The organism is Nonomuraea sp. 3N208 (assembly GCF_052245935.1).
Classification (GTDB): Bacteria; Actinomycetota; Actinomycetes; order Streptosporangiales; family Streptosporangiaceae; genus Nonomuraea.
In genome coordinates, this window is sequence record NZ_JBQQBR010000001.1 from 1 (window position 1) to 227,992 (window position 227,992).

The window sequence follows — 227,992 nt, forward strand, 5'->3', positions numbered from 1 at the left end:
CTCAAGGGCCACCGCGACAAGCCTGCCAAGGCCGCCGCGATCCAGGCCGAGCTGCGCACCGAGCACCTTGGGCAAAGCGACCTGGTGGCTTCGGCCTACGCGGCCACCGTCTCGGCCACCGTCTCGGTCCTGCAGACCCTCAACGCCCAGATCAACACCCTCGAACGGCAGGTCGAGGCATATTTTGGCCGGCACCCGGACGCTGAGATCCTGCTCAGCCAGCCCGGCCTCGGCGTCATCCTCGGCGCCCGGGTGCTCGCAGAGTTCGGCGACGCGCGCAACCGCTACGCCTCGGCCAAGGCCCGCAAGAACTGTGATGATCGACGGGTGCTGTCCCGGGCCGTGGCCTGACCCGCGCAAGAACTGGCCGTGGTGCCTTGGCGTAGATCTGTCGGTCACGGGTCCGGGGCAGTGCTTGCTGGCGCCGGTCCGGCGGGTGTGTCTCGATAGGGGCCTTGCCGCGTTGAGCATCGTCACAGTTCTGACCACCCTGTCGGCCCGGCGACGGCCAAGATCGTTCCCGAGCCGATCAGGAGACCGCAGCCCGTGTCCCACACCCCTCAGCCCGCGTCCCCCACCCAAACTGCCGACAGCGAGGAGGTGATTCTGGGGGTCGATACCCACAAGGACTTCCACGTCGCAGTGGTCATCACCGTCTTGGGGGTACTGCTGGGAAGCAAGACCTTCCCCACCACCGCGGCCGGCTACCGGGCGATGCTGAAGTGGGCGCACACCTTCGGGCCGGTGCGGCGAGCCGGGGTGGAGTGCACCGGATCCTACGGTGCCGCGGTCGCCCGTCACCTGGGCAGCGCGGGCGTCACAGTGCTGGAGGTCAATCAGCCCGACAAGGCCGCACGCCGCCGCCGCGGCAAGACCGACGCGCTGGATGCCGAAGCGGCCGCCCGGGCTGTGCTGGCCGGCCACGCGACCGCCGTGGCCAAGAGCAGCGATGGGCCGGTCGAGATGCTGCGCATGTTCAAGCTCGCCAAGGCATCGGCCATGAAGTCCCGGTCCCAGGCCATCAACCAACTCAAGGCCGTCCTGGTGTCGGCCGACCCACGACTGCGGGACGAGCTGAAGGGACTCAGCACCTCCAAGCTCATCCGCCACTGCGCAGCACTGCAGGTCACGCAGGTGGCCGACACCGCCGATGCCGCTGCTTACACACTGCGGCTCCTGGCCCGCCGCATCGACCAGCTCACCCAGGAGATCACGGACCTGGAGGCCCAGCTCACTGCTGTCCTTGCCGCCCATCACCCGGCCCTGCTCGACACCTATGGAGTCGGCCCGGACACCGCCGCGGCCTTGCTCATCACCGCAGGTGACAACCCCGAGCGGCTCCACAGCGAGGCGTCGTTCGCTGCCCTGTGCGGGGCGAGTCCCGTCGAGGCATCCTCCGGCAAGAACCAACGCCACCGGCTCAACCGCGGCGGTGACCGGCAGGGCAACTGCGCCCTGCACCGGATCGTGCTCTCGCGCCTGCGCTGGGACCAGCGAACCCGCGACTACCTGGACCGTCGCATCGCAGGAGGCAAAACCCGCCGCGAGGCGATCCGCTGCCTCAAACGCTACGTCGCCCGGGAGATCTACTCCATCATCAAGAACCCGCCGCCAGCCACAGCGGCGGCTGCCTGATTGACAATCCATAGGGGCATCTACGCCGGAACCTCACCGATCACCCGTCAATCCGGCAAGTCCAAGACCGTCCACGCCCGGTTCATCCACAACGACCGGCTCATCGACGCCCTCCACCTGCAAGCTGGCGCCGCCATCCTGCACGACCCGGCCGTACGTGCCTACTACGACCAGCTCAAAGCCCGCGACGTCAGCCACAACGCCGCCCTCCGCCAAGTGGGCAACCGGCTCGTCGGCATCCTCCACGGATGCCTCAAAACCCACACCCACTACGACCAAGCAACCGCATGGTCACACCGGCAACACGACCTCGCCGCTTGACATTCCGGCTCCAGGGATGTCTGTCCTGGTGGTGCGGACACCAATCGGGGGCGGGGACCGGGCGCCAGTCAGGCACCCGGCTGTGACTGAACATCACCGTCCGATTACCTTCAGTGGCAACCGATCGGCCCAGAGAAGCCCGCGGTTCTACGGGCAAGCACGGGTTCGCATAGCGAGCGCCAGCTACAGTTCATATCCTGATCGCCGTGCTGCCGGAAGGCGGGGCCGAGGTGATCGCGTCACGCGGGAAGAGCCCCGACCACGACGAGCTGCTCGACCACGCCGCCATGGAGTTTGGGACGGACTGACGATGAGCGCGGAAGAGGATTTCAAGCAGGTCGGCGCCGAGCTGGCCGACCTGGGTGTACGGATCTCCAGGATGATGGGGAGTCCCGCGCTCAAAGATCAGGCGGGGAAGGTGTTCGCGAGCCTGCAGCGCGACGGCGCGATGGTGTTCCGGCTGGTCAGGGACACCCCCGAACACACAGCCGCGCTCCAGCTGGCCGGGGCGTCCCTGTTCGACCCCTCGGGGCAGGGCAGGGCGATAAAGGACTGGGTGGTCGTGCCGCACTCCTCGGCCGAGAAATGGACGGATCTGGCCGAGGCCGCCCTCAGCCGCCCACGCTGATCAGTAGGCCACGACGACGGTGTGGCGGTGGGTGCCCGAGTCGGGCAGGACGCGGAGCACGGCGTAGCACGCCTGATTGCGGTGCGTGCGTTCTGCGACGTCTCGCCGCTGGGCAAACGTGGCCTGACGCGGCACTAGGTCCAGTTGGTGATGCGGCGCAGGACGTGCTCCACAGGCCCGTAACGGTGGTTCCGCAACCAGAGCGCGCTAAGCCACAGCAGGACCGTGTAGATCACGAGGGCCACGCCCATCACGGCGATCGGCGACAGCTTGCCCGCCAGCGCCAGGCCGTACCCGGTGAAGACCAGGCACGCCAGCACGGATTGCCCCACGTAGTTGGACGCCGCCACTCGCCCCGCAGGCGCCAGCGCGCGGCCTGCGGCGGGGAAGCGCCTGATCACCCGAAGCAGGGTCGCCACGTAGGCGGCGGCCAGCAGGATCGAGGTGAGGGTGTTCACCGAAACACCCGCCACCTCCTCCGGGCCCGAGGCACCGGACGTCCAGGCGAACAGGATTCCGCCCGGAATGCCGACTCCGAATCCCACCCACTGAATTCGGGGCAGCAGCCGCGACCACCGCTCGGGTTCCTCCAGCAGCCTGGACTTGCCCGCCGCCAGCCCGAACAGGAACATGGCCAGCGCCGTCGGCCCCTGGAAGAGCCAGATCATCGTCACGAGCGGCGGATAGAGTTCCAGTTGCAGGGACAGGAAGTCGAGCGGCCCGCCGGTGGCCAGGTCCAGCGCCCTCGCCGCCACGGCGGGATCCGCCGCCGGCTGCCCCGCGGTGGGGTCCAGCGTGGTCAGCCACGCCAGCGCCGACCACAGCAGAGTCAGCACGCCGATGATGACCGATCCGATGACGACGGCGGTCTTGGGCCTGAGGTTGCGCAGCGAGAGCAGGATCAGGCCCAGCACGGCGTACAGGGTGAGAATGTCGCCGACCCACAGCAGGATCCCGTGGAGCAGGCCGATCACGAATAGGCCCAGGCACCTGCGCAGGGTCCTGGCCTTCACGCTCGCCCCTGCCCGCTCCGCCGAGCGCATCTGCAGCGTGAACGAGTAGCCGAACAGGAACGAGAAGATGATGTAGAACTTCGTCAGGACGAAGGCGGTGATGGCCATGGCCACGGGCCCCTCGGGCATGGGCATGTTGCCCGCCATGGCGTAGCCGGGGTCGGCGAAGAAGCCGATGTTCGCGACGAGGATGCCCGCCAGCGCGAACCCGCGGAGCACGTCGACCTCGTGGACACGGCTGGCGGGTGGTGTGCGGAGTTCCGTCATGTACCGAAGCTACGAACGACGTGCCCGCCCCCGCATCGAACCTTGGTCTCGAAAGAGCCCGACCAAAGCAGGGCATCTCTCTGGCGGAAGGCGTGCCTGCGGGCGAGGACGACGGCGGAGCTGCTGGCCCACAGCCAGAACGAGTTCGCGCCGGTGATCGGCGGCCCGCTGCTGCCGCGCGACCCGGCGAACGCCTTCGCCGAAGGACGGTTCAACCGGGTGCCGGTGATGCACGGCATCACGCGCGACGAGCATGTCAGCTTCAGCCAGGAGGTGGCGGGCGCGCCACCGCTCACCGACGAGGGGTTCGTCAGGGAGATCAACGCCTTCTACGGAAGACAAGGCGGCCGAGGTGCTGGCCCGCTACCCTCTGAAGAAGGACGGCGAGGCCGGTACGAGCCGCGCGGGTGCCGCCATGAAGTCCGTCATGACCGACCACCTCTGGGCGAGTCCGGCGACGCGACGAACCGCCTGCTCGCTGCTCACGTGCCGACCTATGCCTACGAGTTCGCGGACCGGCGGGCCCCGTGGGTGAGCAGCACTCCCGTCGCGCCGAGCTTCCCCACCGGCGCGTTCCACGCCTCCGAGCTGCAGTATCTCTTCGAAGCCGACTACTTCGCCAGCCGGAAGTTGTCGGCGGCCCAGTCGCGGCTGTCCGACGCGATGGTCGGCTACTGGAGCCGGTTCGCGCGCAACGGCGATCCCAACGGGCGCGGGATGCCTTCCTGGCCGGCCGCTCGGGGCGGACGGGACGACATCCAGTCGCTCGCCCCGGGAGCGTCCGGCATTCGTGCGGTGGACTGGACTGGCTGCAGAACGATGATGTCGCGGTCGCTGAGCTCGCCACCAGCCTGGGCTACGAATCCGAAGCGGCGTTCAGTCGTGCATTCAAGCGCGTCGTCGGCGTCACTCCCGGCACGGTCCGTCGGATTCCGCGCTCATTCGACGACGGAGCAGTCGTCTGGCGACAGAGTGAGGCGGCCGTCTCGGGGCGAGAAGGGGGCCGATCCGCGTGACCTATGTCTGGCGCGGCTGCGTCGAGCGGCTACGACTCGGCATTGTGGACATCGATCTTGCGTTCAGTCCCCTTCACCGACACCCTTCCGATACGTCGGCTGAACCTCGCGATCGGTGATGCCGCCGAGGTCGTCACCGCCTATGTTGGCGCTTCGTCGCTACAGGTTTCATCGGACCCGCAGCGCCACGCTGATGGTTGTGGGAACGGTGGCCTGGCGTTCACCTTGCTGGTGGCCGTCATCTTGCCGCGGGCCCTACGTGCCCATATTCACCTCCCGACCAAGCCGGCGCTGGAAGGCACGCAGGCCGAGGACTGATCCGGCGCCCGGGCCCGGGGGGCGCGACCGCAACCGCCGGCCTGGACGGATGCCACATAAAACTAGCCCAGGTCTAAATATAGACTTGGACTGAACTTGGTCTTAGTCTAGGTACGGGAGGCAGAATGTCACTGCGCGAGATGAAGAAGGAGCAGACCAGGCAGCTCATCGCCGACACGGCGTGGCGCCTGTTCGCCGAGCAGGGATTCGATGGCGTCACCGTCGCCGAGGTCGCCCGTGAGGCACGGGTCGCCAAGGCGACCGTCTTCAACTACTTCCCGACCAAGGAGGATCTGTTCTACGCGCCGTTCGACGCCTTCGGCACACGGTTGATCGAAGCGATCGCCGGGCGGCCTCCCGGAGAGCCTGTGCTCGTGGCCTTCCAACGCTTTCTGCTCAACGCCAACGGCCTGCTCGACCAGGTGGAAGCCGGAGACGAGGCCGCTGTGGAGGCGGCGCGGACGGTCGCCCGCGTGATCGCCGGCAGCGCCGCGCTGCAGGCGCGCGAGCAGCAGGCGATCAAACAGCACACCGACTCCCTGGCGCGGCTCCTGGCGACGGAGACCGGGGCGACGGAAGACGATCCCGGTCCTCAGGTAGCGGCGAACGCGCTGATGGGAGTGCACCGCACCCTGACCGACCACGCGCGCCGCCGCATCGCCGACGACCGGACCGCCCGGCTCGGCACCGACATCCGGACCCTCTGCACGCGGGCCTGCGCCCTCCTGGAACGCGGCCTGGCCGAATACGCCCCGGCCCAGGTCCCGCCCCAGAACTGAACGTTCGGCCCCGCACACGAACAAGCACCCCTTACCTGTCCGTAGTTACCTGTCCCTGGAAATGGAGACGCCACCATGAATCCGCACGCCTTACCCAGATTCCTGGCAGCAACGACCACGGCATTGCTCATCGCGGTATTGGGCACACCCATCCCTGCCGTCGCCGTCTCCGCGCCCGGTCCGATGATCGAACCGGTACGTGAGTGCGGCGACGAACTGGAGCAGCGTTTCGATCTGCCCGGCGCGACGACCCATGTCACGAGCGCCGAGGAGGTCAAGGTGAACGACCAGAGCGAGCCGGCCTACTGCGACGTGCAGGGCCACATCGAACCCGCGGTGACCTTCCGGCTCAGGCTACCGCTGGAGACGTTCACGGGCCGTTACTTGCAGCATGGCTGCGGCGGATTCTGCGGGCGGATCTCGGAGCTGCCGTTTCCCGACTGCGGGGGCGATCTCGGCGGGGACGTCGCCATCGGAGCCACTAACGACGGTCATGTGTCGCGCGGGCTGGAGGAACAGTGGGCGGCGAACAACCAGGCGGCCCGGAACGACTACTTCTATCGCGCGCCGCATGTGCTGTCGGTGGCGGCCAAGCGCATCATCACCGAGTTCTACGGGGTGCCGCCGACGCGGTCCTACTTCAGCAGTTGTTCCAACGGCGGGCGGGAGGGACTGCTGCTGGCCCAGCGCTATCCTCATGACTTCGACGGCATCATCGCCGGCGCGCCGGCCCACGCCATGGGCCCGCTGTTCGGCATCTACGCGCCCTGGCTGGCCCGGACGAACACCGCCGCCAACGGTGAGCCGATCATCACAAGCGACAAGCTGCCCGCCTTGCACAAGGCCGTGGTGGCGGCCTGCGATCGGCGTGATGGACTGGCCGATGGACAGATCGATGATCCACGCGCCTGCCGGTTCGACCCGGTGAAGGTACAGTGCCCGGCCGGCACCGATCAGCCGCACTGCCTGACGCCGCGTCAGGTCGCGGTCGCCCGCGCCTTGTACGCAGGGCCGAGGGACCCGAACGGGCGCCGGCTGTACCCCGGCTGGCAAACTCACGGCTCCGAACTCGGCTGGGACGGGATAATCACGCCTTCTGCCGGTCTGGGCAACCGCTCGTTCGCGGCGTGGCTGGGGGACAACTACCTCAAGTATGTCGGATTCCCGATCGGCACCCCGCACTCCTCGCTGGCCGAAGCCTCCTTCACCGCGGCCGAGTTCCACCGGCTGACCGCCGAAGGCGTCAAGGGCAACGCCATGAGCCTCGATCTCCGCGCGTTCCGCCGGGCCGGAGGCAAGCTCATCTTGTGGCACGGCTGGGCCGATCCTCAGCTGCCGGCCACCGCGACGGTGGACTACTACCAGCGGCTGTCCGAACGCAACGGTGGCCTGCGCGAAACTCAGCGGTGGGCGCGGTTGTTCATGGTGCCCACGATGTCGCACTGCGGCGGCGGCTACCGGCTGAGCGAGTTCGACCCGCTCCGTGAGCTGGTCGCCTGGGTCGAACGCGGCGCGGCGCCCGACCGGGTTATCGCCGTGGGCAGGGACGCGCAGGGCGCAGTCTCCCGGTCACGACCGGTTTTCCCCTATCCGCTGGTGACCTCCTACGACGGCACCGGCAGCATCGACCATGCGGCCAACTTCGTGCCCGCACCACCGCGGCGTCCGTCGCCGGACGCCATCCGCTGGATCGGCAGCCACCTGCACGAGCTGCCCGGACCCGTGGCGCCCTAGTCTGGGCGTCTCCGTCTTGGTGTGGCCCGGTGCAATCTCCCATGCCGGCGGGCACTTCCCTCGGAGGCAGCCCAGCTGAAGTCCATCTGCCTTGCGTTGCCCGCCCGGACCCTACACGGTGAGTGCCGCAATCGCTGGACCATCCGCTCGGTGTTGGTCCCTGCCACGGGACCGTTGCCACATGGTCGACTACCACGGCAGCCCGTGGCGGGACCCGTACATTTCAAGGTCGCAGAGTCACGCCGCGATCGCACTTTGCACAGCGCCTCTAAGCCGAGGAGAACGAGACCATGTCAGTCTCCGACGGAAGCACGGATACCGAACCAAGAAGGGCGAGCGGGTTACAGTTGCTACGCCACAGCGCGGGATTCCGCTCGCTGTGGTCGGCACGAGTCGTCTCGGTGGGCGGTGACGCGCTCAGCCTGGTCGCGCTGATGCTGCACGTCGCCGGCACCACGGGGCAAGCGATCGCGGTCTCACTGCTGCTGCTCGTCGGCGATTTTGTTCCCTCGCTTCTCAGTCCGATCGCCGGCGCGATCAGTGACCGTTTCGATCTCAAGCGGGTGATGATCGCATGTGAGCTGGCGCAGGGGATGGTGCTCCTGCTCATCGCTCTCTGGTTGCCGCCGCTCCCCCTGCTGCTGGTGCTGGTCGGGCTGCGCGCGATTGCGGGACAGGTGTTTCTGCCGGCCTCACGCGCGGCGATACCGGGACTGGTCCGGGACAAGGACCTGGCGACCGCCAACGCCACGCTGGGGTTCGGCACCAACTCGGCCGAGGCTCTCGGGCCGCTGGCCGCGGCCGCCCTGTTTCCCTTCGTCGGAATACGGGGCGTGCTCCTGGTCGACGCAGTCTCCTTCCTGCTTGCGGGCGCGGTACTGATCAGGCTGCGGTCACTTCCCCCGGCACCCTCCCCGGCAGGAGCGAAAGCCTCGCTCCTGGGGGAGGCGAAGTCCGGGCTCGGCTACATCAGGTCAGCCAAGGTGGTCCGGGTCATCGCCCTGGGTTTCTGCGCCATCGTGGCCTTCAACGGTGTGGACGACGTCGCCTTGGTGCTTCTGGCCACCGAATCATTCGCGGCCGGCGAGTCGGCGGTCGGCCTGCTCCTGGGCGCCGTGGGCATCGGACTGCTCTTCGGGTACGCGCTGACGGCCCGTTACAGCGCTCGAATGTCGCTGGTGACTCTGCTGGTCGCCGGCTTCGCGGTGAACAGCGCCGGCAACCTCCTCACCGGGCTGGCCTGGGCCGTCGCCGCCGCGTTCATGACCCAGTTCATCCGCGGGTTCGGTATCGCGGCGATGGACGTGGCCACCAACACCATGCTGCAGCGCCTGGTCCCTCAAGGGATGCTCGGCAGGGTCTTCGGGAACCTCTATGGAGCAATCGGAGTAGCCGCCGCGCTGTCATATATAGCGGGCGGGTTCCTGCTGGACGCCACCTCCGCACCGACAACGCTTCTCATCGCGGGTGGCGGTGGCCTGCTGACCACCATGCTTGTCGCATTGGCGTTGCCAGGAGTGCTGCGCAAGCACACTGCCGGCTCGGATCCGGACGACACCGAAACCCGGAGCGTCACGCAGGACGATCTGCCGCACCCCGATCGGTGAACGCCGCCTCGCCCTGCGCGGCGGTGGAACCTCACCTCCGAACGATCGGCTGACCATAGACCGTCCTTGATCTGCGCACGAGCCTGGACGCGCTGCACTCCCGGTCCATACACCCACACCGGCTCTGGCGGGCCGAAAGGAGGCCACGATGGCCGGCGACACCACCTGCAAACCCCGCCAACGGACACCGAGGATGAAAGGACCGAAACGCGGGCTTCGAGCTGGGCACGGCCGTGCTCGCTATGGGGATGTCCGCGGGCCTCCTGTGCGCCTTCACGATCGCCGTCATGCCGGGTCTGACCGCGGCCGACAACCGGACCCTCGTCGATGCGATGCAACAGACGATCGTCAAGATCGAGAATCCGGCCTTCTTCCTCATCTTCCTGGTGCTCCGGTGCTCGCCGCGGTCGCTTTGGTGCAGGCGCGCCGTGCCCGCTCGACCAAGGTCACCGGCTGGATCGTCGCCGGACTCGTTTTCTATGCGTTGACGCTCCTGATCACCATCACAGTTCACGTCCCCCTCAACTACGAGCTGAGGGATGCGGGTGACCCCTCCCATATCCAGAACCTGGCCGCTGTACGCGACGACTTCGTGACCCCCTGGGTTGCCTGGGACATCGTCAGGACTCTTGCCGCGACAGCGGCCTTCGGCTCCCTCATCTGGGCGCTCGTCCTGCGCGGATCCACAGGGCGAGCCGAGCGATAACGGACCGAAGGTCATCAGCGCGGCCGACGGCTCGGGCATTGCCGTCGGGATCCTCCGCTTGAGCCGGGCGTGCACCCGCGCCGATCTCAATCGCATCCCACGAAGCACAGGTGACATGGAGCCGTCTCGCCGCTCGAGGCTCAGATGGAAGCTCGATCATGGTCCACAACTGGCGAGCGCCAACGAGAACGGGCGGGACTCCGTGAGGTTGGAGGCCCGCCCGTTCCTGCGATATTTGCCCTGGTCAGCGGCCAGAACCACTGCTCAAGATCGAGTGCCCCCTGTAGGATTCGAACCTACGCACCCGGCTCCGGAGGCCGGTGCTCTATCCCCTGAGCTAAGGGGGCTCAACGAGTGCTAAGGCTACCAGCATCTACGCACTACTCTGCACCGGATAACGCTCGTCGAACACATCCCGTGAAAACCCCACGTGACGGGTCCGCTACCGGTTAACTTTGCGCCCGTGGGTGAGGTTCTTGGCAAAGTACTGGTCGTGGACGATGACGAGGTCATCCGTCAGCTCATCGCAGTCAACCTGAACCTGGAGGGGTTCGAGGTGGTCACCGCCACGGATGGGCAGGATTGCCTTGATCGCGTGCGGGACGTCATGCCCGACGTCATCACGCTGGATGTGATGATGCCGTACCTGGATGGGTGGGCTACGGCGGAGAAGCTGCGTACGGACGAGGACACCAGTCATATCAAGGTCGTGTTGATCACGGCGCGGGCGCAGGATGACGACAAGCGCCGGGGATGGGGTATCGGGGTTGACGCCTATCTGACGAAACCCTTTGATCCGGCGGAGTTGATTCAAGTTGTGCGGGATCTCGCGGCGGACGCTCAAGGGTGAAGGGGGCGGGGTGGCTGGGGATGAGTGGGTTGAGCGGGCTCGGTGGTTCTATGAGCAGGCGGTCTTTGCCGGCGATCTTGGTGGGTTGGAGGTTGCCGAGCGGGAGTTGAACGCCGTTGAGGCCGATCTCTCGTTGGCCCGTGGGCGGGTCGCACACGCGCGGTTCCTCGGTGGTCAAGGGGAGGATGCCGAGGAGCTGGTGTTGTTCGAGCGGGCGGCGGAGCTCTACCAGGCGGTCGGGGATGTGCGGGGTGAGGGGGAGGCGCGCTTCTGGGTGGCGATCTTTCATCAAGTCGTTCGGGGCGATCATGGGGCTGCGGTGCCGGTTCTGGAGCGGGCACTGGAGCTTGCGGGGCGGGCCGGGGATCGGTTGACGGTCTCGTACGTGCTTCGCCATCTCGGCATCGCCGAGCACGTCGCGGGGCGGCTGGAGGCGGCTCGGGAGAAGCTTGAGGAGTCCGTTCGGCTGCGGCGGGAGGTGGGGTTCCTGCCGGGGGTGGCGGCCAATCTTGTGGGGTTGGCGTACGTCGCCATGGACGGTGGCCTGCGGGATGAGGCGGTGCGGCTGCTCGACGAGGCCTATACGGTTGCCGAGGCCAGTGGTGCCACAGTGGTTCTGCGCTTGGTCGAAGAGGCGCGTGCGCGGGTGTAGGGCTCTTCCGTACGCTGGCGGCAACATTCCCGTTCGAAGGGTTGAATCGTGCGTAGCTCGATTTTCGGCAATCTCGACGGCCAGCCGCTGCCCGGCGGGTTCGCGCTGGAGAACAAGAAGATGTTGCGGGTCCAGTTGCCTCATGAGGTGCTCGCCAAACAAGGCTCGATGGTCGCCTTTCAGGGGCAGATGGACTTCGATTACGAGGGCGCCGGAGGGCTTGGCAAGCTGTTCAAGAAGGCCGTCACCGGTGAGGGCGCCTCACTCATGCGGGTCCGCGGTGAGGGGCTGCTCTACCTGGCCGACAATGCCGACGACATTCACCTGTTCTACCTGGAGAACGAAGGGCTGACCGTCAACGGGCGGAATCTGCTGGCGTTTCAGCCGCAGCTCACTTGGGACATCCAGCGGGTGCAAGGGGCTGGGGTGGCTGCGGGTGGGCTGTTCAACACGACGGTCACGGGGACCGGGTGGGTGGCGGTGACCACGCACGGGACACCGGTGCTGCTCGACGTCGCCCGCATGCCGACGTTCGCCGATGGGCAGTCGGCGGTTTGCTGGAGCACGGGGCTTCAGGTCGGGGTCAACCGGACGATGAAGGTGGGAGCGTTGATCGGGCGGGGGAGCGGGGAGGCCATGCAGCTGGCGTTCAGGGGGCAGGGCTTCGTGCTGGTGCAGGCCAGCGAAGGTGCCCCCATAGTGACCACTTCTTGATGCTGCCGGTCGGCTGGTGGCGGCTTCTAGGCGCAGGTCGGGGTGGGGGCGGTGTTGGTGCCGTTCCAGGAGGCCAGGAAGCCGAACGTGGCCGTGGCCCCGGGTGCCAGGGAGCCGTTCCAGCTCACGTTACGCACCGTCACCTCCGCGCCGCCCGCGCTCAGCGTGCCGTTCCAGATCTGGCTGATCTGCTGCCCGTTGGCGAACGTCCACCGCACCGTCCACCCGCTCATCGGCGTGGTGCCGGTGTTCTTGACGGTGACCTCGCCCTGGAAGCCGCCCTGCCACTGACCGGCGTTCTTGTACGTGGCCGTGCATCCGCCACCACCGGTGGGGGTGACGGTGGGCGTCACGGTGGGGGTGACGGAGGGCGATGGGGTAACGCCGGACAGAGCGTTCACCAGGGCCGGGTACCACTTGTCGGAGATCTTCTGGTCGCCCGCCGCGTTCGGGTGCACCCCGTCGTACGTGTCCGTGCTGGTGCTGAACCCCGTCCATTGGTCCACGACCGTGATAGGCGACTGCTGGGTGGAGGTGGTGGCGGCCCAGCCGGGGATGGCGTTGTTCAGGTTCACGGCGCGCTGGGCGCATTCGGCGCAGGTCGACGGGTTCATTGGGATGATCTTTGCCACGAGGATCTTCATGGTGGGGTTGCTGGCCCGCATCTGGTTCACCAGCGTGGTGTAGGCGCTGAGGATCGTCGCGGGCGGGATGTTGCTCCACACGTCGTTGGTGCCGAAGTGCATCATGACGATGTCGGGCCTGGTCGCGGCGAGCCAGCCGGGTAGCTGGTTCTGGTTGGCGACATTCGTGGCCAGGAATCCGCCGTGGCCCTCGTTGTCGCCGTCGTACGGGACCGAGCAGCCCTGCGCCGGGAGGGTGCCGACGAAGTCGATGTCCGTGTAGCCGGTGCTCTGGAGCTTGTTCCAGAGCAGGGCCCGCCAGCAGCCGGGGGAGCCGGTGATCGAGTCGCCCAGGGGCATGACCCTGATGGCGGCGGCGCTCGCCGGAGTGGTCGTCAAGAACATCACCGCGCCGGCCATCGCCAGTAACGCCGCCAGTAACGCCCAGGTCTTCCGCATCGCCCGTACTCCCGTCGTCGCCTGGCGCAGATCGTAGGAGCGCGGCTCGGAGACGGGAAGGCGGCGGCCCGGGCAGAGGGGCGCGACCTGCGGCGATGCGTGATCGGGGATGTAACTTTCAGCTCAGGGGCGGACGATGGCGAGCGGGCACGGCGCGTGGTGGAGCAGGGCCAGGCTGATCGATCCCATGATCATCCCAGCCAGTTGCCCGTGCCCGCGCGACCCCACCACCAGCAGGTCGGCCTGGGCCGCCGCTTCCTTGAGCACCTCGACGGGGTGCCCGTGGACGACCTCGGCCACTACCTCCACCCCTGGATGCCGCGACCGGCCGTGGGCTGTCAGCTCCTGCAGCGCCCGGAGGGCGTCCTGCTCGCCGTTGGGGTCGGCCGGTTCGAAGCCGCTCGGGTGCGGCCAGGCCCACGCCTGTACGGCACGCAGTCGCGCACTGTGCAACTCGGCCTCGGCGAGGGCGAAGTCGAGCGCCCGCAGCCCGCCTGGCGAGCCGTCCACCCCGGCCACGATCTCCCGGCGTGGCGGCCGGGGCGGCTCGCGGACGAGGACCACATTCGTGCCAGCGTGCGCGGCCACTCCGTGCGCGACGGACCCGACCAGCAGCCCGCGTACGCCGCCGATGCCCCGGCTGCCCACGACCAGCAGCTCGGCGCCTTCGCAAGCATGGATCAACGCGGTACGTGGATCGCCGGGCAGCAGCTCGGTGGCCACCTCCACCGACGGATGCTCGCGACGGACCCGGTCCTCGGCTGCCGCGAGCACCGTGGTGGCGCCCTCGCGCATCCACCGCCTGACCTCGGCGTAGTGGCCGCCGGGTGTCTCCTCGCACACCCACTTCGGCACGGCGTGGGCCACGACGAGCGACGTGCGGCGAAGTGCGGCCTCGGCGGCGGCCCACGCGGCGGCCTCCAGGCCGGTGCGTGAGCCGTCCACCCCAACGATGATCACAACGACCGCCTTTCAGGTAAGCGCGTAGCACTCCACCTCTGCCCGGCGGAACGGCAGCCCTTGGTCCGTGGAGTCCTTGGTGCACTGGCGCTCGGCCCTGCTGAGCTTCAGCGTGCCGCAGACGGACACGCCGGAGTACGTGCGGCAGTCGAGCGTGGGGTCGGTTTCTCCGACTCGGTACATGGCCTTGACGTCCGCGCGGCACTGCGTCCGCGCCCGCGCCGTATTGGCGTAGCGGCATTGGCCCATCAAGGTGTCGTACTGCTCCTGGCTGACTTCGTGCTGCTCCATGCCGTCCCCAGCGGCGGTGGTCCCTCCCAACGCGGCCACCACCACGAGTCCTGCGACAGCGGCTATCTTCATCATGGTTTCCCCTGATGGGGACGTACCGCCCAGGGCGCTCATCAAACCTCGCGGCGGCGCGCCAGCACGTTGAGCCAGGTGCGGTGGGTGGTGCTCATACCGTGTTCGAAGACCTCGAACCCGGTCGATTCCAGCATCGCGAGCAGCGTGTCGGGGTCGCGGTGCACGAACCACCGGGAGACCGCGGTGTCGTACGGGATCGGCTCCCATTCCTGCCTGTCGCCGGCCGATGTGCTCATACCGAGCACACCGTCCGCCCGCAGCGCCGCCGACCAGGCGCGCAAGGTCGGCTCGGTCTCGTCGGCGGGCACGTGGAGCAGCGCGGCGCAGCACCACAGACCCGCGAGCGAGCCGGGGGCGAGCGGCGGCCTGCGCAGGTCGCCCAGCACGGCGGGCACTCCGCGGGCAGCGGCCAGCCTGGCCATCTCGGTCGAGCGGTCGACCCCGACGACCGGTAGGCCCTGCTCCAGGAACCAGGCCGCGTCATGCCCAGGACCACACCCCAGGTCGGCCACCGGTCCCCGAACCACCTCGGCGAACCGCTGCCGGAAGGCCAGAAAGCCGTCGCTGCGATTGGCGCTGCGCTCGTCGAAAATCCGTGCGATGCGGTTGTAGGTGGCGGTCGTCCGGGAGGTGGGATCGTCCATGTTCCCGATCATGCCAGGTTTGGCGCGGCGCACAGGGTGGGTACGACCATCGCCGACCAACGCGGGAGCCCGGTGCGGACCGGGCTGAGAGGACGGCTGACAGCCGCCGACCGCCAGAACCTGCTCCGGATAATGCCGGCGAAGGGAGTTTGCGCGATGCATGACGCGCGTTTTACCAAGGTTTACACCAGTGACCTCCGTGTGCCGATGCGCCAGGTGCGCCTGTCGAACGGATCGGCGGTGACGTTGTACGACACGTCAGGCCCGTACACCGACCCCGCCGTCGAGACCGACGTCAGGCAGGGGCTGCCGCGCCTGCGCGAGGAGTGGGTACGCGACCGCCGCGCCGCCGGTCAGCCCGTCACCCAGGTCGGCTGCGCCAGGAAGGGGCTGATCACCAGGGAGATGGAGTTCGTGGCCGTCCGCGAGGGTCTCGACGCCGAGTTCGTACGCCAGGAGGTCGCGGCCGGCCGGGCCATCATCCCCGCCAACGTCAACCACCCCGAGTCCGAGCCGATGATCATCGGCCGCAACTTCCTCGTGAAGATCAACGCCAACATCGGCAACTCGGCCGTGACGTCCTCCATTGAGGAGGAGGTCGAGAAGATGACGTGGGCCACGCGGTGGGGCGCGGACACGATCATGGACTTGTCCACCGGCCCGGACATCCACGAGACCCGCGAGTGGATCATCCGCAACTCGCCGGTCCCGGTCGGCACCGTGCCCATCTACCAGGCGTTGGAGAAGGTCAAGGGCCGTCCGGAAGACCTGTCGTGGGAGGTCTACCGCGACACCCTCGTCGAGCAGTGCGAGCAGGGCGTGGACTACGTGACCGTGCATGCGGGGGTGCGGCTGGCGTACGTGCCGCTCACCGCCGGCCGCAAGACCGGCATCGTCTCGCGCGGCGGCTCGATCATGGCCGCCTGGTGCCTGGCGCACCACCGCGAGAGCTTCCTGTACGAGCACTTCGCCGACATGTGCGAGATCCTGGCCCGCTACGACGTGTCGTTCTCGCTGGGCGACGGGTTGCGGCCCGGCTCGATCGCGGACGCCAACGACGAAGCCCAGTTCGCCGAGCTGCGCACGCTCGGCGAGCTGACGCGGATCGCGCGTGAGCACGACGTCCAGGTCATGATCGAGGGCCCGGGACACGTGCCCATGCACAAGATCAAGGAGAACGTCGACCTGCAGCGCGAGCTCTGCGACGACGCCCCCTTCTACACGCTCGGGCCGCTGGTCACCGACATCGCCCCGGGCTACGACCACATCACCTCCGGCATCGGGGCCGCCATGATCGGCTGGTACGGCACCGCCATGCTCTGCTACGTCACCCCCAAGGAACACCTCGGCCTGCCGGACAAGGACGACGTCAAGACCGGCGTGATCACGTACAAGATCGCCGCCCACGCCGCGGACCTGGCAAAGGGACACCCGCGGGCGCAGGAATGGGACGACGCGCTGTCGGACGCGCGGTTCGAGTTCCGCTGGGAGGACCAGTTCGACCTGTCGCTCGACCCCGAGACCGCCCGCGCGTTCCACGACGAGACCCTGCCTGCCGCGCCTGCCAAGACCGCGCACTTCTGCTCGATGTGCGGGCCGAAGTTCTGCTCCATGCGGATCAGCCACGACATTCGCGAGGCGGGCTACGCGGACAAGGCGGCGGAGTTCCGGCAGCGTGGCGGCACCGTCTACGTCGATCAGCCCGGCTCCCCGGCCGACAGGGTCTCGCCGCCGACCGGGGCCAGCACCTCGCCCGTGTAGTACGACGACAGCCGCTCGGCGGCGAAGAACACGTACGACGGGGCGATCTCGTCCGGATCGGCGGGCCGCCCCATCGGCACGTGCTGCCCGAACTTCTCCACCTTCTCCTCCGGCATCGTGGCCGGGATCAGCGGTGTCCACACCGGCCCCGGCGCCACGGCGTTGACCCTGATGCCCCGCTCGACCAGGTTCTGCGCCATGGAGTAGGTGAAGGCGTTGATCGCGCCCTTGGTGGCCGCGTAGTCGATGAGCGACTTGTTGCCGCGCAGGCCGTTGATCGAGGAGGTGTTGATGATCGCGCTCCCCTCCCGCAGGTGGGGAAGCGCGGCCTTCGTCACGCGGTAGTAGCTGTGGATGTTGACCGCGAACGTACGCTCCCACTGCTCGTCGGACAGTTCCTCCAGCGTGTTCACCGGCGCTTGGTAGGCCACGTTGTTGACGAGGACGTCCAGCCCGCCCAGCTCGGACACCGCCTGCTCGACGACCGCGCCGCAGTGGGCGCGGTCGCCCAGGTCGCCGGGCAGCAGCGCGCAGTGCCGCCCTGCCTCCCCGACCAGCTTGCGGGTGTGCGCGGCGTCCTCGTGCTCGGTCAGGTACGCGATCGCGACGTCGGCCCCTTCCTTGGCGAAGGCCACCGCGACCGCCCTGCCGATTCCCGAGTCGCCTCCGGTGATGAGCGCCTTCTTGTCCTTGAGGAGGTTCCTGCCCTCGTAGCCCCGCATCTCGTCACGTGGCTCGGGGACCATCCCGCCCGTGCGCCCTGGGTACGGCTGGCTCTGCGGTGGTGTCGTTTCCGGCATGCCCAGCGGTCTGCCCTGGTCAGGGCATGCATAACGCGCGACCTCCCGCAGCTTGCGGACGCGCAGACCGAGGACGATCAGCCAGAACCGGCGCTGCTGCCGGACGAGCAGGCGGCCGGCGCGTTGTCAGCCGAGGCGGAGCAGGCCCGCTTCGACGACGCGGCGGCCGAAGGGGCGGGCGAGTTCGGCCAAGCGCTCGCAGCCGTCCTCGCCAAGCGCCCCGTACGCGGCCATGGCCAGGGCGTCCGTATGGTCCTCGATGTGGCGGCGCAGCGCCTGGCCCGCCGCGCTCAGAGCGCCCCCTTCCAGGAGCCCGCGATCGTGAAGGCCGGCTTCCGCGGCCGTCCACGCCTCCTCCGGCCAGGCGCGGCTGATCTTGAGGAACGCGGTGGGGACCTCGCCGCTGGCGGCGTGCAGGACCAGGGCGTCGAGGCCGCTGAGGCCTTCGGTGAGCAGGGCGGCCACGTGGCCGTCGCCGCGGAACTCGCGGAGCAGGGTCTGAGCGTGCCAGAGCTGCTGGAGCGGGTCGTCCGGCCAGGGTAACGCGGCGTGAGCGGCGAAGAGCGGGCGGCCCTGCGGATGGTCGCAGGCCGCCGTGGCGGCGCGGTGGGCCAGGTCAAGGGTCTCGGTCACGTGGGGGAGTTCGTGGATGCCCGCCCGGCGCAGGGCTTCGGTGGCGGCTTCGAGGCGGGCCTCGAGCATCTGCTCCGGCGTCACCATGTCCCAGGCGGCAGGGAGGGACCGGCGTACGAGGCCGGGGTAGAAGTTGTAGAACGTGGCGATGACCAGGTCGGCGGAGGCACGGCCGAAGGGGGCGCTGCGCGAGGCGAAATATCCGGACATGCCGGTGAGGCCGAGCTTGGCGTAGCGATCGGCGGCCTCGGGAACGAAGTAGATCATGCCGTGCACCGGCTCCAGGCGACGCCAGGCCCGGCGGGCCGCGACCGTGTCGCCCTTCATGCCTGCGCCAGGGAGTCGACGAAGCGCGACATGCCGGCCAGCCAGCGGTCCGGATCCTCCGCCTTGCGGCGGACGAACTCCGCCACCTCCGGGTGCGGGAAGATGTGGAAGCGCTCGGCCACCAGGCCCTCGACGACGGCGGTGGCCACATCGGCGGGGTCGAGGATCGCGCCCGAGGCGCCTACCGCGCGGGCGGTCAGGTGGTCCTCCTCCTGGCCTCGCTCGTACATGGCCGTCCGCACCCCCTGCGGGCACAACACGCTGACCTTGATGCCCTGGGAGCCGTAGTGCATGGCGACCCACTCGGCGAACGCGATCGCCGCCGCCTTCGTGACCGCGTACGGGGCGTCACCGGGGCAGCTGACCAGGCCGGCCGCGGAGCAGGTGTTCAGGAGGTAGCCGCCGCCGCGGGCGATCATGGAGGGTACGGCGGCGCGGGCGGCGTACACGTGGGCCAGGACGTTGACCGCGTACAGACTGCTCCACTCCTGGTCGGGAGCGTCCAGGCCGTGGCCGCCGATGATGCCGGCGTTGGAGCAGAACAGGTCGACGGGGCCGAACGGGGTGTCCACCAGGGCGGCGACGTCCGGCTCCGACGTCACGTCCGCCCGCACGGGCACCGCGCGATCGCCGATCTCCTTGGCCACCGCGGCCGCCCCGGCCTCGTCGAGGTCGGCGACCACCACCCCGGCCGCGCCCTCAGCGGCGAACCGCAGGGCCAGCGCCCGGCCGATCCCGCCCGCCGCGCCCGTGACCACCACGACCTTGTCCCGCACCTGCATGGCTGCTCCTCTTGAACCGACCGGTCGGTATGCAGAACATGATTCTAACCCGAATGGGGCGCCGATACCGGCGCGGGAGGCTGCGCGCGAATGGGGCGCCGGTACCGGCGCGGGAGGCAACGTGCGGACAGGCGTGATCAGATGAGAGGTTTCTCATCTGGGCTTCAGCGTGGTCTCCTCGTAGGGTGTCAAGGTCGATGGCATGAAACAGCGGGCAATGGTGATCCTGCTCGGGCTGGGTGCGGTGGCCGGGTTCCTGTCGGTGGGGCTGGTCAGCGCAGCCGATCGGGGTTCTGATCTGGGCGAGCCCGTCGTGGTCTCGGCGTCCCCTTCGGCTTCGGGCTCGCCCTCGCCTGATCGAGGTCAGTCCCCGTCGCCTGGCCGGAGCCAGTCGGGCGATGCAGCCGGCACGCCCGAGAAGACCGAGAGCAAACGGCCTGCCCCGCGCAAGACCAAGGCCGAGCCGGTCACACCGCCGTCCCCCAGGCCCGGCGGCGATGGTGATGACGACGACGACGATGATGGCGGGGACGATGACGATGACGACTGATGGGGAGGCCGCATGCGCGTGAGCGCCCGTGCCCGGATCGTGGGCTGGATGCTCGCCGTCGTCGGCCTCGCACTGTCGGTCTCGATCTTCGCGACCTGGACCTTCCTGCAGACCAGCCTCGACAATCGGGTGCAGGCCGAGCTTGAGAACGAGGTCGACAAGCTGCGGAAGTACGCGGACAACAACCGTGGCTTCACGAACGTGGGGACACTGCTCATTGAGTACCTCAAGATCAACTCGCCGGACCGGCATGAGACCTTCTTCACCATCGTCGACGGCCAGCCCCACAGGGTCACCGCGATCCCGCCACTCGTGCGCCTCGACACCGACGACGACCTGGTGGCGCGGCTGGCCACGGCCACCAGGACGGTCAGCGGAGACGTCGAGACCGCCGGGGGACAGGTCCGGTACGCGGTCATCCCGGTCAAAGTGACCGCCGATCCCCGCCCCGCCCATTTCGTGGTGGCGATCTTCTATGACGCGCACCGTGATGAGATCGTGGAGGCGGTACGCGTGCTCGGGCTGTCCGCCTTGGCCGCGATGGCGCTGGCCGGGGCGGCCGGGTGGTTCGTGGCCGGGCGGGTGCTGGCGCCGGTCCGGCTGGTCAGCCAGACGGCCGAGCAGATCAGCGACTCCTCCGACCTGACCCGCCGGCTGGACGTGCCGGGGGACGACGACGTGGCCGCGCTCGCCGGCACGTTCAACCACATGCTCGACCGGCTGGAACGTGCCTTCTTAGTGCAGCGGACCTTTCTGGACGACGCCGGGCACGAGCTGCGTACGCCGATCACCGTCATCCGCGGCCACCTGGAGCTCATGGGCGACGACCCGGCCGACCGCGCCGAGACGCTCGCCCTGGTCACCGACGAGCTGGAGCGTATGAACCGCATCGTCGACGACCTCCTCACGCTCGCCAAGGCCGAGCAACCGGGGTTCCTGGCCGTGGACACCGTCGAGCTGGCCGACCTCACGGTCAGCGTGGTCGCCAAGGCGCGGGCGCTCGGCGAGCGGAAGTGGCGGGTGGACGAGGTGGCCGAGGCCCGCGTGCCGGCCGACCGCCAGCGGCTCACGCAGGCGCTCATGCAGCTGGTCGCCAACGCCGTACGGCACACGAAGGACGGCGACCTGATCGCCGTCGGGTCGGCCGTCCGGGACGGCCGGGTCGAATTGTGGGTACGCGACAGTGGTCCCGGGGTGGCGCCGGCGGACCGGGAGCGGATCTTCAGCCGGTTCACCCGCGGGGCCGGCGCCCACGACGGAGCCGGGCTCGGCCTGGCCATCGTCACATCCATTGCCGAGGCCCATGGGGGCCGGGTGCAGGTGACCGAGGCCCCGGGCGGCGGCGCCTGCTTTGTCATGTCCATCCCACTGTGGGAGGTGCGGTGAACCGCATTCTGATCGCCGAGGACGAGGCCAGGATCGCTTCCTTCGTGGAGAAGGGGTTGCGGACCAACGGGTTCGTGACCGCCGTGGTGGCGGACGGGCTCGCGGCGTACGACCTGGGGTGCGCGGGCGGGTTCGACCTGCTCATCCTGGACATCGGGTTGCCGTTGAGCGATGGCTTCACGGTGTTGCGGCGGTTGCGGGAGGCCAAGGTGACCATCCCCGTGATCATCCTGACCGCCCGCGACAGTGTGACGGACACCGTGGCGGGGCTGGAGGGCGGCGCGGACGACTACATCCCCAAGCCCTTCGCCTTCGAGGAGCTGCTGGCCCGCGTACGGCTGCGGCTGCGGGCCGACCGTGCGCCCGAGGTGACCGTGCTCCGCGTGTCGGATTTGTCGCTGGATCTGCGGACCAGGCGGGCTTATGTGGGCGATCGGGCAGTGGACCTGTCCACCAGGGAGTTCGCGCTGGCAGAGATCTTCTGCCGGCACCCGGACCAGGTGCTGACCCGCGAGCAGCTGCTCAGCCACGTGTGGGGGTTCGACTTCGACCCCGGCTCGAATGTCGTCGACGTCTACGTCCGGTACCTGCGGCGCAAGATCGGCGCCGACCGGATCGAAACCGTACGCGGCACCGGATACCGGATGAGAGTCGCCTAATCATCGCCTCACGGCCGCTTCACCGCCCTCCTCCAGGCTGTTCATCAACAGGACAAAAGGAGGAACGATTGTGTTCACCGGACTGGCGATGAACCTCGTGGCGATCGTCTTGCTCGCCTACGGCATCTACTATCGGCGCCACCATCGGCGCGATCTGCTGTTCGCCTACGTCGCGCTGAACGTGGGCATCTTCGCGGTGGTGTCGCTGCTGTTGGTCCAGCGGGTCGACATCGCCGTCGGATTCGGGTTGTTCGGGTTGTTGTCGATCATTCGCCTGCGGTCCAGCGAGATCACCCAGCAGGAGATCGCCTACTATTTCGTCGCGATCGTGCTGGGGCTGGTCAACGGGATCGCGGCGGCGTTTCCGCTGACGGCGCTCGCCCTGAACGGGGTGCTGCTCACAGTGATGTACGTCGCCGACCATCGCGGGCTGCTCGGCCGCACCCGCCACCAGCTCGTGACGCTGGACGTCGTGCATGCGGACCCGGAGCTGCTGAAGGTTGACCTGGAGAGCCGGTTGCGGGCCCGGGTGCTGGAGGCCGTGGTCACCCAGGTGGACTACGTACGAGACGTGACCGTTGTGGAGGTGCGCTACGTGGTGCCGGGCGTGAAGGCGAGGGTGCGGTGAACGCGGACGTGGTGCTCGCCGGGGTCGCCGTGGGGGCGGCGCCGATCGAGCTCGAGGACGTGCCGGAGCTGATGAGCCGGGTGGACTCCAAGTACATCGTCTCCGCTTCGACCATGGTCAGGCTCGCCGCCGAGCTGGGTGACCGGTTCGCGGTGTTGCGGATCGGCCGGCGGCGGCAGTTCCGCTACACCTCGACGTACTTCGACACGCCGGACCTGCTCACGTTCCGGCAGCATCGCCAGGACCGGCGCCGCAGGTTCAAGCTACGGACGCGGACGTACCTGGACGGGGGCGGCCGTTGGCTGGAGCTCAAGCTCAACGGGGTACGCGGCAGCACCGACAAACACCGCATCCCGTACGACGACGCGCCGGCGCACGCGCTCACCGCGGAAGCGCTGGACTTCGTGAGCGACACACTGGTGCGTGAGCTCCACCTGACCATGCCCCGCCCTCTGGGCCCGGTCCTGTCCACCGACTACAAGAGGGTGACCCTGGTCGACCGGGTGGGAAAGGCCCGGCTCACCTGCGACACCGGCCTGGTCTGCCACGGTGCGGGGCGTGCCGTGCCCGCTCACCGGGATCTGGTCCTGCTGGAGTCGAAGTCCGTGGACGGAAGGGCGTTGGTCGATCGGGTGCTGAGGGGGATGGGAGTGCGGCCGGTGAGCGTGAGCAAATACTGCCTCGCCGTCGCCGCCCTCCGCGATCGCCCGGCCAACCGGTGGCGACCGGTGTTGCACCGGTATCTCGGGCTCAGACGGCGATGACGACTTTGCCCTTCGCGTGTCCCGCTTCGAGGTAGCGGATCGCCTCCGCTGCTTCGCTCAGCGGGTAGGTCCGGTCGATGACAGGGGCGATCTTCTCCTCCTGGAGGAGGTCGTGCAGGGTGGCGAGAGTGTCCTTACCCGGTCGTGCCACGTAGTTCACGAGCCTCTGACGGAGGAACAGGAACAGCAGCTTGCCCCCGATGATCCGGTTCATGGGGCCCACCCAGCGGCCGCCGCTGCCGGAGTTGGGGATGAAGTTTCCGCGGGCGGTGAGCGCGCGCCTGCAGGCCGACAAGGGGTGGTTGCCGACGTTGTCCAGGATGAGGTCGTAGCGCCGTGTGCCGCGGGTGAAGTCTTCTTTGGTGTAGTCGAGGACGTGGTCGGCGCCGATGGAGCGGACCATGTCGGTGTTGCCGGTGCTGCACACGCCGGTCACCTCGGCGCCGAGGGTTTTGGCGATCTGCACGGCGAAGGTGCCCACGCCGCCCGCGGCGCCGTTGACCAGCACGCGCTGCCCGGGCTGGACGTCGCGGAGGCCGAGCAGGGCGGTGACCGCCGCCGTCGGTACGGCCGCCGCCTGCTCGAACGTCAGGTTGGCGGGCTTTTTCAGCACCGCCGCGTCCTGGCGGACGGAGACGTACTCGGCCAGCGTTCCCTCGCCGCAGCCGAACACCTCGTCGCCCGGTTGTAACTCCGTGACGTTCGCCCCCACCGCCTCGACCTGCTCCGCGAAGTCGGAGCCCAGCCCGTTGGCCTTGGGCCGGGACAGCCCGGCCACCGCGCGGAAGATGTACGGCGCACCCCGCATCAGGTGCCAGTCGCCCGCGTTGACGGCGGCCGCTCGTACGCGGACCAGCACGTCGTCGTCCCCGACCGGCGGCGGGCCGACGTCCTGGAGTGTGAGCACGGTGGGCGGACCGTAGGTGTAGTAGCGGATCGCTTTCACGACTCTCCTGTCGATGTCACATGTAATAATTCTCTGACATGTGAAACCGTAACATTCACCATGGAGGTCGGCAATGGAGGATTTAGAGTGGCAGGTTGCCGGTGGCGGAGCTCGTGGAGCCGGTCGCCCGGTAGGCGGCGATCGTGCGTTCGGCGATGCGCATCTGGTGGATCTCGTCGGCCCCGTCGGCGAAGCGGGCCCAGCGCGCGTGCTGGAACATGCTCGCCAGCGGCGTGTCCGTCGAATACCCCAGCGCCCCGTGCACCTGGATCGCCCGGTCCACGATGCGGTTGAGGCTATTGGCCACGAAATGTTTGGCCATCGACACCTCGGTGCGGAAGTCCTCACCCTTGTCGATCTTGGAGGCGGCGTGCAGCACCATCAGCTTGCACTGGTAGAGCTCCATGGTCGAGTCGGCGATCATCCACTGGATGCCCTGCTTCTCGGCCAGCAGCGAGCCGTGGCTGTAGCGGTTGAGCGCGCGGTCCACCATCATGTCCAGCGCGCTCTCCGCCTGCGAGATCCACCGCATGCAATGCGCGAGTCTCGCCGGGCCCAGGCGGTATTGGCCCAGGCGGTGGCCGTTGCCCCGCCCGCCGAGGATCTGTTCGTCCGGCACGCGCAGGTCCTCGATGAGGATCTCGCTGTGGCCGGTCGAGCCGTGCATGGTCTCGACCTCGCGTACGTCGTTCCAGCCCGGGCTGGGCAGGTCCACGAGGAACGCGGTGGTGGCGCCGCGCGACCCCTCGGGAACGTCGGGCTCGGTCCTCGCGATGAGGATGGCGAAGTTGGCGCGCCGGGCGTTGGAGATGAACCATTTGTGGCCGTTGATCACCCACTCGTCGCCGTCGCGTACGGCCTCGGTGCGGATCAGCGTGGGGTCGGAGCCCGCCACTTCGGGCTCGGTCATCGCGAAGCAGGACATCTGCGTGCCTTCGAGCAGCGGGCGGAGATACTTCTCCTTCTGCTCGTCCGTCGCCCAGTGCAGCAGCGTGTGCATGTTGCCCTCGTCGGGGGCCATGCAGTTCAGCACCCACGGGCCGACCCGCGTCTTGGCCGCCTCCGACTGCACCATGGCCAGCTCCACGTGGCCCAGCCCCATACCGCCCCACTCCTTCGGCATGTGCGGCAGCCACAGGCCCTCGGCCTTCGCCTGTGAGCGCAGCCGGACGAGGATCCGCAGGTACGAGTCGCGGTCGCTCTCCTTCACCTCCTCCATCGCGGGGATGACCGTGCCCTGGATGAAGGTGCGGACTCGCTTGCGGATCTCCTCGTGCTCGGGAGCGAGGGTGAAATCGATGGCCATTTCACCGAAATTACTCTCTCAGCTGGGTTTGCGCAGCGGGGTGAAGGCCCAGGACATGCGGGGCTCGACCGCCCAGTGGAAGAGCTTGCGCACCGGCGGCGTGCAGAGCACGGTGGCCGCGACCAGGCCGAGCCCGATCGACAGCGGCAGGCCCAGGTCGAACCGCTCGGCGACCTTGACGACGAAACCGTGCAGCAGGTACGCGTACATGGTGGCCGCGCCCAGCCCGCTGAACCACGTGTGCCGCGCCGGCGTCACCGCCAGGAACGCCGCCACCAGCACCGCCCCCGCCACCAGCAGCCCCAGCCTGATCGCCGTCCCGGTGAGGTCGTCCACGCCGATCTGCGTGTTCGACAACCGCCACCTGATCCACTCCGTCGGCACGGCGTCGTGCACGAGCAGCGCCGTCGCCAGCCCAAGGCCGAGCACGCAGGCCCCGACCAGCCTCATGTACGGCCTGCGCAGCCATTGGAAGTGCTCTGGCTTCAGCATCAGCCCCAGCACGTAGAAGGGCAGGAGCCCGAACGTGCGGTTCATGGACAACTCGTCCGGCAGCTTGCTCATGCCGGTCAGCAGCGACAGTACGAGGGCCACCAACAGCGGCCACCTGAGCTGCTGCCACACCGGCGTGGACAGCCGCCACAGGAACAACGACATCAGAAACCAGGTCAGGTAGTACGGCTCCAGCAGGCTCAGCTCGAACTTCCCGTAGAGGATCAGCCGGGGCAGCGAGTACGCCAGCTCGAAGATCACGTACGGCACCGCCAGCGTGGAGATCAGCTTGCGTGCCTTGCCCGCCCCGAACGTGAACTTCCGCGACAGGTAGCCGGTGAGCACGATGAACAGCGGCATGTGGAAGACGTACACGTAGAAGTAGAGCGCGTGCGCGATGGGCGCGTCCCGCTGGTTCTCGATGAGGTGACCGCACACGACGAGGAGGATGGCGAGGTATTTGGCGTTGTCGAAGAACGGGTCCCTGGCGGTGACCGGCTCGGCGGTGACGGTGGTGCTGCCGCTGTGTCTAATGGTTCGCTCGCTTCGCTCCCTCACGAGCACCGCACCCTAGCCACCGCCCGCCGAACCGCCAGGAAACCGCAGGTTAAACCTGGGCGGCCAGTTCGGCAGCCTCCTCATGGCTCAGCCGCCCGTCCGCGACGATCGTGACGACCCGCCTGGTCAGCGTGTCCTCGACGACCAGCGGCCGGTCCCACGCCAGCGCCTGCCCGACGCCCGGATACTCCTCGACCCGCACGAACCAGGCGTCGCCGGCGTCCTGGACGAACACCAGCGTCCAGTCCCGCCCGTCCGGATCCGTCCCGGACATGGCGATCCACCGGTCACGGCTGCCGTGCACGGCCTGCTCGCCCCCAGGCAGGGTCGTCCGGGCGGTGGAGGTCCCGGGCGCGCGCCAGAAGAAGCCGCCGTAGCCCGCGCCCACCCGGCCCTTGGTGGCCGAGCTGTTGATCTCGACCGGTGCGCCGGTGAGGTTGGTGAGCGTGAACGTCAAGTCCAGCGCCCACGCCTCGCCGACCGGCCGCGCGAGCACCGTCCGCTCCTCGCGCGCCATGAGCCGCTGGTCGGGGCCGATCCACTCCACCTGCTCCACGAAGCCGTCGTCGTCGAGCCGCGAGAGCGCCCGGTGCCGCTGGCTGCCGTGATCGCCGAGCCAGGCCGGTCCCTGGTCCTTGACGTAGGTGCGGCCGCCCCAGAAGTTGGCCCCGCCCAGGTCGGAGATCGCCACGCCGACCCCGAGATGGTGCACGTGGTCCTCGGGCCGGACCTGGGTGACCTCGACGCCGCCCAGCGTCCGCACCCCGTGCAGGTACGGGCGTGGCGAGTCCGTGGCGGGGAGGTCGGGCCGCAGCTCATAGGCGGCCACTGGCGTGCCGGAGACCATGAGCCGCACCCGCGTCCAGGGAGCGTCCAGCTCCGAATACAGCGCCAGCCCGTCCGCGCTGCGCGCCGTCAGGTCCGCGACGCCGGGCAGGAACCGGTACGTGACCTCGTCCGAGCCGGGGTCCCGTTCGACGATCTGGTGCCGCTCGGGGATCGGCAGCGGCTCGGGCGCCAGCCGCACCGCGTCGAGCACCCGCGTGAATGTCTCGGTCCGCGCGAGCGGCACCAGCAGGTCCGCGCCCGTGCGGACGTGGTCGACGAGGTTCTCCAGCAGGTCGGTGCGCTCGTACACGGTCGTCGTGACCCACCCGTCCGAATGCTCGATCTTGAGCTGGTCCTGGGTGTAGACGAGCGTGGCGCGGCCCTGGTCGCCGTGCACGACCAGGTACGGCTCGTGCCGCTCGGGCGCGCACAACGTCACCGCGACCGTGATCACGAGACCGTCGTCCATCCGGATCCGCACGCACGACGTGTCGTCCGACTCGATCGGGTGGGCGTGGTAGAGCTCGGTCTCGATCTCCGCGATCGGGCCGTCGACCAGCGCCAGGGCGGTCGCCACGGCGTGCGCGAACGGGTTGGTCAACGCGCCGTCCACCACGTCCACGCCGTTCAGGCGGCGTTTCCCCGACCAGGCCGAGCGGGTGAAGTACGCCGAAGGGCGCTCCCAGGCGCCGGCCCCGCCGATGCCGCGCACCCGCCCGATCGCGCCGCTCGCGATCAGCTCACGCACCGCGGGAACGGCCGCCGACCCGAGCGACTGGAACCCGACCTGGCAGGCCAGCCCGGTCTCCGCCACGGCCGCCGCGATCCGCCGGTGTTCGGCAGGACTGGCCGCGGGCGGCTTCTCCAGCAGCACGTGCGAGCCCGCGTGCAGGGCGGTCACCGCGAGGTCGGCGTGCGTGTGGATGGGCGTGGAGATGATCGTGATCTCCGCGCCGGTCTTCTCGAGCAGCGCGCCGAGATCGGCCGCCTGCAGCGGCGCGGCGAAGTCGACCTCCACGGGCCGTACGTCACAGATCCCGGCCAGCTCGATCAGCCCCTGGTGGGCGAGCCTGCGCAGGTTGCGCAGATGGTGCTGCCCGTGCCCGTGGGCCCCCGCGAGAACGACCTTCATCATGCCCACCTCAGTCCCAGCCCCGCGTGCTCGCCCACCCGCAGCACACCGTCCGACACGACCACCGGGTACGGCTCCGCCAGCAGCCCGAGTGTGGCGAACGACGCGTCCTCGACGTCCTCCGCCATGACCGGCAGCGGCAGCGCCAGCGCCAGTTGCCCGGAAACGTCGGGCAGCAGGTGCGGGTAGACCGGCACGTCGTACGTCCTGGCCAGCTCCACGATCCGCAGGAACGGCGTGATGCCGCCGACCCGCACCACGTTCGGCTGCACGACGTCGCACGCGCCGGCCGCCAGCAGATCGCGGAAGCCGTACGTCGTGTAGACGTTCTCGCCCACCGCGACCGGCACGTCGATGGAGCGGCGCAGCTCCACGTGGGCGGCCACATCGTCGGCGGGCAACGGCTCCTCGATCCAGTGCAGGTCGAACTCCCGCAGCGCGGCCAGAGCCCGCCGGGCCCGGTGCAGGTCCCACCGCTGGTTGGCGTCGATCATCAGCAGCCGGTCAGGCCCGAGCACCTCGCGTACCGCGGCCACCCGCGCCACGTCCTCCGCCAGGTCGGGACGCCCCACCTTGATCTTGACACCCTTGTACCCGGCGGCCATCCACCGCCTGACCTGCTCGACCAGCTCTTCCAGCGAGTAGTGCAGGTTGACGCCGCTGCCGTACACCGGGACCTCGTCGCGCCGCCGCCCCAGCACGTCGGCCAGGCCGGCCTCGCCGCAGCGCAGATCCCACAGCGCCAGGTCGATCCCGGCCAGCGCGATCGTGGTGATCCCGCCCGGTCCCGCCTCGCGCAGGTGTCGCCAGAGCCGGTCCCACACGACCTCGGGGTGCGCGGGCAGCCCGATCAGCGCCTCCCGCAGGTCGTGGTCGAGCAGCGCTCGTACGGCGTGCGCGCCGATCTGCGGCGTCCACGAGAACCCCGTCCCGGTGCGCCCGTCCTTCAGCGTGACGTGCGTGACGATCACGTGGTTGGCGGGCACGTCCGCGCCCCACGGCCGGGGCAGCAGGGCGGTACGCAGCTCGGTACGCAGGTCGGCGATGGTCATGACTTCGCCAGCTCCAGCCCCGTCTTGATCAGCGTCTCCAGCTCCTCCAGATGCTCGGCGGTCACGTCCACCAGCGGCGGGCGGACCGCGCCCACGTCCAGGCCGCGCAGCCGTACCCCGGCCTTGACCAGGGAGACCGGGTAGCCGGGGACCTTGCCGCGCAACCGCACGAGCGGGGCGTAGAACTCCGTCAGCAGCCGCTCGTCACCGTTGAGGTACGCCAGCGCGATCTCCGGCGCGAACGCGAACACCGCGCTGGAGTAAAGCTCCACGCCGATGCCCCGATAGGCGGGCATGGTCAGCTCGGCCGTCGGCAGCCCGTTGAAGAACAGGAAGTCCGGGTGCGTCTCTCGGATCGCCAGCACGGTCCGCTGCATCCTGTCGATGTCGCCGAGGCCGTCCTTGAGCCCGATCACCCCGGGGATTCCGGCCAGCTCCACGGCCGCGTCCGGCTCCAGCACCACCGTGCCGCGCTGGTAGACGATCACCGGCAGCTCCGCGGCCACCGCCTCCACGTACGCCTTGAACCCGTGCCCAGGCCCCTGCGCCAGGTAAGGGGGCATGAGGAGCAACCCGTCTGCCCCCGCCTCCCGCGCGGCCCGCGCGTGGTTCAGCGCCGCGCCGAGCGACCCGCCCGCCCCGGCGAACAGTGGCACGCGCCCGCCCACGACCTCGGCCGCCACCCGCACCGCACACCCGTGCTCGGCCTCCGACAACGCCGAGAACTCACCGGTGCCGCAGGCCACGAACACCCCGCCGGGACCGTGCTCCATGCCCTGCCCGATGTGCTCGGCTAGCACCTGCTCGGCGAGTGTGCCGTCGGCGGCGAACGGGGTCACGGGGAAGAACAGCACACCACTGAGATTCATAGAGATTCCTTGAGTTCCTGGTCCTGGAGTTCGGTCCGCCAACTACGCTTCGCCTGCCAGCCCAGCAGCCGCTCCGCCTTGGCGGTGGAGAAGGCCGGGGAGGTCCCGGTGAGTCCCGCAGCGAACGGCTCCGTGCCCGGGATGACCTGGGGAAGCAGCTCGGCCAGCGGCTTCCTGGCCAGCGCGTCCGCGGCGCCGACGAAGAACACCTCGCCGTTCGGCAGCTCAGGCAGCGCCTCGATCAGCACGCCCAGCATCTCCGAGGCGTCGCGCGCGTCGACGTAGTTGAACAGCGACACCCCGCCCAGGTCCGGCCGGTCCAGCCGCTCGTTGACGGTGTGCCCCGACTGCGTGGGCGCGCCGGCCCACTCCTCCGGAGGGATGACGAAACACGGCCTGACCGCGGCCAGCTTCGTCGTCCCGGCCTCGGCGAACGCCTTCATGGTCTGCTCGGCCGCCACCTTGGACAGGTTGTACGCGTTCCACGGCCGCACCGGGTGATCCTCGTCGATCGGCAGGTACGCCGGTGCCCAACCGCCAGGGGCGCCGTACCCCATCACGGTCGGGCTGCTGGCCACGACGACGTTTCGGACCCCCAGGGTCACCGACGCCTCGCAGACGTTGAACGCCAGCTGGGTGTTGACTCGATAGATCACCGACTCCGGTCGGCTGAACGGGGTGGCGATGGCGGCAAGATGGATCACCGACTCCGGCCGGAATCTGGCGATCACCTCGAACGCCTCTCCCGTGTCCGTGAGGTCGGCAGGTAGGGTGGCCGCGGCCTCCGCCGGCGTGCCCGGCGCGCTGTCCACGCCGATGACCTCGTGCCCGGCCGCCGCGAGCGTGCTGACCACGCTGCGGCCGAGGCGTCCTGCACTTCCGGTGATGAGGACTCTGCTCACCGTGAGGGGCTCCTTCAAGACTGCAAACAGTTGCACTAAACCTTTGTGTCCCCGGACCCGGGCCGTCAAGAGGTGATTTCATTCCCCTAGTGTCACCTGGGGATTCCGGGTGAGGTTCGGTATGCCGTAGACCGGCAAGCGCTTTCAGCCTACTCATGGGTACTGCAAGCGGTTGCGTTAGGGTGAGCGACTGTGACAGTGACGATTCGTGATGTGGCCCGAGCGTCCGGCGTGCACGTGTCCACCGTGTCGCGGACGTTCTCCGCGCCGCACATGGTGAACGCCGCCACCCGTACGAGGGTGCTGACGGTGGCCGAGGAGCTGGGATACCGCCCCAACCGGGCGGCACGGGCGCTCACGACCGGCCGCACGCACAACCTCGGGTTGATCGTGGCCGACATCGCCAACCCGTTCTTCCCTCCCTTGATCAAAGCCGCTCACGCCGCAGCCCGGCAGCGCGACTACCACCTGTTCGTGGCCGACACCGACGAGGAGCCGGCCGCCGAGGAGGAGCTGGTGCAGGCCTTCTCCAAACAGGTGGACGGGCTGGTGTTGTGCAGTCCCCGCTCCTCCAACAAGGTGCTCGAGCGGCTGGCCGAGCGGGTGCCGTTCGTGGTGATCAACCGGCGGCTGCGTGGCGCCGCGACGGTGCTGATGGATGTCGGCCATGGGGCCAGGCTGGCGATGGAGCACCTGGCCGGGCTCGGGCACCGCCGCGTGGCGCTGGTGTCGGGGCCGACCGGCTCGTGGACGAGCGCGGAGATCCGGACGGCCGCCGAGGCGGTGGGCGGCATCGAGCTCGTGGTGATCGGTCCCAACCCGCCGACCGAGCGGGGCGGGTTCGCCATCGCCAAGCGGGTGCGGGACGCGGGGGTGACCGGCGTGCTCGCCTACAACGACCTGGTGGCGATCGGGCTCATCGAGGGGCTCGCCGAGCTCGGACTGAGCGTGCCCGAAGACGTCAGCGTCGTAGGGATCGACGACATCGTGCCAGGGCGGCTCAACCGCCCCAAGCTCACCACGGTGGCCATGCCCACCGCGGCCGCCGGGCGGCTGGCGGTGGACCTGCTCATCCAGGAGGTGAGCGCGACCACGTCGCTGGAGACACGCTTGGTCATCAGGGACTCCACCGCAGCGCCACGATAGCTCGACTGCTGCAACCGGTTGTACTATCCGGCAGCAAAATTCGTCTGACTTCTTCGGCGGCCGAGCCTGCTACCTGCGGAAACGCTGTGGCGATATATCGGTAACGGGTATGTAACGTCTGCAAAGGGTTGACGAAACTTTCCTGACGGCTATAGGAAAGCGCTATCCATTCACATTTCGCCGGAAGGTCCGTGTGATGACTGACGTTTCGGTGGCGGTGAAGCCCCGGGGAGCGGCGACCCAACCCGCACGGGGCGGTCACCGCTCCACAAAACGTTCCCGCCGAGAGGCGCGGGCCGCCTATCTGTTCCTGGCGCCCTGGTTCGTCGGCCTGCTCGTCATCACGATCGGCCCGATCTTCGCCTCGCTGTACCTCTCCTTCACCGACTACAGCCTCCTGGAGGAGGCCAAGTGGGTCGGATTCGATAACTACATCACGATGTTCACCGAGGACCCGAGGTTCCTGAACTCGCTGAAGGTGACCACGATTTACGTGGTCGTCTCGGTCCCGCTGCAACTGGCCTTCGCGCTCGGGCTGGCCCTGGTGCTCGACCGGGGGCTGCGCGGCCTGTCGATCTACCGCTCGATCTTCTACCTGCCCTCGCTGCTGGGCGGCAGCGTCGCGATCGCGATTCTGTGGCGGAAGGTGTTCGGCGCGGACGGCCTGGTCAACGCGGTGCTCGCGATCTTCGGCATCCAGGGCCCGGGCTGGGTGGGCGACCCGGACACCGCGCTCGGGACGCTGATCCTGCTCCACGTGTGGACCTTCGGCGCACCGATGATCATTTTCCTGGCCGGCTTGAGGCAGATCCCCAGCAGCTACTACGAGGCTGCCGCGGTGGACGGCGCGGGCATGTTGCGCCAGTTCAGATCGATCACGATGCCGCTGCTGACGCCGATCATCTTCTTCAACCTGGTGCTGGAGGTCATCAAGTCCTTCCAGTCGTTCACGCAGGCCTTCATCGTGAGCGGCGGCAAGGGCGGTCCGGCCGACTCGACGCTCTTCTACACGCTCTACCTCTACCTCAAGGGGTTCAAGAGCTACGACATGGGTTACGCGGCAGCGATGGCCTGGGTTCTGCTGCTCATCATCGCCGGGCTCACCGCGGTGAACTTCCTCGCTTCCAAGTATTGGGTCTTCTATGGCGACACCAAGTAGGCCGATCCCGGTCCTGTTCCGTCCGCTCAAGGGCGGGCCTCTGGTCAAGCACATCCTGCTGATCGGCTTCGGCCTGGTCATGCTCTATCCGCTGCTCTGGATGATCTCCAGCTCGCTCAAGCCGGAAGAGCTGATCTTCCGGGAGCCCGGGCTGTGGCCGAGCCAGGTCACGCTCGAGAACTATTCCGAAGGCTGGTACGCGCTGAAGCACCCCTTCGGCTACTACCTGTGGAACTCCGCGGTGGTGACGGCTCTGTCGGTGGTGGCGAACCTGGTGGCCTGCTCGCTGGCCGCCTACGCCTTCGCCCGGCTGAACTTCCCGCTGAAGAAGTTCTGGTTCGCGATCATGCTGGGCACGATCATGCTGCCGCACCACGTGGTGCTCGTGCCGCAGTACATCATGTTCTCCGAGCTCGGTCTGATCAACACCATCTGGCCGCTGGTCATGCCCAAGGTGCTGGCGACGGACGCGTTCTTCGTCTTCCTGATGGTGCAGTTCATCCGTACCCTGCCGAGGGAATTGGACGAGGCGGCCGAGATCGATGGAGCGGGCTACTGGCGCATCTTCATCAGAGTCGTCATGCCGCTCTGTATGCCGGCCCTGGCCACGACCGCGATCTTCACGTTCATCTGGACGTGGAACGACTTCCTCAGCCAGCTTCTTTACCTCAACAACCCGGACAACTTCACCGTTCCGGTCGCACTGCGCACGTTCCTCGACGCCAGCAGCGACTCCTCGTGGGGACCCATGTTCGCCATGTCGATCATCGCGCTGGGGCCGATTTTCGGCTTCTTCCTGGCCGGTCAGAAGTACCTGATCCGTGGTGTCGCTACCACGGGCCTGAAGTAGCACCACCTCCAACTCGACACCCCCCAACTCGAATAACCCCCTAGGAGGTAGAGCCGTGAGCTCTGGCAAGAAGATGTGGTCGGCGGCGCTGCTGGCCACCGCTGTGCTGGCGGTCACCGCGGCCTGTGGCAGCGGCAGCGGCGGCGGCGGCGAAAGCGCTGGAGGCAAGACTGTGCTGCGCTTCTCCTACTGGGGCAGCGACGCGCGGCAGAAGATGACCGAAGAGGCCATCAAGAAGTTCGAGGCCAAGAACCCGAACATCGACGTCCAGGGCGAGTTCTCCGACTGGGCGAGCTACTACGAGACGCTGTCCACGAAGGTCGCCGGCAACGACGCGCCCGACGTCATCACCATTGAGATCCGCGGCCTGCGCGAGTACGCAGACCGTGGCACGCTCGCCGACCTGGCCAGCAAGGTCAACACCGCCGACATCGACGCCAAGGTGCTGGGCACCGGCGCCATCGACGGCAAGCAGTTCGCCATCCCCACCGGCATCAACGCCTTCTCCCTGATGGTCAACCCGGGCCTGGTCCAGAGCAGCAAGGCGGAGCTGCCCGACGACAGCAAGTGGACCTGGGAGGAGTACGTCGACCTGGCTTCCAAGATCTCCTCCGGCTCCGGCGGCAAGGTCACCGGAACGCAGCTGAGCTGGAACCCGGCGTACCTCCAGATCTACGCCGCGCAGAAGGGCGAGCCCTTCTACAACGGCAACAAGATCGGCATGTCCCCCCAGACAATCAAGGACTGGTGGGCCATCATGCAGAACCTGATCAAGACCAAGGGCGCCCCTGACGCCGCCAAGAGCACCGAGATCGGTGCGACCAGCATCGACCAGTCGCTGCTCGGCACCAACACCGGCGCGATGGGCATGTGGTGGAGCAACCAGCTCGGCGCGGCCTCCAAGGCGTCGGGTCAGCAACTGGACCTGCTGCGGATGCCGAAGGCGGAGGGCGCCACGACTGGCGGCATGTTCCTGCAGCCGGCGATGTTCTACTCCGCCTCCTCCAAGTCGGAGCACGCTGCTGAGGCGGCGAAGTTCATCGACTACATGATCAACGACCCGGAGGCGGGCCAGATCATCCTCAGTGACCGCGGCCTGCCGGCCAGCTCCAAGGTGCTGGCGGCGGTCAAGGACAAGCTGCCGGACGCGGACAAGAAGACGCTCGAGTTCATCGACAAGGTCAGGAGCGAGCTGTCCGACCCGCCCGCCGCGCCGCCGAAGGGCTCAAGCGCCATGGAGGACATCCTCACGCGCTACTCGGAGGAGGTCATGTTCGGCCGGATGACCCCTGACGACGCCGTTCAGAAGTTCATCACCGAGGCCAACGCCTCGATCGCAGGCTAAAAGGAGAGTCATGAAGTACGCGTTCGTCGGGCTCGGGCACCGCGCGCAGATGTACGTCGACGCGCTGCTCGGGGAGTGGCGTGACGCCGGCACCATCGTCGCCCTGTGCGACACCAACCGGACCCGCATGGACTATTACGTCGAGCGGATCGGCCAGGAGGTGCCGTGCTTCGCGCCCGCGGAGTTCGACAAGGTGCTCGAGCTCGCCGACGCGGTCATCGTCACGACCGTTGACGCCACGCACGCTCGCTACGTGTGCGCGGCACTCGACGCCGGTCGCGACGTCATTGTGGAAAAGCCGCTCACCGTGGACGCCGAGAGCTGCGCGGCCATCGCCGAGGCGGCCGAGCGCAGCACCGGCAAGCTGATCGTCACCTTCAACTACCGGTACTCGCCGCGTAACTCGGCCGTGCGCCGACTGCTGATGGAGGGCGCGATCGGCGAGGTGACGTCCGTGCACTTCGAGTGGACGCTCGACACCATCCACGGCGCCGACTACTTCCGCCGCTGGCACCGCGACCGGGCCAACTCCGGCGGGCTGCTCGTGCACAAGTCCACCCATCACTTCGACCTGGTCAACTGGTGGCTCGGGGCGGCCCCCGAGCTCGTCTTCGCCCAGACCGACCTGCGCTTCTACGGCGCCGAGAACGCCAGGAAGCGCGGCCTGGAGGAGCGCCCCGAGCGAGGGCAGGGCGCTCCCGGGCTGGGCACAGACCCGTTCATCCTGGACATCTCCGCCGACCCCCGGCTCAAGCGGCTCTACCTGGACGCCGAGCACGAGGACGGCTACATCCGGGACCAGGACGTCTTCGGTGAAGGCGTGAACATCGACGACAACATGTCGGTGCTGGTGCGTTACGACAACCGGGCGACCCTGACCTACTCCCTGCACGCCCACGCCCCCTGGGAGGGTTACCGGGTGGCCTTCAACGGCACGGCCGGGCGGCTGGAGCTGGACGTGGTCGAGCGGGAGTGGACGCCGCCGCACGCCGCCATCGACCCGAGCGCGGCGGGCAAGAAGCACGCGGCCGGATCGTGGGAGCGGCTCACGCTGCACCGGCACTGGAGCAAGCCGGAAGAGGTGCCCATCGAGACCGGGGCCGGCGGGCACGGCGGCGGCGACCGCCTGCTACTCAACGACGTCTTCCGCGGTCCCGACAACGACCCGCTGGCCCGGCAGGCCGGCTACCGCGACGGCATCCGCAGCGTCCTGACGGGGCACGCGGCCAACGTCTCGGCCGCGACCGGCGCGCCAGTGCACCTGGTGGACGACGGAACTCGTGTCGGCTGAGAGGACCGGGTCTGTGTTCGCGAACCGGCCCGGGCTCGCCGACCCGACCGGGCTCGTGTTCGGTGAGCTGGCCGGGATCGCTGAGGCGCAGCTCGGGACTTATCCGGATCTTCCGGGGCCTGAGCTGCGGGCGGCGGCACGCGACGCCCTCGGGGTGCTCGACCTGCGCGCTGATGACGTGCGGGTCGAACGGACCTGGGTCGATGGCGATCTTGTCGGCGAGGAGCTCTCTTGGTCCGTCGGGTTCGGGCCGCGGACGCGGGCGTTCCTGCTGCGTCCCCGGGATGCGGTGGGGCCGCTGCCCGGGGTGGTGGCGCTGCACTGCCACGGCGGCATGAAATGGGTCGGCAAGGAGAAGATCGCCGACGGTCCCGAAGAACCGTCGCCTGAGGTGGTCAGGGCCAGGGCGGCCATTTACGGCGGTCGCGCCTTCGCCAACGAGCTGGCCAGGCGCGGGTTCGTCGTGCTCGCGCACGACGTGTTCGTCTGGGGCAGCCGCCGCTTCCCCCTCGACCCGGAAGCGGCCCCCGCGCCGGCCCCCGCCACGGCCGAGGCGCCGCTCAGCGAGGCCGACCGTTACGACCGGCTCGCCGGGCCGCATGAGCACATCGTGGCCAAGCACTGTGCCGTGCTCGGCACCTCCTTCGCGGGCGTGGTGGCGGGCGAGGACCTCGCGGCGGCGGCCTACCTTCGCTCACGCCCCGACGTCGGCCCGGTCGGATGCGCCGGGCTGTCCGGCGGCGGGCTGCGGGCAGCGCTCCTGGGCGCCTTCGACCCCCAGATGAGCGCCGTCGTGGTTGCGGCGATGGTCTCGTCCTACCGGGACATGCTGGACGGGCACGTGGCCAAGCACACCTGGATGTTCTACCCGCCGGGCCTGCCGCGCCTCGGCGACTGGCCCGACCTGGTGGCCGCCCGCGCGCCCCAGCCGCTCATGGTCCAGTACGCCATGCGCGACCGGCTGTTCCCAGAGCCGGGCATGCGCCGCGCCCACGCCATGATCAGCGAGCGGTACGGGGACGCCGGCGCGTACGAGGCGGTGTTCGCCGAGGTGCCGCACAGCTTCGACGTGCCCAGGCAGGAGCGGGCCTTCGACTGGCTGGCCCGCCACCTCACCTGACCAGCCGCCGCCCGGCCTGCCACGGGCGGCGGCACCCCATTCCTCCCTAGTCGCCCGCCTTCCACTGTGCAATGAGCTTGTCGTAGTCCAGCGTGGCCGGCTTGCCGCGCTCGTCGGCCAGCTTGGGTGCGGGCGCGCCCGGCTGGTCGAGCCAGTACTGGGCCGGTTGCTCCTGGTTCAGCTTGGGCGCGCAGTTCCCGCCGTAGCCACGCCGCTCCAGCCGGGACAGGATGTCGTCCTGCTGCTTGGCCAGGTTGTCCATCGACTGCTGCGGCGTGGTCTCGCCGGTCACGGCGGTGGCCACGTTCTGCCACCAGAGCTGGGCGAGCTTGGGGTAGTCCGGCACGTTCGTCCCGGTCGGCGTCCACTGCTTGCGCGCCGGGGAGTTGTAGAACTCGATCAGGCCGCCGTACTTCTTGGAGTTCTCGGCGAAGTACTCGCTCTTGACATCGGAGTCCCTGATGAATGTCAGGCCGACGATCGACTTCTTCAACGACACGGTCTTCGACGTGACGAACTGCGCGTACAGCCAGGCCGCCGCCCTGCGGTCCTGCGGAGTGTTCTTCAACAGCGTCCACGAGCCGGCGTCCTGGTAGCCGAGCTTGTTGCCGTCCTTCCAGTACGCCCCGTGCGGGCTCGGTGCGATGCGCCACTTGGGCGTGCCGTCGCTGTTGACCACCGGCAGCCCTTCCTTGGTCATGTCGGCCGTGAACGACGTGTACCAGAAGATCTGCTGGGCGATGTTGCCCTGCGCGGGCACGGGGCCGGCCTCGCTGAAGTTCATCCCGGCGGCTTCCTTGGGGGCGTACTTCTTCAGCCAGTCCACGTACTTGGTGAGCGCGTACACCGAGGCGGGGCCGTTGGTGTCGCCGCCGCGGGTGACCGACGAGCCGACCGGGCGGCAGTTCTCCACCCTGATGCCCCAGTCGTCCACCGGCAGGCCGTTGGGGATGCCTGGGTCGCCGTTGCCGGCCATGGACAGCCAGGCGTCGGTGAAGCGCCAGCCCAGCGAAGGGTCCTTCCTGCCGTAGTCCATGTGGCCGTAGACCTTCTTGCCGTCGACGGTCCCGTTGCCGTTGACCTTGTTGGTGAAGAAGTCGGCGATGTCCTCATAAGCCGCCCAGTTGACCGGGACGCCGAGGTCGTACCCGTAGGCGTCCCTGAACTGCTTCTTGATCTCCGGGTCGGTGAACCAGTCGTAGCGGAACCAGTAGAGGTTCGCGAACTGCTGGTCGGGCAGCTGGTAGATCTTCTTGTCCGGGCCGGTGGTGAAGCTGATGCCGATGAAGTCGTTCAGGTCGAGCGTGGGCAAGGTGACGTTCTTGCCCTCGCCGGCCATGTAGTCGGACAGCGGGATGACGTAGTCGCCGCGCGAGTGGGTGCCGATGAGGTCGGAGTCATTGACGTAGGCGTCGTAGATGTTCTGGTCGCCCTGGATCTGGGTCTGGAGTTTCTCGACGACGTCGCCTTCCTGGATCAGGTCGTGTTTGATCTTGATCCCGGTGATCTCGGTGAACGCCTTGGCGAGCTGCTGGGACTCGTACTCGTGGGTGGTGATCGTCTCGGAGACCACGTTGATCTGCATGCCCCGGTACGGCGCCGCAGCCTTCATGAACCAGTCCATCTCGGCGAGTTGCTGGTCCTTGGACAGCGTGCTGGGTGTGAACTCCTCCGACACCCAGCGTTGCGCCGCCGCCTTACCCTCGGCCTCCTTGAAGTCGCTGGACGGCCGCTGTGCGCCCTGCGCGCAGCCGGCGATCACCAGAATGAGCGCGGCCAGACCAACGGCCGCGGACCTGCCTGCCCGATGCCTCATTGCATGGCTTCCCTTCTGTCAACCCCATATCCCGATCACGACCACCACGAGTGCCGCGCAGCCCAGTGCGAGCCACATGGACAGGTCGGTGACGGCCATCCAGGCGGCCAGGACGACCGCGGCGCTGATCAAGCCGATGTACAGCCGGTCGCCCCGGTCGGTCTCGATGCGCAGGAACCCTCGCCTGGCCACGGGCGGGGAGATGCGGGCCCAGACCGCCATGACGGCGAGCAAGAGGGCCAGCCCGATGAAGACCAGAGCCGTGGGGAGGGTCCACACCATCCACTCGAGCATTCGCTAGACCCTTCCCAGGGCGAAGCCCCTGGCAATGTAATTGCGTACGAACCAGATGACGATCGCGCCGGGGACGATCGTGAGCACCCCCGCCGTGGCCAGCAGCGCCCAGTCCACGCCGGCCGCGCTGACCGTCCGCGTCATCGTCGCAGCGATGGGTTTCGCGTCGACCGACGTGATCGTCCTGGCGATCAGCAGCTCGACCCAGCTGAACATGAAGCAGAAGAACAACGTCACGCCGATCGCGGAGCGGATCATCGGCAGGAATATGCGAATGAAGAAACGAGGCAGCGAATAGCCGTCGATCGCCGCGGTCTCATCGATTTCCCGGGGAATTCCCGACATGAATCCCTCGAGAATCCACACGGCGAGTGGCACGTTGAAGAGCATGTGCGCGATGGCCACCCCGAGATGGGTGTCGAAAAGTCCTACGCTCTGATAAATCTGAAAAAATGGCAGCAGGAAGACGGCGGGCGGTGCCATTCGATTCGTCAGCAGCCAGAAGAACAGGTGTTTGTCGCCGGCGAACCGGAAACGGGAGAACGCGTACGCCGCCGGCAGCGCCACGATGAGCGACATCACCGCGTTCATCGACGTGTAGATGATGGAGTTCAGATAGCTCGAATACCACGACACGTCCGTGAAGAACGTGACGTAGTTGTCGAAGGTCACCCGCTGCGGGATGAGCGAGAAGCTGCCGAGGATGTCCTCGTTCGGCCGGATCGACATGCCGAACATCCATAGCAGCGGCAACATGAGCGTGGCCACGTACAGCCAGAAGACCGTGCGTGCCCACGGGAGCCGGCGTCCGGTGGTCCTGGCCATCGCCCTCACCTCCCCGACCTGGTCAGCACGGTGAAGAAGACGTAGCAGAGGACCTGCACGATCAAGAAGTAGATCAGCGAGAACGCGCCCGCGGGCCCCACGTCGAACTGCCCGACAGCCATCTTCGACAGCAGGATGCTGAGGAACGAGGTCGCGTTGCCGGGCCCGCCGCCCGTCACCACGAACGGCTCGGTGTAGATCATGAAGCTGTCCATGAACCTGAGCAGGATCGCGATCGTGAGCACCCCGCGCAGCCGGGGCAGCTGGATGTGCCGGAACGTCGCCCACCCCGACGCGCCGTCGATCTGTGCGGCCTGGAAGTACGGCTCGGGAATCGACCGCAGCCCCGCGTACGCCAGCAGCGCCACGAGCGGCGTCCAGTGCCACACGTCCATGACGAGGATCGTGATCCAGGCGTCGGTGGAGTCGAGGGTGTAGTTGAAGCCGATGCCGAGGACGTTGTTGATCGTCCAGCCGCCGAGCCCGATGTCGGCGCGGGCGAAGATCTGCCAGATCGTGCCCACCACGTTCCAGGGGATGAGCAGCGGCAACGCGACCAGCACCAGCGCCGCCGACACCCAGAATCCGCGGCGCGGCATCGCCACCGCGATCGCCACCCCGAGCGGGATCTCCACCAGCAGCACCTGCGCCGAGAACAGCAGCGTCCTGACGAACGCCTCCCGGTTCTCCGGCCGCCGCACGGCCTCGTAGAACCAGTCCAGGCCGACGAACACCCGGTCGCTGGGGCTGAAGACGTCCTGGACCGAGAAGTTGACCACGGTCATCAGCGGGATGATCGCCGTGAACGCCACCGACACGACCACCGGCAGCACGAGCCACCAGGCCCGGTTGTCCTTGCGCTTCAGGTCCGTGCGCGTCTCCTGGGGCTCGGCGGGCGCGGCCGTGACGACCTCGCCGCTCACCTGGCTGCCCGCGGTCACGTGGCGCTCCTTCCGTCGAGCGGTGCGAGGAAGCCGCACCTGACCTGGTCGCGGAACAGGAACGTACGATCCGACGGGAAATGCAGGAACGCCTGCGCGTCCGGTTGGTAGTCGGAGCCCGCCTCGGTCCTGGCGATGACGGGGTGCTCGCCCACCCGGGTGTGCACCAGGTCGTACGCGCCCATGCGGTCGATCCCGGTCACGTGGACGGCCACCCCGGGGGATGCACGCGAAATGCGCACGAACTCGGGCCGCACCCCGATGCGTACCGGCCCCGGGGGGAGGCCGTTCGCCACCGACCCCACGGCCGCCTGCCCGACATGGACGACGTCGCCGACGATCTCGGCGGGCACCATGTTCATGCCCGGCGAGCCGATGAAGTGCCCGACGAACTCGTGCGCCGGCGACAGGAACAGCTCCGTCGGCTCGCCGGCCTGCACGATCGCCCCGTCGTTGAGCACCACCACCTCGTCGGCGAAGGTCAGCGCCTCGGTCTGGTCGTGCGTGACGTAGATCAGCGTGTGCCCGGTGTCGCGGTGGATCTCCTTGAGCTTGCTACGCAGCGTCCACTTCAGCGCCGGGTCCACCACCGTGAGCGGCTCGTCCAGCAGCACGGCCGCCACCTGGGAACGCACGAGCCCGCGGCCCAGGCTGACGATCTGCTGCCGGCCCGGGTCCAGCCGGCGCGACCTGCGGCGCAGGAGGTGGTCCAGGCCCAGCAGCTGGGAGACCTGGCGGACCCGCTGGTCGATCTCGTTCTTGGGATATTTCCGGTTGCGGAGCGGGAAGGCGAGGTTGTCGTAAACGGACATCTCCTCGTACAGGACCGGGAACTGGAAGACCTGCGCGATGTTCCTGCCGGCCGTCGGCACGTCGGTGACGTCGCGGTCGTCGAAGAAGATCCGCCCCACCGTCGGCGTGATCAGGCCGGAGATGATGTTCAGCAGCGTCGTCTTGCCGCACCCGCTGGGACCCAGCAACGCGTACGCCCGCGCGGTGCGCCACGTCCACGTCATCGGCTTCAGCGCCCACGTCGTGCCGCCGTCGTAACTGTGCCCCACGCCTTCCAGGCGAATGTCAGCCATGCACGCCTCCGAGGTCCGCGGCGCTGGTGGCCAGCAACCGCCCGCCGGCCTCGTCGAAGACGAAGATGTGCGCGGGGTCCACGTACGCGACCGTGGTCTCCCCGGGGGTGAACAGCTGGGTGCCCGGCAGGTGGGCGACCAGGTGCCGGTCGCCCTGCAGCAGCAGGTGCAGGAACGTCGCGCTGCCGGTCACCTCGGCGAGCCTGATCTCGGCGGGCAGCTCCAGCGCACCGGGCCCGCCGCGGACGATCCGCACCTGGTGGGGGCGGATGCCGAGCATGACGTCGTGGCCGGTGGCCTGTGCGCGGGGCGCCGGGAACGACGCGCCGAGCACCTCGATCCGGCCGTCGCGGACCGCACCGGGGAGCAGGTTGAGCGGGGGATCGCTGAGCGTCGCGGCCACGGCCAGCGTGGGCGGGTGGGCGTACATGTCCGCGACGTCCCCGACGTGCTGCACCCTGCCCTCGCCCAGCACCACGGTCCGCGCGGCGAACATCAGTGCCTCGTTGGGGTCGGCTGTGGAGTAGATGACCACGCCTGAGGTGTCGGCGAACATGGTCCTGAGGTCGGCGCGTAGCTGCTCGCGGAGCTTGAAGTCCAGGTTGGCGAGGGGCTCGTCGAGGAGCAGCACGTCCACGGGGCGGGCCAGCGCGCGGGCGATGGCGGTGCGCTGCTGCTGGCCGCCCGAGAGCTCCGCGGGCCGGCGGCGGAGCAGGCCGGCGATGCCCATGAGCTCGGCCACCTCGCGAACGCGCCGGTCGATCCCGTTCTTGCGGAATCCGGAGTCCAGGCGGAGCGGTGAGGCGATGTTCTCGTAGACCGTCAGCGACGGATAGTTAATGAATTGCTGATAGACGAAGGCGACCGACCTTTTCCGCACGGAAATGCCGGTGACGTCTTTCCCGTGCACCACGATCCGGCCGGAATCCGGGGTCAGCAATCCGGCGGCGACGCGCATCAATGTCGTCTTTCCCGCGGTCAGGGGACCGACGAGGGTGGTCATTCCGTTGGGTAATTCCAGATGAATGTCGTCGAGCCAGGTCTCCCCGCGTTGCCGTACGGAGACGCCATCGAGAATCAGCGTCACGTTCCCCGGTCCTCTCTCCCTGACTTCCATCTAACATCATCTGAAACTTTGTGCAAATCACGGTTTGACGTCGAGATAACGGTGAATGGCCGGGCCTATCGCCGTGCCGACGTCCTCCCTGCTCATGGCAACCAAGGGCGGAGAGATCAGGACATAAGGCCATAGGGCCCTTCTGCGCATGCGTATGCCAACAAGCGTAGGCCAACAGACGTTGACATTCCAGGTGTGCCGGCCTAACGTCAACAAGTGTTGGCAGAAGGAGGAGACATGAACACCACCGATGTGCTCGTCGTCGGCGCCGGCCCCGCGGGGCTCACCGCCGGCATCGTCCTGGCCCAGTCAGGCCACGACGTCGTCATCGTGGACGGGCAGGCCGAGGGGGCCTACACGCTGATGATCTCTCAGGCCGACACGGAGGCGTACCTGCTGGCCCGGCTGGCGGGACTGGGCGTCAAGGTCGTGCGGCCGGCCCGGGTGACCGCCATCGCCCAGGACGATTCCGGCGTCACGGCCACCCTCGGCGACGGGCGCGCGATCCGCGCGTCCTACCTGGTGGGGGCTGACGGCATGCACAGCACCGTCCGCGAGCAGGCCGGGATCGGCTTCGGCGGCGGCACGTACGACGAGTCGTTCACCCTGGCCGACGTGCGGCTCCGCGGCAGGGTCCCGCGCGACGAGGTCATCCTGTACTTCTCGCCCGACGGGCTAGTGGTGGTCGCGCCGCTGCCCGGCGGGACGTACCGGATCGTGGCCACCGTGGGGGAGGCGCCTCAGCACCCCGACGTGGCGTTCGTCCAGCGGCTGCTCGACACGCGTGGCCCGAAGGCCGTGCCCGCGGTGGTGGACGAGGTGATCTGGGGCTCGCGCTTCCGGGTGCACCACCGCATCGCCGACACCTATCGGCATGGCCGGATCCTGCTCGTCGGGGACGCGGCGCATGTGCACTCGCCGGCCGGCGGGCAGGGTATGAACCTCGGCATCGAGGACGCGGTCAAAGCGGGCGAGGCACTGTCGGAGGTGCTGCGCGGCGGATCGCCTGACCTGCTGGACGCGTACGCCGCCGCCCGGCGCCCGGTCGCCGAGAAGGTCGTCGGCCTGGCGAGCCGGCTCACTTCCCTGGCGACCATGAGCGCGGCCCGCCGCCCGCTGCGGAACCTGGTGCTCGGCCTGGTGGGCCGGCTCCCCGTGGTGCGCCGCCGCCTGGCCTGGCAGCTGTCAGGACTGGACCGCCGCGGCTAAGGAAGGCGGCTAAGGAAGGATGGCGTCGACGTACCCGCCGTCCACCCGCACCGCGCCCCCCGTGGTGGCCGAGGCGAACGGCGAGCTGAGATAGACCACCATGTTCGCGATCTCCTCGGGCTCGATCAGCCGCTGGAGCAGCGACTGGGGCCGGTGCTTGCGCATGAACGCCCGCTGCGCCTCCTCCCACGGCAGGTCCCTGCCGACGAGCTGGTAGACGAAGTCCTCTACGCCGCCTGTGTGCGTTGGCCCGGCGATCAGGGAGTTGACCGTCACCCCGCTGCCCGCCGCCTCCTTCGCGAACCCCCTGGACACGGCCAGCAACGCCGTCTTCGACATGCCGTAGTGGATCATCTCGGCCGGGATGACGACAGCCGAGTCACTGGCGATGTACTGGATCCGTCCCCAGCCCCGTTCCTTCATGCCCGGCAGGTACGCGCGGGTCAGCCGGACCGCGGCCAGCACGTTCACCTCGAAATAGCGCCGCCACTCGTCGTCGGTGATCTCCAGCGGCGGCTTGGCGCCGAAGATGCCGAGGTTGTTGACCAGGATGTCGACCTGCGGCAGCGCGTGCAGGACCTGCTCGCACCCTTCGTCGGTGGACACGTCCCCAGGCGCCGCCACCAGGTCGCCGTCCATGAGTTCGATGGCCATATCCACGGTTGCCTCGGTCCGGCCGTTGATGCCGACGCGGGCCCCGGCCTCGGCAAGCCCGGTGGCGATGGCCGCCCCGATTCCTTGAGTCGATCCGGTGACGAGTGCGGTCTTGCCGCTGAGATCTATGCGCACGATGTGTTCCCCCTGACCGCCATTGTCCGCGATCAGCGTGCGCGGGCTCACAGCGGGGGTCCGACTGCGTAGGCTGGAGGCCGGCGCGGAAGGGGCGTGGGTGCACCGGATCCTGTGGGTGGTCGTGGCGGTCGCCTTCGTGGTGGGTTTCGTCGTGCCGTCCGATTCGGCCGAGGAACCGCCGGGGGAGTGCCCGCCGCGGGACACACGGGTGGTGGCGCCGTACGCGGTCACCGGCTACTGGGTCATTCCGCGGGCCGATCCATGCGTGACGCGGCGGATGGTCGAGGCGATCCACGCGATCGGCGGGGACACGCTCGTCACGTTCGGGCCGCGGTTCAGCGTGGGCGCCGAGCCCGGCTGCGTCGTGGACGGGCGGCCGTGCGCCGACGTGCCCGGAGTGCGGCACGTCTACACGTACGTCACCAGCGAGGAGTTCGGGCCGGGCCTGTTGCGCTGCCCCGGCCTGGACCGGCGGATCGAGAGCGACGGCCGGATCTTCTACCGGGTGTCGCTGGCGACGTCCTGCGACGCTCGTGTCCATGACCTGGTGCTCGTCTCCACGGACGGCGACGGTCTCGGCAATCTGATGACGGAGGCGGCGGAGTACGGGATGGCGGTCTACCCCGGGCTGCCGGCCGCGCCGCAGCAGACGGACAAGCCGTGGGAGCCCGACCTCGCCCACCTGGGTGCGCTGAACGCCTTCACCTCGCGGGTGCTCGCGGACTACCGGACGCGGTTCGGGGCGGCCTTCGCCGGTGTCTATCAGTCGTTCGAGCTGGCGATGCGGACGCGTTCCACCAAGGACCCGATCATCGCGCTGTACGCCGCCCAGCATGCCGTCGTCGCCTCCGCGCTGCCCGGTAAGAAGGTCCTCGTCAGCCCGTACATCGACGCGCGTCGCGGCCGCGGATTCCCGCCGGACCAGGTGGAGTCGGGGATGGCCGACATCGCCGGCACGCGGGCGGGCCTGCCGATGGCCATCGCCGTACAGGACGGGCGGGGTACCGGGAAGGTGCCTGTGTACGGGGTCAATGAGCGGGACGCGCGGGTCGAGGCGCGGCTGGTGCCCGTGGTCGGTGATGTGACCTACGCGCAGGCGTACTACGGCTCCACGCGCGACTACATCGAGGCGGCGGCGCGACGGGTGCCGCCGGGGGTGGAGCTGTGGGTGAACGTGGAGGGCTTCGAGCCCACGCAAGTGGACGGCGAGTGCGGGCGGGTCGAACCACTGCCGCTGCGCGGACGTCCTTCCAAAGCCCGGCTGGACCGGCAGGTCATGGCGACCGGGACCGGCGCACAGAAGATCATCTCCTATGGCTGGGAGCCCTTCTTCACCTGCCAGGCCCGCTACGACACGCCGTCGTTGGCCGACGACATCGTGCGCGAGTGGCAGCAGCCGATCATCGTGAACGTGACCCCGAAGGAGATGAACGGGCGGCCAGGGGTTCTCGTGGAGGGCTTCAACCTGCGCGGCGGCACGCTCCGTTTCGGCTCGCAGGTCATCGAGCAGGAGTGGCACGGCCGGCAGGGCCGGCTCGAGTCCGCCTGGGCGCCGTACCTGCCGACGAGCCCGTCGACGCCGGTCACCGCCACGAACGAGGCCGGCGAGACCAGCACGACCCCCTACGTGATGCCCTAGGCCGCCAGGGCCGCTACCAGAATGTCCGCCAGCAACGCGGCCTGGCTGCCGTCCTCGTCCAGGTCCGGGTCGAGGATGGTCACCTCCAGTCCCGCGGCTCCCGGAAGGGTGACCAGGCCGCGCAGCAGGTCGGTGAGCTGAGCGGCGTCGAGTCCGCCCGGGGTGGGGGAGTCCACGGCGGGCAACACGGAGGGATCGAGCACGTCGGCGTCCACATGAATCCAGAATCCGTCGACCTCCTCCCGGACCAGCACCTCCTTGGCCCTACCGAGGTCGATGTCGCTGCCGGGAAGGTAGGCGATGGTTCCGCTGCCGGCGATGTCCCGCACATCCCCCTTGTCCCGCACCCCGAGCACGATCACATCCTCGTCCCGGACGTACGGCCGCAAGCCGTCGATGTCGGTGAGGTAGTCGTCACCGCGGCCGGTCACCAGGGCGAGGTCCTCCCCGGCCGCCGCGCCGACGTGCGGGGAGTTGCCCAGGTGCCGGAAGTCGGCGTGCGCGTCCACGTACGCCAGCCCGTAGCGGCCGCGTCTGCGCAGCGCGAGGGCGGGGCCGAGGAGGATCGAGCAGTCCCCGCCCAGCAGTACGGGAAACCCGTTGATCTCGGCCAGCCGATCGGAGAGCGTGCGCGCATAGGCGGCGATGGCGGGCCCGTTACGCACGCCGTCGCCGCGTTTCCACGTGGCCACGTAACGGGGCGGCACGACCGCGCCCGCGTCGGCCGCGCCGAGCCGCCGGACCAGGCCGGCGTTCCGCAGTGCCCAGGGGGCCTTGTAGCAGCCGGGGACGGCGCCGCGGGCGGGCGGGCACAGACCGAGGTTGGAGGGCGCGTCGAGGACGATCAGATCTCTGTCAGTGGTTATTATGGTCATACTCGTGACGGTAGCAAGGGGAGGGCGGATGCGCCAGTTCGCGGAGACGGGGATCGTGGCGATCGATCTGGCGAACACGTGGGACGAATACCTGGACGATCCCGAACGGTTGCCGGACGTGCCCGAGCTGCGCCGCTTCTGTCGTGAGCTGGGCGTGGAACTCCGGCCCGGTGCGGCGGACCTGGACTCGGCTCCAGGGGGGCTGGAGGCGGTCCCGGCGGACCTGGACGCGGCCGTGGCGGTCATGAAGGCGGTCCCGCCGGCCCTGGTCGCGGTCCGGGCCGTGCGGGAGCGGCTGCGCGCCGTCCTCTTGGCGGGCGACCCTCCCGTACGGACGCGAGCCCTGGCCCGGTGGACCGCTGAGCTGCCGGTCCGGGCGGCTGTGGAGGATGCGGACGGCCTGCCCCGCCTCCGTCTCACCGCGCCTGCCGACGCCCCACTGGCCGAACGCCTCGCCGTCCGCTCCGTCGCCGACCTGCTCGACCTCGCCGCGTCAGGCGACTGGGAACGCCTGCGCCTGTGCGCGGCCCGACCGTGCCAGGACGCCTTCGTCGACCGCAGCCGCCCGGGCCGCCGCCAATTCTGCTCCACCCGCTGCGCGAACCGCGCCCACGCCTCCGCCTCCCGCGCCCGACACCGGTAGGTGGGCGCGGCGACTGTTCCCCACGCCCGGCGGCCCGGCCAGGACCACACTGCCTCCTGCTGCCAGGACCCGCCGGATCCGCTCCAGTTCGGCGATGCGGCTGATGAACGGCCAGTGCAGGCGCATGCCCGGATTGTAGGCGAACAGCGAACGCATCATTCGCAGACAGCAGCCTGGAAGGCAGTCACGGGAGGATTTTCCATACCGTTCCCGGGCAGATTGGCGTACTTAGAGAGCGGACCTTGCCATTAGCGGTTTTGGCGTCAAAAACCACATTCTTCTCGGGAGTTGTGCACCAATTGCCATATCCACCAAAATTCGCTCTTGTGTGCGGAGCGATTGTCGCCCTCGGTCGACCGTCTTCTCTCCACGTCACGACGACGACGCCATCTGTCTCGTTGCTGACGAAAAGCTGTTGATCGGGGCGCGGCTGGCAACCAAGCAGACCACATGATCCTAAAACTAGGATCACAGTCATACGCGCGAGCCCGAGACGATTATTTGCCAATGACATCTCTACCTCGGTGGGTGCCGATCTCGGTGAGGCGGCTGGTCCTGCGTGACGTCTGGGGCCATGCCAGCCCGCTCCCTCAGCCAGTGGGTGGATGGTGGAACCGGGCTGTCTAGCTGTGCCAGGGGTGGCGGCAATGACCGGCTTTCAATTTAACGCCGTATACCGTTCAGGCCCAGATGCGCGGCGATAAGTTTGGTGCCGTGACTCCCTTTGACGCTCGAAAGCTGGCTACGGTGGCTCAGTGCAGCAGTCCTTTCGCGGAGGAGTGGCTGCCGTTCGATCGGTCGCTGGGCTCGTGGCGATCGGCGATCCAGGGCCGTGGACGCCTCAGCGATGCCTCGGATCAGACCTTTTCCGCCACTACCCGCGGATGCTCGGTGATGAGCAGGCCGATGTCCTCGACATCGGAGGTCAGGATCGTCACCCGGCCTGGATGCTGTAGGGCGGTCGCGCAGAGCATCGCATCGATGGCGTACTTGTGACCGTGCAACCCTGCATATCGCAGCAGCGCAGCAGCGGACTGAGCCAGGGTCTGTGTGACCGGCTCCACTCGCAGGCGTGACAGCGTCCACTTCAAGGCGGCATCATTGATCTTCGGGTGAATCACCTCGACCAGCACTGCAGCCGATGTGACGACGGGGAGGTCCGCGTCACGGGATGCCGTCAGCCACTCGTGCACCTCACGGTCCCTCTGCACGGCTTTTGCCAAACCCTCGCTGTCCAGGACTAGGGCACCACTCACGCAGCTGCCCCCGCTGCGGGCGCGTCCCCGGTGAGTCGAGCACGCTTGGCCGCCACGGCGTCCGAATCGGCCGGGCCGTGGACCTTCTCAAAGTCTGCGATCAGCTCGTTCAGGTTGTCCCGCTCGAGCTGGCGCTGGGCCGCCCTCTCCAGGTATGCGGACACGCCACGCTTGCCAACCCGCTCACGGATCGCCTGCAGCGTGCCAGCGGTGAGAGAGACGGAGATCCCGCTGCTGGGGCCGTCACCGGGAGGGAAATCAGCGTCGTCGACCATGAACTCACTATAGCATTGAGAATGCTATAAGCCCTTGGTCAAAGAGCGTACGACCCCAATAATCTCCCGCGTCCCGAACGCCAGGTGGGACCGCGAACAGTCCGCTAGAAACGTGCTTGATGTACTCGTTCAGCGGGTCGATCTTGGCCAGCTTCATCTGCACCGGCACGAACTGCTTACGCGGATCGCGCTGGTAGGCGATGAAGAACAATCCGGCGTCCAGGCGTCCGAGCCCGTCGGAGCCGTCCACGAAGTTGTAGCCGCGCCGCAGCAGGTGGGCGTTGCCGTGGAAGCTCGGATGGGCCAGACGGACGTGGGCGTCGGCCGCGATGACCGGCTGGCCGTCCGGGCCCTTGGCGGCGAAATCCAGGGTGTCGAACAACGCATCCACGACCTGGTGAACGCCGCCTGGCTGCTGGCAATGGTGGCCGGGCTCGACTTGGCCGCCCCGCTCGATCCCCACCGTGGCCGGGCGCTGGCCGCCCGGGGACTCGCCGTACTCCAGGACGACAGGTACGTTGCCGCCCCCGGGCTGACCGAGTTGCTTGCAGACCCCGACCAGGCCAGATTCCTCAACCTGACCGGCAACCTACGGCAGGCGGCCACGGCCGCGACCGGTGCGGCCGGCTGGCACAACAACGACGATGACACCCTGCTGGAGCAGGGCAAGGCGTCGGTGTCGGGGATCCGGCTGGGCACGCGGCACACGCTCTCGCTGCTGGGCGGGCTGACCGAGCGGCTGGCCGAGCCAGGTGCGGAGCTCCTGGACGTGGGCGTCGGCACCGGCGGCATGATCTCGGCCCTGTGCGCCGACCTCCCTGCCCTCCGCGGAACCGGCATCGATGTGCTCCCTCGCGCGCTGGACCTGGCCAAGCGGATGGTGGCGGACTTCGGTGTCGCCGAGCGGGTGGAGCTGCGACTGCAGATCGTGGCCGATTTGGACGATCGGGACCGCTACGACATGGCGTGGGTGCCGACTATATTCATCCCGTCGGCCGCGGTGTTCGCCGCCCTGCCGAGGCTGCTGGCGGCGCTGCGCCGGGGCGGCTGGCTCGTCCTGGGGGGCGTCCGCTATGAGGGCGACGAGTTCTCCGACGCCATCACCGGGTGGCGGGTGATCCGCGACGGGGGCACTGCCGCACCGGCGGACGATCTGATCGAACGACTGCGCGAGGCCGGTTTCGACGACGTCCGCCGGCTCCCCGTTCCGCCCGGGGCGCCCGCCGTGATCGGCGCTCGCCTGGTATGGCCACGAAGAGCTTCCCGTACAGCACGTTTCTCAGAGGCCCTTCGGAGGTCCTTCCCACACTGGATCACGCCGACGTCATCCTCGAGCGTCGCGATGACGAGAACATCATCCTGATGCGCGCCGAGCGATTTGAAGCAGGTGCGGCCAGCTTGCGCATCGCCGCCCGAGCACTGGCCATAGTGGCTCGCCGGAACAGCGAACTCGCCGAGGAGGTCCTCGCCGAGGAGCTCCCTTGGCTCACGTGGCTTCCCGACACCGAGCGTCATGAGTGTGTACGCGACCTGCTCAGCCATCTGATCGCAGGCGCGGACACCGGAGAGCTGCTGCCGTTCGCGCGGTCGCTGACCTCCTGGCGCTCCACCGCGGTGATCTGGAGCGATCCTGAGCTCGCTCGCGAATTGCAGGGGCCCTTCCCCGGTGATGGTCTGGAGGTGGCCCGTCCGAAAGGGGGTTCCTGATGGCAGGCCGGGGCGACGATGTTCCCCGGCCTCATCCATGGCGCGTTCGATTCGCTGATCGGCGAGCCGCCGAGGGCTGGAAAGAGTCGCTCACGCAGGCGCCCGAGAATCTTGATAGGGCGTGGGTGGCCATTACAGGAAATCCGCGGCATGTGGACTGTCGCCAGCACCCACTCAAGGGTGCACTCGGCGTAGTCAAGGTTGGCGGGGCATCGTTGGAACAGTGGCAGTACGAAGCCACCTCAGGCGGTCGGCTGTGGTACGCGATCGACGATGAAGAACGCACTCCATGGATTACGCGGGCCGGGACCGGACACCCTAGTACGGCAGCCGCCATTCGCCAGCTGAGCTGGGGTGATACGTCGCTGGTCGATACGATCTTGTGATGGCGATCCTGCACAACAAGAGCAGCCGCCCATGATCATGTCTGTGTGAAGAGTACAAGATCGAGAGCGGCTGCTGCCCTCATCGTAGAGGCGGCGCGCGTGCAGCGGAACCTTGAGGAGCTGATGGGCGCGCTGGCGCCGATGTTCGTCAGAGTCGAGCCGCGGCTGCAGGCCGCCAAGTACGTCCGCGCGGTGATGTCCGACCTCCCCAAGCGCAACGGCTGGACGATCGCCGAGCAGGTGGGCGACTCCAACCCTGACGCCACCCAGCGGCTGTTGAACCGTGCCAGCTGGGACACCCTGGGCACGATGAGCGCCATCCGCCGCTTCGCCGTCACCCGCCTGGACGCCGCCGCCAGGCCGGGCAGCCTGACCGTGGGAGCGCTGGACGAGTCCGGCCAGGAGAAAAAGGGCACCGCCACGGCCGGCGTCAAGCGTCAGCACATGGGCTGCGCGGGCGGCATCGACAACGGCATCAACCTCGTCCACCTGGCCTACGTCCGCGCCGGTGCCGGGCACACGCTGATCGGCTCGCGGCAGTGGATCCCCGCCGAGCAGATCAGCGACCCGGTCAAGGCGATCACCACCGGCCTGCCCCTGGAACTGACCTTCGCCACCAAGGGCGAGCTGGCCATCGACCTGCTCACCGACGCCTACGCCGACGGCGTGCGCCTGGACTTCGTCGCCGGCGATGAGGTCTACGGCGAATGCACGACACTGCGTACCTTCCTGGAAGAGCACGGCCAGGCCTACGTGCTGCGCGTCCGCGCCACCTTCACTCTCACTCTCGGCGGTGGCACCTGCCTGACCTGCGAGCAAGCAGTGGCCAAGCACTGCAAGCAGAAACGCACATGGACCATCCGCTCAGCCGGGGACGGCTCCAAGGGAGAGCGCACCTACGCCTGGGCCTGGATCGCTACCACCAGCCCGACCCACTATCTGCTGGTCCGCAAGCACCGCACGACCGGTGAGCTGGCCTTCCACTACTGCTTCGTGCCCGAAGACCGGCCCGTCACCCTGCCACGCCTGATAACCGCCGCCGGGCTGCGGTGGCCGGTGGAGGAAACCTTCGAGTTCAGCAAGGACCTGTTCGGCCTGGACCAAGCTCAGGTCCGCCTCTATGAGGCGATACTGCGCCACACCGTGCTCGTGATGGCGGCCTTGGCCATCTGCGCGGTGAGCGCCGCAGCGGCCAGGCGCCGCACCGACACCCAGGCCCCGCCACCCACCAGAACCGACCAACTGCCACCCGAGGACCCCGGCATGATCCCGCTGACGGTCGCCGAGATCAAGCGCCTGTTCAACGCCGCCGCCACCCGCACACCATCGCTGGAACACATCGCCCACTGGTCAGCCTGGCGCCGCCGCCACCAAGCACGCGCCCGATGGTTCCACCGCCGCGCCCGCCTCGCTACTGCATACACCCAGCTCAGCTAACGAATGGCGGCTGCCGTACTAGGCAGACCGATCAACGACGCCGCCGGTAGGGATATGCCGATCGATCACCGTGCGACGGGAGACCTGGCCACGCAGGAATTGTCGGTCGCGGTCGATAACTTTCGATCATCCCCCCGACGATGGAGGTTGGTCGATGTATCGACAGGGCGACATCCTGATCATGCCGATTCCGGAGGAGTCCGCGCCGCACACCATGCGGCCCGAGCCGCGGGACGCCCGCGGGCGGCTCGTGCTGGCCCATGGCGAGGCCACCGGGCACTGTCACGCGATCCCCGGTCCCGGCACGCTCTCCGGTGGATTCCTGCACCTCCCTGAGGGAGGAAGGCTGGTGCACGAGGAGCATGACGCGATCTCGCTGCCCAAGGGCTGGTATCGGGTGATCAGGCAGCGCGAATACGTGCCGGGGTCCTTCCGGGTGGTGGCCGACTGATGGAGACGCTGACGTGGGAGCGGGTCGCTCGGGCGACCGGCGCGGGAGGCGACCCGGAGGCGGCCGTCCGGCAGGCGTACCGCGATGCCGGGCTGGTGGAGCCTGAGCACGTTGTCGTGCTCAGCTCGCCCGCGGCCGGGGCTGTGGCGGCGGCATGGCTGACCGGCGACGACGCCCAGCGCCAGGCCCTTGAGGAGGCGATGCCGGCGGTGCGGGGGCCCGGCGGAGCCGACCGTGCTCAGGCGCTGTTCGGTGCACTGCGGCCGGTCGGTGAGCCGGGGCGGTCGGTGCGGGACGTCGTCCGTACGCAGCCGTGGGAGCGCGCGAGGGCAGCGCTCTACGCCGAGCTCGGGCCGACCGGTTGGGCGGCGCTCTGGGACCAGACGGGCGGACGGCTGTGGCCGCAGGTCGACCAATTGGTCACCGCCGTCCGCCGAGGGCTGGCCGACCTCGGTGGCGAGGCGCTGCGGCAGGTCACGTTGGACGCCGTGCTCGGGCAGCACGACGCCCCGTGGTTGTCGGCGTTCGACGGCCTGGACGGGCTGAAGCGGGTGGCCGAGTGCGCGGGCTGGTGGTGGCCGTACGAGCGGGTGGCGATCATCACGGAGCGGCCTGTCGAGCTGCACCTCGACGAGCTCGCACGGCTGCATCGCGCGGACGGGCCTGCCATGTCCTACTCCGATGGCTTCGCCCTGCACGCCTGGCACGGCATGCCCGTCCCCGCCGAGTTCGGGTCGTCGATGCGCGATCTCACGCCCGAGCGGATCCGCAACGAGGACAACGCCGAGCTGCGCCGCGTGATGCTGGAGCACTTCGGTTACGACCGCTATCTTGCCGAGTCCGGCGCCAGGCCCTTACATCGCGACGAGACCGGTGTCCTGTGGTGCATCGACCTGCCCGGCGACGAGTCGATCACCATGGTGGAGGTCGTCAACTCCACGCCCGAGCCCGACGGCACCAGCCGCACCTACTTCCTGCGGGTGCCGCCGTGGGTGCAGCGGGCGCGAGAGGGGGTCGCGTGGACGTTCGGCATCGCGGAGGAGGACTACCGACCCGAGCGCGAGACCTGACCGGGGAGAACTCCGCGGCGCCGACTCGGCCGGACGGCAGGGTCGCACACGCCAATGGAAAATCTCTGTAACTGCCATCCAATGCGGTGTCCCAATGCGGTGTCGAGGTGGAAAGCCGCAAAGCCGGCGGACACCCCGTGGAGCCACGGCCCTCCGGGCTGGTCCAGGTGTGGGAGGGGAGGTGGCGGCCTCCCTCGGGACGGCTGGACTGCAGACAATGCGGCAGTCCTCGGGGCCTAAGCCGCAGTCGACGCCGGGCGGGTGATGTGTGCCGAGCGGGTGATGGATGTGGTCCGCGCCAGGGCGGCGGTCTCTACGGGCAGGATGCGGGCAAAGACGTTCAAGCAGGTTTGAACCGAGTTTGGAGAAGCCCGGCGCAGGCTTCGCACCATGAAACCTCCCAAGAAACGCACCGCGTTCTTATCCCGCATCCTCCGTTCGATGCTGGCGGTGCCCGTCGTCGCCCTGAGTGTGGTCGCGGTCTCCGCGACGCAGGCGTCGGCGGTGTCCCGCCCGGCCATCGTCTCCGTGGCGCAGGACCAGCTCGGCAACTCCACGCGCAATCACGAATCCCCGATGGGCAGCGGCTGCAACTACTACACCGGGTACTTCCGCAGCTGGAAGCCCGCCGACGGCTGCCCGAGCAGTGACGGCGTCCGGTGGCGCAACAGCGACTGGTGCGCCGACTTCGCCAAGTACGTCTGGCAACGGGCCGGCGTTCCGTATGCCGATGTGCCCGAGGGCAGCGGAGGCGTCCTCACGGGATGGGCGTCGTCGTTCAAGGACTACGGCGTCAAGCACGGAACGTGGCACGCCTTCGGCAACGGCTACTCACCCCAGCCCGGTGACGCCATCGTCTTCGACTGGGACCAGAGCGGCGACATCGATCACGTCGGCATCGTGACCTCGGCGAACGCGAGCACCGTCTACACGATCGAGGGCAACAGCGGCGACCGCACCCGGAGCAACTCCTACTCCCGCTCCAACACCGACATTGTTGGCTACAGCGCTCCCGTCGGAGGGACCGTTGACGAGCCAAGGGTCGGCAACAGTGTGACGGGTGACTCGTACACTGACCTGCTGGCTGTGGACGCCGCGGGCAAGATGCTGCTCTACAGCAACAACTTCGTGCGTGATGATGGTCAGCCGTTTACGGGCGGCGCGCCGCGTGAGGTCGGGCATGGCTGGAGTAGTTCGACGAGGATCATTCCGGCTGATGTGACCGGTGATGGGTTCACCGACCTGCTGGCTGTGGACGCCGCGGGCAAGATGCTGCTCTACAGCAACAACTTCGTGCGTGATGATGGTCAGCCGTTTACGGGCGGCGCGCCGCGTGAGGTCGGGCATGGCTGGAGTAGTTCGACGAGGATCATTCCGGCTGATGTGACCGGTGATGGGTTCACCGACCTGCTGGCTGTGGACGCCGCGGGCAAGATGCTGCTCTACAGCAACAACTTCGTGCGTGATGATGGTCAGCCGTTTACGGGCGGCGCGCCGCGTGAGGTCGGGCATGGCTGGAGTAGTTCGACGAGGATCATTCCGGCTGATGTGACCGGTGATGGGTTCACCGACCTGCTGGCTGTGGACGCCGCGGGCAAGATGCTGCTCTACAGCAACAACTTCGTGCGTGATGACGGTCAGCCGTATACGGGCAGCGTGCCACGCGAAGTCGGGCACGGCTGGGCCGGCAGCACCCGCATCCTGACCTGACCCCATCCCCGCCGGTGTCGGCCGCCCACCACCCCAGGCGGCCGACACCGGGCGGGAGCGGCCAACTTCGGCAAGGCACTCCGAGGAGTTCGGGCCACAAAGCTTGGACGAATTACTTCCAGCGCAGAGCCCTTCGTCCGGTGAGCAGAAGGGTGAGCGGGCGCGGAGCTGTCGATCCCGGCGGCTGGACTCAGACGTTGCTGTCCGCCCAACCCGCCACCGTCAACTAGCCGCAAGGAGGACCCGAGGACAGCCCGGGGTCCTTTGCGTTGTACGGCACCGCCTCTGGTAAGCCGCATCGCTGTGCCCATAGGGTTTGGCCAAGGTCCGCCGAACCTTGTGGGGAGAAACCGATGGAGTTACGGCTCCTGGGTCCGGTCGAGGTGTGGAACGGTGGGCGGCAGGTTCCTCTCGGGGGACCCAAGCCGCGGGCCCTGCTCGCCGCCCTGCTCCTCGACGCCGGCCGCGCGGTCAGCGTCGAGCGGCTGATGGAGGCGATCTGGCGGGAGGACCAGCCGCCGACCGCGCGTGGTGTGCTGCAGACCTATGTCGCCTCGTTGCGCAGGGCCTTCGACAGCGCGGGTCTGCCGAGGATCATCGTCTCGCATCGGGTGGGCTACACGGCGGAGATCCCACCGGACGCCCTCGACAAGGACGTTTTCGAGCGGCTGGTGGACCATGGACGGCAGGCGGCGCGTACGGGCGGTCACCAAGAGGCGGCGGGTTTCTTCCGCACGGCGCTGGCCCTGTGGCGGGGCCCCGCCCTGGGCGGGATCGGCGACACCTTCCTGCGCCCGGAGGCCATCAGGCTGGAAGAGCTGCGACTCGCGGTGCTCGAGGAGCGGATCGCGGCCGACCTGGCGGCCGGCGGGGTCGAAGGTCTGATCGACGAGCTCACCGAGCTGGTCGCGGTGCATCCCATCCGCGAGCGGCTGCGCCGGGATCTCATGGTGGCGCTCTATCGGGCCGGTCGCCAGGCGGACGCGCTCGCGGTCTACCAGCAGGGCAGGCGGGCGCTGATCGAGGAGCTGGGGATCGAGCCGGGCCCGGACTTGCAGCGTACGCACGAGGCGATCCTGCACTCCGACCCCGCGCTGCTGGGCGCGGCCAGAACCGTCGCGCCCCGGCAACTGCCCTCCGCGCCCCCCGACTTCACCGCGCGCGAGGAGGAGCTCACCGCGTTACGCGACCGGCTCACCAGGCCGAACACCACGCCGGTCTGCGTGATCTGCGGACAGGGCGGCATCGGCAAGTCCGCTCTGGCACTGCGTGCCGCACACGAGCTCGCGCACTTCTACCCTGACGGCCAACTCCACGTGCAACTGCGCGGTACGACGCACACACCGGCCACCCCGGCGGAGACCCTGGGCCGCCTCCTGCGCGAACTCCAGCCGCCCGGCACGCAGCTCCCCCTCACCCTGGACGAACGCGCCAACCACTACCGAACCCTGCTGGCCGGCCAGCGCAAGCTGATCGTGCTGGACGACGCCAGTTCCGAGGCGCAGGTACGGCCCCTGCTGCCCAGCGGCCCCGGCTGCGGCGTGATCATCACCTCCCGCAACCGCCTAGCCGGACTGGACGGCGCCGCCCTCATCGACCTGGGCATACTGCCCGTCGAGGCGAGTATCGAACTGCTCGCCCAGATCGCCGGCCATGAGCGGATCACCATCGACCTCGACGCGGCACGGCACATCGTCGCGCAGTGCGGCGGCCTGCCACTCGCACTGCGCATCGCCGGGGCCAAGCTGGCCTCACGACGTCAATGGTCAGCGCGACGCCTGGCCGACCGGCTGGCCGACGAACAACACCGGCTCGACGAACTGGCCGCCGGAGACCAGGAAGTGCGGGCCAGCATCGCCTTCAGCTACGCCATGCTGCCCTCCGCGGAGAAGACGGCGCTGCGCCGGCTCGGACTGCTCGGCCTGCCGAGCTTCCCCGTCTGGGTGGCCGCAACGGCGCTGGAGACCGGCCTCCGCCAGGCCGAGCAACTGCTGGAGCATCTCGTGGACGCTTCGCTCCTCGAAGAGGCGGACGTGGACGCGACCGGCCAGGCCCGCTACCGGTTGCACGACCTGATCCGGCTGTTCGCCGCGGAACGCGCGCACGCCGAAGAGCCGGCGCAGGAGTTGACGGCCACGGTCAGCAGAGTCCTGGGCGGCTGGTTGTGGCTGATCGAGTGGTTGAGCCAGGCCGCCCCGACCGGGGCGATCCCCATGCGCGCCGCACCCGGGCTGGCTCGTCCGGTGGACGACGAAGCGGCGGGACCGGCGCTGGCCGACCCGCACGCATGGTTCCGCAGCGAGGACGAGGCCCTGATCGTCAGCGTGGAACTGGCGGCGGCCATGGACCTCGACGAACTGGCCATCGAGCTCGCCTGTGCCGTCTCGGCGGCGGCGTTCGAAGGCACCCAGTACATCTTCGACGACCCGTTCGCGGCCTGGCGCCGGATGCACGACGCGGCGCTCATGGTCGCGCAGCGGATGGACAACGTCCCCGGAGAGGCGGCCCTACTGGCCGGTCTGGGCCACCTCTACTACGCGAGGGACGCCTTCGCGGAGTCCCGCCAGTATCTCGGCCAGGCGCTGTCGCTGTTCCGTACGGCCAAGGACACTCGCGGGGAGGCGGCCACCCTCGCCGGGCTCGGCGCCGCCTGCCGCGAGCAGGGATACCTGGCCGAGTCCCTGCACTTCCTCGGTCAGGCCGAGACGCTACTGAACGACCTCGCCGACACGGCGGCCCTGGCGCACGTCAAACGGCTGTCGGGCACAGTACGCCTCGAACGCGGGGACTACCCGGCGACATGGGCGGATCTGACCGCCGCGCTGGCGCTCTACCAGCAGATGGGCAACCGCCGTGGCGCCGGGCTGACCCTCCGCAGCATGTCCTTGCACCACCGCGCCCGAGGCGAGCACGACAAGGCCGCGGAGCTGTGCGAGCAGGCGTTGGAGATCTTCCGTCCGCTCGGCGACCGGCTGATGGTGGCCTACTGCACACGTTCGCTGGCCAAGGCGTGGATCCGGCTCGGCGAGCACGACCAGGCGCGGCAACCGCTGGAAGAGGTGCTCGCCACCATGCGCGCCCTGCAGGATCGCTGGGGCGAGGCCTGCACCCTGCGGACGCTCGGCGAGCTCGACCTGGCCGAGGGGCGTCTCTACCAGGCCAAGAGCCGTCTGGAGGAATCGCTGCGGCTGTGGGAGGCGCTGCGGATCCGCCCCTTCCACGCTCGTACCCAACGTGACCTGGCACTGGTGCACCGGGCGTTCGGCGACGATGTCACCGCCGACGCCATCTGGGCGGAGGCGCTGGAGACGTTCCGATTACACGGCTGCCGTGAATATGACGAGCTGTTGATGGAAAAGCCCTCCTGATCCGTTTGCAGGGTTTTTGGAGCAGGCCGCTGCACCATGGCGTTGACGTCTCAGGCCGGAGCGTCCATGGCTGGCAACGGAGGGCTCCATGCAGGAGATCGTGTTCCTGTCCGATTCGCGGATCGCTGAGGTCCCGGTCAAGGAATGCGCGGAACCATTGGTGGATCTGCGCACTTTGGAGGCCATCCGGGTCGACCCGCGACTCGCCGACGAGGCGGGTGCGTACGCGCACGTCCGGCAGAGTGTGTCCGACCGCCTGGTCGTCGCGCAGACGCGACTGCCTCGCGAGCTGCGGTTCCTGATCGTCGAGGGATTCCGCCCGCCCGGCTTGCAGCGGCAGTACTTCGCCTCGGCCGTCACCCGTCAGCGGGCCGCGCATCCCGGCTGGGACGACGCACGTGCCCGGATCGAGGCGAGCAGGTACGTCTCCCCACCCGAAGTCGCCCCCCACATCACCGGCGGCGCGGTCGATCTGACCCTGTGCACCTCCGGCGGCGTCGAACTGGACATGGGTACGGAGGTCAACGCCACGCCGCCGGAGAGCGACGAGAGCTGCTACACCGACTCGACCGCGATCTCCGCCGAAGCCAGGAGCAACCGCCGCATCCTGGGTAACGCCCTGGCCTCGGCCGGCTTCGTCAACTACCCCACGGAGTGGTGGCACTGGTCCTTCGGAGAGCGCTACTGGGCGTACATCACCCAGGCCCGCTACGCCCGCTACGGCATCGCGGAGGACCTGACGCTCGCGGCGTCACGGTGACTCGGGTGGGGGATGCGCTCCAGGATGCCGCCGGCGAAGACGTCGTAGAGCCCGAGCGGCTCTAGGTGGACATATCCGATATGGCAGTCGCAAGCTGCAGCCGGGCAGGGCGGCCGGGGCCGCAACGCCGCGCGGTACGAGCCGTCGTACAGGTTGCCCAGCACCCCCGGGATGAAATGGCAGCGCCGGACCGTGCCGTCGCCGCTGACCGAGATCACGTCGTCCCCGGTGCGGCACGGCAGGCCCGCACTGGGGTGCGCGAACCGGCTGTAGTGGAAGAGGGGGTCGATCTCCGACCAGTCGGCCGCCTCGGCGTCGGTGTAGAGACGGCCCTCCTCGGCGTTGACCCAGAGGTAGGTCTCCGCGGGCAGGTCGGCCCTGAGCCGCCGCGCGTGCGTCAGGTGCGCGGGGTCGCCGACGATGCCCACGCTGTGGCGTACCGGCAGCGAGCGGATCTTGCCGAGGAACCGGTCGTAGGCGACCTGCGTCGGATGGTACGTCACCCACAGGGCCGCCCGGTCCGACGCCTCGGACAACCATGCGGTACGGCAGCTGAGATTCGTCTGAATGGCGACTCTCGTGACGTTCGGCAACCAGGAGAGCTCGACGAGCGCCCGCCTGTACCACGACCTGACCAGCCCTTCGCCCCACGGCGTGAACAGCACCGACACCTCGAACGGCTGCGCGGTCACCCACCCCGCGAACCGCTCCAGCGCCGCCTGGTCGGCCCGCAACTGCTCGGGGGCGTCGCGCCGTTTGGCGAACGGGCAGTAAGCACAGTCGTAGTCGCAGCTGGACAGGGGGCCGCGGTAGAGGATGGTCAGCATGGGGCGTACTCGTCCATGAGCCGCCTCACCTGCGGCGAGAAGAGCGCGGGCCCGATCGCGTCCGAGAAGGCCAGCCCCTCCGCCGTCAGCCGCACCGCGCCCGGATCCACCCGCAGCCACTCCGCGAACCCTTCCAGCGGGAAGTCGGCCAGGACGTCGGTGCAGAACCGGTCCAGGTAGAGCTCCCGTGACAGGCCCTCTGCCTGCAACAACGACTGGATGAGGTGCCGTCGTTTGCGCTCGTCGAGCGACAGCTCGAAGCCCACGTTGGCCACGCCGAACTCCGTCCGTCCCACGTAGTCGTCGATGATCGACCGCACGTGCCGCGCCTCCACGGCGTACTCGAACGAGTAGTGCAGCCGGCTCGTGTACGACCTTGCGCCGCACCCGAGCCCCACCATGCCGTCGGTCTGGCAGCAGTATTCCGTGGCCGTCCCGGCGCCGCCGGGCAAGCGGAACATGCGCATCGAGACCTGCTCGTATCCGGCCGCCGCCAGCCGGTCGCGCCCCGCCCGGTAGAGCTCGAGCCGCTGGTCGTCCCAGGCCCGCCCCTGTTTGCTCAGCCCAGTGAGCGGGCGGACGTAGAGGGGGTAGAGGTAGAGCTCCTCGGGCCGCCACGTCAGCGCCGCCTCGATCGAGGCGAGCCACGAGTCCACCGTCTGCCCGTCGATGCCGTAGATCAGGTCGATGTTGAGCACCGGCACACCCGCCGCCCGGATGGTGTCCAGCGCCGTCTCCACCTCGGCCCGCTTCTGCGGGCGTACGGCGGCGCGGGCCTCGGCGTCGATGAAGCTCTGCACACCGATGGACACGCGCATGGTCCCGCGCTCGACCAGTACGGTCAGGCGGTCCGGGGTGGCGGTGGCGGGGGAGGTCTCCACCGACAAGGGGATCCGGGCGAGATCGACGCCCATCGTCCGCTCGGTCAGGTCGAACAGCCGGACCAGCTCGCCCGCGCTGAGGTAGGTCGGCGTTCCGCCGCCGAACGCGGCCGTGGCGAAACCGGTCTCCTCCAGAGCGTCCCGCACCTGCACCGCCTGGCGTTCCAGCGTGTCGAGGTAGGCCGTGACCAGCTCCTCCGGGGCGCCCGTCCGCGTGAACAGGTTGCAGAAGCCGCACCGCATCTCGCAGAACGGGATGTGCACGTAGAGCGCACCCGGCCGTTCGCCCGCCCACACCTCCTTCAGCGGCGGCCGCGGGTCGAGTGGCCGGTAGGCGGTCTTGTGCGGATAGGCGTAGACATAGCCCTCATACGGCCGCATGATCCTCCAGTACGAACTGCGCATATGGAACCGTCCAGACCACCTCGTGGCCGACCCGGTGGCCGGTGTGCCCGCCCTCGCCGTACGCCGTGCCGTGGTCCGAGCAGACGATCACCAGGCAAGGGCGGCGCATCAGCCCGTAGAGCCGCCCGATGTGCCGGTCCACGTAGCGCAGGGCCGCGGCGTGGCTCTCCAGCGAGTCGCCGGTCGCGCCGGGCAGGTAGAAATGGTTGGGCTGGTGCAGGGCCGACACGTTGACGAACAGGAAGACCTGCTCGCGTACGCGGCGCAGCACCTCGGCGGCCCGGTCGATCTGGTGCTCCAGAGATGCCGGATTCGTCACGCCGAACTCCGGCTCCCAATGGCTCTCGGCGAACAGGCTCGGAAGCGCGGACCCGAGCGGCGTCAGCTTGTTGAAGAAGCCCACGCCGCCCACGCACACCGTGTGGTAACCGGCCCGGGCCAGGCCCGTGGGTAGGTCGGGCGCGTCGAACACCCACGTGCCCGCGGCCGTGGTCTCGCTCCCGGGGAAGGTGGCCGCGAACAACCGCGGATGCGGCCCCGGCGTCACCGGCGTCGGCAGGAAACCGGCGAACATGGCGGCGTGCGCGGCGTAGGTGAAGCTTCCCGGGCTGTGCCTGCGCTCCCACGACACGCCCGGCGGCAGGAGGCCGGTCAGCTGACCGGCGGCCGCGAGCTCGGCGGCGACGTCGTAGCGCAGCGTGTCGAGCGTCACCAACAGGATGTCGTGGCTGCCCACAATGGCGTTCATGTCGAGCGCGCCTGTCCGGGAGGACACTGTCGTCCTGTCGAGCGGGCCCGCCTCTTGCCGCGTGCCGGTCATGAGACCCCCGCCGCCGCGGTCGTCGCGTCGGGGGTTATCGCCCCCGGCAGGATCGCCCGGACCTGCTCGGCATAGGTGTCCCGCCCATTTCCTGAAATATCCCCCAAACCGGGCAGCAGGTCCCCGAACGCGTTCACCTCCGCCACCATGACCGAGCGCCAATCCGCCCCCACCATGACATCCACTCCCGTGGCGAGGCTGCCGGGAAAACACGCGGCCACCCGCGAACAGACCTCCAGCACCCGCTCCCACAACGCCGGCCGCGACCGCACCATTTCGAGGTCGCCGCGCTGCCCGCCGAGGTGCAGGTTCGTCATGGGAGTGCGGCTCATCCGCACCACCGCGTGGGTCGGAACCCCGGCGACGGTCACCACCCGCAGGTCGAACACCTTCCCGCCGAACGACGCCTTCGGGAACCACCGCTCCACGTGCAGCCCGTCCCCGGCCAGGAGGTTCACGATCTGCCGCACCTCGTCATGGGAGGTGTAAGTGCGCACGCGCAGCGAGTTGAACAGCCCGCCCTCTGCCCCCCAGGCCGCCGACGTGACGGCCTGGACGCGGTCACCACGCGCATGAAGCGCGATCACGCCCGACGCCGACGACCCGTGCGCGGGCTTGACGAACACCCGCGCCCACCCCCTCCGTGCCATCTCCGCACGCAGCTCGGCGTACGAGGAGATCGCGAAGGCCGGCGGGACCGGCACTCCCGCGGCCGACAACACGGCGTGGCAGCGCCGTTTGTCGAACATCACGGCGATCTCCCGGACGTCGCCGAGCAGGCGCACGCCCCCGATCGCGGCGACCCGTTCCAGCCCGGCGGTGAAGGCGGCGTACCAGGACGCGCCTCCGCCGACCCGCGCAGGATCCCCGGGCCCGCGCAGCAGCGCGTCGGTCTCGGCGTCCTCGCCCGGCGAGTCCAGCCGCAGCAGCGACCCCTCGGGCACGTGGAGCTCCCGCCTGGTCAGCACGTCCCGCCAGGAGACCACGTATGGCTCAGCCAGCCCCGCGGCCAGCACGGCGTCGCGGAACATCGTCACGCGCCGATGCCCGGGGATCCCTACCACGGCGAGGCGCACACCGCTCAGCACGTCACTCGCTCACCGCGACGAACCGCCACGCACGATCGAAGCTCTCGTTTCCGGAGAGCACGACGTCGACTCCCGGAAGGGCCTTGGCCATGCGCTCGATCATGGTGGCCGACAGGTAGTTGTGGTCGAGGTTGAGCCACCGCAGGTGGGTGAGCGGCTGGCCGCTCAGCAGCGACTCGGCCCCAGCGTCGGTGAGCGAGCCCATCGACAGGCTCAGCGACTCCAGCCTGGCCACGATGGGCGCGGCGCCCACGGCGGCGGCGATCTCGTCCTGGAACTCGGCGTTCTGCAGCCGCAGGTGGCGCAGCGCGGGCAGCCGTTCGCCGCTCATGATCGGTGCGAGATCGCCGACGGTCGCATCCCCGCCGTACTGGTCAGAACCGAACCACAGCTCCAACAGCTCCAGCGCGGGCAGGTCGCTTCCGGCCACCGCCCGGACGACGTCGCCGCCGAGCCCGCCGGTCTCCATCCGCAACATCCGCAGCGATCCGTGCCGCACCGGATGGAGCCTGAGATCGCTCCCGCCCCGCACTTCCAGACGTTCCAGCTTCGGGAACGCCTCCAGAAGCGGCGTGATGTCTGCCTGCTGGATCCACGAGATCTCGGACTCCTCCGGAGAGATCGCACCCAGGAAGATCGAGCGCAGCGCGGGCAACCGTGCCGCCTCGGCGGCCAGCCGGGCCACGATGTGGTCGGCGGGGGTCTCGTAGCAATCTTCCCACTGGCCGATGACGAGGGCGGTGACCTGTGTGGTGTCGACGTGGTCGAAGAGCCAGTCGAGAGTCTCGCCGATCTCGTCGGGGGCGTCGTCGTCCCATTCGTTGCCGGTGAGCCGCCACGCCGCGGAGCCGCCCGCCGGCTGAGGGCCGTCTTCCTCCTGCCAGGGCGCGTGGGCGATGGGTAACCCGCCGTATTCCTCGTAGTAGCGCTCGTAGTGGCTGGGCAGCTCAGTAAAGTGGATCATGGTCGTCGGTCCGTCGTGCGTCACTCGTCCACCGCCACGTAGCGCCATATCTCGTCGTCGTCCTCGCTTTCGTCGGGCTCCTCCTGATCGGACAAGTCGACCTGCACGCCGGGCAGGGCCTCGGTCACCCGCCGCATCATCTCGTCGCCGAGGTAGTGGTGGTGCAGGTCGAGCCGGCGCAGGTGGGTGAGGGGCTGGCCGGTGAGTAGCGCTTCGGCACCCTGGTCGGTGAGCACGCCCATCGACAGGGCGAGCGTCTCCAGCCTGGCCACGACCGGCGCCGACGCCACGGCGGCGGCGATGTCGTCCTGGATCTCGCTGTCCTGCAGCCCCAGGTGGCGCAGCGCGGGCAGGCGCTCGCCCCGGAGGATCGGGTCGAGGTCGGCGACCGTCGTGGTGCCGCCGTATTCCTCGACGCCGAGCCACAACTCCAGGTGATCGAGCGCGGGCAGGTCACTGCCGGCCACGGCCCGCACGACCGAGCCGTCGAGCCCGCCGGTCTCGACCCGCAACATCCGCAGCGCCGCATGCCGGACGGGGCTCAGGCGCAGCCCTGTGCCGCCGCGCATCTCGAAGCGCTCCAGCAGCGGGTATGCCTCCAGGACCGGCGTGACGTCGCTCTGCTGGATCCACGAGATCTCGGAGTAGTCGCTGCTGATCGCGCCGAGGAAGAGTGCGCGCAGCGCCAGCAACCGGGGAGCCTCCCGGACCAGCCGCTCGACGATGGGGGCGGAGGTCTCCGTGTAGCAGTCCGGCCATTCGCCGATGACGACGGTGGTGACACGGGAGGCGTCGGCCCGCTCGAAGAAGGCGTCGAAGGCGTCGCCGACGTTGTCGTAGCTGTCGTCGGGCCACGAGCTCGCGCTGATCCGCCATGCGACCGCGCCGCTGTCGGGCGGCGGCTCACCGGGGGACAAGATGATCTGAACCACCGGCAGCCCGGCGTAGCGTTCGGCATAGCGGTGCTGATAGCCGAAATATTGGTCGTACTCGATCATGGGTACGTCCTCGGTCGGGGGGTTGACTGTCCTGTCCTACCAGACCCCGCCGACACCTTCGTTCACTCGAAGAGCGCTCTTCCCCAATAGTCTCCCGCGTCGCGGACGCCGGGCGGGACTGCGAACAATCCGCTCGAAACATGCTTGATGTATTCGTTCAGCGGGTCGTTCTTGGCCAGCTTCAGCTGCACCGGCACGAACTGCTTTCGCGGATCGCGCTGGTAGGCGATGAAGAACAATCCGGCGTCCAGCCGGCCGAGCCCGTCGGAGCCGTCCACGAAGTTGTAGCCGCGCCGCAGCAGGTGAGCGTTGCCGTGGAAGCTCGGATGGGCCAGACGGACGTGGGCGTCGGCCGCGATGACCGGCTGGCCGTCCGGGGCCTTGGCGGCGAAATCCAGGGTGTCGAACTCGGCCTTCTTGCCCAGCGGCGCGCCCTCACCCTTGTCTCTGCCGATGATCTGTTCCTGCTCCAGGAGCGACGTACGGTCCCAGGTCTCGATCATCATGCGGATCTTCCTGGTGACCATGTACGTGCCGCCCGCCATCCAGGAGCTGCCGTCCTGCGCGCCCGCCCACAGCTGGTCGCGCAGCAGATCGGCGTCCTCGAGCTTCATGTTGTTCGTGCCGTCCTTGAAGCCCATCAGGTTGCGGGGCGTGGTCTGGGCCCGCGAGGTCGACGACGTACGGCCGAAGCCGAGTTGCGACCAGCGGACGGAGACCCGGCCGAAGCCGATTCTGGCCAGGTTGCGGATGGCGTGCACGGCGACCTGAGGGTCGTGGGCGCACGCCTGCACGCAGATGTCGCCGCCGGATATTTCCGGAATGAGCTGCTCTCCCGGAAGTTTCGGCAGGTCGGCCAACGCCGCGGGCCGCTTGGCCGCCAGGCCGAAGCGGTCGTCGAAGAGCGACGGTCCGAAACCGATCGTCAGGGTCAGCCCCGACGCCGGCAGCCCGAGGGCTTCGCCCGTGTCGTCGGGCGCGGCCTCCGGCGCGCCGCCCACCGCGCCGAACGACCCCGCCTCCTTGCCCTGCGTCAGCCGCGCCGCCGCGGCCGTCCACTCCTGCAGCAGGTCGACCAGCTCGGCCCGCTTCTGGGTGGTGACGTCGAACGCGACGAAGTGCAGCCGGTCCTGGGCGGGTGTGACGATGCCCGCCTGGTGTTGCCCGTAGAAGGGGTACGGGTCGGAGGTGGAGGATGCATGCGCGACCGGTTGCTCGTCGAACAGCGAACCCGCCGCCACCGCCCCGGCCCCCACGACCGCGGCACCCGCCGCGCCCAGCCCGAACAGCCCTCTGCGACTCATCCGCCGCTTGTCGACCCCGTCGTCCGAGGCCGCTGACGGGGAGCGCTCGTCTTCTGGGGGCGCTGACGGGGAGCGCCCGGGTTCTGTGGGTTCCGACATCGCGTCCTGCCTCCCGCTACTTCGCGACCACCGGGGCGATCTTGCTGATCGGCTCGCCCAGCGCGTTGATCGCGTCCGACAGCGTCTTCAGCTCGGCCTTGGACAGCTCGTTGTGCAGCTGCCACCCGTCGCCCTTCCGGTGCACCTCCAGCGCCGCCTCCGCCGCCGCGAACTGCTCATCCAGCGTCTTGACCAGGTCAGGAGCCCGCTCCTCGAGCACCGGCCGCAACGACTGCACGGCAGCCTTGGACCCTTGGAGGTTGGCCGCGAAGTCCCAGAGGTCGGTGTGCGACCAGATGTCCTCCTCGCCGGTGATCTTCCCGGTGGCGACCTCGTCCAGCAGCTCCTTGGCGCCGTTGGCCAGGTTGAGCGGGGTCAGCTCGGCGGCGTTCGCCTTCTCGACGATGGTCTTGACGTCGGCCATCAGCTTGTCGGCCATCGGCCCGGACTTGCTGACGTCCTTGTGGATCCACAGGTCCTTCTCGATCTTGTGGAAGCCGGTCCACTCCTCGCCCTCGGCCAGGTCCGCCTCGCGGCCGTCGATGGCGGGGTCGAGGTCGCCGAAGATCTCCGCGACCGGCTCGATGCGCTCCCAGTACGTCCGCGACACCGGGAACAGCGCCTTGGCTTCGTCGATCTTGCCGGCCTTGACCGCGTCCACGAACTCCTGCGTCTTGACCAGCAGCGTGTCACTCTGCGACTTGACGTAGCGCTTGTAGCTGGCCACGGCGTCGGCCAGCTTGGCGTCCGCGGTGAGCTTCTTGTGCTCGCCGGTCACCTTGAGCGGGTTGCGGATGCCCTTGCCGACCATGCCCGGCTTGCACGCGGTCTCGTACGCCCCCGCGGGCAGCTCGGCGATCAGCTCGCGAGTCAGCCCCGGCACGATGTTCTCGACCTCCGCCATGACGCGGTCGCCAGGAGCGTACACGTAGAACTCGGTCACCTTGGAGCCGCCGTTGGTGATCGCGAACGTCGTGGTGCCGGCCGCGACCTCGGCCGCGGCGACCTTGCACTCGGTGTCGTTCGCGGCCACGGCGATCTTCCCGGGCTTGGCGGCTCCCGACGAGGCGGGGGCGGCGGTGGTGCCCCCGGACCCGCAGGCGGTGAGGCCGGCGAGGGCGAGCGCGCCGAAGGACAGACGAATTGCGGTACGCATGATGCTCCTGTTCACGCCGCGGACGACGCGGGCGTCGGGGTGGTCTTGGCCCGCTGCGGGCGGAGGAAGAGGATGAGGGTGGGAATGAGGTACGCGGCCCAGGCCACGACCTCCAGGACGCTCGGCTGCGGCGTGATGTTCAGCATCCCCGCCAGCAGGGCGCCGTACCAGGAGTCGGGGGGAAGCGCGGCGCTGATGTCGAACGCGTATGTGCTCAGCCCCGGCAGCACGCCGGCCTCCTGCAGGTCATGCACCCCGTACTTGAGGATCCCCGCCGCCACCACGATCAACAGCAGGCCCGTCCAGGTGAAGAACTTGGTGAGGTTGATCCTGAGGGCGCTGCGGTAGATCCCCCACCCGATGAGCACGGCGGTGACCACTCCCAGCGTGACGCCGATCAGCGGATCCATGGTCGTGGTCACGCTCTGGGCGTAGGCGAAGAACAGCAGGGCCGTCTCCAGTCCCTCGCGGGCGACGGCCAGGAACGCCATGATGATCACGGCGGTCGAGCCCACCTTGAGCGCTTCGGAGAGCTTGCCCCGCAACTCCCCGGAGAGCGCGCGGGCCGCCCGCCGCATCCAGAAGATCATCCAGGTGACGAACACGACGGCCAGCAGCGAGGCGATCGCCTCGAACAGCTCCTGACTCGTGTACTCCAGGCGCGCCGCCGTGAACGTCAGCAGCGCCCCGAACCCGATGGACAACGCGACGGCCACGCCGACGCCCGTCCATACCTGCGGCAGCTTGTCCTTGCGGTCGCTCTTGACGAGGAAAGCGACGAGGACCGAGACGACGAGCGTCGCCTCGAGTCCTTCGCGCAGTCCTATGAGGTAACTGGCGAACACCGTCACTCCCAGATCGCTGAGGTAAGGCTTGCCTTAATTAGGGCAGGCGAAGCTTACTCTCGGGGAGCGCCCTAAAGCGATAGGCGCGACGGTGTGGGCCTCGTCACCGTGCCAGGTTGTCGGCCAGCAGTTCGAGAAGGGGCCCGCGGCGTTCGCACTGCTCCAGCAGGAACGAGTCGGCCAGCGCGATCACCTCGTCGTCGCCGAGGCCCCGGAAAAGCTCGGCGTACTCGGGCAGCAGCGCCTGCGCGATCAGGATGTGCCTGATCAGGTCGTCGCTCTGATAGCGGGCGCCCCACGGGTACGGATCCCAGGCGGGGAACTCGGTCTCGATCAACTGGTGCAGCGGGGCGAGCACGTCCGCGGACTCCTCCATCGTGGAGCCCCAGCGGTCCGCGCCGAGCCGCTGCTTCTTGGCGATGAAGCCGCCGAACCGGTGCAGGTACGGCCCCGAGGCGTGCACCAGCCCCTGCAACCCCACGTCCTTGTACGTCCACAGCGACCAGCCCACGCCCTCGCCGTCGTAGATCTCCAACTGGTCGCGCAGGATCTGGAACCGCTGCGCGTCCACCGCCGGGTCTCCCGTGTAGACGGGCCCGAACTCGCCCACCCAGAGCGGCGTGCCGGTCTCGCGCTGGAACCGGGACCGCTTGGCGAAGGTCTTCTCCAGCTCAGCCCTGTCGCACCACTCGCCGCGCGTGTAGCCGGGGTAGGGGCCACCGTGGGCGAAACCGGCCAGCGCATAGTCGTGCATGACGAACACCGCGTTCTCGTACATCTCCCGAAATATCGAGAAATCGGTGGCGTACGTGTTGCCGTCCAGGAACAGGATGTGACGCGGGTCGGCGGCCCGGATGGCCTTCACCAGGCGATCATAGAAAGGCCCGATCACCTTGCCGGACACGTCGCCGGGCTCGTTGACCGGGTTGTAGCCGGCCACCCAGTGATTGTCGCGGTAGTGGTCGGCGAGCGCCTCCCACAGGTGCACCGCCCGGTCCTGGAAGTGGCGGTGCTGCCAGAACGCCGCCACGTGCGTCGGGTTGTCGGAGTGCCAGTGCTGGTTCTGCGAGCCGGGCAGCGCGTGCAGGTCGATCACGCTGTAGATGCCGTGCGCGCCGAGCAGGGCGATCACCCGGTCCAGGTGGCGGAAGCCGCGCGGGTCGATCTCGAGGGGCCGGTCGTCGGCCTCCCAGTGGTGGTAGTTGACCGGGATGCGCACGCAGTTCATGCCCAGCCCGGCCAGCAGCGCCGCGTCCTGCTCGGTGAAGAAGGAGGTCAGCAGCCGGTCGAAGAACAACTCCGCCCGATCGTCACCGAGGACGGAGCGTACGGCCTGCCGCATCGAGCTCTCGTTGGCCGGGTAGCCGGTGATGAAGTTCTCCATGTTCATCCAGCCCCCGAGGCCCACCCCGCGAAGCCGTACCGGCGTGTTGTCGTCCGTGACGAGATGGGATCCGGATACGTGAAGCATGTAAAGAGGTCATCCCTTCGTGGCGCCGGCGGTGAGCCCGCCGACCAGGTGGCGTTCCGCGAGGGCGTAGAACCCGAGCGCCGGAACCATGGCCAGGACGAGGTAGGCGAGGATGCGGGCGGTGTCGGAGGCGTACTGGCCCTGGAACTGCTGGATCCCGAGCGGGAGCGTCCAACTGGCCTCTTCGCTGAAGACCACCAGCGGCAGCATGAAGTTGTTCCAGCTGCCCACGATGGCCAGCACGGAGACGGTGGCGATGGCGGGCCGGGCCATCGGCAGCAGGATCCGCCAGAAGAACCCGAACGGGGTGCAGCCGTCGATGATGGCCGCCTCCTCGATCTCGCCCGGGATGCTCCTGAAGAAGCCGCGCAGGATGATGATGGTCAGCGGCAGGCCGAACGCCGCCTGCGTCAGGATGACGCCGAGCGGGTTGTCCAGCAGGCCGAACGTGCGCAGCAGCACGAAGATCGGCAGGATGGCCACCGCGAACGGGAACATCAGCCCCGCCGTGAACACGGTGAACAGCAGCTCCCTGCCGCGGAAGGCGTACCTGGCGAAGATGAATCCCGCCAGCGCCGCCAGCGCGACCGTCAGGACGGTCGTCGCGACCGCGATGAACGTGCTGTTCCACATCTGCAGCCAGAATGAGCCGGAGCCGAGCACGTCGGTGTAGTTGGCGGTCACCCACGTCTCCGGCAGCCCGAACGGGTTGCCCGACAACTCGCTGTTGGCCTTGAATCCGCCGAGGAACGCGTAGATCACTGGGATGAGGATGAACGCGCCCACGACCCACGCGATCGCGTGCATGGGCAGCGTGCTGGTCCTGGCGGGGGCCTTCTTCCGATGGATCATCGGCGGCCTCCGATGTTGGTGGTGGCGCCCTCGAGGTCGCGGCGCATCACGAAACGCTGGTAAATGAGGGCGAAGACGAGGCTGAGCACGAACATCACGACGCTGATCGCGCTGGCGTAGCCGACCTGGGAGCGTTTGAAGCCGTACTCCATCATGGTCACGGCCATCGTCTCGGACGAGTGCGAAGGACCGCCCCCGGTGAGGATCCAGACGAGGTCGAACAGCTGGATGGTGTAGATGACCGACAGGAAGATGCTGATCCTGATCGTCGGCCCGAGCAGCGGCAGCGTGATGTGCCTGAACGTCTTCCAGCTGCTCGCGCCGTCGATCTGGGCGGCCTCGATGAGCTCGTTCGGGATGTTCTGCCGGCCCGCCAGATAGATCATCATGTGGAAGCCGAAATATTTCCACGTCATGACCAGGAACAGCGAAGGCATCACGGTGTTGGGATCGGCCAGCCACTCCGACTCGATCCCGAACACCGACAGCAGCCGGTTCGCCATGCCGGTCCCGGGCGAGAGGATCAGCGAGAACAGCACGCCGGTGATCACTTCGGAGAGCACGTACGGCGCGAAGAACACCACCCGGTACAACGCCCGCCCGCGAATGCGCTGGTTCAGCAGCATCGCGATGGCCAGCGAGAACGGCAGCTGGACGCACACCGAGAACAGCACCAGCACCAGCAGGTGCCACAGGTCCTGCGCGAAAATTTCGGTGCCGAACAACCGGGTGAAGTTGTCGAAGCCGATGAAGTTGGTCGGCAGCCCGCCGAACCCGTTCCACCGGAACGCGCTGGAGTAGCCGGCCACCAGGATCGGGGCCACCACCAGCAGGAGGAACAACACGAGCGCGGGCAGCAGGAACAGGGTGATCGTCAGCCACCTGCCGCGTTTCTTGACGGCAGGGGCGGGGACCGGAAGCTTGACCGCTTCCGGCCCTCGGGTGAGTATCGTCATTCTTCGCTCTTGGCCACTTCGGTGATGTCGGCGCCCACTTCCTCCGGCGTCTTGGTGCCGCCGATGAGTTCGGCCACGCTGTCATTGACCTGCTGGCCGACGGCCGGGGGGTACGCCTGGTCGAGGTAGAGCTGGTAGCCGCCGGCGCTGGCCAGCATGGTCGCCACCTGCTTGAGGTTCGGGTCCTTGACCGCGCTCTCCTCGCCCTTGAGCACCGGCAGCACGCCGCCGGCCTCCACGGCCTTGGAGTGGTTGCCCATCTCGGTCATGAACTTCACGAAGTCCAGGGCCTCCTTGGGGGCGTCCGTCCCCACGGCCAGGCCGCCGCCTCCGCCGAACGCGTCCGTGGCCGAGCCCTTGCCGCCCTCGACGGCGGGGAAGGGGAAGAAGCCGAGGTCGTCGCCGAGGCCCTTGCCGGAGTCCTTCTGAACGGCCGGCGCCCACTGACCCATCAGCTCCATGGCGGCCTTGCCGTTGCTCACGGTGGCCGACTGGCCGTCAGGGGTCGAGTAGGCCGCGCCGAGGAAGCCCTTCTGGAACGGCTGCAGGTCGGCCAGCGCCTTCACCTGCTGCCCCGCGGCGATGAAGTCGGGCTTGGTGAAGTCCTTGTCCACCGCGGCCTGCTTGAGCGCGTCGAGGCCGGCGATGCGCATGGCGAGGTAGGCCCAGTAGTAGTGCCCGGGCCACTTCTCCTTGCCGGCCAGGGCGATCGGGGTGACGCCCGCCGCCTTGAGCTTCTTGACGTCCTCGAGGAACGCTGACCAGGTGGTCGGGGGCTCGGTGATGCCGGCCTTCTCGAAAAGTTTCTTGTTGTACCAGAAACCCACCATGCCGATGTCGGTGGGCAGTCCGTACGTCTTACCGTCGATCTGGTACGCGCTCAGTGCCGCGGGCGTGAAGTTCGGCAGGACGTCGGCGACATCGCCGGTGATGTCCTTGACGAGCCCCGCGTCGACCTGCTGCTTCAACACGCCGCCGCCCCACGAGGCGAAGATGTCCGGCGCCTTGCCCGACTGGGTGATCGTGGTGAGCTTGGCCTTGTAGGCGTCGTTCTCCAGGACGGTGGCCTTGATGGTGACGTTCGGGTTCTTGGCCTCGAATTCCTTGGCCCGCTGCGCCCACAGCGACTTGAGGGGCTCGGCGGTCGAGAGGTGCCACCATTCGAGCGTGACCTTCGCCGGCGATCCGCCGCCCTGGCTCGGGGAGGTCGCGGTTCCCCCACCGCCACCACCACAGCCGGCTACGAGCACGGCGGTCGCGATCAACACCACACTGCGTTTCATAGGGGTCCTTTCCTCAAGTGACCGGCGAAAGTTTCGTGAACCCCCCGATAATTTCTTTGACCGGAGCTTAGGTAAACGCCACGTAAAGCGTCAACACCTCGGCCCCGAGCGACGCCAAACCGAAACTTTCGGCTACACTCCCGATCGTGTCAGCGAAGAGGCGGGTCACGATCGCACTGATCGCGGAAGAGGCCGGGGTGTCCATCCCCACGGTCTCCAAGGTCATCAACGGGCGCCCGGAGGTCGCTCCGGCGACCCGCCATAGGGTCGAACGACTACTCCAGGAACACGGCTACCAACGCCGGGTCAGCCAGGACGACACCCCTGCCGGGCTGGTCGACCTGGTATTCGCCGAGATCGAGTCACCCTGGGCCATGGAGATCGTGCGCGGTGCGGAGAGCGCCGCCCACGAGGCCGGCGCCAGCGTGGTCATCTCGGTCCTGCACACCCACGCCGGCCCGGGACGGGACTGGCTGGAACGGCTGGCCGCCCGCAGGACGGACGGCGTGGTGATCGTCGCCTCCCGCCTGTCCACCGGCATCCAGTCCCAGCTGAGCGCCCGCTCCCTGCCGTTCGCGGTAGTGGACCCGGAAGGCGAGCCGGCCCCGGGCGTGGTCTCGGTGGGGGCGACGAACTGGAACGGCGGTCTGGCCGCGACTCGGCACCTCCTGGAGCTGGGCCACCGCAGAATCGGCATGATCAGCGGCCCCGCCGACATGCTCTGCAGCCAGGCCCGCATCGACGGCTACCGCGCGGCGTTGGAAACGGCCGGCGTGCCCGTCGTCCCCGAGTTGATAAGACGCGGAACGTTCCTGGTGGACTCGGGCCACGACGAGGGCCACGCCCTGCTGTCCCTGCCCTCCCCTCCGACGGCCATCTTCGCCGGCAGCGACCTGATGGCGTTCGGCGTCTTCGAGGCGGCCAGGCAGCGAGGTCTGCGCGTGCCGGAGGACCTGAGCGTGGTCGGCTTCGACGACCTGCCCTTGGCCAAGTCGGCCTGGCCACCCCTGACCACGGTGCGCCAACCGCTGCAGGAGATGGCGGCGCTGGCCACCCGTACGGTGCTGGCGATGGGGCGGGGCGAGGTCCCGGAGACCAAGCGGGTGGAACTGGCCACCGAACTGATCGTCCGCGAAAGCACCGCCAGGTACGAGTAGGTCCCCCGCCCGCACCCACCCGTTGCCCAATTACCAGGTGGGCTGGCGGGACCCCGCCCCGAAAGGACTTCGCGGGGAGGCGCTGCGCGCAACGGGAGCTCAGACGCTTTTGATCAGGCGCAGGCTTCGCCTGCGCAGGCTGAGCGCTCTACTTGAACTCAAGATCGAGTAGAGCCGACGAAATTCGTTGGCGCCCACCGCTCCTCGTGGAGGTACGACGGGTGCGCGATGAGGCCCTGATGCTGTTGGAAGGGCATCAGTCTCCGCGTCACCGCCGGGACCAGTACCTGGTCGCCGGATGGGCGATGGCCTTCCTAGCGTGGGCCGGCACAGATCTCGGGCGAGTGGACGCGACCGCCGAGCATGCCCGGGCAGCCTGGCATTTTGCGCAGGAGGCAGGACACAACGGGCTGCGCGCCTGGGTGTGTAAGGCGCGGCAGGTCGCCGCGTACTGGGAGAACAAGCGGCAGGTCCTTCCGCACTCGACGAGAATCAGCCTCCGATCTTCCAAATTGCTCCGTAGCAGATCGGCGGGCCGTAACTGTAGATCCTGCCCTTGCTCGAACGAGCAATCAGCGTGTCTCCGGGCGCGCCGAACAGCGATGAACGCGCGCAGCGATTCTGCGACAGCCCCATGGAGCAATGAAGACCCCTGGGTTCAACCTGCGGCTGCTGTCGGTCATCGGCACACAGCGCATGGACGTAGCCCGCTGACCCACGCCAGGCCGCATTTCAGACGAAAGGTGTCAATCGCGGGACTTGAGGTCGAATACCGCCTTTCCCGCCACGCGCCGGCCGCGCAGCGCGTCGGCCGCCTCGGCGAAGCTTTCCCAGGAGTCGCGCCAGCCGATCTCGGGCACCAGGACGCCTTCAGCCGCGAGTCGTACCAGCTCGGCCAGGTCGGCGGCGGCTCCGAACTCGTTGACATAGGAAGCGAGCGTCCTGGTCGGGCCGACAGTGGCATATGGCGAGAAGACAGCAGGCTCTCCCGAGGTCCACCCGACGGACTGGAGGTTCCCGCCGGGAGCAAGGAGTCCCCAGGCTGCGACCAGATGGGGTCCGCCGACCGTCTCCACGACGATGTCGACGGGCTCTTTGACGTCGTCCAGGCCCACGACCACCTCATCCGCGCCCGCCTTGGCAAGGCCGTCCCCTCGCGCGAGGGAGCCGACCGAGGCGATGACGTACGCCCCGGCGTGGGACGCGAGACGCACGGCGTACCGTCCCACACCGCCCGAGGCGCCGGTCACCAGCACGCGCTTGCCGGATCCGGCCGCGGCGGCCCGCAGCGAGCGGAGCGCGGCCAGGCCCGCCGTCGGCAGTGCGGCCGCCTCGGCCAGCCCAATACCGTCCGGGACTTGGGCCACCGCCGACACATCGACGGCCACCCGCTCCGCGAACGCCCCCTGCGCGAAGAGCACGACACGGGTTCCGACGGCAGGGCCGGAGCCGTCCGTCGCCGCCTGCAGGACGGCCCCGGCCGCGTCGAGGCCCAGCGCTGCGCCGACGGGAACGCGTCCGGAGGTTGCGTCATTGATGTCGGCGTAGTTGAGCGAGGCGTACTGCACGTCGATGAGCACCTGTCCGGGACCGGCGACGGGGTCGGCGATCTCCCCGAAGCCGATGCCTGCGGGGGCGGACGGATCGACGATGAGGGCACGCGTGGACATCGAGATCTCCTCTGGTGGAAGGCGTGACAACAAGAAGGACACTAGCAGATAGTTCCGCAATAGACTATCTGCTTATCGACTACTTTACCTGGGTGGACTGGACGCAACCACGGTCAGCCGGCCGCGCGGCCTTCCGCCGCTCCTGTGAACGCTGAGGCGCGGGAGTGGCCCACCGCTCGGGTAGATGTCACCAGAGGAAAAGTAACTCTCCGTAATCTCGTGACGCCCAACCGTTGGGGAAAACGGGTGCCCGACGCCTCGTCAGGATGTCCGGGTGGCCGTGCGATCCGGTCTGCATACACGCGGTACGCCTTGCGCCCGGCCGATGTGGAGCCATCCCCTGTGAGAGCGGCGCACTGTTCCAGCACGGTCTGGTGGAGTGTCAGCGGGGCGGTGATACGCAGGGAGTAGCCCTGCCCGCGGCGGATGGCCCAGTCCTGCGCCTGGACGAGGCCGAACGCACTCACCTGTATTCGCGGGCCCGGCCTAAGCCGGGGACCCGCCGCCGGGCAGCCAGGCCCGAGCAAGTGCGGCCGGGTGTACGGATCATGATCGAATCGTTCGAGTCGGTCGGCGCGTCCCAATGCGGGTTTACGCGGATTCCGTTCCACCCCACCGCGGGTGCAGCGCTGTGCCCTCGCCGAAGACTTGGATCATGATTCCTGCTCTTTCCTCGCGCAGGCACGGCCATGGGCGCCAGTCGAACGCCTGCCCGCCGCCGACCGTAGCGTGGAAGCGGTGGTGTCCGCGCTATACCCCTTGCCATGCGCGGAACAGCCTGATGCTCTCGGCGAGCTGCGAGTGCATCGGCGACGGCAGCGAGTCCAGAGAGAACCAGCCCAGTTCGTCGAACTTGTGAGGCTCGCCGATAGCGGCTTCGGTGGGATCGACCCTGACCGCGAAGATCACCGCGACCCAGTGAGAGGGCGGCTCCTCCCGCAGGACGTTGCGAACGCCGATGGTCTCGATCGTCAGCGGACGGGTCGTGTATTCCTCGCCGACCTCCCGGGCGACAGCCGTCTCGAACGACTCCCCGTACTCCAGCGCTCCGGCGCCACAGTCCCAGGCTCCAGGCTCGTCACGCGCACCGGCGCCGCGCCGGGCCAGCAGCACCCGGCCGTCGCCGTCGTGGCAGATGAACACGCACGCGACACTGGGCGTCCTGCGCACCTGTTCGGCGCCCGGCTGGGACGGCCCGGCGAGAACGTTCGCAGTCGGATCGTTGCTCAACAGCAGGTTCCTTTCGCTTTCAGAAGTGATGCAGTAGCTCGGAGAACGTCCGCAGCCGCAGCACTCCTTCATCGTCGTCATCGAGCTCACTGTGCTCCAGCACCCAGGTGTTGTCGTTCGGGATGAAGACAGCGTTCATGCCTGCCTGCCGGGCGGGAAGGATGTCCGACTTCGGCGAGTTGCCGATCATCCAGGTCGCGGCCGGCGCCAGGTCGAGGTCGCGAGTGAGCCGCCGGTAGGTGTCGGCGTCCTTCTCGGCCACGATATGGATGCCGCGAAAGTGGTGCGCGAGCCCCGAGAGATCCAGTTTGCGCTGCTGCTCTTCGGTATCGCCCTTGGTGAGCAGGAGCAACTCATGCCGGCCGCCGAGAACTGTGAGTGTCTCGGCGACACCCGGGACCAGCTCCACGCGTCCTTCCAGGACGGCCGCCGCCAATCCATCGACATGGCGCAGTTCCGCTGCGCTCGCCGGCCGCTCGCGGAGTCGCTCCAGGCACTCTTTCAGGCTGCGCAAGAACATCTTGCCGCCGTATCCGTGGGCGACCGCGTTCGCCGCCTGGATGCTGTTGAGGATGGTGCGGATCTCGGCCCCGTCGAGGGTCGGATGGTCCAGCCAGAGCAGGAAGTCGTCGACGGCGCGTTCGAAGAGGACGTTGTTCTCCCACAGCGTGTCATCGGCGTCGAAGATCAGTACCTGTCCCGTGAGAGAGCTGCCGTGTGGCTCAGCCGGGCCCGATGCCGTCACGTCCGCGTGTCTGCGACGAGGGCGGTCCGCGGGTATCCGGCCAGGGCGTCCTTGTCGCGCAACGCCTGCAGCTCACTGCGCGACAACGCCATGGTGAACACACCCGGGTCGGTCCTGGCCCGGCTCAGCCGCGTGCCGTCCGGGTGCCAGGTGCCGCTGCCGCCGCACGATTCCCACCTCGGTCCCCGGCCGGCGAGGTTCGCGACGACCGCGTACATGCGGTGGTCCATGGCCCGGGCCGCGGAGTGGACGTCAATGCGCCGCACCTCCTCCTGCGTGTACAGGGCGGACACAGCGTATACCTCGGCGCCCAGGCCGGCCGCTTCCGCTGCGTGCTCCGGCACCGCGGCGTCGTAGCAGATGGCGAGGGCGACACGCCAGCCGTCGATGTCCAGGATCTGGATCTTGTCGCCGGGCTGGAACAGGTCGCGCTCCACGCCGTGCAGGTTCTGCTTGCCGTAAACCTGGATCTCGCCGTCGGGGCGGATCGCCAGCGAGGCGATCCAGGCCGTGTTGTCCGGCCCGCGGTACGCGGCGCCGACCACAGCGGTCACGCCGCACTCCGCGCTGGCCTGGCGGACGACGTCGAGCCGCGGGTCGTCCTCGGTCACCCAAGCCGACGGGTCGGTGAAGAGCTCCAGGTCGTAGCCCACAAGTGACATCTCGGGGAACACGAGCAGTTTCGCACCGGCATCCGCGGCGCCGATCATCAGAGCCGCCGCTGAACGGGCATTCGCCCTCACATCCCCTGGTTCGGGGGAAATCTGGGCGACCGTCACGATCAATGTTTCTGAGGGCACCGCGGCATTTTATCGACTGGCGTTCGGAATCTTCCGACAGGCCATCACCAGGTGCTCGATCCACCGTGGGAGATGCCCTGGGCGCGGGTACGCATGCGAGAGGATTACTTGGTGCGAGCGTTGATTTTGACCGGACCTCCAGCGGTGGGCAAGAGCACGATGCCGAGCCGCGTGCGGGGTCGCGTACGGCGCATCCACCCGATTCGGATCCAGCCCGCCCTCTGGCCGACGGAGTCAGCACCCGGGCACAGTGCTGGTTGGCCAGCCGGAACACGCCGTTCCAGGAGTGCGGGCGCATCGGCAGCCCCTGCTCGTTCACCCACAACCACAACGGCTCCGGCCCGCCGGGGCCTTCGGTGAACAGCAATATGCGCTCCTGCCAGGTCAGCCGATCCAGCGCCCTGACACCCAGAACACGCGCCAATGCACCCCGTTAGCCTCTCGCCAACAGCATCAACACGCTCATCCAATAGGGGAACAGCCTTTCTATTGCACCTCAAGATTGAGTAGCTCCGGCGAGCTTCGTTGGCTCAGATCGCCAGAGCGTGCCGCAGTCCCTGTCCGATGCGCATCGTTGTCTGGAGACTCAAGCCGCCAAGTTCGCGTCGGAGATCTTCAGGAAAAAGGATCACGATGTCATCGCACAGGGCGCGTCCGACTACGGGGTCCTCTGCGGTGAGTTCGATGATGCTGGGCAATGGTGGCTTGGCCGACGTCGTGATCCGTACGGCGAGATAGCTGGGGAGGGCACGGTTGCGGGCGTTGTTGCTGACGATGACGTATGGCTTCTCGCCGTACTCCTCGCCGAGGTCGGCCATATAGACGTGGCCGCGAAGGGGATGACCGCTGCCGGAGGCCATCAGTCGGTGGACACCTCGGCCGTGCGCCGGCGCGCGGCCCGCCTGAAGGCGCGGTCCTCGTCGTCCTGTGCGGCAGCGAGAGCGCCTCAGGGCAAATCCGGAGCCTGAAATGGCGGGCTCTATGCGCGATGGTTAGCTCAGGGCCGCTCCAGGCCTGTATTCACCATTCGGCAGATTTCCATGGTCTCTCCACCGGCAGCGATTCCTTGTCCGCCCTTCGACGGTCTGCATGGTCGAAGGGCCGGCCTGGACCGACAACGTCCAGGCCGGCCACAACAGACCGGAACACCAGCAGAGGGGACATGGCGATGCCGAGCAAGCAGGCCGAAGCGGTCAAGAGGTACTGGGCGGCGGTCCGTCTGGCCAGTGAGCAGCCGGATGCCGAGCATCCTGACACCGAGTCCTGGGGCGACCTTACGGCCGAACCGCACGACGTCGACTACATCGAGACCGTCGCGGGCGGCCTGCCCGCGATGTGGGCGGTGCCGAAACGCAGCGCCGAGGATCGGGTCTTGTTGTGCATCCATGGCGGAGGGTTCGTCGGCGGCTCGATCTATTCGCACCGCAAGATGTTCGGCCATCTGGCCAAGGCGACCGGGGCGCGAGCGCTGATCTTCGACTACCGCCTCGCCCCCGAGCACACTCACCCAACGCAGGTGGACGACGCGACGGCCGTCTATCAGTGGCTGCTCGACCAGGGCGTCAGCGCTGATCACATCGTGTTCGCGGGCGATTCCTGCGGTGGCGGGCTGGCGATCACCACCCAGCTTCGGGCCCGGGAACGGGGCCTGGCCCTCCCGGCCGCGGCGCTGCCGTTCTCGCCATGGGTGGACATGGAGGCCATCGGCGAGTCGTACGAAACCAACCGGGACCGCGACGCCTTCTTCACGGTGAAAGTCGTGCGTGAGCTCGCGGGCACCTTCCTGGGGGAGGACAGTGACCCTCGCGATCCGCTGGCCGGCCCGCTGTATGCCGACCTGACCGGCCTCGGACCGATCTACCTTCAGGTGGGCGAAGACGAAGTGCTGCTGGACGACGCTCGGCGGCTGGAGGAGCACGCCCGCAAGGCCGGTGTCGACGTGCGGCTCGACGTCTTCCCCGGCATGCAGCACACCTTCCAGATGGCCGCCGGCCGCGCTCCTGAGGCCGACGAGGCGATCCGGAGGATGGCCGAGTGGGTACGGCCCAAGCTCGGCCTGTGACCCAGGGGCGCACGGATGCCGGGGTGTGAATAACGGGGAGTGGTGATGACGCAGAAGGCAGGCGTGGTGCCCAACGCAGGCGAGTTCGCCCGCTGTACCGAACCGTACCGGCGTGAGCTGCTGGCGCACTGCTACCGGATGCTCGGTTCGGTGGATGAAGCGGAGGACCTCGTACAGGAGACCTACCTGCGGGCTTGGCGGTCCTACGGCACCTTCCAGGGTCGGTCGTCGCTGCGGGTGTGGCTGTATCGCATCGCCACCAACGCCTGCCTGACCGCGCTCGAGCACCGCGCTCGGCGAGCGTTGCCGTCCGGCCTGGGCGGCCCCGGCTACGACCCCGACGCACCGCCTACTCCTGCCGACCCGGGCCAGGCGTGGCTGCAGCCGATCCCGGATGCTCTGGTGACCCCGGAGTCAGCGGACCCCGCGGCAATCGTCGCCGCTCGGGAGGGGCTGCGGCTCGCACTCGTCGCCAGCCTGCAATACCTCCCCGGGAGGCAGCGAGCCGTGCTCATCCTGCGCGAGGTGCTCGGTTTCCCGGCCACTGAGGTAGCGGTCATGCTCGACACCACCACCGCGGCGGTCAAGAGCGCACTGCAGCGGGCCCGCGCCCGCCTCGGCCAATTGGCCCCGGAACGGGACCGGATCATCGAGCCCACTGAGCCGCACGCCCGGGCGCTGCTCGACCAGTACATCGCGGGGTTCCAGAACGCCGACACGGCTGCGCTGGAACGGGCGCTGCGCACCGACGCCGCGATCGAATTGGTCGGGACCGGCACCTGGTTCTCCGGTCGCGTGACGTGCCTGCGCTTCCTGGCCCACGTCATCGGGTCCCCAGGGGACTGGCGGATGATCCCTACCCTCGCTAACGGACAGCCCGCCGCAGCCGCCTACCACCGGGATGGCGACGGCACCTACCACGCCTTCGGACTCGGCGTGCTCACCGTGACGGACACGGGCCTTGCCCGCATTGTCGTCTTTGGCGGGGGCCCGGACCTGGTGGCCAGGTTCGGCCTCCCACCCGTCCACCGGGGCGAAGAAGCTCCTTTCGGCGGCGTAGTCATGCGGGAATGAGCCGGATACCGCGACCTCACCGTCGAGTGGCCCGAGCGATTGTCGCCTTTCGTCACGAAGCGGCGTGGGACCTGCACCTGGCCTGGTCGGAGGCGGAGTTCCACATCAGCGAGGACGCGGGGCGCGCGGCGATCGAACCGGCCACGCTGTACCGGCTCATCGACGCCACCGAACGATTCCGCGGCCGAGCTTGACCATGGTTCGGACTTCGACGTACGTTGGCCCGCTGCCCACAGGAAGGCTGTGAAGATGCCCGATGCGCTTGATGACTCCACGCTGTCCGCCGTGCTGGTCCACGGACTGCGTCCCACGAAGGTGACCCTCGCCGACTACGACCCCGGATGGCCGGCCCGCTTCGAACGCCGTGCCGCCGAGCTGCGGGCGATCCTGGGGGATCGCGCGCGGCTGATCGAGCACATCGGCTCCACCTCGGTGCCCGGCCTCGCCGCGAAGCCGATCATCGACATCGTCGTCGGAATCGACGACCCGGATGACGAGCCGGCGTACCTGCCTGATCTTCAGGCGGCGGGCTATGACCTGCGTGTTCGTGAGCCGGAGCACCGTTGCCTGCGCACCGGCGAGCCCGATGAGCAGGTGAACCTGCACTGTTATCCGCCTGGTCATGTCGAGGTGCGGCGGTACCTCGCTTTCCGGGACCGGCTTCGGGCGAGCGAGACGGATCGGGAGCTCTACGCCGCGACGAAGCGGGAGCTGGCGCAGCGGGAGTGGCGTGACATCAACTATTACGCGGAGGCCAAAGGGCCGGTGATCGACGAGATCCTCGGCCGGGCAGGGTGGCGGGGATAGCTCCGCCCCGGTCGCGTCATGGCCGCGCTGCCATCACCGCAGCACAGCCGCCGCGGAGACGGTTGAGTCATCTCCGTCAGTGGAAGGTCAGTGGAAGAGGGACCTGCGGGGTTCCTGGCCGTTCACGCTGCCGACGCAACGATAGAAACGGACCCCGTCCTCGAACTGAGCCTGAGACGGTGGCATGACGTCGGACGACCACCTGGTGGTGGCGATGGTCTTTGCCGTGCCGACCCTGCTGGCGAGCAGCACAGCCCGGCTGCAGACGCGCTTCACCGTCGGATGTTTGGCGAGGTCCTGCTGCACGTAGGTCTCGGCGTCCTTGGGGATGGGGGCGACAGCGAAGGTCTCCCATGAGTGGGTCTCCTCGCAGCCGAGCCGCCTGGCCTTCGTGTCGCCCACGATGATGACCATGCCGCCCCAGCACTCCGACTCCCGTACGCAAGCCGCGCCGGCGCCGCGCACCTTGGCGGCCGGGCAGTTCTCCGTGTACGTGTCCAGGCCGGTGAAGACGCTGGCCGGCTCTTGCGCGGGCTTCTTGGTCTTTTGCGTGGTCGCCGTGCTGCTGGGCTGGGCCTGTGGGGTCCCGTCCGGCTGCTCGAAGATCTGCGTGTAGATGACTGCTCCGCCGCCTACCACGATGACCAGGGTCAGGGCGGCGATGATCGCGACCAGGGCCTTGTTGATGCCATGGGGCGCGGGTGGCCGGGTGTCCGGCTGGCTGCCCAGAGGCGGGTTGGTGTGCTGGTGCGCGATCAGCGGCGTCTGCGCGACCAGTGGAGCCTGTGCGACCCCCGGCTCCCGCGCGCCCCCCGGCCCCTGCACGACCTTTGGTTCCTGAGGGGGCATCGGCCGGTCGACGGGCGATGGTACGGAGGGCATGAACGGTACGGCGGCGTGGGAGCCCGGCGGAGAGGCGGCGTGGCGGCCCGACAAGGGACCCAGCGGGACGGCGGCCAGCGCGTCGCGGAAGGCGGCGGCGCTGGGGGTACGTTGGCGGGGGTCGCTCGCCAGGGCCTGACGCAGCACGGCGGTCAGTTCGAGTGGTATGCCGGGGATGTCGGGGACCGGGAGGCGGTGCAGGGCCAGGATCATGGCCAGGTTCGGCACACCGCTCTCCGGGAAGCGCGGCGGGCGGCCGGACAGCAGGGCGTAGATGGTGGCGGCCAGGGCGTACACGTCGCCGGCCGGGCTCGGCTCGGCCAGTTCGAAAGCCTCGGGCGGCGCATAGGACGGGGTCAGCGACTCGCGGGTCACGGACGCTTCGGGGCCGGAGGCGGGCATGGTGGCCAGGCCGAAGTCCGACAGGGCCACCTGGCCGTACCGATTGATGAGGATGTTGCCAGGCTTGACGTCGCGGTGCAGGACGCCTTGCGCGTGTGCGGCGGCCAGGGCGTCGGCGATGCGTACGCCGACGTCGCGGGCCTCGGCAGGACTGAGGCGGCGGCCGGCCAGTGAGCCGCCGGGGCACAGCTCCAGCACCATGTACGGCCGGCCGTCGGGCAGCAGTCCGGCGTCGTAGACGGGGACGACGTGGGGGTGGCCGGACAGGGCGCCGGCTGCCGTGACCTCGCGGAGGAAACGGCGCCGGTCGCGGTCGGACAGCAGGACCCGGTTGTCGACCTTGAGCGCGACTTCACGGCCCACGGCCGACTGCAGGGCGAGGTACACGACGCCGAAGCCGCCCTGCCCGACTACGCCCTTGATTTCGTAGCCAGGCACCGATAATTCCGACACGCGCGGAAGCGTACACGCTGCGACTTCCATCGATCTTGTGTTTGAACCGCCCGAGCCGGGAGTGCCCGGGCGGTCGATGTAGGCGGGTCTGGGTAAGGTCGTGCGTCGTGACGACGGAGTTGGAGCACCTTGCCGTACGGTTGCGCGAGTTCGCCCGGGTCAGGGACTGGGAGCAGTTCCACACACCCAAGAACCTCGTGATGGCGCTGGCGGGTGAGGTGGGGGAGCTGGTGGCGGAGTTCCAGTGGCTCACCGCCGACGAGTCGCGGAGTCCGGATCCCGATGCGCTTGCCAGGATGCGTACCGAACTGGGCGATGTGACGCTTTACCTGGTACGTCTGGCCGACGTGCTGGGCGTGGACCTGGTGGAGGCGGCGAAGGCGAAACTCGACGACAACGACCGTCGCTACGATGCCGAGCTCTTCCGGGGGTCGGCCAGGAAGGCGCCGCCCTCGGCGCGCGGTGACTGAGTCCGGCCATGGGCTCAGCGGTGACTGAGTCCGGCCATGGGCTCAAGGGTCACGCGGCGGTGTCGTGCCGGCGCAGGACCGCGATCGTGGCGACGGCCAGGGCGGCGAAGATGATCGTGCCGACCGCGGCCACCGTGTTGAGTCCGGTGGTGAAGGTGGCGCGGGCCAGCACGGACGCGGCGCCGAACGCCGCCGCGCCGATCATCAGAAGCGTCTTCGGCTCTCTGTGTTTACATGAGTAAAACGGACATCAGCGTAGCCTCGTCGCATGCCGGCCGAGGCCGGGGAAGCGATTGGGTGGAAGCCGATGCCGCGTCCGTCCGGCGAGCCGGGCGGACCGTGGCTGAGAACCGCGTTGTCGGGGCCTGACTCCGCATTCCTGGAGGGAGTGCGGCTCTTGGGCCACCGCCCCGCCGGACGCTGTCCTGGTGGTGCGGACACCAATCGGGGGCGGGGACCGGGCGCCAGTCAGGCACCCGGCTGTGACTGAACATCACCGTCCGATTACCTTCAGTCGCAACCGATCGACCCAGAGAAACCCACAGTTCTACGGGTAGCCATAGGTTCGCACTGCGAGGCGGTGGCGCCGAGGCTTCCGATGTTCTTTTCGTGGACTTAAGGCCGCGCATAGGGTGACGAGCATGCGTTTTGGGGTGCTGGGACCGCTGGGTGTGTGGACCGACGCCGGGGAGGTCGTCACGATCCCCGGACTCAAGGTCCGGGCACTGCTCGTGGACCTGCTCGTCCACGAAGGTCACCCGGTGTCCGTGGACCGGCTGGTCGACGACCTGTGGGGCGAGGAGCCGCCGGGCAACCCGGCGGGCGCGCTGCAGGTACGCGTCTCGCAGCTGCGCAAGGCGCTCGAGGACGCCGAGTCCGGGGCCAAGAACCTCGTGGTCTCCCGCGCTCCCGGCTATCTGCTGCGCCCCGACCCCGGCGCCCTGGACGCCGAGCGCTTCGCGCATCTGCTGACCCAGGCCGAGGCCGCCGACAGTCCGCGGACGAGGGCCAAGCTGCTGGGCGAGGCGCTGGCACTGTGGCGGGGGCCCGCGTACGCCGATTTCGCCGACGAGGAATACACCAGGTCGGCCATCGTCCGGCTGGAGGAGCAGCGGCTGTCGGCGCTGGAGCAGCACGCCGAGGCGCGACTGGAGCTGGGCGAGCACGGGTTGCTGGTGGGAGAGCTGGGCGACCTGGTGGCCCGCCATCCGCTCAGGGAGCGGCTGCGTGCCGTGCACATGCGGGCGCTCTACCGGGCGGGACGCCAGAGCGAGGCGTTGGCAAGCTACGGCGAGCTGCGCGAGCGGCTGGCCGACGAGCTCGGCCTCGACCCCGGGCCTGACCTGGTCGCGCTCCACCAGGCGATACTCGGGCAGGATCCGTCGCTCAGCGTGCCCGCCGACCGGCCGCTGACAAACCTGCCCGCCGCGCTCAGCAAGCTCATCGGCAGGGACGAGGCCCTGGCCGAGGTGTGCGCGCTGGTCGGGGAGGAGCGGCTGGTGACGCTCACCGGCAGCGGCGGGGTCGGCAAGACCCGGCTCGCGCTGGAGTCGGCGAACCAACTGCTGGACGCCTTCGCGGACGGCGCCTGGCTGGTCGAGCTCGACCAGGGGGTTCAGGCAGGGCTGGAGCAGGCGTCGCGCACCCCGGCGGAGGCGGTCATGACGGCGCTGGACATCAGGGAAGGAGCCGACGCCGCCGACGTGGCGGGGCAGCTCGTCGGCGCGCTCAGGCAGCGCCGCATGCTGCTCGTCCTCGACAACTGCGAGCACGTGGTCGAGGAGGTCGCCGAGCTGGCCGAGCTGCTCCTTCGGGCCTGCCCCGGGCTCCGGATCCTGGCCACCAGCAGGGAGCCGCTGGCCGTGGACGGCGAGGTGTTGTGGAGCGTGCCGCCGCTCGACGTGCCCGCAAGCGCCGACCTGACGGTCATGGCGCGTTCGGAGGCCGTCAGGCTGTTCGTGACCCGCGCCGCGGCCTCCGCCCGCGGCTTCGCGCTCGACGCCGGCAACGCCCAGGCCGTCGCCCAGCTGTGCCGGCGGCTGGACGGCATCCCGCTGGCGCTGGAGCTGGCCGCGACCCGGGTGCGGGCGCTCGGCGTGCACGGCGTGGTGGCCAGGCTTGACGACAGGTTCCGTCTGCTGGCCTCCGGGCAGCGCGGCGCCCCGGCCCGCCAGCAGACGCTGACCGCGGTGATCGACTGGAGCTGGGACCTGCTATCGGACGAGGAGCGCCGCGTCCTGCGCCGGCTGGCCGCGCATGCCGAGGGCTGCACGCTGGAGTCCGCCGAGTCCGTCTGCGGGGAGCCCGGGCTCGACGTGCTCGACCTGCTGGCCAGGCTCGTCGACCGGTCCCTCGTGGTCGTGGCGGACTCGCCGGCGGGCGTCAGATACCGGCTGTTGGAGTCGGTGTCGGCGTACAGTCTCGCCCGGTTGTCCGACGTGGGGGAGCTCGACCGGGTACGCCTCGCGCACCTGCGCCACTACCTGGCGCACGCAGAACAGGCCGAGCCGAAGTTGTACGGGCACGAGCAGCGTGACTGGCTGCTGCGCCTGGACGCCGAGGCCGCCAACATGCGCACCGCGCTCGACACGGCGATCGCCCACGCGGACGGCGACGGCGCGGCCAGGCTGGCGAACGCGCTGACCTGGTACTGGTTCCTGCGCGGCAGGCTGGCCGAGGGCAGACGATCGCTGGCCGCGGCCCTGTCCGTCGCGGGTGACCCCACCCCGGCCAGGGCCAGGGCGGCGGCCTGGCACGCCGGGTTCGCGCTCACCCTCGGTGAGCAGGTCGCGTGGGGGCCCGCGCTGGAAGCCATCGCGGACCCCGGCCAGCGGGCCAGGGCCGAGCTGTTCCTCGCCATGCACGTCCCCGACATGCCGACGGGGCAGGAGCTGACAAGCCGGGCGCTGGCCACGTTCCGGGCCGTCGGCGACACGTGGGGTGTGGCCGCCGCGCTGGCCAGGCAGGCGATGGATGCGTTCACGCGGCGGGACGTCGAGGCGCTGGAGCGGCTCGCGGGGGAGAGCGCCCGGCTGTTCACCGAGCTCGGCGACCATTGGGGGCTGCTGCGGGCGACGGAGTGGCTGGCATCGGTGGCCGAGATGGCCTACGACGCCGAGCGGGCGAACCGGCTGTTCGGCGAGGGCCTGCGGATGGCGGAGGACCTCGGCCTCTGGCCGCAGGTCGCCACGCACACCGCCTGGCTCGGCTGGGTCGCGATGGAGAGCGGCGAGTACAACCGCGCCGTCGAGCTCTGCGAACGGGCCAGGAAGCTGGCCGCCGACCAGGGCTACAAGGACGGGGAGATCCAGGCGGAGATGGGCCTGGCCATCGCCCTGCGCCGGACGGGCCGGCTGGACGAGGCCGAGACGTTGTGGCTGCGCCTGCTGGAAGGCGCACGGCGCGGCTCGGCCATGTACCTGTCGGACGCGCTCACCGAGCTCGGCCACATCGCGGAGATGCGCGGCGACAACACGAAGGCCCTGGCGCTGCAGGCGGAAGCGCTGGAGGCCGCGCAGCGAATCGGCGACCCAAGGGGCGCCGCGTCCGTCGTGGAAGGCGCGGCCTCCGCCTCGGGGGCGACCGAGAAGGCCGCCATGTTGCTGGGGCTGGCGGCCTCGGCCAGGGAACATCACGAGACCCCTGCGGGGCCCTGGGAGCTGTCGGAGATCGAGCGGATCGCCGCCCAGGCACGTGACGTGCTCGGCGAGGAGGCCTTCGCGGCCGCGTATGCCGAAGGCGCCGCGCTCAAGCTGGAGGACGCTCCGAAGCTGTTGTGAGGTGCTCGGCCAGGCGGTCGAAGAACTCCATCCAGCCCGTCTGCTCGACGTTCACCCCGTGCTGGTGGAAGCGCATCTCGGTCTTACCGTCCACGTCCGTGAGGTCGATCGTCACCACTGACGCGGGCCCGTCGCCCGGGTCGTCCGGGTCGCCGGTCGTGAACACCAGCCGCACGGGCTTGCGAACCTCGCGGTACGTGCCGTCGAACGTCACCTCGAACCTTTCCTCGCCCACCAGCGTGGCCCGCCAGACCCCGCCGGGCCAGGCGTCCAGGGTCAGCCGGCCGACCGGCGTGGCCATCATCCGGGGCCCGAACCACTGGGAGAAGTGCTCCGGCTCGGTCCACGCGGCCCACACCAGGCCGAGCGGTGCGTCGAACACGCGCGTGATGGCGTAGTCGGCGGTCTGGCTCATCGCTGCCGTCCCTCGTAGAACTGGAATGTCGACGCTCCCAAGGTGCCGGGCGGCCCTTACGATCGCCTTCCCACGGCCTTAAGACCCGGAGCGGCGGGGGCCGAGGGCCGGAGCCCGTGTGGCAGGCTGGGATGCATGCGGATCATTCGCGCCGACGTGGTGCTCACCGGACGTTCCGGTGAGGTGATCCAAGACGGCGAGGTCGCCTTAGACGGCGCCACGATCGTCTCCGTAGGGCCGCGCGGCAGCGCCGGCGACGCCGCAGAGGCCCTCGAGCTGCCCGGCCACACGGTCCTTCCCGGCCTGATCGACGCGCACGTGCACCTCGGGTTCGACGCCACTGTCGACCCGGTGACGCGGCGCAGCGCCGAGAGCGACCATCACCTGCTGCTGCGCATGGCCGAGAACGCGCGCAAGCTCGTCTCCGCGGGCGTCACCACGGCTCGCGACCTCGGCGGGCGCGGCTTCCTCGACCTGGCGTTACGTGACGCGATCGAGGAGGGTCTGACCGTCGGCCCGCACATCCTGGCCGCGACCAGGCCGATCACGATCACCGGCGGCCACTGCTGGTACATGGGCGGCGAGGCCGACGACGAGCCCGCCATCCGCCGCGTCGCCAGGGAGAACCTGCGCGCCGGCGCCGACTGCCTGAAGGTGATGGCTTCGGGCGGCCAGATGACGCCGGGCGCGCCGCCCAGCTGGGTGCGGCAATACGGCACCGAGCAGATCCGCGCCGTCGTGGAGGAGGCTGCCACCCGCGGCAAGGGCGTCGCCGCGCACGCCCACGCGCACGCCGCGATCCGCAGCGCGGTCGAGGCCGGCGCGGCCACCATCGAGCACTGCTCGTTCTTCACCGCCTCCGGCCACCGCTACGACGCCGAACTGGCCGACCTGGTCGCGGCCAGCGGCACGTACGTCTGCCCCACCGTGCACGGCGTGGTCTGGCGGCTGCGCGACAAATTCGGCTCCGAGATGCTCGACGCCTGGCTGGACGGGGTCGTGGCCATGCGGGCGGCCGGGGTGCGGCTCGTCGCGGGCACCGACTCCGGATTCGCCGCGGTGGACGTGGCCAACGACACCGATGCGTACGTCGCCGGACTGGAGGTGTTCGAGCAGGCCGGGTTCGGCAACGCGGAGATCGTCGAGATGGCCACCGCGCGGGCCGCCGACGCCTGCGGCGTGGGAGCGGTGACCGGCACCCTGGAGGCCGGAAAGCGGGCCGACCTCATCGCCGTTCGCGGCGACCCGCTCGAGCGCATCGCCGACCTGCGTAACCTCACACTCGTCCTCGTTTCAGGACGCGCCGTCACCCAGACCGGGGTGGACACGGTGACCTCGTCCGTCGGCTGAGCTCTGGAGGGAATTTCATGCTGCCCTGGTCCGCCGATCTGGCCGGCCGCCTGGACCACCACGTGATCGACAGTGCCCTGCTGCGTGACAATCCGCTGGGAGACCCGCACGAGCGGCCGCTGCTGGTGTACGTGCCGCCGGGGTACGACGACGTGCCCGGCCGCCGCTACCCCTCCGTCTACGTGCTGCTCGGCTACACCGGCCACGTCACGATGTGGCTGAACCGGGCACCGTTCCGCCAGCCGTACCCGGAACTGGCCGACGCCGTCTTCGCGAACGGCGAGGCGCCGCCCGCGATCGTCGTGTACGTGGACGCGTGGACCGCGCTCGGCGGCAGCCAGTACCTGGACTCGCCCGCCACCGGCCGCTACCACTCCTACCTGCGTGACGAGGTCGTGCCGTGGGTGGACGCGCACTATCGCACGATCGCCGATCGCGATCATCGCGCGGTCACCGGCAAGTCGAGCGGCGGGTACGGCGCCATGGTGACGGCCATGCTGGCGCCGGACGTGTTCGGCGCGCTGGCCACCCACGCCGGTGACGCGTTGTTCGAGGTGAGCGCGCAGCCGTCGTTCCCGGCGCTGGCCCGCAGGCTGCGTGACATGTACGACGGCTCCTACGTCAAGTTCCTCGCCGACTTCCGCGGCCGGCTCGCCGGCACCAAGGAGGGCGACCTGGAGCTGCTGGAGATATACGCCTATGCGGCCGCGTACTCGGCCGACGAGGACGGGGCCGTGCACCTGCCGTTCGACGACACCGGCGCGATCGTGCCGGGCGTCTGGCGGCGCTGGCTGGACCATGATCCCGTCGTGATGGCCCGCGAGCCGAAGTACGCCGAGGCGTTGCGGTCGATGCGGGCCATCTGGGTGGACGCCGGCAACAAGGACGAATACTTCCTGGACTTCGGCGCGGTGGCGTTCCGCCGGGCACTCGAGGCGGCCGGCGTACCGGACGAGCGGGTGTATTTCGAGCTGTTCGACGCCGGACACGGCGCCATCGAATACCGATACCCGCTCGCCCTGGCCTGGCTCGCGCGCCGCCTGTCCGAGTGAAGGCCGGTGGTGGAGCGCCGCCTGCCGCCGTTAGGCTGCCCCGGTGGACACAGCGGAATTGAAGAACCAGGTACGCGAGCTGCGCGCCCAGGGCAAGTCCCCCAAGGAGATCGCCCGCGCGCTCAAGATGCCGCCGTCCGTCGTGGCGCCGCTGGTACGGGAGATCGCCGCGGAGACGGCGGAAACCGGCGAGCCCGAGGTGGTCGGCTGCTGGATCAACGTCGGCTGGAGCGCCGGGCTCGGCATGGACCAGGCACGCGGGTGGGCCGACGAGGCGCCGGAGGCGGGCACGGAAGGCATGGTGAGCGTGCTGGTTGCCCGGCGGCACACCTGGGACAGGATGACGGTCTGCGGCTATCTGGCCGACGTCTTCTGCCTGGGCGTGAAGAACGCCATCGGCCCCGACGTGATGGACGACCGCGAGCTGCGGCGCTTCCGCGAATTCTTCTTCGGCGAATACACCGGCTGGCAGGAGGCGCCGATCGAGCTGGCCAGGCACCTGGTGTACGGGTCGGTGGACTACGCCCGCTCGCTCGGGTTCGAGCCGCACGACGACTTCGCGCCGGCGGCCGACGCGTTGGGCAAGTGGGAGGGCGGCTCGGCGATCACGTTCGGGCGCGACGGCAAACCCTTCTACATGGAGGGGCCGTACGACGATGCCGCCAAGGTGCTGCGGACCCTGCGGCGCAACCTCTCCGACGACGACTTCGACTACGTCACCGGAGGCCGGTGACCCGCATCGTGATGTTGAGCCGGCCGGAGGCGAGACCGGTGGCCGGGTCGCCCGTCCCCGGATAGACCTTGGGCACGCCGTGGTAGGCCAGGCGCGACGGGCCGCCGAACACGAACAGGTCCCCTGAGGCCAGCTCCACGTCCGTGTACGGCTTGCCGCGCGTCTCGGTGTTGCCGAAGCGGAACAGGCAGGTGTCGCCGATGCTCAGCGACACCACCGGCGCGTCGGACTTCTCGTCCTTGTCCTGGTGCATGCCCATCCTGGCCTGGCCGTCGTAGAAGTTGATCAACGCGGTGTCGGGCGTGTAGTCGTCGCTGGGCCTGCCGTACGCGTCGGCCAGGGCCCGCCGGCCGAGCTCGCCGAGCCAATCGGGGAAGTCGGCCACCTTGCGGCCGTTCACGTCGTGGGCCAGGCGCGTATACCGATACGGCTGCCAGTGCCAGCCCACGCACACCGTCTGCACGGACATGACGCCGCCCCCGGGCAGGGCCGTGTGCCGGATCGGCACCGGGCCCCTGGCCCATTCGCGGCAGGCCCGGACCAGGCGTTGCTGCTCGTCCAGCGTGAGCCAGCCGGGCAGGTGCACCGCTCCGGGCGCGATCTCCCTCATCGGCAACGGGATCATCACAGCTCCCAGCGTATGCCGGTTGTCGGGTGGTGAGGAGGCGGCGTACGCTCACCGAAATCTCGATGGAGGAGTGGGCATGGCCGAGTCGCGAGAGCACACCTTTACCGGCGTCCGAGGACTCAACACGGTCCGTGAATGGCCCAACGGCCGGCCGCGCTATGTGGTCATCCTGATCCACGGCTACGGCGAGCACATCGGCCGCTACGAGCACGTGGCCGACCGGCTCGTCCGGCACGGCGCCGCCGTCTACGGCCTCGACCACGTCGGCCACGGCAAGTCGGCGGGCGACCGGGTGCTGATCGAGGACTTCGAGGACGTGGTGACCGACGTGCACGCGGTCGAGGAACGCGCGCGGGCGGACCACCCCGGCGTGCCCGTGGTGGCGATCGGCCACTCGATGGGCGGCATGATCGCCGCCCGCTACGCCCAGCGTTACGGCGCGGGACTGTCCGCGCTCGTGTTGTCCGGTCCCGTGATCGGCGAGTGGGAGGTTCTCCCCGCGCTGCTGGCCCTGGACGAGATCCCTGAGATCCCCATCGACCCGGCCACGCTCTCCCGCGATCCGGCCGTGGGCGCCGCGTACGCCGCCGACCCGTTGGTGTGGCACGGGCCGTTCAAGCGGGCCACGCTGGAGGCGTTCGCCACCGCGCTGACCACGATCGCCAAGGGCGGCACGTTCGGGGCGCTGCCGACGTTGTGGGTGCACGGGGAAGACGACCAGCTGGTGCCGCTCGGGCCCAGCCGGGGCGGGATCGAGGCCGTGCGGGGGACCGACCTGACCGAGCGGATCTACCCGGAGGCCAGGCACGAGGTGTTCAACGAGACCAACAAGGACGACGTCCTGGACGACGTCACCGGCTTCGTCGACCGCGCCCTCGCAGGCCGCTAACGGACGGGAAGCCAGACGTGTCCTGAGCCGCGCGTGCGGGTCAGCTCGATCTTCCAGCAGCCGCGTTTCGGGAAGACGAACCCGGTGCCCCACTCCTCGCCGGGCCGCTGCCAGGTCGACCCGCCATGCTCCTCGGGCCCCCACGCGAGCCTGGCCCGCGTGCCGTCCGGAAGCTCGGCCTTGATCTGCAGCGGCCCTTGGCCGGTCATGCGCCACACGATCTTGACCTCCTGGCCGCGGGGGAGCGGCGGTCCCTTGGCGAACAGCAGCCCCCACAACTCGGCGTCCCTGGCCGTCCCCTGCACCTCGGGGAAACCTTGCCCCAGGAACACCGCAGTCCCGTTGCACCCGGCACCTGCGACGACGGGCCCAGCGCTCGGACTCTGAGCCGGAGCGCACCCGGCCACCGCCACCCCGACCAGGAGCGCCACCATCACCATCCGGCTCATAAAACCTCCTCGCCCGTACTTACTCCGCTCACCTCCACGAGGTTCCGCCCGCCCTCGAGCCGAAGAAGTCGCCACCCAGGCGATGATTTTCCACCCGCGTCGGGGTCTCCACCTTCAAGGAGGCGATATGAACAGCGAGTCGAGAATGGCGCTGACGGCGGGCGTGGCATTGCTGGAGCGGGCGATCGACTACGCGCTCGGCAGCCTCCGCGTTGTGACCCCCGCCACCCTCTGCCGCCCCACCCCGTGCGCCGGCTGGACCCTGGAAAGGCTCCTTGACCACGTGACCGACTCCCTCAGCACCCTGAACGAGGCCGCCACCGGCCACATCGGTCCTGACACCAGGAGAACCGGCTTCCGCCGTGCCGGGGGCGGCAACCCCGCCCTCGTCCTCAGAGACGACGCCACCGAGGTCCTCGGCACCTGGGCGGGCACGCTCACCAGCGACCTGATCTCCCTGCACGACCGCCACCTGACGAGCCCGATGGTGGCCGCCGTCGGCGCGATCGAGATCGTCGTGCATGGCTGGGACGTGGCCAGAACGTGCGGAGAACACCGCCCGATCCCGCCCCTCATGGCCGAGGAACTGCTCGACCTCGTCCCGCTGTTCGTCACCCAGGCCGACCGCCCGGACCGTTTCGCCATGCGGGTGCACGTCCCCGCGTACGCACCCGCCCAGGACCACTTGCTCGCCTACCTCGGCCGCGACCCGAACTGGCCATCCTGCACCTAACCCAACCGGTCAGTACGCCTTACCCGGCCCGGCACTTCCGCCGCGGACACCGTACGATCATCATGTACCTGGTGCACGTCAGGCCGGTCTATCGGCGGAGCGGGGCATGGGACCGCCGCGACCAGGCCGACCAACGTGGTGGCGACGACCGTTCTTCGTGCGGCCGTCGCCACCACCACGCCCGGCGACTGCGGTCACACGACGCTCGCATGGCGCTCAGCCGGCGGCCAGCGTCTCGAGGACCTGCTCTCCGTATTTCGCCAGCTTGTTGTCCCCGACCCCGTTCACCGTGCTCAGCTCCGCCAGCGTCGACGGCGACCGGGTGGCGATCTCGCGCAGCGTGGCGTCGTGGAAGATGACGTACGCCGGAACCCCCTGCTCCTTCGCGACGCCGGCGCGCCACGCGCGGAGGCGGTCGAAGACGGGGGCGGCCTCCGCAGGAAGCTCCGCGGCGGCAGCTCGCTCCTTGGGGGAAGCGGCCACCTTGGCGCGGGCCGGGCGCAGGGTGTCGCGGCGCAGCAGGACCGCGCGCTCCCCGCGCAGCACCGCCGCGCTGTCGTCCGTCAGCACCAGCGCCCCATGGTTCGGCTCCACTGCCAGCAGTCCCTGCGCCAGCAGCTGCCGCACCACCCCGTGCCACTCCGCGTTGCCCAGGTCGGCCCCCACCCCGAACACGGTCAGCGTGTCGTGCCCGTGCTGCAGCACCTTGGCAGTCTTCTTGCCGAGCAGGATGTCCACCACCTGCCCCACCCCGAACTTCTGCCGCCGCTCACGAGCCAGCCGCAGCACCGCCGAGAGCACCTTCTGGGCGGGGACCGTGCCGTCCCACGACTCGGGCGCCGTCTGGCAGGTGTCGCAATTGCCGCACGGCTCGGAGCCCTTCTGCCCGAAGTAGTCGAGCAACATCACGCGGCGGCACCCCACGGTCTCGCACAGCGCCAGCATGGCATCCAGGTGGAGGACCTGGCGGCGGCGGTGCGCGTCGTCGCCCTCCATGGCCATCCGCCGGTGCTGGACGACGTCGTGCAGCCCGTAGGCCATCCATGCGGTCGCCGGCAACCCGTCGCGTCCCGCCCGCCCGGTCTCCTGGTAGTAACCCTCCACCGACTTGGGCAGGTCGAGGTGGGCCACGAAGCGCACGTCCGGCTTGTCGATGCCCATGCCGAACGCGATCGTGGCCACCACGATCAGCCCGTCCTCCCGCAGGAAGCGGGCCTGGTGCGCGGCCCGGGTGCGGGCGTCGAGCCCCGCGTGGTACGGCACCGCCGCGATGCCGTTGTCCACCAGGAACTCGGCGATCTTCTCGACCGAGGAGCGCGACAGGCAGTAGACGATGCCGGCCTCGTCCGGATGCTCGGTGCGCAGGAACTCCAGCAACTGCCGTTTGGGCTCGCTCTTGGACGTGATGCGGTAGTGGATGTTGGGCCGGTCGAAGCCGGCCACGAAGTGGCGGGCCTGGTCGAGGCCGAGCCTGGAAGAGATCTCCGCGTGGGTGGCCGGGGTGGCGGTCGCGGTCAGCGCGATACGCGGCACCTCCGGCCAGCGCTCGTGCAGCTCGGAGAGCGCGAGGTAGTCGGGGCGGAAGTCGTGCCCCCACTGCGACACGCAGTGTGCCTCGTCAATGGCGAACACCGAGATGTCGCCCTTGGCCAGCAGCCGCATCGTGGCCTCCACGCGCAGCCGCTCGGGGGCGAGGTAGAGCAGGTCGAGCTCGCCGGCCAGGAACTCGGCCTCCACCAGCTGCCGCTCACCGAAGTCCTGCGTCGAGTTGAGGAACCCGGCCCGCACGCCGAGCGCCCGCAGTGCGTCGACCTGGTCCTGCATCAGCGCGATGAGGGGCGAGACGACCACCCCCACGCCGGGGCGCACCAGGGCAGGGATCTGATAGCAGAGCGATTTGCCGCCGCCGGTCGGCATGAGGACGAGCGCGTCGCCGCCGGCCACGACATGATCGATGATCTCCTGCTGTCCCGGCCGGAACGAGTCGTAGCCGAACACGCGGTGCAGAGCCTCGGTGGGGGTATCCATGCGGCTACCTTACGTGTTCACGAGAGAGCGGATTGTAAGTTCGCGGAGGGCGATCGAGAGCGGACAAGCGCCTGCGTGGGATGGGCCGCATTCAGAGCACGCTACCTGCGGCAGGTCGCTGGACGCGACATGGCCCGGTCACCTGCCTTCGGGATCGAGCCCGAGCACCGTACGGCCACCGTCCACGGGAACCGTGGCGCCGTTGACGAACGCGGCGTCGTCCGACAGCAGGTACGCCACGACGGCGGCCACCTCGGCCGGAGTGGCCACGCGGCCCAGGGGGTGCAGCGTGGCCAGCTGCTCTTCGACGGCCGCGGCCTCCTGCGGGGTACGAGAGGCCAGGAAGGCCTCGAAGCGCTCGGTGGCCACCGAGCCAGGGGCGACGGCGTTGACCCGGATGCCGCTCCTGCCGTACTCGACGGCCAGCGCCCTGGTCAGGCCCTCGGTGGCGGCCTTGGCGGTCGCGTAAGGGAGGCTGCCCGGCACCGCTCTGGTGGCCTGGTGGGAGGTGATGTTGACGATGGCGCCCGGGGTGCCGGCGGCGAGGAAGTGGCGTACGGCGGTGGCGCAGCCCACCACCGCCAGGTCCAGATTGGCCGCGATCAGAGCTCTCACCTCGGCGATCGGTGACGCGTGGATGGAGGCGTCCAGGAAAACGGCGGCGTTGTTGACCCAGCCCCGCAGCGTGCCGGACTCCTGAGCCAGGTCGGCGGCCCAGGCGGCGATCTCCTCGTCGGCCGCGTCGCCGATCACGGGCACCACCCTGGAGCCGGCCCACGCGAGCGCGTCCGGGTCGCGTTCGATGGCGACCACGGTGCTCTTCTCGCCGAGGAGCCTTTCGACCACGGCCTTGCCGATGCCGCGCCCGCCGCCGGTGACCACATAGGAAGAACTCATACGTCGATGGTCGCGCTCGGCCGGCGGTGGCGTGACCTTTCTCACCGTATTTCAGGCTGGTGAACGGGAACGATCCGTACCGTGATCGCCGATTCCGGTCCGAAGTCGCCCGCGCGCATGATCGGCGCACTCGCGATCACCCAGACCGCCGGATACGGCGTGCTCTATTACGCGTTCTCGGTGTTCATTCCGCCGATGTCCCGTGACCTCGGAGCCGGGATCGCGCAGCTCACCGGGGCGATCACCCTGGCCGTCCTGGTGTCGGGCGTGGTGGCGCCGGTCATCGGACGCTGGCTGGACCGGCACGGCGGGCGCGGACTGATGACGGTGGGCTCCGCGCTGGGCGCGGGCGCGCTGCTGGCGTGGTCGCAGGTTCAGTCGGTGGCGCAGTTGTACCTCGTCTGCGGGGTACTGGGCGTGGCGTCGGCGATGGTCCTGTACGAGGCCGCGTTCGCGGTGATCGTGGCGTGGTTCGACGCGGCGCGGCGGGCTGGGGCGCTGCTGGCGGTCACCGTGGTCGCGGGGTTCGCCTCCACCATCTTCCTGCCGCTGACCGGGATCCTCGTCGACTGGTACGGGTGGCGGCAGGCGCTGGTCATCCTCGCCGTCGGGTATGCGGTGACCGCCGTGCCCCTGCACGGGCTGGCGGTGCGCAGCCACCGGGCGCCACCCCACGTGAACCGAAGCGAGATCGTCGGCGCCGCGCTACGGGAGCGGCCCTTCTGGCTGCTGGCCGCCGGGTTCCTGACCCATACCGGGGCGGTGGGGGTCATGGGGGTGCTGCTGGTCACGTACTTGATCGCGCTGGGGCATCCGCCGGTGTTCGCGGCGAGCGTGGCGGGACTGCTGGGCGTTTTGTCGGTGACGGGCCGGCTGGTCACCACGGGGCTGCAGGCACGCTGGCCGGTGGCGCTGATCACGGCGGTGATGTTCGGGCTGCAGGGGCTGGCGGCGGTGCTGCTGCCGCTGATCGGGCGGAGCGTGGCGGGGGCCGTGTCGGCGGTCGTGCTGTTCGGGCTGGGGTTCGGGGTGGCGACGATCGCCCGGCCCGCGTTGATCGCCGATCGGTACGGCACCGCGGCGTACGCGTCGCTGAGCGGGGCGCTCACGTTGCCGATCACCGTGGCCAAGGCGGTCGCGCCGTTGATTGCGGCCGGGATCGCACAGGTCGCCGGATACCCGGCGGTCATGGCTGCGGTGGCAGCCGCGTGTGTGCTCGGCGCCCTGGCCCTGGTGGCCTACGACAGGTCGCCGTCAGTGGCCTGAGGTAGGCGGCCTTCCTGTCAGGGAATGAAAACCGTTGTCGTCTGGTTGAGCGGGGCATGAAGAAGAACCTGCACCCCGCGTACGGTCCCGTGGTCTTCCGCGACCCCAGCGCCGGCTTCGTCTTCCTCACCCGCTCGACCCTGACCAGCGACAGGACGATCGAGTGGGAGGACGGCAAGACCTACCCGGTCGTCGACGTGGACGTGTCGTCGGCGAGCCATCCCTTCTACACCGGCAAGGGCCGCATCCTCGACTCGGCCGGCCGCGTCGAACGCTTCAAGCAGCGTTACGGCAAAATCTGACGCATGCTCGACTCGCCCCTGTCCGCCCGCCTCGAGGCGTCCGAAAGGATCCTCCTCGCGGGAGCGGGCGGGGGCTTCGACGTCTACGCCGGGTTACCACTCGCCCTCGCACTGCGCGAGCAGGGCAAGGAGGTCCACCTGGCGAACCTGTCGTTCAGCCGCCTGGAGTCGCTGGACCTCGACGCCTGGCTGGAAGAGGACGTCGCGGCCGTCGGCCCGGAGACGGCCTCCCGCGACTGGTATTTCCCCGAGCGTGCCCTCGCCCGTTGGCTGGACGCGCAGGGCATGCCCGCGACCGTCTACGCCTTCCCCAAGGTCGGCGTGAGACCGCTGCGCGCCGCCTACGCAAGGCTGATCGGCCATCTCGGCGTCGACTCGATCGTCCTGGTGGACGGCGGCACCGACATCCTCATGCGCGGTGACGAGGCCGGCTTGGGCACGCCGGTCGAAGACATGGCGAGCCTCGCCGCCGTGCACGGGCTGGACCTGCCGGAGAAGATCGTCGCCTGCCTCGGCTTCGGCGTCGACGCCTATCACGGTGTCAACCACGCGCAGGTCCTGGAGAACCTCGCGGCGCTGGAGCGCGACGGCGCCTACCTGGGCGCCTTCTCCTTGTCCAGGGCCACGAAGCCGGGCGCGCTCTACCTCGACGCGGTGGCCCACGCCCAGTCTGAGATGCCGGACTACCTCAGCATCGTCAACGGCTCGATCGCGGCCGCCGTCCGCGGCGAGTTCGGCGACGTGCGCTTCACTGCGCGGACGCGTGGAAGCGAGTTGTTCATCAATCCACTCATGGCCATCTATTTCGCGGTAGATCTCGACGGGCTGGCCCGGCGGTCGCTCTATCTGGATCGCATCGAGGACACCGTGGCGGCGACGCAGATCGCCGCGGTCGTAGAGGCGTTCCGGGCCGAGATCAGCCCCCGCCCGCCCCAGGTGTTCCCCCACTAGAGAGCCGGTGGGCATGCTGGCCCTACTCATGGGTACATGGCTTTCACCGGCGTGAGAGCAGCAGTGGTGGTGTGATGGGTCTCTCTGGAAGGGAACGCCGTATTCTCGCTCAGATCGAGCAGGCGCTCGAGCGAGAAGATCCCGAGCTGGCCAAGCGCGTTGAGGCCATCAACCGGATCGAAGCGGGTGGGGACTTCTTCCCACAGGCGTACGGTGACCGGCTGCGCATGTGGGCGCTGGCCCACGTCTGGGTGATCTTCGCGGTCGGCGCTCTGGTGATCCTGCTGCTAATCGTTGCGGTGCTGACCACCTGAACGACGGCGCCGCAGCACCGCCAGGTCCACGGCGGCGATGACGGCCACCGCGGCCGCGATCGCGGCCTCCCAGCGCCAGACCTGCTCTCCCGTGCTCATGGCGCGAGTCACGAAGAACACCGCCGCCACGACACCGAACACCAGTGCCACCCAGGACAGGATCCGCCGGACGCGCAACGGGCTGCGCGCGCTCAGTGGCTCCGTGCCCTCGCGGTTACGTAGCCACATGACCAAACTCCTCTCAGGCCAGGCACCTCAGGGCCGCGGCGATGCGCGGGTCGAGCCCGTGCGAGTCCGGCAGCCGCCCGACCGTGGCCTCCACGAACTCCGGGCACGACAGCGTCGCGGTGATGCCGTTCAGTGCCACCCACATGTACTCGGCCGTCTGTTCGACCTGCACCTTGGCGTCCTGCTCCGCCAGCACGAACCGCCCCACCGCCACCCGCCAGAACGTTCTGTCGTCGGCCTCGTCCTTGGACACGGGCGCGCCGACGTCGTCGGCGTGGGTGGCGTACTCGGAGTCGTAGTGGAAGGCCTGCAGCCCGTTGGGGTACGGCCCGGCCATCGTGTCGAGCAGGGCGTCGCGGCCGAGGTCCCGCATGCGCCGCCGCGTCTCGCCGTTCTTGGTCCGCCACTCCTCCAGCACCTCGTCGACGGGCAGGCCGCGGCGCTCCCGGACGGACCACTCGTTGAAGTCGTTGAACCCGGCCACGCCCTCGTCGGCCAGCCGGTCCATCAGCCCTTGCACGGTCCCGTCCAGGCACGCGTGGTTGTACTCCTCCTCGCCCGCCAGGTGCGCCAGCACGTCGCGCACCGACCAGCCCGCGCAGCGGGAGGGCCGCAGCCACCCGCTCTCGTCGAGCCCGCCGAAGAACCGGTCCAGCCTGGCCGCCTCGGCGTCGAAGATATCGAACGGGTCGAAGTCTCTGAGCAGGTCCTCAGCCATACTTCGCACGCTACCCCCGATGTGCCGGCTTATCCGATGGCCGACTTGACCCGGTTGTACTCATCGGCGCAGGTGGGGGCCCGCTCGGCGGGGACCCAGCCGCCCTGGGCGATGCGGGCGTACTTGACGGGGTCGGCGCCGTACAGCAGGCAGGCGAACGTGGCGGATTCCTCCGGCCCAGAAAGGTGATCCAGGCCGGTGTGCCCGGCGAGCAGGTGGCGGGCCTCGGCGGCGGACACCACGCGCTTCGGCGCGTCGGAGAGGAGCGTCAGCGCGGCGAACCGGTCGGCCTGGCCCGCACCGTCCGGCAGGCCGTTCATGGTGCCCAGGGCGCGCCCGAGCTGATGGTGGAAGAGCGCGGTCAGCGCGCCGTCGACGCGGCGGTTCGTGGTGCGGGCGTCGGCCTCCTCGGTCTGGGAGATCCCGGTCAGCGTGCGGCGGATCTTGCTGACCAGGGAGTAGCAGATCGTGATCCGGCGGTCCTCTCCGTCCCAGGTGGCCGATGGCTCGTCGCAGTCGCGGGCGACGACCTCGACCGGCTTGGGCAGCTTGATCCCGGTCTTCAGCGCGCCGCTGTCCTTCAGCACCTCCCTGGCCTGCTCGGCGCGGGGCGAGCCGGCGGGCTCGTACCGCACGGTCAGCTCGGGTGAAGGGGCCGCTCCCAGCGTGCTCGTCAGGACGAGGGCGAGGAGGGAATGCGGCATGCGGGGGCTCCTTCCAGGTCGATCACGGCAATGGGACTGTCCATGCGGCGATCGGATGATCGATAAACCTGGGAGAAGGTAAAGAATCCGAGCAAAGCCGAAGGCCCGGCCCCCGAGAGGGGACCGGGCCTCAGCGTGCTGAAATTAGCGACGCCACCAGGGGCCGTAGACCTTCACGTAGTCCGTGCGGCTCTTGGCGGGCTCGAGCTCGTCGTCGCCCGCGTACACGGCACGGAACGTGCCGCTGCGGTACGCCTTGGCCTGGGCGTAGAACTTGCCGCCTCGACCGGTCCAGTCGGAGGCGACCCACTTCCAGGCGCTGGAGCCGTTGGCGCGGTGGTAGATGTTCACCTTCTCGCCGCGGACGCCCTCCCAGCCGTCGTCGTTAACCACGAGACGACCGGAGAAGTAGATCGACTTGCCCTTGCGGACCTTGTACGGGTCGGCACGGAAGTTCCAGATGGCCGTGTCGGCCTTGCCCTTGTGGATCTCGACTGCGAAGAACGCCTCGTCCTTGGCGAGCTCCTTACCGGCGCTGTCGAAGGCCACAGCCGTGGCCTTCCACTTGCCGTCAGGGTCGTTCTCGTTGAAGCCGATCGCGAAGCGCCAGCCCTCGAGGTCCTTGACGTCCTTGGTCCGCATGGTGCGGAACCCGTTGTCGGCGGGAGCAACGCTCAGCTCGACCTTCTGGACGTCGGAGCTGGCCCCGATGTCGAAGTAAGCAGTCGTCTCCGCGCCGGCCTTCACCACGACCGGGTTCGGCGTGATGTCGCGGATCTTGAGCTGCGTGTCTGTCTTGGTGGCGGAGGCGGCCCCCGCCCCCGACACCAGCATGGCCCCGCCCACCAGGGCGGAGACGATACCTAGTGCGATCTTTCTCATGAGGGTGCTGATTCCTCTCCCCGTATCGCGTTGAAGCCGGCCCGGGGTGGCCGGCCCTCTACTACTTTGAGGCACGGAATGGGGAAAAGGTTGGCTAAAGTTACAGAAAAAATTTGATCACGGCCGCAACCAGGACTTATGCGGAAAAATCCGATTTAGGTTGACTTGACCTACTACAGTCTGGCCCATGACCGACGTGTACACGCTCGGCGAGCCACTCGGCGTCGTCTCCAGCGGCCGGGTCCGCCACGAGAGCGAGGCCAGGCTGGATGTGTGCGGGCCGGAGTTCACGCTGGCCGTGGCGCTGGCCAGGCTCGGTCACCGGTGCGCGTACTTGGGCAAGGTCGGCGACGACGAGCTCGGCGCCAGAGCGCTCACCGTGCTCAAGGGTGAGGGTGTGGACGTGGCGGACATGCGGGTGTCCGAGGGGCTGCGCACGGGGCTCCTGCTCAGGGAGAGCCGCGTGGCCCGCGACCTCAAGGTCACGCACTACCGCACCGGCTCGGCCGGATCGCGGCTCGCGCCCGGCAACGTGCCCATCGACCGGATAGGCGCGTCGAAGATGCTGCACGTCACCGGCCTCACAGCCGGCCTCGGCATAGACGCGCTTGACGCCGTGCGCACCGCCGTCAGCGCCGCCAGGAACGCCGACGTGATGATCTCCTTCTCCGTCGAGTACGTCCCCGAGCTCTGGCCATCGGTACGGGAAGCCGAGGAGGTGCTCGGCGAGCTGGCCTGCACCGCGCACCTGCTCTTCCTCCGCCAGGACGAGCTCGACCTGGTCAAGCCCGCCCTCACGCCCGAGCGGGAGGTCGTCGTGGATCGCGGCGCGAAGGGGGCCAGCGTGCGGGCGGACCGGATGCGGTACGACGTACAGGGCTGGCAGGTGCCGATCGTGGACACGGCGGGCGCGGGGGAGGCGTTCGCGGCGGGCTACATCAGCGCCGCCCTGGACGGCCTCACCCCGCAGGAGCGCCTGCACCGCGGGGCGCTGCTGAGCGCCGCCGCGGTGACCAGCGTGAGTGACTGGCAGGGGCTGCCCACCAGGGCCGAGCTCTAAGCCGGCCATCAGGTTCACCGAGGGTTCGCACGGGTTCCGAGATCGGCGGCCGTTGCCGCGTGGACGCGATCGCGGGCCAGGGGAAGCGTTCCGAAGCGGATACCGGTGGCGTCCCGGACCGCGTTGGCGAGCGCGGGAGCCACCGGGTTGAACGGACTCTCGCTCATCGACTTGGCGCCCAGAGGGCCGAGGACGTCGGACGTCTCGGCGAAGTACACCTCGGTTCGCGGCACGTCGCCGAAGGACGGGATGTGGTAGTTGCGGAAGGTCGCCGTGGTGACGTGGCCGGCCCCGTCGACGACGAACGACTCGTACAGCGCGGCGCCCAGGGCCTGTGCGACACCGCCCTCGATCTGCCCACGGCATTGCATCGGATTGATGACGCGCCCGGCGTCCGCCCCGTGGACGCTCTGCAGAATCCTGATCTCACCGGTCCCGGCACACACCGCGACCCGGAAGCCGTGGACGTTGAACGCCACCGAACATGGTGCGCCGTCGGATGTGCCGACCGCTTGCAGCTCCTTGCCGGCGGCCTGCGCCGCCCGCTGCCCGCCGACGGCGGCGATGCGGTCACGCAGCGCCTCTGCCGCGCGCGTGACGGCCAGGCCCGTGACCGTTGTCCCGGTCGAGCCGAAGGCGCCGGTGTCGTGGCCGACGTGATCCGTGTCCGCCTGCTCGATCCGGATCCGGTCGACAGTCGTGCCGAGCACGGCGGCAGCGAGCTGCTGGTGCACGGTCGTCGTGCCGTTCCCGAACTCGGCCATGCCGACCGCGAGCTGGTATCCGCCGTCGGTCAAGAGCCGGATCCGTGCCTCGGCCCGGTGTCCGCGCGGTGGAATCGTGTCGATCATCGACAGCGCGACGCCCTTGCCCACGGACCACCCCTCCTCCGCGGGCGGTTGTGCCCCATTGCCGCGGTTCAGTGCCTCGTCGACCAGGGTCAGGCACTGGTCCAGGCCGTAGCTGCCGATCCTGGCCTCGTCCGCCGACGGGGTGTGGAAGCTCACCATGTCGTCGCCGGGCCGGATGATGTTGCGTTCCCGGAAGGCGACCGGGTCCATGCCGATCTCATGGGCGAGTTCGTCGATCGCCGACTCGACGGCGAAGACCCCCTGGCTCAGCCCGTAGCCGCGGAAGGCGCCGGCGGGGACGGTGTTGGTGTAGACGGCGTATCCGTCCACCTTCTTGTTCGCGCAACGGTAGACACCGATCGACTCGTTGCAGGCGTGGAACACGATGCACGCGTGGTTGCCGTACGCGCCGGTGTTGGCCACGACCCGCAGTCGCAGCGCTGTGAGTGTGCCGTCGCTCCGCGCGCCGGCCTTGACGTCCACGGTGACCGGATGCCGGGTCACGGTGGCCTCGAACTCCTCCTGGCGCGTGAACTCCAGCTGCACCGGCCGTCCGGTCCGCAGGGCCGCGAGAGCGACGACATCCTCGGTCAGCATTTCCTGTTTGGCCCCGAACCCGCCGCCCACTCGGCCGCACATCACGCGCACCTTCTCTTCTGGAAGATCGAAGAGGCTGCACAGCGCGCGCTTGGTGAGGAACGGCACCTGGCTGCTCGTGCGTACCACCAGCCGACCGGCCTCGTCGACCCAGGCGATCGAGGCGTGCGTCTCGAGGTGCGCGTGCTGGACCCGATGGCTGACGTAGGTGTGCTCGTGAATGGCGTCGGCCTGCTCGAACGCCGCCTCCACGTCGCCGACGTCACCGTGCACTTCGGCCGCGATGTTGCGCTCTGGGCGGGCGATGTGCCGGCCGGCGCTCTTGTCGCCATGCAGGAGGGGGGAGCCGGGCGCCATCGCCTCTTCGGGGTCGAAGACACTCGGCATCACGTCGTAGTCAACGACGAGCCGGCGACAGCCCTCCTCGGCGGCCGCCACACTGTCGGCCACCACGGCTGCGACCCGCTGCCCGGTGAAGCGAACGACGTCGTCGAACAGCAGCGTGTCGGAGGGATCGTCGTCGGGGTTCTCGTGCCGCCCGCTCGAGTAGAGCCGCTTCGGCGCGTCCTCGTGCGTGAACACTGCCCGCACGCCGGGAACCGCGCGGGCGGCGCTCGTGTCGATCGCGACGATCCGGGCGTGCGCATGCGGCGAGCGCAGCAGTTTGAGGTGCAGCAGGCCCTCCATGGCGACGTCCAAGGTGTAGCGGGCCGCGCCCGTCACGATGTCGGGACCGGCCGGCGCCGGCAGATTCCGTCCGCAGGATTCACCCGGGTCCGTTGCGTCCTCGGCATGAGCGATCCCATGGATGGCGTCGTCGATCGCGCGGTAGCCGCTGCACCGGCACAGATTCCCCTTGAGCGACCGCGGGAGATCCTGCTGCTGGCCCGGATCGAGAGCGGCAACCGTCATGATCATTCCCGCGGTGCAGAAGCCGCACTGGAATCCCTGCGCCGCCAGGAAGTCGCGCTGCAGTGGATGCAGTTGCGCGCCGGAAGAGAGCCCCTCGATCGTCGTCACCTGGTGCCCGGCCGCGCGGAACGCGGGGAACAGGCAACTGTGCACCGGCCGGCCGTCGATGTGCACGGTGCACGCACCGCAGTCGCCCGCGTCGCAGCCCTTCTTCACGCCGAAGAGGCCCAATTCCCTCAGCAGGGTGCGCAGGCACTGCCCAGGACGAGGCTGAGCGGTGAAGACCTGACCGTTGACCTCGATCCGCATCCGGGTCACCTCCCGGCGTCCGCCGACAGTTCCTGCCGGATCTCCTCGGCGAAACGGAGCGTCATGTGCCGGCGCCATTCCGGCGTTCCGTGCACGTCGTCGTAGTAGGAGTCCGGCGGGATTTCGTGTTCGAGGGCGCCGAGGAGCTCCGCGGAACCGGGTGTCCGCGGAAACGACAGCTGGACCGGCCGGACGGTCGAGGCCGTCACCGTCACCACGAAGGAGCCGTCGTCAGGTGACCTCCTGCCGATGAGCAGTGCCGCGGAGCGGCCCAGCGGGGCCAGCGAGATCCAGCGGAACGCGGTACGGCAGCGCAGCGCGGACTCCGGCAGGGTGATCGAGCGCAGCACTTCACCCGGGCCCAGGACGTTGCGGCCGGGTCCGGTGACGAAGTCGACCGCCGCGACCCGCCGTTCGCCCCCGTCGGCCGTCCAGATCGTGCAGCTCGCGTCGAGGGCCGCGGTCAGTGAGATCATGGGGCCCGCGGGCAGCGACATGCAGAGATTGCCGCCCACGGTGGCCTCGTTCCACACCTTGAAGGAGCCCAGCAGGGCCTGGCGACATTGGTCGATCAGCGGTCTCGCGGTCCACGCCGCGGGCATGCCTGCGCCGGACAGTTCCGCGAAGGTGCACGTGGCACCGATCTCCAGGCCGTCCGCCGTGACCCGCAGCGACTCCCAGCCGAAGCCCTTGAGATCGATGAGCCGGTTGAGCTGCGGCTGAGGCTCGGAGAACAGCCAGGTCCCGCCGCCGAGCCACGCGTCGCCCGGCTGCCATGCCGCCTGCAACGCACGGCTGGGTGTGTCGACTACCGAGGTGATCCCGTTGAGGTCCATGGTGGGTACGTTCACGGCTAGTAGGCGATTTGCCGGTTATATCCGTTTTGTCAGCTTACATGGCTCAGGTGATCAGGCCGAAGAGCACGATGAGCAGCACGTAACACGCAGGCACCAGGACTGTGCCCGCCGCGCTGACGCGGCGCGAGCCATCCACCAGCGCACACGGCTTCCTGGGCTGGGTGGCTCCGGCTGAGGGGCGTGGTGCCGGCGCAGGAACGCCTGCACCGCGGGGCGCAGTTGAGCGCCGCCGCGGTGCCCGGCGTCAGTGACTGGCGGGGGTTTGCCCACCAGGTCAGAGCTCTAGTTCGTGGTCAGGGTGAAGGTCGTCGTCGTGTTCTTGATGTTCTGGTAGTTGCCGGCGAACCTCAGGTTGTTGATCGTGGCCGATCCGACGGCCGGGCCCTGTCCCGGCTCGGGCATCTCGTTCACCCAAATGCCGAACCCGGACTTCGCGTCGAAGGCGTCGCCGCTCTTCTGCGCCCCGCTGATCGACACGTTCGTCAGGATCGTGTCCTTGATCGGGTTCAGCGGCGCGCCGCCGGAGTAGCCGGTCTGGAACATGATCCCGCTGTACGTCGGATCCACGATGTCCAGGTTGTTGACGCGGATGCCCTGGAACACCTTGGACGAGGAGAACAGCCACAGCGCAGGGAACGTCTGCTGCCCCCAGAAGTGCCCGCCGGCCCGGACCAGCGAGATGTTCTCGAACGTCGTCGGCGGGCTGGCGCCGAACCCGTGCATGGGGATCCCGAAGTCCAGCGAGCTGATCGTGACACCCGGGTATGTCAGCGTGTCCGCGACGTAGATGTTCCTGAACATGTTGTCGTAGCCGCCGTACACGGCCACGCCCGCGGCCCGCCAGGTGAGCAGCGAGGTCAGGTTCTCGTAGACGTTGCCGGTCTGCTCGCCGGGGTTGTTGTCGGTGGCCGAGAACAGCGCGAAGCTGTCGTCGCCCGTGGACCTGGTCTCGATGTTGGTGACATGGTTGCCGGTGCTGCCGTTGGTCATGTTCAGGCCGTCGGCGAACACGTTCCGGATCCGGGAGTTCTTGATCGTGATGTTGTCCGTGTTCGAGCCCCAGTACAGGCAGATCTGGTGCTCGGCCCAGACGTTGTCAATCGTCATGTTCGCCACGTTCGAAAAGTCGAAGACCTTGCCGGGGCCATCGATGCGTGAGGTGTAGTTGCCGAAGTAGGCGAAGTTCGCGAACGTCGAGCCGTTGGCCGAGGCCTCCGTGCGGAAGCCCACGTCGGTGTTCTCCTGCCCGGCCGGGGAGTGGAATCTGGTGAACCAAGGCCCGGCGCCGACGATCTTGACGGCCTTGCCGTAGACCTGGAACTTGCTCGAGGTCTGGTAGTCACCCTGCGGCAGGTAGACGCCGACCAGGTTGGCGTCCATGCGGGCCCGGTCGAGCGCGTTCTGCACGTCCTGGTGCGTGAAACCGGTCGGTACGGCGTACGTCGCGGGGTCGGGATTCGCGATCGGGGTCACCTGCTCGAAGTCCACGAAGTCGATCGCGTACGTCTGGCCGTTGGCCGCGTCCTTCTGGAGCCTGATCTTGCTGCCGGCCCGCACGGTGGTGCCGAGCAGCAGGTTCGCCTCGTCGTAGATGTGCCTGGGCGGCCCCGAACTGGGCGAGTTGTTCGGGCTGGCCTCGGCGCCGTAGAGCCAGGCGTAGCGGGAAGTCAGGTCGACGGCCTTGAGGAAGGTGCCGTCGACGTAGACGTTCAAGGTCGAGTTGAGACCGCCGCCACCCGCGGCATCGGGCATCGAGAAACGGGTGACCAGGGTGTTCGTGTCGGCCCGGGTCGTGAACTCGACGTACGCGCCGGTCTGGTTGAGCGTCACCGCGCGCCGCCCCGAGGCCTCGCCGGCGATCGTGCCGATATCCCTGCTCGGGCCCACGCGCGTGGCACCGCCGCCGATGACGGCGTCCTCGGCCTCGTAGGTGTCGTACGGCATGTTGGCGCCGCGCCCCACGAACAGTGGCAGCTCGCTGGTGTTGTTGGCGTGCTTGACCGGCAGCTCGTTGGCGTCGTCGGCGAGCACCGTCTTCACCGTGTACTCGCCGTTGGCCGCGGTCCACGTGCCCAGGCTCACCGCGCTCGTGGTGGCGCCGGGCGCGATGGCGCCGCTGACCGAACCGGTCAGGGTCCTGACGACGGTGCCGGAATCGTTCGTGACGGTGAGCGTGATGCCGTGGGAGCCGCTGCTGGACGCGACAGTGCCCTGGTTCTTGATCGCCACCGAGAACGTCACCGTGGTGCCGGCGGCGGGGTTGCCCGGCGCCCAGGCGACGGGGGAGGCGATCAGGTCGGCCGTGTCGACGGGCCTGACGGTCAGCGTGCCGGTGGCGGTGTTGTTCGCCTCGTTCAGCTCGACGACCTGGTTGTCCTCGTCCACCTTGGCGGAGAGCTGGTAGGTCCCGGCGTCCCTGGCGCCGATGTTCGCGGACACGGTGGCCGACGCCCCTGCGGCCAGCGCTCCCACACTGGCGTTGCCGACCTTGGTGGTGCCCGCGTAGAAGTTCACGGAGGTCGCGGTGGAGGCCGCGGTGCCGGCGTTCCTGACCGTGGCCGAGAGCGTGACCGCGTCGGTCTCGACCGGCGCGGCCGGGGACGACGCGAGGTTGCTCACGGTGAGGTCGGGATTGGCCGACGAGGTGCCGAAGATCTGGAACTCGGCCACCTGGCCGCCCGGCGCGCCGGAGTTGGCGGTGATCTGCAGCCGAACGTCCGCCACCTTGGCGGTCACGGGGATCGTCACGGAGTTCCCGGTGGCCGGGTCGAACGTGTACGTGGCCGAGGAGACGAGGTTGCTGAAGCCGGTGGCGCTCTGCTCACGGCCGAGGACCTGGATGGCCTGGGTACGCCTGGCCCAGACGGGGTCCGGGTTGAGCTTGAGCGTGATCGAGGTCAGGTCGGCGTTGCTGCCGAGCTGCACGGTCAGCGTGTTGGGATACGCGGCGCCCTCCCAGTAGGTCTGGAGGTTGTCGTCGTTGGCGTTGGTGGCCACGTAGGTGTGGGTGTGCGAGGACTCGGTGATGGGCTTGCCGAGGGCCAGATTGCCGCCGCCGCCCGGCGGCGGGTCGTCCGGCGCGCTGCCCCACACCTCGAACTCGGAGACCTGGCCGGCAGGCCAGCCGGTGTTCGCGGTGATCTGCAGCCGGACGTAGCGGGCGGTCGCGGCGGCGAAGGTGATCGTGCCGGTCGGGTTGAACGTGTACGTCGCCGATGCGACGATCGTGCTGAAGGCGGAGCCGTTTGTGCTGCCCTGGACGGTCAACGTCTGGGTCCGGCTCGGCCACCCGGACGGGAGCTTGAGCACGAGTTTGTTGACGCTCGCGCTGACGCCGAGATCGACCTGGATCCACTGCGGGAAGGCGTTGTTGGCCGACTCCCAGTAGGTGGCCTGGTTGCCGTCGGTGGCGTTGGCGGCGGGGTAGACGTCGTTGAAGCTGCTCGCGGTGGCCGTCTTGCCGGCTGCGAGATTCGTGTCGGCCGCGGCCTGTGCAGGCGCGGCCCAGGGCGCGGTCATGAGTCCGATGGCTAACGAAAGGGCGGCGAACAGAGCTCTCATGGGGGATGGCCCTTCGGACGAGGCGGATGGCCGAACCATAGGATGTCGAGCAGATGGCCGCAATATTTCGACGACATTTCGCAAGATTTGGACTGACTGTCGCTGGCTTCATCTGTCCATGTCCGCTGGTCAAGAAGGCAGGAGGAGGCAAGAAGACTGCTGTGGACGGGCGCAACGCGTGACGTTCGCTCCACGCAAGCCGTTGCAAGCGCTTGCGTTCCAGGCCGTATAGTTTGCGCATGACACGACGACTCGCAGAGGTGGCGAAGAAGGTCGGGGTGAGTGAGGCGACCGTGAGTCGCGTGCTCAACGGCAAGCCCGGGGTCTCCGACGCGACCCGCGAGGCCGTGCTGACCGCGCTCGACGTGCTCGGCTACGAACGACCCACCCAGCTGCGCGGCGATCGTGCCAGGCTGGTCGGCCTGGTGCTCCCCGAGCTGCAGAATCCGATCTTCCCTGCCTTCGCGGAAGTGGTCGGCGGCGCCCTGGCGCAGCAGGGATTCACCTCGGTGCTCTGCACGCGCACGGTCGGCGGTGTCTCCGAGGCCGACTACGTGGACCTGCTGCTCGGGCAGCAGGTCAGCGGCGTGGTCTTCGCCGGCGGGCTATATGCGCAGGCCGACGCCGCGCACGGGCACTACGAGCTGCTGCACGAGCGCAAGCTGCCCACGGTCCTGGTCAACGCGGCCGTCCAGCACCTCGACTTCCCGCAAGTGTCGTGCGACGATGCGGTCGCCGCCGAGATGGCCGTCGCGCATCTGCGTGCGCTCGGCCACGAGCGGATCGGCATGGTGCTCGGGCCGAAGGACCACATGCCGTCACGGCGCAAGCTGGAGACGTTCCTTGCCGAGGGTGGCGACCCGGGGCAGGTCGAGCACACGATGTTCTCGCTGGAAGGCGGGCACGCGGCCGCGGCCAGACTCGTCAAGCGGGGGGTAACCGGTGTGGTGTGCGCCAGTGACCTGCTCGCGCTCGGCACCGTGCGTGCGGCCCGGCGCGCCGGGCTGACCGTGCCCGGCGACATCTCGGTCATCGGCTTCGACGACTCGGCGCTGATGAACTGCACCGAGCCGCCGCTGACCACGGTCCGCCAGCCGATCGACGCCATGGGCAGAGCCGTGGTGGACCTGCTGATCGCGCAGATCGACAAGGCGGCGGTGCCGGCCGACGAGCTGCTGTTCGAGCCCGAGCTGGTGGTCCGCGCCTCCACCGCCCGAGCTCGCGCGTAATCCAGTCGTTATCTTGCAATAGTCCGTCGAAATATTGCGCACTTCGGTCGCCGATCCTATGGTGTGGGCACCTCGCATCAGAAGGGTCAGACCAATGCGGAGATCCACCGGCCTCTTACTTGTTTCCGTGATCGGCGTCTCGGCCACAGCCTGCGGCTCCAGCGAAGCGCCTTCGTCATCGGCCTCGAACTCCGTGACGATCACGGTGGCCTGCCAGCCCGCCAAATCCGCGCCCAAGGAGCGGCAGGCTTGGGACGCCGACGTGGCCGAGTTCATGAAGGCGCACCCCGGCGTGACGGTCAAGAGCACGGATCAGCAGCCGTGCTTCGACCCCAAGACATTCGGTCCCAAGCTGGCGGGCGGCCAGATGGAGACCGTCTTCGTGATCCCCGTCACCAACTACAACGACGTCATCGCCCAAGGCCAGGCACTGGACATCACCCCGTACACCAGCACGATCAAGAACTGGAACGACCTGCGCCCCGACGTACGCGAACTGGTCACCAAGGGCGGCAAGATCTACGGCGTCCCCAACGTGCACTACAGCGTCGGCCTGGTCTACAACCGTGCCCTGTTCACCAAGGCCGGCCTCGACCCGAACACCCCGCCCAAGACGTGGGCCGAAGTTCGCGAGGCGGCCAAGAAGATCGCCGCGCTCGGCCCCGGCCACGTGGGCTACGGCGAGTACTCCGGCGGCAACACCGGCGGCTGGCACTTCACCCAGGCCATCTACGGCCGCGGCGGAAGCATCCTCACGCCGGACGACAAGAAGGCCGCCTTCAACTCTCCCGAGGGCAAGGCCGTGCTGCAGAACCTGCACGACATGCGCTGGGTCGACAACAGCATGGGCAGCAAGCTCCTGGTCGGCTGGGAGTCGCTGATGATGGCGATGGGCAGCGGCAAGGTCGGCATGATGCTGGGTGCCCCCGACGTGGTCACCGACGTGGTCAACAAGTTCAAGGGCAACGTCGCCGACTACGGCATCACCGGTTTCCCCGAGGCCAAGGCTTCGCTGAGCGGCGGCGAGGCGTACATGATCAACCCGAAGGCCACGCCCGAGCAGGCCAAGGCGGGCATGGCGTGGATCGACTTCCGTTTCAACACCGTCGGCAAGGGCCGCTTCGACTTCGCCCGTGGCAAGGCCAACGGCAACCCGGTCGGCGTGCCCGACAACGACGTATATGGCGACTCGGCCACCGGCAAGGCCATCCAGGCAGAGCGGGCCAAGAACGCCTCGCTGCCGGTCGCGAACTACGAGCCGTACGTGCAGGCCGCGGCCGCCATCCCGCCGAAGGCCGAGCCCGTGCACGCCCAGGAGCTGTACGCCATCCTCGACGTGGTCATGTCCGGCGTGCTCAGTCGCAAGGACGCGAACATCGACCAGTTGCTGGCCGACGCCGAGACCAAGGCCAACACGATGCTGGCGGCCAAGGGCTGACCTTGATGGGAATCGTGAGGCGCAACCTGACGGCCTACGGGTTCCTCTGCGCGGCACTGCTCTGCTTCACGGTGTTCGCCTGGTATCCGATGGTCAGGGAGTTCATTCTGAGCTTCCAGAAGACCGACCTGATCAACCCGCCGACCTGGGTCGGACTGGACAACTTCAAGGCCGCAGTCCAGGACCCGGCCTTCGGCGAGGCCTGGCTGAACACCGTGGAGTTCACGGTGCTCGCGCTGCTGTGCGGCTACGCCGTGCCGTTCGTCGTCGCGCTCGTGCTCAACGAGCTGCGCCACGCCCGGGCCTACCTCAGGTTCGTGGTCTACCTGCCGGTCATGCTGCCGCCGATCGTGGCGGTGCTGTTGTTCCAGTGGTTCTACGATCCAGGGCCCGGGCTGTTCAATCAGATACTCGGCTTCCTCCACCTGCCGCCGCTGGCCTGGCTGGACAGTTCCTCGACCGCGCTGATCTCGCTCGTCCTCGTCTCGACCTGGATGAACATGGGCAGCGCAACGCTGATCTATCTCGCCGCGCTGCAGAACATCCCGTCCGAGCTGTACGAGGCCGCCGAGCTCGACGGGGCCGGGATACTCAAGCGCGTCAGGCATGTCACGATCCCGCAGACGCGGCTGATTCTGCTGCTCATGCTCATGCTGCAGATCGTGGCGACCATGCAGGTGTTCATCGAGCCGTACATGCTCACCGGCGGCGGCCCGGAGAACGCGACCGTGAGCGTGGCGTACCTGATGTACCAGTTCGCCTTCTCGCAGATGAACTACGGCCAGGCCGGGGCGCTCGGCATGCTCCTCATGCTCGCGCTGCTCGTCTTCGCCGCCGTCCAGCTTCGTACGACACGGGAGGACAAGGCGTGATCGCCATCGATACCCGCGTGGCGGCCGGGCGGCGCCGCAAGAGGGCGCCTAAGCCCATCCACGTCCAGTTCCGCACGATCGTCTCACCGCACCAGCTCAACAGCCGGTGGGGACGGCGGATCTACTGGCTCGTCCTGGTCGCGGTCGTGGTCCTGTGCACCCTGGCCTTCGTCTTCCCGCTCTACTGGATGGTCTCCGGCGCCATGAAGACGCCGGAGGAGATCGCCCAGATGCCGCCGACGCTCTTCCCCGAGGATCCGGCGTTCGGCAACTTCTTCGAGGCGTGGGAGCTGTTCGACATCGGCACGCTGCTGGCGAACACCGCCTACTACTCGCTGGGAGCCTGGCTGTTCTGCATGGCGGTGGACGTCACGGCCGCGTACGCGTTGTCGAAGCTGCGGCCCATGTTCGGCAACGTCATCCTCGGCGCGATGCTGGCCACGCTGATGATCCCGCCGATGGTGATCCTCATCCCGCTCTACGTCACGATCGTGGACCTGGGATTGCTCAACAATCCGTGGGGATTGTGGTTCCCCGCGGCGGCCAACGGCTTCAACATCTTCCTGCTCAAGCGTTTCTTCGACTCCATACCGCGGGAGCTGATCGAGGCAGCGCAGATCGACGGCGCGGGGCCCTTGAGGGTCCTGTGGTCGGTGGTGCTGCCGGTCTCCCGGCCGATTCTCGGTGTGGTGTCCATCTTCACGATCGTCACCGCGTTCAAGGACTTCGTCCTGCCGCTGCTGGTCATGACCGACAGCGAGAAGATGACGATCAGCGTGGGCCTGTCGCAGACGGCCGGGGCGGTAACCCAGAACCAGGTCATGGGCGGTCTGGTCATCGCCAGTATCCCCATGATCATCGTTTTCTTCGTCTTCCAACGGCACATCATGGCGGGCCTGACCGCCGGAAGCATCAAGGGATGAGCGCATGTCGCAAACGTGGTGGCGGGAGGCCGCGATCTACCAGGTCTACCTGCGGAGCTTCGCAGACGGGAACGGAGACGGCGTGGGCGACCTCGCCGGCCTGCGCTCCCGTCTGCCCTATCTGAAGGACCTCGGGATCGACGCGATCTGGCTCAACCCGTGGTATCCGTCGCCGATGGCCGACGGCGGCTACGACGTGGCCGACTACCGGGACATCGAGCCGGTCTTCGGCACGCTGGCCGAGGCCGAGCGGTTCATCGAGGAGGCCCACGAGCTCGACATCAAGGTCATCATCGACGTGGTGCCGAATCACAGCTCGACGCGGAGCGCCTGGTTCCAAGAGGCGCTGGCGAACCCGGCGGCCAGAGACCGGTTCTGGTTCGCCGACGAGCCGCTGAACGACTGGCAGTCGATCTTCGGCGGCTCGGCCTGGACGCGGGTGCCCAACGGGCAGTGGTACCTGCACCTGTTCGCCCCCGAGCAGCCGGACTTCAACTGGGCCAACCCCGACGTGCATCGGGAGTTCGAGGACGTGCTGCGGTTCTGGTTCGACCGCGGTGTGGACGGATTCCGCATCGACTCGGCGGCCCTGCTGTTCAAGTCCGACAGCGCGTACGAAGACCTCGACGAGGTTCACGACGTCTACCGCCGGTGGCGCGAGGTGGCCGACGAGTACGGCGAGCGGGTCCTGATCGGCGAGGTCTGGCTCCCCGACCAGGAGCGTTTCGCCCGCTATCTTCGCCCTGACGAGCTGCACACGGCGTTCAACTTCGACTTCCTGTCCTGCCCGTGGGAGGCGGCCGAGCTACGCCGCGTGATCGACCTGACCCTGGCTACCCACACCCCCATCGGCGCCCCGCCGACCTGGGTGTTGTCCAACCACGACGTGACCAGGCCGGTCACCCGCTACGGCCGCGCCGACACCGCGTTCCAGCACGGCGGCCGCCTCCACGGCACCCCGTCCGACCTGGAGCTCGGCTACCGGCGTGCCCGCGCGGCCGCGTTGTTGTCGATGGCGCTGCCCGGCTCGGTCTACGTCTACCAGGGGGAGGAGCTGGGGCTGCCGGAGGTGGAGGACCTTCCGGACGAGCTGCGCCAGGACCCGATGTACGCCAGGTCCGGCGGGACCAACCCCGGCCGGGACGGCTGCCGGGTCCCGCTGCCCTGGTCGGGGGAGGAGCCGCCGTTCGGCTTCGGCGCCGGCACGCCGTGGCTCCCTCAACCCGAGAGCTGGCGCAAGCTGACGGCCGAGGCCCAGCGTACGGACCTGGGTTCGATGCTCAACCTGTACCGCACGGCGTTGCGCATCCGCCGGGAGTCGGCGGGGGACGGGACCATGAGCTGGCTCCCGATGGGCGAGCAGGTCCTGGCCTTCCGCCGCGACTCGGACCTGACCTGCGTCGTCAACCTGGGTCCAGACCCGGTGCGCCTGCCGCCGGGCCAGGTCGTCCTGGCCAGCGGCCCGCTGGAGGACGGTGCCCTCCCCAGCGACACCACGGTCTGGCTCGCCGACGATGACGGGTGCTAAGGCGACACGCACATGCAGCTGACGAATTTCTCCACCAACGCCCGCACTGCCCGCCGCCGATCGTCGCGCCGCCAGACAACGGCCAACGTGCTCGGCGGCAGCCCGGCGACCGGCCGGCAGACCACGTCGTCCCGGCGGTACAGCTCCGCGTTCCCTGCCGACACCAGCGCCACGGCCCGCCCCGAAGCGACGAGCTCGAACGCCTCCTCGGCCGTCTCCGCCTCCGCCCCCACCACGGCCGGCGCGGAGCGCTGATCGTTGGCCAGCCAGAAGTCCCTCATTGGCCCGGCCGAGACCGGCAGCGCCACGAAAGGCTCCCCGGTGAGCTCGGCGAACCCGACCACGGCATGGGAGGTGAGCCGATGCCCGGCCGGCAGCGCCACCCACCGGTCCTCGGTGCTCACGACCGTCCAGGAATAGTCTCCGTCGCCGGGCATGGGCAGCCAGGCGACGGCCACGTCGACCTGCCCGTCACCCAGGCCCACGGTGGGGTCGCGCCACGGCACCTGACGGAAACGCAGATCCCACTCGGGCAGGGCGGCCGTGATGGACGGCACGAGCCCGCGCCCGATCCGCGTCTGGAACCCCACGACCAGGATCCGGTCCTCGCGCGCCACCGCCACGGCCCGCTGCGCGCCCTCCCACTGCTCGATGATCTGCCGGGCCATCGGCAGCAGCGCCGCTCCTGCGGCGGTCAGCGCCACCGTACGCCGGTCACGCTCGAACAACTTCGCCCGCATGGACAGCTCCAGTTGCCTGATCTGCCTGCTCAACGAGGGTTGCGAGATGAACAGCCGCTCGGTGGCCGCCCGCGTGAAGCTCAGCTCCTCCGCCACCGCCACGAAATACCGCAGATCCCGGATATGGGCATCCATAGCAAGAAGCTATAACAGCCGGTCTTGGACGGGTACGGGAGTCGCGCCCCACGATGAAGCCATGAATGATCTGTCAGGAAAGACCGCACTGGTGACCGGGGCCTCGCGCGGCATCGGACGCGCCATCGCCCTACGCCTCGCCGCCGACGGCGCCCGCGTGATCGCCCATTACGCACGCAACGACGACCTCGCCAAGGAGACGGTGGCGGCGATCGAGCGGGCGGGCGGGGAGGCGTACGCGGTGCGGGCCGCCTTCGAGGACGGCGTCGACGCCTTGTTCGAGGGGATCAGGGAAGAGCGCCTGGACATCGTGGTGAACAACGCGGCCATCCTGGCCGGGACCCTGGGCACGGTGACGGAGGAGCGTTTTGACCAGGTCTTCGCCGTGAACGTGCGGGCGCCGTACTTCATCATCGAACGCTCCCTGCCGCTGCTGAACGACGGCGGCCGGATCATCAACATCTCCTCGGCCGTCGTCCGCATCGCCCTGCCCGACCTCGTCTACTCCATGACCAAGGGCGCACTCGACACCCTCGGCTTCAGCCTGGCTCCCATCCTCGGCGCCAGGAACATCACCGTGAACACCGTCTCGCCGGGCGTCACGGAGACCGACATGAACGCCTGGCTCCGTGAAGACCACGACGGCGTGGCCGAGCAGCAGGTCACCGACGTCACCGCCCTGGGCCGCATCGGCCGCCCTGAGGACATCGCCGACGCGGTGGCCCTGCTCGCCGGGGAGGACTCCCGCTGGATCACCGGCCATGTCCTGGACGTCACCGGCGGCTACTTCCTCGGCCCCCACGGTGGCGTGGTGCCCGTCTGATCAACGGGTGGCGCCGCTCGGGTCGCGGAGCCATGCCTCGAGCGCCGCCCGCGCCGTGCCCGCCTCCGAAGGGAAACGCAACGCCCTGACCAGCATCCACAGCGTGCCCTGCAGCCCGCGCGCCGCCAGGAAGGCCCGCAACCCCGGATCGTCGGGATCGGCGCCGTAGGCCCGCACGGCCGCCCGCCCGTCGAGCCTGGTCGTGCGGAGCAGGCAGGCCAGATCCCACTCGACGGGCGCGGCCATGGTCTCCTCGAAGTCGTTCCACAGCAGCCCGGACGACGTGGCGAGCAGGTTACCCGGGTGCGCGTCCCCATGAACGGCCTGGCCGGCCGCGCCCTCCACCCGGTCGGCCAGCTCGCCGCAGGCGTCGCGCAGCCGCCCCAGCGCGCCTGCCTCGACCTGGCCGTCGACGAGCAGGTCCAGCAGCCGGGCGGGCTCGTCCAGCACCGGCCAGAGGTACGGCAAGCGGCCGGGAAACCCTCGCAGGGCCTGATGCAGTGCCGCGAGCCCCCGCCCGGCCTGCTCCGGCGTGACCGCGTAGTCCTCATCGTGCTCGACATGGGTCCAGAAGGACACCACGACCCCGTCCCGCAGATGCGGCCCCGCGGGCAGCAGGTCGCTCGGCGGCACCACCGGCGCACCCACCCCGCACAGGTAGGAGACGACCTCCAGCTCCCGCCGCAGCACGTCCGCGGGACGCGGCCGGCCGAGCGCCGTGACCGTCGGCACCCGCGCCACGACCGGCGCGGGCCGCAGGTGGATCCGCAGGTTGAACGAGTCCTTGAGCACCACGGGCTCCCGCACCCGCACACCGTGCTCCTCGGCCACGGCGACGGCGGCCGCCACGGCCGAGCCGCTGGAGATCACGTCTGGCAGGCCGATCGGAGACCGTAGAACCACGACAGATACTGGCTGTGGATGCCGCGCCCCGAGATCCGCACGAAGGAGTCGTCAGAGTTCTCCATGTACGTGAAGTTAGCGCTTCCCGTGTAGACCCGGGGTGTGATGTCGTCGTCGTAGAAGCCGTCGATCATCATGACCTTGTTGTGCGTCACCACGTCCCGCGTCCCCACCCGGAACCGGCACGGGGTGACCTGGATGGTCCTGCCGTTGACGGTCTTCGCGAGCGTCTGCCGGATCGTGTCGTCGACGTTCTTGGACGTGGCGCCGGTGGCGTTCTCGTAGTAAACGATGTCGATCCAGCAGTTCTCGCCGCGCAGCCGGACCAGCTCGTTCGCGATCGCCACGCGGTTCTTGTTGAACGCGGTCAGCGCCATGCGGATGTCGGTCTGCCGGGTGACGCCGTCCGTGTCGCGGTAGCTGCACTCGATCAGCTTCAGGATGGAGACGATGGGGTCGGGATCCGTGACCAGCCTGGGCATGAACGTGGCCCGGTTGGTGGTCCCCGTGGGCGTGGTCCAGTAGTAGCCGGGGTTCACGGCCTTGCGCCGGCCGGACTGGAGATCCGCGAAGTACGTGCGGTAGGCGTTGTAGACGGTGGCGTCCGTGAACGTGTACGCGTCGTTGAAGGAGTTGTACAGGTACCAGTCGGACAGGTTCGAGGAGGTTTGGAAGACCACGTTGGCCTGCGAAGTGCCGTTCACCACGATGCTGGAGAACAGCGCGAACTTGCTGTGCATGTAGTTCCTGGCGATGCAGCCGCGGTCCACGGCGGACTCGTCGGGATATTCGCAGCGGATCACCCACGACCCGGCCGACTCCGAGCTGCCGAGCGCGGCACGCAACGTGGTGGTCACCGCGTCGTTGACGCCGTTCTCCAGGCTGTCGAGGATCACCTTCACCTGCACGCCCCGCCCGTGGGCGGCGATCAGCGCGTCGGCCACTTCGCTGGAGCGGTGACCTGGGGCGAACTCGTGCATCACGAAGCGGATCTCCCCGCCGGCCGGCACCGCCTTGATCAGCCTGATCAGCTGGTCCATGACGGCCGACTGCCGCTCGCTCGGGACGCCGGCCACGCCCGAGTCCGCGGTCGGGTCGTTGAACACCGGTGCGTTGAGCACGGGCGGCCCCGTGACGTCGGCCGACGCGGGCCGCGTGCCGATCAACAGGCCGCCCGCGAGCAGGCATAACGCGAGAACGATCCGGCGCATGGGTGTCCCTTCGGGCAGGCAGCGCTCACGACAAGATCGCGTCAACGGCCGGATTTGTCAATGAGTCAAGCCGACTCGCGAATCACGAGCTCCGTCGGCAGGATCACCGGGTCCGCCGGGCCGTCCTCGAACAGGCCGAGCAGCAGCCGGACCATGGCGGCCGCCTGCTCGATCACCGGGTGCCTGAGCGTCGTCAGCGGCGGCTCGGTGTATTTCGCGGCCTCGATGTCGTCGAAGCCCACCACGGCCACGTCGTCGGGCACCCGGCGGCCGGCCTGGCGCAACGACTGCAGGGCGCCGACCGCCATCAGGTCGTTGGCCACGAAGACGGCGTCCAGCGACGGGTCGTCGCCGAGCAACTGGCGCATCGCGACCGCACCCGACTCGCGGGTGAAGTCGCCGACCGCGACGATGGAGCGGAGGTCGGAGTCGCGCAGCACGTTACGGTAGCCGGCCAGCCGGTCCTGGCCGGCGATCATGTCCTGGGGTCCCGCGATCGTCGCGATCCGGCGCCGTCCCTGCTCCACCAGGTGCCTGACCCCGGCCTCCGCGCCGCCCTGATTGTCGTTGTCGACGTAAGGGATGTTCACGGGGACGGCGGGTCGCCCGTACGAGACGACGGGGACGCGCAGGCGCGACAGTGCCGACGGCAGCGGGTCGGCGCCGTGCATGGAGATCAGCATGACCCCGTCCACGTGCCCGCCCGCGATGTAGCGCTCCACCCGGGCGTGGCTCTTGGCGTTGGACGCCAGCATCAGCACGACCTGCTTGTTGGCCTCCTCCAGCTCCACCGACGCCGACCTGATCGCCATGGAGAACCACGGGTCGTCGGAGAAGACCCTGGTGCCGGGCTCGCTGATGACCAGCGCGATGGAGTCGGTGCGCTGGGTCACCAGGCTGCGCGCGGCCGAGTTGGGGACGTAGCCCAGCTCGTCGATCGCGCGCAGCACGGCGTCGCGGATGTCCGGTGCCACCGTCGTCTGCCCGTTGACCACGCGGGAGGCGGTGGCACGCGAGACCCCCGCCCGGGCGGCGACCGCCTCCAGGGTCGGGCGTCTCATGAGGGGATTCACATGAAAAATCTACAGGCCGTTCCTGGCGATGACGTCGCGGTACCAGAGAGCGCTGTCCTTGAGCACCCTGGTCTGCGTCGCGTAGTCCACGTGCACTATGCCGAACCGCCGCCGGTAGCCCTCGGCCCACTCGAAGTTGTCCAGCAGCGACCAGACCAGGTAGCCGCGCAGGTCCGCGCCCGCCTGGGCGGCCCGCCACACCTCGCGCAGGTGCCCGTCCAGGTACGCCAGCCGGTCCGCGTCGTGCACCCGGCCGTTCTCCACGACATCGTCGAAGGCCGCGCCGTTCTCCGTGACCATGAGGCCGACCTGGGGATAGTCCCTGGAGAGCCGGACCAGCAGCCGGGACAGGCCGTCGGGGACGATCGGCCAGCCCATGGCGGTCGTCGGCGCGTCCGCCGCGGCGAAGCGCACGTCCTCAGAGCCCGGCCAGGCCGCGTCGGCAGGCAGGCCGGGGCCTGACTCGACGACGCACGGGTTGTAGTAGTTGACGCCGATCAGGTCGATCGGCGCGTTGATCAGCACGAGGTCGCCGTCCTGGATGTGGCCGGTCCCGCCGTTCCGCGCCGCCGCCTCCAGGACTTCAGGCGGGTACGTGCCGTGCACGGCCGGGTCCAGGAACTGCCTGGTCAGCAGCGCGTGGATGCGGTGGACCGCGGCCGCGTCCGCTTCGCTCGGCACCGCGGAAGGGTCGTTGACCTGGGCGGGCGTCAGCACCGGCGCGGAATTGACCACCAGCATGACGCTGCCGGGGCGCAGCCGGCGCGCGGCGAGCCCGTGGCCGAGCAACAGGTGGTGCGCCGCGCGCAGGGCGTCGGCCGGGTCGCGGCGGCCCGGCGCGTGCACGCCGTTGCCGTAGCCGAGGTACGCCGCGACCCACGGCTCGTTCAGCGTGGCCCAGTTGCGGACGCGGTCGCCGAGCCGGTCGTGCACGGCCGCGGCGTAGTCGGCGAACCGATAGGCCGTATCCCGATTTGTCCAACCACCGCGGTCCTCGAGGGCTTGAGGAAGATCCCAGTGATAAAGCGTGACATAGGGCGAAATTTGGGCGGCAAGCAGCTCATCCACGAGCTTGTCGTAGAACGCCAGCCCACGCGGGTTGACCGGCCCCGCACCGTCGGGCTGGACGCGCGGCCACGCGATCGAGAACCGGTAGGCCCCCAGCCGCAACTCGCGCATCAGTCCGATGTCGTCCTTGTAGCGGTGGTAGTGGTCGCACGCCACGTCGCCGGTGTCGCCGTCCACAACCTTCCCGGGGGTGTGGGAGAAGGTGTCCCAGATCGACTGGCCCCGCCCGTCCTCCTTGACCGCCCCCTCGATCTGATAGGAGGCCGTCGCGGCTCCCCAGACGAAGTCCTCGGGAAAGATCATCCCTTTACCGCTCCTTGCATGATTCCGCCGATGATGTGCTTGCCGAACAGGGCGAAGACGGCCACGAGCGGCAGAGTGCCGATCGCGGTGCCGGCCAGCCCCAGCACGTAGTCGTTGACGTACCCGCTGGCCAGCGTCGACAAGGCCACCTGGACGGTCGGGTTGTCCGGGTTCAGTACGACGAGCGGCCAGAAGTAGTCGTTCCAGGCCGACATGAACGTCAGCATGCCGAGCACCGCCGCCGCCGGCCGCGCGGCCGGTGCCACGACGTGCCAGAACAGCCCCCATGTCGAGCACCCGTCCACTCGCCCGGCCTCCAGCAGCTCGGTGGGCAGCGCGCGCGACAGGTACTGGGTCATGAAGAACACCCCGAACGCGTTGACCAGCGCGGGCACGATCAACGCGTAGTTGGTGCCGGTCCACTCCAGCTTCACCATCAACATGTAGAGCGGGATGATGCCGAGCTGCGCCGGGACCATCATGGTGGCGATCGTGATCACGAGCATGATGTTCCTGCCCCTGAACTTCAGCTTGGCGAAGGCGAACCCCGCCAGCGTCGAGAAGAACATCACGGCGATCGAGATCGACCCCGCCACGATGACGGAGTTGGCCAGCGCGAGCCCGAACGGGACGGTGTCGAAGACGCGGGAGACGTTGGCGAAGAAGTTCCCACCGGGGATCAGCGGCGGCGGCACCTGGGCCAGCGCCGAGTTGTGCCGGGAGGCCACCACCACGCTGTAGTAGAGCGGGAAGGCGGAGAAGAACGCCACCGCGGTCAGGGTCAGATAACGCAGCCTCATACCAGCCCGCCCTTCACCCTGCGGGTGATCAGGAAGTTGATCCCGGCGACGACCACCACGGCCAGGAACATCAGCCACGAGGCGGCCGAGGCGTAGCCGAAGTCGAACGTCGAGTTCGCGAAGCCCTGCTCGTAGACGAACAACGCGAGCGTCTGGAACTGCCGGTCGGGGCCGCCGGTGGCGATGCCGCCCCCGCCGCCGCTGCTCTGCCCGAACAGCATGGGCTCGGCGATGATCTGCATGGCGCCGATCGTGGAGACGATGACGACGAAGACGATCGTCGGCCGGATCATCGGGATCGTGATGCTGCGCAGCTGCTTGAAATTGCTCGCGCCGTCCAGCGTGGCGGCCTCGTACAGCTCGCGCGGGACGGCCTGCATGGCGGCCAGGAAGATCAGCGCGTTGTAGCCGGTCCAGCGCCACATGATCATCACGGACAGGGCGATGTGCGAGGTCGCGGTGCCCGCCGCCCAGTCGATGTTCCCGACGCCGAACCACGACAGCACCCAGTTGATCATTCCGAAGTCCCGGCCGAACAGCTGGCTGAAGATCACCACGACGGCCACGACGCTCGTGACGTTCGGCAGCAGCAACGACACCCGGAACAGGGTCTGGAACCGCAGCCGCCGGTTGAGCAGGTGCGCCAGCCAGATGGCCAGCGCCAGCTGCGGCACGGTCGAGAGCACGCCGATGGACAGTGTGTTGAAGGTGGCGTTCCAGAAATACTCGTCGGCCAGCAGCGTCGAGAAGTTGCCCAGCCCGACGAACTCCTGCGTCTCCGACAGCAGCGTCCACTCGTGCAGGCTCACCCAGGCCGTGTAGACCAGCGGGAACAGCCCGAAGGCGCAGAACAGCAGGAAGAACGGCGCCACGTAGGCGTACGGCGACACCCTCACGTCGAGGGTGTGCCGCACGCTGCGCCTACGCCGTCGCGTGATCGCGAGGGGAAGGGTGCTCATTTGATCTTCTTGACGTCCTCGAGCACCTGCGCCCACGCCTCATCCGGGGTCTGCTTGCCCTGCTCGACGCGGCCGAGCCCGTTGCCGATGGCCACGCGCACGTCGCCTTCCTTGGGGCCGAGGTGCTGCGGCTTGAGCGCCTTGGCGGCCTCGGAGTAGATCTTGCCGATGGGGGCGTCGCCGAAGAACGGCTTGGTGAAGTTCTGGATCGATGGGTCGTCGTACAGGGCCGGGATGGACGGGAACGTTCCCTCCTCCTTGAACACCTTGGCCTGGTTGTCCTTCGAGGTCAGGAAGTTGATCAGCTCGGCCGCCTCCTTCGGGTGCTTGCTCTGCTGGGGCACCATCAGATGCGAGCCGCCGCTGTTGCCAGAGCCGCCGGGCACGGTCGCGATGTCCCACTTGCCGGAGGCGTCCTTGGCCTGCTCCTGGATGAAGCCGGTCATCCAGGCCGGGCAGATGATCGTGGCGAACGAGCCCTTGGCGAAGCCGGTGTTCCATGGCGGTGAGAAGGCCGCGAGCTTGGCGGTCAGGCCCTCCTGAGTGAGCTGGTTGGACAGGTCCCAGGCCCTCTTCACGTCAGGGTTGGAGGCCACGATGATGTTGTCCTGGGCGTCGTACAGGCCGATCGGCGCCTGGTTGACCATGGCGCGGAAGATCTCACCGGGGGAGTCCACGAATTTGGCGCCGGCCACGTTCGCTGCCGCGAACTTCTTGCCGGTCTCGATGTACTGCTCCCACGTCGGCCAGAGGGCCGCCACCTCCGTTCGGTCCGTCGGCAGCCCGGCCTTGTCGAACAGGTCCTTGCGGTAGCACATGGCCAGCCCGCCCACGTCGGTGCCGAGCCCGAGCACCTGCGTGCCGTCCTTGCTCAGGCCCTGCTGCCACTTCCAGTCCAGGTAGTCGGCCTTGCGCTGGTCGAGCCCGTACTGCTTGAGGTCGGCGAACTTGCCGGGCTGCGCCGTGAACGTGCTGATGTAGCCGACCTCGACCGCCTCGACGTCCCCTGCGCCCGCGTTCGTGGCCAGCCGCTTGACCAGGTTGTTGTGGTGGTCGTTGAACTGGGTGACGTTCTCGACGATCTCGATGTCGGGATGGGTCTTCTTGTACTCCTCATAGAGCGGCTTGAAGCCGAAGTCGCCGAAGAGGCTGACGGTCAGCTTGATCTTCTCTCCTGGTTTGGAGCTCGTCTGGGTGGCGGTGTTCCCTTCGCCGCCGCACGCGGCCGTGAGCAGGGCCGCGGCGAGCAGAGGTACGGCGAGCCGGATTCGAGGGGTCATGGAACCCTCCTGTGCAGAGTCTGGGGAATCGGGGTGAGAGAGCGCTCTCTCAAGAGATTCCAGGGACTAACATGGCTCTGTCAACGGGGAGTTAGATAACGATCGTTGTTACGCGAGAGAGCGCGTTCATAGCTGACGCGAGGCGTGCGGCGAGGAACTGGTGGCAGGCTCGGGGTGGTTCAGCCGCTGAGGGCGCGGCCCGCCATGCGGGCGTACATGCGGCCGGGGCTCGGCGCCTTGGTCAGGAAGCCGGGCAGCATGGGCAGCTCGACGGCGAACGGGTCGAGCCGCTGGTACAGCTCGTTCGCGTCCGCGGGCCGGTCGCCCGGCTGCTTCTCCAGCAGCTGCGCCAGCAGCGTGCTCAGCTCGGCGGGAATGCCGGGAACGGCCGGCGGGCGCTCCTTGACCTGCTGCTCGAAGACCACGTAGTCGGTCGGGCCGGTGAACAGCTGGCGCCCCGTCAGCATCTCGTGCAGCACGCAGCCGAGCGAGTAGAGGTCGCTGCGCGGCTCGGCGATGCCGTGCTGGATCTGCTCGGGCGCCATGTACGCGGGTGTCCCCAAGATCTGCCCGATCCTGGTGAACGTGGTGAGGTCCGCGTCACGCAGCATGGCCAGGCCGAAGTCCAGCACCTTCACGCTGCCGTCCGGGCAGAGCATCAGGTTCGTCGGCTTGAGGTCGCGATGGCAGATCGCCAGGGCGTGCGCCGCCGAGAGCACCGCGCACGCCTGGGCAGCGATGGCGGCCGCCCACGGCACGGGCAGCGGGCCGTGCTCGCTGACCACGTCGGCCACCGTCACGCCTTCAATGAACTGCATCACCTGGTAGAGCCGCTGCTCATGGGTGCCGAAGTCGTAGAGGACCGGCGCGCCGGGATGCTCCAGCCTGGCCAGGATGCGGGCCTCGCGGATGAAACGGCGCTCCAGCTCGTGGTCCGGGCCGCTGGGCAGCCTGAGCAGCTTCACCGCGACCCGCCGATCCAGGTGACGGTCGTGGCCCGCATAGACCGCGCCCATGCCGCCCTGACCTAGAGGGAGGTCGTCGAGCTCATAGCGGTCACCGATGACCATTCGCCCCTCCCCGCAGCCTTTCGGGAAAAAACTACACCGTTAAGACTGCGGGTGCAGGTGGCCGTCGGCGAGGCCGTCGAGGCCTAGCCTGATCAGCGTCTGCCCCAGCGTCGAGGTCTCACGAATGGCGTCTTCGAGCACGGCGAGCTGGCGGAACGCCTCGCCGTACGCCTTCTGCTCCTTGAGCGGTAGCCGCGGCAGGCGAGTGCGGCGCACGTCGAACCTGCTGGAGCCGGTCGTGGCCCGGCCGCCGGCGGCCCGCAGGTAGCCGGCCAGGAAGTCCGGGTCCAGCCGGCGGGTGTCCACCCGGTAGAGCGTCAGGTGCGGGCCCAGCGCCGCGCCGCCGTCGGCCATCACGCGCACGCTGGAGTACGAGGCCACCACGTCGCCGGGGCGGATCGTGACCAGGCCCTGCTGCATGGTCGTGGAGCCGGACGGCGGCGTGCCGTTGAGCACGTCGTCCGCGGTGAGGACCGGGACGTCGCCGCCGTCCGCGGTCATCTTGGGCGGGGCCTGCGACGTGGCCACCAGACCCTCCTTGATCAGGTCGCCCAGCGTCGTGGCGGGCTGGTCGAGCGGCTGCTCCAGGACCTTCAGGTCGGGCGGCACGGCGGCGGCCGCCAGGAAGCGGTCGCGGGCCTCGGCGAAGGCCCGGCCGACGTCGTCGCGGCGCTGGTGACGGGCCGGGGTCATGTCGACCTCGTCGGCCAGCAGGTCGATGATGCGCACGGTCTGGTCGGAACGGTCCTCCAGGTACGCCTGCCAGGCCGGCTCCACGCTCCCCAGATCGGCGGTGGCATCGAGGATGAGCACCTCGGACGGCGGCCGCTCGCCCGGGGCAGGCCGGCGCAGCAGCCACAGGTCCGAGCCCGGCACCGCCACGACGGCACGCAACGCGCCGGCCCGCAGCAGGTTGGCGCGGATGCGGCGGCCCGCCTTGCGGCTCGCGGCGGCCGGGGGCATGAGGATGGCGACCAAGCCGCCGGGCTTGACATGCGTGAGGCAGTGTTGCACCCAGGCCAGCTCCGGCTCGCCACGCGGCGGCAGGCCGTACTCCCAGCGCGGGTCGCCGGTCAGCTCCTCGTAGCCCCAGGCACGCTCGTTGAACGGCGGATCGCACACCACCGCGTCGGCCCGCTCCCCGGCGAAGCCGTCGTGGCGCATCGTGTCGCCGGCCACGATCTCGGCGTCGACGCCGCGCAGCCGGAGCCTGGAGGCGGTGATGGCGGCCGAGGTCTCGCTGAGCTCCTGACCCAGCACGCGTGCCCTGCCGGCGGTGGTCAGCAGCAGCGTGCCGACTCCGCAGGCGGGGTCGAGGACCGTCGAGCCCTCCACGCGTACGAGCCGGACCATCAGCTCGGCCACGTCCTCACGGGTGACCGAGAGCTGCCGGGAGTGGGCCTCGAGGTAACGCTCGCACAGGAACTCGTACGCGGTCAGCGGGTCGTGCTGCCCGGCCAGCTCCATCACGAGCCCGGCCAGCTCCGGATCCAGCCCATCCGCCGGGCCGACCTCGCCGCCGGCCTGCGCTCGGCCGTCGCCGAGCGCGCTTCGATGGCCGGTCAGCAGGGCTCCGGCCTGGGCCACCAACTCGCCCAGCCGCAAATCGCCGGCGGCTTTCAGGCGTTGCCACACCCGATCTCCCAGCGAGACCTGGTAGGACTTCCCATAGCGGCGTAGCCAGGACTCGACCTGGCGCAGTGAGAACAGCGGCTGGTTGGCGGTGCCGCCGATGGGCTGGGGAAAGTCGTCGTGGCGGCGGCGCCAATTGCTCACCGCGGCCCGCCCGACACCGGCGAGCCGGGCGATATCCCCGGCGTTGACGGTCGGGTCGTGGCTCATGGAGCCCACAGTAGTTCACAAGAGTCTTCAGCGCATCTGCTTGTGAAGTCTTTCAACCAATGATTTACTGCAGGGTATGAAGCACAACATCCGCTATGCCGCCGGATCAGACGTGGGCCGCCGCAGGGAGCAGAACGAGGATTCCGGCTATGCGAGCGGCCGGTTGCTCGTGGTGGCCGACGGAATGGGCGGGCACGCGGCCGGCGAGCTGGCGAGCTCGGCCGCCATCTCCGTCATGCGCGAGTTGGATGCCACGCTTCCCGAGACCGGTGCCGACCTGGAGGCAGCGCTGGAGGGCGCCGTGCACGAGGCGGGGCGCAGGCTGGTCGAACTGGCCGACATCGACCCCGCGCGCCGGGGGATGGGGACCACGGTGACCGCCATGTTGTGGGACGGCTACCGGTTCGCCCTGGCTCATCTTGGTGACTCCCGTGGATACCTGCTGCGCGATGGTGCGCTTTACCAGATGACCAAGGATCACACACTGGTGCAGTCGATGGTGGACGAAGGGCGGATCACGGAGGACCAGGCCGCCGTGCATCCCCGGCGTTCGATGGTGTTGCGGGTGCTGGGCAGCGAGGGCAGGGCTGAGCCCGACATGGCGCTGCGCGAGGCCGAGCCTGATGATCGCTACCTCCTCTGCTCCGACGGGCTGACGACGGTACTCGGGCCCGAGGTCCTGCACGAGGTGCTGACCACGGTGGCAGACCCGGCGGCGGCCGTCCAGCGGCTCATCGATCTGGCCAACGAAGGCGGGTCGCCCGACAACGTCACCGTGATCGTGGCCGACGTGGTCGCTCCGGGCGCGGGGGACGTGTCCGCCTATCGCGTTGGTGCCGGCTCCTAACATGAGTCGTCGATAGTCCCAACTGTCTCCACAGTCACATAGCCGATATTTCGGCTCACTTCAAGACACTTTCCCGGTCATCCGCGCAATTTCTCGACGGCGCTATTACAGTCCATCGTGATTTGCCGGTTTTCTGGGAGGAGTCACGCTGGACCCGATCGCTGACGAGCTGCTGGAAACGGTGCAGCAGGAACTCGGCTATAAGGAGAAGGGCGGCCAGTTCACCAAGTTCGGCCAGTGGTACGCGGATCGCGTCCAAGACACCCAGTACCGCAATGCGCCGTGGTGCGACATGTTTCTGGCCTGGGCGGCCGACAAGGCGGGCCTCACTCAATATGTCGGCGAGTTCGCCTGGACACCGTCACACGCCGCCTGGTTCATCAAGCAGGGCGCCTGGACCCAGCAGCCCGAGCCCGGCGCCTTGGTCTTCTTCGATTGGCGCGGCGGCAAGAGCTACAAAGGCATCGACCACGTCGGTGTCGTGGAGCGCGTCGACGGCAAGAAGATCCACACGATCGAGGCGAACGTCGACCGCGTCTGGCTCAAGCGCAAGACCCGGGAGACCGACAAGGTGGTCGGGTACGGCGTGCCGCGGCTGGTCAAGGCCGGTGCCGCGGAGAAGCCCGACGAGATCCGCTCCACGGAGCGGCCCTTCATCTCGACGCCGCGGGCCGAACCCGTGCCGGGATCGCCGCTGGACGTGTTAGGCACGCCGCCCGCGTTGCTGGCCGCCATGGTTCTCATGACCATCGTGCTCTCCTTACGCGTCACCGGCCGCCGCCGCGGCACCCACCGCCGCCTCGCCTGGCCCCGGCCATGGAACGCGCCAACCGGCCGGCGCACCGAGAAGTCTCACGAGGTGCTTCCGACGCCGGAAAAGCGCCAGCCCCGCGAAAAAGCAACGGTCGGCGCGACGAAGGCGTCCGCGGCCCGGGTCCCGGCCGGCTCGGGGCAGGCGGCCACCCGGCACCCCACCCTCACCCGCCGCAAACCCTACGAACCCACCTGACCCTCGGTGGCCTCCACCAGCGCCTCGGGCACGGTGGCCACAACCGCCGTCTGTCATGAGTACAGCTGATCGATGGTGACCAGGCGCACGTCCCTGTCTCCCGCGGCGATGAGTTCCTGGGCGAACTCGGTGCCCGAATAGCAGGTGAGTGCCGTGTCGCGTGTGTCGAATCCCTTGACGGCGAGCAGGTCACGGGCGCGCCGCAGCCGAGCCACATCCCCCACTCCCATGGCCTTGTCCCACTTGGCCTCGCCGAGCGAGACGATCCGTCGCGGTCGTGTGGTTGACCGAAGTGCAGTTGACTCAACTACGCTTCGAGTCATTGCCGGTGAGGTCGATGACGACCTTGACGTCGTCGCCGGGTTCGAAGGCGTCCAGGGCACGGTCCAGCGGAACCCGCCGGGTGATGAGCCGCTCGAGCCACCCTGGATCCGCCTTGCCCAGCGCCGCGGCCGCATCCCTGTAGTGCTGCTGATTGGCGTTGACGGTGCCGAAGGCCACGTCGTTCTCCAGCACGATGTCCCGATTGATCACTCCCGCGTCCACCCGGTGCATACGGCCGCCGGGTGCGAGGCCGCACAGGCACACGATGCCCGCCGCGGCCGTGGTCATCATGGCGTCGATGACGAGCTGTCCCACACCGGTGCACTCGATGATGATGTCCGGCTTGGCCGTGGCGAACCCCGCCAGCGACGACGCCGAGTGGTACGTCCCCCCCAGATCGCTCACCAGCTGCGACTTCAGCCCTTCCGGAGCCCGGTCGAGCACATGCACCTCCAGCCCCCGCTGCCGCCCCAGCAGCGCGGCCAGGAGCCCGATCGGCCCCGCTCCGGTGACGAGCAGCGTGCGCGGCTCGAACCAGGCCCGTGAGCCGATCCGCTCGATCTGCTCCCACGCCTTGGCCACGATCGACGCCGGCTCCATCAGCACGCCGACGCTCTCCAGCGACGGGTCCAGGCGCACCGCGTACCCGGCCTCGACGGTCCAGCGCTCGCTGGCGTACCCGTCGATCTCCTTGATGCCACGCTCGGTGTAGCGGCCGTTGCGGCACATGTCGAACTCGCCGCGCCGGCACGCCCCGCACGGCACGGGATCGGGCCGGCGTACGACGCCGACCACCAGGTCGCCGGGGGAGAACGCGGAGCCGTCCGGCGCCTCCAGCACCCGGCCGAGCGACTCGTGCCCGATGACCATCCGCTCCTTGCCCGGCGGTGGCCAGCCGTACTCGGCCGCGGCGAGCTCCCGGTCCGTCCCGCAGATGCCCAGCGCGAGCCCTTGGACGAGCAGCTCTCCCTTGCCGGGCTCGGGATCGGGCACGTCTCGTACGTCGAGCGTTCCCTTGTGGCCTGGCGCAAACGTCAGCGCACGCATCCGGCGTCACCCCCTCATTGCCGGGTTCCCTACCCCGCATGCCCTTGGGAAATAGTAGGACGTCCTAGTATCTTCGAAGAGAGAGCCCTCACGAAGGAGTGATCAGGCGTGCACGTCCCGGTACACCCAGTCCGTTTTGTGACCGCTGCGGCCCTGTTCGACGGCCATGACGCGGCGATCAACATCATGCGGCGCATTCTCCAGTCGCAGGGCGCCGAGGTGGTCCACCTCGGGCACAACCGCTCGGTCGAGGAGATCGTCACCGCCGCCATTCAGGAGGACGTCCAGGGCGTGGCGATCAGCTCCTACCAGGGCGGGCACGTCGAGTTCTTCACCTACCTGGTGGAGTTGCTGCGCGAGCGCGGCGCGGGGCACGTGAAGGTGTACGGCGGCGGCGGGGGCGTGATCGTGCCCGAGGAGATCGAGCTGCTGCACTCGCGCGGCGTCACCCGCATCTTCTCGCCCGAGGACGGCCAGCGGTACGGGCTGCCCGGGATGATCAACAAGCTGATCGAGGACTGCGACGTCGAGCTGGGCGACCCGCCTTCGGTGGAGGCCGTGGTCGCGGGCGACCAGGCGGCGCTGGCCAGGGCCATCACGCTCGTCGAGGGCGGCCGTGGGATCGAGGGGCTGACCGCGGAGAAGCGCGTGCCGGTGCTGGGCATCACGGGCACCGGCGGCTCGGGGAAGTCCTCGCTCACCGACGAGCTGGTACGCAGGTTCCGCGTCGACAACGACGACAAGCTGCGCATCGCCGTCATCGCCATCGACCCCACCCGCAGGCGCGGCGGCGGGGCGCTGCTCGGCGACCGCATCCGCATGAACAGCCTGGGCCCCCAGGTCTACTTCCGTTCCCTCGCCACCAGGGGCGCCGCCAACGAGGTGCCCGGCTGCCTCGACGAGGCGATCAACGCCTGCCGGGCGGCCGGCTACGACCTGGTGATCGTCGAGACGCCGGGCATCGGCCAGGGCGACGCCGGCATCGTGCCCCACGTGGACGTGCCCATTTACGTGATGACCCCAGAGTTCGGCGCGGCCTCCCAGCTCGAGAAGATCGACATGCTGGACTTCGCCGAGGCCGTTGTGATCAACAAGTACGAGCGCCGCGGCGCGGAGGACGCCCTGCGCGACGTGCGCCGCCAGCTCGTACGCAACCGCGAGGCGTTCGGCTCCAGGCCCGAGGACATGCCGGTCTTCGGCACCATCGCCGCCCGCTACAACGACGCCGGCGTCACGGCCCTCTACCACCACCTCAAGGGCCTCCTGCTGGAGGACGCGGGCCCCGGCCTGCTGCCGCAGGTGTCCGGGCGCACCTCGCAGGTCTCGGCGGCGATCGTGCCGCCCGCCAGGTCCCGCTACCTGGCCGAGATCGCCGATACCGTCCGCGCGTACCATGCCGAGACCCTGGCCCAGGCCAAGGTGGCGCGCCGCCGCCAGCAACTGGCCGCCGTGCAGGAGCTCCTGGGCGACGACGACCGGCTGAAGGAGCTGCACGCCGCCGCCGATCGAGAGCTCGCCGACGAGAGCCGCGCGCTGATCGACACCTGGCCGGCCGTCAAGGAGCGCTACACCGCCGACGAGCTGGTCGTGAAGGTACGCGACCGCGAGATCCACACCCCGCTCTGGCGGGAGACGCTCTCGGGTAACCGCGTGCCCCGCGTGGCCCTGCCCCGCCACACCGACCACGGCGACCTGCTGCGTTTCCTGCGGAGCGAGAACCTTCCAGGAACGTTCCCGTTCACCGCTGGCGTGTTCCCGTTCAAGCGTGACGACGAGGACCCGACCAGGATGTTCGCGGGCGAGGGCGACCCGTTCCGCACCAACCGCCGCTTCAAGTTGCTGTCGCAGGGCCAGCCCGCGACCCGGCTGTCGACGGCGTTCGACTCGGTGACGTTGTACGGCCATGACCCCGACCTCCGTCCCGACATTTACGGAAAAGTCGGCACCTCTGGGGTCTCGATCGCGACCCTCGACGACATGAAGGTGCTCTACGACGGGTTCGACCTGTCGGCGCCCAACACGTCGGTGTCCATGACGATCAACGGCCCCGCCCCCACGATCCTGGCCTTCTACCTCAACACCGCCATCGACCAGGCACTCGATCGGTTCCGCGGCGAGCAGGGCCGCGAGCCCTCCGAGGAGGAGGCCGCGGAGCTGCGGGCCCGCACGCTGGCCACCGTCAGGGGCACCGTCCAGGCCGACATACTCAAAGAGGACCAGGGCCAGAACACCTGCATCTTCTCCACCGAGTTCAGCTTGCGGATGATGGCCGACATCCAGGAGTGGTTCACCAGGAACGCCGTCCGCAACTTCTACTCGGTCTCGATCTCCGGCTACCACATCGCCGAGGCCGGCGCGAACCCGATCAGCCAGCTGGCCTTCACCCTGGCCAACGGGTTCACGTACGTGGAGGCGTACCTGGCCCGCGGCATGAAGATCGACGACTTCGCCCCGAACCTGTCGTTCTTCTTCTCCAACGGCATGGACCCCGAGTACAGCGTGCTGGGGCGGGTGGCCCGCCGCATCTGGGCGGTGGCCATGCGGGAGCGGTACGCCGCCGCCGAGCGCTCGCAGAAGCTGAAGTACCACATCCAGACCTCGGGCCGGTCCCTGCACGCCCAGGAGATGAACTTCAACGACATCCGCACCACCCTGCAAGCGCTGACCGCCATCTACGACAACTGCAACAGCCTGCACACCAACGCCTTCGACGAGGCCGTCACCACCCCGTCGGCCGACTCGGTCCGCCGCGCCATGGCGATCCAGCTCATCATCAACCGCGAATGGGGCCTGGCCAGGAACGAGAACCCGCTGCAGGGCTCGTTCATCATCGACGAGCTGACGGACCTGGTGGAGGAGGCGGTGCTCGCCGAGTTCGAGCGCCTGTCGGACCGGGGCGGCGTGCTGGGCGCGATGGAGACCGGCTACCAGCGCGGCAAGATCCAGGACGAGTCCATGCTGTACGAGATGCGCAAGCACGACGGCTCGCTGCCGATCATCGGCGTCAACACGTTCACGAAGGAGCTCGACGAACCGGAGCCGCACACGCTTGAGCTGGCCAGAGGGACCGAGGAAGAGAAACGCTCGCAGCTCGACCGGCTCCAGGCCTTCCACGAGCGCAACCGCTCGGAGGCGCCCGCACAACTGGCGCGGCTGCGTGAGGTGGCGATGTCGGACGGCAACGCGTTCGAGGTGCTGATGGAGGCGGCGCGCTTCTGCTCGCTCGGCCAGATCACCGAGGCGCTCTTCGAGGCGGGCGGGGAGTACCGCCGCAACGTCTGACGGGCTTCCGCCAGGGCGGGTTCCCGCCACCCGAATGACCTTCCCCAGGGCATGGCGGGAGGAGTGGAATCCACCTCATTCCCCTCAACTTACCCGCCAGAACGCTGGCCGCCGCAGCGCTCGCGGCGACGGCGTTAGCCGTACCGACGGCCGCGCACGCAGGCTCCCGGGACCCCGCGCCCCGGGGAGCCCGCGCTCCAAGAGACCGAGATCACCCTCATCACCGGCGACCGGGTCCATTACGTGGACGGTCCGGGCGAACAGGACACCGTCACCGTGGATCGGCCGGACGGCGCGCAGGGCGGCGTCCAGGTCCTCCAGGCCGACGGGAAGGTCTACCGCTTCCTCATCGACGGCCCCCGCGCCCTGGCCGACCTCGCCGCTGCGCTCGACCGGCCGCCCGCCTCCGTGGAGGAGGACCTCGCCGTGCTGATCGGCCGCGGCCTGGTCTCGCGGGTACCGGACCCGTCCCTCCGGTACGTCGCCGCACCACCCGCGGTCGCGCTCGGCGGCCTGCTGACGGCGCGCAGGGAGGAGCTCCGGACGGCGGAGCTGGCCATCGCCGCGCTGGCCGAGCAGCACCGGATGGCCGCCACCGACCGCGCCGCCGGCGACCTCATCGAGGTGGTGACGGGCGTGGAGGCGGTACGGCAGCGCTTCCTGCAGATCCAGGCGGCGGCGCGCAAGCGAGTGCGCTCGTTTTCCATGGCTCCCTTCGTGGCGGTGCCCCCGGGGGCCAACCCGGCCGAGAACCAGGCCGTGGATCGCGGGGTGCAGTATTTCGTCGTGGTGGAGCGCGAGCTCCTGGCCGGTCCAGGGGCGGTGGCCGAGACGATCGACTCCCTGCGCAGGGGCGTGCAGGTCAGGGTGACGGACAAGCTGCCCATCAAGCTGATGATGGCCGACAGCGAGCTCGCCCTGGTGCCCCTGACCACCGAGCCCGGCGGGGAGCCCGCCGCCGTGCTCCTGCACCGCAGTGGGCTGCTGACCGCCGTTGAGGCCCTGTTCGACGCGGTGTGGCAGCAGGCGTACCCGTTGCGCCTGGATGCCGTGGGGGCGCTCGACGAGCAGCCCGAGTCCTCGGTGACGGAGCTGGACAGGAAGATCCTCGGGCTGCTGCTGTCGGGACTGACCGACGAGGCGGTGGCAGGGCAGCTCGACCTGTCGCTGCGCACGCTGCAGCGGCGGCTGCGGGCGCTGATGGACCTGGCGGGGGTTCGTACCCGAGCCCAGCTCGGCTGGCACGCCGCCCGCAACGACTGGGCCTGATCCCGACGCGGATAAGATCCGGGATCGGGACCATCGCTATCAGGAGGCATTCATGTCAGACGTCACTCTCAAGGGCAACCCCATCAGCGTGGGCGGCACCTTCCCGCAGCCTGGCGACAGCGCGCCCGCCTTCCGCCTGGTGGGCAACGATCTGGCGGACCGTTCGCTGGACGACTTCGGCCAGGCGACCAAGGTGCTCAACATCTTCCCGAGCGTCGACACCGGCGTCTGCGCGGCCTCGGTGCGGCGCTTCAACCAGGTGGCCGGGGAGCACCCCGGCGTCGAGGTGCTCTGCGTGTCCGCCGACCTGCCTTTCGCACAGAAGCGGTTCTGCGGCGCCGAGGGGATCGACAACGTGACCATGTTGTCGCTCATGCGCGGCCGCGAGTTCCTGGCCGACTACGGCGTGGCACAGGAGTCCGGTCCGCTGGCGGGGCTGGCCGCGCGTGCGGTGGTGGTGCTCGACGGCGACAACAACGTGGTCTACTCCGAGCTGGTGCCGGAGATCTCGCAGGAGCCGGACTACGAGAGCGCGCTCAAGGCACTCAAGTAGGCCTCAAGGCAGGATCACAGGCGTGATCTGATGTCCGCGGCCAGCTCAAGCAGGTGCTGATCGCTCGTGGCGGTGAGCTGAAGGTCCAGGATCAGCTCGTGGACCCCGGCCTCCGCCGCGGTGGCCAGATACGCCGCGATCTCGGCCACCGTACCGCTCCTGGGCGGGCTGCCCTGGTCGGTGATGACGGGGTTGCAGCGCATGACCATGCGCAGCGCCCCGGGGTCGCGGCCGGCCTGCTCGGCGGTCTCGCACACCGTCCGCCACATCGCCGTGAGCACGGGGATGGGCAGCGAGGCGGTCAACCATCCGTCGGCCCGGCGCCCGATGCGGCGCAGCGCGGGCTCGGAGAAACCGGCCAGGTAGAGCGGCACGTGGCGGGCCGGCTTGGGCTCGATGTGGCTCGGCGCGATCGTCCACAGCTCGTGCTCGAACGAGACCGGGTCCGTGCCCCAGATCGCCTCCAGTGCGTCCAGGGTGGCCTCGTACCGCTTCGCCCGGTCCTTCCACGGCACGCCGTTGGCGGCGTACTCGTCGGAGGACCAGCCGAGCCCCAGGCCCGCGGCGAGCCGGCCGCCGCTGAGATGGTCGATCGTGGCGAGGGAGCGGGCCAGGACGGGCGGCGGATACCAGCAGGCGTTGAGCGCGCTCGTGCCCAGCCGTACGGCGGACGTCGCCGAGGCGGCCACCGACAACACCGCGAACGGGTCCAGGAACACCCGATGCGCCTCCGGGATGCCGCCCCCGCCCGGATAGCGATCCTTCGGCCGCAGCGGCGTCATCAGCCGGTCGCCGGCCCACAAGCCGGCGAAGCCCATCTCCTCGGCCGCCCGCGCCACGTCGAGCACGCTGCGCAGCGCGGCGAACCTGCCGTACTGCGGCACCGCCAGCCCGACGTCCACGCCTCAGCCCTTCCTGCCCACGCCGCACAGGATCAGCGACGCCTGCGGACCGTCGATGAAGTCGACGGTGTCGCCCGGCTCGGGATGCCACTCGGGCAACCAGACCAGTCCGGGGTCGACCAGCTCGAACCCATCGAAGAGCTCCCTTATCCGCGCCCGGCCGCGCAGGGTGAGCGGCGCGCTGGCCCTCCTGTAGACCTCGGTGGCCGCGTCCACGGCCGCGGCGCGGGCGTCGCTGGTGCCGTGGGACATGACCAGATAGCTTCCGGGTGCCATGGCCTCGCGCAGGGTCGCGATGATCTCCTGCGGCCGCTCGGACTCGGTGACGAAGTGCATGACCGCCGCCAGCAGCACGCCCACGGGGCGGCCGAAGTCGATCGCCCGCGTGACCTCGGGATCGTTCAGTATGTCCCTGGGTTTGCGAAGGTCGCCCTGGACCACCGTCGTGCCGCCCTGACCGGCCAGCATTGCCCGCGCGTGCACCATGACCACCGGATCCACGTCGGCGTAGATGACCTGAGAGCCGTCGCCGGCGATCTGGTGCACGTTCTCCCGCCGCGGCAGCCCCGTGCCGATGTCGAGGAACTGCCGCACACCGGCTCCGGCGAGGTGACGCACGGCACGCGTGAGGAACGCCCGGTTCGCGCGGGCGGCGGCCCGCACCTCGGGCGCCACTCTCAAGATCTGCTCCGCCGCCTCCCTGTCCACAGGGAAGTGATCCTTGCCCCCGAGAAAGTAGTCGTAGAGCCGGGCAACGTTAGGCGTGTCCGGATCGAACCCGCGTGACTCTCGCTGCACCGCATCCCCCCGATCACATGGTAATGATCTTTCGGGTGATTCTACGGATCTATACCGACATCAGGCGGCTCTTATCCGTAGATCTAGGGTATGAACCGTTCTGGCGCCCACTATGCGAACCGGTCCCCGCCCCCAGTGGTGTCCGCACCACCGGGACAGCGTCCGGCGGGGCGGTGGCCCAAGAGCCGCACTCCCTCCAGGGATGCGGAGTCAGGCCCCGACAACGCGGTTCTCAGCCACGGTCCGCCCGGCTCGCCGGACGGACGCGGCGTCGGCTTCCACCGGATCGCTTCCCGGCCTCGGCCGGCATGCGACGAGGCTACGCTGATGTCCGTTTTACTCATGTAAACACAGAGAGCCGAAGACGCTGTGGATATGGATGACCTCGGCATGCCCGTGGCGGTCCCGGATACCGTGCGGCGGATCGTGTCCCTGGTGCCGTCGCTGACCGAGTCCGTGGCGGTGACCGTGCCGGAGGCGTTGGTGGGGGCGACCGACTGGTGCTCGCACCCGGCCGACCTCGACGTGACCAGGGTCAAAGGCACCAAGAACCCCGACCTGGAGGCCATCAGGAAGCTCCGGCCCGACGTGGTCCTCGCCAACGCCGAGGAGAACCGCCCGGCCGACCTCGATGCCCTGCGCGCGGCGGGGATCGCGGTCTGGGTCACCAAGATCGAGACCCTGGAGGAGGCGTTCGTCTCGCTGGACCGGATGTTCACGTACGCGTGCCGTACCGGTCGCCCGACCTGGTTGGACGCCGCGGAGGCGGCGTGGCGGTCGGCCGCGACGGAGGGTCCGAGGAGGACGGCGATCATCCCGATCTGGCGCCGGCCGTGGATGGTCGTCGGCCGTGACACCTTCACCGGGGACGTGCTCAAGCACCTCGGCGTCGACAACCTGTATGTCGGCCACTCCGAGCGTTATCCCAAGATCCCGCTTTCCGAGCTGGTGGAGCGCCGGCCCGACCTGGTGGTCCTGCCCGACGAGCCCTATGCGTTCTCCGGGACGGACGGCCCCGAGTGTTTCCCCGGCAGCACGTGCGCCCTGGTCAGCGGGCGGCTGCTGACCTGGTACGGCCCCTCGCTGGTCGAGGCGCCCGAGCGGTTGCGCCGCGACCTCGGCGGCTCAGGGGTCAGTTGACCGGTTCGGCCAGCGCGGCGTCCACGGAGGCGGGGGAGAGCACGTGCTCCATGACGATGACCGCCATGCCCACGATGCCCGCCCGGTCGCCCAGCGACGAGGTGACGATCTCCAGGTTCCTGGTCGTGTACGGCAGGCTGCGGCGATAGACGATCTCTCTGATCCCGGTCAGGTAGTGCTCCCTGGTCTCGGCCATGTCCCCGGCCAGCACCAGCACGCCGGGGTTGAGCAGACTGACCGCGGTGGCCAGCACGACTCCCAAGGTCCGCCCCGCCTCCTGGGTGCGGGCGATGGCCGTGGGATCGCCGGCCTGCACGAGCCGGACCACGTCCCGGCTGAACTCCTGGCCCAGGTCGGTGGCCAGGGCGTGGCCGCTGGCCAGCGAGGCGACGCAGCCGCGCGAGCCGCAGGTGCAGACGCGGTCGTCGCTCTCGCGAATGCGTACGTGCCCGATGTTTCCCGCGGCTTCCTCGACGCCGCGATAGATCTGGCCATCGAGGATGATGCCGGTGCCAATCCCGGTCGAGACCTTGATGAGGATCAGCGAGTCGGTCTCCCGCCAGGACGACCACCACTCGCCCAGGGCCATCGCGTTGGCGTCGTTCTCCACCAGGATCGGCACGTCGTATGCCGCCCCGATGGCCGCGCCCACCGGATGGTCGTCCCATCCCGGCATGAGGAACGACCTGATCACCCGCCCGTTGGTGTGGTCCACCGAGCCTGGCAGGTCCAGCCCGACGCCGCACACCTCGGCGGCGGGCCGCCCGTGCCGGTCCAGCATGCGCTCGAACGCCTGCCGCACCCACGACAGCACGGCCTCGGGCCCGCGGTCGATGCGCATCTCGGTGCTCTCCTCGGCCAGCGGCCGGGCGGCCAGGTCGGTCAGCGCCGCCCGGACGTGCGTGGCTCCCAGGTCGGCGACCAGCATCAGCCGCTTGGTCGCGTCCACGTCGAGCACCGAGGGCGGTCGCCCGCCCCCGGAGGTGCCGACACCGGACTCATGGATGTATCCGGCCTCGATGAGCCGGTCGACCCGGTCGGTGATCGTCGACCGGGACAGACCGGTGTACTCGATGAGTTCCTTGCGCGTACGGCAGGAGCCATTGCGGATGAGCTGGAGGATCTGCCCTGCCGTCAGCATGGTTCATCCCTTCTCGGCTCCCGCCGTGAGCCCCTCCGTCAGCAGCCGTTCGCTGGCGAAGAACACGATCACAATCGGCAGCGTGAGCACCACCGACCCGGCCATCAGGACCGTCGTCGGGATCTCTATGCTTCCCGCGAGCTGTGAAAGCCCCAGCGAAACGGTCCAGCTGTCCCGCCGCTCCACCAGGAAGAGCAGGGCGAACAGGAACTCGTTCCAGGCGATCATGAAGGCGTAGAGGCCGGTGGCCATCAGCGCGGGCTTGGAGAGTGGCAGCACCACCCGCCAGATGGTCGACAGTCTCGTGCACCCGTCGATCGCGGCCGCTTCCTCCACACTCTGCGGGACGGTCTCGAAGTAGTTGCGGAGCATGTATACCGTGACGGGCACCGTTTGCGCGATATACACGAGGATCAGTCCGATCAGGGATCCCCGGAGCCCGAGCATCGTGAAGAGCACGAACAGCGGGATGGCCAGCACGATCGCCGGAAACAGGTACACCGCCAGAAACAGGAAGTGCACCTGCCGCCGCCCGAAGAAGCGCAGCCGCGCCACCGCGTACGCGCCTGGGATCGAGATCAGCAGCGTGAACGCCACCGACGCGACCGCGATGATCGCGCTGTTCCCCATGAACGTCAGGAAGCCCTGCCTGGTCAGGACGTTCACGTAGGTGTCGAGCGTGAAGCTGCGAGGCCAGAGCGAGCCCGGCTCCAGGATGAGCTCCTGGATGTCACGCACCGACAACATCACCATGTAGAAGAACGGGAACGCGGTGATCACGAAGAGCACCAGGATCACCAGCGGCTTCAGATACCTGAAGAGAGCCCGTTCGAAACTATCCCTGCTCACGTTCACTCCCGCCGAAGAACCGCAGGTAGAGGATGAGGAACACGACGAGCACGACCGCCAGCACGATCGCCTGCGCGGCCGAGGCCCCGATGTCGTCGCGGGCGGTCAGGAAGTTGTAGACCCGCACGCTGACGACCTCGGTGCCGGCCCCGCCGCCGGTCAGCAGGTAGACGTCGTCGAACTTGGTGAACGTGAACACGAACCGCAGCACCGACAGCAAGGCGATGATGCGCCACAGCTGCGGCAGGATCACGTACCGGAAACGTTGGGTGGGCGTGGCCCCGTCCACCACCGCGGCCTCGTCCAGCTCCTTGGGCAGCGCCTGCAGCCTGGCCAGGATGAAGAGGAACGCGAACGGGAAATACCGCCATGCCTCGAATGCGATCACCGTCAGCAGTGCCACCGGCACCTGGATGCCCAGGAACTCGCCATTGGCCTGGGTGAGGAACGCGATCGGCTCGCGCAGCCAGGTGTTGACGATGCCGTACTGCGGATTGAGCATCGTCTCCCACAGGAACGCCACGGCCACGACCGGCGCCACGTACGGGATCAGGATCGACGCCCTGACCAGCGTGCGCCCCGCGAACCTGTCCCGCAACGCCAGCGCCGCCACCAGCCCGATCACGATCGACAACGCCGTTCCCGCGATCGTGTAGACGAGGGTGTTGACCAGGGACGACCAGAAGCCGGGCTCGGAGATCACGTACGTGAAGTTCTCCAGCGTGTAGTTGCCGAAGATCCCCACCCGCCGGATATTGATCAGTCGCGCATCCTGGAACGCCAGCATGATCGCCCACAGCAGCGGCACCACCACCACGACCAGCGTGATGATCAGCGTCGGCGAGATCAGGACGAGCCCGGCGCGGCCCTCCTGCTGCCGAAGCGTGTGACCCTTAGGTCTGCCCGGCGGCGCCGCCGGCCTTGCGTGCGTCGTCGTCACTGCCGGATCCCGCGCTTGATCGACTCCACGTCGGCCTTGGCCTGCGTGGCGGCGGCCTGCGGGGTGAGTGAGCCGTCCACGACTCCGCTCAGCGCCTTGGGCACCGGCAGCTCGCCCATGGTGGCGCCGACCAGCTTGCCCTGCCCCTGCGGGATGCCCCAGCGCGCGAACGTGTCAGGGCTCTTGCGCAGGGCCTCCAGTATGTCGGCCGGGTAGATGTCGGCCAGCGGCTTCTTGGAGTCCACCCCGGCGGGGAGCTTGTTCCACTGCTCGGCGAAGTTGGTGCGGGTGGGGAACTTGCCCTCGGGGGCCATGCCGATCCAGCGCTCGTAACCCTCGTTCATCATGTAAGCGACGAACTTGGCGGTCGGGTCCTTGGCCGCGTCACGGGTGATCGCCCATGAGACGATCTCGCCGTACTGCGCGGGCGCGCTCGCGTCCGGTCCCTTCAGCGCCGTCACCACGCCGGTGTTCTTGGCCAGCCACTCGGGGTCCTCGCGGCACTCCTGGCAGCTCGGCAGCGCGTCCTTACGCAGCCCCGCCATCTCGTCCAGGATGAACGACGACCAGATCATCATGGCCGCCTTGCCCGAGAAGTACGTGGCCCTGGTGGTGTCGACGTCCTGCTTGCCCTTGACCGAGTAGTTCTTGGCCAGGTTGGAGTAGAACTCGAAGGCCCGCACGCACGCCGGCGAGTCCAGGGCGACATTTCCGGAATTGTCCACCAGCTGGCAGCCGTTCGCCTGCGCGATGTGCTCGAAGCTCTGCGCGGTGAACGAGTCCTTCGGCGCGATCGCCAGCGTGATGCCCGCGACGCCGCCCGTGTTGAGCTTCTGGGCCGCCGCCTGCAGCGCCTCGTACGTGTCCGGCGGCTGCAGCCCGGCGTTGTCGAACAGGTCCTTGCGGTAAAGGATCAGCTGCGCCCACCCGTCGCTGGGCACCGCGAGCAGCCGGCCTCCCGAGGTGTTGAGCTCCAGGGCCCGCGGGGAGAACGAGTCCCTGCCGAGCTGGTCCACGACCTTGCCCGGCGTCTCGGTGTCGAGCAGCTCGTTGGCCTCCAGCTCGCGGACCGCGGCCAGGGGCAGGGCGCCGATCACGTCCGGCAGGTCGTCCGCCGCGGCGGCGGCCGTGATCGCCTGGCTGAACTGGTCTTCGGCCATGGCGACCAGATCCACTTGGATTCCGGTCTTCTGGGTGAACTCGGTGACGATCTGCTTCTGCACGGCCATCCGGTCCTCGAGGTTCTCCTCGGTCCAGACCGTGATCTTGTTGGCTGCGGTCGGCTGCTCGCCGCCGTCGTCACCGCAGGCCGTCAGCGTGGCGGCCGTCAGCAGTGCGACGGAGAGGACGGCGGTTACCTTCTTCGGCATGGCACGCTCCTCTGGTTGGGGATACGCCGCCCTTACCCCGGATCAGATGGCGCAACGTGCGGTAGGCGATACCGAGACCGGTCTGTACTCTCTCCGTGCTTCCGCTCCACACGGGGTCCTCATGCTCCACGGAGACCACACCGTCGTATCCGCCCTCGTAGCGAAGCCGTACGCGATGTCGGGAAATGTACGGCCCCAGCCATCGGGGTGCCAGCCCTTCATCACGCAGTTCTCAATGACGATCTCCGCGTTTCGCTGTCTGGCGTACTTCACCAGGGGTCGAAGACGTCAACGGCGCGTTCGATGTTGTCGCGGACCGTCCGCCCGAGGCCCGTCCTATGAACGTGCCGACGGCGGGGCAGCCGAGTGCGGCGGCGACGTCAATACGGCGCTGGACGTGCGGATTCACGCTCTGACCTGGCATGAGGATGCCGGTTGTTCTCGTAGTATGCGATCGAGGAAAGCGTTAGTCCGGTTTAGCGGAAGATGCCCCGGATTCGTGCGCATTCGGGCTCGTCAAAACGATCTACCTGAATGTGACTTCGGCCATCCGAAGTCGGCCGACCTGCCACTTCCAGGGCCTCGAGGCCCTGCTGAGAGGCTCGGCGGGCGACGTCGGTAAGGTCACTTTCCACAAGACACGCGGTCAGAAACCCCAATTGCATCAGCAGCCTCCCGCAGAAGACGTAGACTTAAGAGTGTTACGGGCGCAACTATCGTGTGCAAACAAGCAATAAAGCTTTGTCTTTTGATTGATCATTAAGCGTAAGTGTTGGGGAATGCGCGTCATCACCTTTGAAGAGCCAGGCCATGTCCGCGTCGGCTTGGAGTCGCCCGCCGAACTCGTTCCGGGCTCCGTGCGTGTTAGAACGCTCTACTCCGGAGTCTCGGCAGGCACGGAACTCACCGCCTATCGCGGCACCAACCCCTATCTCAGCCGAAAGTGGGACACCGAGCGTCGGCTGTTCACCGAGGGTCAGACGCATGCCTACCCGCTGAGCGGCTGGGGATACCAGGAGGTCGGCGAGGTGGTGGAGGCGGCGCCCGATGTCGCGGATCCCCCCGTCGGCGCGCTCGTGTGGGGCATCTGGGGCCACCGCGCCGAGGCCGTCGTGCCGGCGGAGAAGCTGGTCGGCCATGTGCTGCCGCCCGGCGCCGACCCGCTGAGCGGCGTGTTCGCCCGCGTGGGCGCCATCGCGCTCAACGCGGTGCACGCCGCCGACGTGCACCTCGGCGACCAGATCGCGATCTTCGGCCAAGGCGTCATCGGGCTGCTCGCGACGCGCCTCGCCGTGCTCAGCGGCGCCCGGGTGGTCGCCGCCGACTCCATTCCCGACCGGCTCGAGCTGGCCAGGAAGTTCGGCGCCGCCGAGACGTTCGACATCGCCTCGGGCTCGGTCGCCGAGTTCATGCGCAAGCGCATCGAGGGCGCCGACACCGTCATCGAGCTGAGCGGCAGCCACCTCGGCCTGCACGAGGCCATCAGGACCGTGCGCAAGGGCGGCCGGGTCGTGGCCGCCGGGTTCTACCAGGGTGACGGCATCGGGCTGCGGCTGGGCGAGGAGTTCCACCACAACCAGGTCCAGCTCGTCGCCTCCCAGATCGGCGGTGTCGCCTCGTGGCTGGCACACCGGTGGGACGTCGAGCGCCTGCAGCTCACGTTCATGGAGCTCGTGCACCGGGGCGAGGTCGACGCCGCCGAGCTCATCAGCCACGTCGTCCCCGTGGACCGGGCCGCCGAGGCCTTCGACCTCATCGACAAGCATCAGTCCGAAGTGCTTCAGCTCGTCTTCCAATTCGAGGAGTAAACAGTGAAGCTCGCCGTACAGGAGCAGCTTCTGCCCGGCCGCACGCTGCAGGAGAAGTTCGCGTTCGCGGTCGATGCCGGGTTCGACGCCATCGAGCTGCGTGGGAAGGGGGATTTCCACTTCGCCGGACGGCTCACCGAGCTCAAGCGGGCCCTGGCTGACGGCGTGGTCATGCCGACCGTCTGTGTCGACATGCCGCACTTCATCGGCGACTTCGACCCTGCCAAGCGCAAGGACGCGATCCAGCAGCTCCGCTCCCAGCTCACGGTGATCGCTGAGCTCGGCGGCATCGGCGTCATGACCCCGGCCTCGTGGGGGCAGTTCTCCTTGCGGCTGCCGCCGTTCGAGCCGCCACGCAGTCCCGAGGAGGACCGCGAGGTGCTGGCCGAGGCGCTGGGCATCCTGGGCGAGCACGCACAGCGCAACGGCGTGCTGATCATGCTGGAGCCGCTCAACCGGTACGAGAACCACATGGTCAACACGCTGGCCGACGCGGTCTCCTACTGCGCCATGGACTCGATCAGGGTCGTCGGCGACACGTACCACATGAACATCGAGGAGGACGACCCCTGCCGCGCGCTGGCCGAGGCCGCCCCCTACATCGCGCACATGCAGATCAGCGAGTCCAACAGGAACCAGCCGGGCACCGGTCACCTCGACTGGGGCGCGCAGCTGGCCACGCTCGACGCTTTCGGCTACGACGGCTACCTGGCGCTCGAATGCCGCCTGCGTGGCGAGCCGGAGATCGTCCTGCCTCAGACCGCTGCCTTCGTCAGGAAGTTCCTCTGATGCTGCGTGATGCCATCCGCGTCCTGGTGACGAACTGGGACGGCAGCTACACGGTTCCCTCCCGCCGGCTCTACCCCCATCAGTGGAGCTGGGACTCGGCCTTCATCGCGATCGGCCACGCCCGCTGGGCCCCGAGAAGGGCCAGGTCGGAGCTGCTGAGCCTGGTCGGTGCCCAGTGGCGCGACGGGCGGGTGCCGCACATCGTGTTCAACCCGAAGGTGCCCGACGGCGCGTACTTCCCAGGCCCCGACTTCTGGCAGACCCGCGCGCCGTCCGGGAGCGCGACCTCCGGCATCATCCAGCCGCCCGTCCACGCCCTGGCCGCGTGGAAGACCCACCTGGCCGAGCCGGACCCGGCGTTCCTGCGCCGGATCTACCCGCGGCTGGTGGCCCAGCAGGAGTTCCTGCGGACGGCCAGGCGTTCGCCCGAAGGGCTGATCTCGATCGTGCACCCCTGGGAGTCGGGCATGGACAACAGCCCGGCCTGGGACCTGTCGCTTCAGGGCGTGCAGGAACGCCCCACCGGGTTCGTCCGCAGGGACATCGACGCGGTCAGCGCCGACGAGCGGCCTACCGACCGCGACTACGAGTGCTATGTGGCGCTCGCCCGGGCCTACCGCGACTCCGGCTACCGCCGGGCCGGCGCATTCCACATCGAGGACCCGCTGTTCAACACCGCGTACGGCGTGGCCGAGCAGGCGCTCGCCCAGATCGCCGAAGTGTGCGGCCTCGACCCCGAGCCGCACGAGCGGGAGGCGGCCGCCATCACCGCGGCCATGGTCGAGCACCTCTACGACGGCGAGCTCTTCCAGGCCCGCGATGTGAACACCGGACACCTGCTCCATTCCGCCAGCGCCGCAGGGCTGACGCCGCTCATGCTGTCCGGGCTGCCAGGCGAGGTCGCCGACACGTTGATCGCGACCGCGCTGGACCGGTTCGCGTTGAAGGACGGCGTCCTGCCCAGCTTCTCGCCGTCGGCGCCGGAGTTCGACTCGGTGCGCTACTGGCGGGGGCCGAGCTGGATCAACCTCTGCTGGCTGGTCTGGCAGGGGCTCAAGGACCGCCGGCCCGACCTGGCCGGCCCGCTCGCCGACGGCATGATCACCATGGCGGCGCGCTCCGGCTTCCGCGAGTACTTCGACCCGTTCACGCTGAACGGCCACGGCTGCTGGGACTTCAGCTGGTCAGCCGCCCTCCTCCTCGACGTCGTCGCAGAGCACGGCCTGGAGGGTCTGGCGGCGGCCGGCGGCGAGATCGGTGAGGAACCGGGGGGCCTCGTGAAAGCCCACCACGTCAGTGATCAGGTGCTGGCGTAGCGCTCCGCCGTACTGCCTGAGCAGCGTGATCGTCTCGTGTGAGAGCCGCTCCCTGTCCCAGGCGTGCGCCAGCCCGCGCGGCACCCTGCCGATCTGGGCGCAGCGCACCGTCAGCCCGTTGTGGTGGAACTCCTCGCCGAGCCGCACCTCCTGCGCGCCCTGCGTGTAGAAGGCCAGGTCGATCAGCGTGCCCTGCGGCCGCAGCAGTCGCAGGGCGAGCGCCAGGGCCCGGGGCTGGCCGCGGCACTGGAACACCACGTCGGCGCCTCGGTCGCCCGGACCGTGCCGCCAGCGGCGCTTCAGCGTCACCGCCGGGTCGTCGTCGGCGGCCATCACGTGTGAGCCGAGCGTATCGGCGACCGCGAGCCTGGCCGGGGTCTCGTCCACGACCACGACGTCGGCAGCGCCGCAGGACCTGGCGAAGCAGGCGGTCAGCAGGCCGACCACGCCCGCGCCCACGACCACCACCCGGCGGCCGCGTACGCCGTCGCCCAGTTGCTGCACGGCGGGGCCGTGCAGGTCGTGTGCCGCGTGCAGCAGGCCGTTGGCGCAGATGGGGCCCATGTGGGCGACGTAGATGCCGAGCAGCGGGTCGAGGTCGTCGGGCAGCTCGACGAACCTGTCCTCCATCGGGTCCGCCACGTACGCCGTCCGGTGCCCGTAGCACATCGCCACCAGCGCGCCCTCGCGCACGGCCCGCGTACGGGTCTCCACCACCAGACCGACCTGCATGTAGCCGATGCCGCGCACCGGATACTCGACCGAGGGCGTGCCTTCGGTGAACAACCCGAGTGCGTGGTCCCAGGTGGAGGTCAGAGCGGGGTTCGTGCCTTTGACGTAGGTCAGCTCGGTCCCGGCCGAGACGCCGCTGTGCGTGGTCGCCACCATGAACCCGCCCTCGGGGATGCCGGGTAGCTTCTCCTCGACCAGCGTCACCTGCCCCGGCCCCTCGATGCTCAGGATTGTGCTCATCGCCTCACTCATCCAGCATCACCGGCCTTCGTTCCGCAGCGGACCGGGCGAGCGCCAGCGCCAGGCGGTGGGTCCGCAGAGCCTCACGGTACGGCACACGCACGTCCGCGTCCTTGCCTTGGACGGCGTCGATGAACTCCCGGTCCACCCGGGTCTTGGCCTGGCCGTCGTCCTCGATGACGCGTTGCCCGTCGACCAGCAGCCGCGTCTCGCTCAGCTCGAGCGCGATGCCGTCGGCGCAGATCTCCAGCCCCACCCGGTGCTTCTGGGTGAGCAGGCAGGAGGTGGCCAGCAGGCCGGCCGCACCGCCGGCGAAGCGCATCACCGCGGCCGTGGCCCGGTCCACCTCGCCGTCATGGGTGTTGTCCTCGGGGACGGCATGCACCATCGCGACCTCGCCCACCAGCACCCGGGCCAGGTCCAGCACGTGGACGGCCTGCTCGATGATCTGGCCGCCGGACATGCTCCGGTTCAGCCACCAGGCGACCGGGGGGATCTTGTCGAGCCAGTGGCCGAGCGCGAGGCGTACCGGGCGGCCGTCGAGCAGGTCGCGGGCCTGCTCGACGATGCCGAGGTAGCGCCAGTGGTGGCCGACCGCCGACGGCAGGGATTTCCGCGCTATTTCGGACGCGATAAATTCTGCGGTTTCGAGATCTAGTGATAGCGGTTTTTCTACAAAGAGAGGGAGATCACACGACAAGACATCACGTTCCGGGTTACCGTGCGCGAAAGGAGGGACACAGACGTAGACCGCATCCAGACCGCCGGCACTGAGCAGGTCTGCATGGCCGCCATAGGCGGGGGAGCCATGCTTGGAGGCCAGGGCCTCCGCCCTGTGGGGATCCGTGTCGGCGATTCCAGCGATCGTGACATCGGGGAATCCGGACAGGACGTCTGCATGGCGAGCGGCGACATTTCCGGCACCTACGATGCCGACGCGGGTCATTGGGGACACAACCTCGCATATGCCACATCCGGTCGCGACCAAACAAACATGTTCAAGGACGTATAGATCGGGCAGAGGTCGTGACCGCATGAGAACGGGGCTGAGTGCATGGAGACAGATGTGCGAGCCTTGTCCAGGGTTCAGGAGTGGTACGGCCCACACTCGAGCACCGCGGCCGAGTGGCCCGTCGACGCCTTAATGCTGGCCAAGGGAACCACCACGGTGAGCGTCGTCCTGCCTGCTCGCGACGAGGAGAGCACGGTCGGCGACATCGTCAGCGTCATCCGCCGCGACCTCGTCGAGCGCACGCCGCTCGTGGACGAGATCCTGGTGGTCGACTCGAACTCCACCGACGCGACCGCCCAACGGGCCCGCGAGGCGGGTGCCAGCGTGGTCGCGCAGAACGAGGTGCTCACGCAGCTGCCCAAGCTGACGGGCAAAGGTGAAGCACTGTGGAAGGGACTGGCCGCCTCGAGCGGCGACATCGTCGTGTTCGTGGACGCCGACCTGCGCAACTTCGGTTCGCACTACATATCCGGCCTGCTGGGACCACTGTTGGTGGACGCCGACATCCATTTCGTCAAGGCCACGTACGAGCGGCCGTACGTCGGTGCCGACGGCATCGCCCAGCGGGGCGCCGGCGGGCGCGTCACCGAGCTGGTGGCCAGGCCACTGATCAACATGTTCTGGCCGGAGCTGGCCGGATTCGCCCAGCCGCTCGGCGGTGAGTACGCCGCCCGGCGGGCGGTGCTCGAACAAGTGCCGTTCGTCACCGAGTACGGCGTGGAGTTCGGGCTCCTCGTCGACCTGCTCGAACTCATCGGACTGGACGCGATGGCCCAGGTGGATCTGGGCCAGCGTAGGCACACCCACCAGTCGATGGCCGCGCTCGGCCGGATGGCCGGGCAGATCATGCTCACCGCCTGGTCCCGGCTGGAACGCCAGGGCCGCGTGATGTCGTCGGAGCCCCCGGCGCACACGCTGCTGCAGTTCGGGCTGGACGGCGACGCCGACCTGGTGGACGTGGCCGTGGCGGAGCGACCTCCGCTCGCCTCCCTCGTACTGGAGGAGGATGTGGCATGAAAGTCCTGATCAACGCGGGGCCGTGGCTCACGGTTCCGCCCCCTGGCTACGGCGGGATCGAGAACGTGGTGGCGACGCTGGTGCCCGCGCTGCGCGAGCGGGGCGTTCACGTGGTGCTGGCCTCCGTGGGGACGAGCACGCTGGACGTGGACGAGCTGATCGGCGTCTACGACGAGGGTCAGTTCACGGAGTTGCAGAAGCCGTACAACCAGGTCATGGGCATCGCGCACGCGCACCAGGCGCGGCTGATCGCCGAGCTGCGCGCCCGAGACGACATCGACCTCGTCCACGACCACCTGGAAGTGGTCGGGCCGGCGATCCTGGCGGCCCTCGGCGGGCCCCCTGTCCTCCACACCCTCCACTGGGACCTGCGTAAACATCCGGACTTCTACGGCGCGTTCCCGTCGTCGATCGCGGTCAACGGCGTCTCTGAGTCACAACTGGCCCGTGCCCCCGATGCCTTGCGCGCGGCCTCGCTCGGCGCGATCTACCTGGCCACCCCGCTCACCGACGGTGACCTGCGGGCCGCGCGCGGGGATCATTTCGTGGTGATGGGCCGGATCTGTCAGCTCAAGGGCCAGCACGTGGCGGCCAGGCTCTGCCAGAAGCTGGGGCTGCCGCTGGTGCTGGCCGGACCCGTCAGCGGCCGCAACACCCCGGCCGAGCTGGACGTCGTGGCGCAGAACCCGTACCACCCGCTGTACGGCCACCCGGACGTGCGGTACTACCTCGACCAGGTGTCCCGCTACCTCGACGGCGAGCTGGTCAGGTGGGTCGGCGCGGTGGGCGGCCCGGCCAGGGACTTCCTGTACGCCTCGGCCCGGGCCGCGCTCTTCCCCATCCAGTGGGACGAGCCCGGCGGCACCGCCGTCGTCGAGGCGCTGGCGCTCGGGGTGCCGCCCATCGGGCTGCGCCGCGGCTGCCTTCCCGAGATCATCGACCACGGCCGCACCGGCTTCCTGGCCGACAGCGAGGAGGAGCTGGCCGAGTGGGTGCTGCGGGTGGACGAGCTGGATCCCGAGGAGTGCCGCGCCGAGGCCCGCCGCCGCTTCTCGCCGTCGGTCATGGCCGATCGTTACCTGGAGCTGTACGAGAGGGTCATGCGAGCCGGATGAGATCGCCGGGACCGGGGCGAGGCCGGGCAGGCAGCTGCCGCTACGCGAAGCCTCGAGGAAGGACGGTGACCGGGCAGCAGGACGCCCGCAACATCTTCATGGCCAGCTCGCCGAGAAACACCCGGTGCGGCTGCGCGTCCTCGCTCGCCGCGCAGACCAGCAACTCGCCGGGCAGCCACTCGACGTCGGCCATCGCGGCGGCCACGTCGTGCCCCTCGGCGACCTCCGACTCCGCCTCGATCCCCGTGCTCTCCCAGGCCAGCCGCACGGCCAAGGCGAGATCATCCCTGAGCTTCCCCTGATCCTCGGTACGCAGGTCGAAGGTGATCAGCCGGAGCGGCACGCCCAGCCGCAGCGCGGCCTGCGCCATCCGCTCGACCGCCGCGTCACACTGCGGCCGGTGCACGTAGGCCAGCGTGAGGCGGCTGGGCACGTCGGACGGCACGTACTGGTCAGGTGCCACCATGACCGCCTCCGACGACCGGTGGAGCAGATGGTCGGAGGTGGCGCCGATGGCGATGCGACCGTGCTGCCCGCCGTCCGTCGAGCCGACCACGATCAGGTCGGCCCTGATCCGGCTGGCCAGCACTGACAACCCACGTCCCGTGCCTCTGCTCTCGTACGTGATGTACTCGGCCGGCGTCGGCCCCAGCTCCTCGGCCGCGTGCGCCAGATTGGCCTGCGCCTCGACCGCCAGCCCAGGGCTGCCCGGCGGGTAGATCGTCGCCACCGTGAGCTCGCCACCCGTGACCCGTGCGATCGCGGCGCCAAGGGTCAGGGCCTCCCGCCCTCCCGCGTCGCTGGTATAGCCGACGATCACGTGCTCACCGATCACGACTGCCCTCTTACCCGCTCTGACCTGGGAATACGCCACCTTGATCCGAACGTTGTAAACCTTCGGAGGCGCAAAACAGTGAAGATCACTCTTGACGTTCGCTTCAACGGGGCCCGGGGCCCGATCACCCTTCGTGAAGCGGTTCAGCAGCTTCGAGTGCACGATCTGGCGTGCACGGTGGCTGCGGATGTCGTCGACAAGGAGGTCACCATTTTCGCTGACTGCGTGGCGCGCGGCTTCACGCCGCTCCGCAGCGAGATCATGGCCGCGTACTACGTGGCCGAGCGCGATGCCACCGCGGAAGCGTTCGATCGCGGGCTGATCACCCAGGCCGAGTTGGAGAGCAAGCACGCCGCCCTGGCGTGCCAGCTGCTCGCCTGACCTTCGTCATATCGAGGGGATCGGCCGTCTGGCCGAGGTGCGACCCGACATTCCACCCTTGGGTCGAAGTCCTCGGCGGCCGGAGTTCATAAGGTCGTGTCCACTGCCCGTTCACGGATTGGACACGTGTGTACAGCGACATCGTCGGCTTCGCCCTGGCCACGCCCTACTGGCTCCACACGCTCGCCGAAGCGGGCACGGATGCCGGTTTATTCGTGTTCGCGGCGCTGTTCGCGGTGGCCGCGCTGCGCGCGTGGCGGGCTCCGGCCCGCGACCTGGCACTGGTGATCGCGGGTCCGGCCGGGGTGGTCTTCGCCTATGTGGTGAGCGAGGTCATCAAGACCTTCGTCAGGGAGGACCGGCCGTGCCGGGGTGGGATCGCGACCATCGCCGACTGCCCGCCGCCGGACGACTGGTCCTTCCCCAGCAACCACACCGTGATCGCGGCCGGCGCAGCTGCCACGCTCGTGCTGGCCTGGCGTTCCCTGGCCTGGGTGGTGTTCCCGCTGGCGGCCGCCATGGCGTTCTCGCGGGTGTTCGTGGGCGTGCACTATCCACATGACGTGGCCGCGGGTTTCCTGCTCGGGCTCGCGCTCGCGCCGCTGTTCGCGCTGCTGGTGGTGGGCGCCGTCACCCCCGCCGTACGCCTTGCCCGAAGCCGTCTGTCGCTGCGATGAGCCGGTCCAGGATGCCGGGCTCGGAGAAGGCATGCCCGGCATCGTGCACCACATGGAACTCAGCCTCCGGCCACGCCTTGTGCAGATCCCACGCGGTCGCCGCGGGCGTGCAGGCGTCGTATCGCCCCTGCACGATCACGGCGGGAATGTGCCGGATCTTGTCGACCTCCCTGATGAGCTGATCGGGTGTGAACCAGCCGTCGTGGTGGAAGTAATGGTTCTCGATCCTGGCGAAGCAGACGGCGATCTTGTCCTCCCCGAACTCGGCGACCAGCTCGGGATCCGGCAGCAACGTGATCGTGCCCGCCTCCCACTGCGCCCACGCCTTGGCCGCCGCCAGCCTGGCGTCCGCGTCGTCCCCTTCCAGCCGCTTGCGGAACGCCGCCATCAGATCGCCTCGCTCGGCCTCCGGGATCGGCGCGACATACTGCTCCCACAGGTCCGGAAACAGATAGCAGGCCCCCTCCTGGTAGAACCACCGCAACTCCTGCGGCCGCAGCGTGAAGATCCCGCGCAACACGAGCTCGGTCGTCCGGTCGGGATGTGTTTGCGCGTACGCCAGCGCCAGCGCGCTGCCCCACGACCCCCCGAACACCTGCCACCGTTCTATGCCCAGGTGCTCGCGCAGCCGCTCCATGTCCGCCACCAGGCTCCACGTGGTGTTGGCCGTGAGATCGGTGGTCGGGTCACTGGCGTGCGGCAGACTCCGCCCACAGTTGCGCTGGTCGAACAGCACGATGCGGTAGAGCTCCGGATTCCACTGGCGGCGGTGATTGGCGGTGCACCCGCCACCCGGCCCTCCGTGGAGCATGACGGCGGGCTTGCCGTCGGGGTTGCCGCAGACCTCCCAGTAGATCTGGTTGCCATCGCCTACATCGAGCAGGCCAGAGTCGTACGGGTCGATGGGCGGGTACAAGGTCCTCATGCCTCCCGATCCTGCCGCATGTGCGTGGGCGGGGCGCCGTCGCTCCGCATTTCCGCTGAGCTCTTCTACGCCGCCAGGACCTGTGCCGGGTCCGGGGTGTGGCAGTCGATGGAAGTCAGGGTGGCATGGCGGGTGGCCTGGGTGGCGCAGAGCCAGTCGTTGAGTGAGCCGGTGAAGCCGGACGGTGGGCCGACCTTGAGGCAGGTGATCTGGCCTGTGCCGGGCACGGGGCCGACCTTCAGGCGGCGGATGCTTCCCGTGCGGCCCAGCTCGCCCATGTCGGCGTCGTAGGGCGTCAGCTGCACGCCGAAGGGCGGGCCGGTGCCGTCTGGCTGGTCCGATGGCTGGATGCGGAGGAAGTCGTCTATCTGGCGCTCGGTGGCGTGCGGGTGGGTCGCGACGTAGGCCAGGTGGTCCGTGACCAGGCGGTGGGCGACCGTGCGGAGCAGGTTGGTCGCGCACAGGTTGTGGGCGCAGGCCGCGCCGTCGAGGGTGATCTCGGGCAGCGCGAAGCGGCGCAGGCCGCGCGAGGTGACGCGCAGGCAGTCGCACACGGCCGTGTCGGCAGGGTCCCAGGGCGGGCACGTGGCGTCGTCGTGGACCTGGACGTCCCAGGCCAGCCAGTCGTCGCCGAGGCTGAAGTCGGCAGGCTCGGTCGCGCATCTGCCGCAGGTGAGAATGGTGGAGCCGGTCAAAGGGTCGATCAGGATGCCGTCGCATTCGCGGGCCAGGGATCGGGCGACTGCGCGTGCCGCCTGCACGTTGACCGGAAGCTTGTGCGGCGGCGCCGTTGCCGACACCACGATGTGCTGCTTCGTGCGGCGGAGGCGGCGTCTGTCGTCGCCGGTGAGTGCGGCTCCGAACGGTTTCCATGGGGTCGCATGGTGGGTCGCGGTCAGGGATCGGCTGCCCATCGCGCTGACCACGGTCTTCTTGTGCGGTCCGCCAACGCGCCAGGGCACGAACGAGCCGAGATCGAGCAGCAGATGCTCCATGGCGATGACGAACAGGGATGTCAGCGTGCGAGGCAACGGGAGAATGATCTTCATGAGTGGCCTCCGTGATCGTGATTGGATCCCGTCGGGTTGGTGAGGCACTCAGGATCGGAGATGGCGGGTTGGGCCGGTGGAGGCGAACAGGATTCTGTGGACAACGGTGACAAGAAGTGCGGTCCCTGTGGACGAGGTGACCGTATGGCTGGACATAGCAGGCGGGCTTCGGCCTCGTTGACGTTCAGCGGTCCGGGCGGCAGATCGTCAGCGACTGGCCGGGCAGTCGTAGCCCGTCCTCACTCGCTGAGACAGGCTCGTCCGAAGCCAGCAGCACCGTCCCGGCGGGCACCGGCACCGTCACCGACTCCTGAGCGAAGTTCACGCACACCGCCAGTGCCCCCCGCCACATGATCAGCCACTTCCCGAGCGGATCCACCTCCACTCGCACCCGCTCCAGCCGCGGATCCGACAGTTCGGGCAGCGCCTTGCGCAGCGCGATCAGGTCGCGGTACCAGCACAGCAGCGACCAGTGCGCCTCCTCCTTCACCTCGCTCCAGTCCAGCTTCGAGCGCAGGAACGTCTCCTCCTCCGACGGGTCCGGCGCCTCCCACACGTACCCGAACCCGTCGAACTCCCGCTCCCGCCGTGCCGCCTCGCTCTCCCGCAGCGCAGGCTCCACGTGGTCGGAGAAGAACAGGAAGGGCGTGCGCGCCCCCCACTCTTCCCCCATGAACAACATGGGCGTGAACGGCGATGTGAGCAGCAGCCCGGCCCCGAGCTTGAGTGCCGGGATCGGCAGCCGGTCGCCGGCCGGCCGGTTGCCGATCTGGTCGTGGTTCTGCAGGCAGGCCACCAGCCGGTGCCCGGGCACGCCCGCGAAGGAACGACCGTGCGAGCGCCCTCGGAAGCTCGAGTGCGACCCGTCGTGCAGCACACCACCCATCAGCACCTTGGCCAGCGCCTCCAGGCCGGCGAAGTCCGCGTAGTAGCCGTGGCTCTCGCCGCTCACCGCGCAGTGGAGTGCATGGTGCACGTCGTCGTCCCACTGTGCGGTCATGCCCAGCCCGCCGGCCTCCAGAGGTCGCACCATGCGCGGGTCGTTGAGGTCGGATTCGGCGATCAGGGTCAGCGGCCGGCCGATCGCGCAGGCAAGCGCGTCGGCTTCGGCCGCGAGTTCGGCCAGCAGGTGAGTGGCGCGGCGGTCGTGCAGCGCGTGCACGGCGTCCAGTCGCAGGCCGTCGACGTGGTAGTCACGCAGCCACTGCACCGCGTTGCCGATGAGGTACCGCCGCACCTCGTCAGAGTGAGGCCCGTCCAGATTGACGGCATCGCCCCAGTAGCTCCCCTTGAAGCCGGCGAAGTACGGCCCGAACGGGTGCAGGAAGTTCCCTGACGGCCCTAGGTGGTTGTAGACGACGTCCAGGATCACGCCGATCCCGGCCCGGTGGCAGGCGTCCACGAACGACTTGAGCCCGTCGGGTCCCCCGTAGGTCTCGTTGACGGCGTACAGATCCACCCCGTCGTACCCCCAGTTCCGCCCGCCGGGGACGGGTGCGACCGGCATGATCTCCACGAAGTCCACGCAGAGCTCGACGAGGTGCTCGAGCCGCTCGACTGCGGCCTGGAACGTCCCCTCGGTCGTGAAGGTCCCGATGTGCAGCTCGTAGATCACGGCCCCGCGCAGGTCCCGGCCCTTCCATTCGTGGTCGGACCAGGTGAAACGGGCATGGTCGTACACGGCGCTCGGCCCGAAGACACCGTCCGGCTGCCACCGCGTGCGCGGATCGGGGTACGGGCCCTCGCCGTCCACGATGAAGGCGTACCTGGCGCCGTGCCCGGCCCCTTCCACCACGGCCGACCACCATCCTTCGGCCCCGCGGGACATCGGGCGGCGCCCGCCCAGGACGATCACCTCGACTGACGTGGCGTTCGGCGCCCAGACCTCAAATATCATGTCTCTCCAGGAGTGCGACCGGGTACTGACCGAGCAGATGCGCCAGCGGGATCCGGCCCGTATGGAGGCCGCCGGTGAGCAGATCCCGCCACGTGCCCGCGGCCAACGTCAACATCGTGCCGCCCCAGCCGGTCCTGGCCAGGCGCACCGGGAGCCGGGTGGCCACGGCGACGGCCTGCGGATGGTGATCGCCCCCGCGGGCGAACGCGATCACGTGCTCCGCCGCCTCCCCCTCCGCCCGCATCGGCAGGTACGGCGCCGCGCCCCCGAGCCGCCGGCGCAGCCGCAGCGCCTGGGTGGTGACCAGCAGCTTGGCCGCGTCCCACGACGTCTCGGGCTTGCGCGGGTACGTCACCGGCCGCCGGTTGTCCGGATCGACCAGCGAGAAGTCGGTCGTCTCGTTGCCCTGGTACACGTCGGGCACCCCCGGCATCATGAGCTGCACCAGCTTGGCGCCCAGCGAGTTCGACATCGCGAAGGGCTCGATCCGCTCGGTGAACTCGCCGATCGGCAGCCGCACGGCGGCCTCGGCGAACTCCCGCAACCCCCGCTCATAAGACGGATCCGGATTTATCCAGGAAATGGCGGTCTTCGCCTCGCGGGCCGCCTTGAGCAGGTAGTCCGTGAACCGCTCGGCCGAGATCGGCCAGGCCGCCATGAGGTTCTGCCAGGCCAGATAGTCCAGGTGGGGATCGAAGCGCACGGCCGCCGACCACCGCGACACGGCCGCCGCCCACTCCTCCGGCAGCTCCGACAACACCGACAGCCGGGCCCGTACGTCCTCCGACCGCTTGGTGTCGTGGGTGGACAGCGTGGTCATCGTGTACGGCCGCAGCTCGGCGCAGAAGTCGTGGAAGTCCTCGGCCGAAACCCCGAACGCGTCCGGCTCCCCGCCGACCTCGTTGAGGCAGGCCAGCGGATACCAGCGGTAGAGCGCCGTGTCCTCGACACCCTTGGCCATGACCGGCCCGCACGCCTGCTGGAAGCGCACGATGGACTCGGCGGAGCCGTACAGGACCTTGCGGACGAGTGGTTGCACGGCGGGAGAGCAGGCCTCGGCGGCCAGCTCGACGATCTCGACGGACTCGGGCGGAGCCGGCTCGCCCGGCACCACGTACGCGCGGTAGACCGGCATCGCCGCGAGCAGCTCCCGCACCGCGTCAGGAGCGCAGGAGGCGGCCCTGGCCAGCCGGTTGACCTCGGCGCCGAAGAACAGCTCCAGGACCTCCCGCTTGGCCTGGGCCATCACCGGCCGGTATTCGGCGGGCTGCCCGGTCACCTCGGTGAAGAGCCGGACGAGCGGCTCTTTGCCCGCCGGGTCGACGAAGAGGCCGTTGATCCGGTTGAGCACGTCGTAGCCGGTGGTGCCGTCGCAGGCCCAGTCGCCGGGAAGCCGCTCGGGGCCGATGAGGATCTTCTCGACGATCGTCCAGGTCTCGCCCGCCCGGGCCCGCAGCCGGTCCAGGTAGCCGCGCGGGTCGGCCAGGCCGTCCGGGTGGTCCACCCGCAGCCCGTCCACCAGCCCCTCGTCGAGCAGCCAGAAGATCACCTCGTGCGTGGCGAACAACACGGCCGGGTCCTCCACCCGCAGCCCGATCAGCGTCGACACGTCGAAGAAGCGCCGGTAGCCCGGCCCTTCGCGCCAGTCGGCCAACCGGTAGTGACCGGGGTAGGGGAAGGCGTGCTCGTGGTAACGCAGCACGTCGCCATCGACCACAGGAGGCGTGTCGTCCCCGAGGACCGGCAGCGCCACCTTCTCGTCCACCCACTCGATGTCGAACCAGCTCGCGTACGGCGAGTCCGGCCCGTCCTTTAAGACCGACCAGAACTGGGCGTTCACCGTGTTCATGTGGTTCGGCACGATGTCCACCACCACGCCCAGGTCGTGGGCGGCCAGCTGCTGCGCCATCTCCCTGAACCCGCTCGCCCCGCCGAACTCCTCCCTGATCCTGGAGTGGTCGGTGACGTCGTAGCCGTGCCGCGACTCGGGTGTCGCCTGCAGGATCGGCGACAGGTAGACGTGGCTCACGCCGAGGTCGCGCAGGTAGCCGGCGATCTCGGCCACCTGGGCGAAGCCGAAGTCCGGGGTCAACTGCACCCGGTAGGTGGAAACCGGCTTAGACACGGCGCAGCACCCGTACGCTGCGGCCGGGCACCGCGATCGCCTCGCCGCCGCGGCACATCCGCGCGTCGAGCATGATCGGCATGGCGGTGTCGATCTCCGTGTGCCACATCTCGCCATAGTCCTCGGGGATCGTGAACTTGATCGTGTCGTAGTGGGCGTTGAACAGCAGCAGGAACGAGTCGTCCCGGATCGGCCGGCCGCGCCGGTCCGGCTCGGTGATGGCCTCGCCGTTGAGGAAGACGGCCAGCGACTTGGCATAGCCGACGGTCCAGTCGCTGTCGGTCATCTCCTCCCCGGAGGGGGTGAGCCAGGCGATGTCGTTCTGGCCGCGGACCGGCTTGCCGTAGAAGAACCTCCTGCGCCGGAACACCGGATGTTTCTTCCGCAGCGCCGCCAGGCTCTGCGTGAATTCCAGCAGCAGCCAGTTCTCCCGCACGTCCGACCAGTCGACCCAGGTCAGCTCGTTGTTCTGGCAGTAGCCGTTGTTGTTGCCCCGCTGCGTGCGGCCCAGCTCGTCGCCGTGGGAGAGCATCGGCACGCCCTGGGACAGGAACAACGTGGTGAGGAAGTTACGTTTCTGCTGCTCGCGCAGCGATTCGACGGCGATGCCCGCCGGGCCTTCCTCGCCGCAGTTCCACGACCTGTTGTCGTCGGTGCCGTCGCGGTTGCCCTCCTTGTTCGCCTCGTTGTGCTTGTTGTTGTACGAGACGAGGTCCTGCAGGGTGAAGCCGTCGTGGCAGGTGACGAAGTTGATCGAGGCGGCGGGCCGGCGGCTGTCGTCCTGGTAGAGGTCGCTCGAGCCGGTGAAGCGCGACCCGAACTCGGGCAGCGTGGCCGCCTGCCCGCGCCACAGGTCGCGGATGGTGTCGCGGTAGCGCCCGTTCCACTCGGTCCACCGCGACGGGAAGTTGCCCACCTGGTAGCCGCCGGGGCCCACGTCCCACGGCTCGGCGATGAGCTTGACCTGCGACAACACGGGGTCCTGCTGCACCAGGTCGAAGAACGCGCTCAGCCGGTCCACCTCGTGCAGCTCCCTGGCCAGCGTCGAGGCGAGATCGAAGCGGAACCCGTCCACGTGCATCTCGATGACCCAGTACCGGAGCGAGTCCATGATCATCTGCAGGACGTGCGGCGAGCGCATGAGCAGGCTGTTGCCCGTGCCCGTGGTGTCCACGTAGTACCGCTTGTCGTTGTCGACCAGCCGGTAGTAGTTGATGTTGTCGATCCCCCGGAAGCCCAGCGTCGGCCCCAGATGGGTGCCCTCGGCCGTGTGGTTGTAGACGACATCCAGGATCACCTCGATGCCCGCCTCGTGCAGGCCCCTGACCATGGCCTTGAACTCCAGCACCTGCCCGCCGCGCTGCCCCTGGCTGGAGTAGCGGTTGTGCGGCGCGAAGAACCCGATCGAGTTGTAACCCCAATAGTTGGACAGCCCGCGTTGCTCAAGGATGTGGTCGGTGACGAACTGGTGCACCGGCATGAGCTCCAGTGCCGTCACGCCCAGCTTGGTGAGGTGGTCGAGGATCTCGGGGTGGTGCAGGGCCGCGTACGTGCCGCGCAGATGCTTGGGGATCTTGGGATGGCTGATCGACAGCCCGCGCACGTGGGCCTCGTAGATCACGGTGTCGTGGTACGGCGTGGCGGGCGGCCGGTCGTGGCCCCAGCCGAAGAACGGGTTGATCACGACCGAACGCGGCACGTACGGGGCCGAGTCCAGGTCGTTGCGCGTGTCAGGGTGGCCGAATCGGTAGCCGTACACGGCCTCGTTCCACGTCACCCCGCCCTCGATGGCCATGGCGTACGGGTCGAGCAGCAGCTTGGCCGGGTTGCACCGCATCCCGCGCGCCGGATCGTAGGGCCCGTGGACCCGGTAGCCGTAGCGCTGGCCAGGTCCGATGCCCGGCAGGTAGCCATGCCAGATGAACCCGTCCACCTCGCTGAGCGGCACCCTCGACTCGACGTTGTCCTCGTCGAACAGGCACAGCTCGACATTGTCCGCGACCTCGGTGTAGAGCGAGAAATTGGTGCCGGCCCCGTCATAGGTGGCTCCGAGCGGATAGGGGTCTCCCGGCCAGATCTCGATCATCGAGGCTCCCTTGCGGTCTCTCCCCATGTTCTGTCCCCCCGCTCAGCCGGACAACCCGGGCGTTGCCGAACCTCCTTCTTCCTTCCCCCGCTCACCACGTCGTTACCGAAGATCCGCAGAAAGCCACGGCGCGTAGCGCGGACCCGGAACCTTTGCTCGTGACCAGCTGAACGCGGGTGGTCGGTGCCCGGCGTCGTGGCATGCGTTTGCGGCGCCGTTTCCCGGCAACGTGGCGCGTCATGAGCGGTTTCAAGCAGTTCTTATTGCGCGGCAACATCGTCGAGCTCGCGGTGGCCGTGATCATCGGCGCCACGTTCAGCGGTCTGGTGCAGGCGTTCGTCAGCGACCTGGTCACCCCGCTGATCGGCGCGGTCACCGGCGGCAGGCAGCCGAACTTCGCCGACTACTCCTTCACGATCAACGGCAGCCGGTTCAAGTACGGCGACTTCCTCAACCACCTGATCAGCTTCCTGCTCATCTCGGCGATCGTCTACTGGCTGATCGTGGCCCCGATGGCCAAGGTGATCCGCTTGTTCGACCGGGACAAGGCGGGCGCGACCAAGCAGTGTCCCGAGTGCCTCAGCGACATCCCCACCGAGGCCCGGCGCTGCGCCCACTGCACGTCCGAGCTGGTGCCGGAGTCGGAAAAACCTAGATAGTCACCTGCTTACCTGGCCCCGTGTCGCGCGCTCGCGGTGCGGGTTCGACAAGATGGACCGATGAGCGTTGAGTTGATGGTCTGGGACGAGCCGGTGCCGATCAGCAGGGACCATGCCCGTGCCGCCTACCTGGCGGTCAAGCGGACCGAGCCGGTGGCGGGGGACGTGCCCGGCGTCGCCAAGGAGTTGCCCGGGGAGGTCACCGTCTATCCGGGGCACGTGCTGGTGACGATGGATCTGGACACGATGGACGAGACGTCCGCGCAGGTGTTCACGATCGCGCGGGCGCACGGGCTGGTCTGCTACGACCCTCAACGCGACCTCGTGCACAACGTGGCGCCGCTGGGCGTCTACGAGGGCATGCAACTGCACACCGGAGACGGGATGATCGTGCACGATCCCGACCTCGGCTTGGTACACGACGTGCTGGGCACGTTGTCCCCGCAGAACCCGTTCGTGGCCCTGGTGAACTTCGGCCGCCACTTCCTGCAGGTCTCGCCGGGCTACGAGCTGGAGTACAAGGAGGGCACGCTCATCCGCACGATGGTGCCGGAGCTGGAGGAGGTGCGGCAGGCCTTCCACGAGTACGCCACCGGCGAGCGCGGGTTCCTGACCCGCCACGCGTGGTCGTCCTGAGCTGGCCTCTTGGCAACGGCGACACGACTACGATCGTCGCCATGAGTGATGAACCGAAGTTCCTGCGCCTCACGGTCGAGCTGACCGTCGAGGTGCTCGACATCGACGCGCTGCAGGCGGCGGCGCTGGCCGAGATTCGGCATCCCGACGCGGACCTCACCGAGGAGGAGCGTACGGAGCAGGCCGAGCTCGTCAACGCCGACGACACCGGTGCCTCGGCATTGCAGTGGCTGATCGAGCCGGACCATGTGCTGGCCTTGGTCGACCACATCACCGAGATCGAGCCGCGCGAGGCCGTACTCGGGGTGGAACCGTCTGAGGGGCCCAGCGAGGAAGAGGACGAAGAGCACGACCACGTGTGACCGACACAGCGGTGGCCACGGCGTTCGGAGGCGTCGTGGCTTTTCGCGTGTCGCTCGCTAAGATCGAAACCTTTCCAGCCGCACCCCTAGCCGCAAGGGACACCCAGTGATCGTCGCATTCTCCATCACCCCGCTGGGCGTCGGCGAGGGCGTCGCCGAGCCCGTTGCCCGCGCGGTCAAGGTGGTCCGCTCCAGTGGCCTGCCGAACCGGACGGACGCGATGTTCACCACGATCGAGGGCGAGTGGGACGAGGTCATGGACGTCGTCAAACGGGCCGTGGAAGCGGTGGCGGAGGTCGCTCCCCGGGTGAGCCTGGTGCTCAAGGCCGACGTGCGACCGGGGATCACGGACGGCATGACGTCCAAGGTCGAGGCCCTGGAACGCCATTTGTCGGAGTAACTCCAATAGGCCCCACCCAAAGGGGCTACCAGCACGTAACTCGAGATATATCTTGACTCTCTCCATCGACGCGACATATCGTGTCCACGATCGACAAACGCGATAGTACGCGTTACCGGAGGTGGAGAGCAATGGAGCAAGAGCGAGTGCCGGTCCTAGTGGTCGGCGGCGGGTACGCAGGGCTGAGCGCGGCGCTGCTCCTGGCCTGGCGCGACGTGCCCGTCATGCTGGTCGAACGGCACCCCAGCACCTCGATCCAGCCCAAGGCGTTCGGCGTCGGCCCGCGAGCCGTCGAGTTGCTGCGTCCCGTGCCCGGCGTCGAAGAGGCCTTGAGCGACATCTGGACCGGCATCGGCGACAACATGCGCATCGCGATCGGCAAGAGCCTGGCCGACCCGGACCCGCACATGATCATGAGCGACGAGCGCGAGGAACTGGCCTTCCTGACCGGCATCACCCCCGCCGCGATGATCGGCGCGCCCCAGGCCGAGATCGAGCGAGTGCTTCGCCACCGGGCCGAGGAGCTCGGCGCCGACCTGCGGTTCTCCACAGAGCTGCGCTCTCTGGAGCAGGACGCGGCCGGGGTGACGGCGCTGATCCGCACCGCCGGCGAGGAGCGTCTGGTGCGGGCCGACTACGTCGTGGCCGCCGACGGCTACCGGAGCCCGCTGCGGCGACTTCTGGGCGTGCCGGCCTCGGGCAAGGGCGAGCTGGGCCAGATGTGCTCGATCATGTTCGACGCCGACCTGTCCGGCCTGGTCCGCGACCGCGAGGTCACCCTCTGGTACCTGCAGAACGACGTCTTCACGGGCGTGATCGTGACCGGCACCGGCGTGGGTGCGCACGTGCTCGGCGTCAACCTCAAGGAGGGCGAGAGCGAGGCCGACTTCCCGGAGGAGCGCTGCGTCGAGCTGATCCGCATCGCCGCCGACCGTCCTGGCCTCGACGTGCGGGTCCTGGACAAGACGACCTTCCCCATGGCGCACGTGCTGGCCGACACCTACCGGGCCGGCCGGGTGTTCTTCGCCGGGGACGCGGCGCACACCATGCCGCCCACTGGTGGGCAGGGCGGCAGCACGGCGCTCCAGGACGGCTGCGACATCGCCTGGCGGCTCTGGCTGGTGCTCACGGGGCAGGCCGGGCCCGGCTTCCTCGACACCTACGACGCCGAACGCCGCCCCATCGGCACGCTGACGGCCGACGCCCAGCTCGCCAACCTCGGCGTACGCATGCCTCCCGCGGCCCGCGTCGGCTACCCGGAGCCCTTGGAGGACCCGATCGGCGCCCTCATCGGATACCGCTACCACTCCACGGCAATTCTGGACGAACCCGGCGACGACGGCTCGATCCTGGAGGATCCCCGCGTGCCTAACGGGCGTCCAGGCAGCCGCGCCCCGCACGTGGTGCTCGACTGGGAGGGCCAGCGCATCTCCACCATCGACCTGTTCGGCTCCGGCTTCGTCCTGCTGGCCGACAAAGAAGGGGGCCAGGCGTGGATGGACGCCGGGCGCCTGATCAAGGAACGGCTCGGGATGCAGCTCACGCGCCTGCTGATCGGCGAGGAGCTGATGGACGCAGAGGGCTGCTGGCGGGAAAGGTACGGCGTCAGCGGGGGCGGCGCCGTCCTGGTCCGGCCTGACGGTTACGTGGCCTGGCGCTCCTCGGACGCCGACCCGGACCCGCTCGCCACACTGGAGCGGGTCCTGCGACGCGTACTCAGCCGCTGACCTAAGGCAGCTTCCACTCCACAGGCGCCGCGCCCTGCTGGGCGAGCAGCTCATTGGCCCGGCTGAACGGGCGCGAGCCGAAGAAACCGCTGCGTGCCGACAGCGGGGAGGGATGGGCGGACTCGATGCGCGGCACGCTGCCGAGCATCGGCGCGAGGTTACGCGCGTCGCGGCCCCACAAGATGGCGACCATCGGCTGGTCCCGCGTCACCAGAGCGCGGATCGCCTGCTCGGTGACCTGCTCCCAACCCTTGCCCCGGTGCGAGGCCGGCTTGCCCGGCATCACGGTGAGCACCCTGTTGAGCAGCAGCACGCCCTGCTCCGCCCACGGCGTCAGGTCGCCGTTGGCGGGGCGCGGCAGGCCGAGGTCGGTCTCCATCTCTTTGTAGATGTTGACCAGGCTGCCCGGCAGCGGCCGCACGTCGGGGGCCACCGAGAACGACAGCCCGACCGGGTGGCCGGGCGTCGGATACGGATCCTGGCCCACGATCAGCACCTTGACCTCGTCGAAGGGCTGGTTGAACGCACGCAGGACGTTGCCGCCCGCGGGGAGGTATTGCCTGCCTTCGGCGATCTCCTTGCGTAGGAACTCGCCCATCAGGGAGATCTGCTCGGCGACGGGCTCAAGTGCTGTGGCCCATCCGGCTTCGACGACTTCGTTCAGTGGACGACCGGCCATGGCCGATGAGCTTATCTAGGTCTGGTACGGCTTGAGGCCGAAACGTCGGTCTCAAGCCGTACCAGAATGATCACAGCGCCGGCTTGCCCGGCTTGAACAGCCACGCCTCGAAGAGCGCGTCGAGCTGCTTGCCCGACACACGCTCGGACAGGGCGATGAAGGCGGCCGTGTCGGCGTTGCCGTACTTGTAGTCGCTCGCCCACGCACGCAGGATCGCGAAGAACGCCGCGTCACCGACCTCGCGCCGCAGCGCGTGCAGGGTCATCGCGCCGCGGTCGTAGACGGGGTCGTGGAAGAGGTTCTCCGGGCCGCCCGGGTCGGCAGGCGGGCTCTGCCAGAACTCGTCCTCGGCCGCCGGTGCGTAGGCCGCATCGAACGACGCCTGCACGGTACGGGTGCCGAGCTTGTCCAGCCAGAGCCACTCGGCGTAGACCGCGAAGCCCTCGTTGAGCCAGATGTCGCGCCACAACGTCGGCGTCACCGAGTTGCCGAACCACTGGTGCGCCAGCTCGTGCGCGAGCAGCGACTCGCTGGGGACCCGCGGGTAGATGGGCCGCGTCTGGGTCTCCAGCGCGTAGCCCACCTCGGGAGCGTGGTCGACGATCCCGCCGGTCGAGGAGAACGGATACGGGCCGAAGATCGAGCTGAAGTAGTCGAGCACCGGCGGGTGCCGCTCGGGGAAGCCCTTCGCGTCGCCGGCCAGCTTGGGGTCCACGGCGGTGGTGACGCGGTAACCGCCGATGTTGGCGTCCGCGAACTCGAACTTGCCGATCGACACCGTGGCCAGGTAGCTGGCCATCGGCTCACGGGAGTCCCACACGGACGTGGTGCGGTCGCCCTTCGACCACTTCGCCACCAGGTCGCCGTTGGCCACCGCCACCCGGGTGCTCGGCACGGTCACGGTGAATCGGTAGGTGGCCTTGTCGGTCATGTGGTGGTTGCCCGGGTACCAGGTCATGGCGCCCTGGGGCTCGTTGGCGTTGTAGACGCCGTCGCTCGTCTTGATCCACCCGTCCAGCGAGCCGTCGGGGTCGATGACGTGCGTGGCTCTGCCGTCGTACCGGACGACGACGGAGAAGTCGCGGCCTGAGTGGAGGCTCCTGGCGGGCGTGACCACCAGCTCGGAGCCGCTCTGCGTGAACGCTGCGGGCCGGCCGTCCACCGTCACCGACCGCACCGACAGGGTGCTGACGAGATCCAGATTGAAGCGGCTCAGTGCCTGAGTGGCCCGGGCGGTGATCCCCGTCACGCCGATGAGGCGTCCGGACGACGGGTCGTAGTCCAGCGAGAGGTTGTAATGACCGGCGTCGTAGCCGCCGTTCCCCTGGCCGGGGAAGTACGGGTCGCCCGCGCCCGGCGCACCCGGGGTGCCGTCGTGCGCCAGCGCAGGGCTGAGAGGGAGTGAGATGAAGGCTGCTGCGGTGAGAGCGAAAAGACGCTTCATGGAAAGGCATCGGAGCGACGAAAACCGACGTTACGGGCGCCCGCAGTGCAGACGCCCGTAAGCCGTCACTTCACCGAGCCGGCCATCATGCCCTGGACGAAGTACCGCTGGAATGCGAAGAACATGATCAGCGGGATGATCAGCGACAGGAATGCGCCGGACGAGAGGATGTCCACGTTCGACCCGAACTGCCGCATCTGAGACTGCAGATACTTGGTCATCGGCTGGTTGTCGGTGTTGGCGAAGACCAGCGCGATGAGCATGTCGTTCCAGACCCACAGGAACTGGAAGATGCCCAGCGAGGCGATCGCCGGCTTGCCCAGCGGGAACACCACCGAGGCGAAGATCTTCCACTCCGAGGCCCCGTCCATGCGCGCCGCCTCCAGCAGTGAGGCCGGGATGCCGACGAAGAAGTTGCGCAGCAGGAAGATCGCGAACGGGAGCCCGAACGCCACGTGGAACAGCACCACCCCCGGGATCGAGCCGAAGATGCCGGCGTTTCCGTAGAGGGAGGCGACGGGGATCAGCGCGATCTGGATGGGCACGATGAGCAGGCCGACCACGACGAGGAACGCCGCGTCCCGCCCGGGGAAGTCCATCCACGCGAACGCGTATCCGGCCATCGCCGCGATGCCGATCACCAGGACCGTGGTCGGCACCGTGATCAGCACGGTGTTCCAGAAGGACGCCGTGAAGCCGCTGCCGAGCAGGTTCTGGTAGTTCTGGATGGTCAGCTCGGCCGGCTTGGTGAAGACCGTCCACCAGCCCTCGGCGTTGTTGACCTGCGTGGTGCGCATGGAGACGACCAGCAGGCCCAGCGTCGGCACCAGCCAGAACAGGCCCAGCAGCACCATGATGATCTGGACGGTGCCGCTGCCGAGACGGTCCACGATCTTGCCCAGCACGCCCCTGCGCGGCGCGCCCGTCTCCAGCCCCTGCGGCGCGGTGGCGGTCGCCGTTGTCATGTGTTCTCCCTCCTGAACCGACGGATGTTCATGATCATGAAGGGAAGGACCAGAACCAGCAGGAGGATGGCGAGCGCGCTGCCCAGGCCCTGGTTGTTCCCGCCGCCGAACGACACGCGCCACATCTCCAGCGCGACCACGTTCGCCTGCGGCTGGACCGAGGCCGGCGCGATGATGAACACCAGGTCGAACACCTTCAGGGTATTGATGATCATCGTGACGAAGACGACGAGGAGCACCGGCGAGAGCAGGGGCACCGTGATCTTGCGGAACACCTGCCACTCCGTGGCACCGTCGATGCGGGCCGCTTCCAGCGCGTCCCGCGGGATCGCCGCCAGTCCGGCGGCGAGCAGGACCATGGCGAACCCGGCCCACACCCACACGAACGCGCCGATGATCGCCGGGGTGATCAGCGCCGGGCCGAGCCAGGTCAGCCCGCCGTAGGAGGCCTCGAAGTTCGACTGCGGCAGTCGCACGGTGTAGGAGCCCGCGGGCAGGCCGTCGAAGCGGAAGGAGCCGTCGTCGGTGGTCGTCGCGGTAGCGGCGACCTGGCCGTTCTGGACCGCCTCGACGGTCATGCCGGGCAGCCCTCTCTCGGAGGGGTCCACCGCGCCGCTCTGGCCGCCGCCGCCGCGCGTGAAGTCGAGCCAGACGGTCCCCGACAGCCCGTCGCCTGCCGCGGGGGCCTTGGCCGGCTGCGCGCCGGCCGGGACGAGTTGCGGGTTGACGCCCACGATCGGGATCAGCACCGGTTGGCCGGCCTGGACCGGCTGCTTGGTGACGACCGCCCCGTTCTGGTCGGCGACCTGGGACTGGTCGCCTTCCCGCGGACGGGCCTCCGGGTAGCCCTGCGAGGAGGAGAACGTGTCGTGCACGGTCGTCAGCACCGCGTTGGCCAGGCCCTTGTCCGGGTTCTCCTCGTACACCAGGCGGAAGATCACGCCGGCGGCCATCAGCGAGACCGCCATCGGCATGAACACGATCAGCTTGAACGCCGTCGCCCACTTGATGCGCTCGGTCAGCACCGCGAAGATCAGGCCCAGCGTGGTGACCACGATCGGGGCGATGACGACCCAGATGAGGTTGTTGCGGATCGTGGTGAGCGTGGCGGAGTCGGTGAAGATCGTTGTGTAGTTGCCCAGTCCGACGAATCCGGTCCCGTTCGCGTCGAACAGGCTGCGGAAGAGCGAGTAGACGATCGGGTAGACCACCCAGATTCCCAGCAGCAGCGCCGCCGGGAGGAGGAAGGCGATCGCGACCGTCGGCGAGGGGCCGAGGCGTTGTTTCGTTTGGGGGGTTTCAGCCGGTCCGGTGGCGGTCCCGCCCGCGGTTTCCGCGGGCGGGACCTTCGGGCCGTTCAACCGTTCGGTCACGGCCTTACCTCTTTACTTCCAGGCCTTCTTGGCCTCGGCTTCGAGCGCTTCCTGGGCGCCCTTGATGTCGGTCGGCTTGCGGACGAAGTCCTGCAGGACCTTCCACTCGCCCTTGCCGTCGGTGCCGCCGAACGCGCTGGGTGCCAGGTCGGACATGTCGTAGCGAACGGCGTCGCCGGCCGAGACGATGGTCTGCCCGAGCTGCTTGGTCAGCTCGTCCGGGTAGTTGTCGGGAGAGACGTTCTTGTTGGGCGACAGGTACCCGGGGAGCTTGGCCCAAATCTCGCCGCCCTCCTTGGAGGCCAGGAACTGCAGCAGCGCCATGGCGCCGGGCGAGTCCTTCATCGCCACCGCGACGTCGCCGCCGAGCACGACCGGAGGGGTGTCACCGGCCTTCGGGAACGGGAAGTACTTCGCCTCGTCGCCGACCTTGGCACCCGACTGCACCGCCTCGACGGCCACGAAGTCGGCCTCGATCACCATGGCGGCCTTCTTGTTGCTGTAGACCTTGCTCACGCAGGTGGGGAAGTCGGTCTGCATCGTGCCGGAGGTGCCGTCGACCAGGAACTCCTGCTTGCCGACGATCTGCTGGATCTTCTCCAGCGCGGTCGTCACGGTCGGGTCGGTCCACGGGATCTCGTGCTTGGAGAGCTTGTCGTAGTTCTCCGGGCCCGCGGTGGACAGGTAGACGTTCTCGAACAGGTCGGTCAGCGTCCAGCCGGAGGCGCCGCACAGCGAGAACGGCGGCGTGCCCGAGTCGGCGATGGCCTGGGAGTTCTTGACGAGCTCGTCCCAGGTCGTCGCCGGTTGCACGCCGGCGTCGTCGAACGCCTGCGACCGGTACCAGACCAGCGACTTGTGGGCGGCCTTGATCAGCACACCGTAGACCTGGCCGCCGACCGAGCCGAGCTCCTTCCAGTACGGCGTGTAGTTGGTGTCGATCTCGGTGGTGACCGCGTCGGTGAGCGGCTTGAGCGCCTTCTGGTCGACGTACTGCTGCACCAGACCCGGCTGCGGCAGGATGGCCACGTCCGGCGGGCTGCCGGCCTGGATGCGCGGCCCGAGGAAGGCGCCGGTGTCCTCGCCGGTGGAGGCGTAGGTGACCTCGGCGCCGGTCTTGTCGGAGAACGCCTTGAGCACCTGCTCGAAGTTCTTCTGCTCGGCGCCGGTCCACTTGGCGGCGACCTCGAGCTTCACGCCCTGGAGAGTCTTGGCACCGGCGGTCGCGGGCGCGGACTCCGACGCGGTGGGCTGAGTCGTCGTCGGCGCGTTGCCGCAGGCGGCGACGGCTAGCGCGAGCCCGGCCAGGATTGCTGCTGCTCTGGCTTTTCGCATGGTTGCCTCACTGGGTTCTGATGATCTCTTCGAGTTCGGACTTTATGGAGACCGCGACGTCGTCGGCGGACTCGGGGGTGGGGGTGCTGAGGGCCTTGGCGACCGAGCTCGCGATCACCAGGCTCAACTGGTTGTAGTTGGCGCTGACCGGACGTGCCTTGGCGGCGAGGATGCTCTCCTTGAGCACCGGCAGGTACGGGAAGCGTTTGATCAGGTCGGGATCGTCGTAGAGCTCGGTCCACACGGGAGGGAAGGACCCCTCGGTGAGGACGCGGCGCTCGTTCTCCAGGCTCGTGAAGTAACGGATGAACTCCTGGGCGGTCTGCTGGTGCTTGGAGAAGGCGCTGATAGCCAGGTTGGCGCCGCCCAGCGTGCTGGAGCCCGGGCCGTTGAGCCCAGGCAGCCGGGTCACGCCCAGCTTGTCGCCCAGCTTCGCCTTGGCGGGGCCGTAGGCGTGTGGCCAGTTGCGGGCGAAGGCCAGCTCGCCCTCCTGGAAGGCCAGGCGCGACTCCTCTTCCTTGTAGTTCAGCGACGCCTTGGGTATCCATCCTTCGCGCAGACCCTGGAGCAGGAAGTCCAGCGCGATCTCGCCCTTGGCCGCGTCGAAAGTCACCTCGGTGCCGTCGCGGCTGAGAATCTGCCCGCCGGCTGACTGCACGGCCTCGGAGAAGTTCACGGTCAGCCCCTCGTAGGCCAGGAACTGCCCGGCGTAGCCTTCGATGTCGTGCTTCTTTCTAATTTCTCGTGACTGGTCGCGGAGCTCCGCCCATGTCCGTGGCGGCTTCTTGACCAGGTCGGTTCGGTAGTAGAGCAGTCCCGCGTTGCTGGTGTACGGGACGGCCCAGAGCTTGTCCTTGTAGATCGCCGTCTCCACGACTGGCGGCAGGAACCTGTCGAGCGGGAACAACCCGCGCTCCAGGGGGATGATCCAGCCGTTCTCCGCGAACTCGGCAGTCCACACCACGTCGAGCCCCAGCACGTCGTAGCGGTTGCTCTGGGCCTGGAGGTTGGCCACCATCTGAGCACGTTGCTCGTCGGCGGCCTCGGGCAGCTCCAGCAGCGTCACCTTCTCGGCCGGATGGGCCTGGTTCCAGCGGTCCAGCAGGGGTTGCAGGTACGCCGTGGTGTCGCGGCCGGTGGCGAAGGTGATGGGGCCGGTTCCGCCCGTATCCGTCTCGCCGCCGCCCTCCTCGCCCGCCGTCGCGCAGCCGCCGGCCGTCAGGAGCACGGCCAGCATGAGCGAAAGCGAGCGCTGCACTCTGTTTCCTCCGTGTTCAGAGTGGTTACATACGTGTTAGGTAGATGCATTCATGTTATGCACACCTGTAATGTGAAGGTCAACGGATAACCGCGTAACGCATTCGTAACACAGCGGGAGGTGAGGCGTGCGGCTTCACCTGCTCGCGCTCCTGGCCAAAGAGCCGGCCCACGGATATGAGCTCAAGCAGGCCCTTGAGCAGACCTTCGGCAGTGCCTACCCATCGCCGAACATCGGGCAGATCTACGTGACGCTCGGCAGGCTGGAGAAGGACGGTCTGGTCAGGGCCGTGGACGTGGAGCAGTCCAACCGGCCCAACAAGAAGGTCTACTACCTGACCGCCAAGGGCCGCGACCTGCTCACCACCTGGGTGGACGAGCCCACCGAGGGACCCAGGGTGCGTGACGAGTTCTTCATGAAGCTCGTGCTCGCCCCGCTCACCGGCATCGCCGACCGGATGGCGCTGATCAACCGGCAGCGCCGCCACTATCTGGGCCTCATGAGCGACCTCAACGACCTGCTGTCCCGCACGGCACCGACGGACCGGGTGGCCCTGCTGCTCATCGAGGGCGCCATGCTGCACCTGCAGGCCGACCTTGACTGGCTGGAGCGGTGTCAGGAGGATCTGGCATGAGTGAGCGTAGCGAACGACCAATCAAACACTGCTCCGTGGCATTTATGCGGCCTCCGAAGGAGGTCGCATGAATGCCGTCTTGAAAGCGGTCAATCTGGTCAAGATCTACCAGGACGGCGCGGTGCCCGTGCCTGCCGTGCGCGGGGTGAACCTGCAGGTGGAGCCGGGCGAGTTCGTCGCGATCATGGGACCTTCCGGGTCGGGCAAGTCCACGCTCGTCCACATGCTGGGCGGGCTCGACACCAGGACCAGCGGCGAGATCTGGCTCGACGGCAAGCGCGCCGACACTCTCTCGGAGAGTGCCTGGGCGTTGCTGCGGCGCAAGAAGATCGGGTTCGTCTTCCAGTTCTTCAACCTCGTCGCCAACATGACCGTCGGCGACAACGTCGAGCTGCCCGCGCTGCTGGCCGGGGCCTCACCCAAGGTCGCCCGCGAGCGCAGGGAGAGCCTGCTCGCCGCGCTCAACCTCACCGACCGCGCCGACGCCGCGCCCGCCCAGCTGTCCGGCGGCGAGCAGCAGCGGGTGGCGCTGGCCAGGGCGCTGGCCAACCAGCCCAGCCTGTTGCTGGCCGACGAGCCGACCGGCAACCTCGACAGCCGCAACACGCGCGACGTGCTGCGCCTGCTCAGCGAGGTGCACAAGGAGGGCCAGACGATCGTCATGGTCACGCACGACGCCCGGGTGGCGAGCCTGGCCGACCGGCTGGTGTCGCTGTTCGACGGGGAGATCGTCGACGACGGCCGCATCGCCCGCCGCCGCACCGGCACGGCCGGCGAGGTGATCGACCTCCGGTGAGCGAGCGACCAATGGACACGTGGTGCGCGAACGCGCACTGCCGGCCGCCAGGGCGGCGGCTGTGAGCGCCGCGCTGGCCGGGAGCCGGTGGATCAAGGCCGACCTGCGGGCCAGGAAGGGCCAGGCGGTGCTGACCGTGCTGGCCGTGGCCGGGATCGTGGCTGCGCTGATCACCGCGGCGACCCTGCTCGAGGACGGCACGAACCCGTGGCGGAGCCTGTTCGCCCAGACCGACGGGGCCCACGTCTGGCTCTACACCAAGGACAGCCCGCGGGTGGCGCTGAACGGCATCGACGGTGTGTCGCAGACCGCGGGCCCGTACCGGTCGGCGCCGGTGACCGTGGCACAGGACGGCAAGAAGGAGCCGGCCGCGCTGCGCGGGATGCCCGCCACGCCGCCGCAGGTGGCGCACCCGCTGGTGGCCGAGGGCAAGTGGCTCGACGCCGCCCAGCCCGACGGGGTGGTCGTCGAGCGGTCGTTCGCGACCTCGCTGCGGCTCAGGGTCGGCGCGCCCTTCACGGTCATCGCGCTCGACGGCAAGCGTCACACCCTCTACGTCCGCGGCATCGCCGACTCCGCCGAGCAAGGCTTCTACCCGCAGTGGACGCCCGGCCTGGCCTACGTTCTCCCCACCATGCTCGACAGGGTCGAGCCCATGCTCGGCCGCAGCGAGTGGGTGACCGGGCTGCGCCTGGCCGACCCCGACGCTACCCAGGTCGTCTCCCAGCGGGTGGTCGTCATGCTGGAGGACGAGCTGCAGCGGGTCTACACCTGGCGCGAGGTCAGAGCCGCCATGGAGCTGGACAACCGGCTGCTCGGCACGCTGCTGGCGCTGTTCGGCGTGGTCGGGCTGGTGGCGGCCGCGCTCGCGCTGGCCAACGCGGCCGGCGGGCGGGTGCTCGGCCAGCTACGCGACCTGGCCACGCTCAAGTCCATGGGCTTCACCAGGGGGCAGGTCGCGCTGCTGCTGCTGGTCGAGCACGGTGCGCTCGGCCTGCTCGGCCTCGCGCTCGGCGCCGTGGCCGGCTGGGGCGTGATGGCGCTCGTTCTGGGCGCGACCTCAGTGGCCCCGGTGCCCGTGCTGGCCATCATCGGTGGCACGGCGCTGGTGGTGCTGGCCGCCGTGGGCCTGCCCGCCTGGCGCGGCGGTCGCACGCCGCCGATCCCCGCCGCGCCGGCCGCGCCGCCCCGCGGCCACCTGTCCAGGCTGGCCAGGATCGCCCTCCTCGTACGCCTGCCGCCCGCCCTCGTCCTCGGCACCAGGGACGCCTTCACCCGGCGGACGCCGGCGTTCCTGACGGCCTTCGGGCTGGCTGTGCCGATGATGATGACCACGATCGGACTGGGCGTTTGGGCCACGCTGGACGACTTCGCCGACCATCCCGAGCAGGTGGGCCAGCACGCCTCCCTGTACGTCAGAGCGGGCAAGCTGGAGCCGGCCGACGCCGAACGCCTCGCCGAGCAGGACAGGGACGTGGCCGCGGTCTACCCGGGCGCCGACGTCAACGCCTTGGCCCCTGGCGAGGCCCGCTCGGTCAGGGTGCGGGCCATCGGCAGCTCCACGACGCCGTACCCGTTCCCCGTGGTCGAGGGCCGCATGTACGGCCGCCAGGGGGAGGCCGTGGCCGGGCAGGGCCTGCTCGACCTGCTGGGTGTCAAGATCGGCGACCGGGTGCGGCTGACCGTGGGCGGCACGCCGCTGATCGTCAGGATCGTCGGCAGGACCGTCGAGCCCGACCTGGACGGCGAGGTGCTCTCCGTGGGGCTCGACAGCCTGGCGGCCAAGGACGCGCTGCCGCCCGAGTTCTACGCGCTCGCCCTGAAGCCCGGCGCCGACCGGACCGAGGTACGCGGCAGGTTGCTGGCCGAGTCGGCCGAGAGCCTGGACGTGCAGGCCGCGGTCAACCCGGCCGACCGGCTGGCGATCATCAGGGTGGTGATCGTGGCGCTGATCGCGGTGCTGACCTTGATCGGCCTGGCCAACCTGCTCACCGCCAGCGCGCTCGGCCTGCGCGACCACGCCTTCGACCTGGCCGTGCTCAAGGCCATGGGGCTGACGCCGCGCCAGGTCATGGCCACGCTGGTGATGGGCACGGGCCTGCTGGTCGTGCTCGGCGTCGGCGCGGGCGCCGCGGCGGGCATGTCCGTGGTGAAGGGGCTGATCGACCTGCAGGGCCACACGAGCGGTGTGGGAGCGGGCATCGGCCGCGCGCCCTCGGCCCTGACGCTGGCCGTCGCTGTCGTGGCGGCCGTGGGCACGGCCCTCGCGGTCGCGCTCATTCCGGCGCGCCGCGCGGCCCGTGCCCAGGTGCCGGTCACCTCGCGCTGACGGCCCCCACAGCGGCCCCCATGATGGACTCTGAGCGCTTGAGCGCGAACCAGTAGAAGCCGTGGCCGGGCAGCGTCAGCAGGTAGGGCAGCTCGCCGATCGGCGGGAACGGCACCCCGCCGCACGCCTCCACCGGGACCAGGCCCTCGAACCTGCGCAGGTCCAGCTCCACGGGCTGCGGGAACTTCGACAGGTTGTTCACGCACAACATCACGTCGTCGCGGTCCTCGCGGACATACGTGAGCACGGACGGGTTGGACGACCACATTTCCGTGTACGCCCCGACCCCGAACACCGAGTGCCTGCGCCGGATCTCGAGCATCTTGCGGGTGAACTGGAGCAAGGAGCCCTCGTGCCGCTGCTGGGCCTCCACGTTGACCGCCTGGTAGCCGTAGATCGGGTCCATGACGGCCGGCAGGTAGAGGCGCCCGGGGTCGGCCGTGGAGAAGCCCGCGTTGCGGTCGGGGCTCCACTGCATCGGCGTGCGGACCGCGTCCCGGTCCTCCAGCCAGATGTTGTCGCCCATGCCGATCTCGTCGCCGTAGTAGATGATCGGCGAGCCCGGCAGCGACAGCAGCAGCGCGGTGAACAGCTCGATCCGGTCCCTGTCGTTGTCGAGCAGCGGGGCCAGGCGCCGGCGGATGCCCAGGTAGGCCCGCATGCGCGGGTCCTTGGCGTACTCGTTGTGCATGTAGTCGCGCTCTTCCTCGGTCACCGTCTCGAGCGTGAGCTCGTCGTGGTTGCGCAGGAAGATGCCCCACTGGGCGTGCTCCGGCAGCTTCGGCGTCCGCGACATGATCTCGGAGATCGGCTCGCGGGTCTCCTTCTTGACCGCCATGTAGATGCGCGGCATGAGCGGGAAGTGGAAGGCCATGTGGCACTCGTCGCCGCCCGTGGTGGGGTCGCCGAAGTACTCCACGACGTCCTCGGGCCAGCCGTTGGCCTCGGCCAGCAGCACCCGGTCCGGGTAGAGCCGGTCCACCTCGGCGCGGATCTTCTTCAGGTACGAGTGCGTCTCCGGCAGCCCGGAGCACGCGGTGCCCTCCCGCTCGAACAGGTAGGGAACCGCGTCCAGCCGGAACCCGTCGATGCCCAGGTCCAGCCAGAACCGCAGCACCTCGAGCATGGCCTCCTGCACCGCCGGGTTGTCGTAGTTCAGGTCCGGCTGGTGGTGGAAGAAACGGTGCCAGTAGTACTGCTTGCGCACCGGGTCGTAGGTCCAGTTGGACTCCTCGGCGCCGATGAAGATGATCGGCGCGTCGGGATAGCCGCCTGGGTGGTCCGACCACACGTAGAAGTCGCCGTACGGCCCATCGGGGTCGTGCCGGGACGCCTGGAACCAGGGGTGTCTGTCGCTGGTGTGGTTCATCACGAGGTCGGTGATGATCCGCAGGCCGCGCTCGTGGGCTTTCTCGATCAGCTGGACGAAATCACCAAGATCCCCGAAGTCCGGAAGGATCTTCATGTAGTCCGAGATGTCGTAGCCGCCGTCACGCAGCGGTGACTCGTACAGCGGCAGCAACCACAGGCAGTCGACACCCAGCCACTCCAGGTAGCCGAGCTTTTCGATCAGCCCGCGCAAATCTCCGGTGCCGTCGCCGTTGGAGTCCTTGAACCCCCGGACGAGAACCTCGTAGAACACCGCCCGCTTGTACCAGGCCGGGTCTTCCGAGACGAACGCCTCGGAGATCGGCTCCGGCATTGGGGATGCGTTGATCATATGTCGCTCACAGGAAGAGATGTGGGCAGGACGAAGTCACCGGTTGCCCCGGCGTTCTTATCTGGTGACCGCGCCGCCTGGAGTCGTCATCCCTGCGAACTCCATGCCCTAGAACGGGACCGGATTTGTGATCCGGTGCCCCGTTTGTGCGGCGCTTACGGGCCGAACACTACCAGCCCGTTGGCTTTCCGGAACCCGCTTCTGCTGTGCGACGTTTAATACCCGCGAGATCCGTACGTAATCGCCCTGTTACCCACGGTTCATTCAGAACGGTGTCGTCAGATCTGTGAGGTCGTTCTCGAAGTCGCTCAGCCAGAGTCCGAAGAGTACCAATCCCCGCACCCAGAAGCGGTCATTCCAACCATTGAACCTGGTCAGCGCGTCGGGACCACCCGCGATCAACTCGTGCAGCTCCTCCGACACCAGCCCGGGAACCCGGTTGACCACGGTCTCGAGCATGCTGTGCGCATAATTTCGGGCCGGCGCCGCAGTGGACCGCAACGGCACCCGCTGGAGCGGCTGCTTGACGACATTCGTGGACGGCAGTGCGGCCACCCGCGGATTGGCCGCGTGCAGCACCTCACGGTAGAAACGGCCTTTGTCCTTGCGCGCCACCCCGACTGACAGCGCGGCGTCGAAGAAGTCCGGATGGATGAACGGTGCCGCGAACGACGCCTCGGGCCCGACCAGATTGACCGCCGAGCGGGCGATGCCCCGCACGGTTCTGGTGTGCAGCACCGACAGCGGCAGCTCGGCCCGGTGGCCGTGCAGCATGGAGGTGGCGGCCGCGAACTGCTCGCGTACGGTCTCCTCCATCCACTCCGCGGCCGCCTTGGACAGGAACGGCTGCGAGGGCGCGCCGAGCGACAGCGAGCCCAGCACCGCCGCCGAGCGCTCCGCCTGGGTCCTGGCCTCCAGCGCGGCCCCGCTGACCATGAAGTTCTTCAGCAGCGGGCCGCCGGCCAGGCCGTCGACCAGGATCCGGCCCGCGCCGTGCACCTCCTTGGCGAAGGGCGCGTACCAGGCGTGGTGCGGCGTCAGGTATTCGAGCCTGCGGGCCACCTCCATCGCGTCCTGCGGGTAGTCGGCGGCTTCCTGGGTGATCACCCGGTGCGGGATGCCGAGCTCCTTGGTGATCGCCCTGGCGAAGGCGATGTCGGTGTCGGTGCCGTCGTCCGGGCTCGTCGTCCACGACTCGACGTCCGCGCCCCTGGCCTTGGCCACGCTCGCCAGCAGCCGGGAGTCGTAGCCGCCGCTGACCGGCACGAGCAGCTTGCGCCCGTCGTACTCCGCGTAGACGCGGTCCAGCAGCTCGACGATCTCGCGCGGGCTGATCCACGACTCGTACGGCTCCGTGCGCAGCCAGCGCGGCAGCCGCCGCTCGGTGGCCACCCGGCCGTGCTGCCACACCAGCGCGCTCGCCCCGGGCAGCCGCTTGACCTCGGCGTACGGGGTGGCCTCGCCCAGCGGGAACGTCACCTGGATGATCGAGGCCCAGGCGGCCCAGTCGATCGCGATCGGCACCAGGCTGAGCAGCGGCTGGATCAGCGACGAGAAGTAGACCGCGTCGCCCTGGAGGACGTAGTAGACGTCCACCAGCCCGAGCGCGCCCGTGTGCAGCGTGACCTTGTCGGCGTCGCCGATCAGGCCGGGGGTCTCGTACGTCTCCGCGACCGCGATCCACTCCTCGACCGCGGCCGGCCTGCGCTCGCCCCACGCGAACGCGTACGAGTCGCCGGCCCGATGGTAGGGCGGCAGCGGCGTGGAGCTGAACAACGCCGCATCGGCCGTCTGGAGCGCCGGGCGCACGCGCGGGCCCGCGGCGGTCAGCTTGCCGAGTATGGCGGTGTCGATCCGGCCGAGAGCGCCGCAGACATAGGGTCGCACGTTGAACTGCACCGGATCTCATCCCTTCGAGACGCTTCGCCAAAAGAGTATCCTTTGCCGGGCTGAGGGAGCGGAGGCATGGTTTGCGAGCGGAGCGAGCGCACAATCAGACGCAGCGAGCTGTCGCCGGGCCGACGAAGGAGGACCGGTGAGCACGGAGCTTGAGAGCACGCGTCGGGCGCTGCGGGATGCCATCGCCCAGGCCGAGCGTGCGGCCGAGCTGGTCAGGCTGCTGGATGCCGCCCAGGGCCGGCTGGCCGCGGCCGAGCGGAGCGTCGAGGAGTCCAAGGCGCTGGCCGAGCGGCTGAGCGCGACCGAGGAGCGGCTCGAGGTCGAGCAGGCCGCCGCGGACAGGCTGCGTAAGGAGCTGGCCGAGCAGCGTTTCCAGGCCGAGGTGGCCAACTGGAAACTGTCCTCGATCAAGGTCGCCCGCTGGAACCGCCTCGGCGACGCCATCAAGAGCGGCAAGAGCAACCCGGTGCGGCTCGCCAGGGGCCTGAGGGGCGCCGCCAAGCCGGTCAAGCGCCCCATTGCGCCCAAGCGCAAGCCGCCCGCGGCCGTCAAACAGGCCGACGAGCGCCCCGGGGCCGCGTTCCAGGCCACGACCTCGACCAGGACGCTCGGGGGCGCCTCGTTCAAGCTCAAGCCGTTCCGGGTGCCGACCGGCCCCAACACGCGGCCGCACCTGACGGCCGCGGTGATCGCCGACCCGCACGCCGAGGCGCTCCTGCGCTACGAGTGGCGCCAGACCACCGGCTTCACGCCGCGCGACTTCGCCCGGGTGCTCCCGCTCGAGGTGCCCCACCTGCTCGTCGTCGAGTCGGTCACGCAGGGGCCGTGGGCGGAGGAGATCATCGGCGAGCCGGGCGAGGGCATCAAGGCGCTGCTCGCCTGGTGCGCCGAGCGCGGCATCCGCACCGTCTTCTGGCACACGCAGGGCGAGGTGAGCGAGTACGCCGCGACCGCCCAGCTGTTCGAGCACCGGTTCACGAACGACCTGGCGGTGGCCTGGCCGCGGCTGCAGTTCGGGATCCAGCCCAGGATCCACAACCCGTTGCCGCTCGCCGGCGGGCGGATCGACCGGGTGCTCACGCTCGACCAGCTGCTGCCCGGCCACCTGAGCTACCCCGACGTGCTGACCTCCTACCGCTGGCCGTCCGCGGCGGACTGCCCGCCGGGCACTCCGCAGTGGCGGCTGGCCGAGATCGCCGCCTGCGGCACGCCCATCGGCACCGAGCCGGACTCGCGGCGGGCGCACGTGGCGTTGCGGCGGGCGTACCAGATGGGGACGATGACCGAGCGGATCGACGAGATGCTGGAGGCGGTCGGCCTGCCCAGCGCCCGCGCCACGCTCAACACCTCCGTGCTGTTGCCGATCATGGACCCGTACCTGATGGAGCACGGTCTGGCGCAGGTCGCCAGGCAGACGGGCGTGGCCCAGGTGATCGTCATCGGTCCGCCCGAGGCCGAGCTGCGCGCCCGCGACGTGCTGCCGGACCTGGATGTGATCTACCGGCGCCCGCATCCGGCCATGAGCGAGGGCGCGATGCTCAATGCCGGGCTCGACCTGTGCGAGGCCGACCTGGTGGCGGTCATGGACCCGCGCGACGTGTACGGCCCGCACTACCTGTCCGACCTGCGCCGGGCCTTCCTTTTCAGCACCGCGGACATCGTCGGCAAGGGCGCGTTCTACGCCCACCTGCGCAAGCCGCAGGCCACGCTGCTCAAGCAGCCCGACGCCGAATACACCTACCTCCCCGAGATCGCCGGCGCGACTCTCCTGGCCCGCCGCAACGCGCTGCGGGAACTCGGGTTCGCCGATCTGACGGACGGCTGGGACGAGGTCCTCATGCGGCAGTGCCGTACGGACGGGATCAAGGTGTTCTCCGCGGACAGGTTCGGCTACGTCCGGGTACGCGACGAGGACCGCTGGCTCCTGGGCGCCGCCCACCTGGTCGAATACGGCTCCGCCGAGCCGCACGCGCTCATCTAGAGTCGTCGGTGTGACCGCACGGGAGCTCGCCGCCGCGCTGGGGGAGCCGCCCGTGCCCGAAGGCTCGTGGGAGCGGGAGGCGGTGTACGTCTCCGCCGCGGCCCTGCGGCAGCGGGCGCCCGCGGACGCGCTCGCCGAACGGGTGCGAGCGGTGGCCGGGGTCGCGGGCGTTGAGGTGCGGGGCGACGGGTTCCTGCGGATCACCGTGGCGGTGCCCGGCGAGCTGCTGGAGTCGATGGAGCCTGTCGAGATCCCCGAGCCGGCGTGGCCGGATTTTCCTCGCACCTGGGACAACCCGGGATTCGTGGTGCGGTACGGGCATGCGCGGGCCCGCGCCGTGCGGCGCTGGGCCAGGGAGCTGGGGGTGCGGGAGGCCGGGTTCCGGCCCGAGGTGCTCGACGACCCCTACGATCGGCGGGTGCTGCGGGTGCTGGCCGAGCTGCCTGGGCGGGTGCTCAGCAGGGAACCGGGGTGGGAGACGTACCTGCTGCGGCTGGCGCTGGCCTTCCACGACGCCCACGAGCACGCTCCCGCCGTGCCTCGTGGGGACGAGCCGGTCACGCCGGTGCACACGGCTCGGGTACGGCTGGCGGAGGCCGTCGGGGGAGTGTTGATGGGCCCGGACCGGTTGTGATGGATTGCAAAATATTCGGCCAAATGGCGAAAAATCGTAAAAATCTCTCTTCTGGGGCTTGATCGCGTCTCGATACGTGGGCAGCGGGTCATGGCGCGGTTGCGGTTCCGATAGCCTCGATCGGGTGAGCCGATTCGTCCATCCCGCCGGGGACCGGCATGCCGAGATGCTGCCCCACGAGCGCCCGCCGCAGGCGCCCGCCGACCTCAACCGGATCGATCCCGCGATCTGGCCGCGAACGTCGACCCGGACCGATGGCACGCTCACGGTCGGCGGTGTGGACGTCCGCGATCTGGCCCGCGACTACGGCACGCCGCTCTACGTCCTCGACGAGGACGACGTGCGCTCGCGCATGCGCGACTACGCCACGGCGTTCGCCGGCTCGGACGTGCATTACGCCGGCAAGGCGTTCCTGTGCAAGGAGCTCGTGCGCTGGCTGGATGACGAGGGCCTCGGGCTCGACGTGGCCAGCGGTGGCGAGCTGGCGGTGGCCCTCAGCGTCGGCTTCCCGCCCGAGCGGATCACCATGCACGGCAACAACAAGTCCGTCGCCGAGCTGGCCAGGGCGCTGGAGGCCGGGGTCGGGCACATCGTGGTCGACTCCTTCGACGAGATCGCCAGGCTCGGCTACCTCGCCGAGCAGCAGGGCAAGCGGCCCAAGGTGATGATCCGGGTGACCACCGGAGTCGAGGCACACACGCACGAGTTCATCGCCACGGCGCACGACGACCAGAAGTTCGGCCTGTCGCTCAACGCCGGGACCGCGGCGGAGGCCGTGCACCGCGTCCTCGCCCTGCCGCAGCTCGAGCTCGTCGGCCTGCACTCGCACATCGGGTCCCAGATCGTCGACACGGGCGGGTTCGAGGTGGCCGCGCGGCGGCTGGCCGCGCTGCTCGTGCAGATCAAGGACGAGCACGGCGTGGTCCTGCCCGAGCTGGACCTCGGCGGCGGCTACGGCATCGCGTACGTCGACGGCGACGAGGCTCCCAACATCAAGGAGCTCGCCGACGGGCTGCGCGAGATCGTCACCAAGGTGTGCGTGGACGCCGGTCTGCCCGTGCCCCGGCTGACGGTCGAGCCAGGCCGCGGCATCGTCGGCCCAGGCGGCATCACGCTCTACGAGGTCGGCACGGTCAAGGACGTCGAAGGGCTGCGCACCTACGTCAGCGTTGACGGCGGCATGAGCGACAACATCCGCACCGCGCTCTACGGCGCCGAATACACCGCCATGCTGGCCAGCCGTGAGAGCACCGCCGAGCCCATGCTCAGCCGCCTCGTCGGCAAGCACTGCGAGAGCGGCGACATCATCGTGCGCGACTGCCACTTCCCCGCCGACCTCGCGCCGGGCGACCTGATCGCCGTGGCCGCGACCGGCGCCTACTGCCGATCGCTGGCCAGCAACTACAACTACCTGCTCAAGCCCGCCGTGGTGGCCGTCTCCGGCGGAGCCGCACGGGTGATCGTGCAGGGTGAGACCGAGGACGACCTTCTGAGGGGGCAGCTGTGAAACCGCTGAAAGTGGCTCTGCTGGGCTGCGGCGTCGTCGGCTCGCAGGTGATCAGGCTCATGCACGAGCAGGCCGACGACCTGGCGGCGCGCGTCGGGGCCCCGCTGGAGCTTGCCGGGGTCGCCGTACGCCGCCTCGGTCGCAAACGCGACGTGGACGTGGACCCGGCGCTGTTCACCACCGACGCCGAGGCGCTGGTCATGCGAGGCGACGTCGACATCGTGGTCGAGGTCATCGGCGGCATCGAGCCCGCCCGCACGCTGATCGTCTCCGCCCTGTCCAAGGGCAAGTCGGTGGTCACCGCCAACAAGGCGCTGCTGGCCGAGGACGGCGCCACCCTGCACGAGGCCGCCAGGAACGGCAACGGCGACCTCTACTTCGAGGCCAGCGTCGCCGGGGCCATCCCGCTGCTGCGGCCGCTGCGCGAGTCGCTCGCCGGCGACCACGTCAAGCGGGTGCTGGGCATCGTCAACGGCACCACCAACTACATCCTCGACAAGATGGACTCCACGGGCGCCTCGTTCACCGACGCCCTGGAGGAGGCGCAGACCCTCGGCTACGCCGAGGCCGACCCGACGGCCGACGTCGAGGGCTTCGACGCCGCGGCCAAGGCCGCCATCCTCGCGAGCCTCGCCTTCCACAGCCGCGTGCCCGCCGCCGCCGTGCACCGGGAGGGCATCACCGAGATCACCGCCACCGACGTGGCCTCGGCCAAGGCCATGGGCTACGTGATCAAGCTGCTGGCCATCTGCGCCCGCTCCGACGACGGCCGCTCCTTCGGGGTGCGGGTGCACCCGGCCATGATCCCGCGGACGCATCCGCTGGCCGGGGTGCGGGAGGCGTACAACGCGGTCTTCGTGGAGGCGGAGTCGGCGGGGCAGCTGATGTTCTACGGCAAGGGAGCCGGCGGCGCGCCCACGGCCTCGGCCGTGCTCGGCGACATCGTGGCCGTCGGCCGCAACCGCCTGGCCGGCACGCACGGGCCCGAGGAGTCCACCTACGCGGACCTGGCCGTGCACCCCATGGGCGAGACCGTCACGCGCTGCCACGTGGCGCTGGACGTGGCCGACAAGCCTGGTGTGCTGGCGCGCGTGGCGGAGTTGTTCGCCAAGCACGACGTGTCGATCCAGACCGTGCGCCAGGAGGGGCACGGTGACGACGCCCAGCTGGTCATCGTCACCCACCGAGCCACGGACGCGGCGCTGTCGGCGACGATGGAAGGGCTGCGGGAGCTGGACATCGTCCGCGCGGTGGCCAGCGTGATGCGCGTGGAGGGCGACGACTAGGGCGTCAGGAGTCCGGGAAGGCCAGGTTGCGGACGCGGCGGACGGCTCGTTTCAGCACCGTGCGGTTCTGCTCGCGGGTCAGGCGGACCGCCTCGCGGCGCCAGGCCTCGGCCTTCTCGCGCCAGCGGGCCGCGTCCCTGCTGTTCTTGCCCGCTTCCCGCTTCAGCTGGCCGAGCTCGGCGCGGAGGGCGGCCACGCGCTTGCGGTAGAGGGCGATCTCCTTCTCGTGCGCGGCCGTGATCCTGGCCACCTCCGAGATCCGTTTCTTGCGCGGCGGGTAGACGGCCGGCCGGCGTGTGAATCCCCACGTCTCGCCGTCCACCCATTCCACGCCGAACAGGGCGTCGATCAGGTCTTCCTCGTCATCGTCCGGGGCCGCCACCAGGGCGGCTCTTGACAGGGCGGCCGTGCGGTCCAGGCGGGCCACGGCCACACCCTGCCCGGTCTCCTCCAGAGCGATGCGGAGTGCGCCCGAGTCGTGCTCCTCCATGTGCTCGATCAGGCGCTCCAGCGTGTCCGTGGACACGACCCAGCCCGGAGGCACCTGGAGGCGGAACGGGGCGCCGTTGGTGACGGGGCCGGATTCCAGCCGGACCCGAGGATCATGCTCGAACGTGGCGTGGATGAGGCGTAGATCGAGGTCCGGGTCGCGGAGCGGGGAACGGCGGTCGCCGGTCAGTGACTGCCATGGGCCCGTGATGGTGACGCCGGCGTCGGGGATCGAGGACGCCAGCAGGGCGTCGACGGTGGCCCGGACGTCCTCGTACGAGCCCGGCGGCACCACCGCGTCCACGTACGGGACCAGCCACTGGCGGCCCGGGTCGGTGCGCAGGTAGCGGCGGTAGGGGACGCGGTCGGCGACGTACGGGTCGTTGTAGCGCTTCAGCGCCGCGAAGTCGCGCATCGCCGTCGGCAGGCCGACGTGCCACGCGCGGGACTCCGGATCCGGGACGAACACCGCGCCGGCCTGGGTCAGCCGGTAGCCCAGCTCCGTGTCCTCCGCCAGCACGAGCGAGGTGTCCATGCCGCCGATCGACCGCAGCAGCGCGGCCGGGTACGACACCGTGGCCCCCACGTGGATGCGGGTCGCCAGTGAGCTGGGGGCGCCGCGCAGGCCGTCGTGGTCCAGGATGATCTTCTCGGCCCAGTCGTGCCGCTCGAGGGCGAGCGGGAAGAGAGCGTGCTCCGCGCCCGACTCCACGGCCTCGCGCACCTGCTCGGGCGAGGGGAGCGCGTCGGACGCGGTGAAGTCGATCCAGCCCAGCGCCACCACGTACGGCGCCAGGTGGTGCCAGCGCAGCTGGGCCTCCACGTGACGCCGATGCGGCACCATGTCGGCGTCCAGCACGAACACGACCTGGCCAGCGGCGGCGTCCAGTCCCGCCTGCACCGCCCACGCCCGGCCCCAGCCGCCCGGCGGGCTGGAGATCAGCTTGGTCTTGGCCGGGGCGAGGGCGGGGACGCGCAGCGGGGTGGAGCTGCCGTCGTCCACCACGATCACGTCGAGGAGGTGCTCCGGGTAGCTCTGGGCCGAGAGGGCGGCCAGGGTCAGGTCCAACGTCTCCTGGCGGTCGTGGGCCGGGATGACGACCGTGACCGTCAACGTGGGCTGCCACGCGCCCAGCGCGGGCGGGGTGAGCACGCCGAAGTCGTTGTGCGGAATCCGAGGGATCACGGGCGCAGGCTCCCGTCCAGCTCCATGAGGGCGTTCGGGCGGAAGCCGCGCCACTGCTGCCTGTTGCGCTGCAGGAACGTGCCGATCGGCTCCTGCCACGTGTGATTGGCCGCCGGGCCCCTGCGCAGGATGTAGCCCAGACCGTGGGTCCGGTAGATCTGGCCGCCGGCCGCCTGCAGGGCCTCCTGGAACTGGGTGTCCACCGAGCGCCGCAACGGCCGGAACCCGCCCACCGCCTGGAACGCCGAGCGCTCCACCAGGATCGTGCCGCCGGCGATGAAGCTGGTGATCTGCTCGGTGATCTGCTTGCGGTGCACGGTGACGTCGATGGAGGACAGGTAGACGAACTCCGGCACCGTGCCGACCACTTGAGCACCGGAGTACGAATGCGCCAGCAGCAGATCGGACAGGAAGTCGGGGCCGTACCAGTCGTCGTCGTCCATCTTCAGCAGGAACGAGCCCGACGCCCTGGCGGCCGCCTCGTTCAGCACCTTTCCGAAGACCGCCTGGTGGTCGGCCTCGTACACGGTGAGCGGGCCGTCATATGCCGCGATCGCGGACGCCACGTCCGGATGGCCCTTCGGCACCCCGTGCAGGGCCAGGATCACCTCGAGCCGCACGTCACGCTGGCGGGCGATCTGGTCGAGGGCGAAGGCGACCATTTCGGTACGGCGGGTCGCCAGCAGCACCGACGTGAGCGGGGGAGCGGGGGCGGGCGCGCCGAGCTGCTCCCACCTGGCGGCCACGCCGTGGGTACGCAGGGCCGCGCGGCGCAGGCGAATGCTGTGCTCCTCCCGCCGGAGCTCGTCGGTGAGGTCCGGGCAGTGCTCGATGAGCCCGATGACGTCCTCGCCGAGCGCGCCGGCCCAGCGCGGCGCCGCTTCCGCCACCAGGGGCACGCCGGCTGCGGACAGTCCGGCCAGGACGCGTACGGCGGTCAGCGGGCCGCTGTGCGCGTGCCGCCAGTCCACCTCGACGCCGCGGATCTGGCGCAGCCTGGCCACGTCCGCGTCGGTGACGCCGCCGGACTCCGCGAACGACATCACGACCTTTCCGTCCAGCACCACGGACCAGCGGCCGTCCCGCTCGGCCAGGGACGCCATGCCCCGGGAGGGGGTCGTCACGAAACCCATGGGGTTGACCAGGCGCTCGTCCACCGGGGGGATCATCGAGGGCTCGCCGAGCACGTCGGGATCGGCCAGCGGCGAATCGGCCATCCCCGGCCGGCCGAGGCGCTCCCAGCTGGCCGCCTGAATCGTCGGCCGCTCGATGGGCGTCTCATCCCCGGCCCACTCGACCAGCCCGGTCTCCTCGCCCCACCTGTCCGGGGCCGCGTCTCCGGCCGGGTCGCCGTGCTGGGCTGAGGCAACGTCCTCAGGCGATTCACCCGATTCCACCTGCTCGTCCCGCCCAGCCGGACGGCCCTCCTCGTCGCGTCCGGCCATGACCGTGCCCTCGGCCGATGTAGCCGCTCGTTCGGGTTGGACGGCGGCGATCGTTGCCTCGGCGGCGGAACGGCGGTCGGAGCGGCCGATCGTGCGCAGGACCATGTCGCTGCCCGGCGCGCCGACCCGCTCGGGGACGGGCCCCGTGATCTCGGTAGGCGTCGCGTTCGGGTCGCCCGGCCGCCAGTCGGCCGCCCCGACGCCGGCGATCGCGGCCGCGGGCGCGGTGATCACGTCCAGCCGGTGCCCGGCGAACGCCCGCGCCGTGGCCGCCACCGTACGACCGGAGGGCGTGGGCGCGGAGAAACGGGCGTCCACCACCCAGACCCGGTTCTTGGGCTGGTACACCCGCAGATCGGTCAGCGACCGCCACCGCTGCGCGGGCGTCGGCGTGGGCACGGGCGCCGGATGGGCGGCAGGCGTATCCAGCACCGCCACCACCACCCGCTCCGCCTGCGGCAGCAGCTTGTGCAGTGTGGCGATGCGCCGCAGGTCGGCCGGCGTCTTGGCCAGCACGAGAACCTCCCGCACCGGCTCGGGCTCGGCGGCCGGCTCCAGCAGATCCCGGTCGAGATCGACGACCGCACCCCGCTCGCCCACACCGGACCCGGCCGACGCGCCAGACCCGCAGGCCGAGGCGTCCGCCGCGGTGTAGACCGGGTCGACGTCGTCGATCCCGGCGAAGAACACACGAGCCCCGCGCAACTCCGCCAGCAACTCCCGGATCATCCGGCGCTCCGCAGATGCCTGATCAGCGAGCTCAACGGCCCTCGCCCAGCGGCTTCGGCAGGCTGGGGGGTGGTGGCCGCGGACAGCCGCTCGACCTCGGCCTTCAGCCGCTCCACCTCGCCCCGCAGCGCCTTGATCTCGCGCTGTCGCTGGCCCGCCAGCGTCCGCCACTTGGCCGCGTCTCCGGTCAACGGCTCGGCCTCCTCCGCGATCGCGAAGTCGTACTCGCTCCCGCTGACCCACTCGGACCCGTACATCTCGTCCACCAGGTCATCGGGCCGGCCGTCGAAAAAGGCGGCGCGGGAGAAGGCGGCCGTGCGCTCCAGGCGGGCGGCGACGACCCCGTCCTGACCCTCCGTCAGCGCCACGCTCACGAGCCCGAGGAGGACCTTGTCGGCGTGCCGTACCAGCTTGGCCAGCGTGTCGGCGCCCAGCACCCACCCGGTCGGGAGATGCAGCAGGAAGGGGGAGGGGGCGGCGGAGGCGGGTACGCTTTCCGCGAACACGACGCGCGGCTCGTGCGCATACAAATTGTGCAGAAGACGCAGGTCGAGCAGGGGGTCGTCGAGGTTGGCCCGGCGTTCGCCGGTCAGCTTGCCCCAAGGACCGACGAGCGTGACGGCGGCGTCCGTCAGGGTCCCGGCGAGCGCCGAGTCCACGCTCGCCCGTGTCTGCTCGTACGTCGTGGCCGTCACGACCGCCCGCAGGTACGGCACGAGCCAGTGGCGGCGCGGGTGGTTACGCAGCCAGCGCAGGTCGGGGATCAGATCGCCCAGGTACGACCAGTTGTGTCGGTGCACCTCCTTCTCCCGCACCATCACGGTGGACGGCCCGACGTGCCAGGCCCGTGCCTCGGCATCGGGGATGAACACGGCCCCGGCCTGCGCCAGCCGGTAGCCCAGCTCGGTGTCCTCGGCCATGTTCAGCCCGGTGTCCACGCCGCCGGCCGCGCGCAACAGGTCGGCCCGTACGGAGGTGGAGGCGCCCGTGTGCAGCAGGTACGCGCTGGACCCGGCGTCCTTGAGCCGCCGCGTCGACTCCAGCGTCTTTCTCGTGTACTTGGACTGGACGCCCTCCTCGCCCGGAGCCTCCACGAACCGCGTCTCGCCGATCACCACCGCGTAGTCGACAAGGTGGTGCCAGCGCATGTGCGCCTCGAGATGGTCCTCGGCCAGCAGCATGTCCGAGTCCAGCCAGTGGATCACCGTCCCTGAGGCCGCGAGCTGCCCGGTCTGCCTGGCCGCGCCACGCCCCCACCCCTCGCTCACGCGTACGACCCGGGCGCCCGGCACGTCCTCCAGCGGCGGCCGGCTCCCATCGTCCGCGACGACCACCTCGATGAGCTCGGCAGGGTACGTCTGCCGCGCCAGCGCCGCGACCGTGCGGCCCAGCGCGTCCGCGCAGTTGTAGGCGGGGATGACCACGGAGACGGTCAGCGAGGGCTCCCAGGCCCCGATCGCGGGCGGCCGCAGCACGCCGTAGTCGTTGTGCCTGACCTGGCTCGTCATACCGCGACATCCTTTGCCAGCGCACGGACTTCTTCGCGCAGGTCTTCCAGCTCACGCGCCCGCGCCATGGCGTTGACCCGGTCCTCGCCGAGCGAGGCCAGGATCGCGCCGAGGTCGTCGGCACGCCGCGCCGCCGACTCCTCCACGGCCCGCACCAGCAGGTCCAGCCTGGTGTCGAGGTTCTTGAGCGCGGTGGTGGTACGGGCCAGCTCGGCTTCGTACTTCTTGATCCGCAGGTCGATACGGTGCGCCTTGCCGTCGACACGGCGCACGATGAGCACGAGGAACGCCAGGGCCGCCAGCGCCACTAGGAACGCCGCCGTGGCCGCCGCCGCGCCCATAGTGATCAGGCCGGCGAGGACGAGGACAACGAGCACAACGGCGACCAGGACCGAGAGGAGTGCGCCGGTCGCTGCCAATCGGCGGGGCGAAAGCATCCGCGCATACCTTTCATTGATCACGCCTTGTCGGCGCGCACCTCAGGAACAACCGAGGCGTCAGGGACATGTCGGGATTATTGACACCTTAATAAACATCGGCCACTACCGTGCCATAAGTTCCTGGAGGAAGACTGAGAATCACAGCCCCAGGACCTGCGATACCTGTCCTGCCGAAAGTGTGCCCCGCGTCTACTGGTCAGTAAAACCGGCGTAAGGTAGGCGCCGACCGATCCCACGGAGGAGCACCCATCGATGTCCGTCACCCCCTGCGGCTTCGCGCGTACGCCGGAGAAGGGGCTGGCCCGCCTGCACTGGGCGGACGGCGGCTGGGCGGTCGACGGCAGGCCGCCGGACGTGCCGGCGCTGCGTGCGCTGCGTGGGCTGGAGATCGAGTGGCCCGAGGCCGAAGTGCCGGAGGTCGCGCTGGACGGCCTGCTGCGCCTGGCCGCCGCAGGGATCCCGCTGACGGCCGACCGGGCCGCCCCCTGGGTGCCCGCAGATCTCGCGGCCCTGCTCACCGACCGGGCCTGGCTCGACCACGCACCCGACGGCAGCACGCGGTGCCTGGCCGACCTGCGGCGGGAGGAGCACAGCGTACTCCTGCGCCGCTTAGCCCACCCCACTCCGGTGCCCGAGATCAGCATCGTCATGTCGAGCAAACGACCGAGCCTGGTCGGCGCGGCACTGGCGCAGATGGAGCGGCAGCGCGGCGTCGCGGCCGAGGTGCTGCTGGGGTTGCACGGGGTGGCGTTCGAGCAGGTACACGCGGCGGTCGAGAGTTGTCCGCTGCCGGTGAAATGGGTCGAGGCCGAAGCCTCCGTGCCGTTCGGCGAGGTGCTCAACCGGGCCGCGGCCCTGGCTAGCGGCGAGCACCTGGTCAAATGGGACGACGACGACTGGTACGGCCCTCGGCACCTCGCCGACCTGTTCATGGCCCTGACCTACGCGGGGGCCGACGTGGTGGGCACGACGGCCGAGTTCTTCTACCTGGAGCCGCTGCGGGCCACGATCAGGCGGACGACGTTCGCCAGCGGAGCGAGCTATCCGAGCGAGGTATGGTCCGATCATGTGGCCGGAGGCACGATCATGCTGCCTTCGGTAAAATTTCGGGAAATTGGCGGGTTTCCGGGGATTTCTCGGGCTGTCGATCTCGAGTTCCTGAAGGCGGCTCAACGGGTGGGAATGCGTATTTATCGCACCCACGGGCTGGGTTACGTCCTGCGACGAGGGCCCAGCGACGAGCACACGTGGCGGTTACCGCTGGCCCACTTCCTCAAGGTGGCCGCCAACCAGTGGCGGGGCTTCCGCCCGAGCCTGCTGATGGAAGCCGCGTGACCCCGCTCATGGAGGGTCGATGAGCGCGCGCGGCAACCTCGAGGCCCAGGCCGCAGGCAGTCGCTCGGGGCCACAGGGCGAACGCATCGCCCGGGTGCGCGGCAACGACTACCGCGTGCTCCAGCCCTCGGACCGGTTCACCCCAGAGCTGATGGTCAGCGTGATCATCCCGGCCTACGGCGGGCAGGACAAGCTGGACCTGGTGCTGGCCGGGCTGGCCAGGCAGACCTACCCGGCCGAGCTCACCGAGGTCATCGTCGTCGACAACGGCAGCACGCCGCCGCTGCGCCTGCCGGCCGCCCGTCCCGCCCGTACCCGGCTGATCGTCTGCGTGGAGCCGGGCCGGGCCTCCGCCCGCAACGCCGGCCTGGCGGAGGCGACGGGTGACGTGATCCACTGGCTCGACTCCGACGTGGTGCTCACGCCCGGCGCGATCGAGGCGCATATGCGCTGGCACCACGCGGCGCCATACATGGTCGTCACCGGCTACATCAGGTTCACCTCCGCGGAGGTGCCCGCCCGGCTGCCCGACGATCTGGAAAAGCACTTCGAGCCCGCCGAGCCGCACGCCTGGATCGTGGACCTCGTCGAGCGCACGAACGGGCTCACCGACAACCCGCAGCGTCCGTTCAGCCTGCATGTGGGCGGCGCGACCTCGGTCAACGCCCGGCTGGTCGCGGCGGCGGGGCCGATGGACGAGGAGCTGATCCTGGGCCAGGACACCGAGATGGGCTACCGGCTGAGCCAGGCGGGCGCGGTCTTCGTCCCGGAGCCTGCGGCCCGCGCGTACCACCTCGGGCCGACGATGCGGATGCGCGACAAGCAGCCGATCGACCGGGTGAGCCACGCGTTGGTGGCCGACCGCATCCCGGCCTACCGCTGGCTGCGGGGGCATCCCGGGCGGCAGTGGAAGGTCCCGTACGTCATGGTCGTGGTGGACGGCACGGCAGGCTATGACTCGGTACGGGCGACGGTGGACGCTCTGCTCGCCGGCACCACTCCCGACATTTCCGTACTCCTCCTCGGCCCTTGGGACACCCTCCAGCACGAGCGCCGCGCCCCGCTCCGCGACCCCGACCTCGACCTGGTGCTGGTCCGCGGCCACTACCGGCACGAGGGCCGGGTACGCCTGTCCGCCGTCGAGGACGTCGACCCCGCCGTGCCGTTCGTGCTGCGGTTGCCGGCCGGCTGGATCCCCGGCGAGGACAGCCTGGCCCGCCTGCTCGACCTCGCCCGCGACGAAGGCCTCGGCCTCGTGAACGTGCTGCTCGACGAGTCGTCCCAAGGCGTCGTCGCGGGCCGCCTGGAACGTCTGTCCGCCTTCGCCAGGGCTCGCATCGTGGCCGAGCCTGGCGAGGAGCTAGACGACGTGGTGGACGCGGTGTCGGGCGTGTCCTGGGTCGAGGCCGAGACGTACGGGTTCACCACCGAGGCGGCGTCGCCGCTCGGGCGGCGGAGCGCGTACCGGGCCAGGGTGGAGGCCCAGGCCGACGCCGCCCGGCTGGCCAGGGAGGTCGCCAGGCTGGCCAAGGAGGCCGAGCGGCTGCGCGAGCAGGTGGCCAAGTGGAAGGAGGAGGCGGGGCGCTGGCGCAGGACGGCCGTGGATCTCCGCCGCGAGGTCGGCGCACTGCGCCGCCGGATCTCCGCCGCCACCCGCAGCCAGAAGAACCTGCGTGCCCTGGTCTCCACCACGATGAAACGCGCCTTCGGCAAACGCCTCCGCAACTGACCCACCAACCGGCCCGTCGGGCGGGCGAGGCGGGTGTGGGGGTCAGTTGGGGCGGAGGGCTGACTTCAGGCGGCGCAGGAGGGTCTTTTCCGCCGGTTCCACGGACACCGCCATCGGGCTCGGGATGGTGACCGGGTCTGGCTGCTTGGGTGCGGGCCAGTAGCGGTCCGGGGGCTCATGGCGTACCCCATGGGTGGTGTCGATGACGGCGTCCAGGTCGGCGCCGGGGCCGGCGAGCAACAGGGCGCGGCCCAACGCCGACGTGCGCTCCAGACGCGCTGTGCGCCCGTCAGGCAGGTCCACGATCAGGACGCCCGCAAGATCCTTCTGGACCGACTCGATCATGCGCTCCAGCGTCGCCTTGTGCAGGGGCACGTCCACCGGCCCGCGATAGCGGAACGGCGTCGGCGCAGGTGTGGGTGCGGCCTCGTCGATCAGGCGGATGCGTTCGTCGTGCGCGAACAGGTCACGCATCAGCCGCAGCTCGAAGCACGGATCCGACAACACCGACCGCCGCCCGGCCTCCAGCCGCGACCACGGCCCCACCAGCGTCACCACCACGTCCTGGAGCTTGCCGTCCAGCGCCGCCGTCACCGCCTGCCGCACCACGGACTCGGAGGTGTCGGTGACGTCGAGCACGATCTCCACGTACGGCACCAGCCACCGCCGCCCCCGATCCTTGCGCAGGTCCCTGCGCAGCGGGATCCGGTGCGCCAGATACGGCTCCACGGCCCGCACGGCCCGCTCCCGGTCACGGTGCTGCGCGGGCAGCCCCAGATGGACGGCCTGCGCGTCCATGTCGGGTATGAACACGACGCCGTGCATGGCCAGCCGGTAGGCGAACTCGGTGTCCCCGCCCCGCATAACGGTCGGGTCGAGCCCGCCCACGGCGTGGAAGACCTCCCTGGGAAGGGCCACGGTGGGCCCCGTGCACACGTGGTACGGATTGCGGCTCTTGCGCAGCCCGTCGGTCTTGGCGATCGTCGCCTCGGTGGAGCTGGGCGCGGCCTCGTTCAGGTTGAACAGCTCTCCCAGGTGTCCCGCCTGGAAGACCTGGCCCGGCGTGACGGGCGGCACCTCCACGAACTTCTTCATGCCGATCGAGACCAGGTAGTCCGTCATGTGGTGCCAGCGGGCCAGGGCCTCGATGTGCTCGCGGCAGGCCACCATGTCGGAGTCGAGCCGCTGGATGATCTCGCCGTCGGCGGCGTTGGCGCCGGTGTTGACGGCGCTGGAGATGCCCCAGCCGTCCCGTACGGGAACGACGCGAGTGTTGACCGGCCGGATTTCGGGCAGCCGAATAGGTGGCCGGCTGCCGTCATCGACGACGAGGACCTCCATCAGGTGGTCCGGGTACGTCTGCGCCGCCAGCGCGGCCAGCGACAGGTCGAGCTTGTCCTGCCCGCCGTGCGCGGGTATGACCACGCTCACGGAAAGGGCGGGCGACCAGGCGCCGAGCGGCGGCGTTGCCAGCGGTGAATAGTCGTTCTGCCTCAAAGCAGGACGCGCGTTCATGATGGTGACCCCCTGGGCTAGACCTTATCGGGAGATGGCGACAATGTCCTGAATAGTGGCCCTGTCCAACCGGTACGTCCGACCGGTGGACGCGAATCTGAGCCGGTCGCCCGCACCCCGTACACTCGGTGCCCAACACCGCAGGTAGGGAGTCATCAATGAGCAGGTCGTGGCGTGGCCTCATCGAGGAATACCGCGAGCGTCTTCCCGTCACGCCGAAGACGCCTGTCATCACGCTGCTTGAGGGCGGCACACCGCTGGTGCCCGCGCATCGCGTGTCGGCGCTGACGGGGTGCGACGTCTACCTGAAGGTCGAGGGGGCCAACCCGACCGGCAGCTTCAAAGACCGCGGCATGACCATGGCCATCAGCAAAGCGGTCGAGGAGGGGGCCAAGGCGGTCATCTGCGCCTCGACCGGCAACACCTCGGCCTCGGCTGCGGCCTACGCCGTTCGCGCAGGGCTGACATGCGCCGTTCTGGTCCCCCGCGGGAAGATCGCCATGGGCAAGCTGGCCCAGGCGCTCGTGCACGGTGCCACGCTGCTGCAGGTCGAGGGGTCGTTCGACGACTGCCTGGAGATGACCCGCAAGTTGTCGTCCAGCTATCCGATCGCGCTGGTCAACTCGGTCAACCCGTTCCGGCTGCAGGGACAGAAGACGGCCGCTTTCGAGATCGTGGACACGCTGGGCGACGCCCCTGACATCCACTGCATCCCAGTGGGCAACGCGGGCAACATCTCCGCCTACTGGATGGGCTACCAGGAATATTTCGCCGACGGCGTGGCGACCAAGCGGCCTCGCATGTTCGGATTCCAGGCCAGCGGCGCGGCGCCGATCGTCGAGGGCGCGCCGGTGTCCCACCCGCACACGATCGCCACCGCCATCCGCATCGGCAACCCGGCGTCCTGGGGGCTGGCCACGGCGGCCCGCGACGAGTCCGGCGGGGCCATCCAGTCGGTGACCGACCGGCAGATCGCGGCCGCGTACAAGCTGCTCGCGCAGGAGGAAGGCGTGTTCGTGGAGCTGGCCTCGGCGGCCAGCGTCGCGGGCCTCCTGCAGGCGCACGCGCAGGGGCTGGTCGAGCCGGGGCAGCGCATCGTCTGCACGGTGACGGGCAACGGGCTCAAGGACCCGGACTGGGCCATCTCGGGGGCGCCGGCGCCGGTGGTCATCCCCATCGACGTCCACGCCGCCGCGGCGGCGCTCAACCTCGCCTGACGGGACTGACAGGGAGATGCGTGAATGAGGACCGTTGACATCCGCGTGCCCGCGACCTCGGCGAACCTGGGCCCGGGATTCGACGCGCTCGGCCTGGCGCTGAGCCTGTACGACGAGATCGAGGCGGCACTCACCGACGAGCCCGGCGTGCGCATCACCGTGGAAGGCGAGGGTGCGGGGGAGGTCGATCTCGGCGAGGGGCACCTGATCGTCAAGACGATGCGCGAGACGTTCGGCCGCATGGGGGTCCCGCAGCCGGACGGCATCCGCCTGCGCTGCCGCAACAGGATCCCGCACGCCCGCGGACTGGGCTCGTCCTCCGCGGCCGTCTGCGCCGGCATCCTCGCCGCCCGCGCGCTGTCGGGGGCCGAGTTCCCCGACGACGAGGTGTTCGCGCTGGCCACCGAGATCGAGGGCCACCCGGACAACGTGGCGCCGTGCCTGGCCGGCGGGCTGACCGTGGCATGGTCCGACCACACCGGGTCACCACGTATGGTGAAACTGGCTCCCGACGAACGGGTCCGCCCTGTCGCCCTGATTCCGTCGGCGCGGCTGGCCACGGAGACCGCGCGGGGGCTGTTGCCGAAGGACGTGCCCCACAAGGACGCCTCCTTCAACGCCGGCCGGGCCGCGTTGCTGATCGCCGCGCTGACCCAGCGGCCGGAGCGAGGGCTCCTGCTCGCCGCCACAGAAGATCGACTCCATCAGCATTACCGCGCGCCTGCAATGCCGGCGAGCTCGGATCTGATAGAACGTCTCCGTGCAGTGGGCGTGCCCGCCGTCGTTTCGGGAGCGGGTCCCACGGTTCTTGCGTTTTCGACATCGGATACGCAGGATTTGATCGCGCCAGAAGTGGGTAATGACTGGCACATCCAGCTAATGGACGTCGACCCGGTTGGTGCGAACGTTCAGTTCCCCGAGACACGCTGATGCCTCTTTAGACCTTCAGGGAATAGTCGTGTGCGCTGGTGATGTTAGGCTGGTAGCCGCACCAGATGCCCCCTTGGTGGGTGCGTGCTTGTCAGCCACACATCGCTGCATCATGCTTCACGTCGCGAGGCGTGGGCGGCGCGGCTGTCTCCCCGGAATCAATCGCCTCCGGTTGGCCCACACCCGGTTGGCTTTGAACGAGGCGGCGACGACGGGGACTGCGCGTTCGATTCACATCGACATCTGGTTGGCGACAGCAATCTGGGGGGTGTCAGTCGCGCGCCACGGCCCATTGGCGGCGTGGACCAGCCCCTCCCCAAGAGTGGCGGCCGTCTCCAGCGACAGCCGAAGATCGCAAAGTGCACCCCGACCCGGTCTGTCCCGCCGGATCGCAAGCACCTCCGGGACGCCCGGTAGAACAAAACCGGCGCCCGACCCCTGGGAAGGACCTTTTAGTTGAGCGACACCACCGAACTCCTCTCCGACGCATCAGGCGCAGAGCCGGCGTCCGGCGACACCCCCACCCGCGCTCCGGCCAAGCCGCGTGCGCGTCGCTCCGGCACCGGCCTGTCCGCCAAGGTGCTGCCCGAGCTGCAGAAAATAGCGGCGGAGCTGGGCATCAGCGGGACCGGGCGCATGCGGAAGAGCCAGCTCATCGCGGCCATCCAGGAGAAGCAGGGTGGCGGCGCCGGAGAAGGCACGCCGGCTCCCGCGGCCGCCGCTGAGGCGCCCGCCGCCACGCCGGAGGCGGCCCCGGCCGCCGAGCGGCCCACCCGGACGCGCAGGGAACGTTCCCGCGCCAAGACCGCCGAAGAGCCCGCGCCGCAGCCTGCCCCGCAGCCCGTTGCGGCCGCACCGGAGCCCGTTGCCGCGGCGCCCGAGCCCGTCGTCACCCCGCCAGAGCCGGTCGTGGAGCAGCAGCCTCAGGCCGTCGAGGCCGCGCAGGGCGAGGGCCGCGGCGAGCGTGGCGAGAGCCGCAGGGAGCGCCGCACCCGCGGCGAGCGCCGCGAGCGCGGCGAGCGCTCCGGCGGCGACCGCGTAGAGGGCGGTCGTGCGGAGACCGTCGGCCGCGGCGACCAGCGCGCCGCCGACGCGGGTAACCGGGGCGACCAGCAACGCACTGACCAGCGCGACCAGCAACGCAGTGACCAGCGTGACCAGCGCGGGGACCAGCGTGACCAGCGCGGGGACCAGCGTGACCAGCGCGGGGACCAGCGTGACCAGCGCGGCGGCGGCGACGAGGACGATCGCGGCGGGCGCGGCCGCAGGGGCCGTTTCAGGGAGCGCAACCGCGGCCGCGGCCGTGACCGCTTCGAGGGCAGCGAGCCCGTCATCGGCGACGACGACGTGCTCATCCCGATCGCCGGCATCCTCGACATCCTCGACAACTACGCGTTCGTCAGGACCAGCGGCTACCTGCCGGGCAGCAACGACGTTTACGTCTCGCTCGCCCAGATCCGCCGCAACGGCCTCCGCAAGGGTGACGTCATCACCGGCGCCGTCAAGCAGCCCCGTGATGGCGAGCGGCGCGAGAAGTTCAACGCCCTGGTCCGCCTCGACACCGTCAACGGCATGGACCCGGAGCAGGCCCGCAACCGGCCGGACTTCAACAAGCTGACGCCGCTCTACCCGCAGGACCGCCTGCGCCTGGAGACTGAGCCCAACATCCTGACCACGCGGATCATCGACCTCGTGTCGCCGATCGGCAAGGGCCAGCGCGGTCTCATCGTCTCCCCGCCCAAGGCCGGTAAGACGATGGTGCTGCAGGCCATCGCCAACGCGATCACCCGCAACAACCCCGAGTGCCACCTGATGGTCGTGCTCGTGGACGAGCGGCCTGAAGAGGTCACCGACATGCAGCGGTCGGTCAAGGGCGAGGTCATCCACTCGACCTTCGACCGTCCCGCCGAAGACCACACCACGGTCGCCGAGCTCGCCATCGAGCGGGCCAAGCGCCTGGTGGAGCTGGGCCACGACGTGGTCGTCCTGCTCGACTCGATCACCCGCCTCGGCCGCGCCTACAACCTGGCGGCCCCGGCGTCCGGCCGTATCCTGTCGGGTGGTGTCGACTCCACGGCGCTCTACCCGCCCAAGCGCTTCTTCGGCGCCGCCCGCAACATCGAAAACGGCGGCTCGCTGACGATCCTCGCCACGGCCCTGGTCGAGACCGGGTCCAAGATGGACGAGGTCATCTTCGAGGAGTTCAAGGGCACCGGCAACATGGAGCTCAAGCTCAACCGGTCCCTGGCGGACAAGCGGATCTTCCCGGCGGTGGACGTTGACGCGTCCGGCACCCGTAAGGAAGAGATCCTCATGGCCAGGGACGAGCTCCAGATCGTCTGGAAGCTGCGGCGCGTGCTGCACGCGCTGGACATGCAGCAGGCTCTTGAGCTGCTCCTGGAGAGGATGAAGGACACCAAGTCCAACGCGGAGTTCCTCCTCCAGGTCCAGAAGACCACGGTGGGCAACGACCGCGACTAGCGGCTCCTGTAGGGAAGGGGCGGCAGGGGTTCTTCCCCGGCCGCCCCTTTCCGTCTTTTCGCGGTACGGTCGGCCCTTCCTGCCGTCCGAGTGGGGCGGGCGGGAGTTGCGGGAGTAGGGCTAGCCCTACCCCGGGCCGGACGGCAGCCGCATTCACTCGCGCCGCTCCGCAGGGCACGCTTGGGGCATGCGATCAGTGGCGTTGAAAGACCGCGTGCCGTTGGGGCCGAAGGGACCGCTGGGTGTCCTGGTCGATCCGATGACGTGGCGTGCGGCGCCGTACTTGCTGGTCAGCGTGGCGTTCGGGTTCGGCTGGTTCATCGTGTTGTCGTTCGCGGTGCCGACCTCGCTCACGCTCACGGTCGTCTGGGTCGGCGTGCCCCTGGCGATGGCGACCATGCTGATGTGGCGCGGCGGGGCGATGCTGGAGCGCAGGATGCTCGGGGCGGCGTTCGGGGTCAGGATCCCCGACCCGTACCGGAGCCGTCCCGAGCGCGGCCTGGGCGCGCACATCCACTGGCTGGTGACGGATCCGGCCACTTGGAAGGACCTGGGCTATCTGCTGATGCTGCTGCCGCTCGGGCTGGTGGAGGCGGTGGCGTCGGCCGCGTTGTGGATAGCCACGGGCGGGTTGTTGCTCGCACCCCTCATTCTGGCGGTCGACGAGACGCTGGGGGCGGGCGAGTACTTCTTGGAGGAATGGACGGCCGCCTGGGTGGCCGCGTTCTTCGGCGTCGTACTGCTCGTGCTGACCGCGTACCTCGTGCGGGGGATGGCCTGGCTGCACGGGACGCTCGCCGTGGTGCTGCTCGGCGGCAGTGAGGAAGAGCGGCTGCGGGCCAGCCGCGCCCGCGGCATCGACGCGGCCGAGACGGAGCGGCGCAGGATCGAGCGGGACCTGCACGACGGTGCGCAGCAGCGGCTGCTGTCCGTCGCGGTGGACCTGGGGCGGGCACAGGCCAAGTTCGACGCCGAGCCCGAGGAGGCCAGGATGCTCATCACCCAGGCGCACGCGGGCACCAAGGCCGCCATCGCGGAGCTGCGCAACCTGGCCAGGGGCATCCATCCGGCCATCCTGAGCGACCGCGGGCTGGACGCGGCCCTGTCCGGGCTGGCCGCGCGGGCGCCCATCCGCGTGGACGTGTCGGTCGAGCTGGAGGAGCGGCCGCCGGCCGCGGTGGAGAGCATTGCGTACTTCACCGTCGCGGAGTCACTGGCCAACATGGCCAAGCACGCGGCGGCGACGGAGGCGTCGGTGTCGGTGTTCAGGGACCGTCGCGGCGTGATCGTCGACGTGTGGGACAACGGGGTCGGCGGCGCCGTCGTCATCCCTGACGGCGGACTGTCAGGGCTGGCCGATCGGGCGGCCACCATCGATGGCGTGCTCGTCGTGCACAGCCCCATCGGCGGCCCCACGATCGTGCGCGCGGAGCTGCCCTGCGAGTGGTAGTCATGTGGCCATGCGCGTGGTCATCGCCGAGGATTCCGTACTGCTGCGGGAAGGGCTGGCACGGCTGCTCGCCGACGGCGGCATCGAGACCGTCGCGAGCGTCTCGGACGGGCCCGCGCTGGAGGCGGCGGTGCTGGAGCACGACCCCGACCTGGCGATCGTCGACGTACGCATGCCGCCCACGCACACCGACGAGGGCCTGCGGGCGGCGCTGCGGGTCCGCGAGGCCCGGCCGGACTTCCCCATCCTGGTCCTGTCGCAGTACGTCGAGGAACGTTACGCGGGCGACCTCATCGGCAAGGCCGTCGGCTACCTGCTGAAGGAGCGGGTGGCCGACGTGGCCGAGTTCCTGGAGGCGGTGCGGCAGGTGGCAGCGGGCGGCACCCTCATCGACCCTGAGGTGGTCGTGCAGCTGCTCAGCCGCCAGCGCCGCGGCGCCCCGCTCGACACGCTCTCCCCCCGCGAGCGCGAGGTCCTCGCCCTGATGGCCGAGGGCCGCTCGAACACCGCCATCGCCGCCCGCCTCGTCGTCACCGAAGGCGCGGTCGAGAAGCACATTTCCGGCATCTTCACCAAGCTGGCCCTCGGGCCGGCGCCCGAGGACCATCGGCGTGTGCTGGCCGTGCTGACCTACCTCGGCGTCAGTCCTCGGCCGCTGGCTACCTGACGTCCACGAACTCCTGCGGCGACAGCGAGCTGCGCGTCGTCTTCGTGCCGGGCACCCTGACCCGGAAGTAGCCGTCCTTCTTCGCCTTGTACGTCTTGGCGTACTTGCCGGTCGAGGAGGCCTTGGCGAAGCCCAGGAGCTTGTACGTCTTGGTGCCCTTGGCCTTGAAGTACACCTCCACGGTCTTGCCCTTGTACGCCTTCGTGCCGCGGTAGACCTTGCCGTACACCTTGAACGTCTTGCCCTTGGTCACCTTGTTCGGCGCGGCGATCGTGACCCGCGACTTGGCCTTGTTGGACGCGCCGCCCTCGGGCGCCACCACCGTGAACGCCGCCACGCCCTTGAGCGTCTCGCCGCCCTTGTGCGCGTACACCTCGAGGGTCCAGTCGCCGGGGGTGCTGTCGTCGGCGAAGTACGTGCTCCCGCGGTAGCGGCCGTCGGATTCCTTGGCGAGGTCGCCCAGGTCGTAGAACTCGCCGCCCGCGTCGCTGACGAGCTTGGCCGACACCGTGGAGGCGTCCTTGACCGACGCCTCGACCGAGACCTGGACGTCCTTGCCCTTGACGAGCTGGACGGGGTCCGGGCTGACCTTCGCCCCGGTGATCCCCTGCTTGCCGGAGACCTTGACCACGAACGGCGTGGTGTTGGTGCCGGTGTCGCGGGCGACGACGACGCTCAGCTTCCAGTCGCCGACCGGGTCGTCCTTGGTGATCGGCCACTTGCCGGTGATCTTCTGCGTCGCGGCGGTGTCGCCCGTCTTGAAGTCGAACGTCACCGTCTTCGCCGCCTTGCCCGGCGGTTCGATGGAGCCGGTGACGCTGCTGACCTTGGACGGTTCCTTGAGAGTGAGCGTCACGACGCCGTCGACGTCGTTCTGGAGCGGGATGGACGCGCTGGCGGAGGCGTCACCCGTGAAATCGTCGGCCATCGCGGCGGCGGCGCTCACACCGGTGCCCGCGAGGAGAACGGCGGCCCCCATGGCGATCGCGAGCAGCGATCGCACCCTTCTCGTCATGCCTGGGATCCTTACCACAGTGAGGGATGGTGCCAGGGAGCCTAATATGACATCTGCGGCCCCGCTGCGCAGATCGCGCGGAATGCCCGATGGCCTGGGATGGTTGCACGATCTGGCACACTGGTAGCTGACCGTTTTGCGGTTCCGGTTCCCGCCATGCGTGAAGGCGACCCGGCGGCCGCACCCCGAAAGGACAGCGATGAAGCGCGACATCCACCCTGACTACAACGTGACGCAGGTGACCTGTTCCTGCGGCAACACGTTCACCACTCGCAGCACCGCCAAGAACGGCGTGATCCACGCCGACGTCTGCTCTGCCTGCCACCCGTTCTACACCGGCAAGCAGAAGATCCTCGACACCGGCGGCCGGGTGGCGCGCTTCGAGAAGCGCTTCGGCAAGAAGCCCACGGGCAAGTAGCTTCATCCACGCCGGCCCGGACGCTCGCGCGAGCGCCGGGTCGGCGTTGTTGGTGAAGAACCCGCCACGACTGAAGGACCCACGGTGAACCTCGACGAGTTGCTCAAGGAGTATTCCGAGCTGGAGCTGCAGCTCGCCGACCCCGCCGTGCACGCCGACCAGAGCAAGGCCCGCACCCTCGGCAGGCGCTACTCCCAGCTCACGCCGGTCATCGGCACCTACCGCGAGCTGGAGTCCTCCCGCGAGGACCTCGTAGCCGCCAAGGAGCTGGCCGGCGAGGACGAGTCGTTCGCGGCCGAGGCCGCCGAGCTCGAAGAGCGCATCCCCCAGTTGGAGGAGCGGCTCAAGCACCTGCTCATCCCGCGTGATCCCAACGATGACAAGGACATCATCATGGAGATCAAGGCGGGCGAGGGCGGTGAGGAGTCCGCGCTGTTCGCCGGCGACCTGCTGCGGATGTATCTGCGTTATGCCGAGCGCCTCGGCTGGAAGACCGAGGTCATCGACTCCCAGCCGTCCGACCTGGGCGGATACAAGGACGTCACGGTCGGCATCAAGGCCAAGGGCGACGAAGGCGTGTGGTCCAGGCTCAAATTCGAAGGCGGCGTGCACCGTGTGCAGCGGGTGCCCGTCACCGAGTCGCAGGGCCGCATCCACACCAGCGCCGCGGGCGTGCTCATCTACCCGGAGGCGGAGGATGTGGACGTCCAGATCGACCCCAACGACCTGCGCATCGACGTCTACCGCTCCAGCGGCCCAGGCGGCCAGAGCGTCAACACCACCGACTCCGCGGTCCGCATCACCCACCTGCCCACCGGCGTGGTCGTCTCGTGCCAGAACGAGAAGAGCCAGCTGCAGAACAAGGAGTCGGCGCTGCGCATCCTGCGTGCCCGGCTGCTGGCCGTGGCGCAGGAGCAGGCCGATGCCGCCGCGCAGGCGGAGCGCAAGTCCCAGGTGCGCACGGTCGACCGCTCCGAGCGCATCCGCACCTACAACTTTCCGGAAAACCGCATTTCCGACCATCGCGTCGGCTTCAAGGCGTACAACCTCGACCAGGTTCTCGACGGCGAGCTCAACGCCGTGACCCAGGCCCTCATCGACGCCGAGATGGCGGAGAAGCTCGCACAACACTCATGACATTTCTGCTGGACGAGATCGCCCTCGCCACCGCGCGGCTGGCCGAGGCAGGCGTGCCCTCGCCGCGCACCGACGCGGAGGAGATCGCGGCATTCGTCCACGGCGTGCGCAGGAGCGAGCTCCACACGGTCAAGGACGGCGACTTCGACGCGTTGTTCTGGGAGGGCGTCGCCCGGCGCGAGGCCAGGGAGCCGCTGCAGCACATCACCGGGCACGCGTACTTCCGCTACCTGGAGCTGGCGGTCGGGCCCGGCGTGTTCGTGCCGCGGCCGGAGACCGAGGTGATGGCCGGCTGGGCGATCGAGACGCTGCGCGAGATGGACGTGACCGCTCCGCTCGTGGTCGACCTCGGCACCGGGTCCGGCGCGATCGCGCTCTCGATCGCCCAGGAGGTGGCGCTGGCCGAGGTCCACGCAGTGGAGGTCGACCCCGCGGCGTACACGTGGGCCAAGCGCAACATCTCCGAGCACGGCCAGGGCCGTACTCACCTGCACCCCGAGGACCTCGCCGAGGCGCTGCCCGAGCTCAACGGCAAGGTGGACCTGGTCATCTCCAACCCGCCCTACATCCCGCCCGGCGCCATCCCGCGCGACCCTGAAGTACGCCACTACGACCCCACGCGGGCGCTCTACGGCTCCGGCGACGACGGGCTCGGTGAGGTGCGCGCGGTCGAGCGCACGGCCCGCCGCCTGCTGCGGCCCGGCGGTTGGGTCGCCGTCGAGCACGCCGACGAGCAGGGCAGGGCCGTCTACCTGACCTTCCCCGAGGACAACGGCTGGCGCGACGTGCGGCTGCGCCAGGACCTCACGAGAAGAGATCGCTTCGTCACGGCCAGGCTCGGCCAGGAATAGGATTTTCGCGAGCGGCGCGGCCTTCTCCTGACGACGAGAGGGAGCGAAGCGACCGAAGCAGGAGGAAGGAGGAGGCCTCGAGAGCGCCGCTCGTCGCCGAGCGGAGCGAGGCCAAAAGATCGTGGGAAGACGCTTTGACTGCTCAGACCCGGAACAGCGGGCCGAGGGCCTCCAGGAGGCCGCTGCCGCGGTGCGCAGGGGCGAGCTCGTGGTGCTGCCGACCGACACCGTCTACGGCATGGGCGCCGACGCGTTCACACCGTCGGCGGTCACCGCGCTGCTGGACGCGAAGGGGCGCGGCCGCGACATGCCGCCGCCCGTCCTCGTCGGCACCGTGAGAGCGGCCACAGCGCTCATAGACGACATGGGACCGTACGGCCAGGACTTGATAGACGCCTTCTGGCCTGGGCCGCTCACGCTCGTCTGCAAGGCCAACAGGGCCCTTTCCTGGGACTTGGGGGACACCAAGGGCACGGTGGCCGTGCGCATGCCGCTCGACTCGGTCGCGCTCGAGTTGCTCAAGGAGACCGGGCCCATGGCGGTCTCCAGCGCCAACCGCTCCGGCGCCCCGGCCGCCACCACGGCGGAGGAGGCCGAGGAGCAGCTCGGCGACTCGATCGCGGTCTACCTCGACGGCGGCAAGACCACCGACAACACGCCCTCCACCATCCTCGACCTGACCACGGCCGTGCCGAGGATGTTGCGACGCGGCGCGATCCCGGTGGAGAAGCTGCGAGGCATCATCGGCTACGTCGCCACTGACGACTGATCGGTTGACCTGGCGGGCCGACGTATACCGTCTGCTTATCCCGGCTGCGACCGCGCTCCTGCCAAGATTACGGTGAGGCCCGGAGCGGCGACAGTCCGGGAGTGGTTCATGGGCAAGTTCGACGGCATGGATCCCAAGCTGATCCGTGATCTGCTGTCCGAGGTGAAGCACGCGGCCACCCAGATGCGCACGGTCGAGGATCGGGTCAGGCACGCGTTGAGCCAGGCCGGGCTTTCCGCCCAGACCACCTACCGTCCCGTCCAGGTCGCCGACGCGGCCGAGGAGATGGTCAGGGATGTGAACAAGCGGCTCGAGGTCCTGGAGAAACGGGTCGACGAGCCGCGGGGGACGGGGGACGCACCGAGACGCGGGGGCGGGGGCACGGACGACGACGAGCCCAAGGAAGTGCGCGGGGAGCAGGACAGGTACGACAATCCCCGCGCCGGTGAGAAGCCCGACGAGGTGACCCCCAAGGACGACGACGTCAAAACCGGCGAGGAACCCAGGACCGGTTCGGACGGGAAGACCGACGCCGACGGCAGGACGGGCTCGGACGGGAAGACCGACGCCGACGGCAGGACGGGCTCGGACGGGAAGACCGACGCCGACGGCAAGACGGGCTCGGACGGGAAGACCGACGCCGACGGCAAGACGGGCTCGGACGGGAAGACCGACACCGACGGCAAGACGGGCTCGGACGGGAAGACCGACACCGACGGCAAGACGGGCTCGGATGGGGGGACCGGCTCCGACGGGAAGACGTGCGACGACGCCGACGACACCGGGATCGGCAAGGACACGGGGACGGGCAAGGACACCGGGGCAGACGCGGACTCCGGGAGCGACGGGGGCGCCGGGACTGGCCGGGATCCCGGGACTAGCGGGGACGCCGGGACTGGCGGGGACGCCGGGACTGGCGGTAGTACCGGGGAGCAGCCCGCCGACCAGCCCAAGGATGACGATCTGGACAGTCGGCGCGACCGCGGGGCCGAGGCAGACGGCGGCACGGCGGACACGGGCGGCACGGCGGACACGCCGACCAAGGACCACCCCGACGACACCGACGCCACCAAGCCGCAGGTCGTGGTGGTGGACGGAGTGAAGGTCCTGCAGATACCCCTGGACCCACCCACGGCCGAGCAGATAGAAGACCTGCTTGAGAACACCGACAAGGTCCAGCCGGCTGAAATGCCGAAGATGCCCGCCGACAACACCGCCGCCTCCAACGTCAACGCCTGGGCCAACGACGGCAGCGACGTCGTCTCCGCCGACGCCACCCCGCCCAACCTGGACGCCTTGAAGACGGTGATCGAGGACCACCGCGACATCCCGCCCCTGGACATGCCGGGGGTGGAGGTTCCGGCGGGTGAGTACGGCAAGGGCCAGTGGGCCGAACGCGACATCCGCCCGGACGGCGACCCGGGCTCCATCGCCCCAGGCACGCCCACCACGGCCGCCGGCGACCAGGTGAACCTTCCACCGACGTCATCTGCCGCGGACGGCACCGGCCCGGCGGCCACATCGGGGGCAGGCGGCTCCCCGCCGTCCGGCACGGATGGCGGCGGCACGACGGGCGCCTACCCGGCGGACGGCGACGGTTCGGTGGGCATCGCGCCGATCGATGATCCGTCCTCGGCCTCGCGAGCCGACGACGCCTGCGACTCCGGCACGGACCGGACACCGGGCGGCACAGACTCGACGCCTGACGGCGCGGGCACTACGCCCGGCGGCACGAACACGACGCCTGATGGCGCGGGCACTATGCCGGACGGTAGGGGCGCGACTCCTGATGGCGCGGGCACTACGCCGGACGGGAAGGACACCACACCCAGAGACACAGGCACCCGGCCGGGTGACGCCGACGGCGCGCCGGGCGGCACCGGGTCGACGCCCGGTGGTACGGGCGCGACGCCGGGCGACACCCCATCGGACAGCAACACCGGCGTGCGGATTCCGCCGACGCCACCCGCCGGCGATGCGGGTGCGGCCACGGGAGCCGCCGCCGACGCATCGGGCACGGGGACGGCCGACGAGCCCGGCACCACGACACCGGACCCGCGTCCCGATGCCGCCGGGACCACGCCGAGCGGCGCTTACAGCGCCATTCCTGACGGCGCCGACGGCGCGACGCAGGCGGGCGGGTACGACGTGGCGGCCGTCGCCGAGACCGGCGGCGGGGACGAGAGCCGGTCGGGGGTCGAGGCGTGGGCGAGCGACGGCAGCGACGTGGTCTCCGTGGACGTCCCCCCACCAGACCTGGAAGCTCTGAGGACGGTGATCGAGAACCACCGCGACATCCAGCCGCAGGAGATGCCCTCCGTGCAGATCCCGCCCGGCGAGTACGGCAAGGGCGAGTGGGCACCTGAGGACATCCGCCCGGACGGCCCGCCGGGCGCGGTCGATCCCGGCACGCCGGAGAGGAGCTCCTGATGTACGTCGACCCTCCTGCCCCCGAGGCCTGGACCGACAGTTCCCGCCCTCCGCAAGAGACCGCTGCAGCCCTGGCACCCCCGCCGGGCGCCGATCGGTTCAATCCCGAGTACGAGCGACTGGTCGAGGCATGGAACGCCGTCATGCCCCAGCTGGAGGCGCTCAGAACGGCCCTCGACAAGGCCTACAGCCTGGCCAGGAGCCCTCAGACGTGGGACGCCCCGGTGGGCGAGCGCTACATCCAGGACATCCGCGAATGGCGTACCAGGCTGGCGGTCTACCGCCATGCGGTGCTGACGGCGATCAGTGACCGGGCGGCGGACACTCCACGGTGGCTGCCGGCCTCGGCCGTCACCCCGCGCCATCACTGATGACCCCACCTTGTGGGGGAAAGGGGCATTAGGGCGTACATTGGGGAAATGGGTACGCCACCCTACTACGGTCCGGATTTCGGGCTGCTGCAGAAGCAGGATCCCGAACTCGCGCAGGTGCTGCTCGACGAACTCGACCGCGTGCGCGGCGGGATCCAGCTGATCGCGAGCGAGAACTTCACCTCGCCCGCCGTTCTTGCTGCCCTGGGCTCCACGCTCACCAACAAGTACGCCGAGGGCTACCCCGGCCGCCGCTACTACGGCGGCTGCGAGGTCGTCGACCGGGCCGAGCGGCTGGCGATCCAACGCGCCAAGAAACTCTTCAACGCCGAGCACGCCAACGTCCAGCCGCACTCGGGCGCCTCCGCGAACCTGGCCGCCTACGCCGCGCTCCTGCAGCCCGGCGACACGATGCTGGCCATGGCGCTGCCGCACGGCGGCCATCTCACTCACGGCTCGAAGGTGAACTTTTCGGGACGATGGTTCGACGTCGTGTCGTACGGCGTGCGCCGCGACACCGAGCTCATCGACTACGACGAGGTCAGGGACCTGGCGCTGCGGCACCAGCCGAAGCTCATCGTGTGCGGAGCGACGTCGTACCCCAGGCTGATCGACTTCGGGGTCTTCCGCGGCATCGCCGACGAGGTGGGGGCATGGCTGCTGGCCGACATGGCACACCCGATCGGGCTGATGGCGGGCGGTGCGATCCCCTCGGCGGTGCCGTACGCGGACGTCGTGACGTTCACCACCCACAAGGCGCTGCGCGGGCCTCGCGGCGGGGCCATCCTGTGCACGGAGGAACTGGCCAAGAAGATCGACCGGGCGGTGTTCCCGTTCGTCCAGGGCGGGCCGCTGATGCATGTGGTGGCGGCCAAGGCGGTGGCGTTCGGGGAGGCGATGCGGCCGGAGTTCGCCGACTATGTCAAGAGAGTGATCGTGAACGCCCGGGCCCTGGCCGAAGCGCTGGCCGGGGAGGGGATGCGGGCGGTCTCCGGCGGCACGGACACCCATCTGGCGCTGATCGACCTGCGTGACGTAGGAGTGTCGGGCGCCGAAGCGGAGCGGCGGTGCGCGGCGGCCGGGATCACGCTCAACCGCAACGTGATCCCGTTCGATCCGGAGCCGGCGTCCATCACGTCGGGAATCCGGGTGGGCACACCGTGTGTCACCACGCAGGGGATGGGGCCCCAGGAGCTCAAAGAAGTGGGGACGCTGGTGACCAGAGCCGTGCGCCAGCCGGGGAGCGCGGCCGAGGTCAGGGAAAGAGTTGCGGCGCTTCTCGCCATCCATCAGCCATATCTCAGCGAATATTAAGCTGGTCTGTGTCGTTTTCCGGTCACAGTCGGCCGGAGCATCCGGGAAACTAGGTCCGTGCGCGAATACCTGTTCATGGCGCTCATCTCGGCAGCGGTGACCTATCTTCTGGTTCCGCTGGTGCGCCGCTTCGCCATCCGCATCGGCGCCATGCCCGAGGTTCGCGCGCGTGACGTGCACACCACGCCGACGCCCAGGCTGGGCGGTCTGGCGATGTACGGCGGCCTGGTCGTGGGCCTGCTGGTTGCCAGCCAGCTCACGCACACGGGCAAGGCGCTGACGCAGACCGACGCCAACGCGGTGACGGCGCTGATCGTGGCCGGCGGGCTGATCACGATCACCGGGTTCCTGGACGACTGGTGGGGCATGGACGCCTTCATCAAGCTCGGCGGGCAGATCGCGGCGGCAGGCGTGCTGGTCTTCTTCGACCTTCGGTTGCTCTACATCCCGTTGCCGCAGGACTGGGGCGGCTCCACCAGCCTCGACTACACGCTCAGCACCGTGATCACCATCATGGTCGTGGTGGTGACCATCAACGCGGTCAACTTCGTCGACGGGCTCGACGGCCTGGCGGCCGGGATCGTCTGCATCGCGGGCATGGCCACCTGGGCCTATTCGATCTTCCTCGCTGAGAACATCAGCGGCGGCCGCATCACCACCACGGCCGCCATCGCCGCCATCCTCATCGGCACCTGCCTGGGGTTCCTGCCGCACAACTTCCACCCAGCCAAGATCTTCATGGGCGATACCGGGGCCATGCTGATCGGGCTCGTGCTCGCCTCCTCGATCGTCACCGTGACGCCACTCGACCCGGCGATCATCGAGAACATGAACCGGTTCGGCGTGCTGCTGCCGCTGCTCGTCCCGGCCGCGGTGCTGGTCCTGCCACTGGTCGACCTGATCACCGCCGTGGTGCGGCGCACCTCGCGCGGCCTGTCGCCGTTCGCGCCCGACCGCGGCCACCTGCACCACCGGCTCATGGACATCGGCCACTCGCACCGCAGGTCCGTGCTGATCATGTACGCGTGGGCGTTCCTGTTCGCCTTCGGCATCGTGGGCATGTCCACGATCGGTGTGCCGGTGCTGATGTTCCCCGTGGTCATCGTGCTCGCCCTGGCCGTGCTCGTGCTGATGGCTCTGCCGCGCTGGCGGGGCAGGGGCGGCGCGCACGCCGCCTCGCGTGGCAAGCAGCCCGACGACGACGGCCCGCCCACCGGGCCCATGCCGCCGATTCCGCCGGAACCTGAGGTCAGACGGCGGATGCCGCCGGCGGACGGCCCGCCGCACGAACGCGCGTCGGCCGAGGGAAATCCGGTCATTCCAGCCTTTCCCAGCCGTTCGTGATCGCGAACTAGAAACGGCAGGTAAAAGCGGTCTTCCGTGAGCTTGTGATATCTTTCACGAGCAGGGACCTTCAGACGCAATGCGCTGGGGGTAGCAAACGCTCGCTTGATAACACGCTGATGGAGCACCAATGCAGGCCAACGACGTGCGCGTACTCAAGAGCGCCGCGATTCCGACCCTGGCGGTCGGAGTGGTCGCCGTGGTCGTGTCGCTCCTGATGGCAGGCGGCAAGGGAGCTTTGGGCGCCGCCCTCGGCACCTTGCTGGTCGGGGTTTTCTTCAGCATCAGTGTGGTAGCGGTGTCCTATGCCGCACGGGTGTCTCCCCAGGTGATGGCGATCGCCGCGATGGTCAGCTATCTCGTCAAGGTCGTCGTCATCATGATCGTGCTGTCCGCGTTCCGCGACACCACGGTCTGGAACACGCTGGCGTTCGCCTGGTCGGTCGTGATCTGCACGCTCGTGTGGACCGGCTTCGAAGTTCGCGCCTTCATGAAGACCAAGATGCTTTACGTCGACCCTGAAGCCCGAGTCCCCGGAAAGGGCGACTCATGAGGCTGGTGCACGGACAGGGTCCGATATGACTAGTCCTCTACTCGCCTGCTATCGTCGGGGCCGCGATGAGCGCACAGGAACGCCGACCCGAAGAAGACGGTCGCGACTTCGCCGACGCCATGTGGTCAGTCCCCAGCTATCTACTCGCAGGGATGGCCTTCTATGGCGGTATCGGCTGGTTGCTGGACCGCTGGTTGGACATGTCCGCGTTCTTCCCCATAGGCGTCGTCCTGGGGGTCGTGCTCGGTGGCTACCTGGTCTACCGGAAGTTCGGTCGCTAGCTCGACGCAGCGATCGCTTCGCTGAGGAAACCCTTGTGAACTACTACGACGTTGAAGGGAACGCCGCGTGAGTGCGCTGACGGTCCTCGCTCCACCAGCCGACCAGTTCGGGGCGCCGACGCCTGACGAGCTGTTCAACCTGCCACCCATCATTCCCGGCGTCGACTGGTTCACCAAGCCGGTCCTGCTGGCGCTGCTCAGCTCGGCGTTCGTGATCGGCCTGTGCTGGGCGGCCTTTGCCAATCCGAAGGTCGTCCCGAGGGGCGTGCAGAACGTCGTCGAGTACGGCTACATGTTCGTCCGCGACCAGGTCGCCCGCCCCTTCCTGGGGAAGGACGCCGACCGGTGGATGGGCCTGCTGCTGACGCTGTTCTTCACGGTCCTCGTCTGGAACCTCATGGGCGTCATTCCGGTGCTGCAGTTCCCCGTGGCCTCGCACATCGCCTTCCCCGCCGTGCTCGCGATCTCGATCTACGTGCTCAAGGTCTACCTCGGCATGAAGCATCAGGGCGCCTGGGGCTACTTCAAGAACATGATGTTCCCGCCCGGGCTGCCGAAGCCGATCTACCTGCTGCTGTCGCCGATCGAGTTCCTGTCGAACCTGATCATCGCGCCGTTCACGCACGCGGTCCGACTGTTCGCCAACATGTTCGCCGGCCACATGCTGCTGGCCTTCTTCAGCATGGTCGGCTTCTGGTTCCTCTTCGAGCAGCTCTCGCCGCTGGGCGCCCCCGTCGGTGTCATCGGCGTGGTCATGACCATCATCCTCACGGGCTTCGAGATGTTCATCCAGTTCCTGCAGGCCTTCCTGTTCGCGATGCTGGCCGCGATGTACATCGGCGGCTCGCTGCACGCAGAGCACTGAGATCCACATACCGGAATATCCATGACCGGTGACACCCGAGTCGCCGGCCGTCCAGTAAAGGAATAACAGCAATGAGCGTTCTCGCTGAGGTCTCCGGCAACGTCACCGCCATCGGTTACGGTCTCGCCGCCATCGGCCCCGGCATCGGCGTCGGCATCATCTTCGGTCAGGGCGTGCAGGCCATCGCCCGTCAGCCGGAGGCGTACGGCCTGATCCGCCAGAACATGCTCCTCGGCTTCGTCCTCACCGAGGCCCTCGCCCTGATCGGTCTGGTCGCGCCGTTCATCTTCCAGGGCATCTGATAGACCGCCCTACTGACGAAAGGCTGCACTCATGACGTACATGGCAGCTAAGCTTCTCGCCGCGCCGGAGGAGCACGCCAATCCGCTCATCCCGCACACGTACGAGCTCGTCGTCGGTATCTTCGCGTTCGCCGTCGTCCTGTTCGTCGTCGGCAGGATCCTCGTGCCGCGCATCCAGAAGACGCTGGCTGAGCGTACCGACGCGATCGAGGGCGGCATCAAGAGGGCGGAAGAGGCCCAGGCCGAAGCTCAGGCACTGCAGCAGCAGTACGCCGAGCGGCTGGAGGAGGCCCGCCGTGACGCGGCCAGGCTGCGCGAGGAGGCTCGCGAGCAGGCCGCGCAGATCAAGGTCGAGCTCCGCGAGGAGGCGCAGGCCGAGGCCCGCCGCCTCGTCGAGGCCGCGCACGCGCAGATCGAGGCCGACCGCCAGGCGGCGTTCGCGCAGCTCCGCACCGAGATCGGCCGCCTGTCGACCCAGCTGGCCGGCCGCATCGTCGGCGAGTCTCTGGAGGACGAGGTCCGCCAGAGCCGCATCGTGGACCGGTTCCTTGACGAGCTCGAAGCCGGTAGCGCGCAGGCGGTGCGCTGATGCGCGGTTTGAGCAGGGCGTCGCTGGCCGAGGTCGAGGAGCGGTTCAACGCGGTCGCCGGCAGTGCCGACCTCGGGACGCTCTCCGACGAGCTGTTCGCGGTCGCGGATCTGCTCGATCGCGAGCACGGCCTGCGCCGGGCTCTGTCCGACCCGGCCCGGCACGCCGAGCAGAAGGCGGGCACCGTGCACGCCCTGCTCGACGGCAAGGTCGGCCAGGCCACGCTGGCCACCGTCGAGGCCGCGGTCTCGGCCAGGTGGTCGCGCGCGGGTGACCTGCCCGACGTGCTCGAGCGGCTCGGCATCGTCGCCGCGGCGGCGGAGGCCGAGGGCCAGTCCAGGCTCGACGAGGTGGAGGACGAGCTCTTCCGCTTCGGCCGCATCGTCGCCGCCAACCCCGACCTGCGTCTCGCGCTGACCGACCAGGCCGCCCCCGAGGCGGGCAAGCGGCAGCTGTTGAGCGACCTGCTCGGCGACAAGGTCGCGCCGACCAGCCTGCGCCTGATCGCGCAGCTGGTAGTGCATCCGCGGGGGCGTAGCCTGGAGACAGGCCTGGAAGAGGTCGGTCACCTCGTGGCCCAGCAGCGCCAGCGCCTCGTGGCGGTGGTGCGCAGCGCCGTCGAGCTGACCGAGGAGCAGAAGCGTCGCCTGGCGACGTGGCTGCGCACCTCATACGGCCGCGACGTACACCTGAATGTCGAGGTGGACAAGCGAGTGCTCGGTGGGTTCTCGGTCCGCATCGGCGACGAGATCATCGACACCACCATTGTCGGACGAATTGAAGAAGTCCGCCGCCGGTTGGCCGGCTAGGGCGAATAGGGAGACAGAGTAGAGATGGCGGAGCTTACGATCCGGCCGGACGAGATCCGGGACGCGCTTGAGCGCTTCGTCCAGGCGTACGAACCGGAAGGCGCCGCGCGCGAGGAGATCGGGACCGTCGTCGACGCCGGCGACGGCATTGCCCATGTCTCCGGCCTTCCCTCGGCGATGGCGAACGAGCTGCTCGAGTTCGAGAACGGCATGCGCGGCCTGGCACTCAACCTCGACACCCGCGAGATCGGTGTCGTGGTCCTGGGCGAGTTCAGCGGCATCGAGGAGGGCCAGACGGTCCGCAGGACGGGCGAGGTCCTGTCCGTGCCCGTCGGCGACAACTTCCTCGGCCGTGTGGTCGACCCCCTCGGCAACCCACTCGACGGCAAGGGCGCCATCGAGTCCGAGGGCACGCGTGCCCTCGAGCTCCAGGCCCCGTCGGTCGTCCAGCGGCAGCCGGTGAAGCAGCCGCTGCAGACCGGCATCAAGGCGATCGACGCCATGACGCCGATCGGCCGCGGCCAGCGCCAGCTGATCATCGGTGACCGTGGGACCGGCAAGACCGCGATCGCCGTGGACACCATCCTCAACCAGCGCGAGGCCTGGGCCTCCGGCGACCCCGAGCAGCAGGTCCGCTGCGTCTACGTCGCCATCGGCCAGAAGGGCTCCACGATCGCGCAGGTCAAGGCCCGCCTCGAGGAGGCAGGCGCGCTGGAGTACACCACCATCGTCGCCGCCCCCGCCTCCGACCCGGCCGGCTACAAATACCTCGCCCCCTACACCGGCTCGGCCATCGGCCAGCACTGGATGTACCAGGGCAAGCACGTTCTGATCATCTTCGACGACCTGACCAAGCAGGCCGACGCCTACCGCGCCGTGTCCCTGCTGCTGCGTCGCCCGCCGGGCCGCGAGGCCTTCCCCGGCGACGTCTTCTACCTCCACTCCAGGCTGCTGGAGCGCTGCGCCAAGCTGTCGGACGACATGGGCGGCGGCTCGATGACGGGCCTGCCGGTCATCGAGACCAAGGGCAACGACGTGTCGGCGTTCATCCCGACCAACGTCATCTCCATCACCGACGGTCAGTGCTTCCTCGAGACCGACCTGTTCAACGCCGGTGTGCGCCCGGCCATCAACGTCGGTATCTCGGTCTCCCGAGTCGGCGGTTCGGCGCAGGTCAAGGCCATGCGCAAGGTCGCGGGCACGCTGAAGCTGTCGCTGTCGCAGTATCGCGACCTGGAGGCGTTCGCCGCGTTCGCTTCTGACCTCGACGCGGCTTCCCGCGCCCAGCTCGACCGCGGCCAGCGCCTGGTCGAGCTGCTCAAGCAGCCGCAGTACTCGCCGTTCGCGGTCGAGAAGCAGGTCGTGTCGGTGTGGTCCGGCACCACCGGCGAGCTCGACGAGGTGCCGGTCGAGGACGTCCGCCGGTTCGAGACGGAGTTCCTCGACTACTTGCAGTCCTCGCACAAGGGCATCCTCGACGGCATCCGGGAGACCAAGGAGCTGCCCGACGACGCGGTGACCGCTCTGAAGGACGCCATCACGGAGTTCAAGAAGGGCTTCACCACCTCCTCGGGCGAGCTGCTGGTCAAGGACGAGCCGGTGGCGCCGCTCGAGGCCGGCGAGGTCGGTCAGGAAAAGATCAAGAAGGTCGTCCGTCGGGCGGAGAAGTAGGACATGGGTGCCCAGCTAAGGCTGCTGCGGCGGCGGATCAACTCGGTCAAGTCGACCGCGAAGATCACGCGCGCCCAGGAGCTCATCGCCTCTTCACGGATCGTGAGGGCGCAGCAGCGGATGCAGGCGGCGCTGCCGTACGAGCGTGAGATCACTCGCGCCGTCACCGGCGTCGTCAGCAACGCGGCCAGCGTCGACCATCCGCTGACCGTGGCGAAGGAGAACCCCGCCAAGGCGGGCGTCCTCATCGTCACCAGCGACAGCGGGTTCTGCGGCGGCTTCAACGCCAACGTGCTGCGCGAAGCCGAGGCTCTGCGGGGGTTGCTGGAGAGCCGAGGGCTGACCGTGCTGCCGTTCGTCACGGGGCGCAAGGGTGTCACGTGGCACACCTTCCGCCAGCGGGAGATGGGCGGCAGCTGGGTCGGGTTCTCGCGCAAGCCGGCCTACGCGGACGCCAAGGAGATTGCGACCACGCTGATCGACTCGTTCAAGGAAGACGGCGGGATCGACGAGATCCACATCGTCTCGACCGAGTTCGTCTCGATGCTCACGCAGAACGTCGTGGTCAAGCGGGTCCTCCCGCTGGAGGTCGAGGAGACCGAGGCGACGGAGACCACCGCGATCCCGCCGTACTTCGAGTTCGAGCCGACCGCGGGCGACGTGCTGGAGTCGCTGCTGCCGCGATACGTGGAGTCCCGTATCTTCACGGCGCTGCTCCAGTCGGCGGCCTCGGAGGAGGCCGCGCGGCGGCGCGCGATGAAGTCCGCGACCGACAACGCCAACGAGCTGATGCGGGTGCTCACCCAGCAGATGAACCAGGCTCGCCAGGCTGAGATCACCCAGGAAATCAGCGAGATCGTCGGTGGCGCCAACGCGCTCGCTGACGCCGCAGCGGGGAAAGAGTGAAATGACTGCAGAGGCTGTTGAAACTGTAGAGGCCGCGGCGGCCGGCACCGGCCGCGTGGCACGTGTCACCGGCGCCGTCGTCGACGTGGAGTTCTCCGTCGAGTCGATGCCCGACATGTATAACGCGCTCAAGGTCGACGTGACCCTCGGTGGCGAGACCAGGACCCTGACGCTCGAGGTCGCCCAGCACTTGGGTGACAACCTCGTCCGGTGCATCTCCATGCAGCCCACCGACGGTCTGGTCCGCGGCCAGGCCGTGGTCGACACCGGCTACCCGATCCGGGTGCCGGTCGGCGACGTCGTCAAGGGCCACGTGTGGAACGCGCTGGGCGAGACGCTCGACGTACCGACCTCGTCGCTCAAGATCGAGGAACGGTGGGGCATCCACCGGCCGTCCCCGGCCTTCGACCAGCTCGAGTCCCGCACCGAGCTGCTGGTCACCGGCATCAAGGTCATCGACCTGCTCACCCCGTACGTGCAGGGTGGGAAGATCGGCCTGTTCGGCGGCGCCGGCGTGGGCAAGACCGTCCTCATCCAGGAGATGATCCGCCGCGTCGCCCGCAACTTCGGTGGCACCTCGTGCTTCGCCGGCGTGGGTGAGCGTACCCGTGAGGGCAACGACCTCTGGCTCGAGATGATGGAGGCGGACGTCCTCAAGGACACCGCCCTCGTCTTCGGTCAGATGGACGAGCCGCCGGGCACCCGTCTGCGGGTCGCGCTGTCGGCGCTGACCATGGCGGAGTACTTCCGCGACGTGCAGAAGCAGGACGTGCTGCTCTTCATCGACAACATCTTCCGCTTCACGCAGGCCGGTTCCGAGGTCTCCACGCTGCTCGGCCGTATGCCGTCCGCCGTGGGTTACCAGCCCACGCTGGCCGACGAGATGGGTGTGCTCCAGGAGCGCATCACCTCGACGCGTGGTCACTCGATCACCTCCATGCAGGCGATCTACGTGCCCGCGGACGACATCACCGACCCGGCCCCGCACAACGCGTTCGCGCACCTCGACGCGCAGACCGTTCTGTCGCGGCCGATCTCGGAGAAGGGCATCTACCCTGCGGTGGACCCGCTCGACTCCTCCTCCCGGATCCTCGACCCGCAGATCGTGGGCGAGGAGCACTATCGGGTGGCCCAGGAGACCAAGCGGATCCTGCAGAAGTACCGCGAGCTCCAGGACATCATCGCGATCCTCGGTATCGACGAGCTCTCCGAGGAGGACAAGGTCACCGTCCAGCGGGCGCGCCGCATCGAGCGTTTCCTGTCGCACCCGATGTACGCGGCCGAGGCCTTCACCGGCCAGCCGGGCGAGACCGTGCCGCTGGACGAGACCATCGCCTCCTTCAAGGGCCTCTGCGCGGGTGAGTACGACCACCTGCCCGAGCAGGCGTTCTTCATGGTGGGCGGCATCGAGCAGGCCATCGCGAAGGCCAAGGAACTCGAGCGTCGCTAATCGCCCCACGGTGATGGCGTAGTTTGACGGGCTGCGCCATCACCTGATCGGAAAGGACCTACACAAAGTGGCGAAGCTACGCGTAGGGGTTGTCTCACCCGAGCGTGAGATCTGGTCGGGCGAGGCCGACATGGTGATTGCCAAGACCGTGGACGGCGAGATCGGTATTATGCCGCAACACGCACCTGTTCTCGGCGTCCTCGTCGAGGGCGGCGTGCTTCGCGTGAAGCGGGAAGGCGAGGGGGACCTCGTGGCGGCCGTTCATGGTGGGTTCATCTCCGTGGCCGACAACGAGGTGTCCGTGCTCGCCGAGGTGGCCGAGCTCGGTTCCGAGGTCGACGTCGCGGCTGCCCGCGACGCTCTCGACCGGGCCCAGGCCTCGATCGAGGCCAACCAGGAAGACGCCGACGCGGCACTCGAGGCCAAGCGTGCCAGGGCCCGGCTGCGCGCGGCAGGCGAAGAGGTATAGCAGAACACGTTTTCAGGGGGCGGCATGGTAGCAACGGTTGTGACTTTCCTGGTGCTGCTGGCCGCCCTCGGGGTGTTGCGCGCTGTCATGCTGGTCCGCTCGCGCGGGAGCGTACCCTGTCGCCTCCGGGCAGGAGGCGGCCCCTGGCGCAGCGGGGTGGCCCGCTATGCCGACGGGGAGCTCCATTGGATTCCCCTCCTGGGTGTCCGACTGAGGCCGCGCCACGCGATTGCGAGGCGCGGCCTTGTTGTATCCGCCCGTCGCGAGATCGGCGACGGGCTCTACGCGGTGGACTGCGGCGGGACCACCCGGGACGTGTCGCTTGCGATGAGCGCGGACGCGCTGACGGGCTTCCTGGCCTGGCTGGAGTCCGCCCCGCCCAGCGCGTACCTGGATGTGGCCTAGCGCGTTCCGCCGGGCTTCCAGAGGATCTCGTTGCCCGCGTGCGCGACGCGGCACGCGATGAACAGCAGGTCCGACAGACGGTTGAGGTATTTCGCCGTCAGCACGTTCATGTCGTCGTGGACCTGCAGCGCCGCCCATGCCGAGCGCTCCGCCCTGCGAACGGTGACCCGCGCCACGTGCAGCGCCGCAGTGGCCGGATCCCCGCCGGGCAGGATGAAGCTGCGCAGCGGCTTGAGCCCGGCGTTGAAGCGGTCGCACTGCTCTTCCAGCCGGTCGATGTACGGCTGCTCCACCCGCAGGGGCGGGAACTCCGGGTCGTCGACGACCGGCGTGGCCAGGTCGGCCCCCAGGTCGAACAGCTCGTTCTGGACCCGGACCAGGACCTCCACCAGCTCGGCGGGCAACGTCCCGTGCGACATCGCGACGCCCAGGTGGGCGTTGGCCTCCTCCACGTCGGCATAGGCGGTCAGCCGGGGATCGGTCTTCGAGGCGCGGCTCATGTCGCTCAGCGCGGTAGTGCCGTCGTCGCCGGTGCGGGTGTAGATACGGGAGAGGACCACCGGCTTGTCCTTGTCGGCGCGCGTCATGGCCTCAGCGTACTCATGACAAATGTCATCCGGATCGGACGCGGGATCCACATCGGGCCTGTGATTTCCGCGACTACCAGGGCGAACCGCGCGAACGTCACCATTGATCCATGATGAAGGAGAGGACCTGATGCTCGAGATCAGCGAGCTGCGCAAGCGCTTCGCGGGCGGCCCCGACGCCCCAGGCGGCAAGGTCGCCCTTGACGGGATCAGCTTCACCGTGCGGCCGGGGGAGATGTTCGGGTTCGTCGGCGCGAACGGCGCCGGCAAGACGACGACGATGCGCATCGTCATGGGCGTGCTGCAGGCCGACTCCGGCACGGTGAGCTGGCAGGGCAAGCCGCTCGGCTACGACGGGCGGCGCCGCTTCGGCTACATGCCGGAGGAGCGCGGCCTGTACCAGAAGATGCGGGTCGCCGAGCAGATCGAGTACTTCGGCCGCCTGCACGGGCTGAGCGCGGCGGCCGCCAAGAAGGCCACTGAGGACCTGCTGGAGCGGCTCGGGGTGGCCGAGCGCAGGAACGACGCGGTGCAGGCGCTCTCGCTGGGCAACCAGCAGCGCGTGCAGCTGGCTGTGGCGCTGGTGCACGACCCCGAGGTGCTGGTGCTGGACGAGCCGTTCTCCGGGCTCGACCCGATCGCGGTGGACGCGCTGGCCACGGCGCTGCAGGAGCGGTGCAGAGGCGGGGTGCCGGTGATCTTCTCCAGCCACCAACTGGAGCTGGTCGAGCGGTTGTGCGACTCGGTCGGCATCGTCTCGGCGGGCCGAATGGTGGCCACGGGCACGGTGGCCGATCTGCGGGCGGACGAGAGCAGCACGCTGCGGGTCGTCGTCCGCGATCCCGCCCCCGGCTGGGCGGACGGCCTGCCCGGCACGGTCTCCGTGAGCGGCGATCGGCACGTCCTGCGTACGACGGACGGCGACGACCAGGAGATCCTGCGCCGCGCGATGAAGGCGGGACACGTGGAGCACTTCGGGGTCGAGCAGCCGACCCTCACCGAGATCTTCAAGGAGGCCGTGGCGTGAACGGGCTCATGCTGGTCGCCCGCAGGGAGATCGTGACACAGATCCGCACAAAGGCGTTCGTCATCGGCCTGATCATCACGGCCCTGCTCGTGGCGGCGATCTCCTTCGCGCCGAAGGTGCTGGGCGACTCCGACTCCTACACTCTGGGCACCGTCAACTCCCAGCAGCTGCCGCTGCGGGCGGCCGCGCCCGAGGCGGAGTTCGAGTGGCGCTCCTTCCCTGACGAGGCGGCGGCCACGCAGGCCGTACTCGAAGGGGATGTGGACGCGGTGCTGGTCAACGGCACGAAGGTGCTCACGGACGGTGAGATCGACGCCCAGCTCGGCGTGCTCATGCAGAGCGTCAACCGGGAGGTGCGGCTCGGCGCCGTGGGCGTGTCGATCCCGCCGCTGCAGATGGAGTCCGTGGGCGCGGACACCCGCTACGAGTCCGCGCGCACCGGGATCGCCGTGGTGCTCGTCATCGTGCTCTTCATGATGCTCTTCGGTCAGGTCATGATGGTCGCCATGGGCGTGGTGGAAGAGAAGGGCAGCAGGATCGTGGAGATCCTGCTCTCCACGCTGCGGCCGTGGCAGCTGCTCGGCGGCAAGATCATCGGGCTGGGCGCGGTCGGCCTGATCAACCTCGTCACCATTCTCACCGTCGGCCTCGGCGCGGCCGTGTTCTCTGGAGTCGCCGCCGACTTCCCGCCCGGCATCGCGGGGCTGGTGGCCGGGGTGATCGTCTGGTTCGTGCTCGGGTATGCCTTCTTCGCCACGTTGTCGGCGGCCTTGGCCTCGCTGGTCTCGCGCCAGGAGGAGGTGAACACCGTGATGACGCCGCTGACCATGCTCATCATGGCCACCTACTTCGTCGCCTTCTACGCCACCAGCGATCCCACGGGCACGCTCGCCACTGTCGTGTCGTACGTGCCGCCGTTCTCGTCGATGATCATGCCGGTGCGGATGGCCGCGACCGAGGTGCCGCTGTGGCAGGCGGGCCTGTCCATGGCGGCGATGGTGCTGGCCGTGCTCGCCGTGCTGGCCTTCGGCGCCAAGGTGTACCAGCGGGCCGTGCTGCGGACGGGCGCCCGGCTGAAGCTCGGCGACGTGCTGCGCGCCCGATAGATGGACGAGCTCGCGCGGGCACGGCGCCTCACCTGGGTGACGCTGATTCTCGGCCTGGCCGTCATGTGGTTCCTCATCGCGATCGGGGTCCTCGCGGGCGTCGGCGAAGGGAAGCTCCCGTGGTGGCGCCTCGTGCCCGCGTTGCTGGCCACAGTGGGCTTCACATGGCTCGGCCGGCATGTCATCGACGCCGTGCTGGACCGCCGCTACCCCACCGAGCAGGTGGTGGGGGCGGCGGTCCTCGCGTTGATCGCGGCTGGCGTGGGAGGGGCGGATCCGTTCGGCTTCGGGTTCGTGCCCATGTGCTGGCTGTATCTCGCGACGCTCGGCGTCTCCAGGCGTACGGTCATCCTTCAGTCGCTCGGGACGCTCGTGGCATGCGTCGCGCTGGGCATGCTCGGCGTGGCGACGGGGGCGAGCGTCATGGCCATCGACGTGCCTCCTGCCGGGACACTGGTCTACTTCGTCGTGCTGTACGGGCTCTGGTCGGTGATACTGCCGCCGTC

Annotated in this window: 211 protein-coding genes, 1 tRNA gene, 3 pseudogenes and 1 riboswitch (1 of these 216 cut by a window edge); of the genes and pseudogenes, 114 read left to right on the forward strand and 101 right to left on the reverse strand. The window is 69.1% G+C overall.

Annotation, left to right across the window (positions count from 1 at the left end):
- The 4 genes and pseudogenes from ACTWPT_RS00005 to ACTWPT_RS00020 all read left to right on the forward strand — a co-directional run.
- A pseudogene (locus ACTWPT_RS00005) lies at positions 1–351 on the forward strand (IS110 family transposase); the annotation flags it as partial.
- Positions 352–546: 195 nt separating this feature from the next.
- The gene (locus ACTWPT_RS00010) at positions 547–1,635 is read left to right on the forward strand and encodes an IS110 family transposase (protein ID WP_443175100.1); all 1,089 of its coding nucleotides are present in this window, start codon (positions 547–549) and stop codon (positions 1,633–1,635) included.
- Positions 1,636–1,956: a transposase gene (locus ACTWPT_RS00015; RefSeq protein WP_443175101.1), complete on the forward strand. Its 321-nt coding sequence runs from the start codon at positions 1,636–1,638 to the stop codon at positions 1,954–1,956. It begins immediately after the preceding gene.
- A 310-nt stretch (positions 1,957–2,266) separates the two neighbouring features.
- The gene (locus tag ACTWPT_RS00020) at positions 2,267–2,584 is read left to right on the forward strand and encodes a hypothetical protein (protein WP_192773063.1); all 318 of its coding nucleotides are present in this window, start codon (positions 2,267–2,269) and stop codon (positions 2,582–2,584) included.
- On the opposite strand, the gene ACTWPT_RS00025 is transcribed toward ACTWPT_RS00020, so the two are convergent.
- Together ACTWPT_RS00025 and ACTWPT_RS00030 are read right to left on the reverse strand one after the other, a co-directional pair.
- Positions 2,585–2,719, reverse strand: a complete 135-nt coding sequence (locus ACTWPT_RS00025) for a hypothetical protein (RefSeq protein ID WP_443175102.1) — start codon at positions 2,717–2,719, stop codon at positions 2,585–2,587.
- A complete protein-coding gene (locus tag ACTWPT_RS00030) occupies positions 2,719–3,864 on the reverse strand; it encodes a DUF418 domain-containing protein (RefSeq protein WP_443175103.1) in 1,146 nt (381 codons plus the stop codon). Before ACTWPT_RS00030 ends, ACTWPT_RS00025 begins: the two co-directional genes overlap by 1 nt.
- Positions 3,865–4,092: 228 nt before the next feature.
- Here ACTWPT_RS00030 and ACTWPT_RS00035 point away from each other — a divergent pair.
- The 7 genes and pseudogenes from ACTWPT_RS00035 to ACTWPT_RS00065 form a co-directional block, all read left to right on the forward strand.
- A pseudogene (locus ACTWPT_RS00035) lies at positions 4,093–4,590 on the forward strand (carboxylesterase family protein); the annotation flags it as partial.
- Positions 4,591–4,673: 83 nt separating this feature from the next.
- Positions 4,674–4,880, forward strand: a complete 207-nt coding sequence (locus tag ACTWPT_RS00040) for a helix-turn-helix domain-containing protein (protein ID WP_443175529.1) — start codon at positions 4,674–4,676, stop codon at positions 4,878–4,880.
- A 57-nt stretch (positions 4,881–4,937) separates the two neighbouring features.
- A complete protein-coding gene (locus ACTWPT_RS00045; protein ID WP_443175104.1) occupies positions 4,938–5,198 on the forward strand; it encodes a putative glycolipid-binding domain-containing protein in 261 nt (86 codons plus the stop codon).
- A 125-nt stretch (positions 5,199–5,323) separates the two neighbouring features.
- The gene (locus ACTWPT_RS00050) at positions 5,324–5,977 is read left to right on the forward strand and encodes a TetR family transcriptional regulator (protein ID WP_443175105.1); all 654 of its coding nucleotides are present in this window, start codon (positions 5,324–5,326) and stop codon (positions 5,975–5,977) included.
- Between the two features lie 75 nt (positions 5,978–6,052).
- Positions 6,053–7,711, forward strand: a complete 1,659-nt coding sequence (locus tag ACTWPT_RS00055; protein ID WP_443175106.1) for a tannase/feruloyl esterase family alpha/beta hydrolase — start codon at positions 6,053–6,055, stop codon at positions 7,709–7,711.
- A 290-nt stretch (positions 7,712–8,001) separates the two neighbouring features.
- The gene (locus tag ACTWPT_RS00060) at positions 8,002–9,318 is read left to right on the forward strand and encodes an MFS transporter (protein WP_443175107.1); all 1,317 of its coding nucleotides are present in this window, start codon (positions 8,002–8,004) and stop codon (positions 9,316–9,318) included.
- Between the two features lie 394 nt (positions 9,319–9,712).
- Positions 9,713–10,024 (forward strand): anthrone oxygenase family protein, encoded by a 312-nt coding sequence (locus ACTWPT_RS00065; protein WP_443175108.1) that lies wholly within the window; start codon positions 9,713–9,715, stop codon positions 10,022–10,024.
- A gap of 275 nt (positions 10,025–10,299) precedes the next feature.
- Here ACTWPT_RS00065 and ACTWPT_RS00070 read toward each other — a convergent pair.
- Positions 10,300–10,371: transfer RNA gene (locus tag ACTWPT_RS00070), tRNA-Arg, on the reverse strand.
- A 116-nt stretch (positions 10,372–10,487) separates the two neighbouring features.
- On the opposite strand from ACTWPT_RS00070, the gene ACTWPT_RS00075 reads away from it, so the two are divergent.
- The 3 genes from ACTWPT_RS00075 to ACTWPT_RS00085 all read left to right on the forward strand — a co-directional run bounded on the left by ACTWPT_RS00075 (position 10,488) and on the right by ACTWPT_RS00085 (position 12,240).
- The gene (locus ACTWPT_RS00075; RefSeq protein ID WP_443175109.1) at positions 10,488–10,874 is read left to right on the forward strand and encodes a response regulator transcription factor; all 387 of its coding nucleotides are present in this window, start codon (positions 10,488–10,490) and stop codon (positions 10,872–10,874) included.
- 85 nt (positions 10,875–10,959) lie between these two features.
- Complete coding sequence (locus tag ACTWPT_RS00080; protein ID WP_443175110.1) at positions 10,960–11,526, forward strand: tetratricopeptide repeat protein; 567 nt, start codon at positions 10,960–10,962, stop codon at positions 11,524–11,526.
- A 48-nt stretch (positions 11,527–11,574) separates the two neighbouring features.
- Positions 11,575–12,240: an AIM24 family protein gene (locus tag ACTWPT_RS00085; protein ID WP_443175111.1), complete on the forward strand. Its 666-nt coding sequence runs from the start codon at positions 11,575–11,577 to the stop codon at positions 12,238–12,240.
- Between the two features lie 26 nt (positions 12,241–12,266).
- On the opposite strand, the gene ACTWPT_RS00090 is transcribed toward ACTWPT_RS00085, so the two are convergent.
- The 4 genes from ACTWPT_RS00090 to ACTWPT_RS00105 all read right to left on the reverse strand — a co-directional run bounded on the left by ACTWPT_RS00090 (position 12,267) and on the right by ACTWPT_RS00105 (position 15,292).
- Complete coding sequence (locus tag ACTWPT_RS00090; protein ID WP_443175112.1) at positions 12,267–13,322, reverse strand: cellulose binding domain-containing protein; 1,056 nt, start codon at positions 13,320–13,322, stop codon at positions 12,267–12,269.
- 123 nt (positions 13,323–13,445) lie between these two features.
- Positions 13,446–14,282, reverse strand: coding sequence for a universal stress protein (locus tag ACTWPT_RS00095; RefSeq protein ID WP_443175113.1), 837 nt, complete (start codon positions 14,280–14,282; stop codon positions 13,446–13,448).
- A gap of 12 nt (positions 14,283–14,294) precedes the next feature.
- On the reverse strand, positions 14,295–14,648 hold the full coding sequence (locus ACTWPT_RS00100; RefSeq protein WP_443175114.1) for a hypothetical protein: 354 nt from the start codon (positions 14,646–14,648) through the stop codon (positions 14,295–14,297).
- Positions 14,649–14,686: 38 nt separating this feature from the next.
- A complete protein-coding gene (locus tag ACTWPT_RS00105) occupies positions 14,687–15,292 on the reverse strand; it encodes a class I SAM-dependent DNA methyltransferase (protein ID WP_443175115.1) in 606 nt (201 codons plus the stop codon).
- Positions 15,293–15,343: 51 nt separating this feature from the next.
- A riboswitch (TPP riboswitch) is annotated at positions 15,344–15,456 on the forward strand.
- Between ACTWPT_RS00105 and thiC the strand changes: the two genes are divergently transcribed.
- A complete protein-coding gene (gene thiC, locus ACTWPT_RS00110; RefSeq protein ID WP_443175116.1) occupies positions 15,449–17,053 on the forward strand; it encodes a phosphomethylpyrimidine synthase ThiC in 1,605 nt (534 codons plus the stop codon). (Overlaps the previous riboswitch by 8 nt.)
- On the opposite strand, the gene ACTWPT_RS00115 is transcribed toward thiC, so the two are convergent.
- The 3 genes from ACTWPT_RS00115 to ACTWPT_RS00125 all read right to left on the reverse strand — a co-directional run bounded on the left by ACTWPT_RS00115 (position 16,990) and on the right by ACTWPT_RS00125 (position 19,595).
- Positions 16,990–17,853 (reverse strand): SDR family oxidoreductase, encoded by an 864-nt coding sequence (locus ACTWPT_RS00115; RefSeq protein ID WP_443175117.1) that lies wholly within the window; start codon positions 17,851–17,853, stop codon positions 16,990–16,992. The genes thiC and ACTWPT_RS00115 overlap by 64 nt on opposite strands.
- Positions 17,854–17,979: 126 nt before the next feature.
- Positions 17,980–18,813, reverse strand: coding sequence for an SCO6745 family protein (locus ACTWPT_RS00120; protein ID WP_443175118.1), 834 nt, complete (start codon positions 18,811–18,813; stop codon positions 17,980–17,982).
- Entirely contained in the window at positions 18,810–19,595 is a 786-nt protein-coding gene (locus ACTWPT_RS00125) for an SDR family oxidoreductase (RefSeq protein WP_443175119.1), read from the reverse strand. The genes ACTWPT_RS00120 and ACTWPT_RS00125 overlap by 4 nt, the downstream gene beginning before the upstream one ends.
- 202 nt (positions 19,596–19,797) lie before the next feature.
- Here ACTWPT_RS00125 and ACTWPT_RS00130 point away from each other — a divergent pair, with 202 nt between their 5' ends.
- From ACTWPT_RS00130 to ACTWPT_RS00150, 5 genes are all read left to right on the forward strand, one after another.
- The gene (locus tag ACTWPT_RS00130; RefSeq protein ID WP_443175120.1) at positions 19,798–20,145 is read left to right on the forward strand and encodes a hypothetical protein; all 348 of its coding nucleotides are present in this window, start codon (positions 19,798–19,800) and stop codon (positions 20,143–20,145) included.
- Between the two features lie 12 nt (positions 20,146–20,157).
- Positions 20,158–21,531: an ATP-binding protein gene (locus ACTWPT_RS00135; protein WP_443175121.1), complete on the forward strand. Its 1,374-nt coding sequence runs from the start codon at positions 20,158–20,160 to the stop codon at positions 21,529–21,531.
- Positions 21,528–22,190 (forward strand): response regulator transcription factor, encoded by a 663-nt coding sequence (locus ACTWPT_RS00140; RefSeq protein WP_443175122.1) that lies wholly within the window; start codon positions 21,528–21,530, stop codon positions 22,188–22,190. The genes ACTWPT_RS00135 and ACTWPT_RS00140 overlap by 4 nt, the downstream gene beginning before the upstream one ends.
- A 70-nt stretch (positions 22,191–22,260) precedes the next feature.
- On the forward strand, positions 22,261–22,818 hold the full coding sequence (locus ACTWPT_RS00145) for a DUF4956 domain-containing protein (protein ID WP_443175123.1): 558 nt from the start codon (positions 22,261–22,263) through the stop codon (positions 22,816–22,818).
- Complete coding sequence (locus tag ACTWPT_RS00150; protein WP_443175124.1) at positions 22,815–23,582, forward strand: polyphosphate polymerase domain-containing protein; 768 nt, start codon at positions 22,815–22,817, stop codon at positions 23,580–23,582. Before ACTWPT_RS00145 ends, ACTWPT_RS00150 begins: the two co-directional genes overlap by 4 nt.
- On the opposite strand, the gene ACTWPT_RS00155 is transcribed toward ACTWPT_RS00150, so the two are convergent.
- The 7 genes from ACTWPT_RS00155 to ACTWPT_RS00185 all read right to left on the reverse strand — a co-directional run bounded on the left by ACTWPT_RS00155 (position 23,569) and on the right by ACTWPT_RS00185 (position 31,667).
- On the reverse strand, positions 23,569–24,528 hold the full coding sequence (locus tag ACTWPT_RS00155; protein WP_443175125.1) for an NAD(P)-dependent alcohol dehydrogenase: 960 nt from the start codon (positions 24,526–24,528) through the stop codon (positions 23,569–23,571). The genes ACTWPT_RS00150 and ACTWPT_RS00155 overlap by 14 nt on opposite strands.
- 82 nt (positions 24,529–24,610) lie before the next feature.
- Positions 24,611–25,834, reverse strand: coding sequence for an acyl-CoA dehydrogenase family protein (locus tag ACTWPT_RS00160; RefSeq protein WP_443175126.1), 1,224 nt, complete (start codon positions 25,832–25,834; stop codon positions 24,611–24,613).
- Positions 25,835–25,852: 18 nt separating this feature from the next.
- Positions 25,853–26,884 (reverse strand): acyltransferase family protein, encoded by a 1,032-nt coding sequence (locus tag ACTWPT_RS00165; protein ID WP_443175127.1) that lies wholly within the window; start codon positions 26,882–26,884, stop codon positions 25,853–25,855.
- A gap of 49 nt (positions 26,885–26,933) precedes the next feature.
- A complete protein-coding gene (locus tag ACTWPT_RS00170) occupies positions 26,934–28,847 on the reverse strand; it encodes a DUF6807 family protein (RefSeq protein ID WP_443175128.1) in 1,914 nt (637 codons plus the stop codon).
- Entirely contained in the window at positions 28,844–29,896 is a 1,053-nt protein-coding gene (locus ACTWPT_RS00175; RefSeq protein WP_443175129.1) for a mandelate racemase/muconate lactonizing enzyme family protein, read from the reverse strand. The genes ACTWPT_RS00170 and ACTWPT_RS00175 overlap by 4 nt, the downstream gene beginning before the upstream one ends.
- Positions 29,893–30,765, reverse strand: coding sequence for a 5-dehydro-4-deoxyglucarate dehydratase (locus tag ACTWPT_RS00180; protein ID WP_443175130.1), 873 nt, complete (start codon positions 30,763–30,765; stop codon positions 29,893–29,895). Before ACTWPT_RS00180 ends, ACTWPT_RS00175 begins: the two co-directional genes overlap by 4 nt.
- A complete protein-coding gene (locus ACTWPT_RS00185; RefSeq protein WP_443175131.1) occupies positions 30,762–31,667 on the reverse strand; it encodes an NAD-dependent epimerase/dehydratase family protein in 906 nt (301 codons plus the stop codon). The genes ACTWPT_RS00180 and ACTWPT_RS00185 overlap by 4 nt, the downstream gene beginning before the upstream one ends.
- A 192-nt stretch (positions 31,668–31,859) precedes the next feature.
- Between ACTWPT_RS00185 and ACTWPT_RS00190 the strand changes: the two genes are divergently transcribed.
- The 6 genes from ACTWPT_RS00190 (at position 31,860) to ACTWPT_RS00215 (ending at position 38,578) form a co-directional block, all read left to right on the forward strand.
- Positions 31,860–32,813 carry a LacI family DNA-binding transcriptional regulator gene (locus ACTWPT_RS00190; RefSeq protein WP_443175132.1) on the forward strand — a complete coding sequence of 318 codons (954 nt, stop codon included), beginning with the start codon at positions 31,860–31,862 and terminating at the stop codon, positions 32,811–32,813.
- 196 nt (positions 32,814–33,009) lie between these two features.
- Positions 33,010–33,972: a carbohydrate ABC transporter permease gene (locus ACTWPT_RS00195; RefSeq protein WP_443175133.1), complete on the forward strand. Its 963-nt coding sequence runs from the start codon at positions 33,010–33,012 to the stop codon at positions 33,970–33,972.
- Positions 33,956–34,822 carry a carbohydrate ABC transporter permease gene (locus ACTWPT_RS00200; RefSeq protein ID WP_443175134.1) on the forward strand — a complete coding sequence of 289 codons (867 nt, stop codon included), beginning with the start codon at positions 33,956–33,958 and terminating at the stop codon, positions 34,820–34,822. The genes ACTWPT_RS00195 and ACTWPT_RS00200 overlap by 17 nt, the downstream gene beginning before the upstream one ends.
- Positions 34,823–34,877: 55 nt before the next feature.
- On the forward strand, positions 34,878–36,167 hold the full coding sequence (locus tag ACTWPT_RS00205; RefSeq protein ID WP_443175135.1) for an extracellular solute-binding protein: 1,290 nt from the start codon (positions 34,878–34,880) through the stop codon (positions 36,165–36,167).
- Between the two features lie 10 nt (positions 36,168–36,177).
- Positions 36,178–37,458 carry a Gfo/Idh/MocA family protein gene (locus ACTWPT_RS00210; protein WP_443175136.1) on the forward strand — a complete coding sequence of 427 codons (1,281 nt, stop codon included), beginning with the start codon at positions 36,178–36,180 and terminating at the stop codon, positions 37,456–37,458.
- 13 nt (positions 37,459–37,471) lie between these two features.
- Positions 37,472–38,578, forward strand: coding sequence for a dienelactone hydrolase family protein (locus ACTWPT_RS00215; protein ID WP_443175137.1), 1,107 nt, complete (start codon positions 37,472–37,474; stop codon positions 38,576–38,578).
- Positions 38,579–38,624: 46 nt separating this feature from the next.
- Here ACTWPT_RS00215 and ACTWPT_RS00220 read toward each other — a convergent pair whose 3' ends face one another.
- The 6 genes from ACTWPT_RS00220 to ACTWPT_RS00245 are packed head-to-tail and all read right to left on the reverse strand — an operon-like array spanning position 38,625 to position 44,626.
- Positions 38,625–40,394 (reverse strand): ABC transporter substrate-binding protein, encoded by a 1,770-nt coding sequence (locus tag ACTWPT_RS00220; RefSeq protein ID WP_443175138.1) that lies wholly within the window; start codon positions 40,392–40,394, stop codon positions 38,625–38,627.
- 18 nt (positions 40,395–40,412) lie between these two features.
- Entirely contained in the window at positions 40,413–40,688 is a 276-nt protein-coding gene (locus tag ACTWPT_RS00225; protein WP_443175139.1) for a DUF2160 domain-containing protein, read from the reverse strand.
- Positions 40,689–40,691: 3 nt separating this feature from the next.
- Positions 40,692–41,513, reverse strand: a complete 822-nt coding sequence (locus tag ACTWPT_RS00230) for a carbohydrate ABC transporter permease (protein WP_443175140.1) — start codon at positions 41,511–41,513, stop codon at positions 40,692–40,694.
- A gap of 5 nt (positions 41,514–41,518) precedes the next feature.
- Positions 41,519–42,454, reverse strand: a complete 936-nt coding sequence (locus tag ACTWPT_RS00235) for a carbohydrate ABC transporter permease (RefSeq protein WP_443175141.1) — start codon at positions 42,452–42,454, stop codon at positions 41,519–41,521.
- Positions 42,451–43,539 carry an ABC transporter ATP-binding protein gene (locus ACTWPT_RS00240; RefSeq protein WP_443175142.1) on the reverse strand — a complete coding sequence of 363 codons (1,089 nt, stop codon included), beginning with the start codon at positions 43,537–43,539 and terminating at the stop codon, positions 42,451–42,453. The genes ACTWPT_RS00235 and ACTWPT_RS00240 overlap by 4 nt, the downstream gene beginning before the upstream one ends.
- Positions 43,532–44,626, reverse strand: a complete 1,095-nt coding sequence (locus ACTWPT_RS00245) for an ABC transporter ATP-binding protein (RefSeq protein WP_443175143.1) — start codon at positions 44,624–44,626, stop codon at positions 43,532–43,534. The genes ACTWPT_RS00240 and ACTWPT_RS00245 overlap by 8 nt, the downstream gene beginning before the upstream one ends.
- Before the next feature lie 267 nt (positions 44,627–44,893).
- On the opposite strand from ACTWPT_RS00245, the gene ACTWPT_RS00250 reads away from it, so the two are divergent.
- The gene (locus ACTWPT_RS00250; protein WP_443175144.1) at positions 44,894–45,865 is read left to right on the forward strand and encodes an FAD-dependent oxidoreductase; all 972 of its coding nucleotides are present in this window, start codon (positions 44,894–44,896) and stop codon (positions 45,863–45,865) included.
- A 9-nt stretch (positions 45,866–45,874) separates the two neighbouring features.
- Here the strand turns inward: ACTWPT_RS00250 and ACTWPT_RS00255 are convergent, their stop codons facing one another.
- Positions 45,875–46,654 carry an SDR family NAD(P)-dependent oxidoreductase gene (locus ACTWPT_RS00255; RefSeq protein WP_443175145.1) on the reverse strand — a complete coding sequence of 260 codons (780 nt, stop codon included), beginning with the start codon at positions 46,652–46,654 and terminating at the stop codon, positions 45,875–45,877.
- Between the two features lie 100 nt (positions 46,655–46,754).
- On the opposite strand from ACTWPT_RS00255, the gene ACTWPT_RS00260 reads away from it, so the two are divergent.
- Entirely contained in the window at positions 46,755–48,296 is a 1,542-nt protein-coding gene (locus tag ACTWPT_RS00260) for a hypothetical protein (RefSeq protein WP_443175146.1), read from the forward strand.
- Here ACTWPT_RS00260 and ACTWPT_RS00265 read toward each other — a convergent pair.
- The gene (locus tag ACTWPT_RS00265) at positions 48,293–49,171 is read right to left on the reverse strand and encodes an arginase family protein (protein ID WP_443175147.1); all 879 of its coding nucleotides are present in this window, start codon (positions 49,169–49,171) and stop codon (positions 48,293–48,295) included. The genes ACTWPT_RS00260 and ACTWPT_RS00265 overlap by 4 nt on opposite strands.
- Positions 49,172–49,199: 28 nt before the next feature.
- Here ACTWPT_RS00265 and ACTWPT_RS00270 point away from each other — a divergent pair, with 28 nt between their 5' ends.
- Positions 49,200–49,814 carry a CGNR zinc finger domain-containing protein gene (locus ACTWPT_RS00270; RefSeq protein ID WP_443175148.1) on the forward strand — a complete coding sequence of 205 codons (615 nt, stop codon included), beginning with the start codon at positions 49,200–49,202 and terminating at the stop codon, positions 49,812–49,814.
- 857 nt (positions 49,815–50,671) lie between these two features.
- Here ACTWPT_RS00270 and ACTWPT_RS00275 read toward each other — a convergent pair.
- Genes ACTWPT_RS00275 through ACTWPT_RS00285 form a run of 3 tightly spaced genes read right to left on the reverse strand, consistent with a single transcriptional unit; the run spans position 50,672 to position 51,736 of the window.
- Positions 50,672–51,070 carry a type II toxin-antitoxin system VapC family toxin gene (locus tag ACTWPT_RS00275; protein WP_443175149.1) on the reverse strand — a complete coding sequence of 133 codons (399 nt, stop codon included), beginning with the start codon at positions 51,068–51,070 and terminating at the stop codon, positions 50,672–50,674.
- Positions 51,067–51,345: a hypothetical protein gene (locus ACTWPT_RS00280; protein ID WP_305924641.1), complete on the reverse strand. Its 279-nt coding sequence runs from the start codon at positions 51,343–51,345 to the stop codon at positions 51,067–51,069. The genes ACTWPT_RS00275 and ACTWPT_RS00280 overlap by 4 nt, the downstream gene beginning before the upstream one ends.
- A gap of 7 nt (positions 51,346–51,352) precedes the next feature.
- A complete protein-coding gene (locus tag ACTWPT_RS00285) occupies positions 51,353–51,736 on the reverse strand; it encodes a hypothetical protein (RefSeq protein WP_443175150.1) in 384 nt (127 codons plus the stop codon).
- Between the two features lie 6 nt (positions 51,737–51,742).
- On the opposite strand from ACTWPT_RS00285, the gene ACTWPT_RS00290 reads away from it, so the two are divergent.
- From ACTWPT_RS00290 to ACTWPT_RS00325, 8 genes are all read left to right on the forward strand, one after another.
- Entirely contained in the window at positions 51,743–52,708 is a 966-nt protein-coding gene (locus tag ACTWPT_RS00290; RefSeq protein ID WP_443175151.1) for an SAM-dependent methyltransferase, read from the forward strand.
- Positions 52,708–53,052, forward strand: coding sequence for a hypothetical protein (locus ACTWPT_RS00295; protein ID WP_443175152.1), 345 nt, complete (start codon positions 52,708–52,710; stop codon positions 53,050–53,052). Before ACTWPT_RS00290 ends, ACTWPT_RS00295 begins: the two co-directional genes overlap by 1 nt.
- Positions 53,053–53,537: 485 nt before the next feature.
- Positions 53,538–54,875: an IS701 family transposase gene (locus ACTWPT_RS00300; RefSeq protein WP_443175153.1), complete on the forward strand. Its 1,338-nt coding sequence runs from the start codon at positions 53,538–53,540 to the stop codon at positions 54,873–54,875.
- A gap of 154 nt (positions 54,876–55,029) precedes the next feature.
- A complete protein-coding gene (locus ACTWPT_RS00305) occupies positions 55,030–55,326 on the forward strand; it encodes a hypothetical protein (protein WP_443175154.1) in 297 nt (98 codons plus the stop codon).
- Positions 55,326–56,396: a DUF6745 domain-containing protein gene (locus tag ACTWPT_RS00310; RefSeq protein WP_443175155.1), complete on the forward strand. Its 1,071-nt coding sequence runs from the start codon at positions 55,326–55,328 to the stop codon at positions 56,394–56,396. The genes ACTWPT_RS00305 and ACTWPT_RS00310 overlap by 1 nt, the downstream gene beginning before the upstream one ends.
- Before the next feature lie 390 nt (positions 56,397–56,786).
- Complete coding sequence (locus ACTWPT_RS00315; protein ID WP_443175156.1) at positions 56,787–58,106, forward strand: FG-GAP-like repeat-containing protein; 1,320 nt, start codon at positions 56,787–56,789, stop codon at positions 58,104–58,106.
- 353 nt (positions 58,107–58,459) lie between these two features.
- On the forward strand, positions 58,460–61,474 hold the full coding sequence (locus tag ACTWPT_RS00320) for a BTAD domain-containing putative transcriptional regulator (RefSeq protein WP_443175157.1): 3,015 nt from the start codon (positions 58,460–58,462) through the stop codon (positions 61,472–61,474).
- An 88-nt stretch (positions 61,475–61,562) separates the two neighbouring features.
- Positions 61,563–62,234 (forward strand): M15 family metallopeptidase, encoded by a 672-nt coding sequence (locus ACTWPT_RS00325; RefSeq protein WP_443175158.1) that lies wholly within the window; start codon positions 61,563–61,565, stop codon positions 62,232–62,234.
- Here ACTWPT_RS00325 and ACTWPT_RS00330 read toward each other — a convergent pair.
- The 13 genes from ACTWPT_RS00330 to ACTWPT_RS00390 all read right to left on the reverse strand — a co-directional run bounded on the left by ACTWPT_RS00330 (position 62,192) and on the right by ACTWPT_RS00390 (position 76,183).
- A complete protein-coding gene (locus tag ACTWPT_RS00330) occupies positions 62,192–63,061 on the reverse strand; it encodes an STM4011 family radical SAM protein (protein ID WP_443175159.1) in 870 nt (289 codons plus the stop codon). The two genes, ACTWPT_RS00325 and ACTWPT_RS00330, sit on opposite strands and share 43 nt — an antisense overlap.
- Positions 63,055–64,323, reverse strand: coding sequence for an STM4012 family radical SAM protein (locus ACTWPT_RS00335; protein WP_443175160.1), 1,269 nt, complete (start codon positions 64,321–64,323; stop codon positions 63,055–63,057). The genes ACTWPT_RS00330 and ACTWPT_RS00335 overlap by 7 nt, the downstream gene beginning before the upstream one ends.
- Positions 64,310–65,095, reverse strand: coding sequence for an STM4013/SEN3800 family hydrolase (locus ACTWPT_RS00340; protein ID WP_443175161.1), 786 nt, complete (start codon positions 65,093–65,095; stop codon positions 64,310–64,312). Before ACTWPT_RS00340 ends, ACTWPT_RS00335 begins: the two co-directional genes overlap by 14 nt.
- A 68-nt stretch (positions 65,096–65,163) precedes the next feature.
- Complete coding sequence (locus tag ACTWPT_RS00345; protein WP_443175162.1) at positions 65,164–66,255, reverse strand: STM4014 family protein; 1,092 nt, start codon at positions 66,253–66,255, stop codon at positions 65,164–65,166.
- Position 66,256: 1 nt separating this feature from the next.
- Positions 66,257–67,219 (reverse strand): STM4015 family protein, encoded by a 963-nt coding sequence (locus ACTWPT_RS00350; RefSeq protein ID WP_443175163.1) that lies wholly within the window; start codon positions 67,217–67,219, stop codon positions 66,257–66,259.
- 20 nt (positions 67,220–67,239) lie between these two features.
- A complete protein-coding gene (locus ACTWPT_RS00355; RefSeq protein ID WP_443175164.1) occupies positions 67,240–68,217 on the reverse strand; it encodes an STM4015 family protein in 978 nt (325 codons plus the stop codon).
- 62 nt (positions 68,218–68,279) lie between these two features.
- Positions 68,280–69,521: an iron uptake transporter deferrochelatase/peroxidase subunit gene (efeB, locus tag ACTWPT_RS00360; protein ID WP_443175165.1), complete on the reverse strand. Its 1,242-nt coding sequence runs from the start codon at positions 69,519–69,521 to the stop codon at positions 68,280–68,282.
- 115 nt (positions 69,522–69,636) lie between these two features.
- Complete coding sequence (gene efeO, locus ACTWPT_RS00365) at positions 69,637–70,776, reverse strand: iron uptake system protein EfeO (protein ID WP_443175166.1); 1,140 nt, start codon at positions 70,774–70,776, stop codon at positions 69,637–69,639.
- 11 nt (positions 70,777–70,787) lie between these two features.
- Positions 70,788–71,621, reverse strand: a complete 834-nt coding sequence (gene efeU / locus ACTWPT_RS00370) for an iron uptake transporter permease EfeU (protein ID WP_443175167.1) — start codon at positions 71,619–71,621, stop codon at positions 70,788–70,790.
- A gap of 103 nt (positions 71,622–71,724) precedes the next feature.
- Positions 71,725–73,092, reverse strand: a complete 1,368-nt coding sequence (locus ACTWPT_RS00375; protein ID WP_443175168.1) for a glycoside hydrolase family 5 protein — start codon at positions 73,090–73,092, stop codon at positions 71,725–71,727.
- 9 nt (positions 73,093–73,101) lie between these two features.
- The gene (locus tag ACTWPT_RS00380) at positions 73,102–73,944 is read right to left on the reverse strand and encodes a carbohydrate ABC transporter permease (RefSeq protein ID WP_443161134.1); all 843 of its coding nucleotides are present in this window, start codon (positions 73,942–73,944) and stop codon (positions 73,102–73,104) included.
- A complete protein-coding gene (locus tag ACTWPT_RS00385; RefSeq protein WP_443175169.1) occupies positions 73,941–74,900 on the reverse strand; it encodes a carbohydrate ABC transporter permease in 960 nt (319 codons plus the stop codon). Before ACTWPT_RS00385 ends, ACTWPT_RS00380 begins: the two co-directional genes overlap by 4 nt.
- Positions 74,897–76,183: an extracellular solute-binding protein gene (locus ACTWPT_RS00390; protein WP_443175170.1), complete on the reverse strand. Its 1,287-nt coding sequence runs from the start codon at positions 76,181–76,183 to the stop codon at positions 74,897–74,899. The genes ACTWPT_RS00385 and ACTWPT_RS00390 overlap by 4 nt, the downstream gene beginning before the upstream one ends.
- 146 nt (positions 76,184–76,329) lie before the next feature.
- Between ACTWPT_RS00390 and ACTWPT_RS00395 the strand changes: the two genes are divergently transcribed.
- Positions 76,330–77,340: a LacI family DNA-binding transcriptional regulator gene (locus tag ACTWPT_RS00395; RefSeq protein WP_305918500.1), complete on the forward strand. Its 1,011-nt coding sequence runs from the start codon at positions 76,330–76,332 to the stop codon at positions 77,338–77,340.
- A gap of 746 nt (positions 77,341–78,086) precedes the next feature.
- On the opposite strand, the gene ACTWPT_RS00400 is transcribed toward ACTWPT_RS00395, so the two are convergent.
- The 5 genes from ACTWPT_RS00400 to ACTWPT_RS00420 form a co-directional block, all read right to left on the reverse strand.
- Entirely contained in the window at positions 78,087–79,010 is a 924-nt protein-coding gene (locus ACTWPT_RS00400) for a zinc-binding dehydrogenase (RefSeq protein ID WP_443175171.1), read from the reverse strand.
- A 750-nt stretch (positions 79,011–79,760) separates the two neighbouring features.
- On the reverse strand, positions 79,761–80,240 hold the full coding sequence (locus ACTWPT_RS00405; RefSeq protein WP_443175172.1) for an NUDIX domain-containing protein: 480 nt from the start codon (positions 80,238–80,240) through the stop codon (positions 79,761–79,763).
- A 19-nt stretch (positions 80,241–80,259) separates the two neighbouring features.
- Positions 80,260–80,985: an HAD family hydrolase gene (locus ACTWPT_RS00410; RefSeq protein ID WP_443175173.1), complete on the reverse strand. Its 726-nt coding sequence runs from the start codon at positions 80,983–80,985 to the stop codon at positions 80,260–80,262.
- Positions 80,982–81,785, reverse strand: coding sequence for a carbon-nitrogen hydrolase family protein (locus ACTWPT_RS00415; protein WP_443175174.1), 804 nt, complete (start codon positions 81,783–81,785; stop codon positions 80,982–80,984). Before ACTWPT_RS00415 ends, ACTWPT_RS00410 begins: the two co-directional genes overlap by 4 nt.
- Before the next feature lie 530 nt (positions 81,786–82,315).
- On the reverse strand, positions 82,316–82,645 hold the full coding sequence (locus ACTWPT_RS00420; protein WP_443175175.1) for a type II toxin-antitoxin system PemK/MazF family toxin: 330 nt from the start codon (positions 82,643–82,645) through the stop codon (positions 82,316–82,318).
- 308 nt (positions 82,646–82,953) lie between these two features.
- Here ACTWPT_RS00420 and ACTWPT_RS00425 point away from each other — a divergent pair, with 308 nt between their 5' ends.
- From ACTWPT_RS00425 to ACTWPT_RS00440, 4 genes are read left to right on the forward strand one after another with little or no spacing between them, the layout of a single operon-like run.
- Positions 82,954–83,847 carry an alpha/beta hydrolase gene (locus ACTWPT_RS00425; protein WP_443175176.1) on the forward strand — a complete coding sequence of 298 codons (894 nt, stop codon included), beginning with the start codon at positions 82,954–82,956 and terminating at the stop codon, positions 83,845–83,847.
- A gap of 45 nt (positions 83,848–83,892) precedes the next feature.
- On the forward strand, positions 83,893–84,921 hold the full coding sequence (locus ACTWPT_RS00430) for a sigma-70 family RNA polymerase sigma factor (protein ID WP_443175177.1): 1,029 nt from the start codon (positions 83,893–83,895) through the stop codon (positions 84,919–84,921).
- Positions 84,922–84,947: 26 nt separating this feature from the next.
- On the forward strand, positions 84,948–85,115 hold the full coding sequence (locus ACTWPT_RS00435) for a hypothetical protein (protein ID WP_443175178.1): 168 nt from the start codon (positions 84,948–84,950) through the stop codon (positions 85,113–85,115).
- A 55-nt stretch (positions 85,116–85,170) separates the two neighbouring features.
- The gene (locus ACTWPT_RS00440; RefSeq protein ID WP_443175179.1) at positions 85,171–85,728 is read left to right on the forward strand and encodes a GrpB family protein; all 558 of its coding nucleotides are present in this window, start codon (positions 85,171–85,173) and stop codon (positions 85,726–85,728) included.
- Between the two features lie 87 nt (positions 85,729–85,815).
- On the opposite strand, the gene ACTWPT_RS00445 is transcribed toward ACTWPT_RS00440, so the two are convergent.
- The gene (locus ACTWPT_RS00445) at positions 85,816–87,465 is read right to left on the reverse strand and encodes a protein kinase domain-containing protein (RefSeq protein WP_443175180.1); all 1,650 of its coding nucleotides are present in this window, start codon (positions 87,463–87,465) and stop codon (positions 85,816–85,818) included.
- A gap of 107 nt (positions 87,466–87,572) precedes the next feature.
- Between ACTWPT_RS00445 and ACTWPT_RS00450 the strand changes: the two genes are divergently transcribed.
- On the forward strand, positions 87,573–87,935 hold the full coding sequence (locus ACTWPT_RS00450; RefSeq protein WP_443175181.1) for a nucleotide pyrophosphohydrolase: 363 nt from the start codon (positions 87,573–87,575) through the stop codon (positions 87,933–87,935).
- Between the two features lie 49 nt (positions 87,936–87,984).
- On the opposite strand, the gene ACTWPT_RS00455 is transcribed toward ACTWPT_RS00450, so the two are convergent.
- Positions 87,985–88,140 carry a hypothetical protein gene (locus ACTWPT_RS00455; RefSeq protein WP_443175182.1) on the reverse strand — a complete coding sequence of 52 codons (156 nt, stop codon included), beginning with the start codon at positions 88,138–88,140 and terminating at the stop codon, positions 87,985–87,987.
- Positions 88,141–88,576: 436 nt separating this feature from the next.
- Between ACTWPT_RS00455 and ACTWPT_RS00460 the strand changes: the two genes are divergently transcribed.
- A complete protein-coding gene (locus ACTWPT_RS00460) occupies positions 88,577–91,714 on the forward strand; it encodes a BTAD domain-containing putative transcriptional regulator (protein WP_443175183.1) in 3,138 nt (1,045 codons plus the stop codon).
- On the opposite strand, the gene ACTWPT_RS00465 is transcribed toward ACTWPT_RS00460, so the two are convergent.
- Entirely contained in the window at positions 91,683–92,129 is a 447-nt protein-coding gene (locus ACTWPT_RS00465) for an SRPBCC family protein (RefSeq protein WP_443175184.1), read from the reverse strand. The two genes, ACTWPT_RS00460 and ACTWPT_RS00465, sit on opposite strands and share 32 nt — an antisense overlap.
- Before the next feature lie 135 nt (positions 92,130–92,264).
- Between ACTWPT_RS00465 and ACTWPT_RS00470 the strand changes: the two genes are divergently transcribed.
- The 3 genes from ACTWPT_RS00470 to ACTWPT_RS00480 are packed head-to-tail and all read left to right on the forward strand — an operon-like array spanning position 92,265 to position 95,264.
- Complete coding sequence (locus tag ACTWPT_RS00470) at positions 92,265–93,479, forward strand: amidohydrolase family protein (RefSeq protein ID WP_443175185.1); 1,215 nt, start codon at positions 92,265–92,267, stop codon at positions 93,477–93,479.
- 17 nt (positions 93,480–93,496) lie between these two features.
- Positions 93,497–94,531, forward strand: a complete 1,035-nt coding sequence (locus ACTWPT_RS00475) for an alpha/beta hydrolase-fold protein (protein WP_443175186.1) — start codon at positions 93,497–93,499, stop codon at positions 94,529–94,531.
- Positions 94,532–94,574: 43 nt separating this feature from the next.
- The gene (locus ACTWPT_RS00480; protein WP_443175187.1) at positions 94,575–95,264 is read left to right on the forward strand and encodes a helix-turn-helix domain-containing protein; all 690 of its coding nucleotides are present in this window, start codon (positions 94,575–94,577) and stop codon (positions 95,262–95,264) included.
- On the opposite strand, the gene ACTWPT_RS00485 is transcribed toward ACTWPT_RS00480, so the two are convergent.
- Entirely contained in the window at positions 95,248–95,889 is a 642-nt protein-coding gene (locus ACTWPT_RS00485) for an alpha-ketoglutarate-dependent dioxygenase AlkB family protein (RefSeq protein ID WP_443175530.1), read from the reverse strand. The genes ACTWPT_RS00480 and ACTWPT_RS00485 overlap by 17 nt on opposite strands.
- 79 nt (positions 95,890–95,968) lie before the next feature.
- Here ACTWPT_RS00485 and ACTWPT_RS00490 point away from each other — a divergent pair, with 79 nt between their 5' ends.
- Positions 95,969–96,781 (forward strand): lysophospholipase, encoded by an 813-nt coding sequence (locus tag ACTWPT_RS00490; RefSeq protein WP_443175188.1) that lies wholly within the window; start codon positions 95,969–95,971, stop codon positions 96,779–96,781.
- Here the strand turns inward: ACTWPT_RS00490 and ACTWPT_RS00495 are convergent.
- Positions 96,778–97,230 carry a hypothetical protein gene (locus ACTWPT_RS00495; protein WP_443175189.1) on the reverse strand — a complete coding sequence of 151 codons (453 nt, stop codon included), beginning with the start codon at positions 97,228–97,230 and terminating at the stop codon, positions 96,778–96,780. The genes ACTWPT_RS00490 and ACTWPT_RS00495 overlap by 4 nt on opposite strands.
- A 127-nt stretch (positions 97,231–97,357) precedes the next feature.
- On the opposite strand from ACTWPT_RS00495, the gene ACTWPT_RS00500 reads away from it, so the two are divergent.
- Positions 97,358–97,963: a TIGR03086 family metal-binding protein gene (locus tag ACTWPT_RS00500; RefSeq protein ID WP_443175190.1), complete on the forward strand. Its 606-nt coding sequence runs from the start codon at positions 97,358–97,360 to the stop codon at positions 97,961–97,963.
- A gap of 216 nt (positions 97,964–98,179) precedes the next feature.
- On the opposite strand, the gene recQ is transcribed toward ACTWPT_RS00500, so the two are convergent.
- Positions 98,180–99,991, reverse strand: coding sequence for a DNA helicase RecQ (gene recQ / locus ACTWPT_RS00505; protein WP_443175191.1), 1,812 nt, complete (start codon positions 99,989–99,991; stop codon positions 98,180–98,182).
- Between the two features lie 138 nt (positions 99,992–100,129).
- Complete coding sequence (locus tag ACTWPT_RS00510; RefSeq protein ID WP_443175192.1) at positions 100,130–100,888, reverse strand: SDR family NAD(P)-dependent oxidoreductase; 759 nt, start codon at positions 100,886–100,888, stop codon at positions 100,130–100,132.
- An 81-nt stretch (positions 100,889–100,969) separates the two neighbouring features.
- Between ACTWPT_RS00510 and ACTWPT_RS00515 the strand changes: the two genes are divergently transcribed.
- From ACTWPT_RS00515 to ACTWPT_RS00530, 4 genes are all read left to right on the forward strand, one after another.
- The gene (locus tag ACTWPT_RS00515) at positions 100,970–102,154 is read left to right on the forward strand and encodes an MFS transporter (protein WP_443175193.1); all 1,185 of its coding nucleotides are present in this window, start codon (positions 100,970–100,972) and stop codon (positions 102,152–102,154) included.
- A 56-nt stretch (positions 102,155–102,210) separates the two neighbouring features.
- A complete protein-coding gene (locus ACTWPT_RS00520; RefSeq protein ID WP_443175194.1) occupies positions 102,211–102,456 on the forward strand; it encodes a type B 50S ribosomal protein L31 in 246 nt (81 codons plus the stop codon).
- Positions 102,457–102,459: 3 nt separating this feature from the next.
- The gene (locus ACTWPT_RS00525; protein WP_443175195.1) at positions 102,460–103,407 is read left to right on the forward strand and encodes a DUF1152 domain-containing protein; all 948 of its coding nucleotides are present in this window, start codon (positions 102,460–102,462) and stop codon (positions 103,405–103,407) included.
- A gap of 74 nt (positions 103,408–103,481) precedes the next feature.
- Complete coding sequence (locus tag ACTWPT_RS00530; protein WP_443175196.1) at positions 103,482–103,721, forward strand: DUF3040 domain-containing protein; 240 nt, start codon at positions 103,482–103,484, stop codon at positions 103,719–103,721.
- On the opposite strand, the gene ACTWPT_RS00535 is transcribed toward ACTWPT_RS00530, so the two are convergent.
- The 4 genes from ACTWPT_RS00535 to ACTWPT_RS00550 all read right to left on the reverse strand — a co-directional run bounded on the left by ACTWPT_RS00535 (position 103,695) and on the right by ACTWPT_RS00550 (position 106,253).
- Complete coding sequence (locus ACTWPT_RS00535) at positions 103,695–103,949, reverse strand: DUF6343 family protein (RefSeq protein WP_443175197.1); 255 nt, start codon at positions 103,947–103,949, stop codon at positions 103,695–103,697. The genes ACTWPT_RS00530 and ACTWPT_RS00535 overlap by 27 nt on opposite strands.
- Before the next feature lie 13 nt (positions 103,950–103,962).
- Positions 103,963–104,667, reverse strand: a complete 705-nt coding sequence (locus tag ACTWPT_RS00540) for a maleylpyruvate isomerase family mycothiol-dependent enzyme (protein WP_443175198.1) — start codon at positions 104,665–104,667, stop codon at positions 103,963–103,965.
- Positions 104,668–104,696: 29 nt separating this feature from the next.
- Positions 104,697–105,371 carry a DUF4344 domain-containing metallopeptidase gene (locus tag ACTWPT_RS00545; RefSeq protein ID WP_443175199.1) on the reverse strand — a complete coding sequence of 225 codons (675 nt, stop codon included), beginning with the start codon at positions 105,369–105,371 and terminating at the stop codon, positions 104,697–104,699.
- A gap of 144 nt (positions 105,372–105,515) precedes the next feature.
- Complete coding sequence (locus ACTWPT_RS00550) at positions 105,516–106,253, reverse strand: hypothetical protein (RefSeq protein ID WP_443175200.1); 738 nt, start codon at positions 106,251–106,253, stop codon at positions 105,516–105,518.
- 187 nt (positions 106,254–106,440) lie between these two features.
- On the opposite strand from ACTWPT_RS00550, the gene ACTWPT_RS00555 reads away from it, so the two are divergent.
- On the forward strand, positions 106,441–107,313 hold the full coding sequence (locus tag ACTWPT_RS00555) for a sugar kinase (RefSeq protein ID WP_443175201.1): 873 nt from the start codon (positions 106,441–106,443) through the stop codon (positions 107,311–107,313).
- Positions 107,314–107,327: 14 nt separating this feature from the next.
- On the opposite strand, the gene ACTWPT_RS00560 is transcribed toward ACTWPT_RS00555, so the two are convergent.
- From ACTWPT_RS00560 to ACTWPT_RS00570, 3 genes are all read right to left on the reverse strand, one after another.
- On the reverse strand, positions 107,328–109,982 hold the full coding sequence (locus ACTWPT_RS00560; RefSeq protein ID WP_443175202.1) for a molybdopterin-dependent oxidoreductase: 2,655 nt from the start codon (positions 109,980–109,982) through the stop codon (positions 107,328–107,330).
- A 5-nt stretch (positions 109,983–109,987) separates the two neighbouring features.
- Positions 109,988–110,833: an FAD binding domain-containing protein gene (locus ACTWPT_RS00565; protein ID WP_443175203.1), complete on the reverse strand. Its 846-nt coding sequence runs from the start codon at positions 110,831–110,833 to the stop codon at positions 109,988–109,990.
- Positions 110,834–111,121: 288 nt separating this feature from the next.
- Positions 111,122–114,358, reverse strand: coding sequence for a discoidin domain-containing protein (locus ACTWPT_RS00570; protein ID WP_443175204.1), 3,237 nt, complete (start codon positions 114,356–114,358; stop codon positions 111,122–111,124).
- A 281-nt stretch (positions 114,359–114,639) separates the two neighbouring features.
- Between ACTWPT_RS00570 and ACTWPT_RS00575 the strand changes: the two genes are divergently transcribed.
- From ACTWPT_RS00575 to ACTWPT_RS00595, 5 genes are all read left to right on the forward strand, one after another.
- Positions 114,640–115,629, forward strand: coding sequence for a LacI family DNA-binding transcriptional regulator (locus ACTWPT_RS00575; protein ID WP_443175205.1), 990 nt, complete (start codon positions 114,640–114,642; stop codon positions 115,627–115,629).
- Positions 115,630–115,822: 193 nt separating this feature from the next.
- Complete coding sequence (locus ACTWPT_RS00580; RefSeq protein WP_443175206.1) at positions 115,823–117,067, forward strand: extracellular solute-binding protein; 1,245 nt, start codon at positions 115,823–115,825, stop codon at positions 117,065–117,067.
- A gap of 5 nt (positions 117,068–117,072) precedes the next feature.
- Entirely contained in the window at positions 117,073–117,939 is an 867-nt protein-coding gene (locus tag ACTWPT_RS00585) for a carbohydrate ABC transporter permease (RefSeq protein WP_327585004.1), read from the forward strand.
- A complete protein-coding gene (locus tag ACTWPT_RS00590; protein ID WP_443175207.1) occupies positions 117,936–118,862 on the forward strand; it encodes a carbohydrate ABC transporter permease in 927 nt (308 codons plus the stop codon). The genes ACTWPT_RS00585 and ACTWPT_RS00590 overlap by 4 nt, the downstream gene beginning before the upstream one ends.
- 4 nt (positions 118,863–118,866) lie before the next feature.
- Complete coding sequence (locus tag ACTWPT_RS00595; protein ID WP_443175208.1) at positions 118,867–120,390, forward strand: glycoside hydrolase family 13 protein; 1,524 nt, start codon at positions 118,867–118,869, stop codon at positions 120,388–120,390.
- Here ACTWPT_RS00595 and ACTWPT_RS00600 read toward each other — a convergent pair.
- Entirely contained in the window at positions 120,387–121,265 is an 879-nt protein-coding gene (locus ACTWPT_RS00600) for a LysR family transcriptional regulator (protein WP_443175209.1), read from the reverse strand. The two genes, ACTWPT_RS00595 and ACTWPT_RS00600, sit on opposite strands and share 4 nt — an antisense overlap.
- A gap of 61 nt (positions 121,266–121,326) precedes the next feature.
- On the opposite strand from ACTWPT_RS00600, the gene ACTWPT_RS00605 reads away from it, so the two are divergent.
- The gene (locus ACTWPT_RS00605; protein WP_443175210.1) at positions 121,327–122,088 is read left to right on the forward strand and encodes an SDR family NAD(P)-dependent oxidoreductase; all 762 of its coding nucleotides are present in this window, start codon (positions 121,327–121,329) and stop codon (positions 122,086–122,088) included.
- Here ACTWPT_RS00605 and ACTWPT_RS00610 read toward each other — a convergent pair whose 3' ends face one another.
- From ACTWPT_RS00610 to ACTWPT_RS00650, 9 genes are all read right to left on the reverse strand, one after another.
- Positions 122,089–122,958 (reverse strand): phosphotransferase family protein, encoded by an 870-nt coding sequence (locus tag ACTWPT_RS00610; protein WP_443175211.1) that lies wholly within the window; start codon positions 122,956–122,958, stop codon positions 122,089–122,091. It lies immediately after the preceding gene.
- Positions 122,955–124,202, reverse strand: a complete 1,248-nt coding sequence (locus ACTWPT_RS00615) for a phospholipase D-like domain-containing protein (RefSeq protein ID WP_443175212.1) — start codon at positions 124,200–124,202, stop codon at positions 122,955–122,957. The genes ACTWPT_RS00610 and ACTWPT_RS00615 overlap by 4 nt, the downstream gene beginning before the upstream one ends.
- 65 nt (positions 124,203–124,267) lie before the next feature.
- On the reverse strand, positions 124,268–125,263 hold the full coding sequence (locus tag ACTWPT_RS00620) for a LacI family DNA-binding transcriptional regulator (RefSeq protein WP_443175213.1): 996 nt from the start codon (positions 125,261–125,263) through the stop codon (positions 124,268–124,270).
- 21 nt (positions 125,264–125,284) lie between these two features.
- Positions 125,285–126,646 (reverse strand): GH1 family beta-glucosidase, encoded by a 1,362-nt coding sequence (locus ACTWPT_RS00625; RefSeq protein ID WP_443175214.1) that lies wholly within the window; start codon positions 126,644–126,646, stop codon positions 125,285–125,287.
- Complete coding sequence (locus tag ACTWPT_RS00630) at positions 126,643–127,446, reverse strand: carbohydrate ABC transporter permease (RefSeq protein ID WP_443175215.1); 804 nt, start codon at positions 127,444–127,446, stop codon at positions 126,643–126,645. The genes ACTWPT_RS00625 and ACTWPT_RS00630 overlap by 4 nt, the downstream gene beginning before the upstream one ends.
- Positions 127,443–128,405, reverse strand: a complete 963-nt coding sequence (locus tag ACTWPT_RS00635) for a carbohydrate ABC transporter permease (protein WP_443175216.1) — start codon at positions 128,403–128,405, stop codon at positions 127,443–127,445. The genes ACTWPT_RS00630 and ACTWPT_RS00635 overlap by 4 nt, the downstream gene beginning before the upstream one ends.
- Positions 128,402–129,685: an ABC transporter substrate-binding protein gene (locus tag ACTWPT_RS00640; RefSeq protein ID WP_443175217.1), complete on the reverse strand. Its 1,284-nt coding sequence runs from the start codon at positions 129,683–129,685 to the stop codon at positions 128,402–128,404. Before ACTWPT_RS00640 ends, ACTWPT_RS00635 begins: the two co-directional genes overlap by 4 nt.
- 179 nt (positions 129,686–129,864) lie before the next feature.
- Entirely contained in the window at positions 129,865–130,755 is an 891-nt protein-coding gene (locus ACTWPT_RS00645; protein ID WP_443175218.1) for a serine/threonine-protein kinase, read from the reverse strand.
- 39 nt (positions 130,756–130,794) lie between these two features.
- Positions 130,795–132,597, reverse strand: a complete 1,803-nt coding sequence (locus tag ACTWPT_RS00650; protein ID WP_443175219.1) for an N-6 DNA methylase — start codon at positions 132,595–132,597, stop codon at positions 130,795–130,797.
- A 76-nt stretch (positions 132,598–132,673) separates the two neighbouring features.
- Here ACTWPT_RS00650 and ACTWPT_RS00655 point away from each other — a divergent pair, with 76 nt between their 5' ends.
- A complete protein-coding gene (locus tag ACTWPT_RS00655) occupies positions 132,674–133,444 on the forward strand; it encodes a PP2C family protein-serine/threonine phosphatase (RefSeq protein ID WP_443175220.1) in 771 nt (256 codons plus the stop codon).
- A 181-nt stretch (positions 133,445–133,625) separates the two neighbouring features.
- The gene (locus ACTWPT_RS00660) at positions 133,626–134,453 is read left to right on the forward strand and encodes a CHAP domain-containing protein (RefSeq protein WP_443175221.1); all 828 of its coding nucleotides are present in this window, start codon (positions 133,626–133,628) and stop codon (positions 134,451–134,453) included.
- A 53-nt stretch (positions 134,454–134,506) separates the two neighbouring features.
- On the opposite strand, the gene ACTWPT_RS00665 is transcribed toward ACTWPT_RS00660, so the two are convergent.
- Together ACTWPT_RS00665 and ACTWPT_RS00670 are read right to left on the reverse strand one after the other, a co-directional pair.
- The gene (locus ACTWPT_RS00665) at positions 134,507–134,683 is read right to left on the reverse strand and encodes a hypothetical protein (protein ID WP_443175222.1); all 177 of its coding nucleotides are present in this window, start codon (positions 134,681–134,683) and stop codon (positions 134,507–134,509) included.
- A 73-nt stretch (positions 134,684–134,756) separates the two neighbouring features.
- Entirely contained in the window at positions 134,757–135,824 is a 1,068-nt protein-coding gene (locus ACTWPT_RS00670; RefSeq protein ID WP_443175223.1) for a glucose 1-dehydrogenase, read from the reverse strand.
- Positions 135,825–135,932: 108 nt separating this feature from the next.
- Between ACTWPT_RS00670 and icmF the strand changes: the two genes are divergently transcribed.
- The 3 genes from icmF to tpx all read left to right on the forward strand — a co-directional run bounded on the left by icmF (position 135,933) and on the right by tpx (position 140,928).
- A complete protein-coding gene (icmF, locus tag ACTWPT_RS00675; RefSeq protein ID WP_443175224.1) occupies positions 135,933–139,106 on the forward strand; it encodes a fused isobutyryl-CoA mutase/GTPase IcmF in 3,174 nt (1,057 codons plus the stop codon).
- A 243-nt stretch (positions 139,107–139,349) separates the two neighbouring features.
- Positions 139,350–140,375 carry a hypothetical protein gene (locus ACTWPT_RS00680; RefSeq protein WP_443175225.1) on the forward strand — a complete coding sequence of 342 codons (1,026 nt, stop codon included), beginning with the start codon at positions 139,350–139,352 and terminating at the stop codon, positions 140,373–140,375.
- Between the two features lie 52 nt (positions 140,376–140,427).
- Positions 140,428–140,928: a thiol peroxidase gene (gene tpx / locus ACTWPT_RS00685; protein WP_443175226.1), complete on the forward strand. Its 501-nt coding sequence runs from the start codon at positions 140,428–140,430 to the stop codon at positions 140,926–140,928.
- 14 nt (positions 140,929–140,942) lie between these two features.
- On the opposite strand, the gene ACTWPT_RS00690 is transcribed toward tpx, so the two are convergent.
- Positions 140,943–141,830, reverse strand: coding sequence for a TIGR03619 family F420-dependent LLM class oxidoreductase (locus ACTWPT_RS00690; protein ID WP_443175227.1), 888 nt, complete (start codon positions 141,828–141,830; stop codon positions 140,943–140,945).
- 3 nt (positions 141,831–141,833) lie between these two features.
- Entirely contained in the window at positions 141,834–142,628 is a 795-nt protein-coding gene (locus ACTWPT_RS00695; RefSeq protein WP_443175228.1) for an SAM-dependent methyltransferase, read from the reverse strand.
- 375 nt (positions 142,629–143,003) lie between these two features.
- Between ACTWPT_RS00695 and ACTWPT_RS00700 the strand changes: the two genes are divergently transcribed.
- A complete protein-coding gene (locus tag ACTWPT_RS00700; protein WP_443175229.1) occupies positions 143,004–143,768 on the forward strand; it encodes a helical backbone metal receptor in 765 nt (254 codons plus the stop codon).
- On the opposite strand, the gene ACTWPT_RS00705 is transcribed toward ACTWPT_RS00700, so the two are convergent.
- Genes ACTWPT_RS00705 through ACTWPT_RS00720 form a run of 4 tightly spaced genes read right to left on the reverse strand, consistent with a single transcriptional unit; the run spans position 143,761 to position 148,068 of the window.
- Positions 143,761–144,909 (reverse strand): ROK family transcriptional regulator, encoded by a 1,149-nt coding sequence (locus ACTWPT_RS00705; protein ID WP_443175230.1) that lies wholly within the window; start codon positions 144,907–144,909, stop codon positions 143,761–143,763. The two genes, ACTWPT_RS00700 and ACTWPT_RS00705, sit on opposite strands and share 8 nt — an antisense overlap.
- A gap of 3 nt (positions 144,910–144,912) precedes the next feature.
- A complete protein-coding gene (locus tag ACTWPT_RS00710; protein WP_443175231.1) occupies positions 144,913–145,758 on the reverse strand; it encodes a carbohydrate ABC transporter permease in 846 nt (281 codons plus the stop codon).
- A complete protein-coding gene (locus ACTWPT_RS00715) occupies positions 145,745–146,698 on the reverse strand; it encodes a carbohydrate ABC transporter permease (RefSeq protein ID WP_443175232.1) in 954 nt (317 codons plus the stop codon). The genes ACTWPT_RS00710 and ACTWPT_RS00715 overlap by 14 nt, the downstream gene beginning before the upstream one ends.
- Positions 146,695–148,068 carry an ABC transporter substrate-binding protein gene (locus ACTWPT_RS00720; protein WP_443175233.1) on the reverse strand — a complete coding sequence of 458 codons (1,374 nt, stop codon included), beginning with the start codon at positions 148,066–148,068 and terminating at the stop codon, positions 146,695–146,697. The genes ACTWPT_RS00715 and ACTWPT_RS00720 overlap by 4 nt, the downstream gene beginning before the upstream one ends.
- An 857-nt stretch (positions 148,069–148,925) precedes the next feature.
- On the opposite strand from ACTWPT_RS00720, the gene ACTWPT_RS00725 reads away from it, so the two are divergent.
- The 3 genes and pseudogenes from ACTWPT_RS00725 to ACTWPT_RS00735 all read left to right on the forward strand — a co-directional run.
- Positions 148,926–149,876, forward strand: a complete 951-nt coding sequence (locus ACTWPT_RS00725) for a zinc-dependent alcohol dehydrogenase (protein ID WP_443175234.1) — start codon at positions 148,926–148,928, stop codon at positions 149,874–149,876.
- Between the two features lie 3 nt (positions 149,877–149,879).
- On the forward strand, positions 149,880–150,665 hold the full coding sequence (locus tag ACTWPT_RS00730) for a sugar phosphate isomerase/epimerase family protein (RefSeq protein WP_127940180.1): 786 nt from the start codon (positions 149,880–149,882) through the stop codon (positions 150,663–150,665).
- Positions 150,665–151,840: pseudogene (locus ACTWPT_RS00735) on the forward strand (MGH1-like glycoside hydrolase domain-containing protein); the annotation flags it as partial. The gene ACTWPT_RS00730 and the pseudogene ACTWPT_RS00735, both read left to right, overlap by 1 nt.
- Before the next feature lie 9 nt (positions 151,841–151,849).
- Here ACTWPT_RS00735 and ACTWPT_RS00740 read toward each other — a convergent pair.
- Positions 151,850–152,953, reverse strand: coding sequence for a zinc-dependent alcohol dehydrogenase (locus ACTWPT_RS00740; protein WP_443175235.1), 1,104 nt, complete (start codon positions 152,951–152,953; stop codon positions 151,850–151,852).
- Between the two features lie 4 nt (positions 152,954–152,957).
- Positions 152,958–153,989, reverse strand: coding sequence for a Gfo/Idh/MocA family protein (locus ACTWPT_RS00745; protein ID WP_443175531.1), 1,032 nt, complete (start codon positions 153,987–153,989; stop codon positions 152,958–152,960).
- A gap of 39 nt (positions 153,990–154,028) precedes the next feature.
- Between ACTWPT_RS00745 and ACTWPT_RS00750 the strand changes: the two genes are divergently transcribed.
- Together ACTWPT_RS00750 and ACTWPT_RS00755 are read left to right on the forward strand one after the other, a co-directional pair.
- Complete coding sequence (locus ACTWPT_RS00750) at positions 154,029–154,982, forward strand: glucosyl-3-phosphoglycerate synthase (protein WP_443175236.1); 954 nt, start codon at positions 154,029–154,031, stop codon at positions 154,980–154,982.
- A complete protein-coding gene (locus ACTWPT_RS00755; protein ID WP_443175237.1) occupies positions 154,979–156,097 on the forward strand; it encodes a glycosyltransferase in 1,119 nt (372 codons plus the stop codon). The genes ACTWPT_RS00750 and ACTWPT_RS00755 overlap by 4 nt, the downstream gene beginning before the upstream one ends.
- Before the next feature lie 40 nt (positions 156,098–156,137).
- Here ACTWPT_RS00755 and ACTWPT_RS00760 read toward each other — a convergent pair whose 3' ends face one another.
- Entirely contained in the window at positions 156,138–156,932 is a 795-nt protein-coding gene (locus ACTWPT_RS00760) for a universal stress protein (protein WP_443175238.1), read from the reverse strand.
- Between the two features lie 156 nt (positions 156,933–157,088).
- Between ACTWPT_RS00760 and ACTWPT_RS00765 the strand changes: the two genes are divergently transcribed.
- Together ACTWPT_RS00765 and ACTWPT_RS00770 are read left to right on the forward strand one after the other, a co-directional pair.
- On the forward strand, positions 157,089–157,313 hold the full coding sequence (locus ACTWPT_RS00765) for a hypothetical protein (protein ID WP_443175239.1): 225 nt from the start codon (positions 157,089–157,091) through the stop codon (positions 157,311–157,313).
- Between the two features lie 128 nt (positions 157,314–157,441).
- Positions 157,442–157,990, forward strand: coding sequence for a phosphatase PAP2 family protein (locus ACTWPT_RS00770; protein ID WP_443175240.1), 549 nt, complete (start codon positions 157,442–157,444; stop codon positions 157,988–157,990).
- On the opposite strand, the gene pip is transcribed toward ACTWPT_RS00770, so the two are convergent.
- The 5 genes from pip to glgX form a co-directional block, all read right to left on the reverse strand.
- Entirely contained in the window at positions 157,944–158,915 is a 972-nt protein-coding gene (gene pip, locus ACTWPT_RS00775) for a prolyl aminopeptidase (protein ID WP_443175241.1), read from the reverse strand. The two genes, ACTWPT_RS00770 and pip, sit on opposite strands and share 47 nt — an antisense overlap.
- A 65-nt stretch (positions 158,916–158,980) precedes the next feature.
- Positions 158,981–159,964, reverse strand: a complete 984-nt coding sequence (locus tag ACTWPT_RS00780; protein WP_443175242.1) for a hypothetical protein — start codon at positions 159,962–159,964, stop codon at positions 158,981–158,983.
- A gap of 184 nt (positions 159,965–160,148) precedes the next feature.
- The gene (gene treZ / locus ACTWPT_RS00785; RefSeq protein WP_443175243.1) at positions 160,149–161,861 is read right to left on the reverse strand and encodes a malto-oligosyltrehalose trehalohydrolase; all 1,713 of its coding nucleotides are present in this window, start codon (positions 161,859–161,861) and stop codon (positions 160,149–160,151) included.
- Complete coding sequence (treY, locus tag ACTWPT_RS00790; RefSeq protein WP_443175244.1) at positions 161,851–163,986, reverse strand: malto-oligosyltrehalose synthase; 2,136 nt, start codon at positions 163,984–163,986, stop codon at positions 161,851–161,853. Before treY ends, treZ begins: the two co-directional genes overlap by 11 nt.
- A complete protein-coding gene (glgX, locus tag ACTWPT_RS00795; protein ID WP_443175245.1) occupies positions 163,979–166,072 on the reverse strand; it encodes a glycogen debranching protein GlgX in 2,094 nt (697 codons plus the stop codon). Before glgX ends, treY begins: the two co-directional genes overlap by 8 nt.
- 239 nt (positions 166,073–166,311) lie before the next feature.
- On the opposite strand from glgX, the gene mscL reads away from it, so the two are divergent.
- The 5 genes from mscL to ACTWPT_RS00820 all read left to right on the forward strand — a co-directional run bounded on the left by mscL (position 166,312) and on the right by ACTWPT_RS00820 (position 169,856).
- On the forward strand, positions 166,312–166,731 hold the full coding sequence (gene mscL, locus ACTWPT_RS00800) for a large conductance mechanosensitive channel protein MscL (RefSeq protein WP_443175246.1): 420 nt from the start codon (positions 166,312–166,314) through the stop codon (positions 166,729–166,731).
- A 60-nt stretch (positions 166,732–166,791) separates the two neighbouring features.
- Positions 166,792–167,367, forward strand: a complete 576-nt coding sequence (locus ACTWPT_RS00805; protein ID WP_443175247.1) for a hypothetical protein — start codon at positions 166,792–166,794, stop codon at positions 167,365–167,367.
- 41 nt (positions 167,368–167,408) lie between these two features.
- Entirely contained in the window at positions 167,409–167,729 is a 321-nt protein-coding gene (locus ACTWPT_RS00810; RefSeq protein WP_443175248.1) for a hypothetical protein, read from the forward strand.
- A 106-nt stretch (positions 167,730–167,835) separates the two neighbouring features.
- Complete coding sequence (locus tag ACTWPT_RS00815) at positions 167,836–168,129, forward strand: MTH1187 family thiamine-binding protein (protein WP_443175249.1); 294 nt, start codon at positions 167,836–167,838, stop codon at positions 168,127–168,129.
- Positions 168,130–168,260: 131 nt separating this feature from the next.
- Positions 168,261–169,856, forward strand: coding sequence for an FAD-dependent monooxygenase (locus tag ACTWPT_RS00820; protein WP_443175250.1), 1,596 nt, complete (start codon positions 168,261–168,263; stop codon positions 169,854–169,856).
- A gap of 1 nt (position 169,857) precedes the next feature.
- Here the strand turns inward: ACTWPT_RS00820 and ACTWPT_RS00825 are convergent, their stop codons facing one another.
- The 6 genes from ACTWPT_RS00825 to ACTWPT_RS00850 form a co-directional block, all read right to left on the reverse strand.
- Positions 169,858–170,535, reverse strand: a complete 678-nt coding sequence (locus tag ACTWPT_RS00825) for a uracil-DNA glycosylase (protein ID WP_443175251.1) — start codon at positions 170,533–170,535, stop codon at positions 169,858–169,860.
- Between the two features lie 70 nt (positions 170,536–170,605).
- Complete coding sequence (locus ACTWPT_RS00830; protein ID WP_443175252.1) at positions 170,606–171,979, reverse strand: M1 family metallopeptidase; 1,374 nt, start codon at positions 171,977–171,979, stop codon at positions 170,606–170,608.
- A 65-nt stretch (positions 171,980–172,044) separates the two neighbouring features.
- Positions 172,045–172,944, reverse strand: coding sequence for a carbohydrate ABC transporter permease (locus ACTWPT_RS00835; protein WP_443161198.1), 900 nt, complete (start codon positions 172,942–172,944; stop codon positions 172,045–172,047).
- Positions 172,941–174,317 carry an ABC transporter permease subunit gene (locus ACTWPT_RS00840; RefSeq protein WP_443175253.1) on the reverse strand — a complete coding sequence of 459 codons (1,377 nt, stop codon included), beginning with the start codon at positions 174,315–174,317 and terminating at the stop codon, positions 172,941–172,943. Before ACTWPT_RS00840 ends, ACTWPT_RS00835 begins: the two co-directional genes overlap by 4 nt.
- Positions 174,318–174,329: 12 nt before the next feature.
- A complete protein-coding gene (locus ACTWPT_RS00845) occupies positions 174,330–175,652 on the reverse strand; it encodes an ABC transporter substrate-binding protein (RefSeq protein ID WP_443175254.1) in 1,323 nt (440 codons plus the stop codon).
- Between the two features lie 7 nt (positions 175,653–175,659).
- Positions 175,660–176,910: an ABC transporter substrate-binding protein gene (locus ACTWPT_RS00850; RefSeq protein WP_443175255.1), complete on the reverse strand. Its 1,251-nt coding sequence runs from the start codon at positions 176,908–176,910 to the stop codon at positions 175,660–175,662.
- Between the two features lie 127 nt (positions 176,911–177,037).
- Between ACTWPT_RS00850 and ACTWPT_RS00855 the strand changes: the two genes are divergently transcribed.
- The 3 genes from ACTWPT_RS00855 to ACTWPT_RS00865 all read left to right on the forward strand — a co-directional run bounded on the left by ACTWPT_RS00855 (position 177,038) and on the right by ACTWPT_RS00865 (position 180,669).
- Complete coding sequence (locus ACTWPT_RS00855; protein WP_443161202.1) at positions 177,038–177,544, forward strand: PadR family transcriptional regulator; 507 nt, start codon at positions 177,038–177,040, stop codon at positions 177,542–177,544.
- 67 nt (positions 177,545–177,611) lie between these two features.
- Complete coding sequence (locus ACTWPT_RS00860; RefSeq protein ID WP_443175256.1) at positions 177,612–178,340, forward strand: ABC transporter ATP-binding protein; 729 nt, start codon at positions 177,612–177,614, stop codon at positions 178,338–178,340.
- 22 nt (positions 178,341–178,362) lie between these two features.
- The gene (locus ACTWPT_RS00865; protein WP_443175257.1) at positions 178,363–180,669 is read left to right on the forward strand and encodes an FtsX-like permease family protein; all 2,307 of its coding nucleotides are present in this window, start codon (positions 178,363–178,365) and stop codon (positions 180,667–180,669) included.
- On the opposite strand, the gene treS is transcribed toward ACTWPT_RS00865, so the two are convergent.
- Both treS and ACTWPT_RS00875 read right to left on the reverse strand, forming a co-directional pair.
- The gene (gene treS, locus ACTWPT_RS00870) at positions 180,656–182,371 is read right to left on the reverse strand and encodes a maltose alpha-D-glucosyltransferase (RefSeq protein WP_443175258.1); all 1,716 of its coding nucleotides are present in this window, start codon (positions 182,369–182,371) and stop codon (positions 180,656–180,658) included. The two genes, ACTWPT_RS00865 and treS, sit on opposite strands and share 14 nt — an antisense overlap.
- A gap of 282 nt (positions 182,372–182,653) precedes the next feature.
- Positions 182,654–184,288 (reverse strand): asparagine synthetase B family protein, encoded by a 1,635-nt coding sequence (locus ACTWPT_RS00875; RefSeq protein WP_443175259.1) that lies wholly within the window; start codon positions 184,286–184,288, stop codon positions 182,654–182,656.
- Positions 184,289–184,424: 136 nt separating this feature from the next.
- Between ACTWPT_RS00875 and ACTWPT_RS00880 the strand changes: the two genes are divergently transcribed.
- The 4 genes from ACTWPT_RS00880 (at position 184,425) to ACTWPT_RS00895 (ending at position 189,696) form a co-directional block, all read left to right on the forward strand.
- The gene (locus tag ACTWPT_RS00880; protein WP_443175260.1) at positions 184,425–186,269 is read left to right on the forward strand and encodes a hypothetical protein; all 1,845 of its coding nucleotides are present in this window, start codon (positions 184,425–184,427) and stop codon (positions 186,267–186,269) included.
- A gap of 10 nt (positions 186,270–186,279) precedes the next feature.
- Positions 186,280–186,903, forward strand: coding sequence for an anticodon-binding protein (locus ACTWPT_RS00885; RefSeq protein WP_443175261.1), 624 nt, complete (start codon positions 186,280–186,282; stop codon positions 186,901–186,903).
- 124 nt (positions 186,904–187,027) lie between these two features.
- A complete protein-coding gene (lysA, locus tag ACTWPT_RS00890; protein WP_443175262.1) occupies positions 187,028–188,410 on the forward strand; it encodes a diaminopimelate decarboxylase in 1,383 nt (460 codons plus the stop codon).
- The gene (locus tag ACTWPT_RS00895) at positions 188,407–189,696 is read left to right on the forward strand and encodes a homoserine dehydrogenase (protein WP_443175263.1); all 1,290 of its coding nucleotides are present in this window, start codon (positions 188,407–188,409) and stop codon (positions 189,694–189,696) included. The genes lysA and ACTWPT_RS00895 overlap by 4 nt, the downstream gene beginning before the upstream one ends.
- A 4-nt stretch (positions 189,697–189,700) precedes the next feature.
- Here the strand turns inward: ACTWPT_RS00895 and ACTWPT_RS00900 are convergent, their stop codons facing one another.
- From ACTWPT_RS00900 to ACTWPT_RS00915, 4 genes are read right to left on the reverse strand one after another with little or no spacing between them, the layout of a single operon-like run.
- On the reverse strand, positions 189,701–191,371 hold the full coding sequence (locus ACTWPT_RS00900; RefSeq protein WP_443175264.1) for a glycosyltransferase: 1,671 nt from the start codon (positions 191,369–191,371) through the stop codon (positions 189,701–189,703).
- Positions 191,368–193,545 carry a glycosyltransferase gene (locus tag ACTWPT_RS00905; protein ID WP_443175265.1) on the reverse strand — a complete coding sequence of 726 codons (2,178 nt, stop codon included), beginning with the start codon at positions 193,543–193,545 and terminating at the stop codon, positions 191,368–191,370. The genes ACTWPT_RS00900 and ACTWPT_RS00905 overlap by 4 nt, the downstream gene beginning before the upstream one ends.
- Positions 193,542–195,053, reverse strand: coding sequence for a glycosyltransferase (locus tag ACTWPT_RS00910; RefSeq protein WP_443175266.1), 1,512 nt, complete (start codon positions 195,051–195,053; stop codon positions 193,542–193,544). The genes ACTWPT_RS00905 and ACTWPT_RS00910 overlap by 4 nt, the downstream gene beginning before the upstream one ends.
- A complete protein-coding gene (locus tag ACTWPT_RS00915) occupies positions 195,050–195,490 on the reverse strand; it encodes a hypothetical protein (RefSeq protein WP_443175267.1) in 441 nt (146 codons plus the stop codon). The genes ACTWPT_RS00910 and ACTWPT_RS00915 overlap by 4 nt, the downstream gene beginning before the upstream one ends.
- A gap of 255 nt (positions 195,491–195,745) precedes the next feature.
- Between ACTWPT_RS00915 and ACTWPT_RS00920 the strand changes: the two genes are divergently transcribed.
- Both ACTWPT_RS00920 and ACTWPT_RS00925 read left to right on the forward strand, forming a co-directional pair.
- Positions 195,746–196,828: a glycosyltransferase family 2 protein gene (locus ACTWPT_RS00920; RefSeq protein WP_443175268.1), complete on the forward strand. Its 1,083-nt coding sequence runs from the start codon at positions 195,746–195,748 to the stop codon at positions 196,826–196,828.
- Positions 196,829–196,847: 19 nt separating this feature from the next.
- Positions 196,848–198,557 carry a glycosyltransferase gene (locus ACTWPT_RS00925; RefSeq protein WP_443175269.1) on the forward strand — a complete coding sequence of 570 codons (1,710 nt, stop codon included), beginning with the start codon at positions 196,848–196,850 and terminating at the stop codon, positions 198,555–198,557.
- 42 nt (positions 198,558–198,599) lie between these two features.
- Here ACTWPT_RS00925 and ACTWPT_RS00930 read toward each other — a convergent pair whose 3' ends face one another.
- Positions 198,600–200,072 (reverse strand): glycosyltransferase family 2 protein, encoded by a 1,473-nt coding sequence (locus ACTWPT_RS00930; RefSeq protein ID WP_443175270.1) that lies wholly within the window; start codon positions 200,070–200,072, stop codon positions 198,600–198,602.
- 158 nt (positions 200,073–200,230) lie between these two features.
- Here ACTWPT_RS00930 and thrC point away from each other — a divergent pair, with 158 nt between their 5' ends.
- The 5 genes from thrC to ACTWPT_RS00955 all read left to right on the forward strand — a co-directional run bounded on the left by thrC (position 200,231) and on the right by ACTWPT_RS00955 (position 206,817).
- Positions 200,231–201,289 (forward strand): threonine synthase, encoded by a 1,059-nt coding sequence (thrC, locus tag ACTWPT_RS00935; RefSeq protein WP_327584946.1) that lies wholly within the window; start codon positions 200,231–200,233, stop codon positions 201,287–201,289.
- A gap of 24 nt (positions 201,290–201,313) precedes the next feature.
- Entirely contained in the window at positions 201,314–202,219 is a 906-nt protein-coding gene (gene thrB, locus ACTWPT_RS00940) for a homoserine kinase (protein WP_443175271.1), read from the forward strand.
- Between the two features lie 456 nt (positions 202,220–202,675).
- Positions 202,676–204,700, forward strand: a complete 2,025-nt coding sequence (rho, locus tag ACTWPT_RS00945) for a transcription termination factor Rho (protein WP_443175272.1) — start codon at positions 202,676–202,678, stop codon at positions 204,698–204,700.
- Positions 204,701–204,887: 187 nt separating this feature from the next.
- Complete coding sequence (locus tag ACTWPT_RS00950) at positions 204,888–206,150, forward strand: sensor histidine kinase (RefSeq protein WP_443175273.1); 1,263 nt, start codon at positions 204,888–204,890, stop codon at positions 206,148–206,150.
- 10 nt (positions 206,151–206,160) lie between these two features.
- Positions 206,161–206,817, forward strand: a complete 657-nt coding sequence (locus ACTWPT_RS00955) for a response regulator (RefSeq protein ID WP_443175274.1) — start codon at positions 206,161–206,163, stop codon at positions 206,815–206,817.
- On the opposite strand, the gene ACTWPT_RS00960 is transcribed toward ACTWPT_RS00955, so the two are convergent.
- Positions 206,810–207,832, reverse strand: a complete 1,023-nt coding sequence (locus ACTWPT_RS00960) for a hypothetical protein (protein ID WP_443175275.1) — start codon at positions 207,830–207,832, stop codon at positions 206,810–206,812. The genes ACTWPT_RS00955 and ACTWPT_RS00960 overlap by 8 nt on opposite strands.
- Positions 207,833–208,031: 199 nt before the next feature.
- Here ACTWPT_RS00960 and rpmE point away from each other — a divergent pair, with 199 nt between their 5' ends.
- The 19 genes from rpmE (at position 208,032) to ACTWPT_RS01055 (ending at position 224,766) form a co-directional block, all read left to right on the forward strand.
- Positions 208,032–208,250: a 50S ribosomal protein L31 gene (rpmE, locus tag ACTWPT_RS00965; RefSeq protein WP_443175276.1), complete on the forward strand. Its 219-nt coding sequence runs from the start codon at positions 208,032–208,034 to the stop codon at positions 208,248–208,250.
- Between the two features lie 84 nt (positions 208,251–208,334).
- Positions 208,335–209,387 (forward strand): peptide chain release factor 1, encoded by a 1,053-nt coding sequence (prfA, locus tag ACTWPT_RS00970; RefSeq protein ID WP_443175277.1) that lies wholly within the window; start codon positions 208,335–208,337, stop codon positions 209,385–209,387.
- The gene (gene prmC, locus ACTWPT_RS00975; protein ID WP_443175278.1) at positions 209,384–210,238 is read left to right on the forward strand and encodes a peptide chain release factor N(5)-glutamine methyltransferase; all 855 of its coding nucleotides are present in this window, start codon (positions 209,384–209,386) and stop codon (positions 210,236–210,238) included. Before prfA ends, prmC begins: the two co-directional genes overlap by 4 nt.
- 121 nt (positions 210,239–210,359) lie before the next feature.
- On the forward strand, positions 210,360–211,007 hold the full coding sequence (locus ACTWPT_RS00980) for an L-threonylcarbamoyladenylate synthase (RefSeq protein ID WP_443175279.1): 648 nt from the start codon (positions 210,360–210,362) through the stop codon (positions 211,005–211,007).
- 108 nt (positions 211,008–211,115) lie between these two features.
- Positions 211,116–213,437, forward strand: a complete 2,322-nt coding sequence (locus ACTWPT_RS00985) for a hypothetical protein (protein ID WP_443175280.1) — start codon at positions 211,116–211,118, stop codon at positions 213,435–213,437.
- A complete protein-coding gene (locus tag ACTWPT_RS00990) occupies positions 213,437–213,808 on the forward strand; it encodes a hypothetical protein (RefSeq protein WP_443175281.1) in 372 nt (123 codons plus the stop codon). The genes ACTWPT_RS00985 and ACTWPT_RS00990 overlap by 1 nt, the downstream gene beginning before the upstream one ends.
- Positions 213,809–213,856: 48 nt before the next feature.
- A complete protein-coding gene (glyA, locus tag ACTWPT_RS00995; RefSeq protein ID WP_443175282.1) occupies positions 213,857–215,122 on the forward strand; it encodes a serine hydroxymethyltransferase in 1,266 nt (421 codons plus the stop codon).
- 57 nt (positions 215,123–215,179) lie between these two features.
- Complete coding sequence (locus ACTWPT_RS01000) at positions 215,180–216,466, forward strand: glycosyltransferase family 4 protein (RefSeq protein ID WP_443175283.1); 1,287 nt, start codon at positions 215,180–215,182, stop codon at positions 216,464–216,466.
- A 130-nt stretch (positions 216,467–216,596) separates the two neighbouring features.
- Positions 216,597–217,019: a hypothetical protein gene (locus ACTWPT_RS01005; RefSeq protein WP_443175284.1), complete on the forward strand. Its 423-nt coding sequence runs from the start codon at positions 216,597–216,599 to the stop codon at positions 217,017–217,019.
- 65 nt (positions 217,020–217,084) lie between these two features.
- The gene (locus ACTWPT_RS01010; RefSeq protein ID WP_443175285.1) at positions 217,085–217,300 is read left to right on the forward strand and encodes an AtpZ/AtpI family protein; all 216 of its coding nucleotides are present in this window, start codon (positions 217,085–217,087) and stop codon (positions 217,298–217,300) included.
- A gap of 67 nt (positions 217,301–217,367) precedes the next feature.
- Positions 217,368–218,165, forward strand: a complete 798-nt coding sequence (gene atpB, locus ACTWPT_RS01015; RefSeq protein ID WP_443175286.1) for a F0F1 ATP synthase subunit A — start codon at positions 217,368–217,370, stop codon at positions 218,163–218,165.
- A 71-nt stretch (positions 218,166–218,236) separates the two neighbouring features.
- Positions 218,237–218,467, forward strand: a complete 231-nt coding sequence (gene atpE / locus ACTWPT_RS01020) for an ATP synthase F0 subunit C (protein WP_138666586.1) — start codon at positions 218,237–218,239, stop codon at positions 218,465–218,467.
- A 31-nt stretch (positions 218,468–218,498) separates the two neighbouring features.
- Positions 218,499–219,056 (forward strand): F0F1 ATP synthase subunit B, encoded by a 558-nt coding sequence (locus ACTWPT_RS01025; RefSeq protein ID WP_443175287.1) that lies wholly within the window; start codon positions 218,499–218,501, stop codon positions 219,054–219,056.
- A complete protein-coding gene (locus ACTWPT_RS01030; protein WP_443175288.1) occupies positions 219,056–219,865 on the forward strand; it encodes a F0F1 ATP synthase subunit delta in 810 nt (269 codons plus the stop codon). The genes ACTWPT_RS01025 and ACTWPT_RS01030 overlap by 1 nt, the downstream gene beginning before the upstream one ends.
- Before the next feature lie 24 nt (positions 219,866–219,889).
- On the forward strand, positions 219,890–221,536 hold the full coding sequence (gene atpA, locus ACTWPT_RS01035) for a F0F1 ATP synthase subunit alpha (protein ID WP_443175289.1): 1,647 nt from the start codon (positions 219,890–219,892) through the stop codon (positions 221,534–221,536).
- A gap of 3 nt (positions 221,537–221,539) precedes the next feature.
- Entirely contained in the window at positions 221,540–222,442 is a 903-nt protein-coding gene (locus ACTWPT_RS01040) for a F0F1 ATP synthase subunit gamma (protein WP_305918378.1), read from the forward strand.
- Position 222,443: 1 nt separating this feature from the next.
- Positions 222,444–223,892 carry a F0F1 ATP synthase subunit beta gene (atpD, locus tag ACTWPT_RS01045; protein ID WP_443175290.1) on the forward strand — a complete coding sequence of 483 codons (1,449 nt, stop codon included), beginning with the start codon at positions 222,444–222,446 and terminating at the stop codon, positions 223,890–223,892.
- A gap of 67 nt (positions 223,893–223,959) precedes the next feature.
- Positions 223,960–224,361, forward strand: coding sequence for a F0F1 ATP synthase subunit epsilon (locus ACTWPT_RS01050; protein ID WP_443175291.1), 402 nt, complete (start codon positions 223,960–223,962; stop codon positions 224,359–224,361).
- A gap of 24 nt (positions 224,362–224,385) precedes the next feature.
- Positions 224,386–224,766 carry a DUF2550 family protein gene (locus ACTWPT_RS01055; protein WP_443175292.1) on the forward strand — a complete coding sequence of 127 codons (381 nt, stop codon included), beginning with the start codon at positions 224,386–224,388 and terminating at the stop codon, positions 224,764–224,766.
- On the opposite strand, the gene ACTWPT_RS01060 is transcribed toward ACTWPT_RS01055, so the two are convergent.
- Positions 224,763–225,353: a cob(I)yrinic acid a,c-diamide adenosyltransferase gene (locus ACTWPT_RS01060; RefSeq protein ID WP_443175293.1), complete on the reverse strand. Its 591-nt coding sequence runs from the start codon at positions 225,351–225,353 to the stop codon at positions 224,763–224,765. The genes ACTWPT_RS01055 and ACTWPT_RS01060 overlap by 4 nt on opposite strands.
- 130 nt (positions 225,354–225,483) lie before the next feature.
- Here ACTWPT_RS01060 and ACTWPT_RS01065 point away from each other — a divergent pair, with 130 nt between their 5' ends.
- The 3 genes in view from ACTWPT_RS01065 to ACTWPT_RS01075 are tightly spaced (each overlapping or abutting the next) and all read left to right on the forward strand, a layout consistent with a single transcriptional unit that may run on beyond the window.
- On the forward strand, positions 225,484–226,380 hold the full coding sequence (locus ACTWPT_RS01065) for an ABC transporter ATP-binding protein (RefSeq protein WP_443175294.1): 897 nt from the start codon (positions 225,484–225,486) through the stop codon (positions 226,378–226,380).
- The gene (locus tag ACTWPT_RS01070; RefSeq protein ID WP_443175295.1) at positions 226,377–227,486 is read left to right on the forward strand and encodes an ABC transporter permease; all 1,110 of its coding nucleotides are present in this window, start codon (positions 226,377–226,379) and stop codon (positions 227,484–227,486) included. Before ACTWPT_RS01065 ends, ACTWPT_RS01070 begins: the two co-directional genes overlap by 4 nt.
- Positions 227,487–227,992 carry the start of a sensor histidine kinase gene (locus ACTWPT_RS01075; RefSeq protein WP_443175296.1) on the forward strand. Its footprint extends 661 nt past the window's final position, so 506 of the gene's 1,167 nt are visible here — the first part of the coding sequence; it begins with the start codon at positions 227,487–227,489; its stop codon lies beyond the right edge, outside the window.

Bases quoted from the DNA above. Each gene is read 5' to 3' on its own strand.
- ACTWPT_RS00570 (WP_443175204.1), bottom strand. From the start codon at position 114,358: ATGACCGCGCCCTGGGCCGCGCCTGCACAGGCCGCGGCCGACACGAAT.
- mscL (WP_443175246.1), top strand. From the start codon at position 166,312: ATGAGCGGTTTCAAGCAGTTCTTATTGCGCGGCAACATCGTCGAGCTC.
- ACTWPT_RS00350 (WP_443175163.1), bottom strand. From the start codon at position 67,219: ATGATCCACTTTACTGAGCTGCCCAGCCACTACGAGCGCTACTACGAG.
- ACTWPT_RS00555 (WP_443175201.1), top strand. From the start codon at position 106,441: ATGACCGACGTGTACACGCTCGGCGAGCCACTCGGCGTCGTCTCCAGC.
- ACTWPT_RS01055 (WP_443175292.1), top strand. From the start codon at position 224,386: ATGGTAGCAACGGTTGTGACTTTCCTGGTGCTGCTGGCCGCCCTCGGG.
- ACTWPT_RS00490 (WP_443175188.1), top strand. From the start codon at position 95,969: ATGGCCGAGTCGCGAGAGCACACCTTTACCGGCGTCCGAGGACTCAAC.
- ACTWPT_RS00665 (WP_443175222.1), bottom strand. From the start codon at position 134,683: ATGGGAGTGGGGGATGTGGCTCGGCTGCGGCGCGCCCGTGACCTGCTC.
- ACTWPT_RS00540 (WP_443175198.1), bottom strand. From the start codon at position 104,667: ATGGCTGAGGACCTGCTCAGAGACTTCGACCCGTTCGATATCTTCGAC.
- atpA (WP_443175289.1), top strand. From the start codon at position 219,890: ATGGCGGAGCTTACGATCCGGCCGGACGAGATCCGGGACGCGCTTGAG.
- ACTWPT_RS00640 (WP_443175217.1), bottom strand. From the start codon at position 129,685: ATGACCCCTCGAATCCGGCTCGCCGTACCTCTGCTCGCCGCGGCCCTG.
- ACTWPT_RS00100 (WP_443175114.1), bottom strand. From the start codon at position 14,648: ATGATGAAGATAGCCGCTGTCGCAGGACTCGTGGTGGTGGCCGCGTTG.
- ACTWPT_RS00600 (WP_443175209.1), bottom strand. From the start codon at position 121,265: ATGGATGCCCATATCCGGGATCTGCGGTATTTCGTGGCGGTGGCGGAG.
- ACTWPT_RS00830 (WP_443175252.1), bottom strand. From the start codon at position 171,979: ATGAAGCGTCTTTTCGCTCTCACCGCAGCAGCCTTCATCTCACTCCCT.
- ACTWPT_RS00315 (WP_443175156.1), top strand. From the start codon at position 56,787: ATGAAACCTCCCAAGAAACGCACCGCGTTCTTATCCCGCATCCTCCGT.
- efeB (WP_443175165.1), bottom strand. From the start codon at position 69,521: ATGAGTCGCAGAGGGCTGTTCGGGCTGGGCGCGGCGGGTGCCGCGGTC.
- ACTWPT_RS00740 (WP_443175235.1), bottom strand. From the start codon at position 152,953: ATGAGCACAATCCTGAGCATCGAGGGGCCGGGGCAGGTGACGCTGGTC.
- ACTWPT_RS00355 (WP_443175164.1), bottom strand. From the start codon at position 68,217: ATGATCGAGTACGACCAATATTTCGGCTATCAGCACCGCTATGCCGAA.
- prmC (WP_443175278.1), top strand. From the start codon at position 209,384: ATGACATTTCTGCTGGACGAGATCGCCCTCGCCACCGCGCGGCTGGCC.
- ACTWPT_RS00845 (WP_443175254.1), bottom strand. From the start codon at position 175,652: ATGCGAAAAGCCAGAGCAGCAGCAATCCTGGCCGGGCTCGCGCTAGCC.
- ACTWPT_RS00545 (WP_443175199.1), bottom strand. From the start codon at position 105,371: ATGCCGCATTCCCTCCTCGCCCTCGTCCTGACGAGCACGCTGGGAGCG.
- ACTWPT_RS00905 (WP_443175265.1), bottom strand. From the start codon at position 193,545: ATGATCCGGGAGTTGCTGGCGGAGTTGCGCGGGGCTCGTGTGTTCTTC.
- ACTWPT_RS00615 (WP_443175212.1), bottom strand. From the start codon at position 124,202: ATGCGCCGGATCGTTCTCGCGTTATGCCTGCTCGCGGGCGGCCTGTTG.
- ACTWPT_RS00585 (WP_327585004.1), top strand. From the start codon at position 117,073: ATGGGAATCGTGAGGCGCAACCTGACGGCCTACGGGTTCCTCTGCGCG.
- ACTWPT_RS00825 (WP_443175251.1), bottom strand. From the start codon at position 170,535: ATGGCCGGTCGTCCACTGAACGAAGTCGTCGAAGCCGGATGGGCCACA.
- ACTWPT_RS00105 (WP_443175115.1), bottom strand. From the start codon at position 15,292: ATGGACGATCCCACCTCCCGGACGACCGCCACCTACAACCGCATCGCA.
- ACTWPT_RS00955 (WP_443175274.1), top strand. From the start codon at position 206,161: ATGCGCGTGGTCATCGCCGAGGATTCCGTACTGCTGCGGGAAGGGCTG.
- ACTWPT_RS00020 (WP_192773063.1), top strand. From the start codon at position 2,267: ATGAGCGCGGAAGAGGATTTCAAGCAGGTCGGCGCCGAGCTGGCCGAC.
- ACTWPT_RS00400 (WP_443175171.1), bottom strand. From the start codon at position 79,010: ATGTCCACGCGTGCCCTCATCGTCGATCCGTCCGCCCCCGCAGGCATC.
- ACTWPT_RS00305 (WP_443175154.1), top strand. From the start codon at position 55,030: ATGTATCGACAGGGCGACATCCTGATCATGCCGATTCCGGAGGAGTCC.
- ACTWPT_RS01060 (WP_443175293.1), bottom strand. From the start codon at position 225,353: ATGACGCGCGCCGACAAGGACAAGCCGGTGGTCCTCTCCCGTATCTAC.
- glgX (WP_443175245.1), bottom strand. From the start codon at position 166,072: ATGATCGAGATCTGGCCGGGAGACCCCTATCCGCTCGGAGCCACCTAT.
- atpD (WP_443175290.1), top strand. From the start codon at position 222,444: ATGACTGCAGAGGCTGTTGAAACTGTAGAGGCCGCGGCGGCCGGCACC.
- ACTWPT_RS00520 (WP_443175194.1), top strand. From the start codon at position 102,211: ATGAAGAAGAACCTGCACCCCGCGTACGGTCCCGTGGTCTTCCGCGAC.
- ACTWPT_RS00335 (WP_443175160.1), bottom strand. From the start codon at position 64,323: ATGCGGCCGTATGAGGGCTATGTCTACGCCTATCCGCACAAGACCGCC.
- ACTWPT_RS00390 (WP_443175170.1), bottom strand. From the start codon at position 76,183: ATGAAACGCAGTGTGGTGTTGATCGCGACCGCCGTGCTCGTAGCCGGC.
- ACTWPT_RS01025 (WP_443175287.1), top strand. From the start codon at position 218,499: ATGACGTACATGGCAGCTAAGCTTCTCGCCGCGCCGGAGGAGCACGCC.
- ACTWPT_RS00240 (WP_443175142.1), bottom strand. From the start codon at position 43,539: ATGGCTGACATTCGCCTGGAAGGCGTGGGGCACAGTTACGACGGCGGC.
- ACTWPT_RS00125 (WP_443175119.1), bottom strand. From the start codon at position 19,595: ATGCAGGTGCGGGACAAGGTCGTGGTGGTCACGGGCGCGGCGGGCGGG.
- ACTWPT_RS00575 (WP_443175205.1), top strand. From the start codon at position 114,640: ATGACACGACGACTCGCAGAGGTGGCGAAGAAGGTCGGGGTGAGTGAG.
- ACTWPT_RS00330 (WP_443175159.1), bottom strand. From the start codon at position 63,061: ATGCTGACCATCCTCTACCGCGGCCCCCTGTCCAGCTGCGACTACGAC.
- ACTWPT_RS00210 (WP_443175136.1), top strand. From the start codon at position 36,178: ATGAAGTACGCGTTCGTCGGGCTCGGGCACCGCGCGCAGATGTACGTC.
- atpE (WP_138666586.1), top strand. From the start codon at position 218,237: ATGAGCGTTCTCGCTGAGGTCTCCGGCAACGTCACCGCCATCGGTTAC.
- ACTWPT_RS00630 (WP_443175215.1), bottom strand. From the start codon at position 127,446: ATGAGGCTGCGTTATCTGACCCTGACCGCGGTGGCGTTCTTCTCCGCC.
- ACTWPT_RS00425 (WP_443175176.1), top strand. From the start codon at position 82,954: ATGCCGAGCAAGCAGGCCGAAGCGGTCAAGAGGTACTGGGCGGCGGTC.
- ACTWPT_RS00950 (WP_443175273.1), top strand. From the start codon at position 204,888: ATGCGATCAGTGGCGTTGAAAGACCGCGTGCCGTTGGGGCCGAAGGGA.
- ACTWPT_RS00280 (WP_305924641.1), bottom strand. From the start codon at position 51,345: ATGGTCGACGACGCTGATTTCCCTCCCGGTGACGGCCCCAGCAGCGGG.
- ACTWPT_RS00960 (WP_443175275.1), bottom strand. From the start codon at position 207,832: ATGACGAGAAGGGTGCGATCGCTGCTCGCGATCGCCATGGGGGCCGCC.
- ACTWPT_RS00220 (WP_443175138.1), bottom strand. From the start codon at position 40,394: ATGAGGCATCGGGCAGGCAGGTCCGCGGCCGTTGGTCTGGCCGCGCTC.
- ACTWPT_RS00500 (WP_443175190.1), top strand. From the start codon at position 97,358: ATGAACAGCGAGTCGAGAATGGCGCTGACGGCGGGCGTGGCATTGCTG.
- ACTWPT_RS00030 (WP_443175103.1), bottom strand. From the start codon at position 3,864: ATGACGGAACTCCGCACACCACCCGCCAGCCGTGTCCACGAGGTCGAC.
- ACTWPT_RS00860 (WP_443175256.1), top strand. From the start codon at position 177,612: ATGAATGCCGTCTTGAAAGCGGTCAATCTGGTCAAGATCTACCAGGAC.
- ACTWPT_RS00645 (WP_443175218.1), bottom strand. From the start codon at position 130,755: ATGGTCATCGGTGACCGCTATGAGCTCGACGACCTCCCTCTAGGTCAG.
- ACTWPT_RS00375 (WP_443175168.1), bottom strand. From the start codon at position 73,092: ATGCTTCACGTATCCGGATCCCATCTCGTCACGGACGACAACACGCCG.
- ACTWPT_RS00485 (WP_443175530.1), bottom strand. From the start codon at position 95,889: ATGATCCCGTTGCCGATGAGGGAGATCGCGCCCGGAGCGGTGCACCTG.
- ACTWPT_RS00550 (WP_443175200.1), bottom strand. From the start codon at position 106,253: ATGAGAAAGATCGCACTAGGTATCGTCTCCGCCCTGGTGGGCGGGGCC.
- ACTWPT_RS00160 (WP_443175126.1), bottom strand. From the start codon at position 25,834: ATGGCCATCGATTTCACCCTCGCTCCCGAGCACGAGGAGATCCGCAAG.
- ACTWPT_RS00135 (WP_443175121.1), top strand. From the start codon at position 20,158: ATGCGCGTGAGCGCCCGTGCCCGGATCGTGGGCTGGATGCTCGCCGTC.
- ACTWPT_RS00915 (WP_443175267.1), bottom strand. From the start codon at position 195,490: ATGCTTTCGCCCCGCCGATTGGCAGCGACCGGCGCACTCCTCTCGGTC.
- ACTWPT_RS00295 (WP_443175152.1), top strand. From the start codon at position 52,708: ATGCGCGCCGAGCGATTTGAAGCAGGTGCGGCCAGCTTGCGCATCGCC.
- tpx (WP_443175226.1), top strand. From the start codon at position 140,428: ATGTCAGACGTCACTCTCAAGGGCAACCCCATCAGCGTGGGCGGCACC.
- ACTWPT_RS00655 (WP_443175220.1), top strand. From the start codon at position 132,674: ATGAAGCACAACATCCGCTATGCCGCCGGATCAGACGTGGGCCGCCGC.
- ACTWPT_RS00090 (WP_443175112.1), bottom strand. From the start codon at position 13,322: ATGCGGAAGACCTGGGCGTTACTGGCGGCGTTACTGGCGATGGCCGGC.
- ACTWPT_RS00440 (WP_443175179.1), top strand. From the start codon at position 85,171: ATGCCCGATGCGCTTGATGACTCCACGCTGTCCGCCGTGCTGGTCCAC.
- ACTWPT_RS00225 (WP_443175139.1), bottom strand. From the start codon at position 40,688: ATGCTCGAGTGGATGGTGTGGACCCTCCCCACGGCTCTGGTCTTCATC.
- ACTWPT_RS01005 (WP_443175284.1), top strand. From the start codon at position 216,597: ATGCAGGCCAACGACGTGCGCGTACTCAAGAGCGCCGCGATTCCGACC.
- ACTWPT_RS00340 (WP_443175161.1), bottom strand. From the start codon at position 65,095: ATGAACGCCATTGTGGGCAGCCACGACATCCTGTTGGTGACGCTCGAC.
- ACTWPT_RS00920 (WP_443175268.1), top strand. From the start codon at position 195,746: ATGTCCGTCACCCCCTGCGGCTTCGCGCGTACGCCGGAGAAGGGGCTG.
- treS (WP_443175258.1), bottom strand. From the start codon at position 182,371: ATGCCGGAGCCGATCTCCGAGGCGTTCGTCTCGGAAGACCCGGCCTGG.
- ACTWPT_RS00625 (WP_443175214.1), bottom strand. From the start codon at position 126,646: ATGATCTTTCCCGAGGACTTCGTCTGGGGAGCCGCGACGGCCTCCTAT.
- ACTWPT_RS00270 (WP_443175148.1), top strand. From the start codon at position 49,200: ATGCGCCAGTTCGCGGAGACGGGGATCGTGGCGATCGATCTGGCGAAC.
- ACTWPT_RS01065 (WP_443175294.1), top strand. From the start codon at position 225,484: ATGCTCGAGATCAGCGAGCTGCGCAAGCGCTTCGCGGGCGGCCCCGAC.
- efeO (WP_443175166.1), bottom strand. From the start codon at position 70,776: ATGCGTACCGCAATTCGTCTGTCCTTCGGCGCGCTCGCCCTCGCCGGC.
- ACTWPT_RS00495 (WP_443175189.1), bottom strand. From the start codon at position 97,230: ATGAGCCGGATGGTGATGGTGGCGCTCCTGGTCGGGGTGGCGGTGGCC.
- ACTWPT_RS01040 (WP_305918378.1), top strand. From the start codon at position 221,540: ATGGGTGCCCAGCTAAGGCTGCTGCGGCGGCGGATCAACTCGGTCAAG.
- ACTWPT_RS00720 (WP_443175233.1), bottom strand. From the start codon at position 148,068: ATGCCGAAGAAGGTAACCGCCGTCCTCTCCGTCGCACTGCTGACGGCC.
- ACTWPT_RS00475 (WP_443175186.1), top strand. From the start codon at position 93,497: ATGCTGCCCTGGTCCGCCGATCTGGCCGGCCGCCTGGACCACCACGTG.
- ACTWPT_RS00170 (WP_443175128.1), bottom strand. From the start codon at position 28,847: ATGATGAAGGTCGTTCTCGCGGGGGCCCACGGGCACGGGCAGCACCAT.
- pip (WP_443175241.1), bottom strand. From the start codon at position 158,915: ATGAGGACCTTGTACCCGCCCATCGACCCGTACGACTCTGGCCTGCTC.
- ACTWPT_RS00910 (WP_443175266.1), bottom strand. From the start codon at position 195,053: ATGACGAGCCAGGTCAGGCACAACGACTACGGCGTGCTGCGGCCGCCC.
- ACTWPT_RS00385 (WP_443175169.1), bottom strand. From the start codon at position 74,900: ATGACGATACTCACCCGAGGGCCGGAAGCGGTCAAGCTTCCGGTCCCC.
- ACTWPT_RS00780 (WP_443175242.1), bottom strand. From the start codon at position 159,964: ATGAAGATCATTCTCCCGTTGCCTCGCACGCTGACATCCCTGTTCGTC.
- ACTWPT_RS00120 (WP_443175118.1), bottom strand. From the start codon at position 18,813: ATGAAGGGCGACACGGTCGCGGCCCGCCGGGCCTGGCGTCGCCTGGAG.
- ACTWPT_RS00525 (WP_443175195.1), top strand. From the start codon at position 102,460: ATGCTCGACTCGCCCCTGTCCGCCCGCCTCGAGGCGTCCGAAAGGATC.
- ACTWPT_RS00195 (WP_443175133.1), top strand. From the start codon at position 33,010: ATGACTGACGTTTCGGTGGCGGTGAAGCCCCGGGGAGCGGCGACCCAA.
- ACTWPT_RS00560 (WP_443175202.1), bottom strand. From the start codon at position 109,982: ATGCGGATCGAGGTCAACGGTCAGGTCTTCACCGCTCAGCCTCGTCCT.
- ACTWPT_RS00805 (WP_443175247.1), top strand. From the start codon at position 166,792: ATGAGCGTTGAGTTGATGGTCTGGGACGAGCCGGTGCCGATCAGCAGG.
- ACTWPT_RS00265 (WP_443175147.1), bottom strand. From the start codon at position 49,171: ATGACCATAATAACCACTGACAGAGATCTGATCGTCCTCGACGCGCCC.
- ACTWPT_RS00130 (WP_443175120.1), top strand. From the start codon at position 19,798: ATGAAACAGCGGGCAATGGTGATCCTGCTCGGGCTGGGTGCGGTGGCC.
- glyA (WP_443175282.1), top strand. From the start codon at position 213,857: ATGGGTACGCCACCCTACTACGGTCCGGATTTCGGGCTGCTGCAGAAG.
- ACTWPT_RS00835 (WP_443161198.1), bottom strand. From the start codon at position 172,944: ATGACAACGGCGACCGCCACCGCGCCGCAGGGGCTGGAGACGGGCGCG.
- ACTWPT_RS00620 (WP_443175213.1), bottom strand. From the start codon at position 125,263: ATGAGACGCCCGACCCTGGAGGCGGTCGCCGCCCGGGCGGGGGTCTCG.
- ACTWPT_RS00175 (WP_443175129.1), bottom strand. From the start codon at position 29,896: ATGACCATCGCCGACCTGCGTACCGAGCTGCGTACCGCCCTGCTGCCC.
- ACTWPT_RS00745 (WP_443175531.1), bottom strand. From the start codon at position 153,989: ATGCGGTCACGACCTCTGCCCGATCTATACGTCCTTGAACATGTTTGT.
- ACTWPT_RS00670 (WP_443175223.1), bottom strand. From the start codon at position 135,824: ATGCGTGCGCTGACGTTTGCGCCAGGCCACAAGGGAACGCTCGACGTA.
- ACTWPT_RS00635 (WP_443175216.1), bottom strand. From the start codon at position 128,405: ATGAGCACCCTTCCCCTCGCGATCACGCGACGGCGTAGGCGCAGCGTG.
- ACTWPT_RS00595 (WP_443175208.1), top strand. From the start codon at position 118,867: ATGTCGCAAACGTGGTGGCGGGAGGCCGCGATCTACCAGGTCTACCTG.
- ACTWPT_RS00605 (WP_443175210.1), top strand. From the start codon at position 121,327: ATGAATGATCTGTCAGGAAAGACCGCACTGGTGACCGGGGCCTCGCGC.
- ACTWPT_RS00325 (WP_443175158.1), top strand. From the start codon at position 61,563: ATGCAGGAGATCGTGTTCCTGTCCGATTCGCGGATCGCTGAGGTCCCG.
- ACTWPT_RS00705 (WP_443175230.1), bottom strand. From the start codon at position 144,909: ATGCTGACGGCAGGGCAGATCCTCCAGCTCATCCGCAATGGCTCCTGC.
- ACTWPT_RS00115 (WP_443175117.1), bottom strand. From the start codon at position 17,853: ATGCCGGAAACGACACCACCGCAGAGCCAGCCGTACCCAGGGCGCACG.
- ACTWPT_RS00990 (WP_443175281.1), top strand. From the start codon at position 213,437: ATGTACGTCGACCCTCCTGCCCCCGAGGCCTGGACCGACAGTTCCCGC.
- ACTWPT_RS00985 (WP_443175280.1), top strand. From the start codon at position 211,116: ATGGGCAAGTTCGACGGCATGGATCCCAAGCTGATCCGTGATCTGCTG.
- ACTWPT_RS00430 (WP_443175177.1), top strand. From the start codon at position 83,893: ATGACGCAGAAGGCAGGCGTGGTGCCCAACGCAGGCGAGTTCGCCCGC.
- ACTWPT_RS00510 (WP_443175192.1), bottom strand. From the start codon at position 100,888: ATGAGTTCTTCCTATGTGGTCACCGGCGGCGGGCGCGGCATCGGCAAG.
- thrC (WP_327584946.1), top strand. From the start codon at position 200,231: ATGAGCAGGTCGTGGCGTGGCCTCATCGAGGAATACCGCGAGCGTCTT.
- ACTWPT_RS00380 (WP_443161134.1), bottom strand. From the start codon at position 73,944: ATGATCCATCGGAAGAAGGCCCCCGCCAGGACCAGCACGCTGCCCATG.
- ACTWPT_RS00250 (WP_443175144.1), top strand. From the start codon at position 44,894: ATGAACACCACCGATGTGCTCGTCGTCGGCGCCGGCCCCGCGGGGCTC.
- ACTWPT_RS00820 (WP_443175250.1), top strand. From the start codon at position 168,261: ATGGAGCAAGAGCGAGTGCCGGTCCTAGTGGTCGGCGGCGGGTACGCA.
- ACTWPT_RS00055 (WP_443175106.1), top strand. From the start codon at position 6,053: ATGAATCCGCACGCCTTACCCAGATTCCTGGCAGCAACGACCACGGCA.
- ACTWPT_RS00700 (WP_443175229.1), top strand. From the start codon at position 143,004: ATGGATGACCTCGGCATGCCCGTGGCGGTCCCGGATACCGTGCGGCGG.
- ACTWPT_RS00060 (WP_443175107.1), top strand. From the start codon at position 8,002: ATGTCAGTCTCCGACGGAAGCACGGATACCGAACCAAGAAGGGCGAGC.
- ACTWPT_RS00420 (WP_443175175.1), bottom strand. From the start codon at position 82,645: ATGGCCTCCGGCAGCGGTCATCCCCTTCGCGGCCACGTCTATATGGCC.
- ACTWPT_RS00180 (WP_443175130.1), bottom strand. From the start codon at position 30,765: ATGAATCTCAGTGGTGTGCTGTTCTTCCCCGTGACCCCGTTCGCCGCC.
- thrB (WP_443175271.1), top strand. From the start codon at position 201,314: ATGAGGACCGTTGACATCCGCGTGCCCGCGACCTCGGCGAACCTGGGC.
- ACTWPT_RS00650 (WP_443175219.1), bottom strand. From the start codon at position 132,597: ATGAGCCACGACCCGACCGTCAACGCCGGGGATATCGCCCGGCTCGCC.
- ACTWPT_RS00460 (WP_443175183.1), top strand. From the start codon at position 88,577: ATGCGTTTTGGGGTGCTGGGACCGCTGGGTGTGTGGACCGACGCCGGG.
- ACTWPT_RS00050 (WP_443175105.1), top strand. From the start codon at position 5,324: ATGTCACTGCGCGAGATGAAGAAGGAGCAGACCAGGCAGCTCATCGCC.
- ACTWPT_RS00455 (WP_443175182.1), bottom strand. From the start codon at position 88,140: ATGATCGGCGCGGCGGCGTTCGGCGCCGCGTCCGTGCTGGCCCGCGCC.
- ACTWPT_RS00535 (WP_443175197.1), bottom strand. From the start codon at position 103,949: ATGTGGCTACGTAACCGCGAGGGCACGGAGCCACTGAGCGCGCGCAGC.
- thiC (WP_443175116.1), top strand. From the start codon at position 15,449: ATGCATGACGCGCGTTTTACCAAGGTTTACACCAGTGACCTCCGTGTG.
- ACTWPT_RS01010 (WP_443175285.1), top strand. From the start codon at position 217,085: ATGAGCGCACAGGAACGCCGACCCGAAGAAGACGGTCGCGACTTCGCC.
- ACTWPT_RS00755 (WP_443175237.1), top strand. From the start codon at position 154,979: ATGAAAGTCCTGATCAACGCGGGGCCGTGGCTCACGGTTCCGCCCCCT.
- recQ (WP_443175191.1), bottom strand. From the start codon at position 99,991: ATGGATACCCCCACCGAGGCTCTGCACCGCGTGTTCGGCTACGACTCG.
- ACTWPT_RS00200 (WP_443175134.1), top strand. From the start codon at position 33,956: ATGGCGACACCAAGTAGGCCGATCCCGGTCCTGTTCCGTCCGCTCAAG.
- ACTWPT_RS00930 (WP_443175270.1), bottom strand. From the start codon at position 200,072: ATGAACGCGCGTCCTGCTTTGAGGCAGAACGACTATTCACCGCTGGCA.
- ACTWPT_RS00320 (WP_443175157.1), top strand. From the start codon at position 58,460: ATGGAGTTACGGCTCCTGGGTCCGGTCGAGGTGTGGAACGGTGGGCGG.
- ACTWPT_RS01030 (WP_443175288.1), top strand. From the start codon at position 219,056: ATGCGCGGTTTGAGCAGGGCGTCGCTGGCCGAGGTCGAGGAGCGGTTC.
- ACTWPT_RS00470 (WP_443175185.1), top strand. From the start codon at position 92,265: ATGCGGATCATTCGCGCCGACGTGGTGCTCACCGGACGTTCCGGTGAG.
- treZ (WP_443175243.1), bottom strand. From the start codon at position 161,861: ATGATATTTGAGGTCTGGGCGCCGAACGCCACGTCAGTCGAGGTGATC.
- ACTWPT_RS00465 (WP_443175184.1), bottom strand. From the start codon at position 92,129: ATGAGCCAGACCGCCGACTACGCCATCACGCGCGTGTTCGACGCACCG.
- ACTWPT_RS00810 (WP_443175248.1), top strand. From the start codon at position 167,409: ATGAGTGATGAACCGAAGTTCCTGCGCCTCACGGTCGAGCTGACCGTC.
- rpmE (WP_443175276.1), top strand. From the start codon at position 208,032: ATGAAGCGCGACATCCACCCTGACTACAACGTGACGCAGGTGACCTGT.
- ACTWPT_RS00530 (WP_443175196.1), top strand. From the start codon at position 103,482: ATGGGTCTCTCTGGAAGGGAACGCCGTATTCTCGCTCAGATCGAGCAG.
- ACTWPT_RS00230 (WP_443175140.1), bottom strand. From the start codon at position 41,513: ATGGCCAGGACCACCGGACGCCGGCTCCCGTGGGCACGCACGGTCTTC.
- ACTWPT_RS00310 (WP_443175155.1), top strand. From the start codon at position 55,326: ATGGAGACGCTGACGTGGGAGCGGGTCGCTCGGGCGACCGGCGCGGGA.
- ACTWPT_RS00925 (WP_443175269.1), top strand. From the start codon at position 196,848: ATGAGCGCGCGCGGCAACCTCGAGGCCCAGGCCGCAGGCAGTCGCTCG.